We start from the raw sequence: 230,020 nt of genomic DNA, 5'->3' as shown, positions 1-230,020 counted from the left end.
GTGCTGCAGCGCCGAGGACGGGGTGCTGTCCGCCATCCACGCCCTCGACCGGCAACGCATCAAGGGGCTGGGCCCGGCCGCGGCGAACCTGCTGTACTTCCTGCACCCCACCCTCGTGCCCCCATTCAACACGGCCATCGTGAAGGGCTACAACGCCGTCGCCGGGGCCAACGTGAAGCTGGGCAAGTGGGACGAGTACCTCGCCATGCGCCGGGGCATCGTCGCCCTCAACGCCGCCCATCGCGGCCTGCTCTCCAACGATTACGGCGCCATCGCGGGCTTCCTGTTCGACGTCGGGTCCGGGCGATACCCGCTGCCGGAGCGCGACGGGGCCGCCGCGCTGGCGCGCTGGCGCGAGGATCTCGACCGAGTGCGGGCGGAGGCCGCGGCCACGGCCTCCAAGGCGGCGCTCGCCGCGCGTGAGGCGGACCACACCCACACCGAGGTCCAGGGCTGGCTGCGCGACCTCGGCCTCGCCCTCGGCTTCGACGTCTGGATCGCGTCGAACGACGGCAACCGCCCCTATGCCTCCGGCCGCCTGTCCGACGGCTGCCTCGACCGCCTGCCCGGGCGGCTAACGGCGAATGGGTCGGCCGAGACGGTCCGGCTCATCGACGTGATCTGGCTGGACAAGGCGGACGGCGACGTCGCGGCCGCCTTCGAGGTCGAGCACACGACGAGCATCTACTCGGGCATCGTGCGGATGCTCGACCTGGCGCTCGGGGTCGAGGGCGGGGCCGCGCGCAACTTCTTCCTGGTGGCGCCCGACAACCGCGAGGAGGACGTGCGCGCGCAGTTCGCCCGGCCCGCCTTCTCGCGGGTGGCCGAGCTCGACCTGCGCTACCTGCCCTACAGCGAGCTGCGCGGGCACCGGGAGACGATCGCCCGCTTCGGGAGCGGCCTGAAGGGCGTGCTCGCCATCGCCAAGCCCGTCGGCCGTCCGCGCTGATTCCGGTGACCGGCGCGACGGAGCCGGCCGAAGGGATAAGGTCGTCGTTCCAGCGGCCGGCCGACAGCGTACGGAGGTCGCGCAACCGCATCGGCCACCATCGCGCCGTCCTCGACGAGGGACCGACCAATTACCACGCCGACGCCCTGGACCCGATCCGCTGGTGCCGTCCGACCATCGCGCGATGGGCGAGCACCGTGTCACGGGTGGCCGCCGTCGTCATCGGGCGTCCAGCCGCGGGCGCGGGTTCCGAGGGCGCCGGACCGCACGCGCGGATCCCGACGGTCACCGAAGACGTTCGCGGCGCGGCCGATGCCCCGCCGCCGGCCGGGATGCCGGTGGCCCCACGACAACGAACTCCGCCGGTGCGGCCGGACCCCGCGGCGTAGCCTTCGAGCGGGCGTCGGATAAGTCGGCTGTCGCGTCGCGGTGGCCCCGCTCGCCGCGGGCCTCGGCCGCGGGCGTCATCCGGCCCTCGCCGCCGGGGCCCCGGCCGGGCTCTCACCGTCCCAGGGAGCCTCGCCAACGAGGGCGGCGAAGCGCTCGTCCGGGAGTTCCTCGAACGGCCTCCGCTCCGCTATGCGCTGGCGCAGCTTCCACCGGAGCAGCCGGGGCGTGATCCTCTGGAAGCGCCCCGTCGCCGCGACCAACTCAGGATCCAGGCCGCCGAGGATGCCTTCCGCCGTCTGTGCCCCGCCTCTGGCGAGAAGGGCGTGGACCTCCCGCATGAACAAGCGCCAGAACGGCCGCTTTCCCATCGCCGCGACCGCCTCGGCGAGTGGCGGCTCGGGCGTCGCCGCGACGTCCGGCTCGGGCTCGGGCTCGGCCAGCCCGAACCGATGGCCGACGAGGGTCAGCCCGTTGCCGTCCTGCACCAGGCGCAGGAGGTGATAGCGCAGCCACGCCTCGGTGAGCGGGAAACCCGCCCGCTCGCCCTCCTGCTTGAGCCGGGTCGGGAGCGCTCTCAGGAGCGGGTGGACCGCCATGGGGCCTCGTTGGCGCACCGCCGCTTCGACCGCGTCCCGCACCTGCCCCCAGAAGTCGTTCGCCTCTCGCGCCAGCTTGAGCCCGTGCGCGGTATCGACAAACCTGGGCCCGGCGCGACCCTGCGCGAGGGAGTCCGCCTCACCCGCGGCGGAAACGGGCGGCGCGGCCCCGCCGGCCTGAGTGCCGACGGCCCGCACCCGGTCCAGCTCGGCCTGCAACGCCGCGACCCGCTCCTCCAGGAGGTCGACCCGGTCCAGCGCCTCGTCGAGCAGATCCCTCGCCGCGGCCCTGCAATCCTCCGCTCCGACGAAGTCCGCCAGACCCGCCCGGGCCGCTTCGACCCGGGCCATCTCAAGCAGCTCCCGCCCGATCACCGTGAGCCGCCTCTCGAACGCCTCCGGCAGGTCCGCCCGCTCGATGGCCGGCCGGTAGTCCTCTCTGTCCTTCCACTTCCTGAGCTCGCGAGCGATGTCGCCGAACGACCCGCCGCCGAGCTCCCTCCGGACCGTGCGGACCGAGACCCGCTCCTTGGTGCCACCGGGCGGTGCCGGCCTGGCCCGTATCCGATCCGCGGCTGTCCAGACCCCGTTCTCCGTCACCATGCCCGCCATCCCAAGCCGTTACCGGTATCATCGCCGCGAGCGGTGAAGAAACGGTCGCGGTCCGCGTGGAGGCTCGGTGTGGGCGCGAGCGCGAGCCGGACCCGAGGGCGACCGGACAGATAGGCCGCGGGAGGCCTTCGGATTGAGGAACGCCCAGTCGGCGAACGCCCCCGTCGTGTAACGCGTACGCATAACGTTACTCATTATGCGTACGTCTCTGAGTCGCGTGCCAACCGCCGGCGGCAGCAGCCGCCATCCCGCCTTGAGCCGCCGGAAACCTCGCTACCACCGAAGACGTACTTCGTCGGCCTGCCCCGCCGCACTACGAAGGCATTCAGGACCATCGCGGTCGACCAGAGGGTGATCCTGTCGGCCCGTACGCAGAGGCCTCACCGAGGTGCGGCGGCCCGCGAGATCTCGGCACGGGACGGGAGGGGCGCCCATGCTCTTATCCAAGTGCGGTTGCTGCGGGCGGACGGTTCGCACCGAGGCGACGAGGTGCCCGAGCTGTCGCGCCGCCACCGGGGCGGGCATGCGCCCTGCCCCGAACGAGGCGGCATACCGGATCTGCATGCTCGCGACCGCGTGCGCCGTCCTCTTCTGGCTCCTCGTGATTCGCCGATAGGCGCGGACCGGCCTACATCCGCTCCTTGATGCCGGAGCCGACGAGCCACCAATTCACCGGATAGCTGGTCAAGAATCCCGCCACCATCGCGACCTGCATGGCGAACCAGAACTCGACCGAGTTCACCGGCGCGCGCTGGCCGGTCAAGTGCGGGAACAGGAAGAATTGGGCGAACGCCATGAAGCCGTACATGCCGACCTGCCAGGCGATCAGCGAGACGGTGTCCGCCTTCACGGCCGCCACCAGACCCCCGCCGGGAGAGAGCCCGCGCATCGGCACGATGGCGTAATACTGGAACGCGATCCCGAGCGCGTAGGCGAACACGAAATCCAGCACCCAAACCGCGTACATCTTCTCCTCGAACAGGGAATGCCAGCCGAACCAGACGGCGACGCCCGGAACCAGGAAAGCGAGCCACTCGGCGGCGACGTCGCCCAGCATGCAGCCGCTGCCGCAGTGGAGCGCGCCCTTGCCCACCATGACCGGGAACGGGGTCTGCGTCATGTTCGGCGGCTTCTCGCCGCGCTCCTTGGCGTTATGGTGCGCCTCCATCGTGGCTAGCCGTCCATAGCGGTAATACGCCCAGACGACGACGAGCGTCCCGAACAGCGCGCTCACCGGCCAGACGACGTTCATGACCGTCATGTGCTGCGGTTGCCGGATCACCTGCACCGACAGCAGCAGCGAGCACGCCGCGCCCAGCAGCAGGGCGCAGACGGACAGGATGTGGAACCACTCCGGGAACATGCGGCACCCCCACGGAAATGCCGGTGCAACATACCCCCTAGGGGTAAGGTTCCCCGACGCGGTGCAACCCTCCCATGCCGGCGGTGGGCGGATCAGCGCGGCGGGTCCCAGGAGTACGGGAAGCTCAGGGAGTGCTGCAGGCCGGCCGTGACCCGGAAGTCCTGCCGGCGGTCGCCGCCGAAGCCGACGCCGACCGCCCCGACCAGCACCGTCTGCGGCGTCGCCATGTAGCGAGCGCCGATCTCGGCCAGGTTGACCGCCCGGCCGCGCTCCCGGTCGGTCTCGCGGTAGACGTCGGCGACCAGCACGACGGAGTTCGAGACCGGCTGGCTGTAGGCGACGCCGACCCGGTAGCGGTCGCGCCGCTCGGCCTCCCGGCCGGTCGTCGGGTCGTAGTTGTGGAACCACGACGCGTTGAAGTGAACTTGGCGCGGGACGTAGGAATACGGCGACAATCCCTCCGGATCGGGGGTGCCGAGCGACTTGGTCGCCAGGAACTTGAGTTCGGTCTCCGTGCCGCCGGCCATATGGCCGTAGGGCGTGTTCACCCCGAGCGCGACCGCCATGGCGGGCAGGACTAGCCCCTCCTGGTTGAAGTTGTAGAACCCCTGCGCCAGGAATTCGCCCTGGTCGGTGTCGCTCGCGTTGCCGAGCCGGTACGGGGCCTCGACCGAGAGCTGGAAGTTCTTGAACGCGCCCCATTCCAGGCGCGGCACCGCCATCAGGCTGCTGGCGCCGCGCGGGTCGTTCCGGATGCGGTTGTACTGGAAGTAGGACTGCACTTCGAGGCCGTTCTCCTTGATCGGGTAGGCGTCCTCGATGGTGATGGGCAGCCCCTCCTCCAGGTTGGAGTGGTCCGCGGCGATCGCCGAGCCAGCGGAGAGGGCGAGGAGGGCCGCGAGGGCGGTGCGGACGAGCTTCGGCATGGCGCGGCTCCTCAGCGGACGGCGACACGGGCCGGGCCGAGGCTCGGCTCGACGGTCATGTCGATGGGCGCCACGTCCGGGATGCCGGCGGCCTTGGCGTTCCAGGCGGAGAGCATGTGCTCGACCATCATGGTCGGGGTCTCGCCGGGTTCGGTCGAGCCGGGCATCATCCGCATGCCGGGGGCGACCTGCATGAATGCGTCGTGGAGCGAGCCGGGGATCTCGCCGGGCTCGATCCCAAGCCGCCCGTTTTTCATCATCTGCTGCATGATGGCGGCGTGGGATGCCTTGGACAGGCCGCCCGGGTACATCATCGGCAGCATCTCCATGAGCATGTCCATCATGATCATGCCCATGGCGCCCTGGGGCGAGCGCACCCACGCCGGATAGGTCCTCGGATCGAATTCGGGATGGGGCTCCCGGAACCTGCGCGTGTAGGCCTCGTCGCCGGGCTGGTAGCCCATGGCCTCGATGACCCGGTACATTTCAGCCCGCTTCTCCTCGATGGACCAGCCGGGATAGGCGAGGATCGAGTAGGCGATCCCGTGGAGCATGTGCAGGTTGTCGAAGATGTTCGCGCTCTCGGGACTCATCCGGGCGTAGCGCGGCATGATCTCGCGCGAGAGCAGCATGCGGCCGGGCCGGTCCGCCATCACCTCGCGGTACATGAGGTCGATGGTCTGGGCCATCGCGGCCTCCTGGTCGCTGTTGCCCGAGATCATCTGCGTCTCGTACGCGGCCGGGTGCCACCAGTGGGCGACGTAAAACAGGCTCTGGTCGAGCGGGTAGAAGTTCCGGAAGTAGTTGAAGTATGGCTTCATCATGATGCCCGCCCGCCGCATGGTCAGCTCCAGCGGGGCGACGCTGCGGGGCACGCCCGGCGTCTGCATCGTGAGGTAGTATCTGACCGCGCGGTCGGTCCACGCCTTCTTCTCGGCCCACGGGATCTCGCGGAACGCCATCACGTCGTAGGTCTGCTCGTGATGCATGTGCGTCCAGTCGATGGTCCGGAACAGCGTGTGCATCGCCCGGTCGACGTAGTTGGAGTAGTACGGCATCTCCGGCTCGATGGCCGGCGGATCGCGCAGCCATTCCTGCGCCTCCTTGTCGAAGCGGGCATCGACCCCGGCGCGGTCCTCGAACCGCGTGAGCTGCAGCAGGTCGTGCTGCTTCGAGTGGAAGAAGTGCATCCCGGCGCCGATGCGGTAGGCCTTGTTGAGCCGGTAGTAGAAGGCGAGGTTGTAGGGCCCCCTGAGGAAGCTGACCTCGTCCCGCCGCTCGATGCCGTCCAGGGCTCGCGCGGCGGTCCCTGCCAAGGGGGCCGAGGCCGCCGACGCCAGGGCGCCGGTGAGGAATGTCCGCCGTCCGATCATGCCACCCTCCGACTCGATACCCCTTAGGGGTATTTTGGTCGGGCGGATATTGGAAGGGTCGGTCGGGCGAATGCACGCCTTGGACAGGCTTTCCGCCGCCGGTGTTGCGGAAGAGCTACTAACGCGCTTCTGAAGCCCCGTATCATCCCAGCCGACTGCAACTGCGGATACCGGAAGCAAGATTTACATCCATCTCCGAAGACCTCGGGCCGTCGCTCGGCGCATCAACCCGATGGAACGGCGCCGTCATCCTGCAAGGAGGGCTTGCATCGCCTCCGACGACTTCCGCGGAACGCTGGCCGCATACCGCTTGGCCAAGCTCGTCAACCGAACCCTTGGCTCTGTCGACCGACACCGGTCCCGCGACCCTGCGGGCAGGGATCATGATTCCAGCCAAGACATACCCGGCACCTTCGACCAGGGCGTCGCGGCGATGCTGGCCGCCCCGACGGGAGGCTCGCCAGCGCAACGTCGACTTGGCGTCGGCGCCTGAGCTGCGCCACCTCCTGGACGGTGCGGAATCGGAATTCCTTCGGTACGGTCCCGGAGAGCCACGGTCCTTCGGCACCGCCCTCCGGGTCGTTGCGCACCAGTCCCTCGACCCGAACGTCACGCCAGACGCGCGAGCACCTTGGATGGCGCGTCGCAGGCTGCGAGCATGCCGTTGTACCAGATGGCGAGGGGCGTCGCGGGGTCCAGGCAGGTCTCGAATTCCCGGGCAGCCCTGAGATCCGCGACCGTTTGCGGGGCGGAGTAGCCGAGGGCGCGCATGGTCCTCGGCTCGGTCAGGAACGTCCGGACCATCTCGTCGACCATGGCGTTGGGGCCTCCGAGATCGGCGCCGCCCATCGTCATGGCGTCGTCCCGAGCGAAATCGATGATGGCGACCGGGCGGTTCCGTGCATCCCGGAAGCCCTCGAAGGCCACTGTCAGATGCTCGTCGCCGAACCCGTACCCGGCGAAGAGCACGGCGTCGCAGCCGGCCACGAGGCGGTCGAGTTCGGAGTAGTAGGTGCGGAAGGGCCGTTTCAGGATCTGGGTCGTCTTGCCGTATCCCGCGACGATGACCGAGGTCGGGAAATCGATGCTTTCGACGTGGGAGCGCGTGCGGCGGCCACCGGCGTTCTGATGGAAACGGCCGCGGATATCCGGCTGCCAGCGGATCTCGTGCATGTCTCCGGTCGGGCCGGGCTGCATGTCGAAATGGACGGACCCGTGGAGGTGCAGCATGCATGCCCAGCCGGACCGCCGGAGGATGCGCTCCTGGTCGAAAATGCCGGTCGCCGGGTCGAAGCCGGTCTCGATCCCGGGAAAGGCGCGGTACATCACGTTGTCGTAGTTCAGGGTGACCACCGCGACGTCGAACTCGGCCTGCAGCGCGGCGACCAGCACTTGAAGCCTTGCGAACTCGGACGCCTTGTCCGCCTCGCTGGCGGCGCAGCGCTCGCGGAACGCCTCCACGACGGCATCAACCGACGCGCGGCCGAGATCGCGCAGGGTGTCCGGCCCGACCGGCGTGGCGTGCCGACCGAAAAGCGAGACGTCGGGCATCCCCTTGGCTGTCACGACCGCGCCCAACGCCGAGGTCGCGGCGCCAGCGGGGTAAGCCGCGGCGACGGCGAAGATGGCGTACAGCAAGTCCTCGTAGTGCGGCTCGCGGCGCAGGAACTCGGGCACCGTCCGCTGCCAGTGGGTCCTGACCAAACCCTCGACATGCTCGTAAAGGTTCGTCGCGGGCTCGGCGAGCAACGGGTAGCGAACCTGGATGGCGTCGTTGATCATGGCCCGAACCCCTGCGACCGGGGGCATCCCGAATTCGAGGGACGCACCGGCGCCGACGACAAGCAAAAGTTTTCTTCTCGGCACGGCGCTCCTCCCCCTTCAGACCACCTTGGCGATCAGGCGGCTCATCTCGTCGGCGAGGCGACCCCGCTCCTCCTCGGGCAGGTTCCCGGTTAGCGTGGCCTGTACCAGCGCCTGCAGGTGGTCGCGCAGCATGTCGGACTGCACCCGCCGAAGGGCCGCGATGACGGCGTCGGCCTGGTGGGCGACGTCGACGCAGTAGCGCCCGTTCTCGATCATCTGCTGCAGGCCGCGGACCTGCCCCTCGATGCGGCGCAGCCGGGCGATCTGGCGGGTATGGTCCACGGCCACGCCGCCGTGTCTGTCGTCCGGTTCGCTCATCTCGGGCCCGTGTTGCGACTGCCAAGATAGGCGCTCGGGCGCGCCGCCGGAACCCCGGGGCGCGCATTCAGGGCAGGGACAGCCCGTCCTCCGCCGTCGCCTCGACGAAGGCGAGCGCGTCCCTGCGGCGTTCGTCCTCGTTCAGGTACAAAGCCGGCACGTCGGGCGTGCGGCGCAGGCGCAGCGCCTCGTCGATGATCCGCCGCCAGCGTTCGTCGAGAGCGATCAGGCCGTAAAGACCGGCCTCGGACTTCGAGGGTATGCGCCGGAGCGCGAGCAGGTAGTGCAGCCGGCAGGCGCCCAGCACGGCCTCGTCGACCTCGGCCGTCCCAGCCGAGTCCCGCAGGGAACCGAACGCCTCGGCCGCCCACCCGTCGACCCCGGGCACGTTCAGCCAGCCCGGCGGCGGACCCCGCAGGGTCAGCCCGTGCTCGGCGAGGGCGAGCCTGTCCACCGGGCGGCGCCTGTGCCCGGACAGCGGCTCGAAGCGGCCGACCCGGACCGCCGGACCCTTGTCCTCCGGTCCTTGCCGGTCCGCCGCGGCGACGTAGATCCCGTCGAGGGCGGGGCCGCCCATCGCGCCGAGGCCCTCGTGCAGGTCCGCGAGCCGATCCAGCGCGTCGGCCCCCGGGGGCCAGGCGACGACGGCGACGAAGTCGAGGTCGCACCGTCCCGGCACGAAGTCGTCCAGCGCCGCGGAACCGACCACGTGGAAGCCCGAGACGAGGCCCGGCAGCGCCGCGTCGACCGCCGTCAGGTACCGCTCCGCCGCCGCCGCGGCGAGCGGGTGCATCACAGCCGTCGCGTCCACGAGTTCGGTCACGCGGCCCGTCTCACAACCGGGCGGCCCGCAGGCGCAGGGCGTTGCCGATCACGCTCACCGACGACAAGGCCATGGCGGCCGCCGCGATGACGGGCGAGAGCAGGATGCCGAGGAACGGGTAGAGGATGCCCGCCGCCACCGGCACGCCGGCCGCGTTGTAGACGAAGGCGAAGAACAGGTTCTGGCGGATGTTGCCCATCACCGCCCGCGACAGACGCCGCGCCCGCACGATGCCGAGGAGGTCGCCCTTGAGCAGCGTCAGGCCCGCGCTCTCGATGGCCACGTCCGTGCCGGTGCCCATCGCGATGCCCACGTCGGCCGCGGCGAGCGCGGGGGCGTCGTTTACGCCGTCCCCGGCCATCGCGACCACCTGCCCTGCCGCCTTGTGGCGCTCGACCACGGCGGCCTTCTGGTCGGGCAACACCTCCGCCTCGACCTCCTCGATGCCGAGCCGACGCGCCACCGCCTCGGCGGTCGTGCGGTTGTCGCCGGTCAGCATCACCACCCGGATGCCCTCCGCCCGGAGCGCCGCGAGCGCCTCGGCCGTCGTCGCCTTGACCGGGTCGGCGATGGCGAGGACGCCGGCGACCCGTCCGTCGACGCCGGCGAAGATCGCCGTGGCGCCGTCGCGCCGGAGCTCGTCGGCTTCGGCGTCATGGGTCGATACGTCGACCCCTTGCTCGCGAAGGAAGGCGGCGTTGCCCAGCGCCACGCGGCGGCCCTCCACGGTTCCGAGCGCGCCCTTGCCGGTGGGGCTGTCGAAATCCGTGACGGGAGCTGTGGAGAGCCCGCGCTTCCCGGCCGCCGCCACGATGGCCAGGGCGAGCGGGTGCTCGCTCGCGCGCTCGACGCTCGCCGCGAGCCGCAGGAGCGTGTCCTCGTCGAAGCCGGCCGCCGCCACGATCCGGGTCACGGCCGGCTTGCCCTCGGTCAGGGTGCCGGTCTTGTCGACCACCAGGGTCGTGACCCGCTCCATCCGCTCCAGCGCCTCCGCGTTCTTGACGAGCACCCCGGCCCCGGCGCCGCGGCCGACGCCGACCATGATCGACATCGGCGTGGCGAGGCCGAGCGCGCACGGGCAGGCGATGATCAGCACCGCCACCGCGGCCAACAGCGCGAAGGTGAAGCGGGGCTCCGGCCCGAAGGCCATCCAGGCGGCGAAGGCGAGAACCGCCACGCCGATGACCGCCGGCACGAACCAGCCCGCGACCCGGTCGGCGAGGCGCTGGATCGGGGCCCGGCTCCGCTGGGCCTCGGCCACCATCTGGACGATGCGGGCCAGCATGGTGTCGCGCCCGACCTTGGTCGCCTCGACGACGAGCGAGCCGGACTGGTTGAGGCTGCCGCCGATGACGGGGGCGCCGGCCTCCTTGGCGACCGGCATCGATTCCCCCGTCACGAGGCTCTCGTCCACGGAGCCGCGGCCCTCCACCACCGCACCGTCGACCGGGACCTTCTCGCCGGGGCGCACGCGCAGGCGGTCGCCGACCCCGATGGCATCGAGTTGCACCTCCTCGTCCTCGCCGTCCGGCCGGATGCGGCGGGCGGTCTTCGGCGCGAGGTCGAGGAGCGCCCGCAGCGCGCCGCCGGTGCTCTCGCGGGCGCGGAGCTCCAGGACCTGCCCGAGCAGCACAAGCACGGTGATCACCGCCGCCGCCTCGAAGTAGGCCGGCACCGCCCCGCCGTGCCCGCGCAGCGCCTCCGGGAACAGCCCGGGGGCGAGCGTCGCGACCACGCTGTAGAGGTAGGCCGTGCCCGTCCCGAGGGCGACCAGGGTGAACATGTTCAGGTTCCGGGACAGGACGGAGTGCCAGGCCCGAACGAAGAAGGGCCAGCCGGCCCAGAGCACGACCGGGGTGGCGAGCGCGAACTGGATCCAGTTTGAGGTCTGCTGGCCGAGGCGGTCGGTCAACCCGAGCAGGTGGCCGCCCATCTCAAGCACGAACACCGGAACGGTCAGCACCAGCCCGGCCCAGAACCGGCGCGTCATGTCGACGAGTTCCTCGCTCGGACCGTCGTCCGCACCGACCATCGCGGGTTCCAGGGCCATCCCGCAGATCGGGCAAGCCCCTGGCCCGACCTGGCGCACCTCCGGGTGCATCGGGCAGGTGTAGATCGAGCCCTCCGGCACCGGCTCGGACTTCGCCGCGGGGGAGGCGGGGTCGACGTAGCGGACGGGGTCGGCCTCGAATTTGGTCCGGCAGCCGTTCGAACAGAAGTAGTACGGATGCCCGTCGTGCTCGGCCTGGTACTTCGTCGCGTGCGGGTCCACCGTCATCCCGCAGACCGGGTCCTTCACGCGGAAGGCGCCATCGGACGAGGCAGGTGCGGCATGGCTGTGCGCACGGTGGTCGTGCCCGTGGCCGTGCGCGTGCGCGGAATGATCGTGGCCGCCGACACAGGCGTGGCCTCCCGCAGATTGAGGATGTCCCTGCGACGCGTCGCTCATCACCGCTCCTTCCGTATGGCCGAGGGCCTGGCCGCCAGACCGCGAACGGTCCGGCGGCGCGCGGCGCCTTACCGGTTGCCTTCCTTCTTCGCGTTCTTGTCGAGCCAGGCGACGAGCTCCTGAATGCTCTTCTCCTGCTCACCGATGGTCTTCTCGGCGAGGCGCTTGCTCTCGGCGTTGTCGGCGCCCTTCAGCGCCGCTCGGGCCATGTCGATGGCGCCCTGGTGGTGGGGGATCATCGTGCAGACCCACGCGACGTCGGGATCGCCCGCCATCATCCCCTGCATCATCGGGCCATTCATCGACATCATCGCCCGCTGCAGGCCCTTCTGGGTCTCGGTCATCTGACCGCCCATGCCCTGCATGGCCTGGGACATGTGCGCCTGCATGTCCTTCACCATCGCCTCCTTGCCCGCCGAGGCCGCCTTGCACGCTTCCGGCAGCCTTACGGCGGATTGCATCGAGCCGTGGTCGTGATCGTGGTCATGGTCGGCCGCAACGGCCGCTCCGGCGCCGGCGAACGCCATGGTCGCGGCAAGGACAAGGTTACGAACGAGCATAATTGCCTCCTCTCATCTTGTGGAAGGGGCAGCCGTCGCCGGCCGCCCCGATTGGCTCAGGCGGCCATCTTGCGGCAGCTCTCGGCGCATCGCCGGCACCGCTCGACGCAGTCCTGCATGTCGCCGACCTGCTCGCAGCTCCTGGCGCAGGCCTCGCACACCTCGGCGCAGGCGCGGCAGGTATGCTTGTGCTCGGGGGTACCGATCAGCATCAAGTGAGCCGAAGTCCGGCACGTCTCCGCACAGGCTAACATCAGCCGGAAATGCGCCGGCTCGACGTGCTTGCCGCCGGCCGGAAGGCAATGGTTCGAGGCCATGCCCATGCAGGTCTGATAGCAGCGAAGACACTCATCGATGCAGGACTGCATCTCGTTCGACATCGTATGCATTCCGAGTCTCCATTAAGACGGTTCACACTGTTCGATAAACCGAGATTTACGCTAAAAAGCGATTTTATTTCTCAGCACAGCGCAGTCATAAAGATAGTGAACTGACGTCTTGTTCAACGCGAAAGACGAAAATCTTTCGCGGCGACGTTCGAGTTTGGAAAGTCGGTCCCGCGGCCATCGTGGACCGGTCCCAGCGCGCCGGGATCGTCCGATCACGAACGACCCGATGGGACGCCGCCCTTTCGAGCTCACGGTTCGGCGCGTCCCGCCGGGGCGACCCGAAGCGGCGCCGCCGCTCCTGAGGCGACGATTGGGCAGATCGACAGGGGATCAGTCTCGACCGGCGACGAAGCGGGCGCAGGTCGTGGCCGCGGGCGCACCTCAGGCGTTGCGCGCCCAGGCGCGCATCACCTCACGCGACGGTTCGTGGCGGCTTGCGAAGCGCCTCGGGGCCTGCGCCCTCGTGCCCTGCGACGTCGTCCGGGACCATCACGACGGCCTTGAAGAGGGGGGCTGACAAGGATGTTGGGGCGGCGGGAATACCGAGGGTGCCACAAACGGCCGTCCCGCAGCGGCAGCGCTTGCAGGCGCCGGGGCAGCAACCCTCGTCGGCATCGGCGGCTTTGAGCGAGGCCGTCGCCCGAACCGGCAGCGTCCGGAGACGCGGTGCACCGCGAAGCCATCCCATGAACCCTGGGACGTGCAGCGAGGTTGCGAGGGCTGGTCCAGCAAGCGGTGCCTTCGCATCGACCATTGCCGCCGCGCGCCGATTGTGACCGCAGTGGACATGGCCATCGTGAGCCTCGACGGCGGACGGCGCGACGTAGGCGATGATCGCGAGGATCATCGCCGCTATCGAACGCACCACATGCCGCCTGAAAGCCATCCCGGTCGCTAACCCCGATCTTGCATGTCGCGACGAAGTCGCACCTTTGACGAGAATGCCTGCATCCGCATTTGGTTGCCGGCTCGTCCCATCACGCGGTCGCGCGTACCTGCTCGGCCGGGTAGCCGGCGGCGGTGACGGCCAGTGCGATGCGGTCTGCCGGCCCGACGGCGCCGGACACGGTCACGAGCTTGGCCCCGAGGTCCACCGCGACCTGGGCGTCCGGCTCGATGTCGATGATGGCCCGGGCCACGGACTTGACACAACCTCCGCAGTCCATCTTGTCGACCTTGAAACGATGCATGACGCTCTCCCTATGACGGCGTCACCTTCAGATAGGGCTTCCCATGGTGGGAAGGTCAAGGGTCGGGGAGCGCTCCGCATCGGGCTGGAGCGCGTTCGCTGCAGGCGACATGGCCGTCGTGACGCTGAAGCCGGTCGATCCTCGACATCGTCGACCGGTGCGGCGACGCTTGGCGTGGTTCCATCGCTTAACCCTGAAGCATCATGTCCATCGGCCTGCGCACGTGCGCTTGAACCCTTGATCGATGGGCATCGCGGTGAGGAGGGACCTGGTCCGAACGATCACTCCCGGCCAACCTCCTGGTATTGCGCCTTGAGAAAGCGATTGCTTTTGGTGAAAGATGCCACGACGCTCTGCTCAAGCTCGTAATACCACACCTCCTCCCGTGCATGCTCGATGCGGTCGACATTGAGCGTCAGGATGTACTGCTTGTTCTCGTCGAGTCTTGCCCGAGTGAGGATGAACTCCAGGCTTTTTCGTAAGGTGTCGTCGTCGACGTCGAAGATATTATCGTGAACCAACAGCCCGGGGTGACGGGATTTGGTGTAATCGTTCAGCAGCAGCGCGATGTCGTATATGAAGACTTTCTCCCTCTCCACGCTATGACTGCCGTCATCGTCGATCCGCAGGACGATATCGACGACGTGCTTCCTGGGGGTGGTTCGCACCTCGAAGGAAGCCTTGCGGTTGCCCTGGATGAACTGATGAATGGCGAGGATCGTCCGTTCGAACGACCGCAGCCGATCCGCGGCGGCAGAGATGCTGGCCTGCAATGCCAGCCTTTCGGCCTCGATCTCGGACTTCTTGGTCTGACGTTCGATCAGCAGTTGGTCGTAACGGCTGAAGAAGCTTTTGAGCTGTCCAAGTTCATCGCTCTTCGCCTGGAAGGAGGCATAGGTCTGGCGTAGGTTGCGCAGCTGCCCTTTCTGATCGAGAACCGCCACCAGCTTTGCGTACCGCCTATCGAGTTCGGCGAGCTGCTTGTTGAGGTTCCGGATCTCGACGTCCACCACCCTCGACTTCTCGTCCAGCAGGTGGCGCTGGAACTGCTCGATCTTGGACTTGAAAGTAATTACCTCCGCGAGTTCGCGGACGATGCTGGTGCCCAGGCCGGCACGAAGCTGGTCGTAGAAGTCGCGGATCTCGCCGCTGTCTATGCCGGGTTCCAGGGCAATCGGTGCCAGGTTTGCAGCGCGCTGGACGAGCACGTCCTTGCTGCGGCGCAGGTCCGACATCCGGTCTTCGATATCGAGGATCTCGCCCTTCACGATGTCGTAGGCCGGGGCGTTCTCCAGGGCATCGATGCCTTGCCGGATCGTCTCGACCTCCTCGTCGAGGGCGTTGAGGTCGGACCGGGCGTCATCCAGATCCTTCTGGCGGACGAGCCTCACGCTGTCCTTGATGCGAGCCTCCTCGGTGGCGATTGCGTCGAGTTCCCTCTGTATGCCCTTGATGGCACGGTAGATGCCGAGGTCGATGCCGAGGAGCATGAGGTGCGGCGCGTAGTTGTCCGGTATTCGGGCCTTGGTGTCGAAGCAGCCTACAATCGACTTGAACTCGGATCGCTCGTCCCGGATCAGCGGCCCCAGGATCTCCCGGAACCCGACCTGCTCATCCTGGTCGGGGAACAGCCTCCCCGTCAGGAAATCGGTCGCATCCTTGAGCTTGGCGTAGACCGTCTCGCGCCCGTCGACGATGATCCGCGGGTGCTCCGCCTCTTCGAGCGATCTCTTGATGGTGTAGCCGATCCCGTGCAGCCGGAAGTCGACGCAGATGAGGTTGCGCGGATCGAAGCTCTCCTTCGGGATTCTCGCCACGCGACTTTCCGTTTTGCGTTTGAGCAATGCGAAGTTCAAGAATTCGATGCAGAGCGACTTGCCGACGCCGTTGTTCTTGGAGCTGGTCACGTCGCTCTCACCCAGGATCACATTGACCCCTGCCGTGAAGACGATGGGATCGATGGTCGCGGGCTCGGTGTAGAGACGCTCAATCAACATCACGGACGATCAGGTATGGTTCTTCGAAATCGACCAGGCCAACGGCGTATAGGAAGGTGATGCCATAAAAGAACGAATTCCACGCGAACCAACTCTCGCGTTTGAAGCGCTCCACCACGTCGAAGATACTGACACGACCCTTGCCCGACTGCCTGATGTACCGCGCGATCTCGAAACCGACGATTGGCGGAGACTTGTCGAGTGCCTCGTCTTTGAGGAAGATGCTAGGCATCGAGCGCGCGCTTGTTCGGGAACACGTTGCAGGCAATCAGCTGATCGACAAGGTAATATCGAATGGCGCAATCGTCGAATGCGACGGCGCTGGTGCCCATCATCCGAAGGACCTTTTCGGTCAGCGCATCGAGGGCGGCTTTGGGATCGCCTCCATATTCCGTCAGGACACGGTCGCTCCAATTCATGAGGTAGACCTGGAGCTTGCGCACACGCACGTGCCCGAGGTCGGTATGCCTGTTCACTTCCGCCAGCGCACGTCCATATATCTCGTGCAAGTCGACGTACTGCTGTTCGAGGAAGGCGGCGTGATCCGCGAATCGGTCGCGGATCTTCCTGTCGGGATCGGGGTCCTCCCGGTTGTCGCCGACCGAGATCCCTTCCTCGGCGGCGCTGAGAACCTCGATCAGGCGGATCAGGGTACCAACCTCGTTGGACTGCCGGGGCTCGGGGATCTTCAACTCGTCGCGCAGGAACTCGCAGCAGCGCTCAAGCCTGTCCAAGCGAAGGTCGCCGACCTTCCTCAGGAGCTCGGGAATGTCCCAGACGTCGTCCACCAGGGACATGCTGAACACGCCGTCGCCGCCTAGGGACGACTCCCGGTACCTGCGCTTCTCTCCGATGATGAGAACGACCAGGCGGTCGTATCTGCCGTCGAGGCCGCTCGCCACGAAGCCCTTATGGGTGTGCTTGATCTTGTCCAACTCCGACGTCGACGTCACCTGGATGGCGATCCGTTCGTCCTCGTCGCCCAAATCGATAGCTCGCGCGTTCCTCTCTACTATGTTGATGTTCTTCAGCTTATAGTCAAACACCAAGTTCAGAAAATCTCGAAAGAACGCTTCCGCATGGACGTTGACGTCTTGTAGGTTGAGGCTATTGAGGTGCCCGACCGACATCCTCAGTTGCGTCAAATAGTGCAAAGCGACCCCGATGAGGCTTGCGCGATTCATGGTGGTGACGAGACTCTCTCGGATCCCCCGAGTCCTAGCGTTGCGGCGTCCCCTTCGCCACTCCGATCTTCATGCCGCCGGGGCGAGTCTGTGAACCGAGTTCCCGCCCACGCTAAGCCCGCCTTCGGGGGATGTCCGGGCACGAAGCGGGGCGTCGGCTCTTGCGCGGCGGCGCGACGACCGTTGACCACCGTGGACGGCGACGGCGATCATCCGCACGTCGGCCGCGCTCAGGCCGGTTCGCCGCCACGATAACGGGCGAAGGTGTCTCGCCCCTCGGGTCCGAACAGGATCACCGCGTAGGCGCCGGGATCCCTGCCCTCGACCTCCATGCCGGGCGAGCCGGCCGGCATGCCCGGAACGGCCAGCCCGGTTCCGTTCGGGCGCTCGGCCAACAAGCGCCTGATGGCGTCCGCCGGCACGTGTCCCTCGACCACGTAGCCGTCAACGAGAGCGGTGTGGCAGGAGGCGAGGTCCCTCGGCACGCCGAGACGCGCCTTCACCGGGTTCACGGGACCCTCGGTCACCGTCACCGTGAAGCCGGCCTGTCGCAGGTGGTCCACCCACTTCGCGCAGCAGCCGCAACTCGGGTCCTTCGTCACGGCGACGGTCGGCAGGCTCTCCCCCATCACGGGTCGTCCGAGGGACACTCCCGCCGCCAAGCCCGCGAGCACGGCACGCCGGGACGGCATCATGTCTGACTTCATCATTCGCTCCTGTCGATTCCTCATTCGGCCGCCAGAGGCATCCGTGCACCCTCCGCGGCGGCCTCCGGCAACCCGCGACCTTTCACCAACGCGTAGACGGCCGGAATCACGACGAGGGTCAGCACGGTCGAGGACACCATCCCGCCGATCATCGGCACGGCGATGCGCTGCATGACCTCGGAGCCCGAACCGGTGCTCCAGAGGATGGGCAGGAGACCCGCCATGATGGCGACCACCGTCATCATCTTGGGCCGCACCCGCTCGACGGCGCCGACCATGATGGCCTGCCGCAAGTCCTCGCGCGTGAGGGGGCGTCCCTCACGCCGGCACCCTGCCCGGACCTCGTCGAGGGCGTGGTCGAGGTAGACCAGCATGATCACGCCGGTCTCGGCCGCGACGCCGGCGAGCGCGATGAAGCCGACCGCCACCGCCACCGACATGTTGAAGCCCATCCACCACATCAGCCAGACGCCGCCGACGAGCGCGAACGGCAGCGAGAGCATGACGATGAGGGTCTCGGTCAGACGGCGGAAGTTCAGGTAGAGGAGCAGGAACACGACGAGCAGCGTCAGCGGCACAACGATCCTGAGGCGGGCTTCGGCGCGCTCCAGGTACTCGTACTGCCCGCTCCACTGCAGCGTCGTGCCCTGGGGCAACCTGACCTCCCTGTCGACCGCGGCCCGGGCGTCGGCCACGTAGCCGCCGAGGTCGCGCCCAGTGAGGTCGACGAAGATGTAGACCGCGAGCTGGCCGTTCTCGGTCCGGATCGAGGTCGGCCCCCGGGTAAGCTCGACCTTCGCGACCTCGCCGAGCGGCACCGTCCCGCCGGCCGGCAGCGGCACCTGCACCTCGTCGGCGATGGCCCGCGGGTCGGAGCGGAAGGCGCGCGGGTAGCGTACGTTGACGGTGTAGCGCTCGCGGCCCTCGACCGTGTTGGTGACGCTCTGCCCGCCGAGAGCCGAGGCGACCACGTCCTGGACGTCGCCCACCATGAGCCCGTAGCGGCCGAGCGCCTCCCGGTCGGGCGTGATGTCGAGGAAGTACCCGCCGATGACCCGCTCCGCGTAGGCACTCGACGTGCCCGGCACGTCGCGCACCACTGCCTCGACCTGACGGGCGACCTTCTCCATGGCGCCGAGGTCGGTGCCGAGCACCTTGATGCCGACCGGCGTCCGGATGCCGGTCGAGAGCATGTCGATGCGGGCCCGGATCGGCTGCGTCCAAGCATTCGAGACGCCCGGGAACTGCAGCGCCCGGTCCATCTCCGCCTTGAGGCTCGCGAGCGTCACGCCCGGGCGCCACTCGGCCTTAGGCTTGAGGCTGATGATGGTCTCGGCCATCTCCATCGGCGCCGGGTCGGTCGCGGTGCTGGCGCGCCCGGCCTTGCCGTAGACCGAGGCGACCTCGGGGAAGGACTTGATGATCCGATCCTGGGTCGCCAGCAACTCGCCCGCCTTCGTCACCGAGATGCCGGGCAGGGTCGTCGGCATGTACATCAGCGTCCCCTCGTCGAGTTCCGGCATGAACTCCGAGCCGAGCTGGCGCGCCGGCCAGACGGTGACCGCCAGGACGCCGAGGGCGAGCAGGATGGTGGGCAACCGCGCCCGCAGTACGCCTGCGATGACCGGGCGATAGAGCCAGATCAGGAGCCGGTTCACCGGGTTGCGATGCTCCGGGACGATCCGTCCGCGCACGAACAACACCATCAGCGCCGGCACCAGGGTCACCGACAGGAGCGCCGCCGCCGCCATGGCGAAGGTCTTGGTGAGCGCGAGCGGCCCGAACAGGCGCCCCTCCTCGCCCTCCAGGGTGAAGATGGGCAGGAAGCTCACGGTGATGATGAGGAGTGAGAAGAACAGCGAGGGGCCGACCTCGCCCGCCGCCTCGACCAAGATCTCGACCCGCGGCTTGTCCGGCCGCGCCCGCTCCAGGTGCTTGTGGGCGTTCTCGATCATCACGATGGCCGCGTCGATCATGGCGCCGACCGCGATGGCGATGCCGCCGAGCGACATGATGTTGGCGCCCAGCCCCAGCGCCTTCATCCCGGCGAACGCCATCAGGATGCCGACGGGCAGCATCAGGATGGCGACCAGCGCGCTTCGGACGTGCAGGAGGAACACGATGCACACGAGGGAGACGACGACGCTCTCCTCGACAAGCGTGTGCCGCAGCGTCTCGATGGCCGCGTCGATGAGTTGCGAGCGGTCGTAGACCGGCAGGATCTCGGTGCCGGCCGGCAGGCTTTTCGCCACCTCCGCGAGCTTCGCCTTCGCGTTCTCGATGACGGTCAGGGCGTTCGCGCCGAACCGCTGCAGGACGATGCCGCCGGCGACCTCGCCGTCACCATTCATCTCGGTGATGCCCCGCCGCTCGTCAGGCCCGAGTTCGACCCGGGCGACGTCCCGCACCCGCAGGGGAGCACCACCGGTGGTCTTCAGGACGATGTTCTCGATGTCGGCCACGCTCCGCAGGTAGCCGCGTCCGCGCACCATGAACTCGAACTCGGAGAGCTCGACCGTGCGGCCGCCGACGTCGGCGTTGCTCGCCCGGATCGCGTCCCGGAGCTTGTTGAGCGAGATCCCCTGCGCCCGTAGGCGGTTCGGGTCGACGACGACGTTGTACTGCTTGACGAAGCCGCCGACGCCCGCGACCTCGGCCACGCCCTCGGCCCGCGACGCCCCGAAACGGACCACCCAGTCCTGGAGGGAGCGCAATTCCGCGAGCGTGCGCTCCTTGGCCACGACCACGTACTGGTAGACCCAGCCGACGCCGGTGGCGTCCGGACCGAGGGTTGGGGTCACGCCCGCCGGCAAGCGGCTGGCCGCCGCGTTGAGGTATTCGAGCACGCGCGAGCGGCCCCAATATGGGTCCGTGCCGTCCTCGAAGATCACGTAGACGAAGCTGACCCCGAAGAACGAGAAGCCGCGCACCACCTTCGCCTTCGGGACCGTCAGCATGGCGGTCGTGAGAGGATAGGTGACCTGATCCTCGACCACCTGCGGGGCCTGGCCCGGGTATTCGGTGTAGACGATGGCCTGCACGTCCGAGAGGTCGGGGATGGCGTCGAGCGGCAGCGTTCGCAGCGCCATGACGCCAGCGGCCACGGCGAACACGGTGCCGACCAGCACTAGGACGAGGTTGCGGGCCGACCAGCCGATGAGGCGCGCGATCATGGCTTGCCCTCAAGGTTCGAGGCCTGCCGGTCGCTCGCCTTCGGGGCGGACATGGACTGAAGCGCCGCCTTCAGGTTGCTCTCGGCGTCGATCAGGAAGTTCGCCGCCGTGACGACCCGGTCGCCGGCGGCGACGCCGTCGCGGATCTCGACGTAGCCCGTGCCGCGAACCCCGACTTTGACCTCGCGCGGCTCGAAGCGCCCCCCGCCCCTGTCGAGCAGCACCACTTGCCGCGCACCTGTGTCGATGACCGCGTCGTCGGGCACCGCCACGACGGGCTTGCCCGCCCCCGTGGCGATCTCGACCTCGGCGTACATGTCGGGCAGGAGCGCGCCGTCCGGGTTCGGCAGCTCGATGCGCACCCGCGTGGCCCGGGTGTCCGGGTTCACCTGCGGATAGATCACCCCGACCTTGCCGGAGAAGGTCCGGCCCGGGGCCGAACGCAGGCGCACGGTCACGGCCTGTCCGGCGCGAACCCCGGCCAGGTCGCGCTCGGGCACGTCGGCCAGCACCCACATGACCGAGATGTCGCCGATCCGGAACAGGGTGTCGCCGGCCGCGGCTTTCATGCCCTCGACGGCCGAGCGCTGCAGCACCACGCCGTCCCGGGCCGACGACCAAGTGATGGCCATCGGCACCTTCCGGGTGCGCTCCATGTCGTCGATGACGGCCTCGGAGACGTTGAGGTTCTGCAGGCGTCGCCGAGCTCCGTCGAAGCCGGGGTTGGCGATGAGCTGCGCGGCGGCGGCGTTGATTTCGGGGGAGTAGATGTGGACCAGCGGCTGGCCCTTGCGGACGCGGTCGCCGGTGGTGACGTCCTCGACATGGTCGACGTACGCGTCCGACCGGGTCGCGATGACCGTCACGCGCCGCTCGTCGAGGGCGACGGTACCGGGCACGCGCACCGGCTGCGCCACCACCCGCCGCTCCACTGTTTCGGTTCGGACGCCGGTCCGCTGGACCTTGCCGGGGGAGACCGTCACGACGGCGCCGCCCTCGTCCTCGCCCGCGTAGACGGGGATGTAGTCCATCCCCATCGAATCCTTTTTCGGGGTCGCCGAGGTGTCCGGCAGCCCCATCGGGTTGCGGTAGTAGAGCAACTTGCGCGTGCCCCCGTCGGGCTTCCCGGCCGCCGCCGTTCCATGCGCCGCCATGCCGTGCCCGGTCACGTCGTGGCCGGCCATGTCGGGGGATGTCGTCTCGCTCCCTTGTGCCTGGTCGAAGCGCACGTCCTCGCTGGCCCGAACCGCCCGGAAGTCGTGCCCCTCCGCAGTCGTTCTCGGCGACGCGGAGTAGACCGGCTTCCCATCCGGATCCTGGTAGTAGACCACCGGACCCGTGACCTTCGCCGGCGCCGGTGCCTGCGGACCCGGCATGCCGGTCGGAAGCCAGTGGGCGAACTCGGTCCGTGCGCGCTCGACGAGGACCGGAACGGGGCTGCCATCACGCCCCACCCAGTACCCGGTGCCCCCCGCCGCCAACGCGGCGAGGATCCCGGCGAGCCATGCCGAGCGGCTCACTTGACGGCCTGGAAGACGAGCCTGTCCTCGACGGTGCCGGTTTCGCCCTGGACCTTCGCCCCCAGCGAGAGCCGCCAGCCCCCGGCCATCGTGAGCTTCGCCTTGAAGCGGTAGAGGGCAGGCTCCGTCGACGGGACCTGCTCGATCGTCGAGGTCATCTCGTCCATGCTGTCGGGCGCCATGTCGATGCGCTTGGCGAAGATCACCGCGTCCGGAACGGGCTTGCCGGTGCGCTTGTCCATGAGTGCACCGAGAGGATGGTCTCGCCGACCTTCGCCTCCGTCCGGATCAGCACGAAGGCGTAGTCCTTGATGCCGGCGAGCGCCGGCAGGGCCGGGACCGACAGGGCGGCACCGAGCAGCGCGGCACCGAGGGCGCGCGCGAAGGGGTACGTGGTCACGGATTTCGTCTCCTGAACGCGATGGATGGCCACGCGTGGACGCGCGGCGTCGTGCCGGCGTCATCGGGCTCAGGCTCGGGGGGGCTCAGGTAACGGGCGGCCGGACACGCTGGCGAAGGACGCCGCATCGGGCCACACCCGGCTCGTCCGCGTCGCCACCGGGGCCGGGACGGACGCCGCGGTCGGCAGGAGGGAGGCGACGCTGGCGAGGCAGAGCGCCAAAAGCGGACAGCCGGCCTTGGCGCAGTCGGGCTTCGCCGCCTTCCCGGGCGGGCAGCACGGCATGTCGGCCATGTCCGCGTCGCCCACGTCCATCCCCTCCATCTCGGCATGGGCAATGGCCGAGGTCGCCTCAGGCGCGGCTTGCGCCATGATGAACGCGCGCATCCCTGCGGCGGCCGCGGGCGCGGCCACCGGCGTCAGGGCGAGGCTGAGTACCGCCAGGAGCGGCAACAGTCGCCGAAGGGCGATCAAGAACGTCACGCAGGTACGATGCCAGCTTTTCGATCCGGGCGGAAGGCCAGTGTCACGGGAGACGGCGCGTCCCAAGTCTTGAGGGTCAAGGTTTCGTTCCGTCGGGCGGCCGATCCACCGACCGACCTCGCCGGGCGGGCGTCTCGGCGACCCGTTCCTCGTGGGCCCGCCGGACCGCGCCATGGCGCGTCCGGCCTGCCGTGCAATGGCCGTCCCCGAACGGCAGGCAGAGGCCGGATCGAGGCCGCCACCCATGGAAGCCGCATCGACACCGTCGGTCCCCTGGCAAGCCCCCGGACATGGAGTGGCCGTCTGCCGAGCGCGCAATCTGGAAGGCGGTCAACAGGGGAATGGTCGCGTGCATCGCAGGCGTGAGCCGGTCGTCGTTCTCGGGCTGTTGCGCTGGCCGCCCATCGCAAGGGCGCAGGTTCCGGGCTCCCGGCATCCGCGCGCGTGCTGTCCGGGCATCTGGGAAACCTACCGCACACTTGACCCTCCGCGCGGTAGGCGGTGCAGGGCGGCGCGCCGAACCTCACCCCGTACCACCCCAATCGGCCGGTCCGGCGGTTCGGACCCCGCGGGAGGTTCAGAAGTGCTGGGCGGGGGGGGCCGACCGGGCGGCGGCAGGGCGGCGGGGCACCGCGCTGATCGATCCGGTCGTCAGGCCGACGTCCGGAGCTTCGACCTGAGGCGTTTCGGTCCGTTGCGATTGATGCGTCTGGGGCAGGAAACGGGGTGGGACGTTGTCCATCCATCCCGCGAGCGCGTAACCCGGCAGTCCGGCGAGCATGGCGATTCCTGCAAAGGCGGGGATGATCTTGCTTTTCATGGCGGAAACCGTTGATCTGACGAGAAGCTTGCCGCTCCTTGTCTTTAAGTCCGGATGTCTTGGACGTACCGTTACAGCGCGCTGCGAACCTTTGTGGGGTTGGGCCGGGGTCGCCCGGCGCGGCGCCTCGCTCACCGGGGGGATAATCCTGCAAGCGATTGTGGGATGCGCGACGGCCGCATTGCCTCGCGCGGCCGGGCGGGTGGGAGGGTCAGGCCAGTCGTCGTGCCGGATCCCATCCGCGGCGTTACCGCGACGAGGCCCGTGACATGAAGCGTCGGCCGGCGACAGGCCCCCAAGCCGTCGCGTCGCCCCTCGAACCCTGGCAGGCGATCCGGAGGATGTTCCGAACCGGCTCGCTACCAGCGAAGGAGGCGCGGTCCCAGGAGCGCTCCGACGAGCGTGCACATCGCGATCGTCCCCCCGTACCATACGGCGACGAACGGTACGGTATCGTCCATGCAGTGCAGCGAATAGCCGAGCGCGCTCACGGCTCCCGCGGAGAGGCCGACCAGGGCACCCGCCCGCACGAGATCCGTCGGCGCTCCGAACCGTCGAACCGCCCACGTGACGACGGCGAACGGCACGACGGCGATCACGGGGATCGAGATGAGGCATTCGAGCCAGGTGTGACCGGATACCATGCCGTGCCAATGTTCGGTCGGCGCCATCAACAGGCTCACGCACGCCAGCGCCGCGACCACGAGGAACGGCAAGGCGGCGACCCCGAGATGGACGCGGCTCTCGCCGCCGGGCCTGGCCGCCCTGACGAGATACCGGAGCGCGAGACCCCCGACCGCGGCCGCAAACGAGAACTTGAACGCGAGGAACAGGAGCGGCCGGACCTCGGTCAGGCCGGGACGCAGGCCCAGAAACGCCAGCGCCAGGCACAGCGCGGCCGTCGCGCCGACCGCGACCGCCAGCGCGAGCCGGCGGGTCATCCAGGGGGCCCCGACCGGTTCGCGCTCGAAGCTGGCGCCCAGCAGGCCGATGAGTTCGTCGGTCTTCATCTCGCCTTGCCTCCCACGAGATTGGCCAGGGTCTTCAGGCCGCGGTGGACGCTCACCTTAATCGCGGTCTCGGACATCCCGGCACGTTCGGCCGCCTCGGCGGCGCTCAGGCCCTCGACCTTCGTCGAGAGGATCGCGTTCCTCATCTTGGGCGGTAGGTGCGCCAGGAGGCGCTCGACGTCGAGCGAACTCTCCGCCGCGACATGATCGTCGCGAGCCACCAGCACGCCGGCATCCTCGACAGGGACGTCGGCCGCGGCCGTACGCGTACGCCGAAAATGGTCGATGAGCTTGTAGCGGGCGATGGCGTGGATCCACGGCGTCACCGGTTGCGTGACGTCATAGGTGTGCCGCCGCACATGGATCACCATCAGCGTCTCCTGGACGAGATCCTCCGCCTCGGTGTCGGTACGGCCGGAGCGAGCCAGCTTGCCTTTGTAATACGCGCGCAGGTGCGACCCGAGCCGCCCCAGGAAGCGCCGGTAGTCGGCCGCGCTGCCCGCAAGGCTGGCGATAAGCAGCGCGCGCAGTTCCTCTTCCACCTGCAGCACCGGGACTAGGCGGGCCGGTTCGTAGCCGCTGAGCGGATGCCAGAGATACGTCGCATGTTCCGCCACCCCACCGTGTCCTCACGACCGCAGCACCATCCTGCAGGAGCGTGTCGTACGGCGATCCGCGCCCTGAGGCTCGTCGGCCGAAGGCGACGTATGATCGGCCGCGCCGCTCGGAGAACAATCCGCAAGCGGCCGCCGAAACGTTACAGCGCTCGCGGCATGCCCGGGAGCGTAGGCATGTGCCGCCCATAATTGCCAAGCCTATGCCCCGATCTTAGACCCAGCCGGACCCAACGCCACGCGCCGGGCGGGAAGCCTCCGGAGCCTCGCCGCCCGCGCTCTCCCTTCGCATGGAAAGGCCTGCCGAGAGCGCCGCCGAGAGGGCGGTCTCCGATCCGGGGACGACGGCGGATTCGTCCCGGAGCGGGCGTTCGGCGCCATCGCTTTTCCCCTCACTGGGGGCGGTCCGGGCAAGAAGCCGGCCCGTCCCGCCATCGACGTTTCCCTAGGAGCATGATCATGATCGAGGTGATACCGAACTGGCATCCGGTCGCGGTCCATTTCACGGTCGCCCTCCTCATCACGGCCAGCGTCCTCTTCGCCGCGGGGACCCTGTTCAGGAAAGCGGCATCGGGTGGCGCGCTCACGGCCGCCGCCCGATGGAACCTCGCAATCGGCGCGGCCGTCACGGTCGCGACCCTCGCCACGGGTTGGTCGGCGTACAACACCGTCGCCCACGACGCGGCCTCGCACGCGAACATGACCGTCCACCTTCGCTGGGCCATCGCCACCGCGCTCGTGTTCCTCGCCGCCGCCGGCGTCGCCTGGCTGGAGCGCCGGAAGGTCGCAGGCGCGGGCGTCGTGCTGCTGGCGCTCCTCGCCGGAGGTTCCGGGGCCCTCGTGGTCACGGGCTGGCTCGGCGGCGAGAACGTCTACCGTTACGGCCTGGGCGTCATGGCGCTCCCGAGATCGGGCGACCACGTCCACCCCGCAAGCGGCGGCCATCCCCACGAGCACGGCCACGACCACGAGACCGCGGACGCCCCAAACACGCCCGATGCCGCCGCGGGCAAGGTAGAGACGCGCCCGGCGCCGGACGCCCCCTCCGCACCGCACGAACACGCTCATTGACGGACGGGCCGCGGTGATACCCGTCCCGGGTACCCCCAAGCGCCCGTCGCATGAACGCGGCGGGGGTCCTGGCACCGGTGTGGCGGTCAATCCGCCGAGTGCGGCTTCGCCGTCGACACCGGCATGTGGCGAACTTCCAACACGCTGAGTTTGTGGGACATCGGTCGAGCACCACGGATTGCAGCTTCCACCCCGGCGTGAGAATGTCCGCGAAGATTAGGCAGGGGCCCTGATCAGTGAAAGTCGTGCGCGCATTGCTGCTTGCCGTACTCGCCTTGGCCTTGGCCATCGCGCCGGCAGCGCCGTGCACCATGGGCCGGCAGTCGACGGCTCACCGGCACATAGCCGCCGCCGCGGCGACGCATCTCGCGCACGCCGCCGGCACCTTGGGCAGCCAGAACAAGCCGGACGAGGCTGGGATACGGGGGACTTCCCTCGCCTTGCCGGCTGCGGCCGCCGACGAAGGATGCCCCGGCCATCGGCATCGCCCCAAACATCCTCCCTGCCCGGCTACCTGCTGCCCGCTCGCGTGCCAAGCCGCGCTTCCCACCCTGCCATGGGCGAGCATCACCCTGGAATTTCATCCGTCCGAGCGGGTCCTGATCGTCCAGGTGGACGGGGCCGTCGACGCGCATCCGCTACGGATCGAGCGGCCGCCGAGGCGCCAAGCGTGACGCGCGGGCGGATCTAGCGCCCGCCCTCGGCCGCTCCGACAGGACGGCCTCGCACACCCACAACGAGCCGACGCCTTCGCCGGGCGCGACGCCGTCGCCGCTCGACCCGCGGCCCGTGCCACGCCTGGGCCTGCCTTCGGCCGTCCGCCTCACCTCGGGAAATCCAAGATGTTCAAGTTGCCGAGACCGGCCGCGCTCGCGGCGGTCCTGCCGCTCGCCGGCTGCATGCCCGCCGCCGTTCCCGCCGGGCTCGTCCTGCCCTCGGAGCCGGACATCCCGGTCCGGCCGCCCCGCTACGCGAAGGTGACGCAGGGCGTGAAGGATTTCGGCGTCGTCGACCCAAAGGATTGGCGCGAGCTCAATCGCCAGGTCGCGCCGAAGGCCGGGTCCGGCGGTACGGGGGGCATGCCGGGCATGGACGGGATGCCCGGCATGGGCGGCAAGCGCGATTCGGGGGGCCGGTGATGGCCCGTCGCTGTAACCAAACGGGCGGCGGCGCCGGACTACCGGGCATGAGTGGCACGACGACCGCGCCGGGACACGCCGGTACGAGCGCGCGACCGCCGGACGAGGCCGTCCGGGGGCGGTTCGTGCGCGTGGCCGCGAGCATCACCGGCCTCGGCCTCGCCTTGGCAGGCTGCGCGAGCTTCTCGCCGGACGCGGGCCTCTCCGTGGCCGGCGGCTACGCGGCGCTTGAACTGCGCAAGGACATCGTGAAGGCGGACGACCAGGGCGTCGCGCCGAGCGCGGACGCCCGCGTGGACGCGTTGCTGCGCCGTCCCTTGACCGCCGACGGCGCGGTGCAGGTCGCGCTCCTGAGGAACCGGGGCTTGCAGGCCGCCTTCAACGACCTCGGCGTCTCCGAGGCGCAGTACGTGCAGGCCACGCTGCCGCCCTCGCCGCGCCTCTCGATCACGCAATGGGGATTGGGTTTCAACACGGAGATCGAGCGCTCCGTCGCCGCCAGCGTGCTGGAGTTGGCTACGCTCCCGGTGCGCGCCGAGATCGCGCGGCAGCGGTTCACGGCCGACCAGTACAACGCGGCGGAGCAGGTCCTGCGGCTCGGGGGCGAGGCGCGCCGGCAATTCTACCGTACCGTCGCGGCCAACCAGGCGACCGCCTTCCTCGAACAGGCGCTGGCCGGCGCGGAATCCGCCTCGACGCTGGCCAAGCAGCTGGGCGAGACGGGGGCTCTGAACAAGCTGGAACAGGCGCGCGAGCACGCCTTCTACAGCGAGTTGGGCGCGCAGCTCGCTAAGGCGCGGGTGCAGCAACGCGCCGAACGGGAGCGGCTGACCCGACTGCTCGGTCTCTGGGGGCGGGACATCGATTTCCGCCTGCCCAACGGCCTGCCGCCCCTGCCCGGGAGGCTCGTCGACGGGCACGCCATCGAGGCCGAGGCGATGATCAAGCGGGCCGACGTGCAGGCAGCCCGCTTCGAGCTGCAATCGCTCGTGGGGCAGTTCGGGCTGAACCAGGCCAGCGGCTTCGTCAGCGTCTTCGATGCGGGCTTCGCGAACCGGTTCTCGCGGTCGAGGACCGCGGGGGGCGAGGGCGGTGCCCCGAAGGTCGACAAGGCCAGCCTGAACGGGTTCTCGGCGGATCTCGTCATCCCGATCTACGACTTCGGGGCCACCGCTGTCCGGGGGGCGCAGGAAAGCTACCTCGCCAGCGCCAACCGCCTCGCCGAGCGCGCGGTCAACGCCCGCTCCGAGGTGCGCGAGGCTTACCAGCGCTATCGCGGCCAGTACGACATCACTCGGCATTACCAGACGAGCGTCCTGCCCCTGCGGCGGACGATCCAGGACCAGGCGCTGCTCCAGTACAGCGGCATGCTGCTGGACGTCACGACGCTGATCGTCGACGCCCGGGCCAGGATCCTGAGCAACATCCAGGCGATCGAGGCGCAGCGCGACTTCTGGATCGCGGCGACCGACCTCAAGGCGGCGACCGTCGGCGGCGGGTTCTCGGGGGGCAACTTCGGCGGCGAGGCCGCCGGGGGCACCCCGGGCACGAGCCTCGCCGTCGCGACGCCCGGCGGCTGAGGTCGGGGGCCCGCGCCGCCCATGACATTCGGAGGGAAACCATGACCGACATCTCGCGCAGAGGGATCCTGGGAGCGGGCGGCCTCGTGCTCGCCGGCACGTCGATGATCAGCGGGCGCGTCCAGGCCGCGGGCCTGCCCGAGGCCCCGATCATGGACAAGGCGACCATGCAGCCGCCGCTCTATCCGACGAGCGGGCCGGACTACCAGCCGGTGGTGACGCTCAACGGCTGGACGCTGCCGTGGCGCATGCGCGGCGACTGGAAGGAGTTCCACCTCATCGCCGAGCCGGTCGTGCGCGAGATGGCGCCCGGCATGGACGCGCGGCTCTGGGGCTACAACGGCCAGTCGCCGGGACCGACCATCGAGGCGGTCGAGGGCGACAAGGTCCGCATCTTCGTCACCAACCGCCTGCCGGAGGCGACCGCCGTGCACTGGCACGGGCAGACGCTGCCCAACGGCATGGACGGGGTCGCCGGCCTGACCCAACCCGGCATCCCGCCGGGCAAGACGTTCGTCTACGAGTTCATCCTCCGGCGCTCCGGCACCTTCATGTACCACCCGCACTCGGACGAGATGGTCCAGATGGCGATGGGCATGATGGGCTTCTTCGTCGTGCATCCGCGCGACCCCGCCGAGCGGCGGGTCGACCGCGACTTCGTCTGGCTGCTGAACGCCTACGACATCGAGGCCGGGTCCTATGTGCCCAAGGTCAACACGATGCTCAACATGAACATGTGGTGCTTCAACAGCCGGGTGTGGCCGGGCATCGATCCGATGGTCGCGCGCCAGGGCGACAAGGTCCGGATGCGCTTCGGCAACCTGACCATGACCAACCACCCGATCCACGTCCACGGCGTCGACTTCAAGGTCACCGGCACGGACGGCGGCTGGATCAACGAAAACTATCAGTTGCCGGAGGTGTCGGTCGACGTCGCGGTCGGGCAGATGCGGGCCATCGAGTTCAACGCCGACAACCCGGGCGACTGGGCGATCCACTGCCACAAGTCGCACCACACCATGAACGCCATGGGCCACAACGTGCGGACCTACATCGGCGTGAACCTGAAGAGCACGGCCAAGCAGATCCAGAAGATCGCCCCAGGTTACATGCCGATGGGTTCGACGGGCGGTGGCATGATGTCCGAGATGGAGATGCCGCTGCCCGAGAACACGCTGCCCATGATGACCGGCGCGGGCCCGTTCGGGTCGGTCGAGATGGGCGGGATGTTCACGGTCCTGAAGGTCCGTCCGGGACTGGCGGCCGGCGATTACCGCGACCCCGGTTGGTACAGGCATCCGGAAGGCACCCTCGCATACGAGTGGACCGGCGAGCCGATGCCGGAGCCGGCCCGCGCCCCGGACACCCCGAAGGCCCGGCGCGCCCGGCAGACCGACCTGCGGGTCGTCGATCCGCGGACGCGCCGCACGGCCTCGAACGCGGGCGGCCACGAGCACTAGGCGGACGCCCACAACGCGCCAGACGGCCTGCCGGAATCGCCACGAGCGAGGCAGGCGAACCCGTTCGGAACGGGAGCGATCCCGTCCGAAGTCCGCCGCGCCGGTCGCCGATCCCCTCAACGGCGCCGGCGTGGCGGTTCAATCGACCTGAGGAGAAGAAACCATGAGAAGCAAGTTCCCGCTCGCCGTCCTTTCGGCGGCCTTCCTGGCGATCGCGGCGCCTGCATGGGCGCAGTCCGTGAAGGGGACGGTGACGAAGGTAGACCCGGCCGCGGGCAAGGTCACGCTCGACCACGCGGCGATCCCGAAGCTCGACATGGATGCGATGACGATGGCGTACCCCGTCAAGGATCCCGCGATGCTCAAGGATCTGAAGGCCGGCGACAAGGTCGATTTCGACGTCGCGGAGGCCGGCGGCGCGTACACCGTCACGAAGATCCAGAAGACGAAGTAGCGCCCTGGAGGGAAGCCCCGTGCGGCTTCCGCCCGGTCCCGCGCGAGGGCTTCGGAGCCCTGAGATGGAGCAACCATGCGACGCCTGATCCTGTCCACCGCGCTCGCGGCCGCGCTCGTCGGCCCGATCCCGCAGCACGCCGGCGCGCAGCCCGCCAAGGGCGCGCCCGCAGCCCTGGAGCGGGCGCGCGAAACGATGTCGAACCGTTTCCGGGACACGAAGCTGACCGGCGACCCGGACCGGGACTTCGCGGAGCTGCTGATCGCCAGCTACGAGGAGACGTTGTTCCTGGCCAAGACGCAGCTCGACTACGGCGGAGACCGGCAGCTGCGCGAGCTCGCGCAGAAGATCCAGGACGAGCAGCAGGCCAAGATCGACGCCCTGAAGCAGTGGCAGGTCCGCAGCCGCGAGGCCGGCTACCGGCCGCAGCCGAACCAGACGCCGTCGGGCGAGGGACCGTTGGACCGTCGAGCGAAGGGCGACCCGGCCCAGGGTCAGCCGGAAACGCCCCCCGCGGAGAAGGCGGCCCCGCAGCCGGCTCCGCAGGCGACGCCGTCGAACGCCCCGCTCGTCGCCGGAACCGTCAAGAAGGTCGACGACGCCGCGGGCAAGGTGACCCTCGACCACGAGACCATCCCGAACATCGGGATGGACGCGATGACGATGGCCTACAAGGTCCAGGACCCGGCCATGCTCAAGGGCCTGAGGCCCGGCGAGCGGGTGCGGTTCTCGGCCGACCGCGTGAACGGTTCGATCGCCGTCACCCGCATCCAGAAAGCCAAGTAGTGGGATACGGCCGGAACGTCCCACGCCCGGCGGCACCTCGCGCCCTGGGCGTCCTCCTCGGCCTCGCCGCCGTTGCCGGCGCCGGGGCGGCCGCGGCGGAGGGCACCACGGGACCATCCGCGACGGCCACGGCCCCCGGGAACGCCAAGGCCCGCGGTCGCACCGCCTATGGCGAACTCCTCATGCGGGAGGCGACGGCACGCGGGGTCCCGCCCGCGCTCGCCGAGGCGGTCGCGTTCGTCGAGAGCGGCTACGACGCCGGGGCGGTCGGAACGGTCGGCGAACTCGGGTTGATGCAGGTCCGGCCGGCCACGGCGGCGATGCTCGGTCATCGCGGGCCGGCCGCGGAACTTCTCGACCCTGCCACGAACATCCGCTTCGGCGTCGCCTACCTCGCACGGGCCTGGAGCCTCGCGGGCGGCGATGTCTGCCGTGCCCTGGCCAAGTATCGTGCCGGCCACGGCGAGGAGCGCATGACGCCGCACTCCGTCGATTACTGCCGGCGCGCCCACGACCGGCTGGCCGCCATGGGGTCGCCGCTCGCGGCGGTCGCGGCGACGGCCGGTCCCGGCATCCCGCGGACATCCGCATCGAAAACCCGCGCGGCGCCGACGGCCGTCATGTTCCTCGCGAACCGGTTCTGGGCCGCGCACGTCGCGCGCGTCCGGGCCGTCGAGATCCGGACCGCCCGGATCATGGAGGGCGGCTGATGCGGCCCGAATGGGCGGCGCTCCCGCCGCTCCCCTGGGTGCGCCGGAAGGCGCCGGTCACCCGTGCGCGTCGACGCATGGCCGCCCTGGTGCGCCGGCGGCGAATGGAGGGAGGCTCGGCATGACGTTCAAGCCTTACCCGCACGCGCGCGGCGACGGCTCCCTCGGCGATGGCTTGGCGATGCTGCGCGCCAGGGTGGCCCGGCGCATCGCCCTGGGCCCCTACTCCAGGCGGGTCTCGATAGGTTTTGGGCGGAACCTGTCGGTCGCCATCGAACCGCCGGTCGCCAAAATCCCGGTGCGATTGCGCGACTTCCGGCCGGACGACCTCGCGGCCCTCTTCCCCTCCGGCGGCGACGAGGCGGCGAAACGCGAACGCGATGACGTCGAGTGGCGATTGCGTGCCGCCGCGCACGGCGTCCTGCCGAGCCGCTGCTACGTGCTCGAAGAGGTCAGGTCGGGCCGCCCGTGCCACGTCCAGTGGCTCACCGACCCGGGTTACGGCGACGCGGTCCGTCGGTCCGGGGCCCTGCCGGTTCTGGCAGCCGACGAGGCCATGCTGGAGAACGCCTTCACGCCGAAGGGCTTCCGCGGCCTGGGCGTCATGGCCGCCGCCGTGTACCTGATCGCCGAACGCGCCCGGTCACTGGGCAAGGGACACTTGGTGGCCTTCGTCGACGCCGACAACGCCGCCTCCCTCAAGGCGGTCGAACGGGCGGGCTTCAGACCCTGTTCGATCCGCACGAGACGCCAGTTCGCCTTCGGGACGTTCCGAACCGTCCGATTCGAACCGCGGGCGGGGGCCGTGGGTCGCGGCGCGCGCGCCACGCCGCGGGACGAGGGCTACGGCGCTCACCCAGGGGACGGCATCCAGTCGGAGGTGGACGCACGAGAGGCGGAGCCGCCGGATGCCGACTGAGCCCATCAATCACGCCGGGCCGCGAAGCGCGCCCTCCCCTCCCGGACATTCGGACCGATCCGCCCCGTGACGGCAATCGAAGCCATCCACGCACTCGCCCACAGGCTCACGGGCCTCGACTACCCACACGGCCACTGGTGGATCGTCGCCGATGCCCTCCTCGTCTTCGTCGTGGCGCCTGTGTGGACCGCGTGGCTCGTCGGCCGCGCCGCGCTGCGCCGCCGTCGGCGGACGGCGGATGCTGTCGCCGCGGCGGGAGCCACCGATGCCCTGCGGGACGCCCCGTCCCGTGGCCGTCGGCATCGCGGCTTCGCGCTCCGGCCGGGACGGCGCCTGGAGGCATACGTCCTGGGTGCCACGGCGGGCATCCAGGTCCGCTTGGTCTTCCTGTCTCTCGCCACGCTGCCGGCCGCATGGCTGACCCTTGAGATACCCAAGCACATCGTCAACCACACGCTCGACGACGCGCGGGGCGACGGGCATCCCGGCATGACGTTCCTGGGACTCCCCCTCGGCCGCACGGAACTCCTGTTCGCCCTGTGCGCCGGCTACCTCGCCGTCCTCACCGTGAACGGCCTCCTGAAGTACGCGGCGAACCGGGTCCGCGGACGCGTCAACGAGCGGGTCGTGCGACGCCTGCGCCTGGCCGTCCTGCGGCGCGCGCGGACGGAGCGCTCGGTCGAACGCCGCACGACGCTCTCCGCCGTGGCGGTCCAGGAAGTCGAGCCCATCGGCTACTTCGGCGGCAGCCTCGTCGCGGTCCCCATCGTGCAGGGGGGCGTGCTGGTCACGAGCGTCGCCTTCCTCCTGCTCCAGGACGTCGCCCTTGCCTTCGCCGCGCTGATCATGCTGCCGGTGCAGCTTACGGTCCTGCCGCGCCTCCAAAGGCGTCTGAACGCGAAGGTCCGGCAGCGCGTCCTCGCCACGCGGACGCTGGGCGCCCTCGTCACCACGCCCGAGGTCGCCGGGCGTCCGGGCCTCGCCCCTTCCGCGGCGGAGCGCGATGCATCCGCCTCGTCGTTGCGGCGCCACATGGCGCACGTCGAGGAGCTTGAGCGGCTCCGCGTCGCCATCAACGACATGAAGGGCGGCATCAAGAGCCTGTACAATTACACGTCCAACCTCACGCCGTTCTTCTTCTTCCTGATCGGCGGCTATCTCGTCGTGCAAGGCCGCCTCACGCTCGGCGCCCTGGTGGCGGCGCTCGCGGCCTACAAGGAGATCGCGCCCGCCCTCAGGGAGCTGTTCGATTTCGCCCAGGATTGGTCGGACGCGGCGGCGCGCTTCGCCGAGGTCACGCGGGCCGTCGACCTTCCGGCTGCCGTTCAGCCAGGCATCACGAGGTCGGTTTCGGCACGGGAGGCGGCCTAGCCGACGGGCGCCCAACCTGTGCCGTTCCCCGACCGCGGCCTCCCCCCGCTCCGCCTCCCGGGGCCCGCACCATACGAGGTCCTGGCGCGGCCGCCCCCGGTAGCGAAGGCGACCGCGGCCCTCGGGGCTCCACCGTCGGTGCTTCCGGCCACGGCGACGTCGCGTGCCCTAAGGCCGTCCGGCGCGGCTCGGCCGGCGGCGATGCGAGCACGCTCCGGATCACGCCGGCGTTCGAGCCGAGCGAAGCGGTCGCGGGGCCGGGTCGGTCGCGGCGTCCAGACTCATCCGGGTGCGCCGACGTGCCTCGACGGAACTAGGAGTGGGGCGATGAGGATCGGGGAGGTGGCACGCGCCTGCGGGATCTCGCCCAAGATGATCCGCTACTACGTGCGGACGGGCCTGATCCCGACACCGACCCGGTCGGTGTCGGGCCTTCGGGTTTACGCCGAGGACGAGGTGCGCAGGCTGCGGTTCGTGCACGCGCGGCATCCGTCGATAGTCGCGCCGCCGCTGGCTGCCATGGGGCGCGCGTGCGCCACGTTCACAATCCTACGATTCTGGGCAGGTTTCTGGCTGCTGCGCCGGCAGTGTTTTTGTCCTTAGCGCGCCAGACTGGGACGCTTTGCATCAGGCGACCCGCACGGCGTTCGGATGGGTTTGCGCAAGCCGACCTCGGTTTTGGCGCAGCGCCGCTCACCGGGTGGGCGTGATGGAGCTAAACAGTATGGCTGCTCAGCCCTTGCAGCAGCTCGCCGGTTCATTTCGTTCCTGAGCTTCCTGGATCGGCGGGCACGGGACATCGCCGTACGAGCAGAATACACAGCAATCGCCCTTCTTCGGGCGGAGCAGAGTGCCGCAGCCAGGGCATTCGTAGAAGAACTGGCAGGCGTCGGTCGGCATCGTTTCCGAAGCCCGGTGCCCACAATGCGGACAGGTCAGGATCGAGATCAGCTTCATCAGGCTGTCCGTAGCATCTTGATCAGGGCGGGCTCAAAGTAGCTCCCGGCCGCAGCGGCGGCGATGAACAGCGTGGCGAGGCTGAGAAGCACCAGGGGGGCGGATGACCGACGCGGAGCTGGGCATGATCCATCCGGCCCGCAAGCAGCCCGTCGCCGCCGCGCGTAGAAGAACCAGCCGGCGATGACCGCCAGGACGCTGACGAGCATCAGCGGCGTGCGAAGAGAGGCGAGCACGCCGAGGACCGTGAAGACCCCAGCACCGATCCCGAGGCCGCCCAAGACTATGGGCAGCACGCAGCACGACGAGGCCGCCAGGGCACCGAGCCCCGTGATGGCGCCGAGCGCAGCGATGCTGCCAACGCTGACCGCGGCCGGTTCGTGGACGGGTCGTTCGGCAGGCGGTGTCTGATCGAGGGTCATGTCTCGTATCCATCGTGATCCTCGGCTACCCTGCATCCTGTAGCCACTACAGGATCAAGGGCGATCTTCATGGGTACGGCTAAGGGGGCGCGAAGCGGGGCCCTGACCATCGGTCAATTGTCGCTGCGGACCGGCGTCAACATCGAGAACATCCGGTACTTCGAGAAGGTCGGCCTACTCCCTTCGCCCCCGCGCACCGAGGGTGGCCATCGGTCCTACGGCGTCGAGCACGAGCGCACCCTGGCCTTCATCCGTCGCGGACGCGAACTTGGCTTCACGCCGAACGAGGTTCGGGCGCTGCTCGAACTGCGTCGGCCTGGTAAGGCAACCTGCCGCGAGGGACAGGGGATCGCGAGGCACCACCTTGACCGGGTGCGTGCGAAGATCGCGGACCTGTCAAGGCTCGAACGTCTCCTGGCCGAAACCATCGAGCAGTGCCCCGGTGGGGCGGCTCCTGGATGCCCGGTGCTCGATATGATCGACCCCGCCGAGTGAGCTTCGGAGCACCCATCCGACGCCTGCATCCTCGGTAGACCCACAGGCCCCCACCGTCGGTCCGCTCCGGCCGCGAACCAGAGCGGTTACAGGAAGCGGTCCTGGCATTCGGTTGCTTCAAACCTCGAATGTTCGGAAGTCCCAATCACGGCTGAGCCCGGCCCTCCCGAAATATCATGTCGTCTTCCTGATCGAATGTCGACGACGATGCGCTCCGGGGCCGGGCTCCCTGCTTCGCTTCCGGCCTTGTGGGACGCCGGCTCCGGGTAGCGCGGTGGCCCTCATCCTCGCAGCAGGCATGGTCCGAGAGGACCTCGATGACACGGCACTCGCCGACCCGGCCTTGGCCGCACGCGTCGGTCATGCGGGCGAGCTCGCCCTTCAGGGCCATGAGCCGCTCGATGCGGCGCTCGACCTCGGCCATGTGACGCCGGGCGATCTTGTCGACCTCGGCGCAGGAGCGGTCGGGCTGGGCGGCCAGCGCCAGTAACTCACGGATGGCGTCCACCTCGAAGCCGAGCTCGCGCGCGTGGCGGATGAAGGCCAGGCGCTCGATGTCAGCCCGCCCATAGCGGCGGCGGCCGCCTTCCGTCCGCGGCGGCGGCGGCATCAAGTCGGCCGTCTCGTAGTAGCGGATGGTCGTGGCGAGCACGCCGGTACGCCGCGACAGCTCGCCTATCGACAGCTCCATTTTTCCGCTTGCTCCTCTAGTCGCTGGAGGAAGTAGGCAGTCGTCCACGACTTGGAAAGGAGGCGTCATGGCCAAGGAGTGCTGCGGCTCGACCGTTGGCTGTCAGGCATCGAGGGCGGAACGTGCGCATCCGGCGGCGCCGCCGCAGCTCGTCGCGGGGGGCGATTGCGGCACGGGGGATGCCTGCGGCTGCTCTGGGGGCGTGCCCGTCTTCGACGGGGTCGACCCGCGCTACAAGCGCGTGCTGTGGACGGTCATCGCCGTCAACGGCGCCATGTTCCTGACCGAGATGGCCGCCGGGCACCTTGCCGGCTCGCAGGCGCTCCAGGCCGACGCCCTCGACTTCCTGGGCGACACGGTCACCTACGGCCTGAGCCTCGCGGTCATCGGAGCGTCCCTCAGGGCTCGGGCCACGGCGGCGCTCGCCAAGGGGCTGTCCCTCAGCGTGATGGCAGTCTGGGTCTTTGGCTCGACTGCCTACCACGTCCTGGTGCTCGGGGTGCCCAAGGCCGAGGTCATGGGCGTCATCGGGCTGATGGCCCTGGCAGCCAACCTCGGCTCGGTACTGCTGCTGCGCCCCTACAAGGACGGCGACGCCAACGTGCGCTCGGTCTGGCTGTGCTCGCGCAACGACGCCATCGGCAACGTCGTGGTGATGGTGGCTGCGCTCGGTGTCTGGGGTTCCGCGTCGGCCTGGCCCGACCTCGCCGTCGCGGCGGTGATGGCCGGCATCTTCCTGACCTCGTCGGTGCAGATCCTGCGGCAGGCCTGGGCGGAGTATCGCGAAGGCGCCGTCACGACGCGAACCGCGGCGTCCGGATAAGGCGCGCACCGATCCGCGTACAGACCAAGACGGATACAGGGACGACCATGACATCACACGACGCACGCGCAGGACATGATCACGGATCGCATGACCACGACGGCGAGGCGGGTCACGACCATGCCGGGCATTCCCATGGGCCAGGGCACAGCCATGCCCCCGCAAGCTTCGGGACGGCATTCGCCATCGGCATCGCGCTCAACGTCGGCTTCGTGGCCGTCGAGGCGACCTACGGGGTCCTGGCGAACTCGGTGGCCCTGCTCGCCGATGCCGGCCACAACCTCTCGGACGTGCTCGGCCTCATCGTGGCCTGGATCGCGACGGTGCTGGCCAGGCGGGCCCCGAGCGCGCGGTTTACCTATGGGATGAAGGCCTCGTCGATCCTGGCGGCCCTTTTCAACGCCGTGTTCCTGCTGGTCGCCGTCGGCGCCATCGCGTGGGAGGCGATCCAGAGGTTCGGTGAGCCCGTCCCGGTCGCAGGCAAGACCGTGATGGTCGTGGCCGCAATCGGCATCCTGGTGAACGGCATCACCGCGTGGCTGTTCGCCTCCGGGGCCAAGGGCGACATCAACATCCGCGGGGCGTTCCTGCACATGGCGGCCGACGCCGCCGTCTCGGCCGGGGTGGTCATCGCCGGCCTCGTCATCCTCTACACCGGATGGACGTGGCTCGATCCGGTGGTGAGCCTCGCCATCGTGGCCGTCATCGTCTGGAGCACGTGGGGGCTCCTGCGAGACAGTCTTACGCTGTCCCTCGCCGCCGTCCCGCCGGGCATCGACCCGGTCGCCGTACGCCGCCACCTCGAAGGGCTGCCCGGCGTCGCGGCCCTGCACGACCTGCACATCTGGGCGATGAGCACCACGGACACCTGCCTCACGGCGCACCTCCTCATGCCCGGCGGCCGTCCCGACGACGCCTTCCTGATGGAGGCGGCCACCGGCATCAGGGAGCGGTTCGGCATCGGCCACACGACCCTCCAGTTGGAGACGAGCGAGGCCACCGCCTGCGCCCTGGCTCCGGACCACGTGGTCTGAGCGCGGCATGCAAGCCTGGTCCTATACCCTGATCCCCGCCGCGGCCGCCGTCGTCGGCGCGGCGGTGGCGGTCAACCTGCGGCCGGGCCCCGTCCTGGTCAGCGCCATCCAGCACTTCGCCGCGGGCGTCGTCTTCGCGGCGGCCGCGGGCGAGATCCTGCCCGACGTCAAGCATGCCGGATCGCCCTGGGCCATGCTGGTCGGGGGCGCGCTCGGCGTCGCCGCGATGCTCCTCGTCCGTATCCTGGAGAAGCGGGTGAAGGGGCCGGCCGGGCTGATGTCGGTCACCGGCATCGACATCCTGGTGGACGGCCTCGTCCTCGGCATCGCCTTCGCGGCCGGGGCGAAGGCCGGCATCCTGCTCACCGTCGCGCTGACCATCGAGGTGCTGTTCCTGGGACTAACCGTGGCGAACGAACTCGGCGAGGGCGGCGCGTCGAAGGGCAAGGTGGTCGGCCTGACGGCCGCCCTCGTGCTGCTGCTCCCGCTCGGAGCCCTGCTCGGCGGGCCCGTCGGCTCGCTGCCCGCCGCCGTCCAGGCCGGCTTCCTCTCCTTCGGCCTGATCGCCTTGCTGTACCTCGTGACCGAGGAACTCCTCATCGAGGCGCACGAGACCGAGGACCGCCCCTGGGTGACGGCGATGTTCTTCGCGGGCTTCCTGCTGCTGCTCCTGCTCGACGGGATGATCGGCTAGGCTGTATCCGGAATGCTTGCCGCGGGCGAAACCAGGTCCCTCCCGGACGAGGCCCACATCCTGCTCGTCGAGGACGACGACGGCATGCGCGTGCTCGTCGGCCGCATCCTGCGGGAGAGCGGCTTCCGGGTCACGGGCTGCCGCGGCGGCGCCGAGATGTGGTCGCTCCTGCCCGACACGCCGGTTGACCTCGTCCTCCTCGACGTCATGCTGCCGGGCGCGTCCGGGTTCGACCTGCTCAGGGCCCTGCGGGCGAAGGGCACCGTCCCGGTCATCATGCTGAGCGCCCGCAACGAGGAGGCGGACCGGGTGCTCGGCCTGGAACTGGGCGCCGACGACTACGTCGCCAAGCCGTTCGGGCGCCCAGAACTCCTCGCCCGGATCCGGGCGGTGCTCCGCCGGTCGGCGCTCGCGCCGGTGCCGAGCGCGGCGTCGCGGCCGGAATCCCTCGCCTTCGCCGGCTGGCGGCTCGACCTGCGCAGCCGCGCCCTGACCGATCCCGAAGGCGCCGCCGTCGACCTGTCGGGCGCCGAGCACGACCTGCTGCTGGTGTTCCTGGAACACCCGGGCCGGGTGCTCGGCCGCGAGCAGATCCTGGAGATGGGCCGCGGGCGCCTCTCCGCGCCGTCGGACCGCAGCGTCGACACCCTGGTCAGCCGGCTGCGGCGCAAGCTCGAACCGCCCGCGGGGACGGCCGCCGTCATCAAGACGGTGCGGGGCACCGGCTACATGCTGGCCGCCAAGGTCGAGCGGGCATGAGGGGCGTCCTCGGCCTCGCCCGCAGCCTGGAGGGGCGCACCGTCGTCGTCCTGCTCCTGGCCGTGCTCCTCGTCCATGGCGGCGCGCTGGCGATCTACCGCCTCTCGGCGGCGGCCGCCGCCGACGAGGCCTTCGCCACCGAGGTCGCCCGCCAACTCGTCATCGCGCGCGAGGCCGTGTCGCGGCGCCCGCCGGAGGAGCGGGCTGACGAGGCCGAGGCCCTCTCGTCGAACCATTTCGAGATCGGCTGGGACGCCCCAGCGCCGGCTCGCCCCCCGGGGGCGACCGATCCCGCGCTCCGGGACCTGCGCGACCGCCTCCTCGCCCTCGAACCGGTCCTCGGGGCGGGGCTCGCCCTGAACCTGGAGGCGCCGGACGAGCCGCTCCACCGGCAGGACCTGCGCGGGATCATCCCGCTTCCGGACGGGAGCGCGCTGACCTTCCGGTCCGCGCACGCCCCGAGCCTCGTCCCCGTCGCGCCCTGGGCCTCGCTCGCCACCGCCATGGCCATCCTCGTCGGGGTGGCCGCGGTCGTCCTGATGCATCGGATCGCCGGCCCCTTGCGGGAGCTGACCCGGGCCACCGGACGGATCGGCCACGGCGCCCCCGTCCGGGTTCCCGAGATTGGTCCCGACGAGACCCGAGGGATCGGCCGTGCCCTCAACGCGATGCAGGAGCGCATCCACCGGCTGGTCGGCGAGCGGACGCAGGCGCTCGCCGCCGTGTCCCACGACCTGCGAACGCCCATCACCCGGCTCCGCCTGCGCCTCGACCACGTCGAGGACCCGGCCGGGCGCCGCGCCATGGCCTCCGACCTCGACGACATGCAGGCGATGGTCGACGCGACGCTGGCCTACCTGGGGGGCGACGCCGACCCGGAGCCGCGGCAGGTCACCAACGTCGCGAGCATTTTGATGGGGGTCGCCGACGCCTCCGCGGATGCCGGCCGGGCGGTCGCATACGGAGGACCCGGCCGGGCCCTGGCGACGGTGCGCCCAGTCGCCTTCCGGCGGGCGCTGGAGAACCTCGTGGACAACGGCGTGCGCTACGGCGCGCGGGTGCGCATCGCCCTGGCGGCCGAAGAGACAGCGCTGGTCTTGCGCATCGACGACGACGGGCCCGGCATCCCGGCATGCGACGTCGCCTGCGCCTTCGAGCCCTTCACCCGCCTGGAGGGGTCGCGCAACCGAAACACCGGCGGGACCGGACTCGGCCTGACCATCGCGCGGCGGGCCGTGGAAGCGGAGGGAGGCACGCTCATCCTGACCACGAGGCCGGAGGGCGGATTGCGGGCCGAGATCCGCGTGCCCCGGGCTGGGCGCGGCGGCTGACACACTTCGTCACGAACGCGGCGTCCCGGAGACAAACGGCTTGGCTATCTCGGACTTCGAAGCGGCCGACGCGGTCGGCGCCGAACAGGAGACCGACAGATGAAGCGCACGCTCGCCGCCGTCCTCGCCGCCGGGATGCTGGCCGCGGCCACGGGGTCCGCCTTCGCCGTGGACAGCCACGGCAATGCCTCGAACCCCGAGCGCGCCGTCCCGAACACCGGTGGCGTGTCGGGCGGCCCGGCCCATCGCGACGACCCGCGCGTCAGCGAGGCCCGTGAGAAGCGGCCCGACGGCAAGCCGGCGCATTCGGACAACGACGGGCATGCCCACGGGCACAGCCACGACAAGCCCGGCAAGAAGTGAGCTCGCCGGGCAGGCCGCGGGGGCGGGAGGCGCGGACATGCGGATGCTGCCCCTGCTCGTCGTCTTCGCGCTCCTGGCCGCGGTGATCGGCTACGCGCTCGCCGAGCCTGCTCGGCACGTCGTTCACGATGCGCCGACCCCTCGCGCGTCGTGATGCGCCCGCACCGGCGCGAGCCGGTGCGGGCGACCTCTTCTCGACGCCAGGCGGCGACCTCAGTCGTCGAAGTCGTGATGGTGATGGTGCCGCTCGAACCGGCCCGGCCCGTAATCCTCGCGGCGCGGGTGATGGTGCCGGACCACGACGTCGTCATGGTTGCCGTGGCGGTAGACATCGACATGGTCGTGCGGCCGCCGCTCGCCGTAGCCGTAGCCGCGCTCGTAATACTGGGCCGAGGCCGCGGCCGGCGCGAGGAGGATGGCCGCCGCCATCAAGCCTGCTAGGTGCCGTCGCATCGCTGTCTCCTCCGGGGATTCCTATTGCGGCGGTTTGCGCGGCGGCCGTTGAACAGGTTCTGAGACCGTCGTTCAGGAAGCCGTCACCCCAGGTTCGCCGACGTCCTCGAAATGCGAGGGGCCGGGCCGGACGTCGCTGCCCCCGGCCCGGCCCCGTCGCGATGTCAGCCGCTCAGTGGCGGTGCTCTTCCACGACGGTCTTCTCGTGATGGTCGTCATGATGTTCGTGCACGACCGGCCGGTCGCGATGGTTCTCCTCGACGGTGGTGTGCGTATGGTCGACATCGCGGCGGTGGCCGTCGCCGTGAACCCCGACTCCGCCGGGGCCGACGTCCACGTGCTGGGCGAGCGCACCGACCGGCGCGAGGGCCAGGGCGGCCGCGGCGGCGGCGGCGAACATGATCTTCATCCAAGGATCTCCATGTTTCGCGGTCGGCCGGGAATGCGGCCCCCCGCGAAACCGTTCCCGGATTTTCCTCGCCCGGTATTCGTCTCGGCCGAGCGAGAAACGGCTTGGCCGCTTTCGCGTCGTGACCGCGGCTGACCTTGCATGGCGGCCACAAAATCTGTTCAGACCGGGTTCAAGAGGCCAGGACGATGCCTTGTCCGATCCGGGATAAATCGCGCATAAGGCCGGAGATGGGTTCAGGACGCGGGCATAGCCGCAGGTGGGCGGCACGGGGATGGTGGGCGTTCGCCGCACGCCTGCTCGCGCTCGCCCTCGCCCTGTCCCTCGTCGCGCCCGCCGCCGGCCTCGCCGCCGACGTCGCGTACCACGATGGCGGCGGCAGGCACGTCACGGAGATCGCGAGCATTGAGGCCGCGCCCGACACCGGCGCGACCGACCCCGGCATGGCCTGCCACCTCCATTGTGGCTGCCACCAGGCGGCACCCGCCGTGGCGGACTTCTCGGAGCCGGTCTTCGGGGTCGCCCGGCTGGCCTATGCGCATTTGAGCCAGACGGTTTCCTCCGTCTCGCCGGACCGCCTGCCGAGGCCCCCCCGCGCCTGAGGTGACGCCGCAGAGGCGCGTCCCGAACCCGGAGCCCGCGCTCCGGGCCACTCCTCACGCCACAGAAGCGGGACTGCCGCGTCCGTCCGAACGGCGCCCGATCCCGGCCGAGCAGGTCTCATGCGCATCCTCATCACCGCGGTCCTCGTGGCCGCCGGCATCGTCGTCGGCGCCGCCGTCCCCGCCATATCCGCGTTCGTCCGCGGCCTCCTGACATCGGCCGGGCTGCCGCCGGCCATCCTCACCTTCGCCGCCGGCCCGCCCCCTGGCGGGAAGGCGCCGAAGGACGAGGCCGACCATGCCGAAGGCGACGGCCACGACCACGGCAAGGCCGCCGCGCCGAAGGCCGAGGGAGCCCACGCTCACGGCGAGCACGAGCATTCCGAGGCGGAGGGCGAGGAAGGCCACGTCAAGATGACGGCCGAGCAGGTCGAGGGGCAGGACATCGGCGTCGCCAAGGCCGAGGGCGGGACGCTCTCGCGACACGTCCTGGTGCCCGGCACCATCACGCCCGATACCGACCGGATCGCCCGCGTCCCCGCCCGCGTCGTCGGCACGGTGTCCGAGATGCGCAAGCGCCTGGGCGACGACGTCAGGAAGGGCGAGGTGGTCGCCCTCCTCGACAGCCGGGAAGTCGCCGACGCCAAGAGCGAGTACCTCACCGCGATGGTCCAGTCCGACCTCCAGAAGATCAACTTCGAGCGCCAGCAGAAACTCTTGGCGTCGGCGGCGGCATCCCAGGCGGCGTTCGACAACGCCAAGGCCGTGTTCCAGGAGAACCAGCTGCGCGTCGACCTCGCCCGCCAGAAGCTCTCGGCGCTGGGCCTGAACGCCGCCGAGGTCGCCGCCGCGCAGAAACGCGACGAGGCGACGCCGAACGCCTCGACGCTGCGCCAGTACGAGCTGCGGGCGCCCATCGCCGGCCGCATCGTGGAGCGCAAGGTCGATGTCGGCACGGCGGTGGGCAAGGAGGGCGACCCTGCCGACGTCTACACCGTCGCCGACCTCTCGACCGTCTGGATCGAGCTCGCGGTCCCCACCTCCGACCTCGCCGAGGTCCGGGAGGGCGCGCGGGTCACCGTGAACCGCGGCGGCCGCAGCGAGCAGGGCAAGGTGGTGTTCGTCAGCCCGCTGCTGAACGCCGACACCCGGTCCGCCCGGGTCGTGGTCTCGCTGCCCAACAAGGACATGGCCTGGAGGCCCGGCACCTACGTCACCGCCGAGGTCGAGACCGCGACGGACCAAGTGCCGGTGCGGGTCGCCAAGTCGGCGCTCCAGACCGTCGAGGGCAAGCGCGTCGTCTTCGTGCGCACGGACGAGGGCTTCGAAAAGCGCGAGGTCGAGCTCGGGCGCTCCGACGACGACGGCTTCGAGGTCGTCTCGGGCCTCAAGCCCGGCGAGACCATCGCGGTGGCCAACACCTTCCTCCTCAAGGCCGAGCTCGGGAAGAGCGAAGCCGACCACGACCATTGAGGAAGCCCGACATGATCAGCCGCATCCTCGACTTCTCCGTGCACCAGCGCTGGCTGGTTCTGCTCCTGTCGCTGCTGGCCGCCGGCTTCGGCGGCTACTCGGTCACCAAGCTGCCGATAGACGCGGTGCCCGACATCACCAACAACCAGGTGCAGATCAACACGACGGCGCCGTCGCTCTCGCCCGTCGACATCGAGAAGCAGGTCACCTACCCGGTCGAGACCGCGCTCGCGGGCATCAAGGGGCTCGAATACACCCGCTCGCTCTCGCGCAACGGCTTCTCGCAGGTCACCGCGGTCTTCGCGGAGAAGCTCGACATCTACTTCGCCCGCCAGCAGGTCGCCGAGCGCCTCGCGCAGGTGAGGCGGGACCTGCCGCCCGGCACCGAGCCCAGCATGGGGCCGATCTCGACCGGGCTGGGCGAGATCTACATGTGGTCGATCCATTACGCGAAGCCCGGCGAGCGCACGGTCTCGAAGGCGGGCAAGCCCGGCTGGCAGCCCGATGGCAGCTACCTGACCCCCGAGGGCCAGCGCCTGAAGACCGAGCTGGAGCAGACCGCCTACCTGCGCACCGTCCAGGACTGGATCATCCGCCCCCTAGTCAAGACCGTGTCCGGCGTGGCCGGGGTCGACGGCATCGGCGGCTTCGAGAAGCAGTACCACGTCCAGCCCGACCCGACGCGGCTCGCGTCCCTCGACCTGTCCTTCTCGGACGTCGCCCGGGCGCTGGAGGCCAACAACGCCAACCAGGGCGCCCGCTACCTGGAGGACAACGGCGAGGGCTACGTCGTGCGCGCCGCCGGCCGCCTGGAGAGCATGGACGAGATCGGCGACGTGGTCGTCGCCACCCGGGGCGGCGTGCCGGTGCGGATCAAGGACATCGCCGAGGTCCGCATCGGGCGCGACCTGCGCACGGGCTCGGGCAGCGAGGACGGCCAGGAGGTCGTCGTCGGCACCGCCCTGATGCTGATCGGCGAGAACAGCCGCACGGTGGCTGCCGCGGTCGACGCGCGCATGGAACAGATCCGCAAGAGCCTGCCGCCCGGCGTCGAGGTCCAGACCGTCCTCGACCGGACCCGGCTCGTCGAGGCGACCGTGAAGACGGTGGTGAAGAACCTGTCCGAGGGCGCGGCTCTCGTCATCGTCATCCTGTTCCTGCTGCTCGGCAACATCCGGGCCGCCATCATCACGGCCCTGGTCATCCCGGTCGCCATGCTGATGACCATGACCGGCATGGTCGAGGCGAAGATCTCGGCCAACTTGATGAGCCTCGGCGCCCTCGATTTCGGGCTGATCGTCGACGGGGCGGTGATCATCACCGAGAACGCCCTGCGCCACCTCGCAGAGAAGCAGCAGGAGCTGGGCAGGGGGCTCGACACCGAGGAGCGCCTCCAGACGGTCCGCGCCTCAGCCGAGGAGATGATCAAGCCGTCGCTCTACGGGCAGGCGATCATCATCTTGGTCTACGTCCCGCTCCTGACCTTCACGGGGGTCGAGGGCAAGATGTTCGAGCCGATGGCGCTGACCGTGATCATCGCGCTCGTGGCGGCCTTCGTGCTGTCGCTGACCTTCGTGCCGGCGCTCATCGCCATCGTCATCACCGGCAAGGTCACGGAGAAGGACAACCTCATCATCCGGGCGCTCAAGGCCGCTTACCGCCCGGTGCTCGGCGCGGCGGTCCGGGCGCCGTTCGTCTTCGTCGGCGCGGCGCTCCTGCTGCTCGTCGGGGCGGGCATCCTGTTCACCCGCCTCGGGACCGAGTTCATCCCGCAGCTCGACGAGAAGAGCATCGCCCTCAACGCCACCCGAATCCCATCGACCTCCCTCACCCAGTCGCAGGCGATGCAGCTCAAGGTCGAGAAGGTGGTCTCGAAATTCCCGCAGGTGGCCTACGTCTTCTCGAAGACCGGCACCGCCGAGGTCGCCTCCGACCCGATGCCGCCGAACTCCTCAGACACCTTCGTCATCCTGAAACCCCAGGAGGAGTGGCCCGAGCCGAGCCTGTCCAAGGCCGAGTTGCAGGAGCAGATCGAGAAGGCGGTCGGGGCGCTCGCCGGCAACGTCTACGAGTTCTCCCAGCCGATCCAGCTGCGCTTCAACGAGCTGCTCGCCGGCACCCGGGGCGACCTCGCCGTGAAGGTGTTCGGCGACGAGTTCGAGCCGATGCTGAAGGCGGCCAACCAGGTCGCGGCGGTCCTGAAGGGCATCGACGGCGCCGAGGACGTCAAGGTCGAGCAGACGGCGGGCCTGCCGTTCCTGGAGATCAAGATCAACAAGGCCGAGGCGGCGCGCTACGGCCTGAGCACCGGGGCGATCCAGGAGGTCATCGGCGCGGCCATCGGGGGACGGAACGCCGGCGTCGTGTTCGAGGGCGACCGTCGCTTCCCCATCGTCGTGCGCCTGACCGACAAGGTCCGCGAGGACCGGGAGGCCCTGGAGAACATCCCGGTGCCGCTGCCGGCGGGCCCGAACGGCCGGGCGAGCTCGGTCCTGCTCAAGCAGGTGGCGAGCTTTTCGGTCACCGAGGGACCGAACCAGATCTCGCGCGAGAACGGCAAGCGGCGGGTCGTGGTCACGGCCAACGTGCGCGGGCGGGACATCGGCTCGCTCGTCGCGGAGGCGCAGGCGAAGGTTGGAAGCCAGGTGCAGCTGCCGCCAGGTTCCTACCTCACCTGGGGCGGGCAGTTCGAGAACCTCGCCTCGGCCAAGCGGCGGCTGATGGTGGTGGTACCGGTCTGCTTCTTCCTGATCTTCCTGTTGCTGTACTCGGCCCTGGGCTCGCCGCGGGACGCGCTGCTGGTGTTCAGCGCGGTGCCGCTTGCCCTCACCGGGGGCATCTTCGCGCTTTGGCTGCGCGGCATGCCGGTCTCGGTACCGGCGGCGGTCGGGTTCATCGCGCTCTCGGGCGTTGCGGTCCTCAACGGCCTCGTCATGCTGACCTTCATCAAGCAGCTCGTGGCGGAGGGCCGGCCGAAGCGCGAGGCCATCCTGGAGGGCGCCATGACCCGGTTGCGGCCGGTGGCGATGACGGCGCTGGTCGCCTCGCTCGGCTTCGTGCCCATGGCCATCGCCACCGAGACCGGCGCCGAGATCCAGCGGCCGCTCGCCACCGTGGTCATCGGTGGCCTGATCAGCGCCACCCTGCTGACCCTGATCGTGCTGCCGGCCCTGTACGCCCGGTTCGGCAAGGTTGTCGTCCCGAAGGTCGCGGAGCGGCCGCGGGAGCCGGGGCCACGACACCTCAAGGCGGCGGAGTAGACGAGATGCGACGCGTCCCAACCTGGTTGGCGGCTCCTTTCGCCTTCCTCGCGCTGACGGGTGCGGCTCCGGGCGCGGACGGAGGCGTCGGCGAGGCTCCGTTCGGCCTCGCGTGGGGGCCCGTCGCCGACGTGCCGCGCCCGCTCAAGGCCGACCGCGAGGCCAACCTGACCGCGCTGTACTACCCGCGTGGCTGGCGGCCGGCCGTCGGGTCGGCAACGGCCGAGGTCGTGCTGGTGGTCTGCCGCGAGGAGGGTCTGCAGGAGGTCGTCTGGGTGGGGCTCCCCCTGGCGGGCGAGGAACTCGCGCGCGTGCGCCGCGCCATCCACGACGAAGGGGTGCGCCGCTACGGCGAGCCGACACCGGGGCCATCGGCCGATTCCGAGCTCTGGCCCGGCGGTCGGGCTCTCCTGGCCAGCCGCGAGGCTCCGGACGGGCGGCACGAGCTCGTCATGGCGGCGTTCGGTCCCGGCTACGCGGCCTGCTCGGCCGCCCACCTCGCCGCGACCGGACACCCCGCCGGCGCGCACGTGGCCGAGCTCATCGGCTCCTCCGGCCCCTGAGGCGGCCGGTCCGGGACGGCAACGAAAGACTGGGAGCGACATGGGACACGGACACGCGCACGGCGGCGGCCACGGGCATTCGCACGGCGGCGGCATACCCGCGGGCTCGGCGGCGGGCAGGAACAAGGGGCGCCTAGCCTGGGCGCTCGCCCTGACGCTGACCTACATGGCCGCGGAGGTCGTCGGCGGCCTGCTCACCGGCAGCCTCGCGCTGCTGGCCGATGCCGCCCACATGGTCACGGATGCCGGCGGCCTCGCGCTGTCGCTGCTCGCCATCCACTACGCGGCCAAGGCGCCGTCGCCGGGCAAGAGCTTCGGCTACATGCGCTTCGAGATCCTGGCGGCCCTCGCCAACGCCGTCGTGCTGCTCGGGGTGACGGCCTACATCCTGTACGAGGCCTACCGGCGCTTCTTCGAGCCGACCGAGATCCTCGGCTGGCCGATGATGCTGGTCGCGTTCGTCGGCCTCGGGGTGAACCTCGCCAGCATGAGGCTCCTCGCGGGCGGATCGTCGGAAAGCCTCAACGTCAAGGGCGCCTACTTCGAGGTCTTCTCCGACATGCTGGGTTCGGTCGGCGTCATCGCCGCGGCCCTCGTGGTGATGGCGACGGGCTGGCGATGGGTCGATCCGCTGGTCGGCGCCGGCATCGGCCTGTTCATCGTGCCGCGCACCTGGCGCCTGTTGAGCGAGGCGCTTCACATCCTGCTGGAGGGAACGCCTCTGGGTGTCGATCTTGCCGCGCTACGAACGGAGATCGAGGCGATGCCTGGCGTGCGGCGCGCCTACGACCTTCATGCCTGGACGCTGACCTCCGGCTTCGACGCGATGAGCGGCCACGTGGTCATGGACGACGTCGCCGCCGGACCCGACCTCATCCGCGCGGTCCGGCGTCTGGTGAAGGAGCGACACGGCATCGAGCACGTCACCGTCCAGGTCGAGGACGAGGCGCTTTCGGCCGAGGCCGCGCGCCTGCCCGTGTGACGGCGAGCATCCGGCATGAGTAAGAAATCGGCGCGGCTGCAGACCGAGTGGGCGCCAAATCCTCGGCGCAAGCGACGGGTCAGGCCATACGTCCGCAAAGCCGCGGATCGAATGATGATAGCGATCTGTATCGGATTGCCTCTGGCCGTATTGTTTCTCCAATACTTCAAGCACCTCATGAAGTGATGCCTGAGTAATGATGCTTGACTATGCAAGGTGTTTTCAATGAATGATCTACAAACGCACCATTTTGCCGTGACGACAACGGCGATGCTTGCGGTTGTGAGAACATCGACCATCGCCATGATGACCCTTCTCATGCAAAAACTTTCAGCACCTGAACGGGAAGAGGTTTTCGCAGAGATCGCGGCGACAATCGGTGAGTTGCCCCCGGATTATTCCCAGGCAGGCCCCGTGGGGACCAAGTTCTACGAAGAGGTGGTGGCCGAGGCGCCGGCGCTCGCGAAGGCATTCGTCCAAGATTTGCGTAGATCTCTTGGTTGAAATCCGATGAGACCATTTATCAGTTATCGAGTGTTGGTGACGGAGAGCAGAGGTCCCGCGGACCTGACGCGCCTGTCGCCTTTTCTGTGCTCGGTGCCCGGCCCGTCACTGAGGCTTAGGCGTCTCCGTATCGAGTGCCAACTGGGCATGGCGGATCTTCCTGGCGACACCGCGCCTGCGCGGGTTGCTCGCCCTGAATTTCGCCGTCGCGGCGGCCGGCGCCATGGTCATCGTCAATACCGTGGTAATCGTCCAGGCCCTGCTCGGACGCCCCCAGCACGACGTCGCCCTTGCCCTTGGACCCTTCGGCGCGGGCTCGATGGCCGCCGCCCTGGTCCTACCGCGGGTCCTGGACCGCCTGTCCGACAGGGGTGTGATGCTGCCGTCCGCGGCCTTCCTCGGAGTCGTCCTCGTCGGGGTCGCTGCCCTGACCTGGTGCGGGGCCATCGGCTGGCCCGTACTGCTCGGGACCTGGCTCGTCCTTGGGATCGGCTACTCCGCCGCCCAGTTCGCGCTCTCGCACGCGTCGTGGCTCCTCACTTACCCGCTGGCGGGCTGCCTCGGCGCTGCCGTCGGGATGCCCGCGACCCTGGCGGCACTCGGCGCCCTGACCGTCGCGGGCGTCGCGGCGGCGGCCATGCTTTGGCCTGCATCCGACCCGGACGTCGTCGCACATGCCCACGCGGACCTCGACCCGTCCCACCCCCACGTGCGGGGGATCGGTCAGGGCCGGCACGAGCATGCTTTCGTCATCGACGACCTGCATCGGCAATGGCCGTCCAGGGCGAATTAGGAACCACACGGCGAGCGTTGGAACGGCGACGCTCAGGGGGGGGCGTCGGGTGCCGGACATCCCTCATCCGATGGTCTGTCGGGGGCCGTGAGGATTGCGTCGCGGCAGGTCCGCATCGAGGGGAACACGGCATGAGGACGTTGCTCGGATCCTGGCAGCTGTGGGCGCTGCTTTCTGCCGCCTTCGCGGCGTTGACCGCGATCTTCGCCAAGGTCGGCATCGAGAACGTCAATTCCGACTTCGCCACCTTCATCCGCACGGTCGTCATACTCTGCGCCCTCGGCGCCATCCTGGTCGGCACGGGCCAGTGGGTACCGGTCGGGTCGGTCTCGGCCAGGACCTACGTGTTCCTGGTGCTCTCGGGCCTCGCCACCGGCGGCTCATGGATCTGCTACTTCCGCGCCCTCAAGCTCGGCGAGGCCAGCCGCGTGGCCCCGGTCGACAAGCTCAGCGTCGTGCTGGTGGCCGTCTTCGGGGTCGTCTTCCTCGGCGAACGTCTATCTCCACCGAATTGGCTCGGCGTCGCCCTCATCGCCGCCGGGGCCGTGCTCGTCGCCTATCGAGGATGAAGCCGGCGGGAAGGGATGCGTCGCGGCGCAGTCCAGGGCGAGGGCTCGAAACCGGACGGACCGACCGATGCGCGTGCTGTTGATCGAGGACGACCGGATGATCGGCGAAGGGCTGTCGAACGGCCTCTCGGCCGAGGGCTATTCCGTCGATTGGGTCCGCGACGGCGGCGAGGCCGAGACGGCCCTGCTCAACGGCGGCCACGCGCTCGCGCTGCTCGACCTCGGCCTGCCGGGCGGGGACGGACTTCGGGTGCTTCGATCCGCCCGGGCGGCCGGGATCGACACGTCGGTGCTCATCATCACGGCGCGGGACGGCCTCGAAAGCCGCGTCGCAGGCCTCGACCTCGGGGCGGACGATTACCTGGTCAAGCCGTTCGAGATGCGCGAGCTGCTCGCCAGGATGCGGGCCATCCTGCGCCGTCGGGCCGGGCGGGCGAGCGCGCGGCTCGTGGCCGCCGAGACCGAACTCGACACGGAAAGCCACGTCCTGTCCCACGCCGGGACCGTCGCGGTCCTGTCGGCGCGCGAATACGCCCTCATGCACGCCCTGATGGAGCGACCGGGGCGCATCCTCTCTCGTGCGCAGATCGAGGAACGCATCTACGGGTGGGGCGAGGAGGTCGAGAGCAACGCGGTGGACGCCCTGATCCTCACGGTCCGTCGAAAGGTCGGCAAGGGCGTGATCCTGAATGTCCGCGGCGCGGGCTGGATGGTACCCAAGCCATGAGGGCCGCCTCCCTGCGCCGCACGACGCTCGTCTGGATGACCGCCCTGCTCGCCGGAATCGGCTTGGCCGCGATGGTCGCGGCCTATGCCCTCGCGCGGATCGAGGCGGCCGATTTCCTCGACGGGCAGTTGCGGCAAGTCGCCCTCAACGCCGGTCCCGGGCTAACGGACGCGGACGCGCCGCCCGCCGCCGACCAGGACCCGGAGGACCAACTCGCCGTCACCATCTGGAAGGACGGGCAGGTCCTGCGCGACGACCGCGGCGTCGACGTCCGCCACCCCGGCCGCACGGGATATGCGAACGTCGTCATGGGCGGCGAGCTCTGGCGCACATACACGACCGCCAACGGCACAACGACGGTCCGGGTCGCCCAGCGCGACGTCGTGAGGGCGGAGTTCGCACGCAATGCGGCGCTCGGTGCCGTGGCCCCCCTGCTGCTCCTCGTCCCGCTGTCGTGGATCGTCGTCGGCTGGGCGATGAACCGGGCGCTCGGGCGGCTCGACGGCTTGGTGCATGACCTCGCCGGGCGCGGCGCCGCCGCCCAAGGCCCCTTGCCGACGCGCGGCGTGCCGACGGAGGTGGCGCCCCTCGTCGAGGCCATGAACGGGCTCATCCTTCGCCTGCAGGCCGCTCTGGCCGCCCAGAAGCGGTTCGTCGCCGACGCGGCGCACGAACTGCGTACGCCGCTCGCCGCGATGCAGATCCAACTCGACTCCCTCGGCGGGCCTGCCGGTGGCGGGAGCGACGCGCGGCGTACGGCGCTGGCGGACGGCCTCCGGAGGGCGAACCGGCTGGTGGATCAACTGCTCCGTCTCGCCCGGCTCGACGACGGTGCCGAGGCGCGTCCTGCATCCGTCGACCTCGGCCAGCTCCTGCTCGACTGCGTCGCCGACCACGTCGTGCTCGCCGAGCGCAAGGACATCGACCTGGGCGTGCATATCGAGACACCCGCGACGCTTCACGCGTCGGAGGACGAGGTCCGCGTCCTGTTCGCCAACCTCGTCGACAACGCCCTGCGCTACACGCCGTCCGGAGGCCAGGTCGACGTCCGTCTGCTGAACCGGGACGGTGCGTGCGTCGTCACGGTTCGGGACACCGGCTGCGGGCTGCCGCCGGGAAGCGAGGGCCGCCTGTTCGACCGCTTCTTCCGGGCCGCGCCACCGGAAGTCGAAGGCACAGGGCTCGGGCTCGCCATCGCCCGCCGCATCGCGGAGCGCAACGACCTCGGCCTGACGGTCGAAAACCGACGTGACGGGCAGGGGACCCTCGCAACCGTCAGACTGCCGGCCTGAGGCCGAGCCTGCGGCTCCTTTGGACGAAGCTCATTCTGCCCTCATTCTGGCTCGCTATCACCGTGCCCGACCATGACGGACGGGAGACGGGGATGAGCGAGATCCAGCGCCAGGTCTTGAACAAGGTACCGGAGGTCTCCGCGGCCTTCTGGGTCATCAAGATCCTGTCCACGACCGTCGGCGAGACCGGCGCGGACTACCTCGCGGTGAACGTCGGCCTGGGTGCCGCCGTCACCGCCACCGTCACGGCCGGCCTCCTCGCGGCCGTCCTCGCCCTGCAGGTGCGCGAGCGGCGCTACGTGCCCTGGACCTATTGGTCGACCGTCGTCCTCGTCAGCGTGGTCGGCACGCAGGTCACCGACATCCTGACCGACAAGCTCGGCGTGAGCCTCTTCGTCAGCACCGGCGTGTTCGCGACCGCCCTCGCCGCCGTGTTCGCCCTCTGGTACGCGACCGAGCGGACGCTCTCGATCCACGCCATCGTGACCCGACGCCGCGAGGCGTTCTACTGGCTCGCCATCCTCCTGACCTTCGCGCTCGGCACGGCCGCGGGCGACCTGGCCACGGAGGCGCTGGGGCTCGGCTTCAATCTCGGCGTCGTCATCTTCGGCACGATCCTGGCCGCCCTCGCCCTCGCCTGGCGCCTCGGCGCGAACCCGGTGACGACCTTCTGGCTCGCCTACATCGTCACGCGCCCCCTCGGCGCATCGCTGGGCGATCTGCTGTCGCAGGCACGGGAATACGGCGGCCTCGGCTTCGGCACGGCCTCCACCAGCCTCGCCTTCTTCGCCGTCATCGTCGCCCTGGTGACGTCCCTGAGCCTCGTCTCCGGACGCCCTGGCGAGCCGGCCGGACAGCGGCGGGCCTGACCGTCCGCCGCCTCCCGCATCCCCATCCTCCAGTCCTTCCAACGCCGCACGACACGGAGCGAACGACCATGCGAAACATCCTCCTCGCCGCCATCGCCGCGACGGTCATCGGTGCCACGGCCGCCCCCCTGGGCCTGCTGGCGATGCAGGACGCCGCTGTCGGAGCGACGCCCAAGGCGATGGCGGCCTCGAAGCTTGGCGACCTCTCCAAGTTCCGGTCCATCGTCGTCGACGTGAAGGCGATGACCGACCGGGGCGACCTCGCCGCCGCCAAGACGCACATTAAGGACCTGGAATTGTCCTGGGACGCGTCCGAGGCCGGCCTGAAGCCGCGAGCCGCCGCCGACTGGCACGTCGTGGACAAGGCCATCGACCGCGCCCTCGACGCGCTGCGGGCGTCGAACCCCGATCCGGCCGCCTGCCGTCGCGCGGTCGACGACCTGCTCGCCATCATCGACCAGACCCACACCGCCTGAGCCGGCACTCGCTTTCCCACGGCAGCCCGATGCAACCGACCGAGCGACCCGGACACGTCGAACCCGCCAAGGTGCCTGAAGCCACCGCCGGGTTCTGGGCCATCAAGATCGTGGCCACGACCCTGGGCGAGGTCGGCGGCAACGCCGTCACGTTGACGCTCGGCCTCGGCTATCTCGCCGGCACGGCGATCTTCGGGGCCGCCCTGGCGGTGCTGCTCGCCGCACAGGTCCGGGCGGACCGCTTCCAGCCGCTCCTGTACTGGGCCGTGGTCACCGCGACGACGCTCGCAGGCACGACCCTCGCCGACTTCTGCGACCGGTCCCTCGGCATCGGCTACGCGGGCGGGTCCCTGGTGCTGCTCGGATCGGTCGTCGCGACCCTGATCCTGTGGAAGCGCACGCTCGGCACGGTCGCCGTGGAGACGGTGCGGTCCCCGCGGGCCGAAGGTTTCTATTGGGCCACGGTCATGTTCTCCCAGACGCTCGGCACCGCGTTGGGCGACTGGATGGCCGACAGCAGCGGGCTCGGGTACAACGGGAGCGCGCTCCTCATCCTCGTCGCGCTGGCCGTGGTCACGGCCCTCCATCTGCGTACGCGCGTTTCCAGGCCGATGCTGTTCTGGACGGCGTTCGTCCTGACGCGGCCGCTCGGCGCCACCCTCGCCAACTCGCTCGACAAGCCGGTCGCTTCCGGCGGCCTGGGCATCGACGACATCACGATCTCCGGCGTCCTCGCGATCGTCATGGTCGGGCTCGTCCTCCTCATCCCGCAGCGTGCCGGTCGCCGGGCGGCCTGCGCCGACGCGCCGTCAGGTTTCCCCTCGAAGAAGGAGCAGGTCCGATGGACGACCGTTACGAACGCGCCCTGAGCAAGGTACCCGAGGTCACGCTGGGCTTCTGGATCGTCAAGATCCTGGCCACCACGCTCGGGGAGACCGGCGGCGACACCGTCACCATGACCCTCGATTGGGGCTATCTCGCCGGCACCGCCCTGTTCGCCGTGCTGCTGGTCGGGCTCGTGGTCGCCCAGATCATGTCGAAGCGGTTCCACCCGGTCCTGTACTGGTCCACGATCGTCGCCTCGACCACCTTCGGTACGACGATGGCGGACTTCGCCGACCGCTCGCTCGGCATCGGATACACCGGCGGATCGACCCTGCTCCTCGCCTGCCTCGCGGCCGTGCTCGGGCTCTGGTATGCGACCGAGGGCACCGTGTCGGTGGACACGGTTTCGACCCCGCGGGTCGAGGCGTTCTATTGGGGGGCGATCACCTTCTCGCAGACGTTGGGCACCGCGCTCGGCGACTGGCTCGCGGACACCGGCGGCCTCGGCTACGAGGGTGGCGCCCTCGTCTTCGCGGCGGCGCTCGCGGTCGTCATCGCCCTGTACTACCGGACCTCCGTTTCACGGGTCACGCTCTTCTGGGCGGCGTTCATCCTGACCCGCCCGCTCGGGGCCACGGTGGGCGATTTCCTCGACAAGCCGGTCGCCGACGGCGGGCTGAACCTGAGCCGGCCGCTCGCCTCCGCCGTGATCGGGGCCTTCATCGTCGCGCTCATCGTCCTCCTCCCGCAAAGGGCCGGTCGGCATCCGACAGAGGGAGCGCAGGCGTCGCGGTGACCCGGACGTTCCCGTGCGAGCGCCGAACGGCCACCGTGCCTTGCCCGCAGCTTCCGGATCGCCACGTCCAAGCGTATGAGGAGGGGGAACCTCTAGGGCCATAGCATGCCCGCTGCGTTACGCGACGACTTCATCGGGCTGGATGAGTACGAACGCCTTTGCGAAGCGGCGGAGGAAGGGGAGCGGCTGGAGTACATCGACGGGCAGGTAATCCGCATGCTGGTCGGCGGCTCCATCGCCCACGATGCCTTGACCCGGCCCCTCGATGACCTGACGGTACGACCGCGGCGGGAAATGGCTCGAATACCAGACGCTGCCGGACCTCATGCATTTCGTCCTTGTCGCGCAGGACCAGCGCCGGGTTGATTTCTTTCACCGTCAGGGAGACGGATGGCACTACGAAGTCCAACAAGGACCAACGCCGTCCTCCGGCTAGCGGCCATCGGGGTCGAGTTGAGGCTCGACGATCTCTACTCGTCCATCCCGATGCTCGCCCTGGAGGACGGCGACCTTGCTACCCAAGCCACGTTCGCCCCCGCTCAGGTATCGGGCATCGCGGGGATGAAGGGTCTTCCACGCTCGCCGGACATCTACGCCAAGGTTACGGAGATGGACGCCGGCGAGTGTGAGGCGGCCGTAGCTGCCATCGTCGGCTTGGTCGGTACGCCCGCGATGGTGGACTGAGAGTCCGTACTGCCGGAGCGGTTGCAGGACCGGCTGGATGCTGTTCTGAGCGCCAGCACTTACAATGAGGCAGTCCTTTCAGGAGCCGGGCGGCTTAATCATAACCGAAGGGGGGCGGCCCCATGAGGGCTTGGGCCTCCTCCGACGCCCGGTCGACGTTGCGAGGGTGTTTGCCCGCTCTGGCACCCGCCGCGACGACCAACGCCGGATGGAACCCCGTCTTCCTTACCCACTCCGAACCTAAGCGGTCCGTACCCCGACGGCTTCGGCGGCCATGGCGCTCAGCAGGTAACCATCCCCGAAGCGTTGGATCTCGGTCACCAAAGGGCACTGACGAAAGCTCGATGTTGACAGCGGAGAGCATCTCTGAATCAATGCTCTACCGGCCTGAAAACCGGCCGATATGCCGGCGAGGTCAGGCTTCTCAGTAAATCGGTCCACATAACTCGCTTCCCGGGATATGTTTTACTGAGAAATTACAGGCTGAGCCCTAGACGTCCAGATTGGCGACGCTGAGGGCGTTTTCCTGAATGAACTCGCGCCGCGGCTCCACCACATCGCCCATCAGCTTCACGAACAGGTCGTCGGCGTCTGTCACGTCCTTCACCTTGACCTGCAGCAAGGAGCGCACGTCGCGATCCAGGGTGGTCTCCCAGAGCTGCTGGGCGGTCATCTCACCGAGGCCCTTGTAGCGCTGGAGCTGCAGGCCCTTCCGGCCAAAGGCCATCACCGCCTCGAACAGGGCGACGGGCCCGTGCAGCACGGTCTCGTCGGACTTACGCATCAGGGTGGCGGGTTCGCCATAGATTTCCCGGAAGGCGTCGGCCCGCTCGGACAGACGCCGGGCTTCCTGCGAGGTGATCAGGCCGAGATCCAGGGTCGCCACCTGCCGGACGCCGCGCAGCGTCCGGCTGAGGCGATAGCCGCCCTCGAAGGATTCGCCCTGCCAGCCGCGCTCGATCTCGTCCGCGATGGCGTCGAGCCGGCGGGCGGTCAGGTCGGCCAGCACCTCGGCCTCGCCGGTCCGCGAGGCCGCCTCGGGGTCGAAGGCGCCGGCCAGCACCGCCTGCTCGACCACGGCGCGGTCGTAGCGCGTGTGCAGCCCCTGCAGGATGTTGCGGAAGGTCCGCGCCTCCTCGACGAGGCTCTTGAGCTGAGGCCCGGCGAACTCCGCACCGGTGGAGAGGCGCAGGATCGCCCCGTCGGTCCCCTGGTCGATCAGGTAATCCTCAAGGGCGCGCTCATCCTTCAGGTAGATCGCCTTCCGGCCGCGCTCCGCTTTGTAAAGCGGTGGTTGCGCGATGTAGAGATGGCCGCGGTCGATCAATTCCGGCATCTGCCGGAAGAAGAAGGTCAGAAGCAGCGTCCGGATGTGCGAGCCGTCCACGTCCGCATCGGTCATGATGATGATGCGGTGGTAGCGCAGCTTCTCCGGGTTGAAGCCCTCGCGGTCGGTCGAGGAGCGCCCGATCCCGGCGCCGAGCGCCGTGATCAGCGTGCCGATCTCGGCCGAGGACAGCATCCGGTCGGCGCGGACGCGCTCGACGTTCAGGATCTTGCCGCGCAGCGGCAGCACCGCCTGGAAGGTCCGGTCGCGGCCCTGCTTGGCCGAGCCGCCGGCGGAATCACCCTCAACCAGAAGGATCTCGCACTTCGTCGGGTCGCGCTCCTGGCAATCGGCGAGCTTGCCGGGCAGCGAGGCGATGTCGAGAGCGCCCTTGCGGGTCACGGTCTCGCGGGCCTTGCGGGCGGCCTCGCGCGCCGAGGCCGCCAGGACCACCTTGGCCATGACCGACCGCGCCTGGCTCGGATTCTCCTCGAGCCAGGTCGACAGGCCTTCGTTGAGGACGTTCTCGACCGCGGGCCGGACCTCGGACGAGACGAGCTTGTCCTTGGTCTGCGACGAGAATTTCGGGTCCGGCACCTGCACGGAGATGACGGCGGTGAGGCCCTCGCGGCAATCCTCGCCGGTGAGCGACACCTTCTCCTTCTTGGCGATGCCGCTGGATTCGGCATAGCCGGTGACCTGCCGGGTCAGGGCCGCCCGGAAGCCGGCCATATGGGTGCCGCCGTCCCGCTGCGGGATGTTGTTGGTGAAGGGCAGCACGGTCTCGTTGAACGAGTCGTTCCACCAGAACGCGACCTCGACGCGGATCCCGTCGCGCTCGGAACTGACGACCACCGGGCTGGTCATGCCGTCGATCGGCTTGCGGGAGCGGTCGAGATACCGGACGAAGGCCTCGATGCCGCCTTCGTAGTACAGCTCCTCGCGCTTCTTCTCGGCATGGCGGGCATCGGTCAGGACGATGCGTACGCCGGAATTGAGGAAGGCGAGTTCACGCAGGCGCTTCTCCAGCGTCCCGTAATCGAACTCGATCATCGTGAAGGTTTCGGTGGAGGGCAGGAAGCTGACTTCCGTCCCGCGCCGACCGTTGCCGGGCCCGACGACCTCCAGGGGCGCCACGGCGTCGCCGTGGCGGAACTCCATCGCGTGCTCCTTGTCGTTGCGCCAGATGCGCAGGCGAAGCCACGACGACAGGGCATTCACCACCGACACGCCGACGCCGTGCAGGCCGCCGGAAACCTTGTAGGAGTTCTGGTCGAACTTACCGCCGGCGTGCAGCTGGGTCATGATGACCTCGGCCGCCGAGACACCCTCCTCCTTGTGGATGTCCACCGGGATGCCGCGCCCGTTATCGGAGACGGTGCAGGATCCGTCGGCGTTGAGGGTGACGGTGACGAGATCGGCATGGCCCGCCAGCGCCTCGTCGATGGCGTTGTCCACGACCTCGTAGACCATGTGGTGGAGGCCGGAGCCGTCATCGGTATCGCCGATATACATGCCGGGCCGCTTGCGGACGGCGTCGAGGCCCTTCAGCACGCGGATGGATTCCGCGCCGTAATCGGCAGGCTCGGTCTGGGGGGTGTCGGCCATGAACTTCCTCGGGCAGGCGGGCCTAATCGCGTCGGTGGCAGATGCGCCGTCGGGTGCCCGCGCCTGAACTCTCGCTTGATCCGCCTGATATAGGGGTTCCGCGTTGAGATTGCACGATTTTACGGGCCCGCGGCGGGCCCGTCCCGAAGCTTTTGTGACGCTCGCCGCTTAACGCCGCGTTAGCCCTCAATGCCGCCCGCGCTCGCCGTGTCGAGGCGGCCGATCGCCTCCGGCGAAAGGGTCAGCCGGACGGCGCCGAGGAGCTCGTCGAGTTGCGCCACCGAGGTCGCGCTGGCGATGGGCGCCGTGATGCCGGGGCGGGCGATGATCCAGGCAAGCGCCACCTGGGCCGGGCTGGCACCGTGCGTCTGCGCGACCGAATCGAGCACGTTCAGCAGCGCGAGACCGCGCGGGTTGAGGTACTTGGCGACGCGGTTCTCACGGGCCCGTCCCGTCGCGTCCTGGGCGCTGCGGTACTTGCCGGTGAGGAAGCCCGCGGCCAGCGAGAAGTAGCCGATGACGCCGATCTGTTCGGCCCGGCAGAGCGGCTCCAGCTCGGCCTCGTAACCGCGCTGGGCGAGGCTGTAATCCGGCTGGAGGCATTCGTAGCGTGGCAGCCCCGCGGAGGCGGCTATCGTCAGTGCCTCCTTGAGCCGCGCCGCGCTGTAGTTCGAGGCGCCGATCGCGCGGACCTTGCCCGCCGCGATCAGGCGCTCATGAGCCCGCAGGGTCTCGTCCAGGGCCACGTCGTTATCGTCGACATGGGACTGGTAGAGGTCGATCCGGTCGATCCGCAGCCGCCGCAGCGAGGCCTCGCAGGCCCGCTCGATATGGGCCGCCGAGAGACCCTTGCCGGCCTCGCCCATGTCCATCCCGACCTTGGTCGCCAGCACGATCCTGTCCCGGACGCCCGGACGGCTGGCCAGCCATCGTCCGATCACCGTCTCGGATTCCCCGCCGACATGGCCGGGGGCCCAGCGCGAATAGACGTCGGCGGTGTCGATGAAATCGAAGCCGCTCTCCACGAACCGGTCGAGGATCGCGAAGGCGCTCGCCTCGTCGGCGGTCCAGCCGAAGACGTTGCCGCCCAGGCAGAACGGCGCGACCGTCAGGTCGGAGCGGCCGATGCGGCGCTTGTCCATGATGTCGGTCAGTCCTGCAGGAAGGGATTTGAGACACGCTCCTCGCCGAGCGTGCTCGTCGGACCATGGCCCGGGATGAAAGCGATGTCGTCGCCCAGCGGCAGGACCTTGTCCTTGATGGCCCGGATCAGCTGCTCGTGGTTGCCGCCCGGCAGGTCGGTGCGGCCGACCGAGCCCTTGAACACCACGTCGCCGACCAGGGCGAACCGCGCGTCCCGGCTCACGAACACGACGCTGCCGGGCGAGTGCCCGGGGCAGTGAAGGATATCGAAGCCGAGACCGCCGACCGTCACGGCATCGCCCTCGTCGAGCCAGCGGTCGGGCGTGACGGGCCGGGCCGCGCCGAGGCCGTAATTGGCGGCGGTCTCGGGCAGGGAATCCAGCAGGAACTTGTCCGCCTGGTGCGGCCCCTCGATCGGAACGCCGAGGCGCTCGCGCAGCTCGTCGGCGCCGGCGGCGTGGTCGACATGACCGTGGGTCAGCAGGATCTTCTCGACGGTGACGCCCTGCTCGCGGATGGCCGCCTCGATCCGATCGAGATCGCCGCCGGGATCCACCACGGCGCCGACCTTGGTCGTGTCGTCCCAGATCAGGGTGCAGTTCTGCTGGAAGGGTGTGACCGGGATGATCCCGGCGCGTGGCGTACCTGGCATGTCGTCCCGCGTGTAGGCAGCGCCGCTCCGGACGCCCTCGGCCGCAGTCTAGCGCAGAACACTGGTGGGCGGCACCCTGTGCGGCACGCTCAGGCCGCGTTGCCCCTGGGGCGGCGCAGGCCGTCGTGAAGCGCCAGCATTTCGGCCATGCCGAGCGCCCGCGAGCTCCAGCGCGTCTCCGCGGTGTTGACCTGCGTGAACCGGTCGTGGGACCGGCCGCCATAGGCTCCGAACAGGGTCCTGCCCGCCTCGACGGCACCGTCGTCCCGCGCCGTCTCGTCCGGCCGGTCGATCCGGTAGGACGGCGTCGGCGACCGGCCGGTCACGCCGATCCGCACCGAGGCGTCGCCGTAATGCTTCTGGCACAGCCTCATGGTGACCAGCACCTCGCGCAGGTAGTCTTCAGCGTCGGCGAGATCCGGCAGGATGTCGGCGATCGTCGCGTCCGAGGGATAATGCTTCGTCCGGGCCATGCTACACCTTGCTCAGGCGTGTCCTACCGTCTTCGCCGGCCGAGGGCGAGCCGGGCGCCGGTTTTCCTCACGCCGGCCGCCGCTTCAACAGCGCGTCGAGGCCCCCGACCCGGAACCAGTGGTACCCGTAGCCTTCCAGGAACAGGCAGTGCCGGCCGTCCTCGCCGACCTCGCTGCGGCTGCCGGTCAGCACATCGACGAGGATGTCGTGCTCGGAATCCTCCACGCCGGATGCCATGGCGACCTCGACAGGCTCCGGCGCCAGATTGTGGACACACAGGATGGCGTTGCCGCGCCAGTCGTAGCGGAGCGCCAGCACCGAGGGACGCCCGGTCTCCATCGGGACCACGTCGCCCCAGCCGATCTCCGGCGCCTCCTTGCGCTGCCGGATCATGCTCTGCATCCAGTTGAGCAGCGAGTCGGCCTCGTGGCGCTGGTCGGCGACGTTCACGTGCGCGTAGCCGTAGGGCCCGTGGTCGATCAGCGGAATCACCGTGCGGTCGGCCGTGGAGAAGCCGCCCTGATACTCGCTGGTCCACTGCATCGGCGTGCGGGCGCAGTCCCGCTCCTTGAGCGCGAGCTCGTCGCCCATGCCGATCTCGTCGCCGTAACGCAGCACCGGCGTCCCCGGCAGGGTGAACATCAGCGAATAGGCCAGCCGGATACGGCGGGGATCGCCGGCCAGCATCGGTGCGAAGCGGCGGCGGATGCCGCGGTCGTAGAGCTGCATCCCCTTCTCGGGCCCGAAGGCGTCGAACACGCTCTGACGCTGCTTGCCCGTCAGGCGTCCCAGGTCCAGCTCGTCGTGGTTCCGCAGGAAGATGCCCCATTGGCAGGAGAGCGGGCGCGGCTTCGTCCGCTCGATCGCCTTGACCAGCGGGCGCGCATCATGGGCCGCAAGGGCGTAGAAGGTCGCCTGATTGACCTGGAAGTTGAACATCATGTGCATGCGGTCGGCGTCGTCGCCGAAATAATCCATGTCCTGGTTCGGCAGGATGTTGGCCTCGGCCAGGATGATGGCGTCGCCCTGGCGCCATTGCAGGAACTCGCGCAGGTCGCGCAGCATCTCGAACTGCTCGCGGGGCTTGCCGCCGACATCGGCCCCCTTCTCGGCGATGACGAACGGCACGGCATCCATGCGGAAGCCGGAGACGCCCAGCTGGATCCAGAAACCCATGATCTTGAGGATCTCGGCCAGCACCTCGGGATTGGCTGTGTTGAGATCCGGCTGGAAGTTGAAGAAGCGGTGGAAATACCACGCCTTGGCCTTCGCATCGTAGGTCCAGGTGGTCTCCTGCACGCCCGGGAAGACCATGCCCTCGTCGGCGCTCGCGGGGCGCTCTTTCGACCAGACGTACCAGTCGCGATAGGGCGAGTCCGGGTCGGAGCGGGCCGACTGGAACCATGGGTGCTGGTCCGAGGTGTGGTTGACCACGAGGTCGATCAGCACCCGCAGCCCCCGCTGCTTGGCGGCGTGGGTGAAGGCGACGAAGTCACCGAGCGAGCCGTAATCGGGGTCGACGCCGTAATAGTCGGCGATGTCGTAGCCGCCATCCTTCTTGGGCGACGGCTGGAAGGGCATCAGCCAGACCGCGGTGGCGCCCAGGCCCTGGATGTAGTCGAGCCGGCGCTCGAGCCCAGCGAAGTCGCCGATCCCGTCGCCGTTGGCATCCATGAAGGTGCCGACCGACAGGCAATAGATGATGGCGTTCTTGTACCACAGGTCGTTGATCATGGCCCCCCCGGCGTCGTCGCGCCTCACGAACGTGGGACCCCATCAAAGCGTTGCCGTGCGGCGTCTCCTTAAATCAGCCGCGTTGTGCACGCCCTGTTCAGGCGCGCTCCCGAAAGGTCCGCGCCCGCCCCGTCGCGTCCCCCGAACTCGGCCCGTATGAACGCCATCCTGATCAAGCTGTTCGCGACCGCCCTGACCCTGAGCCAGGTCACGACCCGGCCGGAGGCGGTCCGGACGCAGTTCGATCCAGCCACCGATGGGCCCGAGGTTGTGCGCCTGCTGCGCGACGGCTGCGCCCACATGCGCAAGGCCTTCGACATCGAGGACATCAACCTCGACGAGCTGATCACCACCGCGATGGAGGATCCGTCCACCGTCGCCGGGCCGGCCGCCCCGAAGATCCTGCACGGGCTCGACCTGAACGAGCTGAACACGAGCTACAAGCAGTTCTGCAAAGGCGAGAACCCGGCGAACTCGCCCTTCGACGCCAAGGCGGTGATCGAGTTCTACGACAACGCCACCAAGGACCTGCCCAGCGCCGAGGCCCTGCGCGACAAGGCGCTGCCCGGCATGACCCGGATCCTCGACGGCGCCGGCAAGCCCTTCGCCGAGGCCTCCGAGCCGAACGGGCGCCGCATCGTCGTGCCGATCACGGCGGTTCCGACGCTGGTGCAGAAGGCCTTCATCGCCGCCGAGGACAAGCGCTTCGAGACCCATCACGGCATCGACGAGCGCGGCGTGATCCGCGCCTTCATCGCCAATCTCGCTTCGCCGGGACGTCCGGCGGGTGGTTCGACCATCACCCAGCAGGTGGTCAAGAACCTCTCGGTCGGCGACGACGTCACCTACGAGCGCAAGATCCGCGAGATGATCGTCGCGTCGCGGCTGGAGCGGATCCTCTCGAAGCCGCAGATTCTCGGGCTCTATCTCAACGGCATCTATCTCGGCCGCGGCGCCTACGGCATCGAGATGGCGGCGCAGAGCTATTTCGGGAAGCCGGTGGGGCAGCTCACCCTGCCGGAGGCCGCGCTCCTCGCCGGCATGCCCAAGGGGCCGAATTTCTACAGCCCCGACAAGTATCCGGACCGGGCGCGGGAGCGGCGCGCCTACGTGCTCGCCCGCCTCAAGGAAGAGGGCGCGATTACCGAGGCCGAGATGAGCGCGGCGATCAAGTCCGATCTCGGGCTGAAGCCGATCGAGACCGCGCGGCGCGATTCCGGCTTCTACGTGGTGGATTTCCTCAATCGGGAGGCCCGCACCTTCGCGGGAGTGGATTCTTTGACCTCCGGGTCGCTGACCGTCCGCTCGACGATCAATGCGGGCCTGCAGCGCTCCGTCGAGGAGGCTCTCCAGGACGGGCTCGCCAATTACGAGCGCTCCACGGGCCGTCAGGTCTTCGCGGGGCCCGAACTCAACCTCGCCGACAGCGTCCGCCGGATCCAGGCCGCGACTCCTGCACCGGAGGGGGCGACACAGGCGGCGCCCGCGGTGACGGGAGCGCGAACGGATGCGCCCAAGGCGGATGCCAAGATGGACGCCAAAGCGGACGCCAAGGCGCGTCGTGGCGAGAAGGTCGCGGCGGTCCCGCAGAAGAAGCCGGCCTGGCTTCTGGCGCTCGAGAGCGCCCGCCCGGTGCTCTACGACGTGCATTGGCCGATGGCGGTGGTGCTGGAGACCGGGCGCGGCGGCATGAAGGTCGGCCTCGCCGATGGCCGGACCGCCGTCCTCGACCCCGGCATCGCCCGGGGCAAGCTGCAGGTCTACGACGTGATCCGCGTGAAGGTCGGTTCGGGCAAGGGCGGCCTGCGCGCGCAGATCCGCGTCCGGCCCACGGTCCAGGGCGCGGCCCTGGTGATGGAGAACCAGACCGGCCGGATCCTCGCGATGGCCGGCGGCTTCTCCTACCCGCTGAGCCAGCTCAACCGCGTCACCCAGACGGTGCGCCAGCCCGGCTCGACCCTGAAGCCGCTGACCTATCTCGCCGCGCTCAATGCCGGCTTGCAGCCCAACACCCTGGTGATGGATTCCGCCGTCACCCTGCCGCCGATCGGCGGGACCGGCGATTCCTGGTCGCCGAAGAACTACGAGGGGGGCGGTTCGGGCCCCACCACCCTGCGGCGCGGCCTCGAATTCTCCAAGAACCTCGTCACCGCCCGTCTGCTCCAGGGTGGAATCGAACCCAAGGCGCCGGCGAGCCTGAAACGGGTCTGCGACATCGCCCTGGAGGCACAGATCTACGCCGAGTGCGAGCCCTACTATCCCTTCGTCCTCGGCGCGCAGCCGGTGCGGATGCTGGACCTCGCGGGCTTCTACGCGGCAGTGGCCAACGAGGGCGCGCGTCCGGCCCCCTACGCGCTCGAATCCGTCGAGCGGGACGGCAAGCCGCTCTACACGCACCCCGCCAAGGAGCCGGCGCGGATCGCCTCTGCGGACCGGGTCGCCTTCTACCAGCTCAAGACCATGCTGCAGGGGGTGACACAGCACGGCACCGCGGCGGCGCTGTCGAAGGTCTCGGCCTACGTCGCCGGCAAGACCGGAACCTCCGAGAACGAGAACGACGCGTGGTTCGCGGGCCTGACCAACGAGATCAGCGTGGTGGTCTGGGTCGGCTACGACAACGCCGACGGCACCCGCAAGACCCTCGGCCGCGGCCAGACCGGCGGCCATGTCTCGGTGCCGATCGCCTCGGCGATCCTGCAGGCGGCCTGGGCGAACGGAATCGCCAAGACGCCGCTGCGGGGCCCCTCCCCCGAGGCGCGCCCCTTCATCGCCGACCTGGCGGTCGATCCGCGCAGCGGCGTGCGGGTCGCGGGCGGCGGCTTTCTCGAGCATTTCCGCACAAGCGGCGACGGACGGATGGCGGACACGCAGTACCGCCTCGTTCCGCGGGAGACGCTCTACGCCATGCGGCCCGATGCCCAGGACGGCGATCTCGCCGGCGCCGACGATGGCGCGAACGTGGCGGGCGACTATTACGGCAACATGACGGGCGAGCGGCCGCGGGCCGACTTCCTGGACCCGTTCGGCGAGCGTCCGGCGCCGCGCAGCCGCCGTGCGCAGGGCGATGTGGATCTCTACGGGCAGGATCCGTACAAGCCCTGGCCCGGCCAGACAAACCGCTCGCCGTTCGGCGGGGATGACGACGCGCGCCGGCCGCGCCGCCGCGATCCGGATTACCTGTTCGGCGAAGATCCCGGTTACTGACTGCCCTCCCCGAGAGATGAGAATCCCGTTGCGTCAGCAGCTTCCTGCCGCCCTGGCGGCCGCCCTCACGGTCGCTCTCCCGGCCATCCCGGTCCGCGCTCAGACGCCCGCCGCCAACACGGCGCCGGCACCGGAGCGGGTCAAGGATGTGCCCTCGGTCACGGCCGTCGACCCCGCCGCGATCAAGCCGGGCCAGATCCTGTTCACCGATCACCGCGAGAATCCGTCGGCGCCGGAGAACGGCCTGATCCCGTATCTCGACTGGTTGAAGGTGCGGCCGGCCGAGGCGGCGGCGCTCGCCCCCTATCCCGGCTACAAGGAGCCGGATTACACGGTCACGGTGAACGGCGTGACCAAGCCCCGGCACGAGACGCTGAAGGTCTATGTGGCCGAGGGGCGCTTCGTCGTCCCGCGGCCGGCCGAGGCGATCGACCTGCAGGCCTTCGCCAATCTCGCCTTCGTCCAGAAGATGGATCCGGCGATCAAGCACCGCGCCATCTCGGCCGCCGACGTGACCCCCAACAAGGATCCGGCCGCCGCCTTCGCCAAGCGACCCGACCGGCCCTGGTGCGAGGGGGCGGGCGCCTGCATCGAGTCGCGCTACGATCTCGAGGGCAAGCTGCCGCTCGGGGTGAAGCTCGCCAACAAGCTGGAGGAAGGGTCGGCCAAGAAGATCGCCGAGTTCGTCTCGTTCCAGAGCGAGTTGCGGGTCCTCGGGCCGGACCAGGGCGCCGCGCTCAAGGCACTGACCAAGATCGACACGTCCGTCACCGGCGGGCTGGAGCAGACGATCTTCTGGGTCAACCAGATCCTGCGCTTCGGCAAGTTCCTCGCCGTGTTCCAGCCGATGCCGAACGACCCGACCAAGACGGTGGTCACCACCTACATGGCCTTGGCGATCAAGGGGGACGTCCTCGACCGCAAGGCCGAGTACGCCCGTGTGCCGGTCCTCAAGAACCTGCTGCCGGCGCAGGTGCTGATGGGCAATTCGAGCTTCAACACCGGCAACTCGATCAGCGCCGGCCTGCCGGTCTACGCCCGCAACCGGATCGCCGCCTTCGCGGACGCGCTCACCAAGCGCTGACGCGTCGCGACCGCGGGTGTCACATCCCGCGGTTGCCGATCGTCGGCAGCGTGGGCTGGGTGTAGGCGCGGTTCACGTCCCGGCGGCTCTGGGTGCCGTTCGTGTTGCCGGAGGCGCGGTAATTGTCGAGGTTGAAGGTCTCGGCCAGCCCGCTGCGCGAGTCCGGCCCGTCGCTGGTGCTGCAGGCGCACAGGCCACCGATGGTGAGTGCGGAGAGGGCGAGAAGGGTCAAGCGCATCGCAAATCCTGAAGCCTGCCGGAGTCGAGCCTCCCTCCGGCATCTCCCGGACGAGGCCTCGACGAAACGTCTCGCGGCATGGTCAGCCCGAGAGCGCGCCCGTCAAGGTCGCGCGCAACGTGTAAATCCGTTCTGTGGCCTCCGATGCGCAGCGGCCACGGAAAATCCACCACACCCCCGGTTTGGGGCGGATACCGACGGGCAATCGTGTTGAGCGCGGCCCGCGCCCCCTGGCGAATCCAGACCGTTTCGGGCGACAACCCTCGGCAATGAGCAACGTCTTGCCCTTCCGCCCGCGTCCCACCGTCACGCGCCTCGCCCGCTGCGAAGTCGTGACCGTGGCCGGTGATCTTCTCGCCCTCCTGGAGCAGCTCGAGGATGTGAGCGCCCGCGCCGCCGCGATGGGTCGCCCCGCGCTCGAGGTCGAGCGGACGGTCCAGCACCTGCTCGATGCCGTGAGTGCGGTCGAGCGCGCCCTCGACTGCATCGGCGAGGGCGAACAATCCGCTCCGGGCTGATCGGCGCTTCACCCCCACCGCATCCCGATCGCGTCATCGCCCTCAGACGGGGGCGTCGAATACTGCACCGTCGCGAAGTCGACGGGTGTTGCTAAGCAGATCGTAAATCATCCGGAACCCTCCAGTACGCCTTGCGGTTGAGGGTCGGATGCTCACGTCGGGCGTCGGTTCCGGAGGATGTCATGAGGCTTCGCACGAGCAGTTTGCTGGCCGTCATGACGTCCGGCGGCCTTCTCGCCGGGACGACGATGCACGCCCACGCGGCCGAACTGGGCTTCCTCGAGATGCTGTTCGGGGCTCGGCCGGCGGTTCAACAAGCTCAGCCCGCGCAGACCCAGGCTCCGGCCTTCGAGGGCCGTTCGTATGGCCGCCAAGCGAGCCCGCGGCTCGGCGCCGCGCGCCGGCGCTTTCAGACCCGCTACGCGGCGCTGCCGCTGAAGATCCGCGTCAAGGAGCGGGAGATCAGCGAGCGCCAGACCCCCATCGACATGAAGGGCGGCGCCACGGCGGCTCTGTTGAAGGACGAGACGCTGCGCCCCGGCGACATCGTGGTCCTGAATGCCGGCGCCCGGGTGTTCACCGGGAATCCCGACAAGCGTCACGCCATCCGGGATTTCGAACCGGTCCAGAACTCGCGCTTGGTCAGCAAGGGCACCCGCAAGGTCCTGGCCGGCCTGTTCACGCCGGTGGGCACCCTGCCCGCACAGGCCGCACGGCAGATGATGGCGCGGGCGAAACAGCCGGCCCCCGAGATCGCGACGCCGATCCCCGCGCAGAAGACCGCGATGCGGGTGATCAACCCGTGGCATGAGGCGCAGTGATTGGCCCGGCCGTCGCTCAGAAGAAGCGCTCTTTGATGACGATCGTGTCGCCCGGACGGACCGCGTAGGTCATCGGCACGATTCCTGAGACCAGCGTGCCGTTGGTGTCGCGGGTCAGAACGGCATAATCCCGCGCCGCCCGGGGGCCGAAGCCGGCGGCGATGGCCACCGCCGTCTCGACGGTCATGCCGTTGACGAACGGATACTGGCCCGAGGTGGTCACCTCTCCGAGAATGTAGAAGGGCCGGTAGGCGTCCACCTCCACGGTGACGTGCGGCTCGCGGACGAACCCGGCCGCCAGCTTGGCTTCGACCGCCTTGGCCGCCTGGGCGGTCGTCTGACCGCCGACCTGCACGGTGCCGATCAGCGGCATGGCGATGCGACCGGCACCATCCACCGCGTAAATGTTCGACAGGTTGTCCTGGCCGAAGACGATCACCCGGAGCTTGTCGCCCGCCGCCAGCGTGTAGCGGGCAGCGATCGACCCGGTGCCGGTCGCGTCGAGTTCGTCGGTGCGGAAGCTCGGCCGCAGGCAGCCGCCGAGTGCCAGAGTCGAGCCGAGTGCGAGGAGCAGAGCGCGCCGGTTCATCACCATCGCCGTCAAGGATGCAGTTGCCGGATCATCTAGGCCGTTAAGGTTAATGAAACTTGATCACCGCCGGACGGGCCGGCCGGCGCCGCCGGTCCGCGCGCGCCTTAACTCTTGAGCAACCTTAACATCCACTAATGGCGGCGGGCGGGCAGTAATGCCGGCCCGGTTTTCCGCCGCGTCCAGAGCGTCCGCATGTCCTCTATACGTCAACGCTCGACCAACGCCCTGCCCAGCCCGCAGCCGCGCGCCGAGGAGGGCCTCGGTCTCGCGCAGCTGCCGCGGATCCTGCGGCGCTCGATCGGATGGATCGTCGGACCGACCCTGGTGGTCGCCCTGGGGGCGAGCGTCTTCGTCAACGTGGTCAGCCCCCGCTACACCGGCGAGGCGAAGGTTCTCCTGGAGAGCCGCGACCCGGCCTTCGCCCGCACCGCGCAGGAACGCGCCGACCAGCTCGCGCCCATCGACGAGCAGGCTGTGGCGAGCCAGGTGCAGGTGGTCATGTCCCGGGATCTCGCCCGCGAGGCGATCCGCCGGCTCAAGCTCGTGGGCAATGCCGAATTCGATCCCGGCGCCGGCAGCATCGGCCCGGTGCAGCGCGTGCTGATGATGCTCGGCATCGGCGCCAATCCTCTGGACCGCCCGGCCGAGGACCGCGTGCTCGATGCCTATTTCGATCACCTGCTGGTCTTTCCCGCCGGAAAGTCGCGCATCCTGACGATCGAGTTCCGCGCGAAGGATCCGAAGCTCGCGGCCGAAGCCGCCAACACCATCGCGAAGCTCTACATCGGATCGCTGGAGGCCGATAAGGTCGATACCGCCCGCTATGCCTCCACGTGGCTCGGCGGCAACATCGATGGGCTCCGCAAGCGCGTCGCCGAAGCCGAGGCGAAGGTCGAGGCGTTCCGCGTCAAGAACGGCCTCGTGGGCAGCGCCGGCGCCACCGGCCGGCCCCTCAACGCGCAGCAGCTCGGCGAATTGTCGAGCCAGCTCTCGGCGGCGCGGAGCCTGAAAGCCGATCTCGACGGCAAGGTGAAGGCCATCAAGGACCTGATCAAGGACGGGCGCGCCTTCGAGATCCCGGATGTCGCCAACAACGAGGTGATCCGGCGGATCGTCGAGAACCGGATCTCGGTGCGCGCCCAGCTCGCCCTCGAATCGCGCACGCTGCTGCCGGCCCATCCGCGGATCAAGGAACTCAACGCCCAGCTCGAGGATCTCGACGCGCAGATCAAGGCTTCCGCCGAGCGCATCGTGCGGACGATGGACAACGACGCCAAGATCGCCGGCGCACGGGTCGAGAGCCTCCGGAGCGCCGTGGACGGCCAGCAGGACGTCGTCGCCCAAGGAAACGCCAGCGAGATCCAGCTCCGCGCGCTGGAGCGCGAGGCCAAGGCGCAGCGTGAGCAGCTCGAATCCTATCTCGGCCGCTACCGCGAGGCGGCGGCGCGCGACGGCGAGGCGGCGACGCCGGCCGATGCCCGGATCGTATCCCGCGCGGTGACGCCCGAGGTGCCGTCCTTCCCGAAGAAGTTGCCGATCGTCGCGTTCGCGACGCTGCTGACCCTCATGCTCTCGGCCGGCGGCGTCATCGCCAGCGCGCTGCTCGCCGAATCCGGCCGCGCTGCCGGACAGCGCGACGGCGATCCGACGGACGATCGCCGCCGCCGCGAGCCGGTGATGGACCGGCCGACCTTCGCGTTTCCGGAGCCGATGCCGTCCGAGCGCTGGTCCCAGCCGTCGGAGGCCGCAGCCGCCTCCGCGACGACGGCACCCGTGGCGAAAGCGTCAGCCGGCACCGGCGAGACCTTCGACCTTGCGCCCCTCGTCGCGCGCATCGCCGCAGCGCCCCGCGACCCGGGGGCCCAGTCCGGCCGCCGGATCCTGATCGTCGAGACCGAGGACCGGCGCGGTCCGGCGACGCTCTCAGAGGCCCTGACCCGTGCCCTCGGCCGCGAGGGGAGCCTCGTCGCCGTGGATCTGAACGCGCCGAGCAGCGGGCCCCGGGGCTTGGGCTTCTCCGACCTCATCGCCGGCGAGGCTGCCTTCCTCGATGTGATTCAGGCCGGTCGCGCCGGCGGCCATCATCGGATCGCGGCCGGGCTCCACGATTCGACGGTCCTGTTCGACGCGCCGGACGCTCTGGTGTTGACCTTCGAAGCCATGGCGGAGGCCTACGAGTGCGTGCTCTTCCGGCTCGCCGCCGCGCCGGGCGCCGTCGACCTGCTCGAACTCGTCGCGGGCTTCATGGACTGCGTGGTGATCGCGTCGAATGCCGATGCGGAGGATCCGGCGCTGGCCGATCTCTACGCCCTGGCCGAGGATGCGGGTGCGGGGCAGATCCTGGTCGCTCAGGACCGTCCGGCGAATGCGGATTTTCAGGATCCGGCGGCCGAGCTGCGCCTCAGCGCCGCTTGAGACGGGTGCCGCCGGGCGCGGGTCCGGCCCAGGACGGCGACGGTCAGGGCCGGCGGCGCAAAGCCCGGAGCCGCTTGAGGACGGCGTAGAGACGCGGGTCTCGCTTGATGCGCCGCTTCGTGCGCGTCAGGCTTCCGCGCACGGCCCCGTAGGTCCGGCCGCGCAAGCTCACCGGTATGACCGTCTCGACGAGGCTGATCGTCTCGTCGCAGATGCTGGCCTTGTAGCGCGCCTCGCCGACGCCGAGGTCGAAGCCCTGCCGGCCCCGGTCCGTCTGATCGCGCACCAGATGTTGCAGCAACAGGTCTCCGGGGCTGTACCGGGCGATCTCCGGGTCGGCGTCGAATGCCGTCATCATGCCGCTGAAGCGCCGGTCGCTCACGGCGCCGCCGAACGTTGCCAGGACCCGGCCGCTCTCGAAGAGGCAGAGGGCATGCACCTCCATCGCCGGCTCCGCGCCGGTCGACGCCGCCGCGAGGAAGGCGCGGATCGCGGGATCGGCATAGGGGTCGGAGATGCCCATGACGGCGAAGCGCGCCGATTTCTGCGCGTAGAAGGCGGCCAGCAGACGCTGCGCCTCCTCGGGCGTCCCGGCGCGGCGGTAGGCGATGGCGCCGTGCGCCTCGATGAGGCGCTTCTCCTTCGAGCGCAGCTTCTTGCGGGCGTCGGCGCTGAAGACCCGGCGCACGGTCGCCTCCGGGTCCGGCCCGAGCATGAGACCGTAGGCATCGCTGGCCTCGGGCTCGCCAGTCGCGGCGAGCGGATTCGCCGCCCCGTCCCACATCCTGGGTTGATGCTTGAGGGTGTAGGCGTCGATGCCGTTGGCCCGGCCCGCCTGGATCAGGGCCGTGACGATGCTGCTGGGCGGGAGGGCTGCCGCATCGCGGGTGGCGAAGAGCGGCATATGATAGTTGGCGTGCGTGTCACCGACGGTGCGCGCGATGCGGAGGCCGTGTTCCCGCTGCAGCGTCAACGGCATGAGAAGGCGTGGACGCCCATCTGCATTCCGGACGATCACGATGCGGGCATGCTCGACCTGCCCGGTCGCATGCAGATAGGCGCTCACCCAGTCGAACCGCTGATAGGGCGTCCCGAGGGCGGCCGGGTCGGTTTCGAGCCGGCGCCAGAGTGCCTCGGCGGCATTCAGATCCGGGATGATCTCCGCGATGAGCCCGTGGGCCAGGCGCGATTCGACCATGTCCGTTCCCGCCATCTGGACGCCGGTCGCCATGACCCGATCTCCCAGGGACCACCGACGATCCCGTGCCACCCGAATACTGGGTTCCAGGGCCTGAATGGCCCGTCACCTCAACGCGGGATCCTGGGCCCGCGGCGCGGCACGGCGCGGCAAAAGGGATGCGTGCCTAACAGCTCCTTTCTTCCGGTTGCCCCTCGGTGCGACGGCTTTCGGATTTGTTTACCGCGTCGCGCCAAGGCTCCGTGGTACGGGCGCTGCGGCCCGATCGGTTCAGAATCATGCTGTCGTCGCGCGCCAAGCATCGGGTCTTCGCGTCCGGCTTTCGCGCGATACAGGCGCTCGGGGCGGATCGGTGGCTCGGCCCCGCCGCCCGCGGCCTCGGTGTGATCCTCACATTCCACCACGTCAGCCCCGCGCCGAGTCCCGCCTTCGCGCCGAATCGCCTGCTGGGCATCACGCCGGAATTCCTCGACCTGACCCTGCGGGAACTCGATGCCCGGGGCTTCGAGGTCATCGGCCTGGATCACCTGCCGGAGCGCCTGGCCGAACCCGATTACGGGCCGCCCTTCGCGGTCCTGACATTCGATGACGGCTACCGGGACAATGTCGTGCATGCGCGTCCCGTGCTGGCCCGCCACGGCGCGCCGTGGACGTTGTTCGTCACCAGCGGCTTCGCCGATCAGGGCGGCCGGCTCTGGTGGATCGAGCTGGAGCGCGCGATCGCGCGCCTCGATCGCGTGCGGATCGACATCGGGTCCCGCAGCGTGGACTTGCCGGCCCGCAGCCCGCAGGAGAAGGCTCTGGCCTTCGAAGTCGTTTACCGGGACCTGCGCCGCGGCCGCGAGGCCGACCTTCTCGACCGGATCGCCGAGCTCTGCCGACAGGCCGGCTTCCCGCCCGGACGGATCGCCTCCGAACTGTGCCTGTCCTGGGCGGAGCTGCGCGATCTCGCGGCCGACCCGGCCGTCACCATCGGCGCGCATACGGTGAGCCACCCGATGCTGGCCAAGCACGACGCCGCCTTCGCCGCCCGCGAGATCGCCGAGGGACGCGCGCGGATCGAGGCGGAACTCGGACGGCAGGTGCGGCACCTGTCCTATCCGGTGGGAGACCCGACCTCCGCCGGACCGCGGGAATTCGCTCTGGCGCGGGAGATGGGCTTTGCGACGGCAGTGACCACGCGGCCCGGTCACCTGTTCGCCGAGCATGCCGCGCACCTTCAGGCCCTGCCCCGGGTCTCGGTGAACGGCTGCCACCAGACGGGTGCGGCGCTCGCCGGACTCCTCTCCGGTGTTCCGTTCCTGGCGTGGAATCGCGGGCGGCGCGTCAACGTCGCCTGAAGCGGCGTCGCGGTTCGAACCGGCCCCTGACGACGCCGGACGAGTTCATCGAGGCGGGTGCGGGGACCGGATCGCGGACGCAGTCAGCGGAATAGAGCGTCGAACAGGTTCTGCGGCTGATGCGGCGGCGGCGGAGCCGGTGCCGGACCCTCGTTCGACGGGAAGAACTTGCGCGAGGGCTTCTGGCGCGGCTGGACGGGCACGCCGCGCGGCGCCTCCACGTCCACCTGCCCGGCCGCATTGAGCTGCTGCGCGGTCTTCGTGGGGTCCTTGCCCGGGCGCTTCGCCTTCTCGGGCTTGGCCGCGACGGCCGGGACGTCTTCCTGCTCCTTGGCTTCGGCGATCACATCGCTGCCGCCTTTGCAGTCGACCAGCCACACGTCGTAGATCGGATGCTCGATCGCGTGCAGTCCGGGGCTCGACGCGAACATCCAGCCGGTGAAGATGCGGCGGTACTTGTTGTCGAGGGTCACCTCGTCGACCTCGAGGAAGGCCGTGGTCTTGGCGCTCTCGGTGGGCGGACGCGTGTAGCAGACCCGCGGGGTGAGCTGCAGCGCGCCGAACTGCACGGTCTCGTCGACCGCCACCTCGAAGTTGACGATCCGGCCGGTGATCTTGTCGAGGCCGGAGAAGACCGCGGTCGGGTTCTTGATCTTGTCGGCGGCGGCGGGGCTGGCGCAGATGGCGAGCGCCAGGCTCGGGGCGAGCGCGCGGCGTGCGAAGGCGGTGATGCGGCTCAAGGCTCGGACCCCTAGACGAGGGTGGCCGGCCGCGCCAACGATTGCGCGGCGGACGATCGGGATTGGCCCGTCATGAACACCGGAACGGTGGCGGCAAAAGGGCGCCGGGTCCGCGGGAGACCGGGGATCTACTCGCCCGGCGACCAGGAGACGTAGTCGCCGGTGGCCGCCGGCCGCTGGCCCCAGGAGAGCTGCGAACCCGCCGGCCGGTACGCGTTGGCCGTGCCGGTCTGGTTCTCGATATGCGGCTTCTGCCAAGCCTTCGGCTCGTAGTTCTCCTCGCTCGGGGCGAGATCGACATTGTGGCAGAGCCAGCCACGCCAGCCGGGGGGGACCTTCGAGGCGTCGGCATAGCCGTTGTAGACGACCCAGCGGCGCTCCGAACCGACCGAGCGGTCGATCAGCGCGCCTTCCGCCTTGTAGTACTTGTTCCCGAACTCGTCCTCGCCGACGAAAATGCCGGTGCGGGCGGTCTGGAGCGCCAGGGAGACGGTCTGGCCGTTCCACCATGTGAAGACGCGCAGCAAAGTGTCCTTCAGCGCCATCGCCGGTCCCGAGATCGTGCCGCGCCGCGGGGGCGCTTCTCGGCGTCGTTATGGTGACCGCGCGCCCGCGAGTCCAGCCGCGAGACGGAAGTGTCGCTGTGCGGCAACGCTCAAGGCGGGCTTTCCGCTCCCCGTTTCGGCCGGGCGCCCACCGCTCTCTCGACGGTTGTGAATCTAAAATTTTCCCGATCCGATTCCGGAAAGCGGGAAGGACACTTATCCGGGCCCGGGACGATATCCACAGGCTTTTGCGAGCCGGCACAACATCTAGCGGGGAACAAGGCCGCCGAACACCACTTGTTGACGTGAGAAGGAAGGCGGCGGTATTCTCCCGGCATCGGTCGCGACCTTGGAGTGGCGCGTTGAGCAGGGGCGACCGTTCCTAGATTTCGTTCGCGACACCGGGTGACGACCCTTCGCCGGGCGTGTTCGGCCGCGAATCCCAATATCGGGCATAGACCCCGCGTCGCGCGGGGCCGGGGCCGTCGTGTCCCGTCGGAAGAGGTGTGTTTCATGCGGTTCGAGCGTCGCTACACAACGGCCGGACAATCGCCCTACGCCGGGATCCCCTTCCGCAAGGCCCTGAGCGAGATCCGCAATCCGGACGGGTCGATTGTGTTCCGCCTCGACGGCATCGACGTGCCAGAGAGCTGGAGCCAGGTGGCGAGCGACGTCCTCGCGCAGAAGTATTTCCGCAAGGCGGGGGTGCCGGCTCGCCTCCGCAAGGTCGAGGAGAACGCGGTTCCCTCGTTCCTGTGGCGCTCGGTGCCCGACGAGGCGGCGCTGGCGGATCTGCCGGAGGACGAGCGCTTCGTTTCGGAATCCTCCGCCACGCAGGTCTTCGACCGGCTCGCCGGCTGCTGGACCTACTGGGGCTGGAAGGGCGGCTATTTCTCGTCGGAGGCGGACGCGTCCGCCTTCATGGACGAGTTGCGCTTCATGCTCGCCCGCCAGATGGTGGCGCCGAACTCGCCGCAATGGTTCAACACCGGCCTGCATTGGGCCTACGGCATCGATGGCCCGAGCCAGGGACACTATTACTGCGACCCGCAGACCGGCGCGCTGACCAAGTCGGCCACGGCCTACGAGCACCCGCAGCCGCATGCCTGCTTCATCCAGTCGGTCCAGGACGACCTCGTCAACGAGGGCGGCATCATGGATCTGTGGGTGCGTGAGGCGCGCCTGTTCAAGTACGGTTCGGGCACCGGCTCGAACTTCTCGCAGCTGCGCGCCGAGAACGAGAAGCTCGGTGGCGGCGGCAAGTCGTCGGGCCTGATGAGCTTCCTCAAGATTGGCGACCGGGCGGCGGGCGCGATCAAGTCGGGCGGCACCACCCGGCGCGCCGCCAAGATGGTGATCGTCGATATCGACCACCCGGATATCGAGGCCTTCATCGACTGGAAGGTGAAGGAGGAGCAGAAGGTCGCCGCCCTGGTGACCGGCTCGAAGGTCGTCTCCAAGCACCTGACCCTGGTGATGAAGGCCTGCACCCAGTGCGAGGCTGAAGGCGACGCTTGCTTCGATGCCGAGCGCAACCCGGCCCTCAAGCGCGAGATCAAGGCTGCCCGGCGGGCGTCCGTGCCGGACGCCTACATCAAGCGCGTGGTGCAGTTCGCCCGTCAGGGCTTCACCAAGATCGACTTCCCCGTCTACGACACCGACTGGGATTCCGAGGCCTACCTGACGGTGGCCGGCCAGAACTCCAATAACTCGGTCTCCCTGACCGACGGCTTCCTGCGCGCCGTCGTGGCGGACGCGGACTGGAACCTCACGGCCCGCACCACCGGCAAGGTCACCAAGACCCTGAAGGCGCGTGAGCTGTGGGAGCGGATCGGCGAGGCCGCCTGGGCGTCGGCGGATCCGGGCCTGCACTTCAACACCACGATGAACGACTGGCACACCTGCCCGGCGGGTGGGCGGATCCGGGCCTCGAACCCGTGCTCCGAGTACATGTTCCTCGACGACACCGCCTGCAATCTCGCCTCGGCGAACCTGCTGACGATGTACGACCGGGAGACCAAGCGCTTCGACGTGGAGGCGTTCGAGCACCTCAACCGCCTCTGGACGGTGGTGCTCGAAATCTCCGTGATGATGGCGCAGTTCCCATCCAAGGAGATCGCGGAACTCTCCTTCCGGTACCGGACGCTGGGTCTCGGCTACGCCAATATCGGCGGCCTGCTGATGACCATGGGCCTGCCCTACGATTCCGATGCGGGCCGGGCACTGGCCGGGGCGCTTACCGCGATCATGACCGGTGTCGCCTACGCCACCTCCGCCGAGATGGCTGCCGAACTCGGCACCTTCCAGGCCTATGACGAGAACGCCGACGCGATGCTGCGGGTGATCCGCAACCACCGTAGGGCCGCGCATGGCGAGACCGCAGGCTACGAGTTCCTGAATGTCGCGCCGGTCGCCCTCGACCATGCCAACATCCCGCAGGCCGACCTGGGCGACCATGCCCGCGCCGCCTGGGACCGGGCGCTGAAGCTCGGCGAGGAGCACGGCTACCGGAACGCGCAGGCCACCGTGATCGCGCCCACCGGCACGATCGGCCTCGTGATGGATTGCGACACCACGGGGATCGAGCCCGACTTCGCCCTGGTGAAGTTCAAGAAGCTCGCCGGTGGCGGCTACTTCAAGATCATCAACCAGGCCGCGCCGGACGCCCTGCGGGCGCTGGGCTACCGCGAATCCGAGATCGCCGAGATCGAGGCCTACGCGGTCGGCCACGGCTCCATGGGCCAGGCGCCGGGGATCAACCCGACGACGCTCCGCGCCAAGGGCTTTTCGGACGAGAAGATCGCCGCGGTGGAGAAGGGGCTGAAGTCGGCCTTCGACATCAAGTTCGTGTTCAATCGCTGGACGCTCGGCGACGACTTCCTGATCCAGACCCTGAAGGTCCCGGCCGAGAAGCTCGCGGACCCGACCTTCGAGCTGCTGCCGTTCCTCGGCTTCTCCAAAAAGGAGATCGAGGCCGCCAACACCCATATCTGCGGGGCGATGACGCTGGAGGGCGCGCCCTTCCTCAAGCTCGAGCACTACGCGGTCTTCGACTGCGCCAACCCGTGCGGGCGGATCGGCAAGCGCTACCTCTCGGTCGAGAGCCACATCCGCATGATGGCGGCGGCCCAGCCCTTCATCTCGGGGGCGATCTCCAAGACCATCAACATGCCGAACGACGCCACGGTGGAGGATTGCAAGGCGGCCTACCTGCTGTCCTGGCGTCTCGCCCTCAAGGCGAACGCCCTCTACCGCGACGGCTCGAAGCTGTCGCAGCCGCTCAACTCGGCCCTCATCTCGGATGAGGACGACGAGGCGGATGAAGGTATCGAGGCGCTGATCCAGGCCCCGGCCGCCGCCAAGGCTGCCGCGGTGGCGGAGAAGATCGTCGAGCGGGTGATCGAGCGGGTGGAGCGCATCCGCTCCCGCGAGAAGCTGCCGGCCCGGCGCAAGGGGTACACCCAGAAGGCAGTCGTGGGCGGCCACAAGGTCTACCTGCGCACCGGCGAGTACGACGACGGGCGGCTGGGCGAGATCTTCATCGACATGCACAAGGAGGGCGCGACCTTCCGGAGCTTGATGAACAACTTCGCCATCGCGATCTCGCTCGGCCTCCAGTACGGCGTGCCGCTGGAGGAATACGTGGAGGCTTTCACCTTCACGCGGTTCGAGCCGGCGGGCTTCGTGCAGGGCAACGACGCGATCAAGAACGCGACCTCGCTCCTCGACTACGTCTTCCGCGAGCTGGCGGTCTCGTATCTCGGCCGCGCCGACCTCGCCCATGTCAGCCCCGCCGAGATCGGCGGCACGGTGATCGGCGGCGGCGAGAGCGGCGACACGACCCGCGAGGGCCCGAAGCCCGCCCCAGCCTCCTCGGTCGTCTCCCGCGGCCTCCTGCGCGGCTCGGCCGACCGGCTCACCCTGATCCAGGGCGGCCCGGCGGGCGGGACGGTCGGTGTGGGCGCGGCGAGCGCCGGTCAGTCGGCCCCGGCCGGCGGAACGGTCCACGCGATCCGCGGCAGCACCGCGCTGAAGGCGGAGCCGGTGGCGCCCGGTCAGGCCGAGACCATCGCGGACGCCCTGCCCTTCGCAAAGGTGGAGCGGAGCGTCGCGGACCGCCGCGCCGAGGCTAAGATGAAAGGCTATGTCGGCGAGGCCTGCCCGGAATGCGCGAACTTCACGCTGGTCCGCAACGGCACCTGCCTGAAGTGCGACACCTGCGGGTCCACGACGGGCTGCTCGTAATCCCGACGTCCTGGGGTGGAGATTTGGGTGACGGCAGCGTTTGCCTTTGTTTAACGACGACGGCAGCACTCAAAATCCGAATCGCTCGATCTCCTTCCAGGCCGCCTTTCGGCGGCCTGGAACATTAAGCAGAACAAAACATGAATATATGGCCTCTTGCGACAATCATGGGCCGACCGAATAGAGCGCTTTACGTGTGCGAGACGGCTCTGGATCCCTGAGTTGTCGCGCTGGACCGAGAAGGCCGAACGTCGATCCGCTCGCCGAATCGTCAGGACCGAGCGGGCTTCGAAATTAACCGCTCGGGGCCATGATGGGACGTCTCAGTGTCGGACGTCATCATGCGGTTGCGCACGCTCCTCGCCCTCACTTTCGCGGCCGGGGCGCTGCTCCTCACCTTCGCCGCCACGATCGTCGTCTCCCAATTCATCGCGGCGCGGGTGCAGATCCGCGCGGAGGCCCACACGGCTGACCTGGCGGAGCATCTGCGCCAGATCATCGACGCCAACATCAGCGAGCGGCTCGGCGACATGGCCGTGCTGTCCTCGGTCGCCCGGACGAACGCCACCACGCCGGAAGCGCGGCGTGCTTGGGTCGACGCCTTGCGCGAGAGCTTTCCCGCCTATGCCTGGATCGGCTTCGCGGACCGGACCGGTATCGTCCTCGCCAGCACCGACGGCATGCTGGAGGGCGAGAGCGTTGCGGCGCGTCCGTGGTTCAAGCGCGGCATCGAGGCCTTGGCCGTCATCGACATCCACGAAGCGAAGCTGCTGGCCAAACGCTTGCCGTCGCTGCCCTACGGCGAGCCGCGGCGGTTCGTCGACGTGGCGATGCCCTTCCGCGACCCTTCCGGCGCCGTCGTCGGCGTCGTCGGCGGCCATCTCAGTGTCAGTTGGATGCGTGAGATGAGCCGAGCGGCCATCGCCACCGCCCTGAAGCGTGAGCCGAGCGTCGAGGTGCTGATCCTCGCTGGGGACGGAACCGTGATCCTCGGTCCCGGCGATCAGGCCGGTCGACGGATCGATGTCGATCTGCCCGCGCTTCCGGCGCTGACGGCCGGTGCCGAGCTCGCGAGCGCCCGCGGGACATGGCCCGATGGGGGCGATTACTTCACCGGCGCGAGCCGCGCCCGACCCGTGGCTGACAGGCCGACGCTGCCCTGGACAGTCCTGGTCCGCCAGCCGGTCGAGGTCGCGAAGGCGATCTCCGATCCCATCGTCAATCAACTGGTACTCGGCGGCGCGGCTTTCACGCTTCTGTTCGCGCTGCTCGGCTGGTGGGCGGCCGAGCGCTTGGCCGAGCCGCTTCGCGCCTTGGCGGGCGCCGCTGGCGGCATCGGCCATTCCTCGACGAACGCGCAGCTACCCAAGCCGCACGGCTACCGGGAGATCGCAGAACTGACGGATGCCCTGACAAAATTGCTGGCCCGGCTCGGCGAGCGTGATCGAGCCCTGGCGCAGGCCAACACCGATCTGGAAGGCCGGGTCGCAGAGCGGACTGTGGAACTGGCCGAAGCGTGCCATCGCGCCGAGAGGGCGCAAGCGCGCGCCGAAGCCGGCGAACGTGCCAAGGGCGACTTCCTGGCGACGATGAGCCATGAGGTCCGCACGCCCCTGAACGCTATCGTGGGCTTCGGTGACCTACTCCGTGATGAAATCAACCTCACCCCGCACCAGATGCGCTGCATCGATCAGATGCGCGTCGGTTGCGAAGTCCTGACGACGGTCGTCAACGACATCCTCGACTACGCACGCATCGAAGCCCATGGCGTCGTACTCGAAGCTGCCCCGTTCTCGCCGCGAGGGCTGATGGAGGAGACCGTCGCCCTCGTCGCCGGCACCGCCGAGCGCCAGGGTCTCGACCTTCGGTTGGACGTCGGCGCAGGCGACGAGCATTTCCTCATCGGCGACAAGACCCGCTTGAGACAGGTGCTGCTCAATCTCGTCAATAACGCGGTCAAGTTCACGCCGCAGGGCTCTGTGACCGTCTCTTTGGAACAAGCGGCAACGCCGGATGGCATCGCTCTGCGCGTCGCCGTCTGCGATACGGGCATCGGCATTCCCGCCGAGGCGCAGGCGCGGCTCTTCACCCGCTTCGTGCAGGCCGACAGCAGCACCACGCGACGGTTCGGAGGTACAGGATTAGGGCTGGCCATATCGAAAGGGCTGATCGAAGCGATGGGCGGCGCCATCGGCCTTGAGAGCCGCGACGGCGTCGGCTCGACCTTCTGGTTCAGACTCGTGCTTCCGCGTGTGCCGACTGGCGAGCGGTCGCCCGAACGACCGGTTGCCGCGGCTCTGCCCAGACCGGTCGAAGACGACACGTCGCGGCAGGCGCATCTGCTCCTCGTCGAGGACGGCGCGATCAACCGCGAGATCGCCCAGATGGTTCTGGAGGCCATGGGCTATCGCGTGTCCATCGCCTGCGACGGCTCGGAAGCCGTGAAACGGGTGCAGGAGCAGGCCTACGATCTCGTGCTGATGGATGTGGAGATGCCGGTCATGGACGGCATCACGGCGATGCGGCTCATACGGGGGCTCGAGGGTGTGGTGCGCGCCGTGCCAATCATCGCGATGACGGCGCATGTCCTGCCGGAGCAGGTTCGCGCGCTCCTTACGGCGGGCGCAAACGATCACGTCGGAAAGCCCTTCGACCGAACCCATCTCCGCGCGGTTATCGAGCGCTGTCTCGTCGAGTCCGCCGAGCGGTCCCGAGCCGCTTGAACGACCCCCGACAGGGTGCGCAGAGGCGGCGCGCCGGGAGCCGTTGCGCGACCAGGAGCGTTCTGCGTGGGAAAACGTTGAAGCAATAATCTGGATAGGCGCGACGCATCAGTATCATGGCAGAAGACAGTTCCGGCTCCGCCACACCGCGCGGCGTTCACGGGCGCATATCCACCGGCGTTCCCGGCCTCGACGAGGTCCTGTGCGGTGGCCTCACGCAGGATCGACTATACTTGCTCGAGGGCACACCGGGCACCGGCAAGACTACACTCTCACTGCAGTTCCTGCTCGACGGCGCCGCGCGTGGTGAGCGCGGCCTCTACGTCACACTATCCGAGAACAAAGATGAGCTGTGTGCTGCAGCCGCCTCGCACGGCTGGTCGCTCGACGGCATCGAGATCTACGAACTCGTCAACGAGTTCGGCCTCGATCCCGACAGCGAGCAGTCGATCCTGCACCCGTCGGAGATCGAGCTGGGCGAGACCGTCAGGGACGTCATTGCTCGCGTCGACGATTTGAAGCCGGCGCGGGTCGTCTTCGACAGCCTGTCCGAGCTGCGCCTGCTGGCCCAGAATCCGCTGCGCTATCGTCGTCAGATCCTGGCCCTCAAACAATATTTCGCCCGACGCAGCTGCACCGTTCTCATGCTCGACGACCGCACGTCGGAGCCGGGTGACCAGCAACTTCACAGCATCGCCCACGGGGTGATCTCGCTGGAGCAGGCACCGCGCGAGTTCGGCTCCGAGCGCCGTCGGCTGCGCATCGTCAAGATGCGCGGCATCAAGTTCCGCGGCGGCTATCATGACTTCGCCCTCGACACCGGCGGTCTGACGGTCTTTCCTCGCCTCGTCGCCGCCGAGCACCACGCGACGTTCGATCCGACCGCCGCCTCGACCGGGTCCAACGAGCTCGATCTGCTGCTCGGCGGCGGCTTGGTGCCCGGCACCAATACCCTGCTGATCGGCCCGTCGGGAGTCGGGAAGACCACGACGGCGCTCGGGTGCATGCTGGCCGCCTTGGAGCGGGGTGAGTCGGCGACCTACTTCCTGTTCGACGAGGGGCTCGCCACCCTGCTCGCCCGTTCCGCGATGCTCAACATGAACCTGTCCCCGCACATAGAGGCGGGCCGGCTGACGATCACCCAAATTGACCCGGCGGAACTCGCTCCGGGTGAGTTCGCCACCCATGTTCGGCATGCGGTGGAGAAGCGCCGCTCCAGGTTCGTCGTCATCGACAGTCTGAACGCCTACCTGCACGCGATGCCGGGCGAGGAATTCCTCATCCTGCAGATGCACGAGCTTCTGAACTACCTGAATCAACAGGGCGTCACGACGCTGCTGGTTCTCGGACAGCACGGCATCATCGGTGATGTCCAGACCGACGTCGACCTCAGCTATCTCAGTGACGGCATCCTGCTGTTCCGGTTCTTCGAGGCGAAGGGAGAGGTCCGCACCGCCGTTTCTGTGGTGAAGAGCCGGGTGAATGCGCATGAGCGCACGATCCGTGAGTTGAAGCTCACGAGTCAGGGGCTGCGGGTCGGCTCGGCCCTGGACGACTTCCAAGGTGTGCTCACGGGGCTGCCCTCTTACCGAGGGAGAGTCGCGCTGTTGCCGGACGACGCTCCCCTCGGAAGCCAAGCTTGATGCCTCAGCCGCCGGATCACGAAGGGCGCGTCCTCGTCCTGGCGCCGCGCGGGCGTGACGCGGCGGTGATCGCGCAGGTGCTCGACCGCGTCGGCACGCCGACCGAGGTCTGTGCCGACGTGTCGGATTGCGTGACGGGCCTGAAGGCGGGGGCCGGAGCCGCTTTGGTCACCGAGGAGGTGCTCGCCGGGGCGGATACGGGAGCCTTATTCGCCTGGCTCGACGCGCAGCCCGCTTGGTCCGACTTCCCGTTCATCGTCCTGGCGACGCGGCAGACAGGCCGCCGGTCGGAATCCGCCGCCGGCATCCTCGCGCGGATCGGAAACGTCGTCCTGCTGGAACGCCCGATTAATGCCGAGACCCTGATCAGTGCCGCCGAATCGGCGCTGCGGGCGCGCCGGCGCCAGTATCAGGTGCGCAGCCTCCTGGCCGGTCGTGAACGGACGCAGGAGCACTTGCGCCTCCTCAACGAGGGTCTCGAACGGCGGGTTGCCGAGCGGACCCGCGAGGTCGAGGCCGCCCGGGAGACCCTGGCCTTCGCCCTCGAAGCGGCCGGCATGGGCTCGTGGGACCTCGATCTCGCGAACGGAACCTCCCGTCATTCCCCGCGCTTCGATGCCATCTTCGGGTATTCTGACCCGTGTCCATCGTGGACCCGAGGCACGTTTCTCGCCCATGTCGTCGAGGAGGACCGTCCCGCGGTCGAGCAGGCGTTCTCGGCCATCCCGGAGACCGGCCGGATCGACCTGGAATGCCGCATCACGCGCCAGGACGGCGCCGGGCGCTGGGTCGCGGCGAAAGGGCAGGTCACATACGACGCGTCCGGCGTACCGACCCGCATTGCCGGGATCTTGGTGGATCGAACCGACCAGCGCATCACCGAGGACGCGCTGCGCCAGGCACAGAAGATGGAAGCCATCGGTCAGCTGACCGGCGGCGTGGCCCACGACTTCAACAACCTCCTCACCGTCATCGTCGGCGGCCTCGACATGATGCTTCGCCGGCCCGAGCAGACCGACCGCGTGAAGCGGCTGGCCGAGGCGGCGATGAGCGCAGCCCGGCGCGGCGAGCAGCTCACGCAGCAGCTCCTGGCCTTCTCCCGCCGGCAGATGCTGCGGCCACAGACGCTCAACCCGAACCGCCTGCTGCTCGACTTCAGACCGCTGGCCGAACGGGCGGCCACGGGTGCCGTCGAGCTGGTGTTCAACCTCGACCCGGCGCTCGATCCGATCCGCATCGATCCGGCACAATTCGAGGCGGCGGTGCTGAACCTGATCGTGAACGCCCGCGACGCCATTGAGGGCCGCGACGGCCACGCCCGCATCGCGGTCGTGAGCCGCAACGTCCACCTTGGCACCGCGGCCGTCGCCGACCAGGGGGTGCCCCCAGGGCCCTACGTGGTCGTATCGGTCAGCGACACCGGCAGCGGCATTCCACCCGACGCGCTCCAGCGTGTATTCGAGCCGTTCTTCACCACCAAGGAGGTCGGCAAGGGAACGGGGCTCGGCCTGTCCCAGGTCTACGGCTTCACGCGCAGCGCCAAGGGCTTTGCTCAGATCGAGTCCGAGATCGGCTCGGGCACAACGGTCAACCTGTACTTTCCGCGTTCGACCGACCCGGCCGGCGATGAGACGGGCGCCGCTTCGGCGAGCTCGATCCCGCTGCGCCGCGCCGGCGAGGGCGAGACGGTTCTGTTGGTCGAGGACGACGAGCAGGTGCTCGGGATGGCTGTCGAGAGCCTGGAGGAGCTGCGCTACCGGGTCATCATCGCTCGAAACGCCGTCGAGGCTCTTGAGCACCTTCGCGGCGTGGAGCGGATCGACATTCTGTTTTCCGACGTCGTGATGCCGGGCGGGATGAACGGATCACAGCTGGCGGTCGAGGCACAGAAGCTTCGGCCAAGTGTCAAGGTCCTGCTCACATCAGGCTACGTCGCAAACCTCGACGAGGGTCAGGTCATCGGTCGAGGCGAGATGCCGGTCCTGAACAAGCCCTACCGCCGCGACGAGCTCGCCCGCTCGCTGCGCCTGGTCCTGGGGGGAGAGGGACGTTGACGCGACACCGAGGACGATCTGGTTTGTTAGAGGCTTTGCACAATGAAGAGCGCGAGGGAGATACACTCTGCGCCGGGAGTATAGGCATCAGACTCTGAGCCTGTCATGTTCGGGGTTCGGCGCGCGCATTCGACCGATCTCGCCGCGTTCGAAGCTCTGCTGTATTCTAACAACCGACTTGCTCGGGCCGACACCATCGCGCGTGTTCGCTGCTCCGGCGGGATCTACGGCGTGGATTACAGGATCGTTCATCCCGGCGGGCAGATCCGCCGGTTGCGCTCGCGCGGGCGCGTGCAGGTAGACGAGGAGGGCCAGCCGGTCCGGCACCGCGGCGTGGTTTTCGACATCGACGCGTACAAGCGCGCCGAAGAGGAGCAGAAGACGGTCGAGGCGCAAGTGCGGACGCGCGAGGCGCGCCTGTACGCCATCCCCGACACGATGACTGAAGGCATGATCGTCGTCGACGAACGCGGCATCATCCCTTCGTTCAACCCTGCTGCCGAGCGCATCTTCGGCTACCGGTCGGCCGAGATCGTGGGTCGGAAGATCAGTCTGGTGCTGCCGGAGCCGGATCGCGACCGATCCTATGCGGCCTGTCGTCATGGTGACGGGGCAGGAAGATCCGTCGCGCGCGGTCGAGGCGATGAAGCTCGGGGCCTGCGACTTCAGCGAGAAACCGTTCGACGAGAGAGCCCTTATACGACTTTTGCGCGCCACCCTGGAACGCGGCTGCGTGACCGAGACGGGGTCGAACACGCGGCGAGTGCACATCCGCCGGATCGCCGAGTGCGAGCGACACGTTCTGGACCACTTGGTCGGCGGGGACACCAACCAGGAAATCGGTCGCGTGCTCGACTTCAGCCCGCGCCTGGTCGGGATTGATCGGGCGAAGCGCATCACCAAAACGCAGGCGGCCCACCGACAGAAGCTGGTGCGTTGGTGGATGCTGAGCGGTCTCCGGTGGGTTTGATCCTCCGCAATTCGACGGAACCGCGGAAGTGGCAGCGTCATTTCCCGCTCTATGGTGCCAGTCGAGTTGGTAGGCGAACGGACCCTGTCTTCCAGGATAGCGTCATGCCGATCTTCATCGTGGACGACGATGCCGCCATTTTAAGTTCAGCACGGTTCATGCTGGAGGGCGAAGGTTACACGGTCGCCACGTTCGAGTCGGGCAGCAAGCTGATCGCCGCATTTCCGCAGGCGAAACCGTGCTGCATCGTGATCGACTACGTGCTGCCGGACATGACGGGGCTGGATGCCTATGAACGCGTGCGGTCTTCGGGCGGGACCGCTCCGGTGATCATCATCACAGGCCATCCGAGCGCCGCGATCCGCGAGAAGGTGCGGCAGGCTGGCTTGCCGCTGGTCGAAAAGGCCTTCGTCGAGGACCTGCTCAGCGCCATCGAGGCGATAGGTCCGCTGCATTGACCATACGTTCTTGGACGGAGGCTGGACGGCGAGCAGAACGTCATTCTGGGGCAAGGGAAAACCAGATCTATTGGTGCCTGTTCGGATCAGGGACCGCAATGCGCGAGTGAATCCTTCCGGCACCTGATGGCCGAGCGCGGCATGGACTGCTTCATGCGCCGGTCGGGCGATGCGTGGGACCGCGCGACCAAGGAAGGCCGTTTCTCGTCGCTGACGATCGCGCGCACGGCCCCGAGGACCGACTGCACGCGGCACGAGGCGCCCGCGGATGTGTTCGATGACATCGAGCGCTTCTATAGCCCGACAAGGCGGCTCTCGACCTTGGGCTGTCTCGAACCTGTCGAATTCCAGTACCATGCTCGATTTGCTTAAGATGTTATCTGTCGAACCGGCTACAGGCTAATTTACGGACGGCGCACAGGCTCGCCAAGTCATCGCGATTTGGTCAACGGACACACTCCATAGGCAGCCAAATCGGTCGGATTGCTTCTGATCCCGGCGCGATTCTGCGGCGTCCTCACCGTATTCCAGCTGAAAAACTCGGCCGCGCCGATCCCCAATCCGCTTGCCGGCTCCAGGGCCACTGAGGTTTCGCCGACGTCGTCCTTACAGGCGGAACGCGATGCGGGCGCTACTTGAAGTAATTATGCTTCCGCTCCGTGAACACCGACGCAGATATTTTGCATCGCTTTCCCATGTTGCCGCGTTCTATTAACAAGCGAACCGGTATTCCGGTACGATTTCTGACATGAAGGAGGCGCGAATGCTGCGCGGTGGAATGCTGTGGTTGCTGGGGATCCCGCTGCCAATTATCCTGCTGTTGTGGTTCTTCGGCGTGTTCCACTGAGCGCCGGTGGGCCAGCATCATGCCCTACACAGTCGAGATCACAACGCTCGCGGCGCAGGTCGACGGCGAGGAACGGCCAGCAAGGCTGTACCAGTTGCCCGACCCCTTCAGCACGCTGGCCGAAGCCAAGGAAGCCGCTGTCACCCACATAGCGGGGCTCGGGCTCGATCCTTCCTGTGTCCTCTACAACGTGTTCGACCGCGAGGGCTTCACGGTGGCATCCAATGCTGAACAGATGGCAGGGTCCGGGTGACGTCAAAGCCGCTGGCCAGCACCGCTATGCTGGTGAGGAGCTGGGCCTATCAGAAGTAAGCGTTTGGAGACGCGTCTTCCTGAGCAAAACCCGCTGGACGGCGCGTAAACGCCTTTTCGCTCATGGCCGACGACGCGTGCGCCGACGACGGGGTGCTGGAGACGGTGCAGCGGGCCTGGACGCGCCAGGATGACGTCACGCCAAGCTCGAACTTGGAGGCGCGGCTCTGCACCATCAGCCACAATCCGTTTCATGCGGCGTGCCGCGAGCGCAGGCGCGTGATCGGAAATGTGGACGGCTCCGTTACGACTCAGCGCGCCGCGCCCGCGGCCCACGAGCACCGCTCCGATCTGCCGACCGTCCGGTCGCCCATCGGTCAGCTGCCTGAGATGTGGCGCGGGGGTCTGCTGCTCGTGAGCGCGCGAGACTTAACCTATGAGGCGGCCGCCGAAGTGATGGGCTGTCAAACCGGTCCTGTGAAAAGCCGGGCGCGCCGCGCCCGGGCCTGGCGCGTTGCGAATCCTGCCGGCGAGGAGCACCTCAACTTGCGCGGGCATCCATGCTGACCTGTCCGGAGGCACCGAACCGGCCTGACACGGCCATGCCAGTGTGAGCGTATTCGTTTCTGTCAGATCTGCTCCGAAACTAGTTTTACACAGGACGAGGCTCGCGATTCGGCTTAATCCCGAGTTCCAAACGATTGAGCAACCCGCTGGGCTGAGCTCAATTGCCGTGCCACTTCGGTGGTGGTCACTCGTAGTCGCTGACGATTCGGATGGCTGACACGCTTAGCCATGCGGATCTACCCTGAGGTTGTTTCCGCATGACGCCGACTACGTCGCAGTTGGAGCCGAAGCTCCTCCTGAAGAGCCTCCGCGCCTTTCGGAAAGGTGACTTCTCGATCCGGCTGCCGCTGGATCTCACGGGCATCGATGGCGAGATCGCGGACGCGTTCAACGACATTCTCGAACTCAATCAGGGTCTCGCCCGGGAACTCGACCGGGTTGCTCGTGCCGTGGGCAAGGACGGGCGCATCGGCGAGCGTGGCAAGCTTCCGGCCGCGACCGGCGGATGGAACGACTGTGTCGACTCGGTCAACACGATGATCGGAGATCTCGTTCAACCGACCACCGAAGTGGCCCGCGTCATCGGGGCGGTCGCGAAAGGCGACCTCGGTCAGACCATGCAGATCGAGATCGAGGGCCGCCCGTTGAGGGGCGAGTTCCTCCGCATCGGCAAAGTGGTCAACACGATGGTCGACCAGCTGAACTCCTTTGCCTCGGAGGTGACCCGCGTGGCCCGGGAGGTTGGCTCGGAGGGCAAGCTCGGCGGACAGGCCAAGGTCAAGGGCGTCGGCGGAACCTGGAAGGACCTCACCGACAACGTGAACCTGATGGCGGCCAATCTGACAGGCCAAGTCCGCAATATCGCGGAGGTCACCACTGCCGTGGCCAATGGCGATCTGTCCAAGAAGATCACTGTCGATGTGAAAGGTGAGATCCTCGACCTGAAATCGACCATCAACACAATGGTCGATCAGCTCAATTCCTTCGCCTCGGAGGTCACGCGCGTTGCCAAGGAGGTGGGTTCGGAAGGCAAGCTTGGAGGCCAGGCTCAGGTCAAGGGCGTCGGTGGTGTCTGGAAGGACTTGACCGACAACGTCAACATGATGGCCGAGAATCTGACGGGCCAAGTACGTAACATCGCCGAAGTCACGACCGCGGTCGCGCGTGGCGACCTCTCCAAGAAGATCACCGTCGACGTCAAAGGCGAGATCCTGGCGCTGAAGCTGACCATCAACACGATGGTGGACCAGCTCAACTCCTTCGCCTCCGAGGTGACACGTGTCGCCCGCGAGGTCGGCACGGAGGGCAAGCTCGGCGGTCAGGCCCAGGTGGAAGGCGTCGGTGGGACCTGGAAGGACCTCACCGACAACGTGAACATGATGGCGGCCAACCTCACCGGCCAGGTGCGCAACATCGCCGACGTCACGACTGCGGTGGCCAATGGCGACCTGTCCAAGAAGATCACCGTGGACGTGCGCGGTGAGATCCTAGAGCTGAAGAACACCATCAACACGATGGTGGATCAGCTTAATTCCTTCGCCTCAGAGGTGACCCGCGTCGCGCGCGAGGTCGGCTCGGAGGGGAAGCTCGGCGGGCAGGCCCAAGTTCCTGGGGTCGCCGGTACCTGGGCCGATCTCACCGACAACGTGAACCTGATGGCCGCCAACCTCACCGGCCAGGTGCGCAACATCGCCGACGTGACCACCGCGGTGGCCAACGGCGATCTGTCCAAGAAGATCACCGTGGACGTGCGCGGCGAAATTCTGGAGCTGAAGAACACCATCAACACGATGGTGGATCAGCTCAATTCCTTCGCCTCGGAGGTAACCCGCGTCGCCAAGGAGGTCGGCTCGGAGGGGAAACTCGGCGGGCAGGCCCGCGTCGAAGGCGTGGCAGGAACCTGGGCCGATCTCACCGACAACGTGAACCTCATGGCCGCCAACCTGACCGGTCAGGTGCGCAACATCGCCGACGTGACCACCGCGGTGGCCAATGGCGACCTGTCCAAGAAGATCACCGTCGACGTGAAGGGCGAGATCCTGGAGCTGAAATCGACCATCAACACGATGGTGGATCAACTCAACTCCTTCGCCTCGGAGGTGACCCGCGTCGCCCGCGAAGTCGGCACGGAAGGCAAGCTCGGCGGGCAGGCGCAGGTCAAGGGCGTCGGCGGCGTATGGAAAGGCTTGACCGACAACGTGAACATGATGGCGGCCAATCTGACGGGCCAGGTGCGCAACATCGCCGAGGTCACAACCGCGGTGGCCAACGGCGATCTCTCCAAGAAGATCACCGTGGCCGTCGAAGGCGAGATCCTGGAATTGAAGTCGACCATCAACACGATGGTGGATCAGCTCAACTCCTTCGCCTCGGAGGTGGTCCGCGTCGCCCGCGAGGTTGGCATCGAGGGCAAGCTCGGCGGACAGGCACAGGTCCGCGGCGTCGGCGGAACCTGGAAGGATCTCACCGACAACGTCAACATGATGGCCGCGAACCTCACCGGTCAGGTGCGCAACATCGCCGACGTCACGACTGCGGTGGCCAACGGCGATCTGTCCAAGAAGATCACCGTCGACGTGAAGGGTGAGATCCTGGAGCTGAAATCGACCATCAACACGATGGTGGATCAGCTCAACTCCTTCGCCTCGGAGGTGACCCGCGTTGCCCGTGAGGTCGGCTCGGAGGGCAAGCTCGGCGGACAGGCACAGGTCCGCGGCGTCGGCGGAACCTGGAAGGACCTCACCGACAACGTGAACATGATGGCGGCCAACCTGACCGGTCAGGTCCGCGGCATCGCGGATGTCGTCACGGCGGTGGCCCAGGGCGACCTCACGCGGAAACTCTCGGTCGATGCCAAGGGCGAGATCGCCGCCCTGGCCGACACCGTCAACGAGATGATCGAGACGCTCGCCACCTTTGCCGACCAAGTCACCAACGTGGCCCGCGAGGTGGGCGTCGAAGGGAAGCTCGGCGGTCAGGCCCGGGTGCCGGGTGCCGCCGGGCTGTGGCGCGATCTCACCGACAACGTGAACCAGCTCGCGGCAAACCTGACGACCCAGGTGCGCGCCATCGCCGAAGTGGCGACGGCGGTGACGAAGGGCGACCTCGCACGCTCGATCTCGGTCGAGGCTTCCGGCGAAGTCGCCTCGTTGAAGGACAACATCAACGAGATGATCCGCAATCTGCGGGACACGACCCTCAAGAACGCCGAGCAGGACTGGCTGAAGACGAACCTCGCCAAGTTCACGCGCATGCTGCAGGGCGAGCGCGACCTCGCCACCGTCTCAAATCTGATCCTGTCCGAGATCGCGTCGCTCGTGAATGCCCAGCGCGGCGTGTTCTTCATGGTGGAGGACGATGGCGGAGAGCCGGTTCTGGATCTGATGGCGAGCTATGCCTTCACGGAGCGCAAGAACCTGTCGAACCGGTATCGCCTCCGTCAGGGTCTCGTGGGCCAATGCGCCTTCGAGAAAAAGCGCATCACCCTCACCAACGTGCCCGGCGACTACATCACCATCGGCTCGGCTCTCGGCGAGGCACCACCCCTCAACATCATCGTCCTGCCAGTCCTGTTCGAGCAGGAAGTTCGGGCAGTCATCGAGCTGGCGTCGTTCAACCGTTTCAGTGAGACCCATCAGTCCTTCCTTGACCAACTGACCGAATCCATCGGGATCGTGCTCAACACGATTGCCGCCAACATGCGGACCGAAGGTCTCCTCAAGCAGTCGCAGCTCCTGACCGGCGAATTACAGAGCCGGCAAGAGGAGCTGAAGAAGACGAACGACCGCCTTGAACTTCAGGCGGCCTCCCTGCAGCAATCCGAGGATCTGCTGAAGAGCCAGCGCGAGCGCCTGCAGCAGACCAACGAGGAGCTGGAGGAGAAGGCGCGGCTGCTCGAAATCCAGAAGCGCGAGGTCGAAGGCAAGAACCGCGAGGTCTCCGTTGCCAAGACGGCGCTGGAGGAGAAGGCCGAGCAGCTGAGCCTGACCTCGCGCTACAAGTCGCAGTTCCTGGCCAACATGAGCCACGAGCTGCGCACGCCGCTCAACAGCCTGTTGATCCTCTCGAAGCTTCTCTCCGAGAACCGCGACGGGAACCTTACGGACAAGCAGCGGGAGTTTGCCAAGACGATCAACGCAGCCGGGACCGACCTCCTGTCGCTCATCAACGACATCCTCGATCTCTCCAAGATCGAGTCCGGGACGGTGTCGCTCGAAGTCGGCGATGTCGCGCTGCAAGATCTCGTCGAGAACCTCGAAAGGACCTTCCGCCAGCTGGCCGAGGACCGCCACCTTGCCTTCGTGATCGATGTCGAGCCCGGCCTGCCGCGGTCGGTACGCACGGATTCCAAGCGCCTGCAGCAGGTTCTCCGCAACCTTCTCTCCAACGCCTTCAAATTCACCGAGACGGGCAGCGTTTCGCTCAAGATCGGCTCGGCCGAGGGGTCGCCGCTGCGCGCCGGGAGCCAGTGGATGGCCCTTTCCGTAACCGATACCGGTATCGGCATCGCTGAGGATAAGCAGCGGATCATCTTCGAGGCGTTTCAGCAGGCCGACGGGACCACGAGCCGCAAGTATGGCGGCACCGGCCTCGGCCTCGCCATCAGCCGCGAGATCGCCCGCCTGCTGGGCGGCGAGATCGTGGTCGAGAGCCGCATCGGTTCGGGCAGCACCTTCACCCTGTTCCTGCCCTTCGAACCGCCCGTTCAGGCAGTCACGGGCCGCGCATGGGAGACGGCCGCGGGGACCGGAAATGCCGCGCTGACCGGCCGCCAGCCGAACGCCGCGATGGCCCTTTCGGCCGCCGCGGACGACCGCCATGCCATCCACCCGGGGGATCATATCGTGCTCATCGTCGAGGACGACGCGATGTTCGCCTCGGTGCTGCTGGAACTTGCGCGCGAACGCGGCTTCAAAGGCTTGATCGCGCAAGACGGTGCCGGCGCGCTGAGCCTCGCCCACCGCTTCAAGCCGCACGCCATCACCCTCGATATCGGCCTGCCCGACATGGACGGCTGGGCCCTGCTCGACCTCCTGAAGAACAACTCCCGCACCCGCCACATCCCGATCCACGTCATCTCCGTCAACGACGAGAAGAAGCGCGGCCTGCGCGCCGGCGCGTTCGGCTTTCTGGAGAAGCCCGTGGAGCGCGAGGGCCTGCTGCGGGCCCTGGAGCTCTCGAAGGATTTCATCACGCGGCCCGTCCGCAACCTTCTGCTCGTCGAGGACGACGAGAACCAGCGCGCCAGCATCACGGCGCTCCTGAGCGAGGAGGACGTCAAGATTTTCGGGGTCGGCACGGCGTCGGCCGCACTGGAAGCCCTGACCGGCGGCCGGTTCGACTGTGCGATCATCGATCTCGGCTTGCCCGATATCGGTGGTTCCGAGCTGATCGAGCAGATCCGCGCCTCGCAGGACGGGGAGGAACTGCCGATCATCGTCTATACCGGTCGGGCGCTCACGCCCGCCGAAGAGCAGCAGCTGAGGCAGACCGCCTCGACGATCATCATCAAGGACACGCGCTCGTCCGAGCGACTCCTCGACGAGACCGCCCTGTTCCTGCATCGGGCCATCGCCAGCGCCCCGGCCGACGAGCAGGGTCTCGGCGATCGCAGTGACGGGGTGTCTCTCCAGGGCTGCCGGGTCATCCTGATCGACGACGACCTGCGTAACATCTTCTCGCTCACGAGCGCCCTGGAGCAGCACGGGCTTGAGGTTCTGTTCGCGGAGAACGGGCATGACGGCATCGCGCTGCTCGAATCCCATCCGAACATCGACGCGATGTTGATCGACATCATGATGCCAGGAATGGACGGCTACGAGACGATGCGCGCGATCCGGGTCCAGGGCGCCTTCCGAAGCCTGCCGCTGATCGCCGTGACCGCGAAGGCCATGAAGGGCGACCGCGAGAAGTGCCTCGAGGCGGGCGCGTCGGATTATGTCTCGAAGCCGATCGACATGGACGAGCTGCTGGCCGTGCTGCGGGTGCAGTTGGCACGACGGGGCGAGATCGCCGACGGTGTGACGCCGCTGCGCGCGGGAGCGAGAGACTTCGAGCGGCAACCCCGATGAGCCGCCGACTGGATCCCCATCCGGCTGGTCCGGACGATACCGCGGGACAGCTCGGCTTACCCACCGAGCTGGCCCCGGTCCGAGCCAAGATCCTGATCGTCGATGACGACCAGCGTAATCTGCTTGCCGCCTCTGAGATTCTAGCCGATCCCGAGACCGACTTGATTCTGGCGAACTCGCCGGAAAAAGCCCTACGCCGGGCCCTCCGGGAGGACTTCGCCCTCATTCTGCTCGACGTACAGATGCCGCGCATGGACGGCTACGAGGTGGCCGCCCTCATCCGCAGCCGCTCGCGCACATCCCGTGTCCCGATCCTGTTCCTCACGGCCCACAACAAGGACGATATCCACATCTTCCGCGGTTACTCCGCCGGCGCGGTCGATTATGTGTTCAAGCCGATCCAGCCTTTGGTGCTGAAGTCGAAGGTCGATGTCTTCGTCGATCTTTACCGCAAGACCGAAGAGATCAAGCGCAACGCGACTGCCGAGAAGCGTCTGCTCCTGGAGAACCTTCGCGTACGCGGTGAGAAACTGGAAGCCGAGCAGGCGCTGCGCAGGCGGGAAGAGCATCAGGCCGCTGTCCTGCGCGGCCTTCCCATCGCCCTCTACACCTCACCGATCGGCGTCGCCGACCGACGCCTCTACTTCACCAACGACAGCATCGCGCGCATCACCGGCTTCTCGCGCGAGACCTTCGCCACCTCCGGCCTCTGGAGCTCCCGCCTCGAAGCAGACGACCGTGAGCGGGTGTCGGCGGCGCTTTGCGCGGTCCTCGAGACCGGCGAGGTGGCTCTGGAATATCGCTGGCGCAACGCGGATGGCATGGAGCGGCACATCCTCGACCAGATCGCGGTGAACCGTGATGAGAGCGGCACGGCGGTCGAACTCTTCGGGATGTGGTTCGACGTGACGGAGCGCAAGGAACTTGAGCTCAATTTGCAGCACGCTTCGAAGCTCGAGGCAGTGGGCCGCCTAACCGGCGGGATCGCGCACGATTTCAACAACATGTTGAGCATCGTCATCGGCAATCTCGACTTGGTCAAGGGCGCGTTGCTGGGCAACGAGAAGGCGCACCGCCGCATCGAGAGCGCCATCGAGGGGGCCCATCGCTGCGCCGAACTCACCAGCCGGCTGCTGGCCTTCTCACGACGCTCCCCTCTCCAGCCGAAGGCGCTGACCTTCGCGAACTTCATTCCTGGCCTGATCAAGCTTCTGGAGCGCACGCTCGGCGAGCGGATCACGATCTCCGCGGATCTGGAGGCGGGACTGCCGGAAGTCTGTGTCGATCACGCTCAGTTCGAGGCCGCTCTCATCAACCTCGCGGTGAATGCCCGGGACGCGATGCCGAATGGAGGGACATTGGACATCCGCATCAGGCGCCGGGACCCCACTGGGCCGGAGGGGGTCGAGGACGTGCGTTTCATAGAGATCACGGTCGCCGACTCGGGCACGGGGATGTCACCTGATGTTCTGGCGCGCGTCTTCGAACCCTTCTTCACGACGAAGGAGGTCGGCAAAGGCACGGGCCTCGGTCTGAGCATGGTCTACGGCTTCGTGCAGCAGAGCGGCGGGACCATCGTTGTCGACAGCACGCCGCATCAAGGCACCCGTTTCCTCGTCACGATGCCCGTGCTCGCTGAAGGAAGTCCCAGATCGGAAGAATGCGCTGCGGGTGCGACGAACGAGCCGCCGAATCCGATGAATGGTGCGGGTAGGGCCGTGCTTGTCGTCGAGGACGACGCCGATGTTCGCTCGACCGTTGTCTCGACCCTCGAGGCCCTCGCGTTCGAGGTGCTCAGTGCGCATGATGCCAGCGAGGCTCTGCGCGTTCTGCGGAGGGAGGCGAATATCTGCCTCGTTTTCAGCGACGTGAACATGCCCGGCACGATGAACGGCATCGAGCTCGGACACATCATCCGGCAGCAATGGCCACACATGCAGATCCTGCTGGCCTCCGGTTACCTTCGGGAAGGTCAGGATGCCAATGACTTCCCCTTGCTGCAGAAACCATTCCGTGCGGACGACTTGATTGACAACCTGCGGGAGCTGCTTGGCAACGCGCGGGGGTGAAGCTTTCTCGATCGCGCCCGAGAGAATCGACAGCGGAACGCGTGCCGATCGCAGACAGGCGCGGCGATTTTGCCCGGCAGAGATCCCCGGGATCTGTGGAGATCCGCCGTCCCCGCGTATCGGCACAGGGCTGCCGGCGTTCGGGTTCCCGGTAAGACGGCCAGCGGTGCCCCAAGACGGTGCGTGCGAACGTCACCCGGGCGACGCCGGTTGTCGAGGGATGGACGCGCGGCCTGTCGATCAGCCGTCCGTCGCACGCACCGGGATGGACGGGTTCAGTCGGCCGAGCCGGCCGACTTCCGCGGCAACGTCCTGCAAGCTGGCGTCACCCTTGCGCAAGATCCGGTCGGCGGCAGACAGATCATGACGCTCTTCCTCCGAGACGTCGCGGGCACTCAGGACGACCACCGGAACTTCGTCGCCGCCTGGCATTGCCCGCAGGGCGCGCAGGAATGCGAAGCCGTCCATCACCGGCATGGTCAGGTCGAGGAGCACGAGCCCCGGGCGCGCCGCGCGCACGCTGGCCAGGGCCTCGGCCCCGTCGCCGGCCTCCCGAACCGCGAACCCCTGGCGCCCCAGCACGGTGCGGAGCCGGCGCCGCATCTCGGCGTCGTCATCCACCACCAGCACGTCGCCCGCGCCGGCGCCGATCCGGTCGAGCACCCCCTTCAGGCGGCTCCAGTCCACCGGCTTCGGAAGCGAACCGGCCGCCCCGAGCGCGGCCCCGAGTGCGGCATCGGCCACGAAGCTGACCATGATCACCGGGATGTCCCGGGTGGCCTCGTCGCGCTTCAGCGCGGCGAGCACGGCCCAGCCGTCCATCTCCGGCATCATCACGTCGAGCAGCACCGCGACGGGCTGCAACTGGCGTGCGAGTTCGAGACCCGACCGTCCGTCGACCGCAGCCTGGGCCGAAAAGCCCTGGCGGGCCAGGAAGCGGATCATCAGCTCGCGCTGGCTGGACTCGTCGTCGACGACCAGAACCAGACCGCGCGTGCCGTCCGCCGTGCCACCGTGAAGGGCCGGAGGATGCCCATCCGCGATCTCGGGCCCGGGCATGGTCGCCGGCAGTGTGAGGGTGAAGGTCGTGCCCCGACCTTCGGCGCTGTCCGCGGAGACGTCGCCGCCCATCAGATTGGCGAAGGCCTTGGTCAGGGCCAAGCCCAGTCCCGTGCCGCCGTATTTGCGCGTCGTCGATTCGTCGGCCTGCACGAACCTCTGGAACAGCCCGGCGAGCTGCTCGGGCGTCATGCCGATGCCGGTATCCGACACGGCGAAGGTCAGCCGGTCACCGTGGGGTCCGGGCTCGCGCCGGACCCGCAACGTCACGGTCCCACCCTCGGTGAACTTGGCGGCGTTGCCGAGCAGATTGAACAGGCACTGGCGCAGTTTCACCGCGTCGGTCTGTGCATGGCCGAGGTCCGGAGCAAGGTCGAGGACGAGGCGGTTGCCCTTCTTGGCCACGAGACCCTCGACGGTCGCGGCGGCGTCTCGCACGAAGGCCTCGACGGCGACGTCCTCGGCCAGGACGTCCATCTTCTCGGCCTCGACCTTCGAGAGGTCGAGGACGTCGTTGATCAGCCCGAGAAGGTGCTGGGCGTTCGAGCGGATCTTTCCGAGATCGGCCTGGAACGTGTCCTGCCCGAGATCCTCCGCCTCCTCCTGAAGCATCTCGGCGTAGCCGATGACCGCCGAGAGCGGCGTGCGCAGCTCGTGGCTCATGTTGGCGAGGAACGCGCTCTTGGCGCGGTTGGCGGCTTCGGCCGCATCCCGGGCATCCCGCAAGGCGGCCTCGTGGGCGTGACGGGCGCTGACATCCGCGTGGACGCCGACCCATTCGCGGATCGCCCCGTCCGCATCCCGCACGGGCACGGCGCGCACCGCGTAGTGCCGCCAGCTGCCATCCGATGCGCGGACGCGGTGTTCCACGGCGTAGGCGCCGCCCGTCCGGGACGCCTCCTGCCAGATCCGGTTCGTCTCGGGGAAATCCTCCGGGTGGATCGCTTTCGCCCAGCCGCGACCGCGATACTCAGCGAAGGTATGGCCCGTGATCTGCTCCCAGCCCGGCTGCTCCTCGATGAAGTCGCCTGCAGCGTTCGTCGTCCACATCACGCCATCGACGGCCCGGACCGCGGAGCGGAAGCGCGCTTCGCTGACGTGTAGGCGCCGCTGGGTGCGCCGCTGGTCGAACGAACCCGCCATCATCGCCAGGAACAGGACGACGAAGGTGATACCGGCCACCGCCAGGGCGAGATCCTGCTGGCCAGTGGACAGGACGGCCGCGTGGGCCGGGTGAGCACCCGCCTCCTCGGCTGTGAAGGTCGCGGCGGCCATGCCGGTGTAGTGCATGCCGGCGACCGCCAGCCCCATGACGCCGGCGGCCATGAGCCTCTGCCAGGGGCGGTTGCGCCGGAAGGTGAGCCACAGGGCGGCGGTCGATGCGGTGACGGCGATGGCGACCGACGCCGCGACGATGCGCGGGTCGTAGGCCAGGTTCCCCGGGACCCGCATCGCGGCCATGCCGGTATAGTGCATGGCCGCCACGCCCAGGCCCATCGCCGAGCCCGCGACGAGCAGCGGAGCGGTGGCGATGCCTTCCCGCGCCACCCAGGCAAAGGCCGCGGCCGTGCTGCCCACAGCGATCAACAGCGACAGGACGGTCGTGCCGAGGTCGTACCGCGCCGGCATGCCCATCTCGAAGGCAAGCATCCCGACGAAATGCATGGCCCAGATGCCACCGCCCATGGCGAACGCGGCGGCTGCGGCCCAGGCCCAGCGCGGACCGGAATCGGGCTGGCGGATGCGCGCTCCGAGGTCGAGCGCCGCATAGGATGCGAACACCGCGATCACGATGGAGAGCGCCACAAGGGCCGGGCTGTAGCCGGTATGGATCATACGAGGATCGATCAGGGAGAGGTCGGGCGTCGGGCGCTCGGGAGGACGGACGAATCTGCGGGCGGCGACGGAGCGTGTCCACTCACCGATGCGTTTGGCTTCGGTATCCGCCCGCGCGGGACGCCGATAGCGTGGCATTGTCGCGCGACGACCGCGGTAAAGAGGTCAGCTCAGGCCTCCCGCGAGCCCGAATCCCATTCCGGGGATGAGAGATCGGGGTCGGCTCACGCATGTAGCTGGGCCCGCCCACGCTGGCGGACCGTGACGGGCACCCCTCATGCACCGACGCGGACGAAAGATTCACGCAGCGCGTGGCGCGTGCGACTCCGGGCGACGGTCGTGCCCATATCGTCCCAGGGCAGGATCGCCGATCAGCGCGCGTCCGGATCCCGTCAGCACCGTGGGCATGGCCGAGCGGAGTCGGGGACAGCCACGGGTCGATTTCGGCCAAGCCGTCTGGTCCCGTCGGCGTCGGACCTGGTGCAACCGTCGCAGTCGGCGCGCGCCATGCAGGATGCGGATGGGACCCATTCCCCGGATCTGCCGGAACCGCGACGCCAGGGTCAAAATGCGGACGCAGACGTTGCATCCGAGCGCCAGAAGCATCACACACGCACCAGATTTCCGGACCGTTCGGTGCGCCGCCCATGAGCGAGGCGCACCGAAGAGTCGGCAGTTCGGCGCCGTCCGTGATCGTCCAGACAACAGGAACTTGTGATGAAGACGCGCGCGGCTGTCGCGTGGGAGGCCAAGAAGCCTCTCACGATCGAGACCATCGACATCGAGGGGCCCAAGGCCGGCGAGGTTCTCGTCGAGCTGATGGCCACCGGGATCTGCCACACCGATGCCTACACGCTGTCGGGCCTGGATTCCGAGGGCAAGTTCCCGGCGATCCTCGGCCATGAGGGCGCGGGCATCGTCCGCGAGGTCGGCGCCGGCGTCACCACGCTGAAGCCCGGCGACCATGTCATCCCGCTCTACACGCCGGAATGCCGCAACTGTAAGTCCTGCCTGTCCCAGCGCACCAACCTGTGCACCGCGATCCGGGCGACCCAGGGCCAGGGCGTGATGCCGGACGGCACGAGCCGCTTCTCCTGCGTCTCCACCGGCGGCAGCCCGGGCGGTTCGAGCACCGTGTTCCACTACATGGGCTGCTCGACCTTCTCGAACTTCACGGTCCTGCCCGCCATCGCGCTGGCCAAGATCCGCGAAGACGCCCCCTTCGACAAGATCTGCTACATCGGCTGCGGCGTGACCACCGGGATCGGAGCAGTGATCTACACCGCCAAGGTCTGGCCGGGCGCCAACGTGGTGGTGTTCGGTCTCGGCGGCATCGGCCTCAACGTGCTCCAGGCCGCCCGGATGGTCGGTGCCGACAAGATCATCGGCGTCGACATCAACCCGGAGAAGCAGGCCATGGCCCGCAAATTCGGCATGACCGACTTCATCAATCCGAACGAGGTCGGAACCGACAAGGTGGTTCAGGCCATCGTCGATCTCACCGGCGGCGGCGCCGATTTCTCCTTCGACTGCACCGGCAACGTCCACGTGATGCGCCAGGCCCTCGAGTGCTGCCATCGCGGCTGGGGCGAGTCGATCGTCATCGGCGTGGCGGAAGCCGGCCGCGAGATCTCGACCCGTCCGTTCCAGCTCGTCACCGGCCGCGTCTGGAAGGGTTCGGCGTTCGGCGGCGCGCGCGGACGCACGGACGTGCCGAAGATCGTCGACTGGTACATGGAGGGTAAGATCAACATCGACGATCTGATCACCCACACCATGCCGCTGGAGGAGATCAACCACGGCTTCGACCTCATGCACGAGGGCAAGTCGATCCGCTCCGTGGTCGTCTACTAAGGAAGACAGATCCGGGGCTCCCCCGCCTACGAGGTCGGTGAGCCCCACGCACGCCCCCGCATTCCCGGAGCCCCGGTGCCCGCGATCCGGCCCCCGAGCGGGGCTCTCGGCGCCCGAGCAGGAGATCACAGCTGATGGAAACCGTCTCGAAGGCCCGCGCCCACGGCGGCACGCAGGGCGTCTACAAGCACGACGCGCAGACCACCGGATGCCCGATGACCTTCGCGGTGTTCGTGCCGCCCCAGGCCGAGAAGGGACCAGTCCCGGTGCTGTGGTACCTGTCCGGGCTGACCTGCACGCACGCCAACGTCATGGACAAGGGTGAGTATCGCAAGGCGGCAGCCGATCATGGTGTGATCGTCGTGGCTCCGGATACCAGCCCGCGCGGTCCCGGGATCCCGGACGAAGAGGGCAACTGGCAGTTCGGCTCCGGTGCCGGTTTCTATCTGGACGCCACCGAGGCGCCCTATGCGAAGAACTACAAGATGTGGAGCTACGTGACTGAGGAGTTGCCGGCCCTGATCGCGCAGGAATTCCCCGCCGATCTGTCGCGCCAGGGCATCTTCGGCCATTCCATGGGCGGCCACGGGGCGCTCACCATCGCGCTGACCTACCCGGAACGCTTCAAGTCCTGCTCCGCATTCGCGCCGATCGCACAGCCGTCCACGGCCGGCTGGTCGAAGCCTGCCTTCGAGAAGTACCTCGGGTCCGACCCGGCCGCCTGGCGCGCCCACGACGCCACCGCGCTGATCGAGGACGGCAAGCGCTTCCCCGAGATCCTGGTGGATCAGGGCACCGCCGACAGCTTCCTTCAGGACGGTCTGCGCCCCTGGCTGCTTGAGGAGGCCTGCAAGAAGGCCGGCATCGCGCTGACGCTCAACATGCGCGAGGGCTACGACCACTCCTACTACTTCATCTCGACCTTCATGGCCGACCACATCGCCTGGGCTGCCGCGCGCCTGAAGTAAGTTTGTTAGCACCATCGGCGCAGTCGGGAAGCGATGCTTCCCGACCTCGGGTGGAAGATGCCGTCCTGGGCGCCCGCGGAGGCTCGATTCCCCCGCTTTCGGGAAGCCCAGGCGGTTTTCCGCATGCCCGACATGGATCGGTTGGAGCTCGTCCGCTTGTGCAGCGCGCCCTCTGCAAGGCGGACGTTTGACTTCCGGCCAGACCAACGCACGCCGGATCGCCGAAGCCCGCAAGACCGGGCATCCGGGTTTGAGCTCCATTCGGCTGAACGGCGAGGGGCAGAAACGTCCCCCGAAGCCGGCACGGTTCCGGGGCGAGATCGATCCGCTTCACGTACCGGACCGGAACCAGGCCGACCGACTGGCGCGACGTCTGTCAGGACAGGATCCCGGCGGCGCGCCCGGACATCTCGGGACCTCGTCGTTGCGAACCCAACGGTCGCCCTGCTCAATCGGGTGTCCGGCCACCAAACCGGCAACGGCGGCGACACCGCCCTTCAGAAAGCGCCGCCGGGCGGGGATATCCGTGTCGTCGTCGGTCATGGCCGTGCGATCCGAAGTCGAAGGCGCTTGCGGCCGGGGCACAGTCATGCCGCTCCCCGGTCGGACGCAGCGTGCGGCGTGGAGAACCGGTCGGCGGGACGCGGCAGGCCGAGATTCTCCCGCAGGGTCGTCCCCTCGTATGCCTCCCGGAATAGGCCTCTTCGGCGCAGTTCGGGGATCACCAGGGAAACGAAATCGTCGAGGCCTCCGGGCAGGGTCGGCGGCATGATGTTGAAGCCATCCGCGCCATAAGCCTCGAAGCGCTCCTGCAGGGCGTCCGCGATCTGCGTCGGCGTACCGACGATCGTCCAATGTCCACGGGCGCTGGCGGCCCGCAGGTACAATGCGCGGATCGTCAGCCCTTCGCGGCGGGCGAGACGGAGGAAGAGATCCTGACGGCTCTTGCCGCCGTCGGTCTCCGGAAGATCCGGCACGAGGGCATCGTCCGGGTAGGCGGAGAGATCGGCGCCGATGAGCTGCTGCAAGAGCGCGCGGCCGACCACCGGATGAATCAGCTCCTGCAGGGACGCGAATTTGTCCTGCGCCTCGGCCTCCGTCCGGCCCACGACGGGGAAGGCGCCCGGCATGATCTTGAGGTGGTCGGGGTTGCGGCCGTGGCGTGCCATCCGATGCTTCACGTCGCCGTAGAAATCCACCGCGTCCTCCAAGGTCTGCTGGGCGGTGAAGATCACTTCGGCGGTGCGGGCGGCGAGGGCTTTGCCCGCCTCCGAAGAGCCGGCCTGAACCACCACGGGATGCCCCTGCGGCGGTCGGGGGACGTTGAGCGGCCCCCTCACCGAGAAATGCGCGCCCACGTGCGCGAGCAGGCCGAGCTTGTCCGGATCGAAGAAGCGGCCGGTCTCGCGGTCGCGCACGAAGGCGTCGTCCGCGTAGGAATCCCAGAGGCCGCGGACGACGTCCACGAATTCCTCCGCTCGGGCGTAGCGGTTGGCGTGGGCGAGATGGCTCTCCCGGCTGAAGTTCCAGGCCTCGCGCGGATCGGCGGAGGTGACGAGGTTCCAGCCCGCCCGGCCGCCGCTCAGGTGATCGAGCGAGGCAAACTTCCGCGCGACATGGAACGGCTCGTTGTAGGTCGTGGAGGCGGTCGCCACGAGCCCGATGCGCTCGGTGACCGCCGACAGGTGGGACAGCAGCGTCAGGGGCTCGAACTGGCCGACATAGCGGATCGCCGTGCGGCTCAGGGCGTCGAGATCGTCCCCGCGAATGCTGACGCCGTCCGCGAGGAAGAGCAGATCGAACTTCGCGGCCTCCGCGGTCCGGGCGATCTGCCGGTAATGGGCGGCGTTGATCCCGGCATCGGCCTGGGACGACGGATGCCGCCACGCGGCGACGTGGTGGCCGCCGGGATACAGGAACGCGCCCAGGCGCATGCGGTCGCGGCGTGCCATGCCCGTCGCCCCCTCACGCCGAGCCGACCCGGTATTGCCGGGGCGGCGCCTCCCCGGAGATCGCGAAGGCGCCGACGGAGCGGTCCCGGTAGATCCGCGGGTTGTGGGAGGCGATGGTGCGGGCGTTGCGCCAGTAGCGATCGAGCCCGTTCCCGACCTTCACCGCCGAGGCGCCCAGCGCGTCGAACAGGCTCGTCGTCGCGCTCAAGATCAGGTCGGTCACCACGCTGACCGCTTGGTTGACCTCGACATCGGCGAGCGTCGCCTGACGCTCCACGTCCGGCGATCCGGCCCGGTGCGCGTCGTGGACCCTCTGGAGGGCCTCCGCCACCTTCAGGACGATCGCACCCGCCGCATAGGCGCTGGCACGCACGCGCCCCACCACCGCCTGGATCTGCGGGTCGTCAGCCGTCCGCCCGGCATTGCCGTGGCTGTAGACGCGGGTCCGCTCGGCCACGAGCCGTGCCACGTCGTCAGCCGCCGCCCGGCCGATCCCGGCGAGCGTCGCGAGATGAACCAGCTGGAAGAACGCCATCGCATAGGGAAAGCGGGCCGGATCGGGTTTGATCAGGTCGGGGGCGAGCACCACGCCTTCGAAGGTCGCGGTGCCGCTGGCTGTGAGCGACTGCCCGAACCCGTCCCAATCGTCGACGATGGTCACCCCCGGCGCGCGCACCGGCACCGCCGCCGTCACCGGGCCGCCCGCCTCGTCATCCGCCGAGAGGTGGATGTAGTCCGCGAACAGCGAGCCGGTCGTGTAGAACTTCCGGCCGTCGACCACGCGGGCACCGTCACGCTGGCGCACCACCGTGTCGAATGCGCCGACCTTGGCGGGGCTCGTCTCCGAGACGCCGCTGCCGATCGTCTCGCCCGCGCCGATCCGGCCGATCCAGGCCGCGCGCCATTCGGGCGAGGACGAGCAGAGCGCATCCTCGGTGAAGCCGAAATGCGCCCGCAGCGCATTGGTGACGTTGGAATCGGCGCTCGACAGCTCGATCAGCAGAGCGAACAGTTCCGACAGGCTGGCGCCATGGCCGCCCTCGGACGGCGCGAGGCGCAGCGTGGTGAAGTTGGCCTCCCGCAGCCAACCGATCTCGGCATGGGGCAGTCGGCGGGACCGATCCCGCTCGACCGCCGTGGCGCGGATCTCGGCAAAGACCGGCCGAAACCGGTCCGCGAGTTCCTCGTAGCGCCCGCTCGGCCCCGCACCCCAGCCCGCTTCCGTCTGAGACATGAACACGACTTCCCGATTCCGGCCGACGGCCCGACAGCGATGCCCCTGGAATCGGTGAGTTGTTCCCGGATCTCAAGCCGAATGATCTGGCATTATCTGTTTTTGGAAACTCAGTCTTGCAAGAAAGACGCTTCGGAGATTTTCATTTTCTTCAACGTCCCAGAGAGAAAAGGCTGCCTCTTCGGGTCCATGATTCGTGGATGATCCGACAAATATCGACTGTCGGCGCCGGATTCCGAACTGTCGGGCGTCGACAGTGAAAGAATACTTTTCCGAGCGCCCGTCGAGGAACGGTCTGCCATGCTGCAACGGCAAATCGAAAACGCGTTTCATTGATCCGGCGCCCCCAGGCGTCTTTCAATACGGGGCCGGCCTCTTCTTTCCCTGCCGCGTTGTGAGCCTTCGATGACCGACGAGACCCTCTGGCGGATCGCGCCCTCCCGCCGCTCGCTCCTGCGCACCGGACTCGGCGGCGCGGCCGCCGTCGCGCTCGGTGCCCCTGCCGTGCACGCGGCGCCGCGCGAGGTGAAGATCAGCATGCAGCGCTCGTCGGTGCTGTTCACCGTGCTCAAGGTGAAGGGCACGCTGGCCGAGCGGCTCGCTCCGCTGGGCTTCACGCCGACCTGGCACCTGTTCACCAGCGTGATCGAGCCGATGAATGCCGGCGCGGTCGATATCCATGCCGACGTGGCCGATGCGGTGCCGATCTTCACCCAATCGGCCAAGGCGCCCCTCACCTTCTACGCCCGGGAGCGGGGGGCGCCTTCGGCCGAGGCGATCATCGTGCCGGATGAGTCGCCGATCCGCACCATCGCCGATCTGAAGGGCAAGACGGTCGGCGTCTCGCGCGGCTCGGGCAGCCATTACGTGCTCGCCGCCGCGCTGAAGCGCGACGGCCTCACGCTCGGCGATATCACGCCCGCCTATCTTCAGGCGCCGGAAGGGGCCGTGGCCTTCGAGCAGGGCCGCCTCGATGCATGGTCGATCTGGGATCCGTTCCTGGCCTTCGCGGCGGCGAAGCGCCCGGTGCGGGTCATCGCCGACGGCAGCGGGCTCACGAGCTATCACCGGTACTACCTCGTCAACGATACCTTCGCCGCCGCGCAGCCGGAGGTGGTGGCGACCGTCTACCGCGCGCTCGCCGAGGCCGGAGCGTGGATGAAGGCGAACCCGGTGGAGGCCGTGGCGCTGCTGGCTCCGATCTGGGGCGACCTGCCGCCCGCCGTCGTGGCCGCCGCCAACAGCCGCCGCACCTATGCCGTCGAGCCGGTGGAGCGGGCGCAGCTCGGCGAGCAGCAGGCCATCGCCGACGTGTTCTACGAGGCGAAACTCATCCCCCGCCGGATCGACGCCACCGCCGTGCCGATCTTCGCGATTCCTCCCGGCCGGGGCTGACGCCATGACGGGTTCACCCCGGTTCGGCATCTGGGCCGCCGTCCACGGCTCCCGCGCCGCCCACCATGATCCCGACGAGCCGGACGATGCCAGCTGGGAGCGCAACCGGGCCTTGGTGCTGGAGGCGGAGGCGCTGGGCTTCGACGCGGTGCTGGTCGCGCAGCACACGATGAACCCCTACGATCCGCAGCGCGATCAGCTGGAGGCCTGGACAGGAGCGGCGGCGCTGGCGGCCCTGACCCGGCGCATCGAGATCATCGCGGCGATCAAGCCCGGGCTTTACCACCCCGTGGTGCTCGCCAAGATGGCGCTGCAGATCGAGCATATCAGCGGCGGCCGCTTCGCCCTGAACCTCGTGAATGCCTGGAACAAGGCCGAGTTCGAGCGAGCCGGGCTGCCCTTCCCGGCCCATGACGAGCGCTACGCCTACGGCCGCGAGTGGATCGGCCTCGTGGACCGGCTGATGCGCGGCGAGCGCGTGACCCTCCAGGGCCAGCACTTCCAAGTGGAGGAGTACCAGCTCCGCCCGGCCGGGACCTTCCGGGCGCGGCCGAGGATCTATCTCGGCGGCGAATCCGAGCCCGCCCGGGCGCTCGCCGCCGACCATGCCGATGTCTGGTTCATCAACGGCCAGCCGCTCGCTGAGGTCGCGGCGCTGATCGAAGACGTCGCCCGCCGCCCTGCCCCCAATGGCCCCCTGCGCTACGGCCTCTCGGCCTTCGTGATCGCCCGCGAGACCGATGCGGAGGCGCAGGCCGAGCAGGACCGTCTCCTCGACCTCGCCCAGCGCGACGCGGCCCTGCGCGCCGACACCCGGGCCCGCACCGATGCCGCGAGCGTCATGTTCGCCAAGACCGATGCGGCCGCCTCCCGGCATGTCGGCACCAATGGCGGCACCGCCGCCGGGCTGGTGGGCAGCTACGAGACTGTGGCCCGCCGTCTCCGCGACTTCCACGCTGCCGGCATCGACCTGTTCATGCTGCAGTTCCAGCCCTTCGAGGCCGAAATGCGCCGCTTCGCCGAACAGATCCTGCCGCGCGTCCGCTGATCCGGAGAGAGTCGATGAGCGGCCGTCAATTGCACCTCAACGTCAATGTGCTGCATGCGGGCGTCTACCCCTCCGCGTGGCGGCTGCCGCAGAGCCAGCCGGATGCCTTCCTCGACCTCGACCACTTCGTGCGCGTCGCCCGCGTCGCGGAGCGGGGCAAGCTCGACGCGGTCTTCCTGGCGGACACGCCCGCCATCAACGACCGGATCGACCACCGGCCCTTCAACGCCCTGGAGCCGACCGTCTTGCTCGCCGCGCTGGCCACCGCGACGCGCCATGTCGGCCTCGTGGCCACCGCCTCGACGACCTACAACGAGCCGTTCAACCTTGCCCGCCGCTTCGCAAGCCTGGACCTCGTCAGCCGGGGCCGGGCGGGCTGGAACGTGGTGACGACGGCCGATGCCGCCGCCGGCCGCAATTTCGGCTTCGCCGGCGCTTCGGAGCACGGGGCACGCTACGCCCGGGCGCGGGAATTCACCGATCTCGTCCACGCGCTGTGGGACAGCTGGGAGGACGATGCGTTCGTCGGCGACAAGGCGAGCGGCCGGTTCATCGACACGGCGAAGGTCCATGCCGTCGAGCACCGCGGCGCGCATTACGCCGTTGCCGGGCCGCTGACGGTGCCGCGGAGCGCGCAGGGGCGCCCGGTGACCTTTCAGGCCGGCGGATCGGAAGACGGGCGTGAACTCGCCGCCGCCACCGCGGACGCGGTGTTCTCCCTGGCGCAGACCATCGAGGACGGCACCGCCTACGCCCGGGACCTGCGGGCGCGGGCCGCGCGATACGGACGCCGACCGGACGCGCTCGTTATCCTGCCGGGCCTCGCCACGGTGATCGGCGCGACGGAGGCCGAGGCACGCCGCCGCCAGGACGAACTCTGGGACCTCGTGCCGGTGGAATACAGTCTCGCCCGCCTCGCCGGGACGTTGCGCCTCGACCCGTCGCGGCTCGAACTCGACAAGCCCCTGCCGGAACCGCTTCCCCTGCCGCCCGACGCCAACCACACGATGTTCCTCGGCACGCTCGCCCTCGCCCGCCGGGACCGGCTGACGGTCCGCCAACTCCTGCGGGCGCTGGGCGGCGGCGTCGGCCACCGCATCGTCGTGGGCACGCCGGAGGCGATCGCCGACGACATCGAGGCCTGGTTCCGCGCGGGCGCGGCAGACGGCTTCAACCTGATGCCTGACGTGCTGCCGGATGGTCTGGAGACTTTCGTAGACGCGGTCGTGCCGATCCTCCAACGGCGCGGGCTGTTCCGCCGCGACTATACCGGCGCGACCCTGCGCGACCATCTCGGCCTGCCACGGCCGGCGAGCCGCTTCGCCGCCACGGACGCCGCGGCTTCGGCATGATCAAGTGCAGCAGCATCAGGCTGAGAGAATTCCGCTCTCGATCTTCCCGACGACACGAGAAGCAAGACCTACCAACATGCGAAAGTTCGACAGTCGTTACTCTTGATGCCACGGAGCACCGAGCGATAAGAATATAAGCATTATCGTTCAAGAATTTCCTTCGAGAAGCGTGCGCCGTGCCCCAATACTCCCGTCGTCTTTTCCTGTCCGGCGCGCTGGCCCTGAGCATGGCGCCGGCGCGCGCCGCGACGGCTCCCCTGCGTGTCGTGGCCTCGTCCGTACCGCATGCGGAGATCCTCGAATTCGTCGCCGACAAGCTCGCCCCCGACCTGCCGCTCAAGACCATCGAGATCTCGGGCGATCTCCGCCCGAACGCCCTGCTGCGTGACGGCGACGCCGACGCCAATTTCTTCCAGCACGTGCCCTTCCTCCGTTCGGAGGAAGCCGCGATGGGGGTGCGCTTCGCCGTCGTCGCGGCGGTGCATATCGAGCCGCTGGGATTGTACAGCCGCCGGGCCAAGTCGCTCGCGGACGTGCCGGCCGGCGGGACCGTCGCCCTGTCGAACAGCGTGTCCAACACCAGCCGAGGCTTGTCGCTGCTTCAGGCCAACGGCCTGATCCGTCTGCGGGCGAAGGACGCGGGCGTGAACGCGACCTTGGACGACGTCCTTGAGAATCCGAAAAACTTCCGTTTCGTCGAGATCGCGCCGCCGCAATTGCCGCGCTCCCTCGATGACGTGGCGATCGCGGTCATCAACGGCAATTACGCGCTGGAAGCGGGGCTGGAGCCCGCACGGGACGCGCTGGCCCTCGAACGCGCCGAGGGCAATCCGTATGCGAACGTCCTCGTCACGACCGAGGGTTTGGCGAAGGATCCGCGCATCCAGCGTCTTGCAACGCTGCTGACCTCGGCCGAAGTCGCGGCGTTCATCCGCAGCCGCTACCGCGGCTCCGTGATCCCCGTCCGGAATTCATGACCGACCACGGTTGCGGGACGACGGAGGTTCGGTGCGGGGGCAGTCCGGCCTCTGCCTCGGCGCCGGCGTCCGCGCCCAGAATGCGCCCAGGGAATTCCGGATCGGCTACCAAAAGTTCGGCCTCATCGTCGCCGCCCGGCAGCAGGGCCTGATTGGAAAGCCGCTCCTATCGCGACTTCGCATCGCAGGTCGCGGCGTCCGTCGGAGACCCATCGGGGGACCGGCGCGGTCGCCCCGTGGACCGCGACGTCTTCGGTAAGCAGAGCCGTCCTGCATGCCGGTGACCACGACCTCACCGTCTCCGCGCCCACCGATCGACTCCGATGGGCGGAGGGCTCTCGGAGTGACCGCATTCGATGCGGTGCGCGTCGTTCGCCAGGTAGTGCTCGGGTCGCAGGCGGCTCCTCGCATTGCCCAACCCATTGGGTTTTGATCTAAGCGCTGCAGGGTGGCCGCTCCGTGAGGAGCAGCGGATTTGCGAGCCCCGCGATCGTGCTGACGGGCGCCACGCAGGCCCGGCCTGCGGCGTGGCCGGGGCGACAGGTGTGCTGCCCGGCTCGCAGCTCTCCAGCGGGACCGGCCTGGGGTGGTATACCGTCCGTCAGCCGATTTCGGGCATGGATGGCGGCCTCCCATCGACCACACCAAACGGAAGGGCTGACGCCACGATGCGAACGATCGTTTATGCCGATGGCGGTTGCGACCCTAACCCCGGGCCAGGTGGTTGGGGGGTCGTCGTTGCGGCCCCGGACGGCACGGTCGAGCTGTGCGGCGGAGAACCCGGTACGACGACCAACAACCGCATGGAGCTGACGGCCGCGATCAAGGGTCTCGAGCATTTCCCGGCCGGAGCCGCGATCGAGATGCGGTGCGACAGCCAGTACGTCGTCAAATCCGTGACCGAGTGGATGCGCGGGTGGAAGGCGAAAGGCTGGCGCACGACGACGGGTGACGTGAAGAACGTCGACCTCATGAAGCGCCTCGACGAACTGAACGCGGCGCGCGACGTGAAATGGACCTGGGTCCGGGGGCATGCCGGCGACCGTCTGAATGAGCGCGCCGACGCTCTCGTCCACCGAGGCCGCCGCGAAGCGAAGCTCGGCAAACTCGAATCGCGGACCCATGCTGCGCCCATACCTGCCGCGACCCCCGCATCGGCTTCGCCGAGCCAGGGTGCGGACCTGCGCGTCGATCTTGCGCTGGGTCTCCAGATCACGCGCGCCGCAAAGGCGGCGGGCGTCACGCCCGACGCTCTGGTCGACGATGCGATCCGCTTCTACCTTGAGATTGGGCCTCGCGAGGTCGCACGCCTGCGATCGAGCCGGGCCTAGTGGCCGAGGCCAATCCAATTCGCCTCGTGGATGTGTTCGCGGATGAGCGCGATCGCGCGGTCCGTGGTCTCGCCGACATGACGCCGGCTGCGACGGGCCTGCGCGACATTCATCCCGCGACGCTACCGAAGCTTTACCTCGACTCGCAGGGGCACGGGGATGGTCGGCTACGGCGTGCAGGCGGCCGTCGAGACGGAGCGTCTGCTGTTCGCCGCCCACGCGCTCAAGCATGGTGATCCGGTGGTCCTCGGCAATCGGCCCGCGCGCAAGGTCGGCGGTCTCCGCGCGCCTATCGAGGCGGCCGGCGGACGGTTGCTCTACCGACCGGCCGACTCTTTCGGCTTCAATCCGATCGGACTCGTCTTCGCCCCGCTCACGGCCAGACCACGCGCCGAGGCAGCCCGCAGAATCAGCGCCTCCTGGGACACCACCACACGCCCGTCCTCGGGCGCTTCTCCACGGCCGAGTGCCGCAACTTTCCCGCGGCAGCAGGCTCCGACTCTGACGATCCGGTCAGATCCGATGAAGCGCTAGTCCGGCGCCGAACGCGGATGAAGCTCCCTGTATCGCGCGATGGCTGCCCGCGTGTTGAACAGCAGGCGATCCAGACCGAGTTCCTGATCCAGGCCAGCGCGCCGCACCATGTCGAGGACGCTCGGATTGAGGTCCACGAGCCAGACCGTCACGTCAGTCCGCCGTACGCCCTCCTGCAGCATCTTCAACGCCGAATACTCGATGTCTGGCACACGGCTGAGGTCGAGGGCGACGACGCGCGGCGCACGGTCGGCGACCAGCGCCCGGATCCGATCGGCCACGTTCTGCGCGTTGGCGAAATAGAGGCGGCCTTCGGGACGCAGGATCAGAAGGCCCTCGAACGTCTCGTCGTCGGGGTGCTCGGGAGACAGGGGGCGCAGGACATCGGCCCCCCGCTTGCGGGCAATGATCGAGACCCGCGGATGGGCGGTCTGGAGGGCAAGGCCGAGGAGCGAGAGCACGATCGCCACGACAATGCCCTGGAGTGTTCCAAAGACGAGCACACCGAGTGCCGCCACAATCGCCCAGCGGAATTCCATGTGCCGTACGTGGTAGATGGCCCGGAACTCCTCCGGCTGAATGAGGCTGGCTGAGTAGACGATGACGATCGCCGCGAGGGTCGCCTGCGGCAGGAGACTGAGGATCGGAGCCAGGAACAGCATCGTGGCGAGAGCCGCCCCGGCCGTCACGAGCGAGGCCACTTGTGTCCTGCCGCCAGCGGCTCGGACGACACCGGTCTGAGACGTTCCGCCGCCGGCCGGCATGCCCCCGAGCAGGGCTCCCCCCAGGTTCGCCAAGCCCGTGGCGACCAGTTCGCGATTGGCATCCAGCGGCGGATCGCCGGGCCTCACGAACGCCCGTGCCGCGGCGATGCTCTCCGTGAAGCTCATCAGGGCGATGCCCATCGCGCCCGGCAGGAGTGCTTGAGCGAGCGCTGGGTCGGGCAAGCTGAAAGAGGGCAGGCCCTGCGGGATTGTCCCGACGGTCGACACGCCCGCGGCGCCGAGATCCAGCAGCCATGAGGCAATGAGGGCAGCCGCCACCGTGACCAGAGGGGCTGGCGCGTGCGGCTTGAGCCATTCCATCCCGACCAGCACGGTCAACGTGGTCCCTGCGACGGCCAGGGTCGGCAGGGAGGTTGCGGGCAGGTGCTGAACGAGGCTCACCACGTCCGCAAGGAAGGACTGTTTCGCAACGTGCAGCCCGAGGAGCTTGGGAGCTTGGTCCAGCAGGATGACGACTCCGATGCCGGCCTTGAAGCCCGTGAGCACCGGCAGGGAGATGAAGCTGGCGACGAAACCCAGCTTCAGCAGTCTGGCGGCGAGGAGCAGAATTCCGACCAGGGCCGTCAGCGTCGCCGTCGCGGTGGCGAGCTTCGCCGGATCGCCGTCAGGGACCACGCTGCCGAGTTCTGCCGCGGTCAAGATGGCCAGTGTCGTCGTCGAGCTGACGCTGAGCACGCGGGACGAGCCCAGGAGACCGTAGATGAGCGCGGGAACGAAAGCCGTATAGAGACCGACCGCCACCGGCAGTCCAGCCACGGTGGCGAAAGCCATCGCCTTGGGCAGGACGACGGCCGCAGCCGTAAGGCCTGCCACCACGTCGAGCCGAATCTCCCTTGGCGCGTCTTTCCGGACTGGATGTGGCGTCGAACCGAAGTCCTTCATGTGCGCTCCTCCGCGCTCGGCGTGGGCACGAGGATCGATTCTACCAGTGCTTCGACGATTCCCGCACAAGACACCGCGCAGCTTCGGCCGGATTCTTGTCTTAAGAACATTCCTCAATTAAGTAACGGATCGCGTTCGATCCGCGAAGTCGGGCGTGGTGAAGACCGAGATTGTCGCGCTGGCAGCCGAGAGCAGCATCCGCCACGGCCCGCGTCGATGGTTCACCTCGGTCTCGACCAGGCCGATCCCCGTCTCGGCGAGGCGCTCGGTGTCGCGGTTGCCCACGTCTTGCGACCCTCGGCCGGACTGGCAGACGCGGCCGCCGCCGGATCGCGACCCGCGGTGCAGACCCTGCGCCGTCGGACGATGCCGTCAAGCCCCTCCCCCGCATCTGTTGGGTTATCCGTCACCAATGGGACGTCCGTTGTCCCGCTCTCTGCTCTAACTGGGGCGATCTTCGTGCTCTCAGAGATAGCTCAAAGCCGGCCATCTCCCGGATCGTTTCAGCCGTACCATCGAACGGCAGGCCACCCAGAGGGGAATGCTGACAGCGGCGGCGATGAGCCAGAGCGCCGCCGGTGAGCCAGCCTCGACCCGTCCTGAAGCCCCAACCAGACCGACCGTCGCGGCTCCATCATACAGGAGACGCAGGAGCGCAAGGTGGAGCAGGTAGAAGAACAGCGGCGCGCCGCCGAAGACGCACAGCCAGCCGACGAGCCGCGCCGGAACCACCTCGAACAGCGTCAGCAGGCAGAGGCCCAGCCCGAGCGTCAGCAGCAGGAAATCGGCGGACGGCGGGTACTTGGTCAGATTGACGAAGGACAGCGCGGTGGCGAGGGGCGTGCGGCCGGGCTGCCACGGCACCGGTTCGCCGTAACCGTTGAGCGCGCGCAGGACGAGGAAGGCGACGAGGGCGGCCGCCCCGAGCCCGGCGAGCCAGGCGCGACGGCGCGTTTCGTTGACCGCTCCCGTGAAAAGCGGCCCGAGCGCGTAGCCTGCCGCGATCACGCCGATCCAGGGCAGGAGCGGGTACGAAGTCCGGGCCACGCCGCCCCAGGGCAACGCGATCATCCCGCGCTGGTGCAGGATGGACCAGAGCACGTAGCCCGGCTCGCCCACTTGAAGCACAAGCCCGTCGAGCAGGTTATGACCGAGCATGAGCGCCAGGGCTCCGGTCACGAGGAGAACCCGCGGCAGCCAGAGCAACGCGGCCAGTGCCACCATGCACAGGCCGATCACCCAGATCACCTGCAGATAAAGGATCGGCGGCCAGAAGCTGCCGGCCCAGGCGACATTGACGAGCGTCACTTCCAGCAGGATCAGGAGCAGCCCGCGCTTGAGCAGGAAGGCGGCGGTCGCTCGCGGACCGTGCTTCTGCCCATAGAGGCTGGCCGAAAGGCCGGTGAGCAGGATGAAGAGCGGCGCGCAGAGGTGCGAGGACGCCCGCGTCAGGAACAGGTCCGGCGGCGTCGCGGCGAGATCCATGGGGTCTCGGACCTGCGCATGAAGGTAGAAGAACTCCCGCACGTGGTCGACGAGCATCAGGAGCATCACCAGCCCGCGCAAGGCGTCGATCGAGAGGATGCGCGGCGGGCGCTTCACGTCCGTGGTCGTCACGACTGGTCCTCAAGACGGCAAAGCAGATTTGGGCGCGCGGCCGGGGTCCAGACGGTGCCCCCGCGGAGCATGCAGAAGCCGCGACGGCTCAATCCGCCGGCAAATCCCACCGGGGTGTACGGCCGCTCGCGCACGAGAGCCGCCAGTCGCCGCTTCGACGCGTGCCTGGACCAATGCGCGCGGAGCGACGCGGCTCGACGTTCTGCATCGCCGGGCCGCGTCTCAAAATCCGGGCGGGCAGCCGACGTCGCGACAGCGCTCATACGGACCATATCGCGAAGCGGCGGAAGGCCAGCCCGGCCAGAGCCAATGCCACGCCCCACAGGGTGAGCGCACTGAGCGCGGCCTGCCATCGCGCTGCGTCTGCCGCGATCACAGTCGGAAAGCGCGGCACGGCATCGTAGGCGTCGAAATCGAGGCGCGCCGGGCAGCCTGCGCAGACGGCCGCCGGCCGCAGCTCCTGCGCCAGGATGCGCGGTTCGAAGAAGGCGCGCAGGCTCCGGCGGTACTCGGAGGCTGCAGCGAGAAAGGCGGCGTGGCGGGCGGCGTCGGTGCCCGCCGCCGTGTCGAGCGCGAGGGCGAGCGTCGTCGCCGGAGACAGAAGAGCCAGGCGTGCGCTCCAGGCCGCGGCGCCCTCGGCGCGGGCCTGCATCCCTGCGCGGTAGGGGGCGAGCGTCGTCTCGTAGAACGCATCCCGGGCCAGCCGCTTGATTTGCGGCGTCTCGCGCAAGTCGGGTCGGTCCGTGGTGCCGGGCAACCGCGCCGTCAGCCATGCGGCCGTGACTTTCGCCGCCTCGTCGCCCCGGTAGAAGGCATCCTGAACTTGGCGGCTGGCGTCGATGGCGGCGATCCGCGAGGGGGGCGGCGCCAGTTTGTCCACCGCGAGACCGAGGAGGGCCGGCAGGACAACGGTCACGCAGGCCCAGGTCAGCACGAGGATCGTCAGCGACGCCACAGCCCCGCGCCATAGGCTGGCGGCGAGGGCACAGGCGGCGACCCAGAGCACGACATAGGCGCAGAGCGCGGCGGCCAACAGGGCGAGGGTCGTGGCCCAGCCCGGAGGGAGGTCCCGCCATCCCGCCAGCGCCAGGGCCAACGCCGTCCCCCCGATCACGGCGGCGACGAGGATGAGCGCTGCCGCGCCGAACTTCGCGCCCGCGACGATCCGGGGGTGTACGGGCTGGGCCGCGATGAGGCGGAGGATCCCGGCATCCTGCTCGGCGGCGAGGCGCGTTCCCGCGATGGCGATCACCGCCAGGGGAACGAGGTAGATGAGGACGAAGGCGAGGTCGAAGGGCCCGAGCCTCAGCGCGGCGGAGGATCCCAGTTCGTAGGCCGTGTCCTCGAAGACGGTGCTGAAGCCGAAGCTCGTCTTCATGACGGCGGGCTGGATCTCGCTCTGCCCCGCAGAGAGCACGGCCAGGGGCGTCGGCGGCTTCACGGCGTAGGCGGCGAGGAAGTAGTGCATGTAGCCGAAGGCGTGGGTCGGATCCTGCCAGTAATTGACCGTCATCGCACGCGGCACGGCGTAGCGGGCGGCGGCCTCCTTAGCGTCTCGAAGGGAGCGCGCGGCATCGTCCGAGGCTTGCGCGATCGCGGCCCGTTCGCCCGCCACACGCTGGGCACCGGTATGGCCCCCGAGGCAGAGGGCCACCTGGAGCGCGGCGAGGATCGCCCAGGTCAGCCGCTCGCGAAGAATCAGGCGCAGTTCGGTCCTCAGCAGTGGGAGAAAGCGCGATTGGCTCACGGGGCCAGCCTGCGGATCAGGGGGATGCTCCCGGCGGCGAGCAGCGCCAGCCACAGACCGAGCAGGAGGGCCGGGACCCGGATCTCGGCGAGGGACCGCGACAGCGGCAGGGGCGCAAAGGCAAAGGGCGGAATTTCGCGCCACAATTCCGGCCCCGCCAGCATGGCGCGCCCGTCGCGCTGTGGGTTGTCGCGGATCTCGGCATTCATGCGCTCCGAGATCGCCCGCCGGTAAGCCTCGGCAGACCAGACGAAATGGGCGTGCTGAACGAAATCGGTCCCCGCAAGGCCTTCCGACACACGCTGGAGGGCGACGCGCGGCGAGAGCAGGCCCGCCCAGCCGAACGCGGCATCCCGCGCAGCCAGGGCCGCGAAGAAGGCCCCGAGTTCCCGGTCGTAGACCGCGAAGGCATGGTGGTCGTTCTCCACCATGATGAGGCCACGCAGATCCACAGGGAGTTCCTGCTGATCGCTCACGCCGTAGCGGGCGAGCGTCGCCTGCGCTCGCGCATCGCTGGCTTCGGCGGATTTATGGGGACGCAGGTCCCCGTCGATCCGCAGCCGGGTCTCGCGATAGGACGGGGCGGGCGAGACCATCTCCATGCCTGCAGTCGCGAGCCGTGGCGCGACGAGGCACAGCGCGATCCAGATCGCGAGGGAGATCGTCAAGGCTCCTCGCGCCGTGCGGGCCAGCAGCGAGGCGATCATCGCGATGAGCAGGAAGACGGCACCGTAGAGGGCCTGCACCGCGACCCAGACGAGGAGGCGCGGCCAAGCCTGCCAACCCGCGGTGCCGAGGCTCGCAATGGCCACGCCGCCGAGCGTGAGGAGGGGCAGGCAGACCAGGACCGCAAGGACGAGGTTCAGGGCGGCGAAGCGGGCGGCAAAGAGTGGGCCGGGCGGCGCGCCGTTGCCGAGGGCGAGGCGCAGGGTACCGCGCTCGCGATCCGCCGCGAAGGCGGCAAAGCCGAGGAGAAGCGCCACCAGGGGAACAACGAGGCCGACGACATCGGAGACATCGGAGAGGCCGGCCCGGTCGAAGGGGCCGGCATCCTGCACGGCGCGGTAGACCGCATCGTTGAACAGGTGCGCCTCGATCCGCACCATCCGGCCCGTATAGGGCTCGGTGCCGGGATCGAGGATTGAGAGGGGCGACGAGGGGCGAAACACCCACAGGCCGTAATGATCGGCGGAATGCGGGTTCTTGGCATCCTGCCCGAGCCAGCGGGCCCGCTCTGCGGCCGTGACCCGCGCGACCTCGGCACCGTAATCGCGGGCGGATTGCCAGGCGCCGAGGCCCGTGACCATCAGGAGCAGGACGAGCAGGCCGCCGATCCAGCGGACGCGCGCGTCCCGCCACAGCAGCGCCAACTCCGCGCGGACGCGCCTCACGTGACCGCCCCCGACAGGCGCGCGATGTAGAGGCGTTCCAGATCGGTGTGCGCGTAGCGCCTCGGATCGATCTCCTCGGCGACGCGCCCGCCCGCCAGCACGCCGACCCGGTCGGCCATCTCGCGCACGCGGTAGAGGTCGTGGGTCGCCATCAGCACCGCCGTGCCGCGCTCCGCCGCCGCCCGCACCGTCCCGGAGAAGGCCGCCGCCGCCGATGGGTCGAGGCCGGATGTCGGCTCGTCGAGCAGCAGCAGCCGGGTCTTTCGCGCGAGCGCGATGGCGATGCCGACCTTCTGGCGCATCCCCTTCGAATAGCCGGAGGCGGGCCGCGACCAGGCCTCGGGCGCCAGGCCGGCCGCCGCGAGATGCGTCTCGGCCTCCGCCCGATCGATCGCGAGACCGGCGAGGGTCGCGAAGTAACGGAGATTCTCCAATCCCGATTGCCCCGGATAAAGGGCCACCTGCTCCGGGATGTAGGCGGTGCGCGCCCGGGCAGCGATGGGATCCGTCCCTGCATCGATCCCGCAGACCCGGACCTCCCCCGCATCGGCCTTCAGGAAGCCGAGGATGAGGTTGATCGTGGTGGTCTTTCCGGCACCGTTGGGACCGAGCAGGGCATAGACCTCACCCGCGCGCAGGGTGAGGTCGAGACCGCTGAGGGCGGTCCTGCCTCCGAACTGCTTGACGACGCGGCCGAGCGCCAACACCGGCTCAACCGCCATCAGAACCGCACCGTCACGGAGCCCGTGATGCGACGGGGCGAGCCCGGATAGACGCGGAATACGTTCAGTGAACTCTCATAGTAATCGGTGTCGAATATATTCTCGATGTTGAGCGCCACGCGGGCGTTGCCGAATTTGTAATAGGCCAGCGCATCGACCGCGATGAAGCCCGGCAGGGTGAAGCCGGACCCCGCCGCGTCGCCCGCCCGCTCGCCCACGCCGCGCACGCCGCCGCCGATCCCGAAGCCGCGCCACGCGCCTGCTGGCTCGTAGACCGCGAGCAGGCTGCCGGAGTGGCGGGGCACGTTGACCAGGGGGGCGCCGACCGGAAGCACGTTGTCCTTGGTAACGCGGGCATCGGCATAGACGTAGCCGGCCAGGAGCTTCAGTTCCGGCGTGATCTGTCCTTGAGCCGTCAGCTCAAAGCCCTGGCTGCGCACGGCGCCGGCCGCGAGGGAGAAGCCGGTATTCGCCGGGTCGGGCGTGAGCACGTTCTCCCGCTCCACGCGGAAGGCGGCGGCGGTGAGGAGCAAATTGCCGCCGAATAATTCGGACTTGGCGCCGACCTCGTAGCCGAGGCCGGTCTCGGGCGGCAGCGCCGTGCCGCGCGTGACGGCGGCGGCGTCGGTGCCGATATTCGGCCGGAAGCTCGTGCCGACATTGGTGTAGAAGGCGAGTTCCGGGATCGGCCGGTAGACCAGGCCCGCCCGGGGCGAGGCCGCGACCCGCGACTGGTCCACTTGGCTGCGCACCACGCGCTCGCGGAAGCTCTGCTCGAAGATGTCGAGCCGAAGGCCGATCAGCGCCCGCCATTCCGGGCTCAGGACGATCTCGTCCTGCGCATAGAGGCCGGTATTGGTGATGCGCTCGATATTGTTGCGTGGGATGGTGATCGGCGGCAGCGCCTGTCCGTAGACCGGCGAATAGATGTCGAGGGCGAAGGGGCTCGTGCGGAAGTTCGAGCGCAGATAGACCGTCCGGCTGTCGGTGCTCTCCCGGTCCATGCCGAGGAGGAGCGTGTGGCCGATGCCGCCCGTATCGAACCGCCCGATCAGGTCGGCCTGACCGACCGCCACGTCCCAGCGATAGTCGCGCACGTTGCGGTCGCGAAAGACGGTGCGGTTGTTGGCGGCGATTCCGCGGATCTCCGCCGATTCCCCTTCCAGATCGCCGGTGTTGAAGTAAGCGGCGAGCCGCATCTGCCAGTTCTCATCGAAGCGATGATCGACGCGGACCTGCAGCGAATTGTTGTTCTGGTAGGTGCTCTGACCGGGCTCGCCGAGGAACCGCGAGAGCGGCAGGAAGCCGAGCTGGCGATTGAGCGCGATCACGCCCCGGTCGAAGACGATGCGGTTCTTCACGAACTCGGTCTCGACCGTAACGCGTGTGTCCGGCGTGACCTGCCAACTCACCACTGGAGCCACGAGCAGCCGGTCGCTGTCCACGAAGTCGCGGAAGCTGCCGGCCCCCTGTGCGGCGAGATTGAAGCGATAGAGGACCGTCCCGTCCGCGTTCAGGGCACCGCCGGCATCGATGGTACCGCGGGTCAGACCGAACGAATCGACCTGATTGCCGAACTCGACGAACCGTTCGGCGGTGGGTTGCTTGGTGATGAGGTTGACGAGCCCGCCGGGATCGCTGCGTCCGAACAGGGCCGCCCCCGGTCCCTTGAGCACCTCGATGCGTTCGATGTTCTGCGCGTCGGGCGGAGGCGGGGTCCCGCGATTGAGGGGGAAACCGTTCTTGTAGATCTCCGAGGTCGTCACACCACGGATGGCGTAACTGAAGATCGAAAGCCCCCCGAAATTGTTCTGCTGGGCGACGCCGGGCAGATAGTTGAACGCCCGGTCTACGCGGGTGGCGGCGAGGTCGGTGATCGTCTCCCGCGGCGCCACGGAGACGGCCACCGGCACGTCGATCTGCGGAGTGGCTGTGCGCGTGGCGCTGACGGCCGTGCCCGCTCCGTATCCCGGCGTCGGGCCGATCAGGCCGATGGTGCCGCGCCCGGAGGCCGTCGTGCGGCCGGCACCCTCCCCGACCTGCTCGACCGAGAGTTCCTCCAACGTCACGCTCTCCTGCGCCCGCACGTCCTCGATCGGAAGCCCGGCCGAGAGGACAGCGGCGAGCGCCAGCCGCCGACCGCGATGCGGAGTCCGCGGACGACGCGCTGATGGCGCTGAAAACCGCGCAGGCTCGCCGAGAGACGGACGTTCGGAGGTCGCCACCACACACTCGCTGTTGCCGGGTGGAGGCCACGGGGATACGGGCAGCGTCGCCCACGAGACGGCGACACCGCGCGCTCCGCCGGGGCACCCCGCCCGAGGGACGTCATCGTGCCGAAGGCAGGTCTCCTGGCTCACGGGTCAAAGCGCCCGCCGGACCTTCCCAGTGCAAGCACCAGTGGTCATCGGTGGCAGGCGCTCGCCGCTCACAGTTGCGGGGGCAGCTTCGGATTCGCTCCGAAAAGCGCACCGAATTCCCGTCTTAGCTCCGGGCCGGGACCCGAAGAACCTTGGCTGGACGATATTCGCCACCGGCGCGCATCCGGTCAACGGGCCTGACAAACTTTGTAACAGTGTTACGTTACGTGTGGCGCTATGGACACAGTCCGATCCCCGATGGAATGCACCGCTCTCACGTTGCGGTGATGGACCGGATTGGGCTCGGACGACGCGGGTCCGAATGAGATCGGCGGGCCGATGGCGGCTGGATATGCGCTATGCTGAACCGAACGGACGAGCGGTCATCGACGACTTGTTTCATGCGCCGCTGGGCGCCGAGCGTCTCAGCTGAATGGAAATCCGATGGAACGCTCTTGGCATCGTGTTGCTGATTGCCGAACGCGCGGCCCGAGCTCATGACCCGGCATACGGTCCTTCGGTGACCCGCTCCATCTCAGGGCCGGCCTTGCCGTCCAGCCTTGGATCGCGGCATGCCTCATCGCCGTAGTCGCGGTGGCCCCGTGCCAAAACTTCTCCTTCGGCGCGAACCCGATACCCTGACCGGCTGGCTTTGCACCGGGCAGATGCTCTCGATCGGTTCGGTTCTAAGCCAGCCGGTCAAGTCAGTCGTGCATTTGCGGTCGCTCGATCGCCCCTACATCTTCCGCTCGCGATGGATACGCTTCTTCTTCGGAAGTGCCTTGTGACGGCCGATGGTGACCCTGGCTTCCGACACCGTCGGTCCGGCCAGCGCCTTGCCCAGTGCGGGACCAGCGGCCGTCGCGTCCGCGAACGTCGCGAAGGTCAACAGGGGTAAGGCGGCCAGCGCCGCGCGAAGAGCCCGGATCGTGTGCATAAGCGTTCACTCCTCTGTCTGTGGGCGCCGGGCCGTTTCCGGGGCCGGCCGGATGCGACGAGCGGTCTTCGGTGTGAAGGTGCTCCCCCGGAATCGAGCCGGTCCGACTGCGAAGTGCCGCGCCGATCATGCGCGTGAACCGGTGTGAAGAGGCTTGGGCAGAGACCCATTTAGTCTGACAAGATATCGTCGATCTGCGACGCGCAAGACTGATAAATGGAATACATGCTGCATCTATACCGAATAAACATAAATCATAAATCAATATATGCACCTTGATCTTTATCAAGTTCAGCAAGCTCTGTCATGCGCGACGGGGCGTTCCGGCTGCGTCAGACGCCTTCGAGCAGTCGGTCGAGGTCGAAAGACGGACGCCGGCCCAGATCCGGCCCATGATCGGTCAGGAACGTCGCGGCGCTCCGGCGTCCCTCGTCCCGAAGCATCGTCAGGAATGCCCATTCCGCATTGAGCTTCGAGGACGAGCCCAGCTCGGCGACAACGTCGCTGGCGATGCGGTGCATGCGCATGGCCGCCCATCGGGCGCACTCGGAATTGTCCGTGGGCGCGACCTGCCGCAGCAAGGCCATCATCCGCAGTTCCTTGAGCAGGACCGCGTTGAAGGAGATCTCGTTGAGCCGGTTGAGGATCTCCCGGGCCGAGGTCGGCGCTTGTCTGCGCTCGACCGGATTGACCTGCACGATGATCGTATCGCGCGACTCGCATTCGCGGACCAGGGGGGTGATCGTCGGGTTTCCGGAATAGCCTCCATCCCAGTAAGAGGCACCGTCGATCCGCACCGCCTGGAACAGGGTCGGCAGGCATGCCGAGGCGAGGAGCACGTCGGCAGTGACCTCGGCGTTGCGGAACACCCGGCCCCGGCCCGTATGAACATCCGTCGCGGTGACGAAGAGCTTGATCCGGCTCCGTGCGATACGCTCGAAATCCAGCCGCGAGTCCAGGATCTGTCTGAGCGGGTTGAAGTCGTGCGGATTGAGGTCATACGGGGAGAAGACCCGCGCCATCAGGTCCGCGGCCAGATACAGAGGCGCGGAATCGAGCGTCCAGCGGCCCAGTATCACGTCGAGCGGGCTGCGCTGCAGCGGGCTGAACCGGGCCGCGCGCGAGACGGCGTCCCAGAAGGTCTGGAGTGCCGCGCGCGCACCGGTGGCCCCGTCCCGCTCGTAGCCCTCGATGAGGACGGCCGCGTTCATGGCACCGGCCGACGTCCCGGAAATGCCGTCGATGCTCAGCCAGGGCTCCTCGAGCAGGCGATCGAGGACCCCCCATGTGAAGGCGCCGTGCGCGCCGCCGCCCTGCAGGGCCAGATCGATCAGGATCGGATCCCGCCCCCGCCTGCCCGCCGTGATCGCCTCATCCGACATGGGACCGATACCCTCATCCCGTGAGCACCTCTTCCGTCGTCCTGCCGCCATCCCGGACCGCGATCGGCTGCGGAGCAAGAGCGGCTTTCGCCGGCTACTCGGCGACCACCTCTCCGGAATCGGCCCGGTACGGGTCGGACTGCACGCGATTGGCGGCACCGCGCACCTTGGTGCCGGGCAAGATCTCGAATCGCGGGTCGAACGTCACCATCGTGGCGGCCAGCCGGCTCAGGATGCCGGCGTCGCCCTCGACCTGCGCGGTCCCGTCGGCGATCTGCGCCTCCAGGGTCTTGGCGCCGATCATCGTCTGCTCGAGATCCGACCGGTTGATGGTCAGGGTGAGATCGGGCTTCTCGGCCTGGAACCCCGCGATGTTGGTCAGCGTCGCGTTTTCCAATTCGACGATGAACCGCTCGCCGTTGTCCGGCGTGATCAGGTTGATGGTGAAGCGCATCCCCTCCGCCTTGCGGCTGTCCATGCGGATGCCGAGAAAGTTCAGGAAGAGCTCGGTCGGCATCGCCCGCACCACGTCGGGGCTGCTCGAACTGGCCGTCGCGCCTTCCGGAATGCCGGAGCGCAGCTCGTAGGCGCCAGCCAGGAAGCAGTTGCGCAGGCCGGGATTCTCCTGCTGGTAGCCGATCTGCTCGAAGATGTCGGCGAGGAGGTCCTTGGCGGCCTGGTTCTGCGGCTCGGCCTGGACGAGCTTGTTCACGATCTCCTGGGCCAGCAGATACTGGCCCGCGTCGTGCAGCCGCTTTCCCCGGGCGAGGATCGTCTCCGCACCGCCCATCATGTCGACGTAGAGGGGGGCGCTCTCCGACGGGGCGAGCGGAATCAGCGTCGCCGGGTTGCAATCCCAGAATCCGAGATAGCGCTGGATCACGCCCCGGCTGTTGTGCTCCGGCGACCCGTGATAGCCGCGACAATGCCACGTCTGCTGAAGGCTCTGCGGCAGCGCGTAGACCTTGTGGATCTCGTTGATCGTCACGCCCTGGTTGGCGAGGTGGAGCACCTGATTGTTCATGTGGGCGTAGAGGTCGCGCTGCGCCCGCAGAACCGCCTGGATCCGCGCATTGCCCCAGCGGGGCCAGTGGTGGGAGGCGAACATTACCTCGGCCTCCCGGCCGAACCGGTACAGCGCCGCGTTGATGTATTTCGACCAGTTGAGCGGATCGCGCACCGGGGCGCCGCGCAGGGTGTAGATGTTGTGCAGGGACGCGATGACGTTCTCCGCCATCCAGAGCGCCTTCCGGTCCGGGATGTAGGTGTTCATCTCCCGCGGCGCTTCCGTGTTCGGCGTATTCTGGAAGACCATCGGGATGCCGTCGACCTCGAAGGTCTCGATCAGCTTCTCCACGTAGCGCGTCGGGGCGATCAGGCCTGTGGTGCCGGCCGAGACGCGCTGTCCCAGGCCCTGCCCGACATAGCCGTGCGGCGCCGCCGGCAGGAGCAGCCCGTACTGGTAGAACAGCCGCCGGTTCATGGCGTTGCCGGCGTAGACGTTCTCCGCCACCGTATGGACGAGGAAATCGGCCGGCGCGATCACCGGCACGGCGCCGGACCGCACGTCTTCTTCCTTGAGGATCCCGCGCACGCCGCCCCAATGATCGCCATGCGTATGCGAGTAGATCACGGCCGAGATCGGCCGCCCCTCGCCCGCATGCGCCTGGAACAGCGCCCAGGCGGCGCGTGCGGTCTCCTGGCTGACGAGGGGGTCGAACACGATCCAACCCGTCCGCCCCCGCACGATGGTGAGGTCCGAGAGATCGAACCCCCGGACCTGATAGATGCCGGGGACGACCTCGTAGAGCCCGTAATTGTTGTTGAGACGCGAGATGCGCAGCAGAGACGGATGGATACTGTCAAATTCGTCCTGCCGCTCCAAGAACTGGAATTGCTGCATGTCCCAGGCCACGTGACCATCGTCGGCCCGGATGATCCGGTCGGCCATGGGGGCGATCAGCCCGCGTCGCTGCTCCTCGAAATCCGTGTCGTCCGCGAACGGCAGGCGCGTCCGGGCCTGCCGGAGCACGGCGCGGGTGAACGACGACGGCGGTTTGCCTTTCGGGTGGAAGTGCTCCGGACCGGCGGATGCCGCCGGGGATTCCCCGTCGCCCGCGGCACGCGCTTCCGCCAGGAGGCATCCGGCTGCGGAGAAGGCGGCTCCGACAGCGGGAAGAGTCTTGATGAAGGCGCGGCGCGTCGACATCGGTCTGCTCCATCCCGGACGCGGTGGCTTGCCGTGGGACGACCGGGTCGCCGGGCGGCGGCGGCCGGATCCGGTCATCGGCGCACCGGTCAGCGCCAGGCGCAGACCCGGCGTCCGCGTCGCCACCAGCAGACCCTGCGGCGCCGCCGCCGCGGGACGACGACGACGGCCTGTGCTTTCTCGACAGGGCCGCCGCTCGGATCGTCGAGGGGCTCGATTCTCAGGGGCGCGGCGTAGACGGCACCCGGCACCATGAGCAGGCCCGCAGCCGCCAGGGCGGCGGACGACAGGTTGCCCAGCACGGCACGACGATGCATCGGTTCCATTGCCATCCTCCGGCTCGTGGTCTGATGTCCCTGGCTCCGCCACCCGATCCCATCGCGGCCGACGGAGATCGGCGTTCGCCTATGCGGCTCAACGGGTCGCCGACCCGCTTCCGGGCGATGCGAGCGCCGGCGCGACCGGCGGCGGGCCGAAGAGGCCGATCCACGCCCATGACAGTCCCGCGGCGATCAGGTCGCAGGACACGAAGAGGCCGATCGCCCACAGGCCCGAATAGGGCCATTGCGCGATGATGGCGGCGCCTAGGAGCATCGAGAGCAGGGCAAACAGGATCACCGTGGCGCGCGACAGCTGCGTCGTGTGGACGATGGCCCAGAGCGCGCGCGCCACGCCGGAGGCGATCAGGGTGAGCCCGAGGACGAGCGTGAGGGCGAGCGACGCTTCGAGGGGGCGGAAGACGGCCCAAAGACCGCCGACGAGGTAGAGCAGGCCCGCGAAGAACCGAACGACGCGGGATCGCCACGCTTCGACTTCCGACGGCTTGGCGAGCGCCTCGGCGATCTCGGCGATCCCGGCCGCGATCAGGAGGACGCCGTACCAGAGCGTGCTGACGATCGTGAGGCTGACCACCATGAAGAGGCCCACGATGCCGAGGATCAGCAGCAGGCTGCCGACCGCGAGAAGCCATCCGCGGGCACGCCCCGCTCCGGTCTGCAGCGTTCCAAAGGTGACCGTTCCGCCCATACGACACCTCCCGTCGGACCCGTGGATGAGGAGGCTGTCCCCATTCCGTCCGATCACTTCCGATTGAATCGCCCGTTCGGTCGGAACGGCGTTGATTCAAATCAAAGGCGCGGGTCCCCGTTCTCGACGGCCCGGGCGTCGATCGACGGCTCGGCATGGCCTGCGCAGCACGGGAGAGACTGGCGGATCGACCGAGGCGCCGCGCCGAAGAGACCGGTGCCGGCGACCAGACCCGCGATGCGGAATTGATCTAGCTCAAATCGAGGCCCCTCCCTTCGCGGCAGGATGCGGTCCGGCCCTGGATAATCCGATCCGCTCGGTCGGGCGGGCCACGGAAATGTCGCCTCGCCTGACCGCAGGAGGTTCCATGGATATCCGCAAGTGCGCGGCCGAGGCCATTGGCACGTTCTGGCTCACCTTCGCGGGCTGCGGGAGCGCCGTCATCGCGGCCGCGTTTCCGCAGGTCGGAATCGGCCTCCTCGGCGTCGCGCTCGCCTTCGGCCTGACTGTCGTCACCATGGCCTATGCCATTGGGCACATTTCGGGCTGCCACCTCAATCCGGCGGTGACCTGCGGACTCGCGGCCGGAGGCCGGTTTCCGGCCCACGACATCCCGGCCTACGTCATCGCCCAGGTCGTCGGCGGCCTCGTCGCCGCGGCTGTGCTCTACACCATCGCCAGCGGCGCGCCGGCCTTCTCCGTCGAGAAGGGCTTCGCCGCCAACGGCTATGGCGCGCATTCGCCGGGGCAATACGCGCTGACCGCCTGCCTCCTGACCGAGGTCGTGCTCACGATGATGTTCGTCTTCGTCATCATGGGCGCGACGCACGGCAAGGCCCCGGTCGGCTTTGCTCCGCTGGCCATCGGGCTGTGCCTGACCCTCGTCCACCTCGTCGGCATCCCGGTCACGAATCTCTCGGTGAACCCGGCGCGCAGCACGGGACCGGCGGTCTTCGTCGGCGGATGGGCCCTGACCCAGCTCTGGCTTTTTTGGGTCGCCCCGATCTTCGGTGGGGTTCTCGGCGGGATTCTGTATCGCTGGCTGAGTGAGGAGCCCTCCGTCCAGGTGACCGGCATCTCTCCCCCGGCCCCGGCAGAGTGAGAGCACGAACCGCTCGCCGAGGGATCATTCAAGAACTTTGCTGAAAATCTATATTCACTGTCTCTCTTCGCGACGGCGATCTTTGCGCGCGGCGCGTCATCGCGATGCGCCGAACGTGACTTGGCCGGACGACCCGGGATGTTCCTCCCTGCGCCGGCCTTCGCCAGTCGAATCGAAGGCCGGCGCGATCCTTGATCGGACACCGGGAACCGCGCCTCAGCGGCTCGCGATCTGTCACGCGACGGGACAGGCCCCCCGGTCCGAACACTTCGTGTCTTTCCGTCCGCCAGACGGATCGGTGCCGCGCGCGTTCGTCTCCGGGATCGAGGATCGATCTCGAATCCGCGCCGCGGTGCATCTCATCTTGTCCGCTCTGGCCATGGCTACGATGCGGTCCTCGACGGCGCGCACGCCCGGCACCGACCATGCGGCACGCTCGGCCGCATCGCGCTCCGCCCGGGCCGTCACGGCACCCTCCAGAATGACCCGGTCGCCCGAGACGGTGACCTTGATCGCGTCGGCTTCGAACAGCGCGCTTCGCCGAAACGCCTCCAGGATCTTGTCCTTGACCGCCCCAGGTGGAACGCGCGGTTCGATCGCGATCCGGTTGGTGACGCCAAGCACCCCTGAGAGCTGCCGCACGACGGCCTCGGCGGATCTCGACTGGTAGCGCCAGGGCACGGCGCCCGTCAGGGTGATCCAGCCGCCGCTCACCGTGACCTGGATGGCGTCCTTCGGGAGATGCACAGACCAGTCGATGATCGCCAGCGCCCGGGCGGCGATCTGGTCGTCGGCCACCTTCTTCGCGTCGGCGTAACGGACCGCGATCTCCTGCGCGATGGCGCGCACACCCCGGACGCGGCGCACGGCGCGCTCCGCCTCCACCTTCTCGGCGTAGCTGCCGACATGGCCAGTGAGCGTCACCACCCCTTCGGAGACGGCGACGCCGATATCCCCGGCGTCCAGGCTGGGGTCGAAGTCGAGTTCGTCGAGCACCGCCCGGCGCAAATCCTTGTCGGTCATGGCGTTCCTCCTGAGGCGGCGCGGGCCGCGCGGCTCCCGGTCAGGGGGCGCCGGCCGCCTGATCCATCAGAAGGCCCTCGCCTCGCGCTCGCTCGAGCACGAGCCGTGCGGCCACCCGGGCTCGGCCGGCGCGCAGCCTGCTGTCCGGATGGCCCTCGCGGAGCGCCTGGCGGGCACGGGCCCGGAACCAGTTGGCATTCGCGATCGCCGTGGCCCGGCGTTCGGGCTGATCGATTCCGCGGGCCTTTTTCAACGTTGCCATCGTGTTCAGCATTCCGGTTCGCGCGACACCGAGAGCCTGTCCATCGTGGCGCTGGCAGCGCTCTTCGTCTGTCGAAGCGGTGAAGCAGTCGACCGCGGCACACATTGATCAGGATCAACGCTGCCGCATCCGCCTCCGGCATCAAACTCTCAAGCCAGGAGGAGGATCGCGATGTCGCCATCGGATATTCGACTCGCTGTCGAAGCCCACAGAGAGGCCCTCGACGCATTGACCGGATTCTTGTCCGAGTTTCCTATGATTCCGCGATATCTTGTCGAGAATCATATCGCCTTCGAAGTTGCCCACCGCATCCGATCGGGCGTCAGATCGCGCGATCGTCTGGTGCGTTACGGGATCGAGGCGGTTCTGACGGACAAGTACTGAGCGGCGGACCGGAGCCGCATCAGGGGTGGACCGTGTCGGCGAACCCAGACTTGCTCAGGCGCGCGGCGGTTCGGGCTCGCCGCGCAGGGCCGCCACCGTTCCGGCGAACCGGTCAAGGAGGACGGCGCGGCGCAGCTTCAGCGTGGGGGTCAGGAGGCCGTCCTCGACAGTCCAGGGCGTCCGCAGCAGACGCACCGCCCGGACCCTGGCAGCGCGGGGTCCGTCATGCAGCGCCGCGGCGACCCGATCGAGCGCGGCCCGTCGGGCGCGCGCGTCATCGAGGGCGTCCTCCGCCGCGGGATCGAGACCCAGATCCTGCGCAAGCTGCGTCCACATCGCCGCATCGACCACCGCCAGGACCGACAGCCGCGCTTCGCCCTCGCCCAGGACCATGGCCTGACGGAACAGGGGATCGCGCAAGATCGCGGCCTCCACGGCCTCGGGCGAGATCTTCTCGCCGGTCGACAGGACCATCATCTGCTTCAGCCGGCCGGTGATGCACAGATCGCCGTCCTGCAGCGTGCCGAGATCGCCCGTATACAGCCATCCGTCACGCAGGACCTCGCCCGTGAGGTTCGGACGGCGCCAGTACCCGAGCATCACGCCTGGCGAGCGCACGAAGATTTCCCCCGATGCCGCGAGGCGGATCTCCATTCCGGGGAGTGCGGGGCCGACCCGGCCCGGGCGCGTGGCGCCGAGCCGGAATCCCGTGACCGCCGAGGCCGCCTCGGTCAGGCCGTATCCCTCGACCAGGGGCAGACCGAGGCTGAGGCAGAACCGGGCGGTATCCTCCGGAAGCACGGCGCCTCCAGAGACCGCGAGCCGCAAACGACCGCCGAACGCGCGGCGGATGGGGCGCCCCACGATGCTGCGCAGCAGGAGGCCGATGGCGGCCTGGGCAAGGCCGAGCCGCCGTCCGTCCCGCCGGGCCGCGAAGAGCGCCCAGCCTCGGGCCAGGGCTGCGCGCAGCAGCCAGCGCGTCGGCGGCGTCCGCTCCGCCCGTTCCGTCACGCTGTGGCGCAGACGTTCCAGCACGCTTGGGACCACCAGCAGGATGGTCGGGCGTGCGAACAGGAGGTCCTCCTGGAGATGCGCCACCGATCGTGCGAACACGACGGGCGCTCCGAGGATCAGCGGCAGATAGCACCCGACCACACGCTCGAAGATGTGGGCGAGGGGCAGATAGGACAGGAACACGTCCCGATCCGAACCGGGATTGCGGTCGAGAACAGCCTGCGCGACCGCCAGCAGATTGCGGTGCGAGAGCATCACGCCCTTCGGGCGACCGGTGGTCCCCGACGTGTAGACGATCGTCGCGAGGGCATCGGGGTCGCGCCCGGCAGGATTGAGCACGGATCCACGCGCCCCTGCGAGCCAGAACCGCAGGCTCTGCAGGCGCGGATCGGAAGGTCGGGTTCCTCGCGGCTCCTCGAGCGCGATCACGCGCTGAACTCCTGTGCGCAGCTGGGCGCGATCGCCGAGGCTGTCCCATTGCGCCGCCGTGCGGACGACGACGATGCGGGCGCCGGAATCCACCAGGATGTCGACGGCGTTGGCGGGAGCGTCATCGGGAAACAGCGGCACCACCACGAGGCCGAGCGAGAGCGCCGCATGATCGAAGGCCACCCACTCGATCCCGTTCGGCAGCCAGAGCGCGACCCGTGCGCCCGGTTCGAGCGCCTCGCTGGCCAGGGCGGCCGCCCGTTCGGCGACCCGCTCGGCCATCTCGGCCCATGTGATCGCAGAAAAACGTCCCTCGGCAGGATCGTGCGCCACGTAGGCCACCGCCGTCGGCCGGCGGGTTGCCTGGGCTCGCAGAAGGCTGGGGATCGTGCCCGTCGAGGCGTCCGCGGGCGGCTTTGCGCAGATCCGTGTCTCGGAGCGGCCCGACATGATCATTCCGGAGCCGGCTCGACGGGCGGCGGCACCGCTTCCCGGGAGAGGTCCGGCTCGTTGCAGCCGGCGAGAATCGCCGCGCGCGTCCGATTGCGCAGGCGGATCGCCGCGTGGAAATCCTCGCCGTCCGGGGCGATCGGCGCTCCGATATGGACGTGGATCCCGCTCCGCCGGGGGAACCACTGATCGGCCCGCAGCGCCGACCGCGTGCCCGTGATCGCGACCGGCACGATCGGGGCACCCGCGCGGCAGGCATCTAGAAACGCACCGGGATGGAAGCCGAGGAGGCCCGGGGTCCGGGTAAAGGTGCCCTCCGGGAACGCGACCACCTGCTCGCCATCGCGAATGCGCCCGACGATCGCCGCCGCGTCGGCGATACCCGCCACGGTACCCCGGTGGACGAAGGCGGTTCCCAGCCGCCGCAGGAACGGCCCGGCGATGCGCTGACGGGCCAGCTCCTGCTTGGCGAGGAAGACCGGCGCCCCGGGCAGCACGGCCGCCAGCACGGCGCCGTCAAGATAGCTCGCATGGTTGGCGACGATGACGGCGCCGCGGCTGACGGGCTCGCCCGATACGGTCAACGGCGTCCGCGTGACCCAGAAGAAGAGCCGCAGGCCCGTCCGGAGGGCGCCGAAGCGCCAAGCGCGCTTCGGCAGGACGAGCACCAGCGGCCATAGGATGGCACCGATGACGACGAGGACTCCCCACCAGGACGCCGCGTAGGCTGCCTCCGACCAGAGCCGCCCGATACGGCGCAGCCGCGCCGCGGCCCCCGCGACGGCGAGCCGGACCAGCTGCGTCCGCAGGGCGGCTTCCGGCCGGCCGAGTTCGCCTGCCGCGTAGAGCGACCGCGTCGCCGCGCGACGGATCTTCCCGCTCGACGTCTTCGGCAATGTGCGGGGCGGACACAGGACGATCACGTCGGGCGGCTGCTCGATCACGCCCATCGCTTCCCGGGCCAGGGTGCGGCGCAGCTCCTCAAGGGCCGCGGCGTCGGTGAGGCGCGTCTCGGCGGCGAGGATCAGCCGCTCCGTCCCGGTTCTCGGGTCGGGGCTCGCGAAGGCCGCGACACAGCCCTTTCGGACGCCGTCGACCGCACCCGCCACCTCTTCCAGCTCGTGCGGATGGATCTTCCGACCGGCCCGGATGATGATGTCCTTGGTACGCCCCGTCACGAAGACGTCGCCGCTCGCCAAATAGGCGAGGTCGCCGCTCTCGAGCCAAGCTCCGTCGAACAGGGCGCGCGTGATCTCCGGACGCCGGAAGTAGCCGGTCGTCGCGGAGGGACCGTTGAACTTCAGCCGCCCCTCCCGGCGCTCCGGCACCTCGCGCCCGGCCTCGTCCACGATCCGGATCTGATGGCCGCGCAACGGATGCCCGCAGGCGGCGAAGGCGACGGCCCCCGGAGCGCCAGGCTCGGCCGGCAGGGCCTCGCCGCTCCGCGACAGCGTTGCGCGGTCGATCCAGTCGATGCGCGGGCCCCGGCCGAGGGGCGGAAAGGTGAGGCCGACCGCGCATTCGGCGAGCCCGTAGACGGGTGTGACGGCCGACGGCCGGAGGCCGAAGGCCGCGAAGCGCTCAGTGAACCGGGCCAGCGTGTCCGGGCTGACCGGTTCGGCCCCGTTGGTCAGGACGCGCAGCGAGCTGAGATCGAGCCCCGCGAGATCCTCGTCCCGCAGGGTCTTGAGACACAGCTCGTAGGCGAAGTTCGGGGCGGCCGAGATCGTGCCGCGCTGGCGATGGATTGTCCTGAGCCAGCGCCCCGGATCGGCCAGGAAGGCCAGGGGTGAAAGGATTGCCGCCGGCGCACCGTAATAGAGGCTGCCCAGCCAGCAGCCGATCAATCCCATATCGTGGTAGAGAGGGAGCCAGCTCACGACAACGTCCGCCGACGAGGCCGCCACCGCTTCGCCCATGGCGCGGACATTGGCGAGCAGGTTGGCGTGGGTCAGCATCACGCCCTTCGGATCGCCTGTGCTGCCGGAGGTGTATTGGATCAGCGCAAGGTCCGCCCCCGTGGCCGGGACGGCCGCCGCCAGAGCGTCTTCCGTCACGAGATCCGCGGTGGTCGTCAGGACCCGCAAACTCTCGACGCCGTCGCGCAGCAGCCAGGCGAAGGGTTTGATCGCCGCATCGGTGATCAGGATCTGCGGCGCAGCGTTCGCCAGGATACCGACTTGACGCTGCAGGTGATCCTGGATCTGGGCGCGCCGGAACGGCGGGTAGAGCGGGACCGGGACCCCACCCGCCAGGATCGTGCCGAGGAAGGCCGGGAAGAAGTCGGGCCCGGTGGGCAGCATGAGGGCGACCCGGTCGCCGAAGGCGAGATCGAGCTTCAGGAGGCCGGCCGCGACCTGACGCGAACGCCGGTCGAGCGCCGCGTAGGTCAGAACGGTCTCGGTCCCGTCCTCCTGTTGCAATCGAAGATGGGGGCGGTCCGGGTGATTGCGGACGTGGAAATCGAGCACGTCCGCCCACGTGGTGGCCCGGTGCGGCTCGGCCGCCGTCGGCAGCGCGGCTGGTGGCGAGGACGCCGCCGAGGGCTCGCGCGCGGCGCCCGCAGCCTGGATCGCGGCCAGCAACGCGGCCGGCGTCGCTGCCTCGCCGATCAGCCTCTCCGGCAGCGACACCCGGAAGCTGCGCGACAGCCTCAGGATCAGCTCCGCGCGCCCCAGGCTGTCGAGGCCGAACTCCCGTTCGAGGTCGCTGTCGAGGTCGACCGCGATCGTCGCGCCCCGCTCCGGGTGCAGTTCGAGCAGGAGCGACCGGACCATGTCCAGGACAGCGGCTCCGGTGGGCTGCGCGACCGGATCGAACCGCTCGCTCGGCAGGCGCGCGACGTTCTCCACGAAGGACTCCGGGATGCCGGCGAAATGACCGGGCTCCAACCCGCATCCGCAACTCAGATAAGCCGTGTCCCGCCGCGGCGGCTTGATCTTCATCAACACGGGAACGCCGCATCGGATGTGCCTATGCAGCGATCGACCGGGGAAAATGCTGTGTTCGAGTATGAACCGACGAGCTTGGCCTGCCGAGGCGGCGCGTCCTGGGATCGCGCACGCAGCGAGACCCTCGCCGGATGAGATTCCGTTGACACGCGTCAAACGCGCGGTCGGGGTGCGGGTCTATGATCCGCGCCGTCATCCGGTGACCGGAAGAAGGCGTCATGTTCCGCTCTGTCCTCGTCATCGCCGTCCTGGTCGGATCGACCGCGGCGCTCGCGCGGCCCGGAAGCGGCGCCCTGCCCTTCGCGCATGTCGAGGCGCGTCGGACATCGACTTGCGCGTGCGGCCCCGTGCGAAGATCGCCCCGCTTCAGGGACCGGGCGTCGGTCTACCGCGATCGCGCCGCCTTCCAAGGCGGCGTGCGAAGCCGGACCATGGCCGGCGGCCGATTCGACACGGGCGCCCATGTTCCGATGATGGGCGCGGCAGACGGGTTCCAGCGCTGGAGGCGCTACGACGATTGCATCTGGGGCTACGCCGGTCTCCTTCCGCCGGCGCATTGCACCGACTTTTACGCCTTCTGAACCCGGCCGCGATCCGATCCGCACTGCATTGGCCGGGATGCACGGTCGTGCATTCGTCGACCGGCCGTCACGGTTTCAGCGTCTTGAGGTAAGCCGTGAGGTCGGCGGCATCATCCGGTTCGAGCCGGAAGTCCGGCATCGCCGGATGGCGCCTCTCGACGCCCTCGATCAGGACGTCGGCGAGGTCGTCGACGGGAAAGCGCTCGGCCAACATCCTGAAGGTCGGGGCCGCCCGCATCGGGCTCGCGCCCCGGAGGCCGATGGCGTGGCAGCCTGCGCAATGCGCATGCGCAAACTTCCGCCCCTGCGGCGCCGAGGATTCCTCCGCCTCGATCGCTCCGGTGCAGAGCAGATCCAGGCCGAGGGCGACGCCGACGGAGAGCAGCCCCCGACGCATCAGTGACACATCAGGCTGCAGATGGGTGCGCGGTCGAGGACATCGCGCGTGACGCCGCCGAAGATCCATTCCCGCAAGCAGGAATGACCGTAGGCACCCATGACGACCAGGTCGGCGTCCTGCTCCAGGGCGAACCGCATGATCGCGTCGGCATCCGGGCCGGCGGCGTGGAGGTGGTGGGCGGTGGCGCTCACGCCGTGCCGGGCGAGGTGAACCGCCAGATCCTCGGCGTTGCCGACGCGCACGTCCTCGCCGCGGGTCGCCACGAGCACCTGATCCGCCGCGCGGAAGAAGGGCAGCGCCGCCGACATCGCCCTGCGCGCTTCAGGACCGTCCTTCCAGGCGAGGACGATGCGGGCGGCCTTCAGATGGACGATCCGCGGCGGCACGATGAGGACGGGCCGGCCGGCTTGCATCAGGACGGGCCCCGGCGACACGCCGAGCGGACCCGGGTCCGGATCATCCGGCCCCTGCCGGCTCACGACGACGAGGTCGGCGGTGCTCGCCTGTTCGACGAGATGCGTCAGCGGATCCGCGAAGCCCGCGTGCCAGAGCGTGCGCAGCTCGCTGCCGGCGCTGTGTTCGAACACGTCGCGCGCCCGTTGCAGGATCCCGCGGACCCGGGTCGCATTCTGCTCGACGTCGTCGGCCGCCTCGCAGAGGTCCCGCACCAGGATGGGAACAGGCACCGTCTGGGCGGCTGCACCCGTGAGGATCGCTTCGAAGCGCCGCGCCAATCCGGCGGCGAGGCTGACCCGGTCCGGAGCGTCCTCGCTGAGGTCGAGGGCGACGAGGATGTTCGCGTAGCCCATGGCGCCCCTTCCCGTGCCGAAAGCGAGACACGACGGGTGGCCCAGAAGGCGCGTAGCCGCCTTGATCCAGCGCAAGATGCTGGGTCGTCCGGGTCTTGAGATGGATCAAGGCTTTGCGGAAACCGCGACCGCATTGTGGGTGGGTATTCCGTTCCCGGTCGCAGGATATCCGCATGTCGTACGCTAGCCTCATGGTCGCGGTCGATGACGGGCTGCACGCCGCGCAACGCATACGACTCGCGGCGGATCTCGCGCATCGCCTGGGCACGCGCCTCGTCGGCGTGGCCGCATGCGTGCCGGATTATCCGCGGGGCTATGGCGAGACCGCCGTGCCCATGGGCTCGGCCATCGAGGACATCCGCCAAGCCGCCCTTACGAGACTCGCAGGCTTCGAACAGATCTTCCGGGAGGCCGCCTGCCGCAGCGACCGCGTCGAGTGGCGCTCGGATCTCGACCATCCCGTCCGCTTTCTGGAGCAGCAGGCGCGGGCCGCAGACCTCGTCGTCGTCGGTCGCTACGCGCAGAACGAGGGGGTGTCCCTCGGGGCTGCGGTCGACCTCGGGGACGTTCTGATGGAGCTGGGCCGTCCGGTTCTGGTCGTACCGCCCGGCGTCGAGCGAATGGAGGCGAAGCGCATCGTCGTCGGGTGGAAGAGCTCTCCGCAGACCCGCAGGGCCGTATGGGACGCGATGCCGTTGCTCAGGCGTGCGGAGACGGTCGAGGTGGTGCGGGTCAACGATGGCGAGGACGCGTCAGAGATCGAGGATGTCGCCCGGTACTTGGCCCTCCACGACGTGAAGGCGGTGCCGCGCCGAGTCGTGGCATCGGGCTGGACGGCGGCCGAGGAACTGCAGAGGGCAGCGGTCGAGGCCGATGCGGACCTGATCGTGACCGGGGCCTACGGCTACAGCCGTCTGCGAGAATGGTTCTTCGGCGGCGTGACCCGTGACCTCCTGGCCGACGCGTCGGTCTGCAGCCTGATGAGCCACTGACGGGAGGTGCGCCGATGGCGAACCCGGGCAACCCTGGCGATCCTGACACCGGCTTCCCGCCGCCATCTCCCGCGCGGACACCGGAGCCGCAGCAAGCCCCGCTGCCGGAGCCCCTGGGCATCCCCGACTCGGAGCCGGACGACGTGCCGCCGGCCAACGAGCCGCTTGGCATCCCGGGCGGGATGCCGCCCGAGATCGTGCCCTGACCGCGGACTCGTGCCTGACCGGCCCCGGAAGCCGGCGATCCCGGCCGCCCACCGATCGGGGCGCGGCTCCGGCTGCGTCGGACACGGCCGTGTCCTGAAGCTCTTCCCGTGCGGAGCGATCCAGGCGCAGCGGTGCCGCCCGCCGCTGCGCTCGCCCAGGACGAGGCGGCGACGGCCAGGCCGGGCCCTGTCGTCCGATCAGGCGGCGATGCGCGCAGCCTGATCGCTGGTCGCCTCCTCCGAATCCGGCTCGGCGCGACCCTGGCTGGCGCGGAAATGGTCGAGGAGGCTGTCACCGAGGCCGTCGAGCACCCGATCGGTCGCGGCCTGCGTGGCCGGGTCCAGTTCCTCGGTGCGGTACCAAGCCAAGATCTGCTCCGGCAAAGCGTCGAGGATCGCCCCCACGGGATTGAGCGGCTCGGCCACAGCCGGCACGTTGGCAACGGCTGTGACCATGACGGTTTCGTCAGGACCGGCCTCGGCCACGAAGGCGGTCCGGCGCTGGCTTTCCAAGGCAGCACGCCACGCGGCGTCGGCGGCTTCGGATTCCCGGCGGGCCGTTTCCCGGGCGATGGCCTGTGCGGCAATGGTGCGGGCCGCCTCGCGGGCCTCGTCCCGGGCGGCCTCGGCCTCGTAGCGGGTCAGCAGGGTGATGACCGGATGCATGTGCGGATCCGAGAGATCGCCGCAGGCCTCGATGGCGCATTCGATGATCCGCCGCGACAGACCGGTTCCCCGGGCGGGGAGCGCCCGGCCGGCGAGGTCCTGCCAGGCGGAGAGCGCCGCCTGCATCGCCGGCAGGAGCGGGTCGGGAAGGCCAGCTCTGGCATGCAGGTCCGCGAACTGGCGCGGGTCGCGCATAGCCCGGACGATCGCGGCATGATCCTGACCCGAGAGGTCGGCCAGGGCGGCCAGGGCGAAGTCGATCCGGCCGGAGAGCACGGCTCGGAGAACGAGCCCTGCCGTCAGCTGCCGGGTCGTGCGCAGATGGGTCACGAGGCGCGACACCGCAGCCGCACCCCGTCCGTCGCAGGCTTCGAGGGCCACGCGCTCGCCGGCCTCGCGGCTCATCCGGCCGCAACGCTCGGCGCTGAGCCAGCCACGGTCTGTGACGAACCCGGAGAGGGCCTGTGCCACCGCGATCCCGAGGGCATGGCGCACCTCGGGGGGCAGGTCGGCCCGGGCAAGCAGCGCCTCGCGCAGGGACGCCTCGTCTCCCCGCCGCTCGATCATGCGCAGCAACCGGCCGGCGGTGATCTTCGCCGTCGGATTGGCCGCCAGAACGACCAGCGTGTCCGTCTCGCCGATCTCGGCCAGGGCGCCCGAGACCGCATGCGACAGGTGGTGCCGGGCGGCGATCACCGCGCGGGTCGCCTCATCGCCGAGGGCCGCGGCATCCACGAGATCGGCATCGGTGAGGACCGGGGATCGGGCCAGGACCAGCCGCGCCACCTCCGGCACGTCGCAGGAGAGGGCGACCACGAGGGGACGCGGGGCCCGTGCCGAGGCCGCGCAGGTCTCGGCGAGCGCCCGGCGTACCAGCGGCGATGGATCGTCCAAGAGCGCGAGCAGCGCCGTCTTGGCCTCCCAGGCCTCGTCGGCGTTGAGATCCCCGTACAGGTAGGCCCGCGCCAGAGACGCGGTCGCCTCGGCCCGGCCTCCGGCCGAAGCATTCTGCGTCCAGGCCAGGAAGTCGCGGATGATCATCGACCGCTCCGGGGGGCGAACAGGCTGGTCCTGTCGCCGGGCATGGGCACTGCGACCGCAAGGTCCGCGGGTCGGCGGGGCGGCAGCGGCGGATTGAGAAGAGGCGCGCCCGCGGGCGTCGCCGCCGGTTCGGGAAGTGCGCCCGTGACGGCAGGCTCCGCGTCGGCGACGCGGGACGGCGGCTCCGAATCGGAGCGCGGGAAGTAGGTCGGCGCCGGGTGCTGCGTCGGCGCGGCGGTGTTGCGGGACTGCCAGAGCCGCGCCGCGGCATCCGACGCCGCACCGCGCTGGTCCGTCTGGAACAGGCTGCGCAGATCCGAACTCCCGCCGAACGCGGTCGCTGCACTGGCATAGGCCGACACGGCCTGCGGCGCGGCGGGATTCTCCTGGCGCAGGCCGGTGAGGTCGGTGGCGGCCGCGCCCTGTGCGGCCGCCGAGAGGCTGGCATACAGTTCGGCAGCGCTGCGCGGCCGTCCGGCGCGGTCGTAGAACAGAGCCCGGTTCGCGGCGGCCGCCTCCGGCAGGTCGAGGGCGGCGGCGCGCTCCGGGAAGGCGCGGGCCGTCGAGATCAGGGCCGCGGCACCCTTCGCGCCCAGCACATGCGCCGCATAGAGGTCGCCCGCGGTCGGCTCGCGGCCGAGGGCGCTCGTCAGGGCGTCCGCATTCTGCTGGGTCAGGGCGCCGGCCAGCGTGGCGGAGATCTTGGGATCGCGGCGCAGGTCGAGGATCGCCTGCCGCTGGCTCGCGTCGGGGACCGTATAGGTCCCGTCCGACTGTCGGGTGATGGCTTCGGCCTGGGCCTGCAGACCGAGCCGCGGCCCGGCATTCTTCATCACGCCGAGCCAAGTCTGCTCGATGAACTGGAACAGCCCGGTGGCGGAGGAAGTCCCCGCCTTGGCGGCGGGATCGAGGGCCGATTCACGCCGCGCCGTGGCGAGGAGATAGTCGAAGCCGACGCCGCTCGCCGTCGCTCCGTCACGGATCCCCTGGACGACCGGACCCGAGGCGGGCGCGGCCGGCAGGGACCGCGCCTGAGGCGGCGGGCTCTCCGGTGGGCTCGACGGCGTGGTGAACAGGAACATCCGGGCGCGCACGGGAGTGGGGACCGTCCGAACCTGCGCCCGCTATGGTAAACAAGTCCTCAATCGGCGGTGCGCGGCCCGATCCTGTTTCAGGACCCGGTGAACTCCCCGGCGCCCTTCGGCCGGCGCATCTGGAACCGGGTGTCGGCCGTGACATGGAAGTAGTCGAAGTATCCGCCACGCATGATCGGATGCATCGCCGCGGTATCGACCATGCCGTCGACCACGTAGCGTGGGTCGATATAGATCGACACGACTTGGCCGATCACCAGGAAATTCTCAGCCTCGCCGCCCTCGAGGGGGACCAGCGGCACGGTCTGCAACCAGCGGCATTCCAACGCCGCCGGCGAGGCGGCCACCCGCGGTGGGCGAACCTTGTGCGAGGGCGCGGTCTCCAGCTTGGCGAAGGCGAACTCGCTCGTTCCGCGCGGCAGCGGCGCCGAGGAGTCGTTCATCCCGTCGCGCAGATCCCAGGTCGCGAGACTGCAGACGAATTCCTGCCCCTCCTCGGCGAAGGTCATCGCGTCCTTGCGGCCCGTGGAGGAGAACGCGACCATGTTGTCGGCCACGGCGTTGAAGAACGAGTAGGGCGCGAGGTTCACCGCGCCCGCACGGTTCATGGCGCTGATCCAGCCGATCGGGCGGGGCGCGACGATCGCCTTCAGCGGATTGTGCGGGAGGGCGCGCGCCTCCCGAGGCAGCGCGAGATCGTAATGCACGGCCGGTCCCTTCAGAGGTAGGTGACGATGTCGTCGAGCGCCGGCCGCGGCCGGTCGGAGGGCACCTCGCGCGCCCGGCCGATATGGACGAAGCCCGCCAGTTTCTCGGCCGGCGCCAAGCCCAGTGCGTCGAGGACGCGACGGTCGTAGGCGAACCATTCCGTCAGCCAGGAGGTCGCGAAACCGGCGGCATTCGCCGCGATCACGAGGTTCATGGTGGCGGCACCGGCGGAAAGCACCTGCTCCCATTCCGGGATCTTCACATGCGGCCCAGCTCGCGAGACCACCGCGACGACCACCGGCGCGTGGGTCAGGCGCGCCCGCTCCTGCGCGAGCCGCTCCGGCGAGGCGTCCGGATTGTCCGCCGCGAAGGTCGACGCAATGATCTCGCCCGCCCGCGACCGCGCCTCCCCGCCGATCACGATGAAGCGCCAGGGCGCGAGCTTGCCGTGGTCGGGCACGCGGGAGGCCGCGGTCAGGATCGCTTCCAGCTGCGCGCGATCCGGGCCCGGCTCGTCCAGCAGCGGCGGCGGCACCGAACGTCGGGTCTTCAGGAGATCGAGGGTGGCGGTCATGCGCTCCGTCCCGGTATCGCGTCCCGTGGGGGATGTGGCATGCGCGGGCCTCCGGTGGAAGTGCGGCCTTGCCACCGCCATGGTCCGGAGGCACAGGCAGCCCCGGACGATCCGGCGTCCGAGCTGGGGCGAAGGGTTGAGAGAGGCCGACCGATGCGCATGAGGCTTGCCGCGACGGCGCTGGCGATTCTCGCTGCCGGCCTGCTGCCCGCATCCGCCCAGCAGGACCCGTTCCAGAACCGGCTCGGCGGCGCCCTCCCCTCGCCGTCGATCACCACGCCGAACCTGCCGCCATCCCTGCCGGCCGCCGAGCCGGAGGCGCAGCTGTCCCTGTCGGCGCTTCTGTCCGGGCCGGGCACACCCCTGCGCCAGGGGCTGGCATGGCGCATCTACGAGGACCGGGGCGACGGCACCCGCCCCGCGATCGTCGCCCGTTCCAACGAGGCGGAGCCGCATTTCAACCTCGCCCCGGGCACCTATGTGGCGACCGTGACCTACGGTTTCGCCAGCGCCTCGAAGCGGCTCGTGATGGGTGGCCAGCCGACCACCGATACGCTGCGGGTGGCAGCCGGCGCCCTGAAGCTTGCGGGCGCCGTGGGTGACCAGAAGATCCCGCCCGGCCAAGTGATGTTCTCGGTCTTCGTGCCGGTGGGGACCAATTCCGAGGGCCGCCTCGTCCGCTCCGGGATCAAGACCGGCGAATTGCTGCGCCTGCCCGAGGGCACGTATCACGTGGTCTCGACCTATGGGGAGTCGAATGCGATTCAGCGCGCAGACCTCCGGGTCGAGAACGGCAAGGTGACGGAGGCGACCCTCAACCACCGCGCCGCCACCGTCACGCTGAAACTCGTGGCCGCTCCCGGGGCCGAGGCCTTCGCGGGCACCGCCTTCTCGGTTCTCACCCCCGGCGGCGACACGATCCGCGAGGCCATCGGGGCGTTCCCGCAGGTGACCCTCGCCGAGGGCGATTACGTCCTGATCGCGCGCCATGACGGGCAGGTCTACACGCGGGAATTCAAGGTCGAGAGCGGCCTCGACCGCGACATCGAGGTCGTGGCCAAGTCGGGCTGAGAGCGCCGGATCGGCTTTCAGGTGAAGCGCCGGGCCAGGGCTACGCAGGCGGCCACGGCCAGAGCGGCGCCGATCATGGCGGGCTCGATCCGCTCGCCGAGGACCAGCGCGGCGACGCCGAGGCCCAGGAACGGCTGCAGCAACTGGAGCTGGCCGACCGCCGCGATGCCGCCGCGCGCCAGGGCCCGATACCAGAACACGAAGCCGATCAGCATGCTGAACAGCGCCACGTAGGCGAGGCCCGCCCAGGCTGGCAGCGGGATCGTGCCGGGCTCGGCCGGACAGAGCGCCAGGGCCAGCGGCACGCTGACCGGCAAGGACAGGACCGTGGCCCAGGCGATCACCTGCCATCCGCCGAGCCGGCGCGCCAGGACGCCGCCTTCGGCGTAGCCGAGCCCGCAGAGCACGATCGCCGCGAGCATGAAGGCATCCCCGGGACCGGGCGGTCCATCGAGGCCGCGCGCGGCGAAGGCGACCGTGACGAGCGCACCGGTGAGCGAAAACAACCAGAAGACGGGCGATGGCCGTTCGCCCGAGCGCAGCGCACCGAACAGCGCGGTGACCAGGGGCAGCAGGCCGAGGAACACCGTTCCATGCGCGGCACCGACGGTCTGCAAGGCCAGGGCGGTAAGCAGCGGAAACCCGACCACGACCCCCGCGGCCACGATGGCGAGCGCCGGAACGTCAGCCCGGCGCGGGCGCGCTTGGCGCAGGGCCAGAAGGGCCGCCGCACCGGCGAGGCCGGCGAGCGCCGCCCGTGCCGCACTGAGGAACAGGGCGTCCATGCCGGTCAGGGCGAGCCGGGTCGCGACCAGCGAGGCGCTGAAGATGGTGATCCCGACAAGACCATCCATCCAGGCGCTTGGTGCCGACCTCCGCGCCCGATCGAGCGAGGCGTCTGCCATGCATGTCTCCCGCAAACTCACGTTGGCCTTCGCTTGCCGCGACGGGCACCGGTGGGCCAGGAACGATCCCGCCGCCGCGGGGCATTCTGTCCCGGTCACGCGTCAGTACAGTTGCGCAAGGGGTTCGACGGGCGACTCATGACCAGGTGCCCGCGGACCGCGCGGGCACCTCGCGAGGGCTCCATGTTCCGCGCATTAACATTTCCGTGCGGGGGCGGAACGATGCGGCGTCATCGTCCATTTCCAGCCACCCATACCGGGACACTGGAGTTATTCATGCGCCGCCTCGTCCTTACAGCCCTCGCCGCCGCCACCCTCGCCGGTCCCGCCTTCGCCGCCAACGAGGCGCCCGCGACGGTGGCGCCGAAATTCGAGGCTGTCCCGCAGGACGCCGTGCTCAGCTACAATCTGATCGGTCTCAACGTCACCGACGCGCAGAACAACACGGTGGGCGAGATCAAGGATCTGGCCATCAATCACGACAAGCTTGTCGGCTACATCGTCTCGGTGGGCGGCTTCCTCGGCATGGGCGAGCACTACGTGGCGGTTTCGCCGAGCTCGATCGCCATCGGCTACGACGCCGACGCGAAGAAGTGGAAGGCCGTCATCGGAGCCTCCAAGGATCAGCTCAAGGCTGCGCCGGAATTCAAGTACGACGGCAAGTTCAAGCGCTGAGAACCAGATCTCAGACGAGGCCGGGCAGAGCGCCCGGCCGACCATTCGGGTCTCGCGGTGGAACGATCGCGGGACCCGTCGTGGCGGCCGAGGCATAACGCAGCGCCGGGCCGCCATGACACGATCGACGACAGTGCTGTCTGTCCCGACCGCACGAGGCGGAATGACAGGCTATCGCAACGGTGCGACGGTGTCGCCCTGGGAGGGGCGATCAGGCGCTCGGTGAAGCGGTCCACCGGGGCTTTCCAGAGCCTGACGCGCCAAGCAGGCGACCAAAGCGTCGCGTTTGGCCTGACGAAGCACGATCCGGGCGGCGGCCCGTGCGTTGGCGGCGCGCAACTCGGCGCGCGGGCCTCCATCGCGAAGGGCCCGCCATGCCAGGGCACGGAACCATCGGACGTTGGCCAGGGCCGCGGCGCGCCGGCTGAGCGGCCCACCGACATCGAGCGGCTTCTCCAGTGTCACGGACGCCATGGGCTCAATCCTGAAGTGCGACTCGCCGCTCGTCCGAACAGAGACAAGAGATGGCGAGTTCCGAGGAGCTGGGCAATAGTCCAAACGGTCATAACTTTCGGCCGACGCGCGAAGACTGCGCATCCGTGATATTTTCCGGACCCGCACCGTCTCGGCTTCGACGGCCCGGGTAAGACACGGCCTTCTTTGACCCGGGCCGGTCGGGAACACCCCAGCGCGTTGAGGACTTCACGGAGCTGGGAGCCGGAGCGACGGCAATCCGGTCCGGTGGATGCCGCAAGAGGGCAGCGTGCCGACGATCTTCGATGCCCATACCTTCGCCCTTACCGCGCATGCCGGTCAGCTCGACAAGTGTGGCGAGCCCTGCATGCGGCACCTGGAGCGCGTTGCGAACGCGGCCCTGGCCCGAGCCGGTCACGCCCGACTCAGCGACGGACTCGACATTGACCCGATGCGAGTGATGCAGGCGGCGCTCCTGCACGATGTGCTGGAGGACACGTCACGCACGACGACAGATCTTCAGGCGGCCGGTTTCGAGGCGGATATTATCAGAACGGTCACGCTTCTCACGAAGCCCGCCAGCCGGATCGCCTATTCGGAACGGATTGCGGCCCTGATCGCATCGGGTGATCTCGCGGCACTGCTGATCAAGATGTCCGATACGGAGGACAATCTTCGTCCCTCCCGGATACCGCCCGATGCCGCCTTCCTGCGCGAGCGCTACGCCGACGCCTTCGCACGTCTGAAGTCGGCTGCGGCGGTGGTGGGATACACAGGGCGCTGAGGCCGGGGGCAAACGGGTCGCGTTGTGATCCGCTTCCGCCATCTCCGTGCCGCTGAACGGCAACGCCGCGATCCGCCGCCCAGAGTGGACGGAAAGCTGAAGAGTGAGGTCCCGGCTGCCGGGCTTGGCCTTCGCCGGTCAGGGTGCCCTTCCCGCCACCTGGGCTGCCGGCGGCACCGTCTGGCGTCTGAGGGAGATCGACTCGGAACTGATGATCGTCCCCCGGATTGCATCGTCTGCGGATGCTACCCCCCGCTTTGGCCGCGGAGGACGTCGCCGTAGCAAAGCGGCGGGAGCAAAGTTCCGAGCGACGCAGGCTTCGGGCCAGCGGTCCTCAGCACTGAAGCCGAGCGCTGTCGGTCCCATTCCATCCAATTGCAAGAAGGAAGTTCCATGCCGTCGATCAGTCGTCTCTCGCTGGTAGGATTCATGCTGATCGGCCTCGCGGCCTGCGACGACAAGCAGGCGCAGAACAATACACCGACGAAGCCCGACACCACGAAGATGGAACCGCAGACCGATCAATCCGCACCGAACCCGCCGAAGCGCTAGAACCGTTCCCGATCGCCTCGCGATCAGGAGCGGCTCAAAGCCTTCGTCCTAAGGCGCCTCTTGCGCCGAACCGGCGTTCATTGCGGCGGCGCGGACGCGCGCCGGCAGCCCGCGATCGTAACGGGGCCGATCGATGGACGGTCCGAGACATCTGCGGTCATGCCCGGTCCGATGTGGCCGCGGAGCCCTCCGGGCCGGAGGCCGTGGTTAAGGTAGGATCGCCGGAAGGCTCAGCCACGAAAGGGGCGACTGCGCCGAAGCTCAGGGCGGCTTGGACGAGGATGTCATCGAGCGTATCGGCAGCCAAAAGCGCGCCGTCGAATACGGACCACAGGATCTGGCGCATCGGTCTCCTCCCGCCGCATCCCGGGACGACGCCGCTCACCGGCGTCGACCCGGGATGCGGCGCTCATTCGGTTCGCATCTGCATGCTCAGACGAAGTGCATCGGCAGGGCACGATCGAGGACTTCGACGTAGGTTCCGGCCAGGACCGCGATGGTGGCGAGGGCGGCGGCGGCGGCAACGGTGAGACGCGCAGTGAGGGTCATTGGAAGTCTCCATCGGATCCGCGACTGTCTTCGCGGTGTGATCCCGATGTAAGCTCAAGCTTTGCGGGCCGAAGTGCTCCCGCACACCTGAAAACGGATCGCGTGACCGTCGCGCGGCTCAGGGGAGCGGCAGTCCCGTCGGGAGCGTCGCGGGGCCGGAACGATCGCCGACGGCATCGACGGCACGGTTCAGAGGGCCGGCGTGGCGTTCCCGTCCGTCGAGATCGTCTCCCTCTTACACAAGCCTCCCCCTGCGACGGCGTCTGGGTGACCTTCACGGGATGTCCGCCACCGCGACAGCGCCAGCCCCGACGAGGGCGCAAGGACGGATCGCCGGCCAGACCCACCATGCGCCCGATGGGCATGCCGAACGGCAGGTGGCTCTGATAAGCAGTCCGGGCGGAGACACGCGGCCGCGTCACCGACCCTCGCGCAGGTCGGACCGGCCCGAAGCGAGCGGGATCCAAAACGCCATGGCAGGGATCGTCGAGATGCAGAACAGCCCCCGGGTCGACCGCATCCCCGTCGCGGTCAAGCAGGCCTGTCCGACGATCTGGATCAACCCGGCGGTGGCCGACAGTGCGTCCGTCCTCCCGGATCTGGCGCTGGGCAAAGCCGACGTCGACGGTGCGGTGGCACGCTGGCAGCGCTTCGCACCGTTGCTGACGCGCCTCTTCCCGGAGGAGGTGTCAGGCCGGATCGATTCACCGCTGATCCCGCTGGCGGCCGGCTTGTCCGACACCATCCTGTGTGGAGCGGGGGGCCGTGTACTGGTCAAGGCGGACCATGCATTGCCGGTGACGGGCTGCATCAAGGCACGCGGCGGCGTCTACGAGGTCCTGGCCTACGCCGAGGCGCTGGCCGCGCAGGCCGGACTTCTCGCCGAGGGCCGATCCTATGCGGCCTTCGCGGACCCGGAATTTCGCGACCTGTTTGGCCGTCACATCATCGCGGTCGGCAGCACCGGCAATCTCGGCTTCAGTGTCGGACTGATGGGACGGGCGCTCGGATTCGCGGTGGAAGTCCATATGTCGCACGATGCCAAGGCCTGGAAGAAGGAACGCCTGCGGGAACTCGGCGCCCGCGTGGTCGAGCATCGCGGCGATTACGGTGCGGCGGTCGCGGCGGCGCGCAACGCCTATTCCGGACGCGGCAACGCGCATTTCGTCGACGACGAGGATTCGGTCGAGCTGTTCCTGGGCTATGCGGCCGCGGCCCTCGACCTGGAGCGCCAGCTCGCTGCAGCCGGGATCCCGGTTGGACCGGCCCATCCCCTGTTCGTCCATCTGCCCTGTGGCGTCGGAGGCGCGCCGGGTGGTGTCGCCTTCGGCCTCAAGCTGCTGTTCGGTGATTCCGTGCATCCGGTCTTCGTCGAGCCCGTGGCGTCGCCCTGCATGCTGGTTCAGCTCGCGGCGGGCCTCGAACGGCCGGTGAGCGTCTACGATGTCGGTCTCGACAATCGCACCGCCGCCGACGGGCTGGCGGTCGCCTCCGCGTCCATGCTGGTCGCTCGCACCCTCGAGAAGCTTGTCCGGGCCGTGGTCACGGTCCCCGACGATGCGTTGTATCGTTGGCTCAAGATCCTCTGGACGGAGGCGGGTATCCGCCTGGAGCCTTCCGCGGCGGCCGGCTTCGCGGCGGCGGGACGTTTTGCACAGACCATCCCGGCGGAGACGCGCGCCGCCGCAACCCACGTCATCTGGACGACCGGTGGTGCGCATCTCCCGGCCGAGGAGTTCGAGGCGGCGCTCGCCCGCGGCTGAGGGGCCTTTCTCGGGGCGGATGCCGACGTCGCGCGCCCCTTCGAATAGGGCTCGACGATCAGTGCCGGGTGGATACGCTCTGCGTCCCCGACCAGGGTGCCGCGAGGTAGACGGCGTCCACCACTCTGACGCGGTCCGCCGCCTCGCCGCGCTCCCGAGACGCGACGATCATTCCATCAGATCGGTCAGGGCCCCGATCTCGTCGGCATTCTTCCAGACCGTCTCGCAACCGATCACCTTCTCGGTGGCGTCGATCGTCAGCTGGAATTCAGCGGGAACCCGCTCCGTGCCGACCAGCCGAAGGCGCACGCCCCAGCGGGACATGTCATGGACCACACAGGGTATCGTCGGGTGACCCGCGACCGCGATGCGTCCGTGCAAGTTGACTGATACGCGCCGGGCGCTTCGCTCTTCGATCATGACAGCTCGACCCCAAACAGGGTCAAGCTAGTGGCGAGGGCTCAAAAAGGTCTTCACGGATTCATTCGAATTGCCGGAATGGGCCTGCCATGACGGCTGCGGCCCGCCGCCGACCTCACGCACGCAGAGGTCTAAGGATAGGCGTGCCGGCGTGCGCGTTCGAAGGCATCCGCGCAGGCCTTGTCGAAGAGCCTGCACGGCGCCGGCGCATCGCCGGGTTCCGCCAACATCGGCTGACCGCGGATGTCTCCGGCTGAATGCACTTGAGAATATCGCGACCGCGGATCGAAATAGGGATCCGACGTGTAGCTGCTCATGAACGCGCCCCCTGCCGCCATCTCGCTCTCCGCACGCGCGGACCCGACCAAGCGCAGCAGCGTCAAGGCCAGGATGAGGAGCCCCAGGTATCGTCCGACCACCGGCTTAACTCCTCGTCGAGCCTGACATCATCAGCACAGACGCCGATCGATCGGCGTCTTCATCCCGCCCCGGAGCGGCGGTGACGGGGGCCGCTCAGGTGTCCGAGAGATTCGCTCGCCGCCATGGCACGGGGTGAGCGCACAGGCCGCAACCCGGCCGAAACGAGGTTCTGCGGTTCGATCACGCGAGACATCGGAGCCACCCCGGCACCCCGGGTCGCGTGGCACGGGCAGCCCCGCGATACGCGGCAATGGCACCGGATCGGTCGGAGCGGCGCCAGAATGATCGTGCAGGATGTGCAAGAGACGCAATTAAATAAGTCTTCTGGCAGTAAAAATTCAATTTTTTTCCAAAATACCTTTTAATTTTCGACCGGCGCGCCGCCATCGGCGTCCGGTGCCGCAGCACATCGCCGGTATGGAGCCCGGCGATCCTTAAGAGAGCTCGGGCGTTTTTAATTTCTTGAAATCCGCTTTAGATTGTCGTGTCGAATTCATTCGAAGAGTGTTTCGGCGATAGCTATATCTCTTCCGCGCCGGGCATTCGCCCTGTGTTCTCTCTGAAAACGAGGCATGATCTGCTCGATGTTCCCGCGGCCCGGCCGCCCGGGACGCGAGCCGGATCGTGATGGAAGATCCGACAGGTCACATGGAACTCGTCCGGTTCGCCCTGAAGTTTCGCAAGAGCTTCTATGTTCTTGCCGTCCTGATGTTCCTCGCCGGCGTCGGCTCCATTGCCGTGGCCCCCAAGGACGTCCTGCCCGCCGTCGACATACCGGTTGTGGTCGTGGTGTGGACCTACAACGGCCTCGATGCCACCGACATGGTCCAGCGGATCACGAATTACAGCGAGTTTTCGCTGTCGAGTAACGTGAACAACATCAGGCGGATCGAATCGACCTCGATCCAGGGCACCGTGACCGAGCGGATCTACTTCGATTCGGCGGTCAGCATCGATCTGGCAATGACCCAGGTCGACTCGGCCATGAACGCGATCCGCTCGCGCATGCCGCCGGGCGTGCAGCCCCCGGTCATCATGCGCTTCTCCGCCTCCTCGGTGCCGGTCATCCAGATGGCGCTGTCGTCATCCAAGCTGCCGCTCACCAAGGTCTTCGACTACGCGCAGTACCGGACCCGCCGGCGGCTCGCCGAGGTGCCGGGCTCCACGCTGCCGTCGCCCTATGGCGGCGCGCCGCGTCAGGTCATGGTCGATCTCGATCCCGCCAAGCTGCGCGCGATCGGCATGACGCCGCTCGATGTCCTGAACGCGGTCCTCAAGCAGAACCTTGTGGTGCCCTCCGGGCTCGCGAAGATCGGGACGCAGCAATACACCGTGCGCCTGAATTCGAGTCCGCAGCTGGTCGATCAGCTCAACCGTATTCCCATCAAGGTCGAGAACAACCAGCCGGTTCTGCTGCGCGATGTCGCCCATGTCCGGGACGGTTCGCCGCCGCAGATCAACATCGTCCGCGCGGATGGGCACCATTCGGTCCTGCTGCAGGTCCTCAAGAACGGCGCGGCCTCGACCCTGGACGTCGTGAATGCCGTCAAGGGCGCCCTGCCCGACATCCACGCGGCCGCGCCGAAGGGCATGACGATCACGCCGCTGTTCGATCAGTCGGTCTTCGTCTCGGACGCCATCTCCGACGTGGTGCGCGAAGCGGTGATCGCGGCCGGCCTCACAGGCCTCGCGATCCTGCTGTTCCTGGGGTCGTGGCGCTCGACCATCGTGGTGCTCGTCTCGATCCCCCTCTGCATCCTCACCTCTCTGTCGATCCTGGTCGCCCTGGGCCAGACCATCAACGTGATGACCCTGGGCGGCCTCGCCCTGGCGGTGGGCATCCTGGTGGACGATGCCACCGTGGCGATCGAGAACACCTACCGGATGTTCGAGGAGGGCTTCTCGTTCAGGCGCTCCGTGGTCGAGGGCGTCGCCGGCATCGCCAAGCCGGCCCTGATCTCGACGCTGGCCATCTGCTCGGCCTTCTCGGCGGTCTTCTTCCTCACCGATGCGCCCCGCTACCTCTTCGTCCCGCAGGCCGAAGCGGTGGTCTTCGCGATGCTGACCTCGTACCTGCTGTCTCGGACGCTGGTGGCAATCCTGATCGACGTCCTCGTCGCACCGGAATACGCGCAGCATCACGGCGGGTCGGAGCCGGGAACCGAAGAGCTCGCGGCGCCCCGGCGCCGCTCGGTCATCAGGCGCGTGCTCGGCTTCGCGGTGCGACCGCTCGTCTGGGCGTTGCGGTATCCGGTGCGCGGCGCCCTCGCCTTCCGGGCGGCCTTCGAGCGGGGCTTCGCGCGGTTCCACGCCGGCTATGTCGGACTGCTCTCCGCCGTGATCAGCCACCCGGCCCGCTCCCTGGTCGGCGTGATGGCCGTCTTCGCGGTGACCGCGGCGATCTTTCCCTTCGTCGGGCAGGATTATTTCCCGCAGATCGAATCCAGCCAGATGACGCTGCACATCCGCACGCGGCCCGGCGAGCGGATCGAGCAGGCGGAAAAGACCTTCGCGCAGGTCGAGGACGTCGTCAGGCAGGTCGTCCCGAAGGACGAACTCGGACTCATCCTCGACAATATCGGCCTACCGGCATCGAACTACAATTTCGCGTTCATGGACGCCTCCTTCGTCGCCTACAACGACGGGCAGATGCTGATCAACTTGAAGGGCGAGCACAAGCCGATTTCCTTCTATGAAAAGCGCCTGCGCAAGGTTCTGCACGAGGCCTTCCCGGACGACATCTTCTACTTCCAGCCCTCCGACATCATCACGCAGATCCTGAACTTCGGAACCGTCGCCCAGATCGACGTTCAAGTGTCCGGACGTCACGACGACAAGGACTTGGCCGTGGCGCGGGATCTCGTCCGCCGCATCGCGGCGGTCCGAGGCGCGGTCGATGTCCACCTGCACCAGATCGTCGACGCGCCGCAGATGTACGTGAATGTCGACCGGAGGCTCGCTTCCGAAATGGGCGTCAGCGAACAATCCATCGCTCAGAATCTGAACGTCTCGCTCTCCGGCTCATTCCAGGTCAGCCCGAACTTCTGGGCCGATCCGAAGTCCGGGATGCCCTATCAGCTGTGGGTCCAGACGCCGGAATGGCGCAACGCCGATATTCATCAGCTGATGAATACGCCGGTCTCCGTCCATGCGAACGGGCAGGACAAGCCGGGCATTCCGATCCTGCTGTCGAACATCGCCACGATGCAGCGGCAACCGGAGCAGACGGTCATCAACCACGTCAACCAGCAGCCGACCCTCGACATCCTCGCCAACGTCCAGAACGCCGATCTCGGCAGCGTGCGCAACGCCGTCGACCGGATCGTCGCTGACGAACAGGCTCAGCTCCCGGCGCCGGACAGGATCCTGGTCCGCGGCCAGATCGAGAGCATGGAGAGCGCGTTCTCGCGGATCGAGCTCGGGCTCGGCATCGCCCTTGTGGCGGTCTACCTGCTGCTCGTCCTGAACTACCAGACCTGGGTCGATCCCTTTGTGGTCATCGCGGCGCTGCCGCTCGCCTTCTGCGGCATCGTGATGAGCCTGTTCATCACCAGCACGGCGTTCTCGATCCCGGCCCTGTTCGGGGCGATCATGTCGGTCGGCGTCGCGAGCGCGAACTCGATCCTGCTCGTCACCTTCGCCAAGGAGCATCGGGAAGCCACCGGCTGCTCGGCCCGCGAGGCCGCCCTCATGGCCGGGCATACCCGCCTGCGGCCTGTGCTGATGACAGCGTCCGCCATGTTCCTGGGCCTGATCCCCATGGCGATCGGCGCCGGCGAAGGCGCCGAGCAGAACGCCGCCCTCGCCCGCGCGGTGATGGGCGGGATCGGGATGGGAACCGTGTCGACGCTGCTGTTCGTCCCCCTCCTCTACACCCTGCTCCGGCGTCAGCCGATCAAGCCCCTCGAGGATTATTGATGACCGCTTTCACCGACCCTCCCGAAGCCGGCGCCGAGCCTGCCGCGCGGGCGCACCAGCACGCGCTCGAGGTCGATCCGCTGCGGCGGGACGAGGCCGGGGAGACCCTGGCCCAGGCCGCGCCACCGCCGCCGCGCAAGCGGCCCTTCCTGGTGGCGTTCCTCGCCCTCGGCAGCGCCCTCGGGCTCGGCGCGTGGCACCATTGGGACGTCTATCAGGCGTCGCTGGAGACCCAGGCCGAGGCCGTGGACTTCGTGCCTACGGTCCGCACCGGCCCAGCGACCGTGGATGACGGGCCCATGCGGCTGACACTGCCGGGGCAGACCGAGGCGTTCGACCATGCCGATATCTTCGCCCGTGCCACCGGCTACATCGCCGAACGCAAGGTCGATATCGGCTCGCGGGTGAAGAAGGGCGATCTGCTCGTCCGCATCGCCGCACCGGACCTGGATCAGCAGGCCCGGCAGGCGGAAGCCCAGCTCGGTCAGTTCAAGGCCCAACTGGCGGTGGCGCAGGCGGACGTGGAGCAGGCCAAAGCCAACGTGACGCTCGCCAACGTCACCGACGCGCGCACCGCGACCCTGGCCGGTCAGGGCTGGGCGTCCAAGCAGAATGCCGACCAGACCCGCGCCGGCATGCTGACGGCCACGGCCTCCCTTGCCGCCGCGCAGGCGAAGGTGAAGGTCGCGGAGGCCAACATCACCGCGCAGCAGGCCACCGTCGAACGGCTCCGCACCCTGACGACCTTCGAGAACGTGGTCGCGCCCTTCGACGGCATCATCGTCGCCCGCAAGGTCGACGTCGGCGACCTCGTCCAGGGCGATGCCGGCAGCGGGACGCCGCTCTTTTCGATCGACAGCATCGATGTCCTGCGCGTGACCGTGCAGGTGCCGCAATCGGCGGCGGTGGGCATCCATGATGGCGTGAAGGCGCGCGTTCAGGTTGCGCAGATGCCGGATCGCACCTTCGCGGGCACGGTGTCGCGCAGCTCGGTCGCCCTCCAATCTTCGGTCCGGACGCTCGACACCGAGGTGGACGTCGCCAATCCGGAGGGAACGTTGCGACCGGGCCTCTACGTCGCCGTGACCTTCGAGGTCCCGCGCATGCACCCGCGCGTGGTCATCCCGTCCGAGGCGCTCATCTTCGACGCAGGCGGAACGCAGGTCGCCGTGGTCGGCACGGACGACATTGTGCATCTCCGGCCGATCACGATCGCGCGGGATCTCGGCACCCGCCTCGAGCTGCGCAGCGGCCTCAGCAGCGGTGAAATGGTCGTCCTCAATCCGCCTGCCGACCTGCGGGAAGGCGGCCGGGTCGTTCCGAAAGGCCCCACCGCTTCCCGCATCCCCACAGCCAAGCTCTCCGAGCAGGCGAGCGCGGAGTGAGGCGCATGGTTCAGATCCCGCGCTCACCTGTAAGCTTTGCCGAACCGATGATGCAGAGCGATAGCCCCGAGCCGTCCCCATTTGACTCCGGAACCGAAGAGGATATTTCCGGCACCTCCTCCGAGCTGCAGGAGACCAAGCAGAGCCGACGAATACAAAATAAGAAGGAAAAACGGATGGCCAGCGTATTGGTGGTAGAGGACGACCGGCGGGTCGCGGCCGAGATCGGATCGGCACTCGCGGAATACGGATTTCAGGTTGACGAGGCCCCAAGCGGCAGTATCGGATTACGCAAGGCCCTCGACGGTAAATTTGACGTGATCGTTCTGGACCGGATGCTTCCGGAGATTGACGGCCTGTCGCTGCTGACCAAGCTGCGCGCCGCCAAGGTGTCGACGCCGGTCCTGATCCTCAGCGCCCTCTCGGCCGTCAACGAGCGCGTCGACGGCCTGCGCGCCGGCGGCGACGACTACCTCGCCAAGCCGTTCGAGTTCATCGAACTCACCGCCCGCGTCGACGCGCTGGCCCGCCGCAAGATGGCCGCCGAGGCGGTCAACGAACTCGTCGTCGGCGACCTCCGCCTCGATCTGATCGACCGCGTCCTCTACTGCGCCGAGCGCGAGATCGAACTCCTGCCCAAGGAGTTCGCGATCATCGAGTTCCTGATGCAGAACGCCGGCACCCTCGTCAGCCGGAAAATGATCTTCGAATCCGTCTGGGGCTACAGCTTCAATCACCAGTCGAGCGTCATCGACGTCCATATCGGCAAGATCCGGAAGAAACTCGATCCCGACGGGCTCAACCCCCGCATCCATACCGTGCGCAACACAGGCTTCATCCTCCGTGCGCCTGCTTGAAGTCCGGCGCACGAGCGGCTTCCGGGTCGCCTGCCTGTTCTTCGCGACCTTCGGAACCGCGTCGCTCGCGCTGTCGGCCTTCCTGTACGTCGACACGCGCAGCTACGGCCGCAAGGCCGCGTTCGAATGGGTGGGATGGGAGTCGAAGCATCTTCTGGGGCTGTCCCCGCGCGCGCTGCGCGAACGGATCGACGCCTCCGAAGATTTCGCCGAAGGCGGCCGCCCGCTGGTGCTGTTCGGGCCCGATCAGACGCGCCGGGCCGGCGCACCGATCCCCTTCCCGGTCACGGCGCCGGTTGGCCGGCCGTTCATCCTGTCACAGCCGACGGATCACGGCACCCGCGCGCTGTTCAGCCAACTCACGGAGCTGCCGAGCGGCGAGTATGTCCTCGTCAGCCGGTCTGCCAAGGATCTGGAGACCCTGGAAAAGGCGCTGGTCGAGACCTTCGTCTGGGGCATGATCGCCACCATCGTCATCGGTCTGATCGGCGCCGTGGTCTTCGGGGCCGGCTCCCTGCGGCAGAACGATGCGATCACCAAGGCGGTGGAGCGCATCATGCGGGGCGATCTGAGCGAGCGTCTGCCGACGCGCGGCGTCTCGGCCGACCTCGCGCACCTCACGCGTGTGGTCAACGACATGCTGGATCAGCTTCAGCGGCTGATGCTGGAGATCAAGGGTGTCAACGAGAACATCGCCCACGACCTGCGGACTCCGCTGACCCGGGTGGTCGGCACGCTGGAACGGTCGCTGCGCAAGGCCGACAGCGTCGAGGCCTTCCGGGCCTGCAACGAGGACGTGCTTGCCGAGGTCAAGTCGATCGTCGTGCGCTTCTCGGCGCTGCTGCGGATTTCGGAGATGGAGGACCGGCTGCGCCGATCGGGCTTCACCGAGGTCGATCTCGGGCGTTTGCTCGAGGACGCCGTCGAGTATTACGAGCCGCTGGCCGTGGAGCGCGGCATCCGGATGCGCTGGGAGCGGCCGGACGGGCCCTGCCTCGTGGAGGGTGATCGCAGCCTGATCTTCGAGGCGGCGAGCAACTTGATCGACAACGCCTTGAAGTTCACCCCGGCCGGCGGAGAGGTCGCGGTCACGCTGCTCCAGCATCCGGCGGGCATCCGCGTCGTCGATACCGGCTGCGGCATCCCGGCGGACGAACTCAGCGCGGTGCGGGCGCGGTACCGTCGCGGTGCCTTGAAGACCGACAAGAGCGGCTTCGGGATCGGCCTGAGCTTGGTCGATTCCATCGCGCGGCTCCACAGTGCCACCTTCGACATCGCCAGCGACGGCGCCGGCTGCTGCGTCACCTTCCGATGGGCCCGCACGGTCGCGAACACGCCGTCCATCGACCTTGTCCCCGCCCCCGCCCTGTAGCGCCGCCGCGCCCGGCCTCTCCCGTCATGAGGAGCGCCGGGCGCGCGGAGCCTCCGATGCGGCGTCTCAGTAGGACGACCGCCCGTGTCGACGCTCGCGGGTGTTGTAGCGGCTCCACTGAGGATTGGCCGGGACCGTCCCGATCGAGGCGGGCCGCTGAACGGCCGCGCTGTAGCCAGTCGCGCCTTCCCACATGCCGCCGGCTTTGTCGTTGCCCTCGGAGGCGGACCACGCGTCGAGACCGCTGCCGTTTGTCCGGATGATGAGGCTCGGATCGATCGACGGACCTCCATCCTGCGCGAACGCCGGAGCCGCGATCAGCATGGCGCCCATGGAACAGGCCAGGACAATGCTCTTCATGATAATCTCCCGTCTTTGGTCTGTCGCGAACCGGCGACGTGAGTAATACATGCAGCACAGACGGTTTAAATGCTATATTTTATTGCAGAATAATTCTTTCGCTCTTTGTTTCGGCTTCAATCTTGAAAGGATTTTTGAATTTTTGACCTTGGCGAAGGCGGAGTGCAGCGCGAACGGCGTTCGAGCCCGCCGCGCCGGGATCGCGGACGCGACCCTATGCACGGATTTCGCTGGCATGTGGGTCGGTGGACGAGTCGACGGCTGTTCGGGCCGCCCCCCCCCCGACGGTCGCGCAACAGGTCTGGACGGAATGAAGGGCCGTGCGGGGTAGCGCTCGACGGCCTGCAAAACCCGGTCTTTGACCCGGGAGATGGTGCAGGAGATCGCTCATCTGGATGCCGGCCGGCGTCGAACATGAAAAAGCCGACCGGTTACCCGGTCGGCAGAGTCTTTGGGTCTGAAGCTTTGGATCAGGTCGGCCCTGCCCTGGTACCCGGGCCCGCCGATCTGAAACCGTAGCATCTGCTCGACCGGAGGCGAAGCGAGCCGCCGAAGAGCTGTATTAGTTGTAGCTCATTCCGCGTCAGTATCAATTAAAAGAAGTTTTATTTGCCGAACAAAACCGAAAATTCCCAATCGTCTTCCGGTCAAACAAAAGCCCAGCCGAATGGCTGGGCTCAAAATTTCTTGTTGTGAGTGGTTGCGCGCGTCGCTGGCGCTCAGAAGTCCCGCTGCACACGGAAGCGGAACTGGGCCGCATCCTGAGAACTCACGTAGCGCAGCGCGTTCTTCGAGATGTCGGGCGTCACACCATTGTTGAGGGCGGTGCGGATGTACTCACCCTCGACCCCGATATCCAGGTCCTTCACCGGAGTCCAGATCAGGCTCGCGCCGGTGATGATCTGGTTGTTTCCTCTCAAGACAGGGCTTGTGGCGAAGGCCAGGGCATTGGAGGCGCTGGCGCCGGCCGGCGCGAAGCCGAAGCCCAGGAGGCCGAGGGCATTGCGGCCCTTCGAATTGTAATCGATCTGAGCGTAGCTTCCGAAGAACGCCGACCGCCAGGCCGGTGACCAGTAGTGAAGCATCGACGCGACGGCCGAAAATGACGTCGACAGCTCGAGACGGCCCGTGGTGGGGTTGAGGACCGCATCGGCGTAGTATTGGGCGAACGAGCCGCCACCCACGGGCGCTGCGCCGAGGGCATCGTACGGAGCCGTGTAGTTCGAGATGCCCGTATAGGCGATGGCACCCTGCCCGTAGGCGCCCTGAAGGTACAGCGTATCGCCCGTCGCGATGAACGGCAGATTGACCTTCAGGCCGCCCTGAACCGCCCATCCATAGGCGTTCGACGCGCGTCCCGTGGGCGATATGCCGAGACCGGTGGTGGCCGTGGTGATGCCCCCCACCGTGCTTCCGGCATCGCCCGCATTGATCTCGTGGACGGCGGCCGACACCTGGGCGGATCCCCAGGCCTGATCGATGCGTGCCACGCCGATGAAGTCGGGCATCCGGCTTTTCTGGGTCACATCGACGAAAGCCACGTTGCCGGGACCAACCACGATCGGCGCGAGGAAGGTCGCGGGCGTGAACGGGTTGAAGGCGTTGCTGTAGCCCGCGAACCCGCCGCCCGCCGTGAAGGCGCCGACAGCGGCCCCAGTGCCGAAGATCGGGAAGCGGCGATAGACCGGGTCTTCCATAGAGGCCGTCAGGGTGACGCCGTTCCCGAGCGTCGCCGAATAGGCGAGCAGGTTCGTGCTGAACGTGTCGGATCCGGCCGTTCCGCCGATCAGCTCGAAGTCGTGGGCATAGAAGTCGAAGAACGAGGAGGCGCGGCCCGCGGTCAGGCCGGCGAACTGAATGAACGCCTTGTCGGCGTTGATGTAGGTTTGCGTGCGCCCGAACGCGTCGGCGCCGAGTCCGGCGATCGCCAAGCTCTCGCGCTGCCGGGATCCGGAGGTCAGGAACGGGCCGCTGCGGTTGGCGACGTCGACCCGCAGGAAGGCTCTCAGGGTTCCATAATCGGTCTGGGTCCGCGCATCGAGATTGATCCGCATCAGGCCCAGATATCCGGTCAGGTCGCCACCACCGCCGGTGCGGACTTTGCTGGTCTGATACAGGAAGTCATACCGCGCCCTGCCGGATATGCGGAGGCAGGTATCAGTGCCGGGAATATAGAAAAAGCCCGCTCCGTACGCGTTGCAAACGCGCACGAATTCGACTGGCGCTGACTTCAGGGTCGGCAAATCTGCGGCTTGTGCGCCTGCAATCGGAAGCATCAGAGCTGAAGAGCCCAGTAACAGCGCCTTGATTTTGGTCATGGTGTCCCCGCATCCGACGCCGTGGCCATGGAGGTGCCAGCGTCAACCCAATGATCCGCGTTCACGCGCGTGCGGGATGACCGGCACGATGCAACGTCGCGGTGTTTTGGAGATTTGGCCGGCCTATCGATCGGCAGCTTGACCGTATCTATCCAGTAATGATTTTACAAATAAATTAGACTTGTATTTTTCAACTACAATTCGGTTCCTTAAATTTGTTTTTGTATCTGAATCTTGAAACGACGACGAAGCGCGGGGTTTTGCGGTTGCGAGGTTTCCGCGGCCAGGCAAGGTCCTACTCAGGGGGAAGCCGCGGACGGGATCGCCGATCGTCCGGGTGAGCGGCGGCGCCACGGCGCCTGTCCGTCGTCGCGATGTCACGCGCAACCATCGAAACGGATCGCCGTCCGCGCCCCGCGTTCCCGCCGGCGGCCCCATCGGTCCGGGGAGACCGAAAGCCTCTGCGGTCATGCTCTCGAGGGAGGCGCTGACGCTCCTAAGCGTGCATTGGACCGAATGCCGTGCCGATGTCGCTCGATGGCCGGCCCGCCCTACAAGCCGGACGGAGCAGGCCGGCAGGATGCGACATGGATCCGCCGGCCATTGCCCGCGGGCATCAGCGGACCCCGAATGGAAACGATGGCGCAGCCGATGCGATCGGTCGCCGAACCGCGATGGCTGGACCGTTTCGCCACGGGCGATTCCGTCGATCGCTCAGGACGGCGCCGTTAAGCATATCCGCGAGGAATCTGGGATTTGAAAGCTCGGCCATATCGCCGGGTGTGTTCTATGATTTACAAAGTCCTAACGCAGGTCGGATAAATTGCGCCGATTGAGCGGAGGATCGAATGTCGGAACCGCTGACCCTCGCGCCCCATCCGCCTCGTGGCGCCGCGGCACCGTCCGAATCGGGCGTGCGCCTCGACCGGCATCCCCGCTCCGATACCGGCACGATCGTCATCCATTGGATCGTCGCCGGCGCGATGGTTGCGAGCCTGCTCACGGGCCTGCGCATCTCGGCCGACGCTCCTGTGGCGCGCACCGCGAAATTCCTGGCCCCGTTTCTGCCGCAGGGCGAAGTCTGGACCGTGCACTTCGTGGCTGGTCTCACCCTGTTCTTCGGGATCACAGCCTATCTCGTCTACCTTGTGCGCGGACGTCTCACGGATCGCAATGGCCTGTCCCGGCTCCGCGCGCTCCGCGTCAGCGGCCGGAGCAAGGCGGCGCGGAAGGCGCGGTGGGGTGGCGTCAACGTCGCCCTGCACTGGCTGATCTATGCCGTCACCCTCGTCCTGACCGGCACCGGCATCGCGCTCTATCTCGGCTATGGCGGCTGGGTCGTCTGGCTGCACGCCACCTGCGCCCTGGGCGCGCTGGCCTACATCGCCATCCACACCCTCGCGCATTTCATGTATGGCGGGCTGTGGCAGCTCCTGCGGCTCTTCCGCCCCGCGCCCCTGGCGGACGGGGCGACCCGCCGCCGTCGGCCCTTGCTGGCGGCCGCAATCGTCGGCCTGCCCGTGGTGGGTTTGCTGGCCTGGGCAGATCTGACGGGTCGCTCCACCCTCGTGGTCGACAAGGTTTCGGTCGGGCCCGACCTGTCGAAGCTCCTCGACGATCCCGTCTGGCGCACCGCCCGACCGGTTTCGGTCCGGACGATGCAAGGCGCCAATTTCGGCGGCACCGGCGAGACCACCGTGGAGATCCGCGCGGTGCGCGACGGGGCGAACGTCTACTTCGCTTTTCGGTGGTGGGACCCCTCGCGCTCGCTGAAGCGCGTCCCGATGATCAAGAAGGCCGACGGCTGGCATCTCCTCGACGCGGACGCCGCCAAGGCGGACGTGACCGGATACTACGAAGACAAGCTCGCCGTGATCTTCTCGCGCTCCGATGCCTTCGGCAGCGGCGGCTCGACCCATCTCGGTGCCCGCCCCCTGCCGGACGCCCCCGCGCCTCTGAACGGCCGCGGCTACCACTACACCACCGACGGCAGCTACATCGACATGTGGCAGTGGAAGGCGGCCCGGGGCGGCATGCTGGGCGTCGTCGAGGACATGCATATCGGGCCGCCCACCGAGCCGACCGCCGCGGAGCGGGCTGTGAAGGGCCGCTACCAGGCGGGCTACTGGGGCGATCCCGGCACAAGCACGTACCGCTACAATTTCCGCTTCGAGGGCCCCGGTGGCTACGAAGGCGCCGTCGAGCCGCTGCGGCTGCCCAAGGACTGGCGTGCCACCGTGGCCAGGCTCGGGACGATCGATCTAGGCCTCGATGCCAGTACCGCGCCGGGCTCGGCGTGGTGGATGGTCGAGAAGACCGAGACGGTTGCCTACTCGGCGGCCGGCGACGCAGAGATACCGGTCGGGACCGTCATGCCGGGTGTACTCATGACCGACGGCTATTCGGGCGATCGGGCCGGAATCTCGGCGGCGGCCGACTGGGCTGACGACCATTGGACCCTGGTGGCCTCGCGCAAGATCGCGACCGGCAGCAAGTACGATGTCGATTTCCTGCCCGGCAGCAAGTTCTTCCTCTACGTCTCGGCCTTCGATCACACGCAGACCCGCCACACGCGGCACATGCGGCCGGTCGAAGTCCTGCTGCGCTGACGCGGGATCGCAGCATGACCGATCGCGTCTCCCTCGTCGTCAATGGCCGGCCCATCAGTGCCGGCGCCGGACAGACCCTCCTCGACGCGGGTCTGGCATCCGGCCAAGCGATCCCGCACGATTGCGCCACCGGCCAGTGCGACACCTGCCGGGTCCGGATCCATTCCGGCTCGGTGGACGATGCCGGGACCCGCATCGGCGACACCGTCCTGGCATGCCGGGCGCGCCTGACCGCGGACATCGCCATCGAATTCGACGAGGTTCCCGACGTCGTGCGGCGGGCCGGCATCGTGGACAGCGTGGTCGAGCTCACTGCCGAGATCGTCGAGGTCACGGTCGCGTTGCGCAAGCGGCTGATCTATCTCCCGGGACAGTACCTTCGCGTCTCCTTCGCCGGCCTGCCCGCCCGCGACTACAGCCCGACCCTGCGCGTGGACGGATCCGGCGAACTGAACGAATTGATCTTCCAGATCCGCCGGCAGCCCGACGGCGTGGTGTCGCCGCAGCTCGGCGGACGGATCGGACGGGGAACCGCCGTGAAGGTCGAGGGTCCGTTCGGAACCGCGTTTCACAGGTTGGGGCGCGGCCGTCTCGTCGTCGTTTCGTCCGGCGTCGGCTTTGCGCCCGCTTGGGCCGTCGCCCGGGCGAGCCGCCTGCGTGAGCCGGAGCGCGACCTGCTCGTCGTGGCCGGCACGCGCGAGCCGCAGAATCTCTACATGCGTCCGGCCCTGGAATGGCTGCGCGACCGGGGGGCGGCGACGATCTTGACGTGCAGCGGTCGCAACCCCCCCTCCGACGCCCGAGCCGGGCGGCCGACCCTCCATCTGCCGAGGCTCACACGGGACGACACGGTTCTGGCCGCCGGCGCCCCCGAGATGGTCGCGGCGGTGCAGTTCCTGGCGGCCGCGACCGGTGCGACCTGCTACGCTGATCCGTTCTACGCCGCGACACACAAGCCGGACCGGAGCCCGCCGTCCGACACGAACTTCTTCCAGCGTTTTCTCCAGCGCGTGGCAGGTAATCGGACCGCTAAAACGGATCCGGTCGCCTAGCGGATCGTCAACCACATCTTCAAAGCAACCTAGTTGGTGACTCGAGGTTAAGCATTCGAGACGCATTCTGCGGCAATGGGCCCCATATTCGCGAACGTTCGAAGCGCTACCGCGCTCGCCATTCTCCTCCTGACCGCGTCGACCGGCGTCCGGGCGGAGGATCTCCCGATCGTGGGTACGGGCGACGGGATCGAGATGCTCCAGGCCGTCGCCGATTCCTACAATGCGGAGCATGGCCAAGCCCGCGTCTCGGTTCCCCCGAGCATTGGCTCCGGGGGGGCCGTGGCGAGCGTGGGCGGTGAGCGCCAGAAGCTCGGGCGGGTCGCGCGTCCGCTCACCGAGACGGAGAAGGCGCAGGGCCTCGTGGAGGTGCCGCTCATCCGAATTCCGTCGGCCATCTTCGTTCATCGCGGTGTCGGCGTGGCGACGTTGACGAGCGCGCAGGTGGCCGCGGTCTTCTCGGGCGGGATCGACAACTGGAGTGCCCTCGGCGGGCCCGATCTGAAGATCCGGGTGGTCCGCCGCGAGGAGACCGACAGCACGCTGTCGGTGCTCCGGGCGACCATGCCGGGCTGGCGTGATCTCGTCCTGACCAGCCGCTCGAAGACCGCGACCACCACGCAGGACGCGATCGCGACCGTTCGGGATACGCCCGGCGCCATCGGATTCGGCCCTTTCTCTCCGAATCTGGCAAGCGATTTCACGGTTCTGTCGATCGACGGCAGGGCGCCGCGTGACCCGGGCTATCCCAGCGCGGTGACCTTGGCGCTCATCTACAAGACCGCCACGAAAGACGCGGAGGCGTCGGCGTTCCTCGCCTTCGCCACGTCGGATCGCGCCGGGCAGCTGATGGCGGAGCGGGGCGGCGCCCCGCTCAAGCCGTGACGGGCACCGTCTTCTCGCGATCCCTGCGCGCGCGCCTCGTCGGTGCGACGCTCTCGACGGCCGCGATCGCACTCGCGGCTCTCGTTTTCCTCGTGGTTCTCCGCTCCGAGCAGACGTTGCGCGAACAGGCGCAGGAAGTCACGACCTGGTCCGAAACCCAGCTCTCCGATCGCCTCCTGAGCGATGCCAAGCTCGCCGCGGCCCGGCTCGCGATGCAGCGCGAGGATGTCGAGCGCCGCTTCGCCACCATGGCAAAGCGCTGGGATGTGGTGAAGGCTGTGTTCTCCGGCAACACGGTGGCGGCGTCGGAGCTCATGCGGCCCGCCCTCGCCCTGGCGGATGTCGACGGGGCGATCGCCTTCGACGTCAACCTGCGCGCCCTCACCGCCGACCGCGTCGATGCGGATCTCCTCGCCGCCAATGCGGCCTTCGGGACGACGGCCGTCGCCACCGCGTTGCGCGCCGTGATCGCCGGGAACGACCGGGAGCACGCAAATGGGTTTGTGCTGACCCTGCGCTGGGACGAGGGCCTCGCGAAGGCGCTCGCCGCCGAAGAGTCCGGTGCGGTCGCCGATGTCTTCGGCCAGCCGCTGTTCGACGAGTTCGGCGACGTGATCGGCGGACTGGTCGGTTATCGCGTCCTGCGACCGCACGAGCCGACCCTGACCGCCTTCGCATCGCTGAGCGGACGCGACGTGCTGATCCTGTCGGGGCAAAGCCTCCTCTCCTCGGCCGGTGCCGACGTCGCCGACGCGCGGCTCGGCGACATCTCGGGCGCGGATCTGCACGCCGTCGTCGGGGCCGAGAAGGTCGCGCGCTGCCTTCCTCAGCCTCCGGATCTCCGTCTCTGCGTCGCGGCGCCGCTGCGTGAGTTGCAGCAGCTCACCGGAAAGGTCGTCGGCATCGGCGAGGAGAGTTCCCGCTCGCTCCTCAGGACGCTCAGCGTCGTCGCGGGCCTGACCCTATGCCTTGTCGCCCTGGTCCTGCTCATCCTGTCCAGCCGGATCACCCGTCCGCTGGTGCGCATCACGCAGACGGTGTCCGAGGTGGCGCGCGGGAACTGGCACGTCAGCGTGCCCGATATCGACCGCGCGGACGAGGTCGGCGACATCGCCCGCGCCGTCGTCGTGCTCGAACATTCCCTGTCGGAGCGGGATCAGCTGCGCGACGACGTCTTCCGGCAGAACACGATCCTGACGGAGCGCGAGCGGCAGCTGCAGGAGCAGAACGAGCGATTCGATGCGGCCCTGAACAACATGTCCCAGGGCCTGTGCATGTTCGGCGCCCATGGTCGCCTCAAAGTGTTCAACGCGCAGTTCTGCCGGATCTACAATATCGCTCCGGATGCGCTCGAAGCCGAACCGACGCATGCGGATGTCCGCCAGCTGGCCGGTCTTGCGGATTGGTCGGGTCCGGAGAGCCGCCCGCACCGGCGGTCTCTGACCAGGACGCTCGCGGACGAGCGATGCGTCGAGATCACCGTCGAGCCCATGGCGGACGGCGGCTGGGTGGAAACGCATGAGGACGTCACCGCGAGCGTGACGGCCCAAGCCCGGATCGCCCATCTCGCGACCCACGACGCCCTGACGGGTCTCTCCAACCGCGCCCTGCTTGCGGATCGCTTGGCCGCGGCCTTGGCAGGCCATGCGCATGACGGCCGGGCGGTGACCGTGATCTGCCTCGACCTCGACGACTTCAAGGGGATCAACGACACCCTGGGCCACCCGGCAGGCGACGAGTTGCTCCGGCAGGTCGGTCGACGGCTGACCATGCTCTGCCCGCCCGGCGGCACCGTCGCGCGGCTCGGCGGTGACGAATTCGCCGTGGTCCTCTCGGAGGCGGATTTACCGGCCGGCGTTCTCGCGCTGGCGGACGAGGTCCTCACCCAGCTCAGGCGGCCGTTCATCCTCGCCGGACAGTTCGTGTCCGTCGATGCGAGTCTCGGACTCGCGGTCTCCGCGGCGGACGATGCCGACGGCGACGATCTCCTGCGTCGCGCCGACGTCGCCCTCTATGCCGCCAAGGCTGACGGTGGCCGGCGCGTCCGCGTCTTCGAGCCGGAAATGGAGGAACGCCAGAATCAGCGACGCTGGCTCGAACGGGAGTTGCGGCTGGCGATCGGGACCGACCAGATCGCGCTGCATTATCAGCCGCTGTTCGATCTGGCGACGAACGCGGTGACCAGTTTCGAGGCTCTGGCCCGCTGGCATCACCCGGAGCGGGGCATGATCTCGCCCGGGGAGTTCATTCCGGTCGCCGAGGCGACCGGGCTGATCGACGCCCTCGGCGCTTACGTCCTGCAAAAGGCCTGCGCGGACGCGATGGGGTGGCCGGGCAAGCAGCGTGTCGCCGTCAACATCTCGCCGATCCAGTTCCGCGAAGGCAATATCGACCGGTTCGTCGAGGAGGTTCTGCGCACGACCCGACTGCCGAGCCAGCGGCTCGAACTCGAGATCACCGAATCCGTGATCCTGAGCCAGGATCAGGCGAGCTTCGATATGCTGACCCGCCTGCGTCGCCTGGGCGTGCGGTTCTCGATGGACGATTTCGGGACCGGCTACTCGTCCCTGAGCTCGCTGAACACCTTCCGCTTCGACAAGATCAAGCTGGATCAGTCATTCGTGCGGAATCTCTTGGAGAAGGACGAGGCGGCTGCCATCGTCCACGTCGTTGCCGAACTCGGTCGCAGCCTGAAGATCACCACGACGGCCGAGGGCGTCGAGACGCCGGAACAGCTTGCCCGGCTGCGGGCGAGCGGATTCTCGGAGGTTCAGGGCTATCTGCTGAGCCGGCCGATCCCGGCGGCCGACGTACCCGACTTCATCAACACGCAGAACGCGTTGAACGCCGCGGCCTGAAGGCGCCCTGTGTCTGACGGCCCTCAGCGCTCGGGCGGTTCGCGCGCGCAACGGGGCGATATGGCCCGCTCCGGCTCAGTCCGTCACCCGTTCCACCCGCGACAGCAGACAGCCGGGCCGGGCGGTGTGGATGTTGACGAAGAGTGTCCGCGGGTCGTCGAGGGCGCGTCGAAGCGGCTCCGCGACATCGCCGCCTGGGCAGACCTGTCCGAGATCGTACAGACAGAGGTGACCGGCGTCGTAGGCCCGAACGGAGACGAGCGGATTCGCACGAACGATGGGCGCGACCGCGTCGACCGTTTCCGTATACGGGCACTCCCTCTCATGCAGGAAGATCGGGCTCGGGGTCCAGTAGATGCCGAGCGGCTGCAGGAGATCGTAGGATCCCAGCAGCATGCTCTCACCGGCTTTTGCAAGTTTGAGACAATGTCGGCAGGGAAATTGACCGCTCGCCGTCGCCATGATCCGCCGGATCGGGTTGCCCCGGTCATCGAAGCCCGTGCGACGGAAGCGGTCCGCCGTCGCCGTCTCGATCGGAACACATCGAAACCTGGTCATCTCTCTTCCTCCGCCACCTGCCGTACGGCGCGTCGCAGAGGTGCCGCATCCCGCTTCTTGCTGTGCAATCAGGTCCGCCGAGCAGGTCCCGTGTGGACGATCGGTGAAGGCCCGTGTGCCAGACGGCGACGCGGGCATCCGCGCGCGCTTCAGGCGGGATCCGGATCGCCCGCGTCGAGCGCGTGGCGATAGACTTCGACCGCGCCCTTGCCCTTGAGCGTCACCGCGCCGATCGGCCGGACGCTCCGCCGGTCGGGCAGGCGCAGAAACGCCGCGTGCGACAGATGCAGCGCGGTTCCCTCGCCGAGGCCCGACAGGCGCGCCGCGACGTTGACCGTGTCGCCCCAGAGATCGAACGTGAACTTCGTCCGGCCCACGATCCCACCGACCACCGGCCCGATATGGAGTCCACCGCGGATCCGCCAGCCGGGCTCTCCGGCCGCCGCGACCGCCACCATGTCGGCGGCACATCGGATCGCGGCCGTGACCGGATCGGCATGTTCCCGCAGCAGGTTCGCCGTTGCCATGAAGGCATCGCCGATGGTCTTGATGTTCTCGAGACCCCGCGCCTGCGCGACGACCTCGAACGCTTCGGCCAGGCGCTGGATCTCCGCGACGACGACGTCCGGTGTCTGACCATGGCACCAGGTCGTGAAACCGACGAGGTCGACGAACAGGACGGCGACGTCGCCGAACAGGCGCGGCTTGACCTGTCCGGTCTCCATCAGTTCCGACACGGCCGAGACCGGCAGGATGGCATGAAGCAGTTCGTCGGCCCGCTTGCGCTCACGCTCGATCGTTCGCAGGTGTGCAATCTCGCGATCATGGGCGCGCTTCCGCTCCAGGCACGAGCGGATGCGAGCTTCCAGGATCACCGGCTCGAAGGGCTTCGGGAGGTAGTCGAAGGCGCCGAGTTCGATGCATCGGACGATGCTGCCGATCTCCATCAGCGCGGAGATCATCACCACCGGCGTGTGGCGCCATGCCTCGTGGGCCTTCATCCGTTCGAGCACGGCATAGCCGTCGAGAGCCGGCATCATCACGTCGAGGAGGACGAGGTCGAACGGCTCCTCGCTCAGCCGGTCGAGGGCGGCTCGTCCGTTGGCCGCACGGACGCTCGTGTGGCCCAGGATTTCCAGTTCCTGTTCCAGCAGGTCGAGGTTGAAGGGCTCATCGTCGACGATGAGGATGCGGGCTGGCTCCACAGGTTCCTCTCCCTCCGGCGCGAGACTGCGGCCGGATCGGCCGGGCTCAATCGAGCCAGTGCCGCAACTTGACGAACAACAGGTCTTCGTCGACGGGCTTGGTCATGAAGTCGTCGCAGCCGGCCGCTCGCGCCCGATCCTCGTCGCCCGTCATCGCGTTGGCGGTGATCGCCACCACCGGGATGGCGGCGGTGGACGCGTTGGCCTTGATGCGGCGTGTCGCCTCCCAGCCGTCGACGAGCGGCAGCGACAGATCCATGAGGATGAGGTCGGGCCGGTGGGCGATCGCCATCTCGACCCCGGCGGCGCCGTCGACCGCGATGACAAGCTCGTACGTGTCCTCGAGCAATTGAGTCAGCAGATCACGATTGAGTTCGACATCCTCGACGATAAGTATTCGCTTCATGCGTTGATCCCCGAGGGAGCGGACCGGCGCGCAGGGCGTAGCCGACGGCTCATCGGCCACCGTCGGCCGCCTCGAGCTCCAGGACCGGCAGCACGCGCCGCACCTCGCGGACCAGGGCGGCGCGGTCGAGACCGCTCTTGTCGATCAGCCCGAGCACCCGCTCCCGCAGCATGTCGCGCTCCGCCGTATCCAGGGATGCGGCCGTCAGGACCACGACGGGGATCGTCCGGCCGACCGGATCGGCCTGGAGGGCGTCCAGGAAGGCGAGGCCGTCCATCCGCGGCATCAGCAGGTCGAGCAGGATGACGCTCGGGCGGGCCTGAGCGATACGCTCCAGGCCGGCCGCCCCGTCCGCCACCCAATCGACGGTGCATTGCTCCGCGTTGAGCAGCTGGCGCACGAGGTCGGGAACATTGGGATCGTCGTCGATCACGAGGATGCGCTCGTTGTCGGGGGCGATCCGCGCGAGGGCGCCGATCAGGGCCTCCCGCTCGAACGGCTTCACGATGTAGTCGGTCGCTCCGAGGCGGAAGCCCAGCTCCTTCTGGTCGACGATCGAGATCAGCACGACCGGGATGTCCCGCGTCAGCGGATCGGTCTTCAGCGCGTGCAGCACCTGCCAGCCGTCGGTGCCGGGCATCATGATGTCGAGGGTGATGGCGCGCGGTTGCAGCTCCCGCGCCTTGAGCAACCCGTCCTGGCCGCTCGACGCGCCGATGACCGTGTAGCCGGCATCGGCGAGGTTCTCCTGCAGCAGGTAGACGACGTTGGGATCGTCGTCGATCGCGAGCACGAGCTTGGCGCCCGACCGGGACACCGGCGTTACCGGGAGCGCCGGCCTCGGACTCGGCGGTCCCTCGGCGGCGCCGGCGATCCGCATCGGGATGCTGAGGGTGAAGGTCGACCCCGCCCCTTCCCGGCTCTCGACGCCGATCTTTCCGCCGAGCAGCCGGGCGAGCCGGTGGCTGATCGCCAGACCGAGGCCTGTGCCGCTGTGGGAGCGCGTGGCGCTGTTGTCGACCTGATGGAACTCCTCGAAGATCGCATTCAGCGCGTCGGCGGGAATGCCGATGCCGGTGTCGATCACGGCGAATTCGACACTCTCGCCAACCGGACGGACGCGCAGCGTCACCGATCCGGCCTCGGTGAACTTGATGGCGTTGCTGAGCAGGTTGATAAGGATCTGCCGCAGCTTCTCCTCGTCGGTCCGGAGGGTCGCGGGCGTATCCCGGATGTCCCGAACGAGCTGCACGCCCTCGTTCTTGACGAGGGGCTCGACCGTCCTGAGGCAGAGGTCGAGGACCGGCTCCAGCGTGAAGTCGGACGGTTTCACCTCCATCCGTCCCGCTTCGACCTTGGCGAGATCGAGGATGCTGTTGATCAGCGAGAGAAGGTGTTCTGAACTCGCCAGGATCTTCTCGAGATTCTCGAACTGCTTCACCGGCAGGGCGTCCTTCGCCCGGCGCATCACCAGCCGGGTGAAGCCGATGATCGCATTGAGCGGCGTGCGCAATTCATGGCTCATATTGGCCAGGAAGCTGCTCTTGGCGCGGCTGGCTTCCTCGGCCGCCTCCTTGGCCTGCCGCAGACGTTCCTCGGCCTGCTTGCGCTCGATCACCCGACCCAGCTGCGCGCCGATATTGCTCATCACCCGCAGCAGCGACGCGTCCGGCGGCGATGCATCGCGGGCGAAGAATTCCAGCACCGCCACCACCTCGCGCCCGACCGTCACGGGAAAGCCGAAGCCCGCCCGGATCCCGTCTTGCGCGGCCGCCGGGGCGCGGGGATCTCCGGCCAGCGTCGGATCGCCGAGGGTCCATTCGGGAGCCCCGGAGAGCAAGACGCGACCGGCGAGGCCCGTTCCCGGACCGAGCGGCGTCCCGGCCGTCGCCGCGCGCAACCGGGCGAACCATTCTGGCGTGTCGCAATGCCAGATCCCCGTCGGCAGGAGGGCCCGGCTTCCGTCATCGGCGCGGGTGTAGGCGTGGCCGAGGGGCCAGCCGGCATGGTGGGCGACGCGTTCCAGACAGAAGCGCAGGGCCTCCGCCACCGTCGGCGCCTCGTTGGCGGCTGCGGCCGCCGCCTGGAGCAGCTCGACGAAGGCGGTCTGCTTCTGAAGCGCCAGCTCGGCTTCCTTGCGCTCCGTGATGTCGCTCCACGACTCGACCACCTCGACGGGCCGACCGTTCGGATCGCGCAGGAGGCGCTGCTCGTCCCGGACCCAGCGATAGGTGCCGTTCGCGTGCAGGAACCGGTATTCGATGACGTTGTGACCCTGATCGAGCAGATGCGGGAATTCGCCGAGGACGCGCTCCCGGTCTTCGGGGTGCAGCCGCTCCAGCCAGAATTCCGGTCCGGCCAGATAATCGCCGGGCTCGTAGCCGAGGAGATCGCGTACATTCTCGCTGATGAAGGTCGGCGCGTTGCGGCCGCCCACCTCGAAACTGCAGATCATCGACGGTGACGCGGTCAGCAGGTAGGTCAGCCGGCCCTGCGTCGCCCGGAGCGCCTGCTCGGCACGCTTGATCTCGGTCACGTCGGTGTAGACGGCAACGACGCCGCCGTCGTTGATCTTGCGCTCGCTGACCTGAACCCAGCGGCCATCGACGCGCTGCTGGAGGAGCGGCCCGCGCGGTGCGCGATAACGGGCGATCCGCTCCCCCAGCCACGCCTCGACCGTCGTGCCGTCTGCGCGCACGATGCAGGTCTCGGCGACGGCTCGGGCGATGGCCACGAACGTCACGCCCGGGACGATGATCGCCGACAGGCCGGGATGGAAATTCTGGAAGTGCCGGTTGCAGAAGACGAGGCGGTCGTCCGAATCGAACAGCGCGAACCCCTCGGAGCTGCTCTCGATAGCCTCGATGAGCTTGTGCCTGGCGACGCCGTCCTCGGGCGATCCGGCTGTCCGGATCGCGGCCCCCAGCGCATCCGCAGACGTCTCGAACGGGGACCCGGCCGGCGTGTGAGACATGGCTCGGACCACCCTGACAACGACGCTTCGAGGGCGCCGCGGCTTGCCGCGTGAGGCCGGACACACGCGTTGTCCGAAGCCTGGCTATTCATTATTCGACACCGTTACATGGTCCAATTGTCGGATCAAGCGGCGTCAGAACTGCTGTCGCGTTGCGGTGAACGATGTGCCCACAGGTGTGGCAACTCGAAACAGACCGTCGATTTCAGCCGGTCCGTCACGGCCGCCGATCATCCGTGCCCGCCCCGGACGCATCGGTGCCATGTCTGGGCGAGGCGTCGCGTCGCGTCAGGTACAGTGTATCTTCCGTGAAAACGGAGGAAATAATGGCCTACAAGATCACTTTTCGTAAGGGAAAGCGCGAGAGCTTTACCAAGCTCTGGCCGTGCGACCTTGAGGCGGCGACGGCCTACGCGCTGGCGCAACTGCCCATCCAGCATCGGGAGAAGGGTGCGACGTCGGTGAGCGTGATCTGCGAGCGGACCGGCGACGTCGTGTTCAGTTCGACCGAGCAGCCCGAGACCGAACCGGCATAGGGCCGGTCGCGAGGCGGACGATGCAGAGGTCGGCGTCAGCTTCGATGCGGATGTCCGGCCGCGGGCGCGGACGAGCCGCACCGGGAAGGGCCGAATCATGACTTCAGACGCATCCCGGCCGCAGGGGCCGACGGTTACGTCTTCCGCATGCGCCGACCTGGAAGTCGGCCCGTACAGCTCGCCGCCCTGCTTCCTGCACGAACTCGATCCGAGCTTCCTCGGTCTTGCCACGGCGCTGGCGGCACAGCCGCAGACCACGGCCGCCGACGACGGGACGCCTGACCTCGCAGTCGCTCGCGATCCTGATGACATCCCTACGCCGGATGCTCTGCAGCCGTCTTGGATCCTCACGGCCGACGGGGACGTGATCGCGCCACCGGGCACATGCCCGGATGGAGCTCCCCCATGCAGATCCTTCGCCATATCCTCGCCGAATGTCGGGCCGACCGCGTCTTCGCGCTGATGATCGTCACGCTCGGCGCTTGGTCGGCCATCTCGGTCCTGCTGCTGGCTCTGAACATCCCCGAACCCTTCACCGCTCGATGAGCGCCGCGGTTACGGCGCTCGGTCCGGACGACCAGCCCTCCGGAGCGCCGTCCTGTCCCGCACCCGGGCGGTCGCCGCAGATTGGCTTGGCCGCGCCCTGCGCCTGCCCCATCGTACCCGTCGCCGGGCGCTGCCACGCTTGTGGGTTGATCTATGGCGGCATTCGCGGCGAGGCCGCGGGCGTGATCCGGCTGGATCGGGCGCTGTGGCGTGCGCTCTGCCCCGGCGCCGCGCGGCTGACGATGCCGGCAGCCTGCGGCGCGTTGCGTGCGAGCTTCGTCGGACGCGCACGATCCTAACGCGACCCTTATAAGTTCCGCCCCGGTCCTCGCTCGAACCCTAACGCGGTTCGAGGCGACACTGATGGTCGGCCAAGGCCGGGTGCGGAACCTCCGCGGCCGGTCCGCCGAACCGGACCTGACCCCCATGCTCGACATCGTCTTCCTCGCCGGAGCGCTCGCCTTCTTCGCCGCCGCCGCCGGCTACGCGGCCGCCTGCGATCGGCTCTGAGAGAGTCCGCCATGACCCTCGACCTCGCCCTCGGCGCCTGCGTGACCGCCGGCCTCCTCGTCTACCTCACCTACGCCCTCGTCCGCCCCGAGCGGTTCTGAGCGGCCCTGACGGATCTCCCCCATGAACCTCAACGGCTGGATCCAGATCGCGCTCTACTGCGCGGTCGTTCTGGCGCTCGTGAAGCCCCTCGGATCGTACATGACCCGGGTCTTCACCGGAGAGCGCACCCTCCTCTCACCCGTGCTCGGCCCCGTCGAGCGCGGGCTCTACCGCGTGTCCGGCATCGATGCCCGCCAGGAGCAGCACTGGCTGGCCTATACGGGCGCGGTCATCCTGTTCCACGTGCTGGGCTTTGCGGTGCTGTACGCGATCCTGCGGCTGCAGGCGGTGCTGCCGCTCAATCCGGCCGATCAGACCGCGGTGGCGCCGGATCTCGCGTTCAACACGTCGACCAGCTTCATCACCAACACCAACTGGCAGTCCTACGGCGGCGAGACCACGCTCTCGTACCTCTCCCAGATGCTGGGGCTGACGCACCAGAACTTCCTGTCGGCGGCGACCGGCATCGCGGTGGCGGTGGCGCTGATCCGCGGGTTCGCCCGCGCCTCGTCGGGCACGATCGGCTCGTTCTGGGTCGATGTGACCCGCGCCACCCTCTACGTGCTTCTGCCGATCTGCGTGCCCTACACGCTGTTCCTCGTCTGGCAGGGCATGCCGCAGACGCTCGGCGCCTACGTCGACGCCACGACCCTGGAGGGCGCGCACCAGACCCTCGCGCTCGGACCGGTGGCGAGCCAGGTGGCGATCAAGATGCTCGGGACCAATGGCGGCGGCTTCTTCAACGCCAACGCCGCGCACCCGTTCGAGAACCCCACCGCCCTGTCGAACTTCGTCCAGATGGTCTCGATCTTCGTGATCGGCGCCGCGCTGACCAACGTCTTCGGCCGCATGGTCGGCGACGAGCGCCAGGGCTGGGCGATCCTCGGCGCCATGGGGATCCTGTTCCTCGCGGGCGTCCTCGTCACCTATTGGGCCGAGGCCCACGGCAGCGCCGTCCTGAACAGCTTCGGGCTGACCGGCGGCAACATGGAGGGCAAGGAGACCCGCTTCGGCATCGCCGCCTCGGCGCTGTTCGCGGTGATCACCACGGCGGCCTCCTGCGGCGCCGTCAACGCCATGCACGACTCGTTCACGGCGCTTGGCGGCCTGATCCCGCTGCTCAACATGCAGCTCGGCGAGATCATCATCGGCGGCGTCGGCGCCGGCCTCTACGGCATGCTGATCTTCGTGATCGTGGCGATCTTCGTGGCGGGCCTGATGGTCGGCCGCACCCCCGAATACCTCGGCAAGAAGATCGAGGCGAAGGAGGTGAAGATGGCCATGCTCGGCATCCTCTGCCTGCCGCTGATGATGCTGGGCTTCACCGCCCTGGCGACGGTGGTGCCGGCGGGCCTCGCCGGCCCGGCCAATGCCGGTCCGCACGGCTTCTCGGAGATCCTCTACGCCTACACGTCGGCGGCGGCCAACAACGGCTCGGCCTTCGGCGGGCTGACGGCCAACACGCTGTTCTACAACAGCACCCTGGCCATCGGCATGCTGGTCGGCCGGTTCTTCGTGAAGATCCCGGTCCTGGCCATCGCGGGCTCGCTCGCCGCCAAGAAGACGGTCCCGGCCTCGGCGGGCACGTTCCCGACCCATGGCGGCCTGTTCGTCGGGCTGCTGGTCGGCGTGATCCTGATCATCGGCGGCCTGACCTTCTTCCCCTCGCTGGCCCTCGGCCCCGTGGTCGAGCACCTCGCGGGCGCGGCCGGCCAGACCTTCGCGACGGGGGGCTGAGATGCCCCGCGCCCTCCCCGCCCGGCGCGTCGCGCGCCACCACCTCGTGCTGCACCGGCAGCCCCACCGGCGCGATCGCGCCGGTGCCCCGCCCCTGCGGACGTCGGACCTCGTCCTGGCGCTCCTCGGCGTCGTCCTGCTCGGCGGCTTCGCCCTCCTGGCCGCCTACGCACTGACGGCCGGCAGGCTGGCCCTCTGATCCCAAAAGCGCCCGGCGCGCCGCGCCGGGCTCCCCACCCCTTCCGGACATCTTCCATGTCGCGTCAGACATCATCCCTGTTCAGTGCCGCCCTGATCGGGCCGGCCCTCATCGGCTCCGTCAGGAAGCTCGATCCCCGCGCCATGATCCGCAACCCGGTCATGTTCGTGGTCGAGGTCGTGGCGGCGCTCACCACGGTCCTGTTCGCCCGCGACCTCGTCACCGGCGGCAACGACCTGGCCTTCTCCGGCCAGATCATCCTCTGGCTGTGGTTCACCCTGATCTTCGCCAACTTCGCCGAGGCCCTCGCGGAGGGGCGCGGCAAGGCCCAGGCCGACAGCCTGCGGCGCACCCGCACCGAGATGACGGCCAAGCGCCTCAAGGGGGCGGGCCGGGCCTACGAGACGGTGCCGGGCACCGCTCTCAAGGTCGGCGACGTCGTCCTGGTCGAGGCAGGCGACCTGATCCCCTCCGACGGCGAGGTGATCGAGGGCGTCGCCTCCGTGAACGAGGCCGCCATCACGGGCGAATCCGCCCCGGTGATCCGCGAATCCGGCGGCGACCGCTCGGCGGTGACCGGCGGCACGCAGGTTCTCTCGGACGAGATCAAGGTCCGCATCACCGCGGCGGCCGGCTCGACCTTCGTCGACCGGATGATCGCCCTGGTGGAGGGCGCCTCGCGGCAGAAGACGCCGAACGAGATCGCCCTGAACATCTTGCTCGCCGGGCTCACCATCGTGTTCGTCTTCGCGGTGGCCTCGATCCCGAGCTTCGCGAGCTACGCGGGCGGTTCGATCCCCGTGATCGTCCTCGTCGCCCTGTTCGTCACGCTGATCCCCACGACGATCGGCGCGCTGCTCTCGGCGATCGGCATCGCCGGCATGGACCGGCTGGTGCGCTTCAACGTCCTCGCCATGTCGGGCCGCGCCGTCGAGGCGGCGGGCGACGTCGACACCCTGCTCCTCGACAAGACCGGCACGATCACGCTCGGCAACCGGCAGGCCACCGAGTTCCGCCCGGTCTCCGGCGTGAGCGCGCAGGAGCTCGCCGACGCGGCGCAGCTCGCCTCCCTGGCGGACGAGACGCCGGAGGGCCGCTCGATCGTCGTGCTGGCCAAGGAGAAGTACGGTATCCGCGCCCGCGACATGGCGGGTCTCAACGCCACCTTCGTGCCGTTCACCGCGCAGTCGCGCATGTCGGGCGTCGATCTGGAGAGCGCCTCGATCCGCAAGGGCGCGGTCGACGCCGTGATCGCGTCCCTGTCCGGCCAGCCCGTGGCGAGCCGGGGCTCGAACGCCGCCCTCGCCTTCCAGCCGGCTCCGGAGACGGGTGCCGTCAAGGAGATCCGCGCCATCGCGGAGGAGATCGCCAAGGCCGGCGGCACGCCCCTCGCGGTCGCGCAGGACGGGCGGCTGCTCGGCGTCGTCTACCTGAAGGACATTGTGAAGGGCGGCATTCGCGAGCGCTTCGCGGAGCTGCGCCAGATGGGCATCCGCACGGTGATGATCACCGGCGACAACCCGATGACTGCGGCCGCCATCGCGGCGGAGGCCGGCGTCGACGATTTCCTCGCCCAAGCCACCCCGGAGGACAAACTCGCGCTGATCCGCAAGGAGCAGGCGGACGGCAAGCTCGTCGCCATGTGCGGCGACGGCACCAACGACGCCCCCGCCCTCGCCCAGGCCGATGTCGGCGTCGCGATGAACACCGGGACCGTGGCGGCCCGCGAGGCCGGCAACATGGTCGATCTCGACAGCGACCCGACCAAGCTCATCGAGATCGTCGGCATCGGCAAGCAATTGCTGATGACCCGCGGCGCGCTGACGACCTTCTCGATCGCCAACGACGTCGCCAAGTACTTCGCCATCATCCCGGCGATGTTCCTGGGCCTCTATCCGCAGCTCCAGGCGCTCAACATCATGGGCCTCGCCTCGCCGCAGAGCGCGATCCTGTCGGCGATCATCTTCAACGCGCTGATCATCGTGGCGCTGATCCCGCTGGCCCTGCGCGGCGTCACCTACCGGGCCGTCGGCGCGGCCGCTCTGCTGCGCCGGAACCTCCTGATCTACGGGCTCGGCGGCGTCCTCGTGCCCTTCGTCGGCATCAAGGCCATCGACCTCGCCGTCAGCGCCCTCCACCTCGTCTGAACCGGTCCTTCGGAGACCCGCCATGCTGAAACAGCTTCGCCCCGCCCTGGTCCTGCTCACCGCCCTGACCGCGATCACCGGCCTCGCCTACCCCCTCGCGATGACCGGCCTCGCCGGCGCCATCTTCCCCGCCAAGGCCGCCGGCAGCCTGATCGAGCGCGACGGCACCGTCATCGGATCCAGCCTGATCGGCCAGACCTTCACCGGCGCCAGCTACTTCCACGGCCGGCCCTCCGCAACGACGGCGCCGGACCCCGCCGACGCCTCCAAGACGGTGCCGGCGCCCTACAACGCGGCCAATTCCTCGGGCTCGAATCTCGGCCCGACCAGCGCGGCGCTGGCGGAGCGGGTGAAGACCGATGTCGACGCGCTGAAGGCCGAGAATCCGAGCGTCCCGGTGCCCGTCGATCTCGTGACGACAAGCGGCTCCGGCCTCGATCCGGACATCTCGCCCGAGGCCGCCTACTTCCAGGTTCCCCGCGTCGCAAAGGCGCGCAACATCCCGGAGGACAAGCTGCGCGACCTCGTGACCGCCCGAATCGAGGGGCGCACCCTGGGCATCCTGGGTGAGCCGCGCGTCAACGTCCTGGCGCTGAACCTCGCCGTCGACGATCTCGCCCGTCGGTGATGGACACGTCCGATCCCCGCCCGCATCCTGAAGAGCCGCGTCAGCGGCCCCGACGGGGATGGCCGGGGATCGCGCATCCGGCCGGAGCACCGCGAGGCCACCGGCTGAGGGCGAGGACCGGATGGCCCGAGACAGACTGCTCCTGAGACGAGGTTCATGCCCGAGACCACCCGCGACCCGACCCGCCCCTCGCCCGACGCCCTGCTCGAAGCGGCGCGCCGGGAGGAGCGGACGCGCGGGCGGCTCAAGGTGTTTCTCGGGGCCGCCCCGGGGGTCGGCAAGACCTACGAGATGCTGACCATCGGCCGGGCCCGGCTGAAGGCTGGGATCGACGTCGTGATCGGCGTGGTCGAGACGCACGGCCGGGCCGAGACCGAGGCCCTGCTCGACGGCTTCGAGACGATCCCCCGCCGGTCGGTGCCGTATCACGGCACCGTCCTTCAGGAGATGGACCTCGACGCCCTCCTCGCCCGCCGGCCGGCGCTGGCGCTGGTCGACGAGCTGGCCCACACCAATGCCCCGGGCTCGCGCCACCCGAAACGGTACCAGGATGTCGAGGAGCTTCTCGATGCCGGCATCGACGTTCTGACGACGCTCAACATCCAGCACGTCGAGAGCCTCAACGACGTGGTCGCCTCGATCACCCGTATCCGGGTGCGCGAGACGGTGCCGGACGGCGTCCTCGACCGCGCCGACGACATCGAGGTGGTGGACCTCAACCCCGACGACCTCATCCAGCGCCTGAAGGACGGCAACGTCTACGTCCCGACCCACGCCGAGCGGGCCCTGAAGCACTACTTCTCCCGCGGCAACCTGACGGCGCTCCGCGAGCTGGCGCTGCGGCGCACCGCCGACCGGGTGGACGACGAGCTGCTCGGCCACATGCGGGCCAACGCCATCGCCGGCCCCTGGGCGGCGGGCGAGCGCGTGCTGGTCTGCGTGAACGAGGACCCCCGCTCCGCAGGCCTCGTGCGCTACGCCAAGCGCCTCGCCGACCGCCTGCATGCGCCCTGGACGGCGCTCTCGATCGAGGGGGCCCGCGCGGCGACCTTGAGCGAGGCCGAGCGCGACCGGATCGCCGAAGCGTTGCGGATCGCCGACCGGCTCGGCGGCGATGCCGTCACTCTCCCGGGCGGCCGCCGGATCGCCGACGACGTGCTCGACTACGCCCGGTCCGCCAACGTCAATCACATCGTGGTCGGCAAGGCGAACCGGTCATGGCTGTTCGAGCTGCTCAACGGCTCCGTGGTGCACGATCTCGTGCGGGGCAGCGGCGCCATCAGCGTGCACGTGGTCCCCGGCGAGGCCGTTCCGGATACGACGCAGCCGCGCCGCCCCGTCGCGGTCGCCCCGTCGCGGTCGGGCTTCGAGGCGCGGCCCTACGCGGTCGCGCTGTCGGCCGTCGCCGCGGGGCTCGGCGCCGCCATCCTCGCTCAGCCCTATGCCGGCGTCGAGAACGCCGACCTCTTCCTTCTGACCGCCATCGTCGCGGTGGCGGTGCGCTGGGGGCTCGGGCCGGCGCTCGCCGCGGTGGTGGCGGCCTCGCTCGCCTACAACTTCTTCTTCCTGCCGCCGGTCTACACGCTCACCATCGCCGACCCGACCAATGTCGCGGCCTTCCTGCTCTTCACCCTGGTGGCGGTGCTGGTCTCGAACCTCGCCTCCCGCGCCCGCCGCGTGGCGGTGGTCAGCCAGGGCCGCGCCCGGGCCACCGAGCGGCTGTTCGGGTTCTCGCGGAAGCTCGCCGCCTGCGGCACCCTGGACGACGTGCTCTGGGCCACCTGCGCCCAGGTCGCCGCGATGCTGAAGGTCCGCGTCGTCCTGCTGCTGCCCGACGGTCAGGCCGTCACGGTCCGGGCCGGCTACCCGCCCGAGGACATGCTGGACGAGGCCGATCTGGCGGCGGCGCAATGGGCCTTCGACAACGACCGGCCGGCGGGCCGCGGGGCCGACACGCTGCCGGGGGCCAAGCGGCTGTTTCTGCCGATGCGGACCGGGCGCGGCACGATCGGGGTGATCGGCCTCGATTCCGACGGCACCGGACCGATCCTGTCGCCAGAGGGCCGCCGCCTCCTCGACGCCCTGGCCGACATGGGCGCCCTCGCCATCGAGCGGGTCCGGCTCGTGGAGGATCTGGACCGGGCCGAGCGCGCCGCCGAGACCGACCGCCTGCGCCAAGCGCTGCTCACCTCGATCAGCCACGACCTGCGCACGCCCCTCGCGTCGGTGCTCGGCGCGGCCAGCACGCTGCGCGACCTCGAATCCGCGCTTCCGGCAGACGCGAAGGCGGAGCTGCTGGCGACGATCATCGAGGAATCAGAGCGGCTCAATCGCTTCATCGCAAACCTCCTCGACATGACCCGGCTGGAGGCGGGCGCGGTGGCACCGAACCTTTCGGCGCAGGACGTGGCCGAGACCGTCGACACGGCCCTGCGCCGCACCCAGAAGATCCTCGCCGCGCATCGCGTCGCCGTGGAGGTGGAGCCCGACCTGCCGGCCCTGGCGCTCGACCCCGTCCTGTTCGAACAGGTTCTGGTCAATCTCCTGGACAACGCCGCCAAATACGCGCCCGAGGGCTCGACCGTCACCCTGCAGGTCCGCCGCGCCGACGACCGGGTCCGGATCGCCGTGCTGGACGAAGGAGACGGCCTGCCCGAGGCGGATGTCGAGCGGGTGTTCGACAAGTTCTACCGCGTCCGGAAGGGCGATCGGGTCAGGGCCGGCACCGGGCTGGGGCTCGCCATTTCCCGGGGCTTCGTCGAGGCGATGGGCGGCACGGTCACGGCCGGAAATCGCCGGGACCGGAGCGGGGCCTGCTTCACCATCAGCCTTCCCGTGCCCGCCCGAACTGCGCCCAAGGACATCGCCGCATGAGCCCCACGGTCCTGGTGGTCGACGACGAGCCGCCGATCCGCAAGCTCCTGCGCATGGGCCTCGCCACGCAGGGCTACGCCGTCCTGGAGGCGCCCGACGCCCGGACCGCCCTGGCGCTGCTCGGGCGCGAGGGGGTGGACCTCGTGATCCTCGACCTCGGCCTGCCCGACATGCGCGGCCACGATCTGTTGCGGGCGGTCCGGGCGAGTCATCCCGATCTGCCCGTCGTCGTGCTGTCGAGCCGCGACGACGAGGGCGGCAAGGTCGAGGCACTGGATCTCGGCGCCAACGATTATGTGACCAAGCCCTTCGGCATGGCGGAGCTGCTGGCCCGCCTGCGGGCCGCCATGCGCCACCAGCTCGCCGCGCGGGGCGAGCGGCCGATCTTCCGCGTCGACAACCTCTCGGTCGATCTCGTCCGCCGGATCGTGAAGGTCGACGAGGCCGAGGTGAAGCTGACCCCGCGGGAATACGACTTCCTGCGCGTCCTGGTGCTGCATGCCGGCAAGGTGCTGACCCACGCGCAGCTCATGCGCTCGGTCCCGTCCTCGTCCGATCCGCAATATCTGCGCGTCTACGTGCGCCAGCTCCGCCAGAAGCTGGAGGCCGATCCCGAACGGCCGCGCCTCCTGCTGACCGAGACCGGCGTCGGCTACCGCCTGCGCGCGCCCGACGACGAGCCGGTCCCGCATCCCCGCGCCGCCGACGGCGCCGCGACCCACTGATCTCGAGGATAGCCCGATGCGTCCCTGCGCCCGCGATTTTGCGCGATGACCGTGGACCAGATCCTCATGCCGGCCGACGCCCTCGTCGGCCTGCGCATGGCCAGCAAAGGCGCGTTGCTCGAGGAGCTGGCCCGCCGTGCGGCCGGCGCCCTCGGCCTGAGCGCGGGGGCGATCCATCCGGCGCTCGTCCGGCGCGAGACCCTCGGCTCGACGGGGATCGGAGACGGCATCGCCCTGCCGCATGCGCGCCTCGACGCGGTGACGCGCCCGTACGGGATCCTCGCCCGGCTCCGTGAGCCGATCGATTTCGAGGCGGTCGACGACCGGCCGGTGGACCTCGTCTTCCTGTTGCTGCTCCCCACGGCCGCCGAGGGCGAGCCGCTGAACGCTCTGGCCTGCGTGGCACGGCGCCTGCGCGATCCCGAGGCCGCCGCGGCCATGCGTGCGGCGCGGGATGCGGCGGCTCTCTATGAGGCGGCGATGCGCCGGTAGCCGTGCGGCCCGGTCGTCAATGCGCCCCGCCCGTCTCGACGAACTTGAACAGGAACACCGCCGCGATCACCCAGACGATCGGCTTCACCTCCCGGGCCCGGCCGGCGAGCAGCTTCAACGCCGCGTAGGTGATGAACCCGCAGGAGACGCCGGTGGCGATCGAGTAGGTGAAGGGCATCAGGAGGGCCGTCACGCAGGCCGGCACCACCTCCGTGAGATCGTCCCAGTCGAGCTCCACCAACTCCCGCAGCATCAGGCAGGCGACGTAGAACAGCGCCGGTGCCGTGGCGTAGGCCGGGACGGCACCGGCCAGAGGGGCGAAGAACAGGCAGGCGAGGAACAGAACCGCCACGGTGGCGGCCGTCAGCCCCGTGCGGCCGCCCTCCTCCACGCCGGAGGCGCTCTCCAGATAGGCCGTGGTGCTCGACGTGCCGAGAAGCGCGCCCGCGAAGACCGAGACGGAATCGGCCATCAAGGCCCGGTCGAGGCGGCGCATCCGCCCGTCTGTCAGGAGCCCGGCGCGGTTCGCCACGCCCATCAGCGTTCCGGTGGCGTCGAACAGCTCGACCAGGAACAGGACCAGGATCACGTTGAGCAGGCCCGCCGAGAGCGCCCCCGGGATGTCGAGGGCAAAGAGCGTCGGGGTGATGGAAGGCGGGAGGGCGACGACACCCTGGAAGGTGTTGCCGGCGAACACGAAGCTCAAAGCCGTCACCGTCAGGATGCTGGCGAGCAGCGCCGCCCGAACCTTCCGCGCGGACAGGACGGCCACCATCAGGAAGCCGACCACCGCCAGGATCGTCTCGGGCTTGTGCAGATCGCCGAGGGTGACGAGGGTTGCGGGGTTCGCCGCCACGAGGCCGGCATTCTTGAGCGCGATGATCGCCAGGAACAGGCCGATCCCCACCGTGATGGCGATGCGCATGGAGCGCGGGATCCCGTCGACGATGAGCGCGCGCAGCCCGGTCAGGGTGACGATCAGGAAACACAGCCCCGAGATGAACACCGCCCCGAGGGCGGCCTGCCAGCTGAAGCCGAGTTGCTGGACCACCACGTAGGTGAAGTAGGCGTTGAGCCCCATCCCGGGCGCGAGGGCGATCGGGTAATTGGCGTAGAGCGCCATGATCAGCGAGCCGAGCGCCGCCACGAGGCAGGTCGCCACGAACACGGCGCCCCGCGGCATGCCGGCATCCGCCAGGATGCTCGGATTGATGAAGACGATGTAGGCCATCGTCAGGAAGGTGGTCAGCCCCGCCAGCACCTCCGTGCGCACGCTGGTGCCGTGCTCGGCGAGGCGGAAGGTGCGCTCCAGAAAGCCGGGTTTGGCCGCCGGCGTGGCATCCCGCGGGTGATCCATCACGAGAGCCCGGTCCCGCCGGCCGCCACGGCCCGGTAGATCCTGTCGGGGGCGAAGGGGGTCGCGGTCAGCCTCGCGCCGGTCGCGTCGCGGATCGCGTTGCCGAGCGCCGCCGCCACCGGGTTGAAGGGCGACTCGCTCATCGACTTGGCGCCGAGGGGGCCGACGCTGTCGTACGTGTCGGCGAACAGGACCTCGGTGTCCGGCACGTCGGCGCAGGCGGGGATGTGGTAGTCGCGGAATGTCTGCGTGATGAGGCTCCCGTCCGTACCGACGCGGACCTCCTCGTAGAGCGCTGCGCCGATCGCCTGCGCGACGCCGCCCTCGACCTGTCCGCGGCACTGCATCGGGTTGATGACCCGCCCAGCATCGGCGGCGTGAACGCTCCTCAGGATGCGCACCATCCCGCTCACGGGATCGACCGCGACCCGGAAGGCGTGGACGTTGAACGCCACCGAGCGCGGGCTGCCGTCGGCCCGGCCGGCCGCGTCGAGCGGTCCGATCGCCGCGAGCGTCACCGGCCCGGCCGGCGTATCGACGACATCCCCCGCCACGCGGCAGGAATCCGGGGACGCACCCGCGATTTCCGCCGCCCGCGTGCAAATCCGGACCGCGAGCGCCTCCGCGGCGCGGAGCGTCGCCAGACCCGCCACAACGGTCCCCGTGCTGCCATAGGCGCCGGTATCGTGGCCGACGCCATCGGTGTCCGCGCCCGCGATGCGAACGCGCTCCGGCGCGACGCCGAGTGCCGAGGCCGCGATCTGCCGATGCACCGTGCTGGTGCCGTTGCCGAACTCCGCCGTCCCGACCCGCACGGTAAAGTGCCCGTCGGCGTCCAGGCCGACCCGCGCATTGGCATGGTGGCCGCGCGGGGGAATCGTGTCGATCATCGCCATCGCCATGCCGGTTCCGCAGCGCCAGCCGGCCTCCGGCTCCGGTCCCGGATCGGCTTGCAGCGCCTCCTCGACCAGGGTCAGGCACTGGTCGAGGCCGTAGCTGCCGAACACCACGTCGTGGGGCTCCAGGCTGCTCGACACCAGGGCGTCGCCCGGCTTGACGGCGTTGTGCCGCCGCAGCGCGAAGGGGTCGAGGCCGAGCCCGCGGGCGACCTCGTCCAGGGCGGATTCCAGGGCGAAGATGGTCTGGCTCAGCCCATAGCCCCGGAAGGCCCCCGCCGGCAGCGTATGGGTGTAGACGGCGCGGCCATCGACCCGCTTGTTCGGGCAGACATAGGCGGCCAGCACCTCGTTGCAGGCGTGATGGATCACGCCGCCGGCGTGGTTGCCGTAGGCGCCGGTGTCGGACAGGACGTCCAGGCTGAGCGCCGTCAGCGTGCCGTCGCGCCGGGCGCCGACCTTCACATCCACCCGCATCGGATGACGCGTCGTGGTTCCGACGAACTGTTCCCGGCGGGTCAGCTCCCAGCGGACCGGCCGGCCGGTGTGCAGGACCGCCAGGGCGACGAGATCCTCGGTGAGCATCTCCTGTTTGCCGCCGAAGCCGCCCCCGACCCGGGCGCAGACCACGCGCACCGCGTCCTTCTCCAGGCCGAACAGGTCGGCCAGCGCGTCCCGGGTCAGGAACGGCACCTGGGTGCTCGTGCGCAGCGTCAGGCGGCCGTCCTCGGCGCGCCATCCGATGCAGCCATGGGTCTCCATGGCGGCGTGCTGGACGCGCTGCGACCGGAACGTCCCGGCATAGACGAAGTCGGCTTCGGCCAAGCCGGCCTCCACGTCGCCAACCGCGCCGTGGACCTCGCCGGCGAGGTTGGGGTGGCGTCCGAGGGGCGGCGCATCCTCGCCCGGGCCGTCGCGGGGATCGTGGACCCGGGGTGCGTCGGGCTCCAGGGCGCGGCCCGGATCGAGGAGCGCCGGGCGGACCTCGTAGGTGACCTGAAGGGCCCGGCAGCCGGCCTCGGCGGCCGCTTCAGACTCCGCCACCACGGCGGCGACGCGCTGGCCCACGAAGCGCAGGATCGGGTCGAGCACCCGCGTGTCGGACGCATCGTCCCGCGGATCCTCGTGGCGGCCGGTGGAGAACCGGCGCGGCGGTGCGTCCGCATGGGTCAGCACGGCCACGACCCCCGGGACGGCGCGCGCTGCCGCGGCGTCGATCGCCACGATCCGGGCATGGGCATGGGGCGAGCGCAGGACCTTGAGATGGAGCGTGTCGCCGAGCGGGGCGTCCAGGGTGAAACGGGCGCGACCGGACACCACAAGCGGCGCAGCCGGCGCCGGGCAGTTCCGCCCGACCGGATCTCCACAGCTGCCGCGCTCCACGGACCTTGCGCTGCCCGCGATGGCCTCGCGGACGGCGCGGTAGCCGGTACAGCGGCAGAGATTGCCCTTGAGGGCGATGCCGAGATCCTGCTTCTGCCCCTGGTCGAGCCTCGCCGCCGTCATGATCATGCCCGGCGTGCAGAACCCGCACTGGAAGCCCTGGGCGTCCAGGAAGGCCTGCTGCGTCGGATGGAACTCGGTGGGCTCGGGATCGTCGGGATGGCAGGGACCCGCCAGGCCTTCGATCGTCGTCACGCTCCGGCCCTCGGCGCGGAATGCCGGGACGAGGCAGCTGTGGACCGGCTCGCCGTCGAGATGGATCGTGCAGGCGCCGCAATCGCCAGCGTCGCAGCCCTTCTTGACGCCGAACCAGCCCGCCTCGCGCAGATAGGTCCGCAGGCACTGTCCGGCCCGCGGCGAACCCTCGTGCATCGCGCCGTTGATCATAACCTTCATGACGCGGCTCCCGGCGACGGCGCCGCGTCGAGCGACGCGCGGATCTCCTCGGCGAAGTGCCGGGTCATGTGGCGGCGCCAGTCGGGCCGGCCGTGGACATCGTCGTGATAGAGGGCATCCGGAATCGCAGCGTCGAGGGCACGCGTCAGCGCATCCGGACCCGGCAGCCCGTCGAAGGTCAGGCGGAGCGGACGCGTCACCGAGGCCGTGACGGTCAGCGCGAAGGCGCCGTCCGCGGCGCGCGTCCCGATGAGCAGCGCGCCGGAACGGCCGTTCGGGCTGAGGCTGACGCGGCGGAACGCCGTGCGGCGCGCAAGGGCAGCGGCCGGCATCGAGAGGCTGCGGAGGACGTCCCCCGGTCTCAGGGCATTGCGCTGCGGACCGAGGACGAAGTCGATCACCGGGACGTGGCGCTCGGTCCCGTCCGCGGACCAGATCGTGCAGGTCGCGTCCAGGGCGGTCGCGAGGGCGATCATCGGGCCGGCCGGGAGGGCGAGGCAGACATTGCCGCCGACCGTGGCCACGTTCCAGATCTTGAAGGAGCCGAGCAGCGCCCGACAGCACTGGCCGACCAGGGGCGCCGCGTTCCAGCCCGGCGGCAATTCCAGCCGGTCGAGCTGCGCGATGGTGCAGGTCGCAGCCAGCGTGAGGCCGCCTGCGTCGATCGTGTGCGGCGGCCAGCCGAGGGTCGCGAGGTCGATGAGGCGCCGCATCCCGACCTGCGGCTCGGAGAACAGCCACGTGCCGCCGCCCAGGCAGGCATCGCCGTCCTGCCAGGCGGGCAACTTGATCCGGCTGCGCGGACGCAGGACGGTCTCGATGGTGTTGAGGTCCATACCCCCTCGCCGGTCCGGCGCCGGTTCGGTCCGGCCCTTCACTATGCCGGCCGATATGAGGCACCGGTCAAGCCGCGGCGGTGCCGGGGAACCTTGGCGCCCCCGCCCGCCTCGGCCTAGGATGAATCAGAATCGCGTGAGATGGCCGGCTGCGGCCCGCTCGGAGATCCCCATGGCCCTGACGGCATCGCGCTACGGCAAGGAGCGGGTTCGTGTGCTGCGTCTCGCCCGCGACGGCGAGCACCATACGCCGCGGGAGCTGACGCTGTCGGTCATGCTGACCGGCCGCTTCGAGGCCGCCTGGACCACGGGGGATAACCGCGCCGCCATCGCCACCGACAGCATCAGGAACATCGTCAACGTCACGGCGGCGCAGAACCTGACTCTCGACGCGGAAGCCTTCGTCGCCGCGGTCGCGCAGGTCCTGCTCGAGACCTATCCGCAGATCGAGGCCGTCGCCATCGAGGCAGAGGAGATCCGCTGGCTGCGTCACGCGATTGCGGGCGCGCCGCACGGGCATACCTTCACGCGGGACGGGAACGGCACCGGCTTCGTGGCGCTCACCGCCAGCCGAGCCGGTTCGACGCTGCGCTCCGGCCTGCGGGGCTACACCTTCATGAAGACGACCCAATCGGGCTGGTCGGATTTCGTTGCGGACCGATACCGGACGCTGCCGGATACGACGGATCGCATCGCCGCCACCAGCATGGATGCGACCTGGACCTGGGCGTCGCCCCCTCCCGATTGCAGCGAGGCCAATGCCCGCATCCTCCAGACGCTGCTCACTGTCTTCGGCACGACCTACAGCCAAGGCATTCAGGACAGCATGTACCGGATGGGTGAGGCCGCGCTCGACGCGGTTCCGGAACTCGCCGAGATCGGCTTCGTGATGCCCAACAAGCATTACCTGCCGATCGACCTCACTTCTTTCGGCCTCGACAATGCTGGAACCGTCTTTCTGCCGACGGACGAGCCTGCCGGTCGCATCGAGGCGACGATCGGCCGGACCGCCTGACGTCCCTCGATGCGCGACGGGCCTGGAAACGGCGCCCGTCCGTCGGCGCTCCCCGGCGACAGCGGGACCGCCGCCTGCAGGGCGGATACCGGTTGCTCCGCGCCGGGGCAGAGCACGGCGCGTCAGTCCGCCGGAAAAGCTCACGCTGCGCACAACGCAGGATTGTCCAAGATCAAGCCCTGAAACGTAAGGGCACAATCTTTGGGCGATGACTCGGGGTTTATTGAACAGTCCGTTCTCGCCGGTCATCGCGTGCGATTCTGATGTTGAGAGGCGGGCCCTTAACGGCACTGAAACGGTCCGCGCCTATGAAAGATGCCGATTGGCTGGGGCGTCGGTGAGAACCCAAGGTCGTTTGGGACGCTAAACGACGCCTGGACTAGTTAAAAGCCAGCATCGACCGTGCTGTTGCGCGCTTCTGCCGCACTGCGGTCGTGATATGTGGAGGATCAATGTTCGAGGGACTCAGGACTCGGAACGACCAAGCCGCAAAACTTGCAGCTTTGAGCCGATCCCTTGCGACGATTGAGTTCGCGCTCGACGGCACAATTCTGGACGCCAACGAGAACTTTCTCGCGGCCATGGGCTACACGCTCGCGGAAATCCAGGGCCGTCACCACAGCCTGTTCGTCGAACCGGCCGTGCGAGAGAGTGAGGACTATCGCCGTTTCTGGGAGAGCCTGCGGCACGGTACGTTCGAGAGCGCCGAGTACAAGCGCCTCGCCAAGGGTGGCCGCGAGGTCTGGATCCAGGCAACCTACAATCCGGTGCTCGACGCGGGCGGCAAGCCGGTGAAGATCGTCAAATTCGCCACCGACATCACGGCGCAGAAGCTGCGAACCCTCGATCTCGAAGGGCAGATCACCGCGCTGCATCGCTCGCAGGCCGTCATCGCCTTCTCCCTCGACGGCACCATCGTCACCGCCAATCCCAATTTTCTGACCGCGGTGGGTTACGAACTGGACGAGATCGTCGGACGCCATCACAGCCTGTTCGTGAGCGAGGCCGAGCGCACCAGCGAGGCTTACCGCCTGTTCTGGGCTGCGTTGGCGCGCGGCGAATTTCAATCCGGGGCCTTCAAACGCACCGGAAAGGGCGGTCGCGAAATCTGGATCCAGGCGACGTACAACCCCATCACCGACGTGGACGGGAAGCCGATCCGCGTCGTCAAATTCGCCACCGACATCACTGCGCAAGTCCATGAACGTCAGCAGCGCGCGGCCGCGCAGCGCGCGATCGGTGATGAGCTCGACGCCATAGGCGGCGCCGTGGCGGACGTCACGCGCCAAGCCGACGAGGCGGTCACGCGCGTCGGCCGCGTGTCGAGCGACATCCAGTCGGTCGCCATCGGCGCGGAAAAGCTGTCCGCGTCGGTGGACGACATGAATCGGCAGGTAAACCACGCGGCGGATGTCGCGGGACAAGCCGTGGAACAGGCGCAGCGCACCGGTCAGATCGTGACGGGGCTCAGCGAAAACGCCACCCAGATCGGCGATGTCCTCGGCCTCATCTCCGGGATCGCTGCCCAGACCAACCTGTTGGCGTTGAACGCGACCATCGAGGCGGCGCGGGCCGGCGCGGCCGGACGCGGCTTCGCGGTGGTGGCCACGGAGGTGAAGACCCTCGCCGCCCAGACCGGCCGGGCGACGGACCAGATCCGACTCCAGATCGCCTCTACCCAGTCAGCAACCCGTGAGGCCGTCGACGCCATCGACGCGATCCAGGGAACGATCCATACGTTGAACACGGTATCGTCCACCCTCGCGGCTGCGGTGGAAGAACAATCCGTGGTCATGCGGGCGATGTCCGGCAGCATGCAGACCGCAGCGCAGGATGTGTCCGCGATCTCGGCGGGCATGAACACGATCGCGCAGGCCAGCGCCCGCGCAGACCGGGCGACGCGTCAGGTCCGGGAAGCTTCGCGCGCCTTCGGCTGAAGGTGGAAGGTCCGAACGTCGCGCGGGTCAAACACTTCCGCCGCTATCCGCACGCGCGTCGGCACTCGCGTACGACGGACCGCCCATCCGGAGCCGGACGAAATTGGTGGCTCATTCGATATCGTGCGCCGCAATGAGCTGTATTTGAAGCAATTTGGTCAAACGACTTTGCAGAACGAGACCTTCGGGCTCGCGCGCGGGTCCGACCAGCCGGACTTCGAGCGTCGACGGCAATGTCGCGGATGACGAGACAGCTCAACTGCACCGGCTGTCCGCACGGCAACCGGCGGTGCGGGCTGATCGGGTCTGAGCCCCTGTGCGTCTCGCGTCTGAAGAGCGTGCCATAGGGCAATGCCGGCGGCCGCCCAGAGGGTGGGCCATACGCTACGCGCCGGGCCTCGGCTGCACACTTGTCCCGGGCCGGCTTACCCGGCGGCAGGCCCTCGCCTACCCGTCACCGCAGTTCATGAGCGGGAGACGGATGCGTGGTGGAGCGAACCTTGCGCAAGGCAGGTCGGCTGAAGCGGTTATGGCCGGGGCGGGCATCGCCCCTTCCGCCGGCGCCGCGTTTGCCGACCCCGGGTAACCTCCCTGAACCGCCCCCGCACCGCGGATTTACGGCATCGGAATTGATCGCGATGGCGCGCCAAGCTCGGGCTGCGGACAATGAGGCGGATCCGGCGAAATCGGCGAGCGTTTCTTGACGTCACACACGGTTCGCCGGGAGATGATCCATGGGATTGGTCGCCTTCATCGTCTTCGTGTGCCCGTGGATGGGCTTGGCCGGCCTGTTGTGGATGCGCGCCCAGCAGACCAAGCCGCTCTGACCTCGGTGCAGACGCAGCCTCGCCCGGCGTTGGCGGGGTAGACTGAGCGACGCATCTGCGGCGCTCGGCAGGCGGCGCGGCCGATCCGGCGTGCAAGCGATGTGCGGATGGGATCGGCGGCGTGCCGCAGCGCGACGCGCGGCGTGTGCCGCCCACAGGCAGATCAGATTTGCGACGCGCGACACTCAATCTGCGGAGATCGTCCGCCCGCAAATGAGACGGTCATCTGAATAGTAATAGATGCGAATATAATTATATTTTCTTGTTCTGTCTATATTTTACGAGGCAAGTATGTTTTACTATAATCTTCATCAAGTATAACAACTGTATATATACGGGCGTTGATTTTGGAGAGATTATTGCATAGAAGATAGTCCAATGATCTTATCGGAAATCATTGGATGCATGTGCGTCTGTCATTTCTTGGGCTGCGGCGTGAATTAAGCGTTCGATTGATCGTTATTGCATTTGCCGTGACGATGTTCAGTGTTCCGATTGGTATTGGATTGGTCTCGGCAGTCCGGATCGGCATCGTCGAAGCAGCGAGTCGCACCCTGGCCGGTGAGATCAAGGCCACGACCCAGCTCGGCACCATCAAGCAACTGAGTCAGGAGCTTCGGACGCTTGCGGTTCTGGCGCACGCTGCGCCGACTGAGGAGGCCCGTCGTGAAAGCTTCGTCAAGATCGACGCGGCGCATCGATCGCTCTCGGCCGCCTGGAGCGCGTATCTTCCGACCGTTACGGCGCCTGATGACCAAAAGCTGGCGCAAACTCTGCGCGTAGCTTGGCAGCACGTCCTCGCTGTCGGGGCCGAGGCGGCCGCCCTCGACCGGGCCGGGGAACGCGAACTCGCCGACCAGGTCCTCTCGACGGTGCTGGAGGCCAATGCGGCAGCGCTTCTGCAGGCGGTCGACGCGTTGCTCATGAACCGTCAAGGCAGGATCGCCGAAGAAGCCAAGACCGTCGATACAACCGGCCGGATGGCGTGGTGGGCGCTCGCCATGGCCGTGTCGGCCTCCGCACCGATCAGCCTCGGGCTGGCGTGGATCGTCCTGCGCCATGTCGTTCGACCGGTGTCGGCTATAACCGCCACCCTGCAGCGATGGGCGGAGAACGGGTCGACGGTTCCGATCTCCGCCCTGATGCAGGACGTCGAACTCGGCGCGATGGCGGGGGCTCTCAGGGCCTGTGAGAACAGGATTCGGCACGCCGAACGCCGCGAAGAGGAGGCGGCCCGGGTGCAGGCGCACCGTGAACAGCAACGCCGTGAGGCGTTTCGCAACATGACGGAGCGGTTCGAAGCGGAGATCGGCGGGGTTGTCGAGACCGTGTCATCCGACTCGGCGGAGCTGCGCGCCACGGCCGAGAGACTCTGCGAGATGGTCACGTTGACGACGAGTCACGCGGCGACGATGGCCGCCGCAGCCCAACAGGCTCAGTCCGACGTCCGGCGGATTGCCGCCGCTACCGGGGCGTTCAACTCTGCGGCCCACGAGGTCAATCGCCAAGCCGAGATCACGGCGTCTCTGGCAGGTGGCGCGGCGGTGGAGGCGGAAGAGACCCTCTCGCGTGTTCAAGCCCTCAGCGGCGCCGCGGACCGGATCGGCGATGTGGTCCGCATGATCACCAAGATTGCCGCCCAGACCCATCTCCTCGCCCTCAATGCCGCGATCGAAGCCGCGCGGGCCGGTGAGGCAGGGCGCGGATTCGCGGTTGTGGCCGCCGAAGTGAAGACCCTGGCGGGACAGACCAAAGAGGCCACCGAAGTCATCGGCCGGCACGTGGCCGAACTGCAGGGATCGACTGTCGAGGCGACGTCGGCGATCGCAGGCATCACCGCCCGGATCGCCGATATGAGCCGGGCGGCGGCTTCGATCGCCGTCGCCGTCGAGCAGCAGGGCGCTGCAGCGCGGGAGGCCGTCCAGATCGTCATCCCCTGTACCGCCGACGCCGTGGAACCCGGCTTCGACATCACAGGAACAACCGATCCGGCCGCGGAGGCCGACACGGTCGCGGCCGGCATGTTGGCCGCGGCCCGCAGCTTGTCGCGGGACGCCGAACGTCTCGGCGGCGAGATCGCTGGCTTTCTCGACAATGTCCGCGCGGCCTGACGCGGGGCACGGAACGACAGGAACGGAGCGAGCGTGATGGGCCGGACAGATCGGGCGCAGATGCGCTCGCGCCTGCGACGAGCCGCCTGGGCCGGGGCTCTCGCCGTCATCGTCTGCGCGAAACCGGCGTCTGCCACCACGATCGCCGTTCTGATGACTCCGCCGGCGGCCCTCACCCGCCTTCTGCACGACAGCCTGAAGGAGCACGCGGTGGCGCGCGGGATAACGGTGCATTTCGACTATGCGCCGGAAGGCGCGGGCGCGCAGCAGATCGCGCAGGCCCGGCACGTCATCGCCGAGAAGGTCGATGCGCTCGTGGTGAGCCCTGTCGATCCGTCGGCTTGGGCCGCGATCATCCGGCTGGCGCAAGAGGCGGATGTTCCGCTGGTCGCCGTCAACGGCGCACCCCGTTCGGCTTGGTTCGCCGGACGAGTCGCCTTCATCCAGCCGGATGACCTCGTCGCCGGGCGGTTGCAGATGCGCAAGCTTGGGCAGATGCTGGACGGGAGGGGCCGCGTGGGGATCCTCGCGGGCTGCACGTCGCACCCCGGGTCGGCGCCTCGCGCCGAGGGCGTGAAGGAGGTCCTGGCCGAATCCCCGGGCCTCCGGCTGGTCGCGGAGGCGGCGGTGGACTGCGACCGTTCGGCGGCCCGAGCCGCCGTGGCCGATTGGCTCGCGCGGAAGCCGGCCATCGATGCGATCGCAGCCGTCACCGACGAGATGGCGATCGGTGCTGCCGAAGCCGCGGAGGCGGCCGGAATTCCGGCGGGCCGGATCCTGATCGGGGGCGTGGATGCGACCGCCGCCGGGATGCAGGCCATGCAGGACAAACGGCTTGCCGTAACGATCCACCAGGATGCGAGCTTACAAGGCCGTCGTGCGATCGATGATGCCCTGGCTTTGATCCGGCATGAGCCGGTGCCGCAATTCGACTGGGTGCCGTCCGAACTCGTCACGGACCGGATGTCGACAACCCACTTCTCCCGCTAGAACCGGCGCGGACCTCTCCCGTCCGGTGTCGCGTGGCGTACCGGCAGGCCGCGCCTGCGGAGCATGGACGCGGCCCGCACGGTCATCCGCTCGGGTCGCGCGGATGATCCGGCTCCGTCTGGCGACGTGCGGATGACCGATCCCCGACGACGAAGCATCGCCGCAGGCCCGTCAATGCGCCATCAGGCAGCAGACCTCGGTCGCGTGAAGGATGTGGCGTGTCGCGCCGCCGAAGATCCATTCCCGCAGGCGTGAGTGGCCGTACGCGCCCATGACGATCAGGTCAGCCTGCTGGTCGTGAGCAAAACGAAGGATCTCGTCGCCATCGCTCACCGTCGGAGACAACAGATGCGTGGCGACGGACGCGCCGTGGAGCGCGAGATGAGCGGCCACCTCGTCCGCGCCTTCCAGGCGGGCGCCTTCGCCCGCCGTGGCGACGAAGACCCGATCCGCCGAGCGCAGGAACGGCAGGGCCCCGGCTACCGCCCGTCGCGCCTCCGGCGAATCCTTCCAGGCCACGACGATGCGCCGGCCCGGCTCCCCTCTGACGCGCGGGGGAACGACGAGGACCGGCCGTCCGGCCTCCATCAGAACCGGCGCGATCGCCACGCCGAACGGCCCGGGGTCGATCTCGCTCTCGCCGGCCCGGCCGACGACGATCAGGTCGGCGGCACGGCCCTTGTCCACGAGATGAGCGGACGGCCGGTCGAGGCCGCCACACCAAGCGGTCCGCGGTGCCGCGCCTGCGCAGCGCGCGAAGATCGCCTGCGCCTGCTCAAGGTCCACGAGGACTTCGGCCTTGAGGCGCTCGTGCTGGGCCTGCGCGTCGCGGATGTCATGGGCAAACAGGGGGGCCGGCACCTCGGCGGCGGCCGCGCCGGTCAGCGTCGCATCGAAGCGGCGCGCCAAGGCCGCCGCCAGCCGCACGCGGTCGGGCGTCGATTCCGCGAAGTCCACGGAAACGAGGATGTTGGCATAGGACATGGCGGTCTCCGCGCGACCGACACACGGCCCCGACCAGAGCCGTATGGTCGGTGGGAGGGGCCGCAGCCTTGATCCAGCGCAATCGCCACCGCACCGGCTTGTCGGATTCGCGCGCTCCGGCCTTGAGCTGAATCAACGCGGCAGCGCTCAAGCTGCGGCACATCCGGCCCGTTCGTCCCCTGGGAGACCGTGATGTCCGCTCTCGAACTGCCGAGCGCAGTCGATCTCGCGCGAGCCCAATTCGCGCTCACCGTCGTCTGGCACTTCCTGTTCCCGGCCTTCACCATCGGACTCGCGAGCTATCTCGCGGTCCTCGAAGGCTTCTGGCTCAGGACCGGCGAGGCCGTCTATCTGGATACCTATCGGTACTGGCTCCGCGTCTTCGCGGTCGCCTTCGCGATGGGCGTCGTCTCCGGACTGGTCATGAGCTACCAGTTCGGCACCAACTGGTCGGTCTTCGCCGACCGGACGGCGCCGGTGCTCGGCCCCCTGCTCGGCTACGAGGTTCTGACGGCCTTCTTCCTGGAGGCGGGCTTCCTCGGCGTCATGCTGTTCGGCCTGGAGCGGGTCGGCAAGGGGCTGCACTTCCTGGCGACCTGCCTCGTCGCCTTCGGCACGTTGACCTCCGCATTCTGGATCCTGTCGGCCAATTCCTGGATGCAGACCCCCACCGGCCACGCCATCGGGCCGGACGGGCGCTTCGAACCGGCCGACTGGCTGGCGATCATCTTCAACCCGTCCTTCCCCTACCGCTTCGCCCACACGGTCACGGGCGCCTATCTCACCACCGCGATGATCGTCGGGGCGGTGGGGGCGTGGCATCTGCTGCGCAACCGGAGCAATCGCCAGGCGCGGCTGATGTTCTCCATGGCCATGTGGATGGCCGCCGTGGTGGCTCCGGCCCAGCTGGTGATCGGCGACCTGCACGGCGGCAATTCCTACGCGCACCAGCCCGCCAAGGTCGCCGCCATGGAGGGACATTTCGAGACCGAGCGCCGCGCCCCCGCGATCCTGTTCGGCTGGCCCGACGCGAATGCGGGCGTGGTGCAGAATCGGATCGGCATCCCCGGTCTCGCCAGCCTCTATCTGACCCACGACCTCGACGGCGAGGTTCGCGGTCTCAGGGACATCCCGCGCGATCAGTGGCCGACCAACCTACCCCTGGTGTTCTGGTCGTTCCGGATCATGGTTGCGCTCGGCCTTCTGATGATCGCCCTGGGTCTAGCCGCGCTCTGGCTGCGCCGTCAGGGGCGGCTGTACGACACGCCGTGGCTTCACCGCTTCGCCGTCGCCATGGGGCCGTCCGGATTGATCGCCGTCACGGCCGGCTGGACGGTCACGGAGGCGGGCCGTCAACCCTTCACCGTCTACGGCGCGCTGCGCACCGTCGACAGCGTCTCCCCGGTGGCGGCCCCGGCGGTCGCGGCCTCCCTGGCGGCCTTCGCGGCGGTCTACCTCGCCGTCTTCGGCGCCGGCATCTGGTACCTCCTGCACCTGTTCAACCAGACGCCGCACGTCCATGAGCCCGGGCCGCCCCCGGGGCAGCCGATCCGCACCGCCGGCATCACGCCCGCGCCCGCCCTGGTCTCCGGCACGCCCGGCGCCGGCCGTCCCCTCGCCCAGCCCGCGGAGTAGGCCCGATGTCCCTCGATCTCACCCTCATCTGGGCGTTCCTCATCGCCACGGCCGTGTTCCTCTACGTGGTGATGGACGGCTTCGACCTCGGGGTCGGCATCCTGTTCCCCGCAGTCCGCGGCAAGGCGGATCGGGATCTTATGGTCAACACCGTCGCCCCGGTCTGGGACGGCAACGAGACCTGGCTGATCCTCGGCGGCGGCGGTCTGTTTGCAGTGTTCCCCCTCGCCTACGCCACTATCCTGCCGGCGCTCTACATGCCGCTGATCCTGATGCTCCTGGCCTTGGTCTTCCGCGGTGTCGCCTTCGAGATGCGGTTCCGGGCGGCCACTCTCCGAAGCCAGCGCGCCTGGGATCGGTCCTTCTCGTGGGGCAGTTACGTGGCAACCTTCTGCCAGGGCATCTGCCTCGGTGCCCTGGTCCAGGGCATCCGGGTCGAGGGCCGCGCCTATGCGGGCGGCTGGTGGGACTGGCTGACCCCATTCTCCGTGCTGACGGGCATCGCCCTAGTGGGCGGGTACGGCCTGCTCGGTGCCTGCTGGCTCATCTGGAAGACCGAGGGTGAACTCCAGCTCCGGGCCTATCGGCTGGCACGCCAACTCGGCTTCGTCACGCTGGCGGCCATTGCGATCGTCTCGGCCGCCATGCCGATCCTGAGCGACGCGTTCCGGGCCCGGTGGCTGTCCTGGCCGAATATCGCGCTGGCTGCCCCGGTTCCCGCCCTGGTCGCCGTCCTCGCCTGGCGCTTCTTCGTCGCTCTCGAGCGACGCGCCGAGGTGACGCCGTTCCTGTGCGCCCTGGGTCTGTTCCTGATGTCGTATATCGGGCTCGGGATCAGCCTGTGGCCGATGATCGTACCGCCGGCCATCTCGATCTGGGATGCGGCGACGCATCCCAGCAGCCAAGCTTTCCTGCTGGCCGGTGCCGTCGTGCTCGTGCCGATGATCCTGGTCTATACAGCCTACGTGTACTGGCTGTTCCGCGGCAAGGTCGCGGCGGGAGCGCCGGGCTATCACTGAGGCTGGCGCAGGTCGCATCGCGACGGCACTGGGAGGATAGGCCGGCGCGTCTCGGACCGGCCCGCGCTCATTGGCCAAGCGAAGCCGATCGGGGCCTCGGCGGCTCCGTCGGCTCGGGCGCATCACGGCCCGGCATGGGCCCCCTTGATGAATCGCGCGACGTCGTCGGCGACCGGGAACCGGAGACTGAAGGGAAAGCTGAGGGCATGAACGATCTGGCCATGGCCCAGGCCGGGATAGATCTTCATGGTCTCATCACCGGCGAAGGCCCGCATGGCTCCGTCGAGCGCCAGGGTCCCGGCCGGGTTGACGTCGAGATCGGCCGCGCCCGCGGCCAGCAGCATCGCAGGATGCCTGTCCGAAGCATGATTGATCGGCTGCAGAGTGGGATCGCTGCCGACGAAGACCTCACGATCCAACGGCTCCATCAGCGCCGCGCTCGCATAGGGGCCCGCCAATCCGACGATGCCGGCGAGCTTCGCTGGGCTTGAGCCGGCCTGCTCCAGCCATGTTGGATCGAGACCCAGCATGGCGGCGGCCCACGCGCCGGAGGAATGGCCTACGACCACGACACGCCTTGAGTCGCCGCCATATTCGGCCGCGTGGGCGATGGTCCAGGCGACCGCGGCGGCATTGTCCGCCAGGATGTCTGACAGTCCGACAGCCGGAACGTGGCGGTAGTCCGGGATCACGGCAACGAAGCCCCGCCGCGCGAAGGCGGCGCCGACATACGCGACCTCATCCTTGGACCCGCTCCGCCATCCCCCGCCATAGAGGAAGACAACGACCGGACGCGCCCCCCGCGCGGCCGACCGATAGATGTCGGCGCGGTGCTCGATCCCGTCCGCGTAGGCCACCCCCTTGGTCACATGCACCTCGAAGGGCGCAAGCACATTCAGAACTGCGAGGGTCAGACCGACGATCTTATCGCCCAGATAGCTCAGCATGGGATCGATTTCCGCGAACGTCGGAGGGGGGCGTGTGTCGGTCTGCGGGCCGGTCCCGGGCCCGGCAGGATAGGTTCTATGTCAGCTCGATCACGCCGAGGCGGTCGGTGACCTGGACCGGCACGCGCCTGTCCGCCGGAAGGTTCGCGACGGTGACCGATCCGTCGTCATCGAAGCGATGCAGCCTGACTTGCCGCGGCTGGCGCGACAGACGGATCTCGGCGGGACGCGCGGGCGCATCCGGAAGCGGGATCCGGTTGCGCCGATCCCAGCCGTCGAGGCCGAGCCAGATCGGAATGAGCGTCGCCCCGTCCTGTCGTGCGAACCGTGCGAAGACGAGATCGGGCACTGCAGCGGACAATGTGACGTCGCGATCGGCCGCAACGGCGGCGACCGTGCCGGCATTCGCTCCGAACAGTCGGACGAGGCTGCGAACCGCCCGGAAGGCGGGGGTCGGCCGGCCGTCGTGAGCGAGGAGGCCGAAATGGCTTTCGGGGTCGGCGTCGCCGCGATCGAAGCTGGCGATCAGCTCGTAGAGGTAGGTGCGGCGTACCCCCTGCAGATAGCTCCAGAGCAGCATCCGCGGAAGGTACCGGGCCCGGAGACCGGCCGAGATCGGCAGATGGGCGCTGCCGGTGGCAAGCGCCGTGTGGTAGCCATTCTCGGTCGCCAACACCGGAGCATCGCCGAAGACCGGACGGGATGCCGCCATGAAGCGGGCGAGGCTGCCGGCGCCATCGGTTTCCGGGGGCTCCGCGCCGGGATAGGCGTGGATGTTCGCGAAATCGATCACGGCCGCAAGATTCTGCGCCGCTGCGACGTTGCCCTGGATGTAGCTCGGCCCGGCGACCCGGACGGTTCCGGCCCGGGCATCCGCCCGCACGGCGCGGAACAGGGCGGCTTGGTGCGCGGCCGACTGCCCCGCCAAACCGGGCCGCGTCGCCACCGGGGGCTCGTTGCCGCCCTCCGCCACGACGAGTCCCGCGCCAGCCCAGCCTGCGATTTCGGCGAAGCGCTCCGGCGCTACCCGCGGCCCCGGCGTGAGCCCGTCATAGAAGATCAGGCTGAAGCGGTAGCCCCGGCCGGCCAGATCCGCGATCCGTTCGAATTGTCCAGCCGGCTCGTCGCCGGTGAGCACGATATCGTCGCGCAGATGGCGGACGCCGAGATCGTCGAGGGCTTCAATGCAGGCCGCAAAGCGCTCGACATACGGGCTGCCACGATGGCCGAGATGCACGTTCACGCCGATGGAATCGATCAGCGCCTCGCACCGATGCAGCGGCTCCGCCGCCGTGGCACGCCCTGCCGCCAAGGTACCTGTCGCGAAGGTGCCCGTCGCGAGGGATCCCGCTGCCAGGGCGAGCGCCGAACGGCGCGTGAGCCGTGTCATGTCCGGCCCGCCAGGGTGAGGACACGGCCGGGCTTTGCGGAAACCGCCGTGCCGGAGCGCGTCGCCTTCGACCGTTGCACCGCCTGCAGAAGGTCGTGGAGCGCCTCGGCGAGCCTGGCCTGGGCCTCGCGGGATCCGAAATTGTGGTCCACGCCCGGAACGACCGTCACGGGCGCGCCGAGGCGGCGGTCCGCCTTCCCGGGCGAGCGTCCCAGGTGGCGGCGGAGCGCCGCAAGACCGGGATCGCCGGCACTGTAGAGCAGGCGGATCTCGGCACCCCGGCGGCGAAGGGCCGCGATCCGCCGGGCGGGTGATCCGCCGGGCGGGCCGGGGCGTATGGCCCGGCGCATCCGGCGGAACGCGGCATCGATCCCGCGCCGGGCCAGCACCGCGGCGATCGCGCCGATCCGGATCTCGCCGCGGATCAGCCGGCGCCACGTCGCGCCCCGCTTGAGCAGGGCCGCGTAGGTGGAGGCGCTCCCGAAGGTTTGCCGGATGACCTGGTCGAGGTCCTGATCCGGATCCCAGTCGAAGCAGTAGAGGTTGAGCAGGAGGGCCCCGTCCACCCGGCTGTCCCGGCAGAGGGCGTGCAAGGCCGCGTAGGCGCCGCTGCAGCCGCCGACGAGCAGGATCGAACCGCCCGTGCCGGCGATCTCGTCGACGGCCGAGATCACATCGGCGAATCCGTCCGCCGCGAAGAGCGGCTTGCGGCCGTCCGCTCGATCAGCGCTGTCGCCGATGCCCCGCTGATCGAACCGAAACGAGCCGATTCCGTCGGCGGCGAGACGCCGGGCGAGATCGGTGGTCTGGCGTCCCCATCCGGAATGCACGCTCATGCCGGTGGAGACGAACACGATCGTGGGTGCATTCGCGTCGGCCCGGTCCGGGCGGCACCGGATGCCGAACAGGCCCCGGGCGAACCGCACCGGCTCCTCCTCCCAGCCCGACCCGGTCAGATGCGGCGAAGCCAGGGCGCCGACGGCCGTTCCGCTGCGCGTCAGGCCGCTGTCTCCCGCGCCCGCGGTCGCGAAGGCGATGACGCGCGCGAAATCCGCCGCCGGGACATCGGAGAAGATCGGGTCGCCGACGAGTGCGGCGAGACCCGGGAACGGCCCTGTCGCGACCGTGGAGCCGAGGGTTTCGAGGCGGGCGGCCAGGGTCCTGGTCTCGGGTGCCAGGAGCAGCGCGCGCCGCGCCGGCGCCCGTTCGAGACGTTCGAGGTTGAGGGTGGCGAGCTCATTGAGGACAACCGATTCCATCCGGAAGCCACCGACGGTGAGGCTGTCGGCCTCCTGCGATGGGACCGACCCGTCCGGCAGGCGCCCGATGGTCTGCGCCCGCAGCCGCATCTCGCGCAGATAGGCGCGCCCGGTCGTGACCGGTGCCAGCAGCACGAGGCCTTCCACGGCCTCGACCTGGGCCGCCAGGGCCGCGAAGGTGGCGCCTAGGCGCAGACCGATGAGGACGATCTCCGACACGCCCGCCGTTGCGCGCAGGAACTGGACGGCTCGCCGGATCGCCGCGACGCAGGCCAGGATCCCTCCGGCTTCGGGATCGGCCGAGTCGCCCTCCCCCGGGTAGTCGAAGCGCAAGGTCGGGCAGCCCGCCGCGGCGAGGCCTTCGGCCAGCGAACGCCAGGGTCTGTGCGCGGCCATCTGCTCGAAACCGCAGGTCCCGCAGAGGACGACGCCGCGCCGTCCGGCGGCCGGATGAAGCCACCCGAACAGACCATCGAACGTCACCGGCACCGCGGCGTCGGACTCGACCTCAGGCGTCATGACCGAATTCCACGATCTCGCTGCTGTTGATCGCCCGCACGCTCCCGCGCGGCAGCCGGGCGGCGTCCGCGAAGGCGACGATCCGGCTCGATCCCGGCGCGAGATGGAATCCGCTCTCGACCGGCCACACTCCGGAGGCTTGTACTTGGACGCTGCAGGCGAAGCGCGCGGTGCTGATCCGCAGACCCGGACCCTCCCCGGTCGCGACCGGTTCGGCCCGCAGGCCGACAGCCTCACGGAGGACTGGTCGCAGGCCAGGGAAGTGGAAGCTCTCGGCGATCACGCGGCCGTCGGCATCGCTCAGCCGGGCATGCGCGAGATCGTGGATCCGTGGCCCAAACCGGTAGCTGTCCGTGGTGTCGAAGAATCGGCCGAGAACGGCGGCGGAAGAAAGCGTGAGGGCCGCCCGCGGGCCGGCCGTAAGGACCCGCTCGGCCCGCGCTGCGACCCGCCCCCCGACATCGCACAGGGTCAGCCTCAGCGTCAGGTCCTGGGCCGCTGCCGTCTCGTTGAGGACGTGAACGTGAAGGCCGTCGAGGCCCTCGTCGGTGAGAAGGACCTGGACCGGACGGAAGGCGCGCTTCAGCGCATACCAGGCCGATTTCGGCCTCTGCGTCCAGTCGATGACGCCCCAGCCGGCGCCGGGTCCGAGGTCGCGCAGCATCAGGACGAGGCCGCCGGCCGTCGGCGAGCGCGGACGGCGCCACTCCGCGAAGGTCGCCTCCATCACCTCGGCCACCGCAGCACGGCCGAGTTCGAGGTAGCGGTCCGGATCTTCGACGCGCAGCGCCGCCGGATCGACGCCGTAGAGCAGGGCGACATAATGGTCGCGCACCGTCTCGAAGTCCCAGTCGGCCCCCCGGTCCCGGGGGATGCCGGCCGGCCAGAGCGGATCGGCCGGTCCGGTCGGTCCCGGCGTGCCGGGTTCGGGCGGATTGGCGAAGGCGAGGCATTCGCTGGCGAAGCCAGGTTCTGCCCGGCGGGCATCCTCCAAGGGCCGTCGATAGGCGCCGACGCCAAAATAGTGGGTGCAGCCCCCGCGCGGCGAGAAGGGCAAGTCGCCGCCGGAGGGCGAGTTCGGCACGACGATGAGATCGGGTCGCAGATCCGCCGCGCGCGCCGGCAAAGTCGTCGCGCAGAAGGTGTCGGCCCAGACGGCCCGGGGCGCGCCGAGCATCGCCGCCTGCTGCCAGACTTCGCTGCCCCCGCACAGCACGCAGAGCGACGGCGCGGTCTGCGTCCGCTCGAGAAACCCCGTCAGCTCGCAGTCGAGTTGGGACGCGAAAGCCGGGTCCGCGTGCGGATAGTCGAAATTGGCGAGCATCAGGTCCTGCCAGACCAGAATGCCGAATTCGTCGCACAGATTGTAGAAGTCGGAATCCGGATAGAGCGTCGTACCCGGGACGCGCAGCATGTTCATGCCGGCCGCACGGGCGCGCATAAGCAGCGTTCGGGTCCCGTCGGAGCCCAGCCCGACGAGATCCGGCGGCGTCCAGACGGCGCCCCGGCAGAAGACCGGCACGCCGTTCACCGCCAGCGACAGGCCGTCCTCGAACGGACGGGTGAGCGTCAGGCTTCGGAAGCCGACGCGGCCGAGGTCGAAGCGTGCGCCGTCGACGCGCACCTCGACCGGGTAGAGGTTCGGCACGCCGTGGGTGTGCGGCCACCAGGGCGCGATGCCGGGAAGCGCCAGCGCGCCTGTGAACAGGCCCGGCTCGACCTCGGTCAGAGAAGCCTCACCTCCGCCGCACGCGAGGATGACCGAGTCGGTCCGCCCGTCGATTCGCAGGCGGACGGCCAGGTGGCCGATGTCGCCTTCGAGGGTCGAACGCACATCCGCGGCCGCCATGCGGGGTCGGACCGGCCCGACAGTCAGCGGTCGGAAGGGGCCGACGTGGTCGATCTCCGGGCACCAGCCCGGCATGAAGCCGAGGACGCTGGTTCGCAGATGGCGCAGCGATCCGGGCGTGATCATCCGGGGCCGCCAGCGCCCGCGCTTGGCCGGTCGGTCGAGTTCCTCCCGGAGCGCACGGAAGCAGAGCACCAGCTCGGAGACGCCGCCGAGTTCGACATCGACGGTGGGCGCCTCGAACATGGAGCGGGTGCAGAGGATCGGCGCGCCGTCGAGCCAGACCTCGGCCAGGGTGGCGAGCCCTTCGAATCGAAGCCGAGCCGGGCCCGCCCCGGCGATGCGCGACCGGTACCAGACATCGCGATCGTGGATCGGCTCCGGCGCGGCCTCGCTCCAGCGCCCGGCGGCCCGCAGGGCGGCGGCGGCGGTGCCCGGAACGGTGGCGGGGATCCAGCCGGTCACGGCGTCGAGGTCAGCGGGGCCCGCACAGGCGCCCGGCGGCGTGACGGCGAGCATCCAGGGCCCGAACTGGACCTCCGGCGCACGCTCGTCGACGCAGCGGATGCGGGCCATCGCGGCTCTCAGCGGTCCAGCGCGCGGTCGAGGTCGGCGAAGACGCGGTCGTAGGTCGCCGCGAGACGGTCGAGACGCAGTGCCAGTCCTTCGGCCGAGCGACGGTGGAAGGCGCGGGCAAGCTGGAACTGGAAGGCCTTCGCCTCGCGGCTCACATCCGCGGCGGCCGCGGCCGCTGGCGCGAACCCACCGGCATCCCGCGCCTCGAGCCACGAGAGATGACTGGCGAGCATCTCGAAATTGGCGCCGAGCTGGCGCGTCGTATTGAAGGCGTAGGCGTGGAACACGCTGAGCGGCCGGCACACCAGATCCCCGGCCGTCGCCGCCAATGCGTCGCGGAACGCCAGGACAGGATTGCGGCGGGGCGCCCGGGCGCGATGCCGGACGAGCAGCGCGCGGGCGGCCCCCGGCAGGTCCGCGGAACTCAGGGGCGAGGCGACCGACTTCACGAACTCGGCGTAGGGCGGCAGCAGCGCCGGCGCAAAGATCCCGGCATAATCCGCCCCCGACAGCCGGAAGCGCCCGGCATTGTGAAGATAATCGAGTTCCTGGGTCACCGGGTCGAGGGCCAGGATACCGATCGTGGTCTTGGCGTGGTCCCGGCCGTAGGTCGTCCCCTGGGTATCGGGCAGATAGATCGCGTCGACTTCGACCAGCACCGGGCGGCCGGCCTCCGCCTGACGCACGGCATGGGCCTCAAGGCCCCCGTAGACCGCGAGTTCCAGCACCTCCAGCCCGTAGAGCCGCTCGATGTCGCCGGGCGGCGGCTTGAAGAAGGTGAACTGGTCGCCCTCGAAATCCTGCCGCAGGGTGAAGCCCAGCATCGCCTCGGGCACGAGGCCGCGTCCGTGCAGGAGCTCGATCCAGAGGTCGACGTAGCAGTTCGTCTCCGGCCAATCGCGGCCGGACCCGTGGAGCGGGTGCTGGACGTAGGGTCCCGCGGCTCCGAGACCCTCCGGCCGGCGCAGAGCGGCGGTCACCGCCTCAACCCCACAGCTCGGCGCGGACGGCCTCAGGCCAGGCGGCGAGATCGAGCCCGTGGTGGCGCAACAGCGCCAGGGTGATCCGCTCCAGGCCGAAGCCGACGCAGGCCGTATGGGCGACCGTGCCATCCGCCTGATGCAGGTCCCAGGTGCTGCCGAAATGGTCCTGGTGATAGTTGAAGCTGAGACAGGCGGTCGGCTTGTCGACGCTGTTGACCGGGACGTTCAGTTCGAACTTGAGGCCCTGCGCCCGCTGGTTGTTGGCGAGCATCCGGCCGGCGCGCCCGAAAAACGGGTCGTTGGCCGCGTCGATGGCGAGCGGAAGACCGAGGTCGCGCATCATCGCCGTGCCGCGTTCGAGCCACGACTCGCGGAAGGCCAGAACCTGCTCGGGACTGCCCATGCGCACGTATTCGCGCATGCGGAAGAGCTGCATCCGGGTCGACTCCAGCGAGGGCTCGCGCCGGAAGCAATAGGATTGCAGGTCGAAGAGGCGGCCCGCGGCGGGCAGCGCCCCCCGGGCGGCAGCCACCGGATAGACCGGGTAGCAGGCCGCGGGCGTCAGGACGACGTCGGTGGCCTCCTGCTGGCCGGTCCAGTCGGTCCCGGCCTCCAGACAGGCAAGGATCTCGGCATGGCCGCGGGCGTCGCCGCAGAAGCTGTGGACGGTGCCGGCGAGGTTCGGGAACCCCTTGAGGTACCCGCTGCGCTCGAAGGCCGACCGGCTCATCGCGGGCGGGAAGCGCAGCACCTCGGCCCCCTCGGCGGCGCCGAGACGCGTGATCATCCGGTCGAGGGCGTCGACGACGCTCTCGAAGCCGCCGCTGCGGCCGTAGAGGCCGTCGACGCCGGTCCGGACCAGCAGCCCGTGGTCGAACAGGCGGTCGAGGAACGTCGGACCGCCGGCCGGCTCGTCCTCGGGGAGGACGTCGCCGGCGGGAGAGGAGATCGATTCCATCACGCACTCATGAGCTGGCCGCTGCCCTTCTGCACGAGCAGGAGCTTGGCGGTGTTGGCGAGGATGCGATCGTTGCCAATCATCAGCGGTGCGGAGAGGACGTCGCGCAGCGGCCGTCCCAGGCTGAAGGGCGTGTCGTTCCTGTATCCGGCGAGACCGACGATCGCGAGCGCACCCCGCACGATCTCGACCGCCATGTCGGAGACGGTGACCTTGAGGTTGTTCAGCATCACGCAGAAGCCGACGGAGCCGATCGTGTCGGCGTCCCCGTGCGCATCCTCGAAGCGGCGCAGGGCCGACACGATGGTGCCCCGCATGGCCTGGTGGGCGTTGGAGACCTCGGCCAGCCTCAGGGCCGTGGGCGGGACCTGTCCGGGCCGACGTCGGGCCTCGGCCTGCACGAAGGCGCGGGCGCGGTCCACCGCGTAGGTCGCGATCCCGTACCACACGCTGCTCCACAGCAGGTGCGACGAGGCCAGCATCGACTGGGCGGCGATCTCCGCGAAGGGCTTCGGCAGGATCTGCTCGACCGGGACGTTCCGGGCCTCCAGGCGGAAGCCGTCGCTGCACGTCCCGCGCATCCCGAGGGTGTCCCAATCCCCCGTGCGCACCAGGGAGATCTGATCGGCCATCAGCGCGACGAGGACCTGATCGGACGTCGCCGCGTCCGGATGGCGCCGGGCCGTGGCGAGGATCAGGTCGGCCCGGGCGCCGTAGGAGATCACCGACGCGTCCTTGCCGAGGGCGAAGACCTCACCGGTGGTCTCCACGGCGCAGAGGCTGTTGCGCAGGTCGCCGCCGATGCCGGCTTCGGTGGTCGAGGAGGCGACCAGCAATTGTTCGCGGGTGATCCGCTCCATCAGGCGGCCATGCCACGGGCTGTCGAGCCCATGGGTCACGAGGCTCGACACCTTGATGTGGTGCATCGCGAACACCATCGCGGCCGCGCTGCAGGCCTGGCCGAGCGTGCTGCACAGCTCGGCGATCTGGACGAGCCCAGCCCCCTCGCCGCCGAACTGCCCCGGGATCTGAAGACCGAGGAGGCGCTCGGCCTTCAGCGCCGCCACCGCCTCTTCGGGGAAGCGGCCTTCGCGATCGACGGCGTCGGCGTGACGCGCCGCCACCGCCGCCACCCGCTCGGCGCGCGCGGCAAACGTGCTCATGCGGCTTCCTGCTGGATCAGCGTGGAGACGGCCTCGCGAATCGCGCGGATGGACGAGAACGACTTGCGGTTCAGGAGTTCATCGGGAAACTCGATGTTGAAGCGCTCCTCCAGCGCCAACATCAGCTGCACCGAGCCGAACGAATCCAGCCCGCGATCGAACAGGCTGTCATCCTCGGAGAGCTGGTCGGCCTTGCCGGCGAAGGCTTCGTTCGATCCTAGGATCTCACGGATATCCTGAGCGATGTTCAAGGCGGAACTCCCTATTCCAGTCATAACGACGCTATTGAACGGATCGGCCCGCCGTCAAATTATCTATTGATTAATAGTAAATAGCCGTGCGCGTGTTGCGATACGGGGATGCGCGCGGCGTATCCAGGCAGCTCACGCGGCCCGAGCGCTATATTGACCGCCGCTACCTTTACGATCACTTTCCAGCTCTTTATTTCGCGACCGACTCTCCCGCCAATTCGCGGAATCAGCAACTTACACGCGTAAATGCGCGGCATGACGTCAATTCGGGATGAGGAGCCATTTAGGACGATTCGGGACTTGTCGTGACGTGGCGGGGCCATCGTGGCCATAAGGTTGCGGCTTCGCCTGTCCCGGGCGTAGCCCCAGGCATCAGCCGGCGCGCGATGATCGACAATCTTCAAATTCTGCGTGCCGTCGCGTCATACCTCGTCTTCCTCACGCATTACGGCCTGTATATCGGACCGGTTTTGCCGCGACCGGATCTCCTGGCCTTCGGCGCCTTCGGCGTGGACGTCTTCTTCGTCCTGTCCGGGTTCATCATGTTCGTGAGCACCAGCGGCCGCCGTGAGAGCCCCGGTGGGTTCCTGCTCCGCCGGGCGTCGCGCGTCGTCCCGGTCTACTGGCTCGTCACGATCGGCCTGGCGCTCATCGCGCTGACCGGCCTGAAGCCTATCGGGATCATGGAGGTCCGGCCGGACTACCTCATCCAGTCGTTGCTGTTCCTGCCGTTTTCCCGCGGAGGCTTCATCGAGCCTCTGAATTCCGTCGGCTGGACGCTCAACTACGAAATGTTTTTTTACGTGATCTTCGCGGGCCTGCTGCTGGTGCCGAAGCCCGCCGTCCGGGCGCTGGGCGCGGCCGCAATCTTCCTCGCGTTGATCCTGCTCGGACTTCTGCCCGCCTCGGGCCTGTACTGGGCCTACTACACGAAGCCGATCATCATCGAGTTCGCCGCCGGCATCGGCCTGGGCTACGCCTATCTGCGCCTCGGCATCCCGCCCGCGGGCTTCCCGGTCAGGCGCTTGGCCTGTGCCGCCCTGTCCGCGGCGGCGCTGCTCGTCCTCGGCGGCCAGATCGCCACCACGCTGCTCGACGCCAGCCCCGAATTGTCTGGATTCGCCCGGCCGCTGGTCTGGGGCTCCGCGGCGGTCCTCGTCGTCGGCGCGATGCTGCTTCTGGAGCAGGGCGGCGTCGCGCTGAAATCGCGCTGGCTGCTCTCGCAAGGCAATGCCAGCTACTCGTTCTACCTGGTCCACAACCTGCTGCTTCACAGCGCCGCCAAGCTCGCAGCGCTCCTCGTCGCCCCCGGATACGCGCGTGCCGCTCTCATCTTCGCCATCGCGTTTCCGGCCTCTGTGGCCGCGGGTGAGGTGCTGTTCCGATATGTCGAGACCCCTCTGATCGCCGGCCTGCGACACCGGCTCCATCGACGGACGCGTCCTGCCTCTCAGCCGACGCCGATCGCCTCGTAGCCTGCGCCACGCAGGATCTCCGCGGCGCAGGCCGCGACCGGCTTGCGCTGCCAGTGCATAGACCGAAGCCACGCGCTGACCGTGCAGAGAATGCCGATAATTAACGTTACTAATTCATAAAAATTAAGTTTACACTCGGTATTACACATCTGAACAGGGCCTATTTCCAACTGTTGTCGAGGCGGTGACCCCTTTTTTAGGGCCGATGTCTCCATTACTCTTTCCAGCGCGCCTTTGCTCGCTGTCACAGGCGGGGGCGGCAGGACAGTATTGATTGGTCCCGCGTCTGGCGTGCCGACGAGGAAGCTGTGATGCGTGTCGCGATTGTTCACGACTGGTTGTATATCGTCGGTGGCGCCGAGCGTGTCCTCGAGCAGCTGCTGCGGATCTATCCCGACGCGGATGTCTTCGCGCTCTTCGATTTCCTGTCCGAAGAGGATCGGGAGCGGCTGGGCTACACGCAGGCGCGGACAAGTTTCATCCAGCGCATGCCCTTCGCGCGGACGCGGCACCGCAACTACCTGCCCCTGATGCCGCTCGCGATCGAACAGTTCGACCTCTCGGCCTACGATCTCGTCATCTCCAGCAGCTACGCGGTGGCCAAGGGCGTCCTGACCGGACCCGACCAGCTGCACGTCTCCTACATTCACTCGCCCATGCGCTACGCCTGGGACATGCAGCATACCTACCTGAGGGAGAGCGGCTGCGACGCCGGGATGAAGAGCCTGCTCGCCCGGCTCATCCTGCACCGGATGCGGGTCTGGGACTTCCGCACCGCGGCCGGACCCAACGCGATCGTGGCCAATTCCGCCTTCGTCGCCCGGCGCATCCACAAGGTATACGGCCGCACCGCCGAGGTCATCCACCCGCCCATCAATCTGCCGAGCCAGCGCTACGACGGGCCGCGCGGCAACCACTTCCTCGTGGCCAGCCGGCTCGTCCCCTACAAGAACGTCGAGGCCGTGATCCGCGCCTTCGCCCTGCTTCCCGATCTCGAACTCGTGGTGGCGGGCACCGGGCCGGATGCGGCACGGCTGCGGGAGATCGCCGGGCCCAACGTGTCGTTCTCCGGCTTCGTCTCCGACGGTGAATTGCGGCGCCTCATGGCCACGGCCCGGGCCTTCATTTTCGCGGCCGAGGAGGATTTTGGGATCATCGTGGTCGAGGCCACGTCGGAGGGCACGCCGGTCCTCGCGCTGGGCCGCGGCGGCGCCCGCGAGACGGTTCAGGTCCGCGGCCCGCAGCGCACCGGGATGTTCTTCGACACGCCGGAGCCGCAGGCCATCGCCGATTGCGTGGGCCGGTTCCTGCAGCAGGAAAGCCTGTTCACCCGAGAGGCCTGCTGGGCGCAGGCCGAGATGTTCTCGGCCGAGCTGTTCCGAAGCCGCTTCGCGAGCTTCGTCGGTCAGCAGATGGCTCTCCATCAAGCCGCCTGCGAGACGCGCCCGCGGATCCTGCCGCGGCTCGAAGCCGTCGGCTGAGGACGCGCCGCATGTCCTTCCTGACTGTCGATCTGGCCGACCGGGCGCCTGTCCGCGCCCTCCCCCAGGAGCCGGTGCGCGGCGGCCCGCTGGCCGCCGCCCTCTCCCGGATCTGGCATCGCCGCTACCTGTTCGCAGCGGTGTTCGTCGGGATCCTCGGCCTCGCCGTAACCGCCCTGCTGATGATTCAGCCGCAATACGTGGCGAGCGGCTCGGTGATCGTCGCCGAAGCGGAGCCCGGGGCGAACAACGCCTCCATGGCCTGGATCCAGAAGATCGGCGATCCGGCCGATATCGAGAGCCAGATCCTGGTGATACGCTCGCCCCGGCTGCTGCGTCTCGCGATCGACGACGGCCTGATCGCGGCCGTCATGGCCGAGTGCCGCTCTGCGGCGACCCGCGGGCATCCCGACGAGATCAGCGCCAAGAAGGAAGCGGCCTGTACGAAGCTCACGACGGATCGCAACGCCCTCGTGGAGTATCTTCAGAAACGCTACACGGTCCTGAGTTCGGGCCGCTCGCGCATTATCACCATCGGTTACAAGTCGCCGCTGCCCGAGACGGCGCAGACGATGGCCAACGGCCTGATCAACGCCTTCCTGGAGGATCAGCGCGAGACGCAGGCCTCGAGCCGGAAGGCGGCCGCCGACTGGCTGCATGCCGAGATCAGCCAGCTCGATGCATCGATCCGCGCGGACGAGACCCGGATCCAGACCTTCCGCCGTCGCAAGGGCCTGCTGAAGGGCTCGACGGCCCCGATCAGCGCCGAGCGACTGACCAGCATCAGCCAGCAGCTTGCCGCTGCGGAGACGGCCAAGGCGGATGCCGCCGCGCGTCTCAGCGAGATCGAGAACAAGGGCGCTCGCGGCGCCGACAGTGCCCCGGCGGTGCTGGCCAGTCAGACCGTCGTATCCCTGAAGCAGCAACTCAGCGGCGTCAGCGCGCAGCTCGCCAACCAGAGCACGCTGCTCGGGGCGAACCACCCGGTCATCCGGGCGCTCGAGACCGAGCAGGCGAGCCTGCGCACGCGGATCGAGCAGGAGGTCGGCAACGTCGCGAAGGGCTTGCGCAAGTCCTACGAGGCGTCGAACGCCCTCGCCAAGTCGCTGCGCGCCCAGCTCGAAACCGCCAAGACCGACGCCGCCGCCGCCATGGACGACGAGGCCTCGATCGAGGGCATGGTCCGCAACGCGGAGATCAAGCGCACCCGCTACGCCGATCTGGTGAAGCGGGCGGGCGAGCTGGAGACCGAGCGGCGCATCCTCACCGGCAGCACGCGCCTGGTCAGCCTCGCCGAGCTGCCGCAGGAGCCGTTCTCGCCGAAGGCCGTGCCGTTCCTGGCGGGCGGCTTCGTGCTCGCGGGCGTCCTCGCCGCCGCTGCCGCGCTGCTGCGCGACTATACCGACCGACGGGTGCGCAGCTCCGCGCAGCTCATGGCCGGCACCGGCGCCCCGGTCTTCGCGCAGCTGCCCAGCCTGGAGCCAGCCGGGCTGGTCGGACGCTTCTCCGAGCGTCAGCGGGCGCTCGAACTCCCGGAGGCCCTGGCGCGGGCGCGGGTCGATCCGGTGATGCAGAACGTCCTGCGCAACCTGCACGCCCATCTCGTCCTGGCAGGCTCCGGCAAGTCCCGCGTCATCCTGGTGACCTCGGCGAAGCCGCGCGAGGGCAAGTCGTTCACGGCCTTCGCGCTGGCCGGGATCGGCGCCGCCGGCGGGCGACGGGTCCTCGTCGTCGAGTGCGACCTGCGGCGCCCGAATTTCGAGGCGTCGCTCGGGCTCGGCCGCGGGCCGGGCCTCGGCGGCGTGCTCCGCGGCGAGATCGACCCGGCCGAGGCCGTGGTCCCGGCCGGGCGCTTCGACGTCATCCCGGCGGGGACGCCGACGGCCGACTCAACCGAGCTTCTGATGAGCGACCGGATGGCGGGCTTTCTCGACTGGAGCCGCCGCTACGACCTCGTCCTTCTCGATACGCCGCCCACCAGCCTCCTGATGGACGCGCCGACGCTCGCCCGCCACGTCGACGGCGTGCTCTGCTGCGCCCGCTACGGCCGCTCGCAGCTCTCCGACACCGTCGAAACCGTGGCGAACCTGCGCCGCGCCGGCGGACACGTGCTCGGAATCGCGATGACGATGGTCCGGCCGGGCACCCAACCGACCTACGATGTGATGCCGCTGCCCGATCCACGCACGGCCGCGGGCGCCCGATGACAGACGTCCTTCCCGCCGCGACGCTTCCGGAGCGTGGCTCCGTCGACCGGGTTTTGGCCGCCCGGTCCGGGATCGCCGCGCGTCCCAGCGTTCTGTTCGTCAGCCACACCGGCACGATGTCGGGAGCGGAACTGGTGCTCCGCGACGCCGTCCAGCCATGGGCGGGTTCGACCGCCTTCCTGTTCGAGGACGGCGCCCTCACCGACGCCCTGCGCGGGCAGGGTCTGGAGATCCGTCTTGCACGGCGTCGGACCTCCCTGGCGGCTCTCCGGCGGGATGCCTCGCCCCTGAGCGCCCTGCCGGTGCTAGGCCGGCTCGGCGCCCTGGTCCTGGAGATCGCGCGGGCGGCGCGCGCCTGCGACGTCGTCTACGCGAATTCGCAGAAAGCTTTCCTGCTGTCCGCCTTCGCCGCGCGTTGCGTCGGACGGCCCCTGGTCTGGCACCTGCACGACATCCTCGACAGCGCGCATTTCGGGCGGGCCCAGCGCATCGCCCAGGTGAGCCTCGCCAATCTCTGCGCGACCCGGGTGATCGTGCCGTCCGAAGCCGCAGCGCGGGCCTTCGTTCAGGGCGGGGGACGCCGATCCCTGATCCGTATCGTGCCGAACGGCCTCGACCTCGACCGCGACCCCCGGCCCGCCGCGGCGCTGCGCGCGGCACTCGGCCTGCCGGCGGGTCCGCTCGTGGGCGTGTTCAGCCGCATCGCGCCCTGGAAGGGACAGGACGTGCTGATCGAGGCGCTCGCGCGCCTGCCCGGACTCCACTGCATCGTGGTGGGGGCGCCGCTCTTCGGCGAGAATGCCTACGCGGCGCATCTGATGGACCTTGTGGCCAAGTACCGGCTGTCGGACCGGATCACGTTCCTCGGCCAGCGCGACGACGTCCCCCGACTGATGCAGGCGGTCGACGTGGTCGTGCACCCCTCGGTCGATCCGGAACCGTTCGGCCGCACCCTCGTCGAGGCGATGCGCGTCGGCGTGCCGGTGGTCGCCACGGATGCGGGTGCCTCTGCGGAGATTCTCGACGGCGGCGCGGCCGGAACGCTGGTGCCGCCACGGCGACCGGACCGTTTGGCGGCCGCCCTGTCGGAGCTGCTCGACAATCCGGAAGCCTTCGCGACGCGAACCGGTCTCGCCCGGGAACGGGCACTGTCCCGCTACGGAGCGGACCGGATGCAGCGCGCGCTCGCCGACATCATCCTCCAGGTCGCCGGCCGCGCCTGACAGGCCGGCAATCCCTGCCCTCTCGCCCGGAGCCGTCAGAACCGCAATGCCGCGCGTCCTCGTCAACATGCCGAGCCAGCATGCCGGTCGGCCGTCGGGCGTCGCGCTCGTCGCCTTCCGGGTGATCGCCGGCCTGATCGCGCGCGGCACCTTCACGGTGGTGCTCCGCTCTCCCTGGCGCCGCGACCAGCTGCCGGCGGCGATCCGCGACCGCGTCGAGGTCGTGACGGTGCCGCGGCCGCGGATCATGCTGCTCGACGTCCTGCGCCAGAGCCTCGCCGTCCCGCGGCTGTGCCGGGCCCTGGACATCGACGTGGTGCTGAACGCCGACCCCTACGGTGCGGCCTTCGGCGGTCGCGCGCGGGTGAGCGTCGTGCACGATCTCTATTTCCGCACGCTGCCCGAGCGCATCCGCTCCCGCGAGGCCCTGACCACCGATCCGATCTTCCGGCTGGTGCTGGGCAACAGCGCACGGGTGATCACCGTGTCCGAGGCGACCCGGCGCGATCTGGAGCACCATTATCCCCGGCTTCGCGGACGGGCGCAGACCGTGCCCTCCGCGGCGATGCTGGATCCCACGCGCGACGGGCCCCGGGCCGGACTCCCGGCCGGGCCCTTCGTGCTGGCGGTCGGCAACGCCCTGTACAACAAGAACTTCGCGACCCTTGCCCGCGCCGTGGTCGGGCTCGGCCGGCCGGGGATCGGGATCGTGCACGTGGGCGAGGATCCCGACGAGGCGATCGCCGCCGCGCTCGGCGGTGCCCCGGTGCCGCTGACGCGTCTGTCGCGGATCGACGACGACCAGCTGGCAGGCCTCTACCGCGCGGCCTTGTGCCTGTGTGTCCCGTCCTTCGCCGAGGGGTTCTGCCTGCCCGTGCTGGAGGCGCAGGCCCTCGACTGCCCGGTTCTCTGCTCGGACCGCTCCGCGACGCCCGAGATCGCCGGAGCCGGTGCCCTGACCTTCGATCCCGCCGACGCTGCGGCGCTGACCACGGGCCTGCGCCGCCTGCTCGACGAACCAGGGCTCCGGGCCACGCTGATCGCGCGCGGCCGCGACAATGTCCGTCGCTACGACTGGGCCGAAACCGCCCGCCGCTATGAGGGCCTGCTGCTCGACGCGCTCCGGGACGGCGCTCCGGCGCGCCCCGCTCGGGAGGTGCCGCATGCGCATCCTGCACCTTAGCTCGCTCTATCCGCCCGAGCAGGTCGGGGGCGCCGAACTGATGGTCGAGACACTCGCCCGCACCCAGGCGGGCCTCGGCCATGACGTTGCCGTCGTCTGCGCGGCACGGGCGCAGGGCGAGCCGGTCCTTCAGGACGGCGTCACCGTCTATCGGACCGGCCACGGAACGCCCTTCCACATCCTCGACTGGCCTGAACGCGGGCGGCTCGACCGCCTCCGCTACAAGCTCGCCGCGCAGTGGAACCGACCCACGCTCGACCGGATGGCGGCGGCGGTCCGGAATTTCGAACCCGATCTCGTGAATACGCACTCGATCTCCGAGCTGCCGCCGGCGCTCTGGCCGATGCTCCGGCAGCTCGGACTGCCGATCGTGCACACGCTCCACGACTTCACCAGTCTCTGCACTAACGGGGCGATGGTGCGGGACGGCCGGCCTTGTGACGGTCAGCATCTCAAATGCCGCCTCTACGGTGGGATCCACCGGCGCTGTCAGCGCGCCGTGACGGCTCTGGCCGCCGTGGGCTCAGACATCCTCGAGCGCCATCTCGATGCCGGTTTCTTCAACGACGTGCCGCCGGCGCTGCGACGGGTGATCTGGAATCCGATCCCGCCCGGCCTGGCGCCGGCACGGCGTCCGCGGGTTCCGGGGGCGCCGGTTCGGTTCGGCTATCTGGGTCGGATCGAGGCCGCCAAAGGCTTCGACACGCTCCTCGAAGCCTGCCGGAGCCTGCCGAGGGCAGGCTGGAGCCTCTCCGTTGCCGGCCGCGCCGTGGACGGGCTCGACCGCTACCGCGCCCGGGCCGAGGGCCTGCCCGCGACCATCCTGGGCTACGCGGAGCGCGACGCCTTCCTGGATGGCATCGACTGCCTCGTCGTCCCCCCGATCTGGCCCGAACCCTTCGGCCGGACGGTGGCGGAAGCCTACGGGCGCGGCGTCCCGGTGATCGGAACCGCCAGCGGCGGCATCGGCGAGCAGGTCGGACCGGGGCCGTGGCTGGTGCCACCGGGCGATGCCCCGGCACTCGCCGCCGCGATGGCCCGGATCGTCGCGGAGCCCGCCCGCCTCGCAGAGGGGCTCGCCCGCGCCGCCCGCATCCGCGCCGGCACCGACCCGGTCGTCGTCGCGGCCGCCTATCTCGCCCTCTACGCCGCGACCCGCGACGCGGCCCGCCCCGAACTGCCTCTCGAGCTTTCCGCGCACGCGGAGCGCCCGCACCTCAACGAGTGCCGTCCATGATCACCCCGACCCTGTCCTCGACCTATGTCCGGATCCTCACCGAGGAGCCGCGCTCCCAGGGCCAGGACCGGCCGAGCGATCAGGGCGCCGCACGCGCGGTGACCGGCCCCTTGCGGATCCTGCACCTCAGTGCCCTCTATCCGCCCTACATCGTGGGCGGCGCCGAGCGCTCGGTGGAGCACCTCGCCGAGGAACTGGTCGCCGCCGGCCACACGGTGGCAGCGGCCTGCATTGCCCGGGACCCGGAGCCCAAGAGCGTGCGCGGCGGCGTCACCGTCTACCGCATGGCGCACCACAACGATTTCTGGCTGGAGGACTGGCCCAAGGCGACCCGGTTCGGCCGCGCCTGGGCCAAGCTCAAGCAGCAATGGAATTTCGCCGTCGCGGCCGAGTTCGGCCGCGTCCTCGACGATTTCCGGCCCGACATCGTCAACACGCACTCGCTGCTCGACGTCTCGACCCTGGTCTGGCGCGAGGCGGCCAAGCGCGGGATCCCGATCGTCCACACGGTCTGCGAGTACGACCTGATCTGCGGCAACGCCGCCATGTTCCGGGACGGCAAGCCGTGCGACCGCTGGCATCTGGGATGCAAGGTCGTGAACGCCGCCAAGCAGATCACCAACCGGTCTGTGGACGCGGTCGTCTCCGTCGGCACCGAGATCCTCAAGACCCATGTCGATCACGGCCTGTTCGCGCATCTCGCGCCCGAGCGGCGCCGGGTGATCTTCTATTCCTGCACGGTCCCGGAGGGGGATCCCGCGGCGCGGCGGCAGATCGACCGGACCGACCGGCCGATGACCTTTGGCTATCTCGGTCGGATCAACACCGAGAAGGGGGTCGGCACGATGATCGACGCCTTCCGCCGGATCGGCCCCGGCGACTGGCGCTGCCTCGTCGCCGGCCAGGCGATGGACGACTCCATCGCGCGTTTCACCGCGCAGGCCGAGGGCCTCCCCATCGAGTTCGTCGGATGGGCCAAGCCCGCCGACTTCCTCAGCGCCATCGACGTGCTCATCGTGCCCTCGTTCTGGGCCGAGCCTTCGCCGCGGACGATCTACGAGGCCTATACGATGGGCGTTCCGGTGATCGGCGCGGCCTCGGGCGGGATCCCCGAGCTGGTCGGTGAGGACAACGCCGAATGGCTGTTCACGCCGGGCGACGATGCCGATCTCGCGGCGCGGCTACGAAGCGTGATCGCCCGGGGGCGCAAAGACCTCCCGGACGAGCGCGCCTTCCAGCACGTGATCCGCGAGTCGACGTCCGAGCGCGTCGCCGAGAAGTATCTCGACCTCTATGCCGAACTCGTCGCCGAGCGCCGGGCAACCCGCCCGTGAGCGCCGCCGCGCCGGTGCTTTCGGAAGCCGCCGCTGCAGAAGAGGAGCCTGGGCTCGCCTCCGGCGCGGAGGTGACGCGCCGCTCGTTCGACGCCGCGCGCTGGGTGGCGGTCGCGTCCGTCGGCAACGTCGTCCTGAGCTTCGGGGTGTTCCTCGTGCTCGCCCGGCTGATCGGACCCGCTGAGTTCGGGATGGTGGCGATCGCCGCCGTCTTCATCGACATCCTGCAGATCGTCGCCCGCTGCGGCCTGCCCGACGCGGTCGTCCAGCGGGCAGACCTCGACGAGGACTTCGCCGCCACCGCCTTCTGGGTCATGCTCGCCACCGGCGCCCTCTGTGCCGTGGGGCTGGTCGCATTGTCCGGGCCGATCGCCTGGATCTTCGACCTTCCGGCGCTGCAACCGGTCCTGTGCGCGCTGTCCGCCTGTTTCGTCATCACGGCCGCGGGCGCGATCCACGAGGCGCGGCTCCAGCGAAGCTTCGGCTTCCGCAAGCTCGCCCTGCGGGCGCTGGGCGCCAACATCTTCGGTGGCGCCGTCGCCCTCGTGCTGGCCCTCGACGGCTACGGTGTCTGGAGCCTCGTGGTTCAGCGCCTCGTCGCCGCGACGGCGACCACGCTCCTCACCTGGGTCGCGGCCCGCTGGATTCCGCCGCTGCGGCTGCACTTTGCCTCCGTGCGCGAGCAGATCGCGTTCGGCTCGCGGCTGTTCTGCACCTACCTGCTGCTCGTCGCCTCGATCCGGAGCCAGGAGGTGATCGCCGCCTATTTCCTGTCCGCGGCCGATGTTGGCTACCTGCGCCTCGCGTGGCGCTGCATCGACCTCGTGAGCCAAGTGGCGGTCATCCCGCTGACCACGGTCGGATTGACCACCTACGCGCGCCTGCAGGATCGGCCGGGCGAGCTGGCGACGGCCTTCTATGGCTTCACCGAGGCCTCGTCCTTCCTGGCGGTGCCCGCCTTCTTCGGCATGGCGGCCGTGGCCCCGACCCTCATCCCCTTCCTGTTCGGCGATCAGTGGCACGACGCGGCGCCGGTGCTCCGGATGCTGGCGTTCCTGGCCCCCGAATTCGTCGCCACCTCGATGCTGTGGATGATCTTCACGGCGCTGGGGCGGAACGGCATGGCCCTGCGGCTCGCGGGCGCGCAGTTCGGCCTCGGCGCCGTGGCGGCCGTCGTGACCGCGCCCTTCGGCCTCGCCGCCCTCGTCGCCGGGCACGTGGTCCGGGCCTACCTGTTCTCGCCCGCGATCGTCGCCAGTGCCGGGCGCATCGTCCCGGTGACGAATGGGCGCCTCGTCCGGATCCTGACGCCGATCACGCTCTGTGCCGGCGCGATGGCCGGGCTCGTGCTGCTCGTCCAGAGCCCGCTCGACGCCGCCCTCGGGGATCGGGTCGGCCTCTTCGCGGCAATCGGCACCGGGATCGTGGCCTATCTGGGTCTCGCCTGGTTCCTCATGCGGGACACGCTCCGCACGGCGCTCGGCTTCTTCCTGCGTCGCGCCGCCTGATCTGCACCCTCCGCCAACCTTTCTGGGCGACATTGTCCGCCGAAGGTCGCGGCCGGCGGAGACGGTTCATCGGCGGCGGGTGCGCGTTCAGACGGTGCGGGACCATGACGGGACAGGCGGTGCCCATCGGAACAGGTGCGCCGGCCGCGTCCCTGCTGGCGGATCGCGTCGCGGTGTTCCTGCTCGGCGCGGCCCTGAACTTCAACGTGTTGACCTCGACTTTCGGGCTGCCGTTTCAGCGCCTGTCCGACCTTCTCCCGTTTTTGCTCATCCCCTGGCTCGGGCTGCGCCGCGCCGTCATCGCGGAAGCTTTACGTCAGGCCGCGCCGCTCGCCGGCATCCTGGCGCTCGTCGCGGCCTCGCTGGTGCTGAAGGCGCACAAGCAGGCCGGCGACGTCTACCTGACCCTCGTCCTCCTGCTCTACGTGGTCCAGGCGTTCATCCTGCTGGTCATGTTCCGCGACCGGCGCGTCGAGGACGCGTTCTGCGTCGGCCTGCTCGCCGGCCTGCTCGCCTCCCTCGCCGTGCTGCTACTCGCCGCTTCGGGCCTGCAGCTCGAAAAGTTCGGGCTCGCGGTCCCCACGGACGGGCTCGACGAGGAATTGAAGCTGTTCGTGCAGGACAAGCAGGGTGGCCTCTGGGCCTCGGGAAACGAGACCGGCCATGTCTTCGCCCTGGGCGGGACGGCGGCCCTGGTGCTCAGCCTGCGCTATCGCCTGAAGGCGATCTATCTCGCCTATTTCGCGGCCCTGCTGGCGAGCTTCCCCTTCACCAACAACCGCGCCGGCCTGTTCATGCCGCTGCTGTTCCTCGGCCTGCTGATGCGGCGGAACCTCAAGGCGCCCGCCGTGCTGGCCGTGTTCGGTGTGCTCGGTCTTCTGCTCGTGGCCTGGGCGGTGACGGGGGAGATCCCTCTGCCGGGAACCCTGTCCCAGGCGATCGAGCGGCGCTTTGCCGAGGATCGCAACGTCACGGGCAATTTTGACGAGCGGTTCCTGTCGGGCGTGACCGCGCTCCAGCTCGTCGTTGAATACCCGTTCGGCGTCGGCGAGGTCGCCAGGCGGGAGGAACTTCAGGCGCTGACCGGCCTCGTGACGCCGCATAACGGCTTCGTCTCGCTGGCGCTTCAGAGCGGCATCGCGGTGGCGCTGCTGCTCCTCTCCGGTCTGGGCCGGATCCTGCTGGCGCCCGCCGCCTTCGGGCCATTCCTGACCTACAGCGCCCTGTTCCTCATCCCGTCGCTGATGTTCGAGGAGCTGTCGGTCAACCAGTATTTCCTCTTCTTCATGGGCTTCATCCTGGCATCCCTCGCCCTGCCGCCCGACCGCGCGGCATCCGCGACCGGCCAGCGACCCTGAGGGCCGGCCGCGCCGCCGCGATCTGCAACGGCGCGGCCGCTGCCATCACCGCATGACGAAGGGGTTCTCCGGCGCGTCGCGGCTGGTCGAGATCCAGACGCTCTTGGTCTCCAGGAACTCGCGGATCGACTCGATGCCGCTCTCGCGGCCGATGCCGGAGCGCTTCATGCCGCCGAACGGCATCATGTAGCTCACCGCCCGGTAGGTGTTCACCCAGACGGTGCCGGCCCGCAGCCCCTTCGACATCCGCATCGCGCGGCCGATATCCTGCGTCCAAACGCCGGCGGCGAGCCCGTAGATCACGTCGTTGCCGAGCCGGAGCGCCTCGGCCTCGTCCTCGAAGCCGATGATCGACAGGACCGGGCCGAACACCTCCTCCTGGGCGATACGCATGTCGTTGGTGACGCCGGTGAAAATCGTCGGCTCCACGAACTGGCCGCCGAGCACGCCGGGACCGGAGGCGGGATTGCCGCCGAAGACGCAGCGGGCCCCCTCGCTCTTGGCCAGCGCAATGTAGTCGAGCACCTTCGTGTATTGCGGCGGCGTGGTGATCGGCCCGATATTGGTGTCCGCCTGCATCGGGTCGCCGAGCTTGGCGGTGCGGGCGAGTTCGATCAGTCGGTCGGTGAATTCCTGGCGGATGCTGTTCTGAACCAGCAGGCGCGAGCCGGCGATGCAGGTCTGCCCGGTGGCCGCGAAGATGCCCGAGATCGCGCCCGCGGCGGCGGCCTTCAGGTCGGCATCGGCGAAGACGATGTTGGGCGACTTGCCGCCGAGTTCCAGGGAGACGCGCTTGATCTGGCGCGCGGCCGCTTCGTAGACCTTCGCGCCGGTCGCGTCAGAGCCCGTGAAGGTGATCTTGGCAACGTCCGGATGCTCGACGATCGCGCTGCCGGCCTCGCCGCCGAAGCCGGTGATGACGTTGAACATCCCGTCGGGCAGCCCCGCCTCCTTGGTGAGCCGGGCGAATTCCAGCGTGCTGGCTGAGGCGAACTCGGAGGGCTTCACCACGACCGCGCAGCCGGCCGCGAGCGCGGGCGCACATTTCCAGGCCACGAACAAGAGCGGCGAGTTCCACGCCGTCAGCGCCCCGACCACGCCCACCGGCTCGTGCCGGGTGAACGCGAAGGTCTCGGGCTTGTCGATCGGCACCTGGGCGCCCTCGACCTTGTCGGCAAGCCCCGCATAGTACCACCACCATTCCGGCTGGTAGCGGGTCTGGCCGTACATCTCGGCGAACAGCTTGCCGTTGTCGCGGACCTCGACCTCGGCGAGAGCTTTCGCTTCGCGCTCCACGAGGTCGCCGATCCGGCGCAGCACCTTGCCGCGCGCGGTGGCCGTCATGGTGGCCCAGGGGCCCTCCCACATGGCGCGCTTGGCGGCGGCCACCGCCCGGTCGACATCGGCCCGCCCGGCACGTGGGATCCGGGCCCAGGGCTCACCGCGATAGGGATCGATGGACTCGAACCACGAGCCCTCGACCGGATCGACGAATTGCCCGTCGATGTAGAGCTGGTAGGTCTTCACGGCGCGCTCCTCCGACTGCGGATGCGCGCCATATGGATCCGGGGCCCGCCTCCGGCGAGCCCGGCCGTCTCAGGCGTTGGCGCTGAGGCGCTTGATGTCGGCGTCGACCATCTCGGTGATCAGGGCCTCCAGGCTGGTCTCGGCCTCCCAGCCGAAGGTCGCCTTCGCCTTGGCGGGGTTGCCGAGCAACACCTCCACCTCCGCGGGCCGGAACAGGGCCGGGTCGATGACGAGGTGGTCGTCCATGGTCAGGCCGACATGCTTGAACGCGATCGCGCACATGTCCCGCACAGTCGTGGTCCGGCCGGTGGCGATCACGTAATCGTCCGGGCGGTCCTGCTGCAGCATCAGCCACATCGCCTGCACGTAGTCGCGGGCGTGGCCCCAGTCGCGCTTGGCGTCGATGTTGCCGAGCCGCAGCTCCTTCTGCGTGCCGAGCTTGATCCGCGCCACCGCGTCCGTGACCTTGCGGGTCACGAACTCGACCCCGCGCAGCGGGCTCTCGTGGTTGAACAGGATCCCGTTCGACGCGTGCAGCCCGAAGCTCTCCCGGTAGTTGATGGTCATCCAGTGGGCGTAGAGCTTGGCCACACCGTAGGGCGAGCGCGGGTAGAACGGCGTCGACTCGCTCTGCTTGGCCTCCTGGATCAGGCCGAACATCTCCGAGGTCGAGGCCTGGTAGTAGCGCGCCTGGGGGGCGACCGAGCGCAGGCATTCCAGCATGTGCGCGGCGCCGAGGCCGGTCACCTGCCCGGTGAGAAGCGGCTGCTGCCACGACGAGGTCACGAAGGACTGGGCGGCGAGGTTGTAGATCTCGTCGGGCTTGGAAGCCTGGACGATGCGCATCAGCGCCGAGAGGTCGAGCAGGTTGCCGTCGACCAGCTCGACATCGTCGAGGATGCCGAGCCACTTCAACCGGTGGTCGAACACGCCGGCATGACTGGAACGCCGCACGATGCCGGTGACGGCGTAGCCCTTCTGCAGCAGCAGCTGCGCCAGATAGGCGCCGTCCTGGCCCGTCACACCCGTGATCAGCGCTCGCTTGGCCGTCATGAACCCGTCCCGTCCCGAAGATGCCCGGCTGCTACGACCGCAACGGGCCGCGCGTCAAGGCGAGGTGTCGACATCAGTATTGTGCCAGGCGAGCGGGGCCGGACTGGCCCATCACCAGACTAGCGTCGCAGAGGCACGGCCAACCGCAATGGATGTGCGGCATATGTGCGGCGTGACTAAGGTCGCGCGAGCCAGTCCGTCACACCGCTGAGCGAGCGGAATTCCTCGACGGCGTGGACGCGTGCCGCCGGGAGGGCGGCCCGGGCCATCGTGGCGAGGGCATGCCCCGGCCCGAGTTCGAGCACGCGGTCCGCGCCGTACTCGCGGCACGCCTCAAGGCAGGCGGCCCAGTCGATCGTGCGCGAGATCTGAAGCGCCAGCTTCTCGCGACCGTCCGCGTCGCGAAACACCGTGCTCCCGTCCAGCCCGCTGACAAGGCGCGGCGCGCGGGCCGGCGGACGGCGCGGCGACACCGCGGCGAGCGCGTCCCGGAAGGCCACCGTTGCGGCATCCAACAGGGGCGTATGCGACGGCGTGTGGACGGGCAGGACCACGGCCCGCTGCGCGCCCGAGCCGGTCGCATCCCGGCACAGCGCCGCCAGCGCCTCGCGCGGACCGCCGACGACGCCGCTGTCGGCCGCGTTGCGGATGGCGATGTGGCAACCGTGGCGTGCCGCAAGATCCGCGAGCGCGTCGAGGCTCAGACCGCGGATCCCCGCCAGCCCGAACCCCGCGCCGGAGGCGGCATCCATGGCCTCCGCGCGTCGCGCAGCGAGAGCGAGCACGTCCGCGTGGTCGAGGCGTCCGGCGACGCCCCAGGCCGCGAGATCGCCGATGCTGTAGCCGGCCACGATCGAGCGGTCCGATGCCGCCCCGGCCAGCGCCCGCCACGCCGTCAGGGCGGCGACGCAGCACAGGATCTGACCGGTCCGGTTCGCCTGCAGGTTGTCGCCGCCCGCGCGGGCCAGGTCGCGCGGATCGGTGCCGCCGAGAAGCGGTCTGGCGGAAGCGAACACGTCCTGCGCGGCCGGATGATCGGCCGTGAGGTCGAACATGGCCGGGTGCTGGCCGCCCTGGCCGGAGAGGAGGATCGCGAGGGTCATGCCGGGCTCTGGCCGCGCAGGCCCGCGACCGCCTGCAGGGCCAGACGGTCCAGGCTCTTGGCGAGCACCGAACCGTCCTCCGGCGCGTCGCGCAGTTCGCGCCAGTGCAGACCGGCGCCGTCCGGCAGGAGGATCTCCCCATCGATGCCCATCGGTGCCGTCCCAGCCACGGCGGCGATGCCGTCGAGAAGACCGACCGGCACCGGAACTCGGCACGGCCAGAGCAGGTCGAGGTCGGAGGCGGCGCTCAGGTAGGTGAGGCCCGTGACAGCCTGCCAGAGGAGGCTGCCGAAGGGGCGCGGCACCAGGCCGTGCCGTCGGCCGAGCGCCGTGAGGGCGTCGACGGCCGGACCCCAGGACGCCGGGGCGTCGGCGGCGGCCTCGGCGAGGCTCACCGCCGGTACGGGCGACAGCGCGGATGCCGGCAGGGCGAGCCCGATCCGCCGCTTGCCGTCCGCGGGCGGCAGCGGCAGGCCGAGCGGCACCGCGTCGCCGGTCTCACCGGGAACACGGCGGCGGACGATCAAGGGCCGGCCCGCCGCGGCCCAGCCCTCCAGATGGGGGACGGCGCAGAGATCGGGCCGGTCCGCGCGCCACGCGTCCCAGGCCGCCGGATCGACGCGGACGAGGTCGTGGCGTCGGAAGGGCTCAGCCAAGGCGCGCCTGATCGGCGACGGCCGCCGCGACGGTGTGGGCGACCGGGCGGCCGCCCCGCTCGGCGCCCAGCCGGTCGCGGACGTCCTCCGCCTCCATCGTGTCGATCACCGCGCGGATCTGGCCGCCAAGGGGCCGGTCCTGGTCCAGAACGACGTGGACAGCACCGGCCGCCACCATGTTGTCGAGGCCGGGGGCGAAGACGGGGGTCGACTTGGCCATCTCCTCAAGGGTGTCGAGGGGCAGCTTGGTCACCCGGGCGACGGACGGCAGATCCATGACGCTGGGATTGGCCCCGGGCAGCGCCGCCAGGACCCGCGTCGCGAGGGCCGTGGCGATGAAGGCGCCGGCGGCCGAGTGGCCGTAGATCAGCCCGATCGTCGGATGGCCCGACCGGTCCGCCAGGAGCAGCGCCTTGGCGAGATGGGCGAGGCATTCGTTGAGACCCAAAAGCTCGTCACGGCGGCTCATGCGCTGGCTGTCGGAATCCACCGCCACCAGGATCGGCGCGCGGTCGCCGGTGCGCACGGCATTGAGCACGGCGCGCGACAGGACGAGCGCCCCGTCGACGCCGAGGGGCGTGTCGCCGTCGATGCCCACCACGTGCATCGGGCCGTCCCCGAACGGACCGGTGCCGGTCACGAGGCCCTCGCGCACCGCGACCGCGTGGCCCTGCGGGAAGAGGGAGGCGAGGATCTCAGCGAGCGTCATGGTCGGCCTCCGGGCTTCGTGCCACGGTCTCCGCGAAGGCGTCCGTATCCATTGCCGGCACGGATTTGGGATCGTTCACACCCAGGCGGGCCCAGACATCCGTGGCGTCGCGGCAATCGCCGAACCGGTCGATCCGGGCTTCCAGGCGGGCCTGCTCGGCTTCGAGGGTGTCCAGGTCGAAGGCCGGCGCGCGGCCGACGAGATCGCGGGCGGCCTTGCGGAAGGCCGAGACGATGTCGGCGCAGAAGGCGTCGGCACCCCCGATCAGGCGGCGGTGCTTGCCGCCCATGGTGCGCCAGACCAGCGCCCGGTCGCGGGAATCGAATTCCTCCGCGCCCTTGTTGGTCTCGATGACCTCGGGGCCGGACACCGAGATGCGGCCGCCCTCCGAGACCGCGAGCCGCGAGCAGGTGCCGGCGATCAGGCCGCCGCCGCCGTAGCAGCCGGCCCGGCCGCCGATCAGCCCGATCACCGGGATGCCTGCGACGCGCACATCGACGATGGCCCGCATGGCCTCGGCGATGGCCGTCTCGCCGGCATTGGCCTCCTGCAGGCGGACGCCGCCGGTGTCGAACAGGATCAGCACCGCCTTCGGCTTCAGCGCCAGGGCCGCCCGGAGCAGGCCGACCAGCTTGCCCCCATGCACCTCGCCGAAGGCCCCGCCCATGAAGCGGCCCTCCTGGGCGGCGATCAGGACCGGTTCGCCGTCGAGGCGCGCGCGGCCGACCACGATGCCGTCGTCGAAGGCGCGCGGCAGGTCGAACAGCGGCAGGTGCGGGCTCATGCGCCGCTCCGTCGGCGGCAGGAACTCGTGGAAGCTTCCCGGATCGGTGAGCGCCAGCACCCGCTGGCGGGCGGTGGCCTCGTACCAGCTCAGGGCGTCCGGATCGATGCT

The 230,020-nt window shown here is 68.8% G+C and carries 194 protein-coding genes, 3 pseudogenes and 1 riboswitch (2 of these 198 running past the window's edge); of the genes and pseudogenes, 102 read left to right on the top strand and 95 right to left on the bottom strand.

The annotated features are described in order from the left end of the window. Positions 1–949, top strand: partial view of a hypothetical protein gene (locus tag P9K36_RS02160; protein ID WP_053620342.1) — the 3' portion only. 374 nt of this gene lie to the left of the window's left edge; the window shows 949 of its 1,323 coding nt (coding positions 375–1,323); its start codon lies beyond the left edge, outside the window; its stop codon occupies positions 947–949. Positions 950–1,413: 464 nt separating this feature from the next. Here P9K36_RS02160 and P9K36_RS02155 read toward each other — a convergent pair whose 3' ends face one another. The 23 genes and pseudogenes from P9K36_RS02155 to P9K36_RS02045 all read right to left on the bottom strand — a co-directional run bounded on the left by P9K36_RS02155 (position 1,414) and on the right by P9K36_RS02045 (position 25,649). Continuing rightward, positions 1,414–2,538 (bottom strand): DNA-binding protein, encoded by a 1,125-nt coding sequence (locus P9K36_RS02155; RefSeq protein ID WP_278306510.1) that lies wholly within the window; start codon positions 2,536–2,538, stop codon positions 1,414–1,416. A 637-nt stretch (positions 2,539–3,175) separates the two neighbouring features. After that, positions 3,176–3,910 carry a DUF4396 domain-containing protein gene (locus tag P9K36_RS02150; RefSeq protein ID WP_278306509.1) on the bottom strand — a complete coding sequence of 245 codons (735 nt, stop codon included), beginning with the start codon at positions 3,908–3,910 and terminating at the stop codon, positions 3,176–3,178. A gap of 92 nt (positions 3,911–4,002) precedes the next feature. Then, positions 4,003–4,836 carry a hypothetical protein gene (locus P9K36_RS02145; protein ID WP_007565555.1) on the bottom strand — a complete coding sequence of 278 codons (834 nt, stop codon included), beginning with the start codon at positions 4,834–4,836 and terminating at the stop codon, positions 4,003–4,005. A gap of 11 nt (positions 4,837–4,847) precedes the next feature. Next, positions 4,848–6,209 (bottom strand): hypothetical protein, encoded by a 1,362-nt coding sequence (locus P9K36_RS02140; protein WP_278306508.1) that lies wholly within the window; start codon positions 6,207–6,209, stop codon positions 4,848–4,850. Positions 6,210–6,818: 609 nt separating this feature from the next. Beyond that, the gene (locus tag P9K36_RS02135; RefSeq protein WP_278306507.1) at positions 6,819–7,991 is read right to left on the bottom strand and encodes an SIR2 family protein; all 1,173 of its coding nucleotides are present in this window, start codon (positions 7,989–7,991) and stop codon (positions 6,819–6,821) included. A 99-nt stretch (positions 7,992–8,090) separates the two neighbouring features. Continuing rightward, entirely contained in the window at positions 8,091–8,393 is a 303-nt protein-coding gene (locus P9K36_RS02130; protein ID WP_007565550.1) for a metal-sensitive transcriptional regulator, read from the bottom strand. Between the two features lie 67 nt (positions 8,394–8,460). Further along, positions 8,461–9,216, bottom strand: coding sequence for a DNA polymerase subunit beta (locus P9K36_RS02125; RefSeq protein ID WP_278306506.1), 756 nt, complete (start codon positions 9,214–9,216; stop codon positions 8,461–8,463). 10 nt (positions 9,217–9,226) lie between these two features. Further along, complete coding sequence (locus tag P9K36_RS02120; RefSeq protein WP_007565546.1) at positions 9,227–11,665, bottom strand: heavy metal translocating P-type ATPase; 2,439 nt, start codon at positions 11,663–11,665, stop codon at positions 9,227–9,229. A 68-nt stretch (positions 11,666–11,733) separates the two neighbouring features. Beyond that, positions 11,734–12,225: a DUF305 domain-containing protein gene (locus tag P9K36_RS02115; RefSeq protein WP_007565544.1), complete on the bottom strand. Its 492-nt coding sequence runs from the start codon at positions 12,223–12,225 to the stop codon at positions 11,734–11,736. Between the two features lie 56 nt (positions 12,226–12,281). Further along, the gene (locus P9K36_RS02110; protein WP_007565541.1) at positions 12,282–12,614 is read right to left on the bottom strand and encodes a four-helix bundle copper-binding protein; all 333 of its coding nucleotides are present in this window, start codon (positions 12,612–12,614) and stop codon (positions 12,282–12,284) included. A 412-nt stretch (positions 12,615–13,026) separates the two neighbouring features. Then, positions 13,027–13,461 (bottom strand): hypothetical protein, encoded by a 435-nt coding sequence (locus tag P9K36_RS02105; protein WP_230364971.1) that lies wholly within the window; start codon positions 13,459–13,461, stop codon positions 13,027–13,029. Positions 13,462–13,591: 130 nt separating this feature from the next. Next, positions 13,592–13,804, bottom strand: coding sequence for a heavy-metal-associated domain-containing protein (locus P9K36_RS02100; RefSeq protein WP_007565540.1), 213 nt, complete (start codon positions 13,802–13,804; stop codon positions 13,592–13,594). A 281-nt stretch (positions 13,805–14,085) separates the two neighbouring features. Next, positions 14,086–15,801 carry a DUF2326 domain-containing protein gene (locus P9K36_RS02095; protein WP_007565538.1) on the bottom strand — a complete coding sequence of 572 codons (1,716 nt, stop codon included), beginning with the start codon at positions 15,799–15,801 and terminating at the stop codon, positions 14,086–14,088. Next, a complete protein-coding gene (locus P9K36_RS02090) occupies positions 15,791–16,033 on the bottom strand; it encodes a hypothetical protein (RefSeq protein WP_007565536.1) in 243 nt (80 codons plus the stop codon). Before P9K36_RS02090 ends, P9K36_RS02095 begins: the two co-directional genes overlap by 11 nt. Then, positions 16,026–16,985 (bottom strand): SMEK domain-containing protein, encoded by a 960-nt coding sequence (locus P9K36_RS02085; protein WP_007565534.1) that lies wholly within the window; start codon positions 16,983–16,985, stop codon positions 16,026–16,028. The genes P9K36_RS02090 and P9K36_RS02085 overlap by 8 nt, the downstream gene beginning before the upstream one ends. Positions 16,986–17,215: 230 nt before the next feature. Further along, the gene (locus P9K36_RS02080; protein ID WP_007565532.1) at positions 17,216–17,692 is read right to left on the bottom strand and encodes a DUF411 domain-containing protein; all 477 of its coding nucleotides are present in this window, start codon (positions 17,690–17,692) and stop codon (positions 17,216–17,218) included. Positions 17,693–17,712: 20 nt separating this feature from the next. Further along, positions 17,713–20,865 (bottom strand): CusA/CzcA family heavy metal efflux RND transporter, encoded by a 3,153-nt coding sequence (locus tag P9K36_RS02075; protein WP_007565530.1) that lies wholly within the window; start codon positions 20,863–20,865, stop codon positions 17,713–17,715. After that, positions 20,862–22,385 carry an efflux RND transporter periplasmic adaptor subunit gene (locus P9K36_RS02070; RefSeq protein WP_278306505.1) on the bottom strand — a complete coding sequence of 508 codons (1,524 nt, stop codon included), beginning with the start codon at positions 22,383–22,385 and terminating at the stop codon, positions 20,862–20,864. The genes P9K36_RS02075 and P9K36_RS02070 overlap by 4 nt, the downstream gene beginning before the upstream one ends. Further along, positions 22,382–22,785: pseudogene (locus P9K36_RS02065) on the bottom strand (FixH family protein). The gene P9K36_RS02070 and the pseudogene P9K36_RS02065 overlap by 4 nt, the downstream one beginning before the upstream one ends. Before the next feature lie 69 nt (positions 22,786–22,854). Further along, positions 22,855–23,268 (bottom strand): hypothetical protein, encoded by a 414-nt coding sequence (locus tag P9K36_RS02060; RefSeq protein ID WP_007565524.1) that lies wholly within the window; start codon positions 23,266–23,268, stop codon positions 22,855–22,857. Positions 23,269–23,845: 577 nt separating this feature from the next. Then, complete coding sequence (locus P9K36_RS02055) at positions 23,846–24,223, bottom strand: hypothetical protein (protein WP_139239492.1); 378 nt, start codon at positions 24,221–24,223, stop codon at positions 23,846–23,848. A 224-nt stretch (positions 24,224–24,447) separates the two neighbouring features. Beyond that, positions 24,448–25,098 carry a DUF1109 domain-containing protein gene (locus P9K36_RS02050; RefSeq protein ID WP_007564152.1) on the bottom strand — a complete coding sequence of 217 codons (651 nt, stop codon included), beginning with the start codon at positions 25,096–25,098 and terminating at the stop codon, positions 24,448–24,450. Beyond that, positions 25,095–25,649, bottom strand: coding sequence for a sigma-70 family RNA polymerase sigma factor (locus tag P9K36_RS02045; RefSeq protein ID WP_039903061.1), 555 nt, complete (start codon positions 25,647–25,649; stop codon positions 25,095–25,097). Before P9K36_RS02045 ends, P9K36_RS02050 begins: the two co-directional genes overlap by 4 nt. A 522-nt stretch (positions 25,650–26,171) precedes the next feature. Here P9K36_RS02045 and P9K36_RS02040 point away from each other — a divergent pair. The 11 genes from P9K36_RS02040 (at position 26,172) to P9K36_RS01990 (ending at position 35,805) form a co-directional block, all read left to right on the top strand. Then, on the top strand, positions 26,172–26,783 hold the full coding sequence (locus P9K36_RS02040; protein ID WP_007564148.1) for a DUF2231 domain-containing protein: 612 nt from the start codon (positions 26,172–26,174) through the stop codon (positions 26,781–26,783). Positions 26,784–27,028: 245 nt separating this feature from the next. After that, positions 27,029–27,457, top strand: coding sequence for a hypothetical protein (locus tag P9K36_RS02035; protein ID WP_230364970.1), 429 nt, complete (start codon positions 27,029–27,031; stop codon positions 27,455–27,457). 168 nt (positions 27,458–27,625) lie between these two features. Further along, positions 27,626–27,922: a hypothetical protein gene (locus P9K36_RS02030; protein ID WP_007564146.1), complete on the top strand. Its 297-nt coding sequence runs from the start codon at positions 27,626–27,628 to the stop codon at positions 27,920–27,922. Positions 27,923–27,969: 47 nt separating this feature from the next. Beyond that, positions 27,970–29,502 carry a TolC family protein gene (locus P9K36_RS02025; protein ID WP_007564144.1) on the top strand — a complete coding sequence of 511 codons (1,533 nt, stop codon included), beginning with the start codon at positions 27,970–27,972 and terminating at the stop codon, positions 29,500–29,502. Between the two features lie 41 nt (positions 29,503–29,543). Then, positions 29,544–30,962 carry a copper oxidase gene (locus P9K36_RS02020; protein WP_043380886.1) on the top strand — a complete coding sequence of 473 codons (1,419 nt, stop codon included), beginning with the start codon at positions 29,544–29,546 and terminating at the stop codon, positions 30,960–30,962. Between the two features lie 163 nt (positions 30,963–31,125). After that, a complete protein-coding gene (locus tag P9K36_RS02015; protein ID WP_007563975.1) occupies positions 31,126–31,416 on the top strand; it encodes a copper-binding protein in 291 nt (96 codons plus the stop codon). Between the two features lie 75 nt (positions 31,417–31,491). Beyond that, the gene (locus tag P9K36_RS02010; protein ID WP_007563973.1) at positions 31,492–32,202 is read left to right on the top strand and encodes a copper-binding protein; all 711 of its coding nucleotides are present in this window, start codon (positions 31,492–31,494) and stop codon (positions 32,200–32,202) included. Then, positions 32,202–32,912 carry a transglycosylase SLT domain-containing protein gene (locus P9K36_RS02005; protein ID WP_007563971.1) on the top strand — a complete coding sequence of 237 codons (711 nt, stop codon included), beginning with the start codon at positions 32,202–32,204 and terminating at the stop codon, positions 32,910–32,912. The genes P9K36_RS02010 and P9K36_RS02005 overlap by 1 nt, the downstream gene beginning before the upstream one ends. A 121-nt stretch (positions 32,913–33,033) precedes the next feature. Continuing rightward, positions 33,034–33,831 (top strand): GNAT family protein, encoded by a 798-nt coding sequence (locus P9K36_RS02000; RefSeq protein ID WP_007563967.1) that lies wholly within the window; start codon positions 33,034–33,036, stop codon positions 33,829–33,831. A gap of 66 nt (positions 33,832–33,897) precedes the next feature. Then, on the top strand, positions 33,898–35,202 hold the full coding sequence (locus P9K36_RS01995) for a multidrug ABC transporter ATPase (protein WP_278306504.1): 1,305 nt from the start codon (positions 33,898–33,900) through the stop codon (positions 35,200–35,202). 372 nt (positions 35,203–35,574) lie between these two features. Beyond that, positions 35,575–35,805, top strand: a complete 231-nt coding sequence (locus P9K36_RS01990; RefSeq protein WP_230364969.1) for a MerR family transcriptional regulator — start codon at positions 35,575–35,577, stop codon at positions 35,803–35,805. A gap of 129 nt (positions 35,806–35,934) precedes the next feature. Here P9K36_RS01990 and P9K36_RS01985 read toward each other — a convergent pair whose 3' ends face one another. Further along, complete coding sequence (locus P9K36_RS01985; RefSeq protein ID WP_007563961.1) at positions 35,935–36,159, bottom strand: GDCCVxC domain-containing (seleno)protein; 225 nt, start codon at positions 36,157–36,159, stop codon at positions 35,935–35,937. Beyond that, on the bottom strand, positions 36,159–36,581 hold the full coding sequence (locus tag P9K36_RS01980; RefSeq protein ID WP_007563959.1) for a hypothetical protein: 423 nt from the start codon (positions 36,579–36,581) through the stop codon (positions 36,159–36,161). Before P9K36_RS01980 ends, P9K36_RS01985 begins: the two co-directional genes overlap by 1 nt. Before the next feature lie 69 nt (positions 36,582–36,650). Here P9K36_RS01980 and P9K36_RS01975 point away from each other — a divergent pair, with 69 nt between their 5' ends. Beyond that, positions 36,651–37,076 (top strand): helix-turn-helix domain-containing protein, encoded by a 426-nt coding sequence (locus tag P9K36_RS01975; RefSeq protein ID WP_007563956.1) that lies wholly within the window; start codon positions 36,651–36,653, stop codon positions 37,074–37,076. Positions 37,077–37,221: 145 nt separating this feature from the next. Here the strand turns inward: P9K36_RS01975 and P9K36_RS01970 are convergent, their stop codons facing one another. After that, the gene (locus tag P9K36_RS01970; RefSeq protein WP_007563954.1) at positions 37,222–37,767 is read right to left on the bottom strand and encodes a helix-turn-helix domain-containing protein; all 546 of its coding nucleotides are present in this window, start codon (positions 37,765–37,767) and stop codon (positions 37,222–37,224) included. A gap of 67 nt (positions 37,768–37,834) precedes the next feature. Here P9K36_RS01970 and P9K36_RS01965 point away from each other — a divergent pair, with 67 nt between their 5' ends. The 6 genes from P9K36_RS01965 (at position 37,835) to P9K36_RS01940 (ending at position 42,771) form a co-directional block, all read left to right on the top strand. Beyond that, positions 37,835–38,590, top strand: coding sequence for a cation transporter (locus P9K36_RS01965; protein ID WP_043380901.1), 756 nt, complete (start codon positions 37,835–37,837; stop codon positions 38,588–38,590). A 47-nt stretch (positions 38,591–38,637) separates the two neighbouring features. Continuing rightward, the gene (locus P9K36_RS01960) at positions 38,638–39,624 is read left to right on the top strand and encodes a cation diffusion facilitator family transporter (protein WP_278306502.1); all 987 of its coding nucleotides are present in this window, start codon (positions 38,638–38,640) and stop codon (positions 39,622–39,624) included. A gap of 7 nt (positions 39,625–39,631) precedes the next feature. After that, the gene (locus P9K36_RS01955) at positions 39,632–40,318 is read left to right on the top strand and encodes a hypothetical protein (RefSeq protein WP_007563950.1); all 687 of its coding nucleotides are present in this window, start codon (positions 39,632–39,634) and stop codon (positions 40,316–40,318) included. Between the two features lie 12 nt (positions 40,319–40,330). Continuing rightward, positions 40,331–41,077: a response regulator transcription factor gene (locus P9K36_RS01950; protein ID WP_007563949.1), complete on the top strand. Its 747-nt coding sequence runs from the start codon at positions 40,331–40,333 to the stop codon at positions 41,075–41,077. Continuing rightward, on the top strand, positions 41,074–42,408 hold the full coding sequence (locus tag P9K36_RS01945; RefSeq protein ID WP_007563947.1) for an ATP-binding protein: 1,335 nt from the start codon (positions 41,074–41,076) through the stop codon (positions 42,406–42,408). Before P9K36_RS01950 ends, P9K36_RS01945 begins: the two co-directional genes overlap by 4 nt. Positions 42,409–42,507: 99 nt before the next feature. Next, a complete protein-coding gene (locus tag P9K36_RS01940; protein ID WP_007563945.1) occupies positions 42,508–42,771 on the top strand; it encodes a hypothetical protein in 264 nt (87 codons plus the stop codon). A 213-nt stretch (positions 42,772–42,984) separates the two neighbouring features. Here the strand turns inward: P9K36_RS01940 and P9K36_RS01935 are convergent, their stop codons facing one another. Further along, positions 42,985–43,224 (bottom strand): hypothetical protein, encoded by a 240-nt coding sequence (locus P9K36_RS01935; RefSeq protein WP_007563942.1) that lies wholly within the window; start codon positions 43,222–43,224, stop codon positions 42,985–42,987. A 172-nt stretch (positions 43,225–43,396) separates the two neighbouring features. Continuing rightward, complete coding sequence (locus tag P9K36_RS01930) at positions 43,397–43,633, bottom strand: hypothetical protein (protein ID WP_007563940.1); 237 nt, start codon at positions 43,631–43,633, stop codon at positions 43,397–43,399. Between the two features lie 230 nt (positions 43,634–43,863). Here P9K36_RS01930 and P9K36_RS01925 point away from each other — a divergent pair, with 230 nt between their 5' ends. The 14 genes from P9K36_RS01925 to P9K36_RS01860 all read left to right on the top strand — a co-directional run bounded on the left by P9K36_RS01925 (position 43,864) and on the right by P9K36_RS01860 (position 57,364). Continuing rightward, entirely contained in the window at positions 43,864–44,235 is a 372-nt protein-coding gene (locus P9K36_RS01925; RefSeq protein WP_039902985.1) for a hypothetical protein, read from the top strand. A gap of 120 nt (positions 44,236–44,355) precedes the next feature. Further along, positions 44,356–45,708, top strand: coding sequence for an efflux RND transporter periplasmic adaptor subunit (locus P9K36_RS01920; protein WP_007563937.1), 1,353 nt, complete (start codon positions 44,356–44,358; stop codon positions 45,706–45,708). Between the two features lie 11 nt (positions 45,709–45,719). Beyond that, the gene (locus P9K36_RS01915; protein ID WP_278306501.1) at positions 45,720–48,968 is read left to right on the top strand and encodes a CusA/CzcA family heavy metal efflux RND transporter; all 3,249 of its coding nucleotides are present in this window, start codon (positions 45,720–45,722) and stop codon (positions 48,966–48,968) included. 5 nt (positions 48,969–48,973) lie between these two features. Further along, positions 48,974–49,531, top strand: coding sequence for a hypothetical protein (locus P9K36_RS01910; RefSeq protein ID WP_007563933.1), 558 nt, complete (start codon positions 48,974–48,976; stop codon positions 49,529–49,531). Positions 49,532–49,571: 40 nt separating this feature from the next. Further along, on the top strand, positions 49,572–50,513 hold the full coding sequence (locus P9K36_RS01905; protein WP_007563931.1) for a cation diffusion facilitator family transporter: 942 nt from the start codon (positions 49,572–49,574) through the stop codon (positions 50,511–50,513). 225 nt (positions 50,514–50,738) lie between these two features. After that, positions 50,739–51,017 (top strand): hypothetical protein, encoded by a 279-nt coding sequence (locus tag P9K36_RS01900; RefSeq protein WP_007563929.1) that lies wholly within the window; start codon positions 50,739–50,741, stop codon positions 51,015–51,017. 184 nt (positions 51,018–51,201) lie between these two features. Further along, positions 51,202–51,810, top strand: a complete 609-nt coding sequence (locus P9K36_RS01895; RefSeq protein ID WP_007563927.1) for a permease of the major facilitator superfamily — start codon at positions 51,202–51,204, stop codon at positions 51,808–51,810. A 131-nt stretch (positions 51,811–51,941) separates the two neighbouring features. After that, positions 51,942–52,379 (top strand): EamA family transporter, encoded by a 438-nt coding sequence (locus P9K36_RS01890; RefSeq protein ID WP_007563925.1) that lies wholly within the window; start codon positions 51,942–51,944, stop codon positions 52,377–52,379. 67 nt (positions 52,380–52,446) lie between these two features. After that, positions 52,447–53,106 (top strand): response regulator transcription factor, encoded by a 660-nt coding sequence (locus P9K36_RS01885; protein ID WP_050733500.1) that lies wholly within the window; start codon positions 52,447–52,449, stop codon positions 53,104–53,106. Then, positions 53,103–54,398, top strand: a complete 1,296-nt coding sequence (locus P9K36_RS01880) for an ATP-binding protein (RefSeq protein WP_007563921.1) — start codon at positions 53,103–53,105, stop codon at positions 54,396–54,398. Before P9K36_RS01885 ends, P9K36_RS01880 begins: the two co-directional genes overlap by 4 nt. 92 nt (positions 54,399–54,490) lie before the next feature. Further along, positions 54,491–55,267, top strand: a complete 777-nt coding sequence (locus P9K36_RS01875; RefSeq protein ID WP_007563919.1) for a membrane protein — start codon at positions 54,491–54,493, stop codon at positions 55,265–55,267. Between the two features lie 68 nt (positions 55,268–55,335). Beyond that, a complete protein-coding gene (locus P9K36_RS01870; protein ID WP_007563917.1) occupies positions 55,336–55,743 on the top strand; it encodes a hypothetical protein in 408 nt (135 codons plus the stop codon). A 29-nt stretch (positions 55,744–55,772) separates the two neighbouring features. After that, on the top strand, positions 55,773–56,612 hold the full coding sequence (locus P9K36_RS01865) for a hypothetical protein (RefSeq protein WP_007563915.1): 840 nt from the start codon (positions 55,773–55,775) through the stop codon (positions 56,610–56,612). Then, positions 56,585–57,364, top strand: coding sequence for a hypothetical protein (locus tag P9K36_RS01860; RefSeq protein ID WP_007563913.1), 780 nt, complete (start codon positions 56,585–56,587; stop codon positions 57,362–57,364). Before P9K36_RS01865 ends, P9K36_RS01860 begins: the two co-directional genes overlap by 28 nt. 117 nt (positions 57,365–57,481) lie before the next feature. Here the strand turns inward: P9K36_RS01860 and P9K36_RS01855 are convergent, their stop codons facing one another. Next, positions 57,482–57,691, bottom strand: coding sequence for a hypothetical protein (locus P9K36_RS01855; protein ID WP_007563911.1), 210 nt, complete (start codon positions 57,689–57,691; stop codon positions 57,482–57,484). Positions 57,692–57,754: 63 nt separating this feature from the next. Here P9K36_RS01855 and P9K36_RS01850 point away from each other — a divergent pair, with 63 nt between their 5' ends. Continuing rightward, positions 57,755–58,048 (top strand): hypothetical protein, encoded by a 294-nt coding sequence (locus P9K36_RS01850; RefSeq protein WP_007563909.1) that lies wholly within the window; start codon positions 57,755–57,757, stop codon positions 58,046–58,048. 490 nt (positions 58,049–58,538) lie between these two features. On the opposite strand, the gene gyrB is transcribed toward P9K36_RS01850, so the two are convergent. The 5 genes from gyrB to P9K36_RS01825 form a co-directional block, all read right to left on the bottom strand. Continuing rightward, positions 58,539–60,983 carry a DNA topoisomerase (ATP-hydrolyzing) subunit B gene (gyrB, locus tag P9K36_RS01845; RefSeq protein WP_043380905.1) on the bottom strand — a complete coding sequence of 815 codons (2,445 nt, stop codon included), beginning with the start codon at positions 60,981–60,983 and terminating at the stop codon, positions 58,539–58,541. Between the two features lie 179 nt (positions 60,984–61,162). Further along, a complete protein-coding gene (locus P9K36_RS01840) occupies positions 61,163–62,125 on the bottom strand; it encodes an aldo/keto reductase (RefSeq protein ID WP_111473131.1) in 963 nt (320 codons plus the stop codon). An 8-nt stretch (positions 62,126–62,133) separates the two neighbouring features. Then, complete coding sequence (locus tag P9K36_RS01835) at positions 62,134–62,778, bottom strand: MBL fold metallo-hydrolase (protein ID WP_043380910.1); 645 nt, start codon at positions 62,776–62,778, stop codon at positions 62,134–62,136. An 89-nt stretch (positions 62,779–62,867) separates the two neighbouring features. Then, positions 62,868–63,251, bottom strand: a complete 384-nt coding sequence (locus P9K36_RS01830; protein WP_111473132.1) for a hypothetical protein — start codon at positions 63,249–63,251, stop codon at positions 62,868–62,870. A gap of 67 nt (positions 63,252–63,318) precedes the next feature. Then, complete coding sequence (locus tag P9K36_RS01825; RefSeq protein ID WP_043345339.1) at positions 63,319–64,986, bottom strand: alpha-amylase family protein; 1,668 nt, start codon at positions 64,984–64,986, stop codon at positions 63,319–63,321. Positions 64,987–65,142: 156 nt separating this feature from the next. Between P9K36_RS01825 and P9K36_RS01820 the strand changes: the two genes are divergently transcribed. Next, entirely contained in the window at positions 65,143–68,190 is a 3,048-nt protein-coding gene (locus tag P9K36_RS01820) for a transglycosylase domain-containing protein (RefSeq protein WP_043755245.1), read from the top strand. Positions 68,191–68,218: 28 nt separating this feature from the next. Further along, on the top strand, positions 68,219–69,274 hold the full coding sequence (locus tag P9K36_RS01815) for a hypothetical protein (protein ID WP_043380918.1): 1,056 nt from the start codon (positions 68,219–68,221) through the stop codon (positions 69,272–69,274). Positions 69,275–69,293: 19 nt separating this feature from the next. Here the strand turns inward: P9K36_RS01815 and P9K36_RS01810 are convergent, their stop codons facing one another. Continuing rightward, positions 69,294–69,512: a hypothetical protein gene (locus P9K36_RS01810; RefSeq protein ID WP_043380921.1), complete on the bottom strand. Its 219-nt coding sequence runs from the start codon at positions 69,510–69,512 to the stop codon at positions 69,294–69,296. A 269-nt stretch (positions 69,513–69,781) separates the two neighbouring features. Between P9K36_RS01810 and P9K36_RS01805 the strand changes: the two genes are divergently transcribed. Together P9K36_RS01805 and P9K36_RS01800 are read left to right on the top strand one after the other, a co-directional pair. Further along, positions 69,782–70,030 carry a hypothetical protein gene (locus P9K36_RS01805; RefSeq protein ID WP_043345326.1) on the top strand — a complete coding sequence of 83 codons (249 nt, stop codon included), beginning with the start codon at positions 69,782–69,784 and terminating at the stop codon, positions 70,028–70,030. A 182-nt stretch (positions 70,031–70,212) separates the two neighbouring features. Further along, entirely contained in the window at positions 70,213–70,851 is a 639-nt protein-coding gene (locus tag P9K36_RS01800; RefSeq protein WP_043755239.1) for a hypothetical protein, read from the top strand. Between the two features lie 16 nt (positions 70,852–70,867). Here P9K36_RS01800 and P9K36_RS01795 read toward each other — a convergent pair whose 3' ends face one another. Beyond that, positions 70,868–71,446, bottom strand: coding sequence for a polysaccharide biosynthesis/export family protein (locus tag P9K36_RS01795; protein ID WP_043345320.1), 579 nt, complete (start codon positions 71,444–71,446; stop codon positions 70,868–70,870). A gap of 189 nt (positions 71,447–71,635) precedes the next feature. Between P9K36_RS01795 and P9K36_RS01790 the strand changes: the two genes are divergently transcribed. Then, a complete protein-coding gene (locus P9K36_RS01790) occupies positions 71,636–73,858 on the top strand; it encodes a GNVR domain-containing protein (RefSeq protein ID WP_043755237.1) in 2,223 nt (740 codons plus the stop codon). Between the two features lie 43 nt (positions 73,859–73,901). Here the strand turns inward: P9K36_RS01790 and P9K36_RS01785 are convergent, their stop codons facing one another. Beyond that, positions 73,902–75,089, bottom strand: a complete 1,188-nt coding sequence (locus P9K36_RS01785; protein WP_052083517.1) for a GNAT family N-acetyltransferase — start codon at positions 75,087–75,089, stop codon at positions 73,902–73,904. A gap of 245 nt (positions 75,090–75,334) precedes the next feature. Here P9K36_RS01785 and P9K36_RS01780 point away from each other — a divergent pair, with 245 nt between their 5' ends. Next, positions 75,335–76,396, top strand: coding sequence for a polysaccharide deacetylase family protein (locus P9K36_RS01780; protein ID WP_043755233.1), 1,062 nt, complete (start codon positions 75,335–75,337; stop codon positions 76,394–76,396). Between the two features lie 83 nt (positions 76,397–76,479). Here the strand turns inward: P9K36_RS01780 and P9K36_RS01775 are convergent, their stop codons facing one another. Further along, the gene (locus tag P9K36_RS01775; protein ID WP_043380931.1) at positions 76,480–77,136 is read right to left on the bottom strand and encodes a DUF2155 domain-containing protein; all 657 of its coding nucleotides are present in this window, start codon (positions 77,134–77,136) and stop codon (positions 76,480–76,482) included. Between the two features lie 128 nt (positions 77,137–77,264). Beyond that, positions 77,265–77,681 (bottom strand): NADH:ubiquinone oxidoreductase subunit NDUFA12, encoded by a 417-nt coding sequence (locus P9K36_RS01770; RefSeq protein ID WP_078947231.1) that lies wholly within the window; start codon positions 77,679–77,681, stop codon positions 77,265–77,267. 513 nt (positions 77,682–78,194) lie between these two features. On the opposite strand from P9K36_RS01770, the gene P9K36_RS01765 reads away from it, so the two are divergent. The 4 genes from P9K36_RS01765 (at position 78,195) to P9K36_RS01750 (ending at position 88,346) form a co-directional block, all read left to right on the top strand. Beyond that, positions 78,195–81,926 carry a vitamin B12-dependent ribonucleotide reductase gene (locus P9K36_RS01765; RefSeq protein WP_043755229.1) on the top strand — a complete coding sequence of 1,244 codons (3,732 nt, stop codon included), beginning with the start codon at positions 78,195–78,197 and terminating at the stop codon, positions 81,924–81,926. 326 nt (positions 81,927–82,252) lie between these two features. After that, on the top strand, positions 82,253–84,649 hold the full coding sequence (locus tag P9K36_RS01760) for a hybrid sensor histidine kinase/response regulator (protein ID WP_236961644.1): 2,397 nt from the start codon (positions 82,253–82,255) through the stop codon (positions 84,647–84,649). Positions 84,650–84,765: 116 nt separating this feature from the next. Next, positions 84,766–86,292 carry an ATPase domain-containing protein gene (locus P9K36_RS01755; protein ID WP_043755223.1) on the top strand — a complete coding sequence of 509 codons (1,527 nt, stop codon included), beginning with the start codon at positions 84,766–84,768 and terminating at the stop codon, positions 86,290–86,292. Next, positions 86,292–88,346 carry a PAS domain-containing sensor histidine kinase gene (locus P9K36_RS01750; protein ID WP_043755219.1) on the top strand — a complete coding sequence of 685 codons (2,055 nt, stop codon included), beginning with the start codon at positions 86,292–86,294 and terminating at the stop codon, positions 88,344–88,346. The genes P9K36_RS01755 and P9K36_RS01750 overlap by 1 nt, the downstream gene beginning before the upstream one ends. A gap of 87 nt (positions 88,347–88,433) precedes the next feature. Here P9K36_RS01750 and P9K36_RS01745 read toward each other — a convergent pair whose 3' ends face one another. Beyond that, on the bottom strand, positions 88,434–88,949 hold the full coding sequence (locus tag P9K36_RS01745; RefSeq protein ID WP_236961646.1) for a hypothetical protein: 516 nt from the start codon (positions 88,947–88,949) through the stop codon (positions 88,434–88,436). Between P9K36_RS01745 and P9K36_RS01740 the strand changes: the two genes are divergently transcribed. From P9K36_RS01740 to P9K36_RS01710, 7 genes are all read left to right on the top strand, one after another. Next, positions 88,933–89,316, top strand: a complete 384-nt coding sequence (locus tag P9K36_RS01740) for a response regulator (RefSeq protein ID WP_052083516.1) — start codon at positions 88,933–88,935, stop codon at positions 89,314–89,316. The genes P9K36_RS01745 and P9K36_RS01740 overlap by 17 nt on opposite strands. 104 nt (positions 89,317–89,420) lie before the next feature. After that, positions 89,421–89,774, top strand: a complete 354-nt coding sequence (locus tag P9K36_RS01735; RefSeq protein ID WP_043755216.1) for a response regulator — start codon at positions 89,421–89,423, stop codon at positions 89,772–89,774. 141 nt (positions 89,775–89,915) lie between these two features. After that, positions 89,916–90,146 (top strand): hypothetical protein, encoded by a 231-nt coding sequence (locus tag P9K36_RS01730; protein WP_124262911.1) that lies wholly within the window; start codon positions 89,916–89,918, stop codon positions 90,144–90,146. Positions 90,147–90,640: 494 nt separating this feature from the next. Next, complete coding sequence (locus tag P9K36_RS01725; protein ID WP_043382083.1) at positions 90,641–90,874, top strand: hypothetical protein; 234 nt, start codon at positions 90,641–90,643, stop codon at positions 90,872–90,874. 122 nt (positions 90,875–90,996) lie between these two features. Further along, positions 90,997–91,440 (top strand): hypothetical protein, encoded by a 444-nt coding sequence (locus tag P9K36_RS01720; RefSeq protein ID WP_083683717.1) that lies wholly within the window; start codon positions 90,997–90,999, stop codon positions 91,438–91,440. 257 nt (positions 91,441–91,697) lie between these two features. Beyond that, the gene (locus P9K36_RS01715) at positions 91,698–97,511 is read left to right on the top strand and encodes a HAMP domain-containing protein (protein ID WP_111473139.1); all 5,814 of its coding nucleotides are present in this window, start codon (positions 91,698–91,700) and stop codon (positions 97,509–97,511) included. Beyond that, positions 97,508–99,580, top strand: coding sequence for a response regulator (locus tag P9K36_RS01710; RefSeq protein WP_278306500.1), 2,073 nt, complete (start codon positions 97,508–97,510; stop codon positions 99,578–99,580). The genes P9K36_RS01715 and P9K36_RS01710 overlap by 4 nt, the downstream gene beginning before the upstream one ends. Before the next feature lie 240 nt (positions 99,581–99,820). On the opposite strand, the gene P9K36_RS01705 is transcribed toward P9K36_RS01710, so the two are convergent. Then, on the bottom strand, positions 99,821–102,475 hold the full coding sequence (locus P9K36_RS01705; protein ID WP_278306499.1) for an MHYT domain-containing protein: 2,655 nt from the start codon (positions 102,473–102,475) through the stop codon (positions 99,821–99,823). Between the two features lie 717 nt (positions 102,476–103,192). Between P9K36_RS01705 and P9K36_RS01700 the strand changes: the two genes are divergently transcribed. Together P9K36_RS01700 and fghA are read left to right on the top strand one after the other, a co-directional pair. Beyond that, the gene (locus P9K36_RS01700; RefSeq protein WP_043382090.1) at positions 103,193–104,329 is read left to right on the top strand and encodes an S-(hydroxymethyl)glutathione dehydrogenase/class III alcohol dehydrogenase; all 1,137 of its coding nucleotides are present in this window, start codon (positions 103,193–103,195) and stop codon (positions 104,327–104,329) included. Between the two features lie 134 nt (positions 104,330–104,463). After that, complete coding sequence (fghA, locus tag P9K36_RS01695; RefSeq protein ID WP_043755210.1) at positions 104,464–105,297, top strand: S-formylglutathione hydrolase; 834 nt, start codon at positions 104,464–104,466, stop codon at positions 105,295–105,297. Between the two features lie 330 nt (positions 105,298–105,627). Here the strand turns inward: fghA and P9K36_RS01690 are convergent, their stop codons facing one another. The 3 genes from P9K36_RS01690 to P9K36_RS01680 are packed head-to-tail and all read right to left on the bottom strand — an operon-like array spanning position 105,628 to position 108,483. Further along, complete coding sequence (locus tag P9K36_RS01690) at positions 105,628–105,840, bottom strand: hypothetical protein (protein WP_124262912.1); 213 nt, start codon at positions 105,838–105,840, stop codon at positions 105,628–105,630. Between the two features lie 44 nt (positions 105,841–105,884). Continuing rightward, on the bottom strand, positions 105,885–107,249 hold the full coding sequence (locus P9K36_RS01685) for an LLM class flavin-dependent oxidoreductase (RefSeq protein ID WP_111473142.1): 1,365 nt from the start codon (positions 107,247–107,249) through the stop codon (positions 105,885–105,887). A 13-nt stretch (positions 107,250–107,262) separates the two neighbouring features. Continuing rightward, a complete protein-coding gene (locus P9K36_RS01680; RefSeq protein WP_111474286.1) occupies positions 107,263–108,483 on the bottom strand; it encodes a monooxygenase in 1,221 nt (406 codons plus the stop codon). Between the two features lie 405 nt (positions 108,484–108,888). On the opposite strand from P9K36_RS01680, the gene P9K36_RS01675 reads away from it, so the two are divergent. The 6 genes and pseudogenes from P9K36_RS01675 to P9K36_RS01650 all read left to right on the top strand — a co-directional run. Next, positions 108,889–109,878, top strand: a complete 990-nt coding sequence (locus P9K36_RS01675) for an ABC transporter substrate-binding protein (protein ID WP_111473143.1) — start codon at positions 108,889–108,891, stop codon at positions 109,876–109,878. Positions 109,879–109,882: 4 nt separating this feature from the next. Next, positions 109,883–110,926 (top strand): LLM class flavin-dependent oxidoreductase, encoded by a 1,044-nt coding sequence (locus P9K36_RS01670; protein WP_075381588.1) that lies wholly within the window; start codon positions 109,883–109,885, stop codon positions 110,924–110,926. Positions 110,927–110,940: 14 nt separating this feature from the next. Beyond that, positions 110,941–112,278 carry an LLM class flavin-dependent oxidoreductase gene (locus P9K36_RS01665; protein WP_053608938.1) on the top strand — a complete coding sequence of 446 codons (1,338 nt, stop codon included), beginning with the start codon at positions 110,941–110,943 and terminating at the stop codon, positions 112,276–112,278. A gap of 176 nt (positions 112,279–112,454) precedes the next feature. Continuing rightward, positions 112,455–113,255, top strand: a complete 801-nt coding sequence (locus P9K36_RS01660; RefSeq protein WP_236952827.1) for a MetQ/NlpA family ABC transporter substrate-binding protein — start codon at positions 112,455–112,457, stop codon at positions 113,253–113,255. A 668-nt stretch (positions 113,256–113,923) separates the two neighbouring features. After that, on the top strand, positions 113,924–114,586 hold the full coding sequence (gene rnhA, locus P9K36_RS01655) for a ribonuclease HI (protein WP_043755200.1): 663 nt from the start codon (positions 113,924–113,926) through the stop codon (positions 114,584–114,586). Positions 114,587–114,805: 219 nt separating this feature from the next. Then, positions 114,806–115,098 (top strand): annotated as a pseudogene (locus P9K36_RS01650) (IS630 family transposase); the annotation flags it as partial. An 18-nt stretch (positions 115,099–115,116) separates the two neighbouring features. Here P9K36_RS01650 and P9K36_RS01645 read toward each other — a convergent pair. From P9K36_RS01645 to P9K36_RS01590, 12 genes are all read right to left on the bottom strand, one after another. Further along, a complete protein-coding gene (locus tag P9K36_RS01645) occupies positions 115,117–116,787 on the bottom strand; it encodes a SulP family inorganic anion transporter (protein WP_043755197.1) in 1,671 nt (556 codons plus the stop codon). A 117-nt stretch (positions 116,788–116,904) separates the two neighbouring features. Next, on the bottom strand, positions 116,905–117,072 hold the full coding sequence (locus P9K36_RS01640) for a hypothetical protein (protein WP_164706326.1): 168 nt from the start codon (positions 117,070–117,072) through the stop codon (positions 116,905–116,907). A 180-nt stretch (positions 117,073–117,252) separates the two neighbouring features. Then, positions 117,253–118,338: a heparan-alpha-glucosaminide N-acetyltransferase domain-containing protein gene (locus tag P9K36_RS01635; RefSeq protein WP_100794063.1), complete on the bottom strand. Its 1,086-nt coding sequence runs from the start codon at positions 118,336–118,338 to the stop codon at positions 117,253–117,255. Between the two features lie 325 nt (positions 118,339–118,663). After that, on the bottom strand, positions 118,664–120,151 hold the full coding sequence (locus P9K36_RS01630; protein ID WP_043755190.1) for a DUF3526 domain-containing protein: 1,488 nt from the start codon (positions 120,149–120,151) through the stop codon (positions 118,664–118,666). Continuing rightward, positions 120,148–121,542, bottom strand: a complete 1,395-nt coding sequence (locus tag P9K36_RS01625; protein ID WP_043755187.1) for a DUF3526 domain-containing protein — start codon at positions 121,540–121,542, stop codon at positions 120,148–120,150. The genes P9K36_RS01630 and P9K36_RS01625 overlap by 4 nt, the downstream gene beginning before the upstream one ends. After that, complete coding sequence (locus P9K36_RS01620) at positions 121,539–122,264, bottom strand: ABC transporter ATP-binding protein (protein WP_043755185.1); 726 nt, start codon at positions 122,262–122,264, stop codon at positions 121,539–121,541. Before P9K36_RS01620 ends, P9K36_RS01625 begins: the two co-directional genes overlap by 4 nt. After that, complete coding sequence (locus tag P9K36_RS01615) at positions 122,264–124,351, bottom strand: TonB-dependent siderophore receptor (RefSeq protein ID WP_236961649.1); 2,088 nt, start codon at positions 124,349–124,351, stop codon at positions 122,264–122,266. The genes P9K36_RS01620 and P9K36_RS01615 overlap by 1 nt, the downstream gene beginning before the upstream one ends. Before the next feature lie 236 nt (positions 124,352–124,587). Then, positions 124,588–124,794, bottom strand: a riboswitch (cobalamin riboswitch). 566 nt (positions 124,795–125,360) lie between these two features. Next, positions 125,361–125,561, bottom strand: a complete 201-nt coding sequence (locus P9K36_RS01610) for a hypothetical protein (RefSeq protein ID WP_043755183.1) — start codon at positions 125,559–125,561, stop codon at positions 125,361–125,363. 332 nt (positions 125,562–125,893) lie between these two features. Beyond that, the gene (locus P9K36_RS01605) at positions 125,894–126,943 is read right to left on the bottom strand and encodes a patatin-like phospholipase family protein (RefSeq protein WP_043755180.1); all 1,050 of its coding nucleotides are present in this window, start codon (positions 126,941–126,943) and stop codon (positions 125,894–125,896) included. Between the two features lie 94 nt (positions 126,944–127,037). After that, positions 127,038–129,152, bottom strand: a complete 2,115-nt coding sequence (locus P9K36_RS01600; protein ID WP_043755176.1) for an alkyl sulfatase dimerization domain-containing protein — start codon at positions 129,150–129,152, stop codon at positions 127,038–127,040. An 89-nt stretch (positions 129,153–129,241) separates the two neighbouring features. Further along, on the bottom strand, positions 129,242–129,478 hold the full coding sequence (locus P9K36_RS01595) for a hypothetical protein (protein WP_278306498.1): 237 nt from the start codon (positions 129,476–129,478) through the stop codon (positions 129,242–129,244). Positions 129,479–129,566: 88 nt separating this feature from the next. Next, complete coding sequence (locus tag P9K36_RS01590; protein WP_043350331.1) at positions 129,567–130,178, bottom strand: DUF308 domain-containing protein; 612 nt, start codon at positions 130,176–130,178, stop codon at positions 129,567–129,569. A 367-nt stretch (positions 130,179–130,545) separates the two neighbouring features. Between P9K36_RS01590 and aqpZ the strand changes: the two genes are divergently transcribed. After that, positions 130,546–131,280, top strand: coding sequence for an aquaporin Z (gene aqpZ, locus P9K36_RS01585; protein ID WP_043755171.1), 735 nt, complete (start codon positions 130,546–130,548; stop codon positions 131,278–131,280). 375 nt (positions 131,281–131,655) lie between these two features. On the opposite strand, the pseudogene P9K36_RS01580 reads toward aqpZ, so the two are convergent. The 4 genes and pseudogenes from P9K36_RS01580 to P9K36_RS01565 all read right to left on the bottom strand — a co-directional run. Further along, a pseudogene (locus P9K36_RS01580) lies at positions 131,656–132,303 on the bottom strand (BON domain-containing protein); the annotation flags it as partial. 40 nt (positions 132,304–132,343) lie between these two features. Then, the gene (locus P9K36_RS01575) at positions 132,344–132,577 is read right to left on the bottom strand and encodes a hypothetical protein (RefSeq protein WP_278306497.1); all 234 of its coding nucleotides are present in this window, start codon (positions 132,575–132,577) and stop codon (positions 132,344–132,346) included. Positions 132,578–133,003: 426 nt separating this feature from the next. Beyond that, positions 133,004–134,842, bottom strand: coding sequence for an AMP-binding protein (locus P9K36_RS01570; protein ID WP_111474287.1), 1,839 nt, complete (start codon positions 134,840–134,842; stop codon positions 133,004–133,006). Positions 134,843–134,844: 2 nt separating this feature from the next. Further along, positions 134,845–137,733 carry an AMP-binding protein gene (locus P9K36_RS01565; protein WP_278306494.1) on the bottom strand — a complete coding sequence of 963 codons (2,889 nt, stop codon included), beginning with the start codon at positions 137,731–137,733 and terminating at the stop codon, positions 134,845–134,847. A gap of 278 nt (positions 137,734–138,011) precedes the next feature. On the opposite strand from P9K36_RS01565, the gene P9K36_RS01560 reads away from it, so the two are divergent. Then, positions 138,012–138,374: a hypothetical protein gene (locus P9K36_RS01560; protein WP_075381576.1), complete on the top strand. Its 363-nt coding sequence runs from the start codon at positions 138,012–138,014 to the stop codon at positions 138,372–138,374. 67 nt (positions 138,375–138,441) lie between these two features. On the opposite strand, the gene P9K36_RS01555 is transcribed toward P9K36_RS01560, so the two are convergent. Together P9K36_RS01555 and P9K36_RS01550 are read right to left on the bottom strand one after the other, a co-directional pair. Next, complete coding sequence (locus tag P9K36_RS01555; protein ID WP_278306492.1) at positions 138,442–138,771, bottom strand: cytochrome c; 330 nt, start codon at positions 138,769–138,771, stop codon at positions 138,442–138,444. Beyond that, the gene (locus tag P9K36_RS01550) at positions 138,771–139,583 is read right to left on the bottom strand and encodes a universal stress protein (protein WP_278306491.1); all 813 of its coding nucleotides are present in this window, start codon (positions 139,581–139,583) and stop codon (positions 138,771–138,773) included. Before P9K36_RS01550 ends, P9K36_RS01555 begins: the two co-directional genes overlap by 1 nt. 173 nt (positions 139,584–139,756) lie before the next feature. On the opposite strand from P9K36_RS01550, the gene P9K36_RS01545 reads away from it, so the two are divergent. Both P9K36_RS01545 and P9K36_RS01540 read left to right on the top strand, forming a co-directional pair. Beyond that, a complete protein-coding gene (locus P9K36_RS01545; RefSeq protein WP_043755163.1) occupies positions 139,757–140,575 on the top strand; it encodes a universal stress protein in 819 nt (272 codons plus the stop codon). Positions 140,576–140,589: 14 nt separating this feature from the next. Further along, the gene (locus tag P9K36_RS01540; RefSeq protein ID WP_274926001.1) at positions 140,590–140,781 is read left to right on the top strand and encodes a hypothetical protein; all 192 of its coding nucleotides are present in this window, start codon (positions 140,590–140,592) and stop codon (positions 140,779–140,781) included. 198 nt (positions 140,782–140,979) lie between these two features. Here the strand turns inward: P9K36_RS01540 and P9K36_RS01535 are convergent, their stop codons facing one another. From P9K36_RS01535 to P9K36_RS01520, 4 genes are all read right to left on the bottom strand, one after another. Then, positions 140,980–142,488: a DUF2336 domain-containing protein gene (locus P9K36_RS01535; protein WP_278306490.1), complete on the bottom strand. Its 1,509-nt coding sequence runs from the start codon at positions 142,486–142,488 to the stop codon at positions 140,980–140,982. Further along, a complete protein-coding gene (locus tag P9K36_RS01530) occupies positions 142,485–143,570 on the bottom strand; it encodes a lytic transglycosylase domain-containing protein (protein WP_278307335.1) in 1,086 nt (361 codons plus the stop codon). The genes P9K36_RS01535 and P9K36_RS01530 overlap by 4 nt, the downstream gene beginning before the upstream one ends. Before the next feature lie 89 nt (positions 143,571–143,659). Beyond that, on the bottom strand, positions 143,660–144,289 hold the full coding sequence (locus tag P9K36_RS01525; RefSeq protein WP_043349196.1) for a flavin reductase family protein: 630 nt from the start codon (positions 144,287–144,289) through the stop codon (positions 143,660–143,662). Between the two features lie 11 nt (positions 144,290–144,300). Next, on the bottom strand, positions 144,301–144,864 hold the full coding sequence (locus P9K36_RS01520; RefSeq protein ID WP_179697928.1) for a nitroreductase: 564 nt from the start codon (positions 144,862–144,864) through the stop codon (positions 144,301–144,303). A gap of 153 nt (positions 144,865–145,017) precedes the next feature. Between P9K36_RS01520 and P9K36_RS01515 the strand changes: the two genes are divergently transcribed. Further along, on the top strand, positions 145,018–145,935 hold the full coding sequence (locus tag P9K36_RS01515; protein WP_043755151.1) for a hypothetical protein: 918 nt from the start codon (positions 145,018–145,020) through the stop codon (positions 145,933–145,935). Positions 145,936–145,952: 17 nt separating this feature from the next. On the opposite strand, the gene P9K36_RS01510 is transcribed toward P9K36_RS01515, so the two are convergent. Next, positions 145,953–146,789 (bottom strand): DMT family transporter, encoded by an 837-nt coding sequence (locus tag P9K36_RS01510; protein WP_278306489.1) that lies wholly within the window; start codon positions 146,787–146,789, stop codon positions 145,953–145,955. 327 nt (positions 146,790–147,116) lie between these two features. On the opposite strand from P9K36_RS01510, the gene P9K36_RS01505 reads away from it, so the two are divergent. The 3 genes from P9K36_RS01505 to P9K36_RS01495 all read left to right on the top strand — a co-directional run bounded on the left by P9K36_RS01505 (position 147,117) and on the right by P9K36_RS01495 (position 149,325). After that, the gene (locus tag P9K36_RS01505) at positions 147,117–147,515 is read left to right on the top strand and encodes a PRC-barrel domain-containing protein (protein ID WP_043382150.1); all 399 of its coding nucleotides are present in this window, start codon (positions 147,117–147,119) and stop codon (positions 147,513–147,515) included. 763 nt (positions 147,516–148,278) lie between these two features. Continuing rightward, a complete protein-coding gene (locus tag P9K36_RS01500; protein WP_043382283.1) occupies positions 148,279–148,773 on the top strand; it encodes an HD domain-containing protein in 495 nt (164 codons plus the stop codon). A gap of 429 nt (positions 148,774–149,202) precedes the next feature. Then, entirely contained in the window at positions 149,203–149,325 is a 123-nt protein-coding gene (locus P9K36_RS01495; RefSeq protein ID WP_278306488.1) for a hypothetical protein, read from the top strand. Positions 149,326–149,482: 157 nt separating this feature from the next. Here P9K36_RS01495 and P9K36_RS01490 read toward each other — a convergent pair whose 3' ends face one another. Further along, the gene (locus tag P9K36_RS01490) at positions 149,483–149,671 is read right to left on the bottom strand and encodes a hypothetical protein (RefSeq protein WP_043755149.1); all 189 of its coding nucleotides are present in this window, start codon (positions 149,669–149,671) and stop codon (positions 149,483–149,485) included. Between the two features lie 676 nt (positions 149,672–150,347). Here P9K36_RS01490 and P9K36_RS01485 point away from each other — a divergent pair. Further along, complete coding sequence (locus P9K36_RS01485) at positions 150,348–151,637, top strand: D-serine ammonia-lyase (protein ID WP_111473146.1); 1,290 nt, start codon at positions 150,348–150,350, stop codon at positions 151,635–151,637. Positions 151,638–151,805: 168 nt separating this feature from the next. On the opposite strand, the gene P9K36_RS01480 is transcribed toward P9K36_RS01485, so the two are convergent. Continuing rightward, the gene (locus tag P9K36_RS01480) at positions 151,806–152,057 is read right to left on the bottom strand and encodes a PilZ domain-containing protein (protein ID WP_043347619.1); all 252 of its coding nucleotides are present in this window, start codon (positions 152,055–152,057) and stop codon (positions 151,806–151,808) included. A gap of 131 nt (positions 152,058–152,188) precedes the next feature. Next, the gene (locus P9K36_RS01475) at positions 152,189–152,476 is read right to left on the bottom strand and encodes a hypothetical protein (protein WP_043347621.1); all 288 of its coding nucleotides are present in this window, start codon (positions 152,474–152,476) and stop codon (positions 152,189–152,191) included. A 649-nt stretch (positions 152,477–153,125) separates the two neighbouring features. On the opposite strand from P9K36_RS01475, the gene P9K36_RS01470 reads away from it, so the two are divergent. From P9K36_RS01470 to P9K36_RS01455, 4 genes are all read left to right on the top strand, one after another. Then, on the top strand, positions 153,126–156,395 hold the full coding sequence (locus P9K36_RS01470; protein WP_043755141.1) for an efflux RND transporter permease subunit: 3,270 nt from the start codon (positions 153,126–153,128) through the stop codon (positions 156,393–156,395). Continuing rightward, positions 156,395–157,780, top strand: a complete 1,386-nt coding sequence (locus tag P9K36_RS01465; RefSeq protein WP_100793879.1) for an efflux RND transporter periplasmic adaptor subunit — start codon at positions 156,395–156,397, stop codon at positions 157,778–157,780. The genes P9K36_RS01470 and P9K36_RS01465 overlap by 1 nt, the downstream gene beginning before the upstream one ends. 176 nt (positions 157,781–157,956) lie before the next feature. After that, a complete protein-coding gene (locus P9K36_RS01460) occupies positions 157,957–158,637 on the top strand; it encodes a response regulator transcription factor (RefSeq protein ID WP_043347627.1) in 681 nt (226 codons plus the stop codon). After that, complete coding sequence (locus P9K36_RS01455) at positions 158,624–160,009, top strand: ATP-binding protein (protein WP_043382161.1); 1,386 nt, start codon at positions 158,624–158,626, stop codon at positions 160,007–160,009. Before P9K36_RS01460 ends, P9K36_RS01455 begins: the two co-directional genes overlap by 14 nt. A gap of 66 nt (positions 160,010–160,075) precedes the next feature. On the opposite strand, the gene P9K36_RS01450 is transcribed toward P9K36_RS01455, so the two are convergent. Both P9K36_RS01450 and P9K36_RS01445 read right to left on the bottom strand, forming a co-directional pair. Then, on the bottom strand, positions 160,076–160,369 hold the full coding sequence (locus P9K36_RS01450) for a hypothetical protein (protein WP_043755137.1): 294 nt from the start codon (positions 160,367–160,369) through the stop codon (positions 160,076–160,078). 719 nt (positions 160,370–161,088) lie between these two features. Beyond that, positions 161,089–162,687, bottom strand: coding sequence for a porin (locus P9K36_RS01445; protein WP_043347634.1), 1,599 nt, complete (start codon positions 162,685–162,687; stop codon positions 161,089–161,091). 848 nt (positions 162,688–163,535) lie between these two features. On the opposite strand from P9K36_RS01445, the gene P9K36_RS01440 reads away from it, so the two are divergent. The 4 genes from P9K36_RS01440 (at position 163,536) to P9K36_RS01425 (ending at position 170,091) form a co-directional block, all read left to right on the top strand. Then, positions 163,536–165,296, top strand: a complete 1,761-nt coding sequence (locus P9K36_RS01440) for an ethylbenzene dehydrogenase-related protein (protein WP_111473147.1) — start codon at positions 163,536–163,538, stop codon at positions 165,294–165,296. Positions 165,297–165,310: 14 nt separating this feature from the next. Continuing rightward, positions 165,311–166,348 (top strand): 2Fe-2S iron-sulfur cluster-binding protein, encoded by a 1,038-nt coding sequence (locus tag P9K36_RS01435; protein WP_111473148.1) that lies wholly within the window; start codon positions 165,311–165,313, stop codon positions 166,346–166,348. Positions 166,349–166,519: 171 nt separating this feature from the next. Beyond that, entirely contained in the window at positions 166,520–167,233 is a 714-nt protein-coding gene (locus tag P9K36_RS01430; protein ID WP_236961653.1) for a substrate-binding domain-containing protein, read from the top strand. After that, positions 167,230–170,091 (top strand): EAL domain-containing protein, encoded by a 2,862-nt coding sequence (locus tag P9K36_RS01425; RefSeq protein WP_043755129.1) that lies wholly within the window; start codon positions 167,230–167,232, stop codon positions 170,089–170,091. Before P9K36_RS01430 ends, P9K36_RS01425 begins: the two co-directional genes overlap by 4 nt. 75 nt (positions 170,092–170,166) lie before the next feature. On the opposite strand, the gene P9K36_RS01420 is transcribed toward P9K36_RS01425, so the two are convergent. From P9K36_RS01420 to P9K36_RS01405, 4 genes are all read right to left on the bottom strand, one after another. After that, a complete protein-coding gene (locus P9K36_RS01420) occupies positions 170,167–170,553 on the bottom strand; it encodes a DUF1203 domain-containing protein (protein ID WP_236961654.1) in 387 nt (128 codons plus the stop codon). Between the two features lie 245 nt (positions 170,554–170,798). Beyond that, entirely contained in the window at positions 170,799–171,854 is a 1,056-nt protein-coding gene (locus P9K36_RS01415) for an adenylate/guanylate cyclase domain-containing protein (protein WP_043755123.1), read from the bottom strand. A gap of 46 nt (positions 171,855–171,900) precedes the next feature. Beyond that, positions 171,901–172,260, bottom strand: coding sequence for a response regulator (locus P9K36_RS01410; RefSeq protein WP_043382175.1), 360 nt, complete (start codon positions 172,258–172,260; stop codon positions 171,901–171,903). A 49-nt stretch (positions 172,261–172,309) separates the two neighbouring features. Further along, positions 172,310–175,234: a response regulator gene (locus P9K36_RS01405; protein WP_043755121.1), complete on the bottom strand. Its 2,925-nt coding sequence runs from the start codon at positions 175,232–175,234 to the stop codon at positions 172,310–172,312. Between the two features lie 326 nt (positions 175,235–175,560). Here P9K36_RS01405 and P9K36_RS01400 point away from each other — a divergent pair, with 326 nt between their 5' ends. The 11 genes from P9K36_RS01400 (at position 175,561) to P9K36_RS01350 (ending at position 185,730) form a co-directional block, all read left to right on the top strand. Further along, positions 175,561–175,770 carry a hypothetical protein gene (locus P9K36_RS01400; protein WP_043755118.1) on the top strand — a complete coding sequence of 70 codons (210 nt, stop codon included), beginning with the start codon at positions 175,561–175,563 and terminating at the stop codon, positions 175,768–175,770. A gap of 405 nt (positions 175,771–176,175) precedes the next feature. Further along, complete coding sequence (locus P9K36_RS01395) at positions 176,176–176,316, top strand: hypothetical protein (protein WP_164706328.1); 141 nt, start codon at positions 176,176–176,178, stop codon at positions 176,314–176,316. 363 nt (positions 176,317–176,679) lie between these two features. Then, positions 176,680–176,826, top strand: coding sequence for a hypothetical protein (locus tag P9K36_RS01390; RefSeq protein ID WP_158498429.1), 147 nt, complete (start codon positions 176,680–176,682; stop codon positions 176,824–176,826). Between the two features lie 11 nt (positions 176,827–176,837). Then, complete coding sequence (locus P9K36_RS01385) at positions 176,838–176,927, top strand: K(+)-transporting ATPase subunit F (protein ID WP_020091582.1); 90 nt, start codon at positions 176,838–176,840, stop codon at positions 176,925–176,927. A 22-nt stretch (positions 176,928–176,949) separates the two neighbouring features. Then, positions 176,950–178,665: a potassium-transporting ATPase subunit KdpA gene (gene kdpA / locus P9K36_RS01380; protein ID WP_043354149.1), complete on the top strand. Its 1,716-nt coding sequence runs from the start codon at positions 176,950–176,952 to the stop codon at positions 178,663–178,665. A 1-nt stretch (position 178,666) separates the two neighbouring features. Continuing rightward, positions 178,667–178,864: a hypothetical protein gene (locus P9K36_RS01375; protein WP_043354148.1), complete on the top strand. Its 198-nt coding sequence runs from the start codon at positions 178,667–178,669 to the stop codon at positions 178,862–178,864. Between the two features lie 56 nt (positions 178,865–178,920). Next, the gene (kdpB, locus tag P9K36_RS01370; protein ID WP_043755116.1) at positions 178,921–181,011 is read left to right on the top strand and encodes a potassium-transporting ATPase subunit KdpB; all 2,091 of its coding nucleotides are present in this window, start codon (positions 178,921–178,923) and stop codon (positions 181,009–181,011) included. A gap of 22 nt (positions 181,012–181,033) precedes the next feature. After that, complete coding sequence (locus tag P9K36_RS01365) at positions 181,034–181,639, top strand: K(+)-transporting ATPase subunit C (RefSeq protein ID WP_043755115.1); 606 nt, start codon at positions 181,034–181,036, stop codon at positions 181,637–181,639. Between the two features lie 156 nt (positions 181,640–181,795). Beyond that, positions 181,796–184,513, top strand: a complete 2,718-nt coding sequence (locus P9K36_RS01360) for a sensor histidine kinase KdpD (protein WP_043755114.1) — start codon at positions 181,796–181,798, stop codon at positions 184,511–184,513. Further along, on the top strand, positions 184,510–185,238 hold the full coding sequence (locus P9K36_RS01355; protein WP_043356449.1) for a response regulator transcription factor: 729 nt from the start codon (positions 184,510–184,512) through the stop codon (positions 185,236–185,238). Before P9K36_RS01360 ends, P9K36_RS01355 begins: the two co-directional genes overlap by 4 nt. 45 nt (positions 185,239–185,283) lie before the next feature. Beyond that, a complete protein-coding gene (locus P9K36_RS01350) occupies positions 185,284–185,730 on the top strand; it encodes a PTS sugar transporter subunit IIA (RefSeq protein ID WP_043755112.1) in 447 nt (148 codons plus the stop codon). 16 nt (positions 185,731–185,746) lie between these two features. Here the strand turns inward: P9K36_RS01350 and P9K36_RS01345 are convergent, their stop codons facing one another. From P9K36_RS01345 to P9K36_RS01335, 3 genes are read right to left on the bottom strand one after another with little or no spacing between them, the layout of a single operon-like run. Further along, positions 185,747–187,087 carry an NCS2 family permease gene (locus P9K36_RS01345; RefSeq protein ID WP_278307334.1) on the bottom strand — a complete coding sequence of 447 codons (1,341 nt, stop codon included), beginning with the start codon at positions 187,085–187,087 and terminating at the stop codon, positions 185,747–185,749. Further along, positions 187,087–189,822 carry a molybdopterin cofactor-binding domain-containing protein gene (locus P9K36_RS01340; RefSeq protein WP_043755109.1) on the bottom strand — a complete coding sequence of 912 codons (2,736 nt, stop codon included), beginning with the start codon at positions 189,820–189,822 and terminating at the stop codon, positions 187,087–187,089. Before P9K36_RS01340 ends, P9K36_RS01345 begins: the two co-directional genes overlap by 1 nt. Then, entirely contained in the window at positions 189,819–190,658 is an 840-nt protein-coding gene (locus P9K36_RS01335) for an FAD binding domain-containing protein (RefSeq protein WP_278306486.1), read from the bottom strand. Before P9K36_RS01335 ends, P9K36_RS01340 begins: the two co-directional genes overlap by 4 nt. 172 nt (positions 190,659–190,830) lie before the next feature. On the opposite strand from P9K36_RS01335, the gene pucL reads away from it, so the two are divergent. The 4 genes from pucL to P9K36_RS01315 all read left to right on the top strand — a co-directional run bounded on the left by pucL (position 190,831) and on the right by P9K36_RS01315 (position 197,538). Continuing rightward, entirely contained in the window at positions 190,831–191,673 is an 843-nt protein-coding gene (gene pucL / locus P9K36_RS01330) for a factor-independent urate hydroxylase (protein WP_043755107.1), read from the top strand. A 452-nt stretch (positions 191,674–192,125) separates the two neighbouring features. Further along, entirely contained in the window at positions 192,126–193,610 is a 1,485-nt protein-coding gene (locus P9K36_RS01325) for a PAS domain S-box protein (protein ID WP_043356429.1), read from the top strand. 1,228 nt (positions 193,611–194,838) lie between these two features. Then, positions 194,839–196,548, top strand: coding sequence for a methyl-accepting chemotaxis protein (locus P9K36_RS01320; RefSeq protein WP_100793878.1), 1,710 nt, complete (start codon positions 194,839–194,841; stop codon positions 196,546–196,548). A 36-nt stretch (positions 196,549–196,584) separates the two neighbouring features. Then, the gene (locus tag P9K36_RS01315; protein ID WP_043755104.1) at positions 196,585–197,538 is read left to right on the top strand and encodes a substrate-binding domain-containing protein; all 954 of its coding nucleotides are present in this window, start codon (positions 196,585–196,587) and stop codon (positions 197,536–197,538) included. A 171-nt stretch (positions 197,539–197,709) separates the two neighbouring features. Here P9K36_RS01315 and P9K36_RS01310 read toward each other — a convergent pair whose 3' ends face one another. Beyond that, a complete protein-coding gene (locus P9K36_RS01310; protein WP_043755102.1) occupies positions 197,710–198,522 on the bottom strand; it encodes a universal stress protein in 813 nt (270 codons plus the stop codon). Positions 198,523–198,714: 192 nt separating this feature from the next. Here P9K36_RS01310 and P9K36_RS01305 point away from each other — a divergent pair, with 192 nt between their 5' ends. After that, the gene (locus tag P9K36_RS01305) at positions 198,715–200,157 is read left to right on the top strand and encodes a cytochrome ubiquinol oxidase subunit I (protein WP_043755101.1); all 1,443 of its coding nucleotides are present in this window, start codon (positions 198,715–198,717) and stop codon (positions 200,155–200,157) included. 5 nt (positions 200,158–200,162) lie between these two features. Beyond that, positions 200,163–201,176, top strand: coding sequence for a cytochrome d ubiquinol oxidase subunit II (gene cydB, locus P9K36_RS01300; RefSeq protein ID WP_043755099.1), 1,014 nt, complete (start codon positions 200,163–200,165; stop codon positions 201,174–201,176). A 122-nt stretch (positions 201,177–201,298) separates the two neighbouring features. Here the strand turns inward: cydB and P9K36_RS01295 are convergent, their stop codons facing one another. The 8 genes from P9K36_RS01295 to P9K36_RS01260 all read right to left on the bottom strand — a co-directional run bounded on the left by P9K36_RS01295 (position 201,299) and on the right by P9K36_RS01260 (position 211,071). After that, on the bottom strand, positions 201,299–202,123 hold the full coding sequence (locus P9K36_RS01295) for an alpha/beta hydrolase (protein ID WP_043382215.1): 825 nt from the start codon (positions 202,121–202,123) through the stop codon (positions 201,299–201,301). Positions 202,124–202,199: 76 nt separating this feature from the next. Continuing rightward, positions 202,200–203,513, bottom strand: a complete 1,314-nt coding sequence (locus P9K36_RS01290) for a hypothetical protein (protein ID WP_278306483.1) — start codon at positions 203,511–203,513, stop codon at positions 202,200–202,202. Continuing rightward, positions 203,510–205,291: an alpha/beta fold hydrolase gene (locus tag P9K36_RS01285; RefSeq protein ID WP_043755096.1), complete on the bottom strand. Its 1,782-nt coding sequence runs from the start codon at positions 205,289–205,291 to the stop codon at positions 203,510–203,512. The genes P9K36_RS01290 and P9K36_RS01285 overlap by 4 nt, the downstream gene beginning before the upstream one ends. Then, the gene (locus P9K36_RS01280; RefSeq protein WP_043354845.1) at positions 205,281–207,716 is read right to left on the bottom strand and encodes a beta-mannosidase; all 2,436 of its coding nucleotides are present in this window, start codon (positions 207,714–207,716) and stop codon (positions 205,281–205,283) included. The genes P9K36_RS01285 and P9K36_RS01280 overlap by 11 nt, the downstream gene beginning before the upstream one ends. A gap of 8 nt (positions 207,717–207,724) precedes the next feature. Next, positions 207,725–208,696 carry a DUF1839 family protein gene (locus P9K36_RS01275; protein WP_043755094.1) on the bottom strand — a complete coding sequence of 324 codons (972 nt, stop codon included), beginning with the start codon at positions 208,694–208,696 and terminating at the stop codon, positions 207,725–207,727. 4 nt (positions 208,697–208,700) lie between these two features. Next, positions 208,701–209,657, bottom strand: coding sequence for an amino acid--[acyl-carrier-protein] ligase (locus tag P9K36_RS01270; RefSeq protein ID WP_278306482.1), 957 nt, complete (start codon positions 209,655–209,657; stop codon positions 208,701–208,703). Beyond that, positions 209,657–210,820 (bottom strand): acyl-CoA dehydrogenase family protein, encoded by a 1,164-nt coding sequence (locus P9K36_RS01265; RefSeq protein WP_043755091.1) that lies wholly within the window; start codon positions 210,818–210,820, stop codon positions 209,657–209,659. The genes P9K36_RS01270 and P9K36_RS01265 overlap by 1 nt, the downstream gene beginning before the upstream one ends. Then, complete coding sequence (locus tag P9K36_RS01260; RefSeq protein WP_043353394.1) at positions 210,817–211,071, bottom strand: acyl carrier protein; 255 nt, start codon at positions 211,069–211,071, stop codon at positions 210,817–210,819. The genes P9K36_RS01265 and P9K36_RS01260 overlap by 4 nt, the downstream gene beginning before the upstream one ends. 386 nt (positions 211,072–211,457) lie before the next feature. On the opposite strand from P9K36_RS01260, the gene P9K36_RS01255 reads away from it, so the two are divergent. Beyond that, on the top strand, positions 211,458–212,546 hold the full coding sequence (locus tag P9K36_RS01255; protein ID WP_043755088.1) for an acyltransferase: 1,089 nt from the start codon (positions 211,458–211,460) through the stop codon (positions 212,544–212,546). Here P9K36_RS01255 and P9K36_RS01250 read toward each other — a convergent pair. Next, positions 212,522–212,878, bottom strand: a complete 357-nt coding sequence (locus P9K36_RS01250; RefSeq protein WP_148311211.1) for a hypothetical protein — start codon at positions 212,876–212,878, stop codon at positions 212,522–212,524. The genes P9K36_RS01255 and P9K36_RS01250 overlap by 25 nt on opposite strands. Here P9K36_RS01250 and P9K36_RS01245 point away from each other — a divergent pair. From P9K36_RS01245 to P9K36_RS01210, 8 genes are all read left to right on the top strand, one after another. Then, on the top strand, positions 212,858–214,027 hold the full coding sequence (locus P9K36_RS01245) for a glycosyltransferase (RefSeq protein ID WP_043755085.1): 1,170 nt from the start codon (positions 212,858–212,860) through the stop codon (positions 214,025–214,027). The genes P9K36_RS01250 and P9K36_RS01245 overlap by 21 nt on opposite strands. An 11-nt stretch (positions 214,028–214,038) precedes the next feature. After that, a complete protein-coding gene (locus P9K36_RS01240) occupies positions 214,039–216,234 on the top strand; it encodes a polysaccharide biosynthesis tyrosine autokinase (RefSeq protein WP_043755083.1) in 2,196 nt (731 codons plus the stop codon). Continuing rightward, complete coding sequence (locus P9K36_RS01235) at positions 216,231–217,457, top strand: glycosyltransferase family 4 protein (RefSeq protein ID WP_100793877.1); 1,227 nt, start codon at positions 216,231–216,233, stop codon at positions 217,455–217,457. Before P9K36_RS01240 ends, P9K36_RS01235 begins: the two co-directional genes overlap by 4 nt. Before the next feature lie 46 nt (positions 217,458–217,503). After that, positions 217,504–218,640: a glycosyltransferase family 1 protein gene (locus tag P9K36_RS01230; protein WP_043755079.1), complete on the top strand. Its 1,137-nt coding sequence runs from the start codon at positions 217,504–217,506 to the stop codon at positions 218,638–218,640. Further along, positions 218,621–219,877 carry a glycosyltransferase family 4 protein gene (locus P9K36_RS01225; protein WP_278306481.1) on the top strand — a complete coding sequence of 419 codons (1,257 nt, stop codon included), beginning with the start codon at positions 218,621–218,623 and terminating at the stop codon, positions 219,875–219,877. Before P9K36_RS01230 ends, P9K36_RS01225 begins: the two co-directional genes overlap by 20 nt. Positions 219,878–219,987: 110 nt before the next feature. Continuing rightward, positions 219,988–221,211, top strand: a complete 1,224-nt coding sequence (locus tag P9K36_RS01220) for a glycosyltransferase family 4 protein (RefSeq protein ID WP_043760601.1) — start codon at positions 219,988–219,990, stop codon at positions 221,209–221,211. After that, entirely contained in the window at positions 221,208–222,719 is a 1,512-nt protein-coding gene (locus P9K36_RS01215; RefSeq protein ID WP_043382244.1) for a lipopolysaccharide biosynthesis protein, read from the top strand. The genes P9K36_RS01220 and P9K36_RS01215 overlap by 4 nt, the downstream gene beginning before the upstream one ends. A 119-nt stretch (positions 222,720–222,838) precedes the next feature. Next, a complete protein-coding gene (locus tag P9K36_RS01210; RefSeq protein WP_236961656.1) occupies positions 222,839–224,077 on the top strand; it encodes a hypothetical protein in 1,239 nt (412 codons plus the stop codon). Between the two features lie 45 nt (positions 224,078–224,122). Here P9K36_RS01210 and P9K36_RS01205 read toward each other — a convergent pair whose 3' ends face one another. The 6 genes from P9K36_RS01205 to P9K36_RS01180 all read right to left on the bottom strand — a co-directional run. Further along, positions 224,123–225,604 (bottom strand): aldehyde dehydrogenase, encoded by a 1,482-nt coding sequence (locus tag P9K36_RS01205; protein WP_043382250.1) that lies wholly within the window; start codon positions 225,602–225,604, stop codon positions 224,123–224,125. Positions 225,605–225,673: 69 nt separating this feature from the next. After that, entirely contained in the window at positions 225,674–226,657 is a 984-nt protein-coding gene (locus tag P9K36_RS01200) for a GDP-mannose 4,6-dehydratase (RefSeq protein ID WP_043755072.1), read from the bottom strand. Positions 226,658–226,833: 176 nt separating this feature from the next. Next, positions 226,834–227,760: an acyltransferase domain-containing protein gene (locus tag P9K36_RS01195; RefSeq protein WP_043755069.1), complete on the bottom strand. Its 927-nt coding sequence runs from the start codon at positions 227,758–227,760 to the stop codon at positions 226,834–226,836. Then, positions 227,757–228,416 carry a malonate decarboxylase holo-[acyl-carrier-protein] synthase gene (gene mdcG / locus P9K36_RS01190; RefSeq protein ID WP_043755067.1) on the bottom strand — a complete coding sequence of 220 codons (660 nt, stop codon included), beginning with the start codon at positions 228,414–228,416 and terminating at the stop codon, positions 227,757–227,759. The genes P9K36_RS01195 and mdcG overlap by 4 nt, the downstream gene beginning before the upstream one ends. Next, positions 228,409–229,125 carry a biotin-independent malonate decarboxylase subunit gamma gene (mdcE, locus tag P9K36_RS01185; protein ID WP_043350649.1) on the bottom strand — a complete coding sequence of 239 codons (717 nt, stop codon included), beginning with the start codon at positions 229,123–229,125 and terminating at the stop codon, positions 228,409–228,411. Before mdcE ends, mdcG begins: the two co-directional genes overlap by 8 nt. Further along, positions 229,112–230,020, bottom strand: partial view of a biotin-independent malonate decarboxylase subunit beta gene (locus tag P9K36_RS01180; protein WP_043755064.1) — the 3' portion only. The gene runs 21 nt beyond the window's last position; the window shows 909 of its 930 coding nt (coding positions 22–930); the start codon falls outside the window, past its right edge — the gene reads right to left on this strand; it ends in the stop codon at positions 229,112–229,114. Before P9K36_RS01180 ends, mdcE begins: the two co-directional genes overlap by 14 nt.

It is taken from the genome of Methylobacterium sp. 391_Methyba4 (assembly GCF_029691625.1).
Lineage (GTDB): Bacteria > Pseudomonadota > Alphaproteobacteria > Rhizobiales > Beijerinckiaceae > Methylobacterium > Methylobacterium fujisawaense.
This window is presented reverse-complemented; position numbering and strand designations above follow the sequence as displayed.

Excerpts from the sequence above, each read along its gene's own strand:
- P9K36_RS02155 (WP_278306510.1), bottom strand. The coding sequence starts at position 2,538 with ATGGTGACGGAGAACGGGGTCTGGACAGCCGCGGATCGGATACGGGCC.
- P9K36_RS02150 (WP_278306509.1), bottom strand. The coding sequence starts at position 3,910 with ATGTTCCCGGAGTGGTTCCACATCCTGTCCGTCTGCGCCCTGCTGCTG.
- P9K36_RS02145 (WP_007565555.1), bottom strand. The coding sequence starts at position 4,836 with ATGCCGAAGCTCGTCCGCACCGCCCTCGCGGCCCTCCTCGCCCTCTCC.
- P9K36_RS02140 (WP_278306508.1), bottom strand. The coding sequence starts at position 6,209 with ATGATCGGACGGCGGACATTCCTCACCGGCGCCCTGGCGTCGGCGGCC.
- P9K36_RS02135 (WP_278306507.1), bottom strand. The coding sequence starts at position 7,991 with ATGATCAACGACGCCATCCAGGTTCGCTACCCGTTGCTCGCCGAGCCC.
- P9K36_RS02130 (WP_007565550.1), bottom strand. The coding sequence starts at position 8,393 with ATGAGCGAACCGGACGACAGACACGGCGGCGTGGCCGTGGACCATACC.
- P9K36_RS02120 (WP_007565546.1), bottom strand. The coding sequence starts at position 11,665 with ATGAGCGACGCGTCGCAGGGACATCCTCAATCTGCGGGAGGCCACGCC.
- P9K36_RS02115 (WP_007565544.1), bottom strand. The coding sequence starts at position 12,225 with ATGCTCGTTCGTAACCTTGTCCTTGCCGCGACCATGGCGTTCGCCGGC.
- P9K36_RS02110 (WP_007565541.1), bottom strand. The coding sequence starts at position 12,614 with ATGCATACGATGTCGAACGAGATGCAGTCCTGCATCGATGAGTGTCTT.
- P9K36_RS02105 (WP_230364971.1), bottom strand. The coding sequence starts at position 13,461 with ATGATCCTCGCGATCATCGCCTACGTCGCGCCGTCCGCCGTCGAGGCT.
- P9K36_RS02100 (WP_007565540.1), bottom strand. The coding sequence starts at position 13,804 with ATGCATCGTTTCAAGGTCGACAAGATGGACTGCGGAGGTTGTGTCAAG.
- P9K36_RS02095 (WP_007565538.1), bottom strand. The coding sequence starts at position 15,801 with ATGTTGATTGAGCGTCTCTACACCGAGCCCGCGACCATCGATCCCATC.
- P9K36_RS02090 (WP_007565536.1), bottom strand. The coding sequence starts at position 16,033 with ATGCCTAGCATCTTCCTCAAAGACGAGGCACTCGACAAGTCTCCGCCA.
- P9K36_RS02085 (WP_007565534.1), bottom strand. The coding sequence starts at position 16,985 with ATGAATCGCGCAAGCCTCATCGGGGTCGCTTTGCACTATTTGACGCAA.
- P9K36_RS02080 (WP_007565532.1), bottom strand. The coding sequence starts at position 17,692 with ATGAAGTCAGACATGATGCCGTCCCGGCGTGCCGTGCTCGCGGGCTTG.
- P9K36_RS02075 (WP_007565530.1), bottom strand. The coding sequence starts at position 20,865 with ATGATCGCGCGCCTCATCGGCTGGTCGGCCCGCAACCTCGTCCTAGTG.
- P9K36_RS02050 (WP_007564152.1), bottom strand. The coding sequence starts at position 25,098 with ATGAAGACCGACGAACTCATCGGCCTGCTGGGCGCCAGCTTCGAGCGC.
- P9K36_RS02040 (WP_007564148.1), top strand. The coding sequence starts at position 26,172 with ATGATCGAGGTGATACCGAACTGGCATCCGGTCGCGGTCCATTTCACG.
- P9K36_RS02030 (WP_007564146.1), top strand. The coding sequence starts at position 27,626 with ATGTTCAAGTTGCCGAGACCGGCCGCGCTCGCGGCGGTCCTGCCGCTC.
- P9K36_RS02025 (WP_007564144.1), top strand. The coding sequence starts at position 27,970 with ATGAGTGGCACGACGACCGCGCCGGGACACGCCGGTACGAGCGCGCGA.
- P9K36_RS02020 (WP_043380886.1), top strand. The coding sequence starts at position 29,544 with ATGACCGACATCTCGCGCAGAGGGATCCTGGGAGCGGGCGGCCTCGTG.
- P9K36_RS02015 (WP_007563975.1), top strand. The coding sequence starts at position 31,126 with ATGAGAAGCAAGTTCCCGCTCGCCGTCCTTTCGGCGGCCTTCCTGGCG.
- P9K36_RS02010 (WP_007563973.1), top strand. The coding sequence starts at position 31,492 with ATGCGACGCCTGATCCTGTCCACCGCGCTCGCGGCCGCGCTCGTCGGC.
- P9K36_RS02000 (WP_007563967.1), top strand. The coding sequence starts at position 33,034 with ATGACGTTCAAGCCTTACCCGCACGCGCGCGGCGACGGCTCCCTCGGC.
- P9K36_RS01990 (WP_230364969.1), top strand. The coding sequence starts at position 35,575 with ATGATCCGCTACTACGTGCGGACGGGCCTGATCCCGACACCGACCCGG.
- P9K36_RS01985 (WP_007563961.1), bottom strand. The coding sequence starts at position 36,159 with ATGAAGCTGATCTCGATCCTGACCTGTCCGCATTGTGGGCACCGGGCT.
- P9K36_RS01980 (WP_007563959.1), bottom strand. The coding sequence starts at position 36,581 with ATGACCCTCGATCAGACACCGCCTGCCGAACGACCCGTCCACGAACCG.
- P9K36_RS01975 (WP_007563956.1), top strand. The coding sequence starts at position 36,651 with ATGGGTACGGCTAAGGGGGCGCGAAGCGGGGCCCTGACCATCGGTCAA.
- P9K36_RS01970 (WP_007563954.1), bottom strand. The coding sequence starts at position 37,767 with ATGGAGCTGTCGATAGGCGAGCTGTCGCGGCGTACCGGCGTGCTCGCC.
- P9K36_RS01965 (WP_043380901.1), top strand. The coding sequence starts at position 37,835 with ATGGCCAAGGAGTGCTGCGGCTCGACCGTTGGCTGTCAGGCATCGAGG.
- P9K36_RS01960 (WP_278306502.1), top strand. The coding sequence starts at position 38,638 with ATGACATCACACGACGCACGCGCAGGACATGATCACGGATCGCATGAC.
- P9K36_RS01955 (WP_007563950.1), top strand. The coding sequence starts at position 39,632 with ATGCAAGCCTGGTCCTATACCCTGATCCCCGCCGCGGCCGCCGTCGTC.
- P9K36_RS01950 (WP_007563949.1), top strand. The coding sequence starts at position 40,331 with ATGCTTGCCGCGGGCGAAACCAGGTCCCTCCCGGACGAGGCCCACATC.
- P9K36_RS01945 (WP_007563947.1), top strand. The coding sequence starts at position 41,074 with ATGAGGGGCGTCCTCGGCCTCGCCCGCAGCCTGGAGGGGCGCACCGTC.
- P9K36_RS01940 (WP_007563945.1), top strand. The coding sequence starts at position 42,508 with ATGAAGCGCACGCTCGCCGCCGTCCTCGCCGCCGGGATGCTGGCCGCG.
- P9K36_RS01935 (WP_007563942.1), bottom strand. The coding sequence starts at position 43,224 with ATGCGACGGCACCTAGCAGGCTTGATGGCGGCGGCCATCCTCCTCGCG.
- P9K36_RS01930 (WP_007563940.1), bottom strand. The coding sequence starts at position 43,633 with ATGAAGATCATGTTCGCCGCCGCCGCCGCGGCCGCCCTGGCCCTCGCG.
- P9K36_RS01925 (WP_039902985.1), top strand. The coding sequence starts at position 43,864 with ATGGGTTCAGGACGCGGGCATAGCCGCAGGTGGGCGGCACGGGGATGG.
- P9K36_RS01920 (WP_007563937.1), top strand. The coding sequence starts at position 44,356 with ATGCGCATCCTCATCACCGCGGTCCTCGTGGCCGCCGGCATCGTCGTC.
- P9K36_RS01915 (WP_278306501.1), top strand. The coding sequence starts at position 45,720 with ATGATCAGCCGCATCCTCGACTTCTCCGTGCACCAGCGCTGGCTGGTT.
- P9K36_RS01910 (WP_007563933.1), top strand. The coding sequence starts at position 48,974 with ATGCGACGCGTCCCAACCTGGTTGGCGGCTCCTTTCGCCTTCCTCGCG.
- P9K36_RS01905 (WP_007563931.1), top strand. The coding sequence starts at position 49,572 with ATGGGACACGGACACGCGCACGGCGGCGGCCACGGGCATTCGCACGGC.
- P9K36_RS01900 (WP_007563929.1), top strand. The coding sequence starts at position 50,739 with ATGAATGATCTACAAACGCACCATTTTGCCGTGACGACAACGGCGATG.
- P9K36_RS01890 (WP_007563925.1), top strand. The coding sequence starts at position 51,942 with ATGAGGACGTTGCTCGGATCCTGGCAGCTGTGGGCGCTGCTTTCTGCC.
- P9K36_RS01885 (WP_050733500.1), top strand. The coding sequence starts at position 52,447 with ATGCGCGTGCTGTTGATCGAGGACGACCGGATGATCGGCGAAGGGCTG.
- P9K36_RS01880 (WP_007563921.1), top strand. The coding sequence starts at position 53,103 with ATGAGGGCCGCCTCCCTGCGCCGCACGACGCTCGTCTGGATGACCGCC.
- P9K36_RS01875 (WP_007563919.1), top strand. The coding sequence starts at position 54,491 with ATGAGCGAGATCCAGCGCCAGGTCTTGAACAAGGTACCGGAGGTCTCC.
- P9K36_RS01870 (WP_007563917.1), top strand. The coding sequence starts at position 55,336 with ATGCGAAACATCCTCCTCGCCGCCATCGCCGCGACGGTCATCGGTGCC.
- P9K36_RS01865 (WP_007563915.1), top strand. The coding sequence starts at position 55,773 with ATGCAACCGACCGAGCGACCCGGACACGTCGAACCCGCCAAGGTGCCT.
- P9K36_RS01860 (WP_007563913.1), top strand. The coding sequence starts at position 56,585 with ATGGACGACCGTTACGAACGCGCCCTGAGCAAGGTACCCGAGGTCACG.
- P9K36_RS01855 (WP_007563911.1), bottom strand. The coding sequence starts at position 57,691 with ATGAGGTCCGGCAGCGTCTGGTATTCGAGCCATTTCCCGCCGCGGTCG.
- P9K36_RS01850 (WP_007563909.1), top strand. The coding sequence starts at position 57,755 with ATGGCACTACGAAGTCCAACAAGGACCAACGCCGTCCTCCGGCTAGCG.
- gyrB (WP_043380905.1), bottom strand. The coding sequence starts at position 60,983 with ATGGCCGACACCCCCCAGACCGAGCCTGCCGATTACGGCGCGGAATCC.
- P9K36_RS01840 (WP_111473131.1), bottom strand. The coding sequence starts at position 62,125 with ATGGACAAGCGCCGCATCGGCCGCTCCGACCTGACGGTCGCGCCGTTC.
- P9K36_RS01835 (WP_043380910.1), bottom strand. The coding sequence starts at position 62,778 with ATGCCAGGTACGCCACGCGCCGGGATCATCCCGGTCACACCCTTCCAG.
- P9K36_RS01830 (WP_111473132.1), bottom strand. The coding sequence starts at position 63,251 with ATGGCCCGGACGAAGCATTATCCCTCGGACGCGACGATCGCCGACATC.
- P9K36_RS01825 (WP_043345339.1), bottom strand. The coding sequence starts at position 64,986 with ATGATCAACGACCTGTGGTACAAGAACGCCATCATCTATTGCCTGTCG.
- P9K36_RS01820 (WP_043755245.1), top strand. The coding sequence starts at position 65,143 with ATGAACGCCATCCTGATCAAGCTGTTCGCGACCGCCCTGACCCTGAGC.
- P9K36_RS01810 (WP_043380921.1), bottom strand. The coding sequence starts at position 69,512 with ATGCGCTTGACCCTTCTCGCCCTCTCCGCACTCACCATCGGTGGCCTG.
- P9K36_RS01805 (WP_043345326.1), top strand. The coding sequence starts at position 69,782 with ATGAGCAACGTCTTGCCCTTCCGCCCGCGTCCCACCGTCACGCGCCTC.
- P9K36_RS01800 (WP_043755239.1), top strand. The coding sequence starts at position 70,213 with ATGAGGCTTCGCACGAGCAGTTTGCTGGCCGTCATGACGTCCGGCGGC.
- P9K36_RS01795 (WP_043345320.1), bottom strand. The coding sequence starts at position 71,446 with ATGGTGATGAACCGGCGCGCTCTGCTCCTCGCACTCGGCTCGACTCTG.
- P9K36_RS01790 (WP_043755237.1), top strand. The coding sequence starts at position 71,636 with ATGTCCTCTATACGTCAACGCTCGACCAACGCCCTGCCCAGCCCGCAG.
- P9K36_RS01785 (WP_052083517.1), bottom strand. The coding sequence starts at position 75,089 with ATGGCGACCGGCGTCCAGATGGCGGGAACGGACATGGTCGAATCGCGC.
- P9K36_RS01780 (WP_043755233.1), top strand. The coding sequence starts at position 75,335 with ATGCTGTCGTCGCGCGCCAAGCATCGGGTCTTCGCGTCCGGCTTTCGC.
- P9K36_RS01770 (WP_078947231.1), bottom strand. The coding sequence starts at position 77,681 with ATGGCGCTGAAGGACACTTTGCTGCGCGTCTTCACATGGTGGAACGGC.
- P9K36_RS01765 (WP_043755229.1), top strand. The coding sequence starts at position 78,195 with ATGCGGTTCGAGCGTCGCTACACAACGGCCGGACAATCGCCCTACGCC.
- P9K36_RS01755 (WP_043755223.1), top strand. The coding sequence starts at position 84,766 with ATGGCAGAAGACAGTTCCGGCTCCGCCACACCGCGCGGCGTTCACGGG.
- P9K36_RS01750 (WP_043755219.1), top strand. The coding sequence starts at position 86,292 with ATGCCTCAGCCGCCGGATCACGAAGGGCGCGTCCTCGTCCTGGCGCCG.
- P9K36_RS01740 (WP_052083516.1), top strand. The coding sequence starts at position 88,933 with ATGCGGCCTGTCGTCATGGTGACGGGGCAGGAAGATCCGTCGCGCGCG.
- P9K36_RS01745 (WP_236961646.1), bottom strand. The coding sequence starts at position 88,949 with ATGACGACAGGCCGCATAGGATCGGTCGCGATCCGGCTCCGGCAGCAC.
- P9K36_RS01735 (WP_043755216.1), top strand. The coding sequence starts at position 89,421 with ATGCCGATCTTCATCGTGGACGACGATGCCGCCATTTTAAGTTCAGCA.
- P9K36_RS01730 (WP_124262911.1), top strand. The coding sequence starts at position 89,916 with ATGGACTGCTTCATGCGCCGGTCGGGCGATGCGTGGGACCGCGCGACC.
- P9K36_RS01725 (WP_043382083.1), top strand. The coding sequence starts at position 90,641 with ATGCCCTACACAGTCGAGATCACAACGCTCGCGGCGCAGGTCGACGGC.
- P9K36_RS01720 (WP_083683717.1), top strand. The coding sequence starts at position 90,997 with ATGGCCGACGACGCGTGCGCCGACGACGGGGTGCTGGAGACGGTGCAG.
- P9K36_RS01715 (WP_111473139.1), top strand. The coding sequence starts at position 91,698 with ATGACGCCGACTACGTCGCAGTTGGAGCCGAAGCTCCTCCTGAAGAGC.
- P9K36_RS01710 (WP_278306500.1), top strand. The coding sequence starts at position 97,508 with ATGAGCCGCCGACTGGATCCCCATCCGGCTGGTCCGGACGATACCGCG.
- P9K36_RS01705 (WP_278306499.1), bottom strand. The coding sequence starts at position 102,475 with ATGATCCATACCGGCTACAGCCCGGCCCTTGTGGCGCTCTCCATCGTG.
- P9K36_RS01700 (WP_043382090.1), top strand. The coding sequence starts at position 103,193 with ATGAAGACGCGCGCGGCTGTCGCGTGGGAGGCCAAGAAGCCTCTCACG.
- fghA (WP_043755210.1), top strand. The coding sequence starts at position 104,464 with ATGGAAACCGTCTCGAAGGCCCGCGCCCACGGCGGCACGCAGGGCGTC.
- P9K36_RS01690 (WP_124262912.1), bottom strand. The coding sequence starts at position 105,840 with ATGACCGACGACGACACGGATATCCCCGCCCGGCGGCGCTTTCTGAAG.
- P9K36_RS01685 (WP_111473142.1), bottom strand. The coding sequence starts at position 107,249 with ATGGCACGCCGCGACCGCATGCGCCTGGGCGCGTTCCTGTATCCCGGC.
- P9K36_RS01680 (WP_111474286.1), bottom strand. The coding sequence starts at position 108,483 with ATGTCTCAGACGGAAGCGGGCTGGGGTGCGGGGCCGAGCGGGCGCTAC.
- P9K36_RS01675 (WP_111473143.1), top strand. The coding sequence starts at position 108,889 with ATGACCGACGAGACCCTCTGGCGGATCGCGCCCTCCCGCCGCTCGCTC.
- P9K36_RS01670 (WP_075381588.1), top strand. The coding sequence starts at position 109,883 with ATGACGGGTTCACCCCGGTTCGGCATCTGGGCCGCCGTCCACGGCTCC.
- P9K36_RS01665 (WP_053608938.1), top strand. The coding sequence starts at position 110,941 with ATGAGCGGCCGTCAATTGCACCTCAACGTCAATGTGCTGCATGCGGGC.
- rnhA (WP_043755200.1), top strand. The coding sequence starts at position 113,924 with ATGCGAACGATCGTTTATGCCGATGGCGGTTGCGACCCTAACCCCGGG.
- P9K36_RS01645 (WP_043755197.1), bottom strand. The coding sequence starts at position 116,787 with ATGAAGGACTTCGGTTCGACGCCACATCCAGTCCGGAAAGACGCGCCA.
- P9K36_RS01635 (WP_100794063.1), bottom strand. The coding sequence starts at position 118,338 with ATGCTCCTGATGCTCGTCGACCACGTGCGGGAGTTCTTCTACCTTCAT.
- P9K36_RS01620 (WP_043755185.1), bottom strand. The coding sequence starts at position 122,264 with ATGGCGGTTGAGCCGGTGTTGGCGCTCGGCCGCGTCGTCAAGCAGTTC.
- P9K36_RS01610 (WP_043755183.1), bottom strand. The coding sequence starts at position 125,561 with ATGCACACGATCCGGGCTCTTCGCGCGGCGCTGGCCGCCTTACCCCTG.
- P9K36_RS01605 (WP_043755180.1), bottom strand. The coding sequence starts at position 126,943 with ATGTCGGATGAGGCGATCACGGCGGGCAGGCGGGGGCGGGATCCGATC.
- P9K36_RS01600 (WP_043755176.1), bottom strand. The coding sequence starts at position 129,152 with ATGTCGACGCGCCGCGCCTTCATCAAGACTCTTCCCGCTGTCGGAGCC.
- P9K36_RS01595 (WP_278306498.1), bottom strand. The coding sequence starts at position 129,478 with ATGGAACCGATGCATCGTCGTGCCGTGCTGGGCAACCTGTCGTCCGCC.
- P9K36_RS01590 (WP_043350331.1), bottom strand. The coding sequence starts at position 130,178 with ATGGGCGGAACGGTCACCTTTGGAACGCTGCAGACCGGAGCGGGGCGT.
- aqpZ (WP_043755171.1), top strand. The coding sequence starts at position 130,546 with ATGGATATCCGCAAGTGCGCGGCCGAGGCCATTGGCACGTTCTGGCTC.
- P9K36_RS01575 (WP_278306497.1), bottom strand. The coding sequence starts at position 132,577 with ATGCTGAACACGATGGCAACGTTGAAAAAGGCCCGCGGAATCGATCAG.
- P9K36_RS01570 (WP_111474287.1), bottom strand. The coding sequence starts at position 134,842 with ATGTCGGGCCGCTCCGAGACACGGATCTGCGCAAAGCCGCCCGCGGAC.
- P9K36_RS01560 (WP_075381576.1), top strand. The coding sequence starts at position 138,012 with ATGTTCCGCTCTGTCCTCGTCATCGCCGTCCTGGTCGGATCGACCGCG.
- P9K36_RS01555 (WP_278306492.1), bottom strand. The coding sequence starts at position 138,771 with ATGCGTCGGGGGCTGCTCTCCGTCGGCGTCGCCCTCGGCCTGGATCTG.
- P9K36_RS01550 (WP_278306491.1), bottom strand. The coding sequence starts at position 139,583 with ATGGGCTACGCGAACATCCTCGTCGCCCTCGACCTCAGCGAGGACGCT.
- P9K36_RS01545 (WP_043755163.1), top strand. The coding sequence starts at position 139,757 with ATGTCGTACGCTAGCCTCATGGTCGCGGTCGATGACGGGCTGCACGCC.
- P9K36_RS01540 (WP_274926001.1), top strand. The coding sequence starts at position 140,590 with ATGGCGAACCCGGGCAACCCTGGCGATCCTGACACCGGCTTCCCGCCG.
- P9K36_RS01535 (WP_278306490.1), bottom strand. The coding sequence starts at position 142,488 with ATGATCATCCGCGACTTCCTGGCCTGGACGCAGAATGCTTCGGCCGGA.
- P9K36_RS01530 (WP_278307335.1), bottom strand. The coding sequence starts at position 143,570 with ATGTTCCTGTTCACCACGCCGTCGAGCCCACCGGAGAGCCCGCCGCCT.
- P9K36_RS01520 (WP_179697928.1), bottom strand. The coding sequence starts at position 144,864 with ATGACCGCCACCCTCGATCTCCTGAAGACCCGACGTTCGGTGCCGCCG.
- P9K36_RS01515 (WP_043755151.1), top strand. The coding sequence starts at position 145,018 with ATGCGCATGAGGCTTGCCGCGACGGCGCTGGCGATTCTCGCTGCCGGC.
- P9K36_RS01510 (WP_278306489.1), bottom strand. The coding sequence starts at position 146,789 with ATGGATGGTCTTGTCGGGATCACCATCTTCAGCGCCTCGCTGGTCGCG.
- P9K36_RS01505 (WP_043382150.1), top strand. The coding sequence starts at position 147,117 with ATGCGCCGCCTCGTCCTTACAGCCCTCGCCGCCGCCACCCTCGCCGGT.
- P9K36_RS01495 (WP_278306488.1), top strand. The coding sequence starts at position 149,203 with ATGCTGATCGGCCTCGCGGCCTGCGACGACAAGCAGGCGCAGAACAAT.
- P9K36_RS01490 (WP_043755149.1), bottom strand. The coding sequence starts at position 149,671 with ATGCGCCAGATCCTGTGGTCCGTATTCGACGGCGCGCTTTTGGCTGCC.
- P9K36_RS01485 (WP_111473146.1), top strand. The coding sequence starts at position 150,348 with ATGGCAGGGATCGTCGAGATGCAGAACAGCCCCCGGGTCGACCGCATC.
- P9K36_RS01480 (WP_043347619.1), bottom strand. The coding sequence starts at position 152,057 with ATGATCGAAGAGCGAAGCGCCCGGCGCGTATCAGTCAACTTGCACGGA.
- P9K36_RS01470 (WP_043755141.1), top strand. The coding sequence starts at position 153,126 with ATGGAACTCGTCCGGTTCGCCCTGAAGTTTCGCAAGAGCTTCTATGTT.
- P9K36_RS01465 (WP_100793879.1), top strand. The coding sequence starts at position 156,395 with ATGACCGCTTTCACCGACCCTCCCGAAGCCGGCGCCGAGCCTGCCGCG.
- P9K36_RS01460 (WP_043347627.1), top strand. The coding sequence starts at position 157,957 with ATGGCCAGCGTATTGGTGGTAGAGGACGACCGGCGGGTCGCGGCCGAG.
- P9K36_RS01450 (WP_043755137.1), bottom strand. The coding sequence starts at position 160,369 with ATGAAGAGCATTGTCCTGGCCTGTTCCATGGGCGCCATGCTGATCGCG.
- P9K36_RS01445 (WP_043347634.1), bottom strand. The coding sequence starts at position 162,687 with ATGACCAAAATCAAGGCGCTGTTACTGGGCTCTTCAGCTCTGATGCTT.
- P9K36_RS01440 (WP_111473147.1), top strand. The coding sequence starts at position 163,536 with ATGTCGGAACCGCTGACCCTCGCGCCCCATCCGCCTCGTGGCGCCGCG.
- P9K36_RS01435 (WP_111473148.1), top strand. The coding sequence starts at position 165,311 with ATGACCGATCGCGTCTCCCTCGTCGTCAATGGCCGGCCCATCAGTGCC.
- P9K36_RS01420 (WP_236961654.1), bottom strand. The coding sequence starts at position 170,553 with ATGGCGACGGCGAGCGGTCAATTTCCCTGCCGACATTGTCTCAAACTT.
- P9K36_RS01410 (WP_043382175.1), bottom strand. The coding sequence starts at position 172,260 with ATGAAGCGAATACTTATCGTCGAGGATGTCGAACTCAATCGTGATCTG.
- P9K36_RS01405 (WP_043755121.1), bottom strand. The coding sequence starts at position 175,234 with ATGTCTCACACGCCGGCCGGGTCCCCGTTCGAGACGTCTGCGGATGCG.
- P9K36_RS01400 (WP_043755118.1), top strand. The coding sequence starts at position 175,561 with ATGGCCTACAAGATCACTTTTCGTAAGGGAAAGCGCGAGAGCTTTACC.
- P9K36_RS01395 (WP_164706328.1), top strand. The coding sequence starts at position 176,176 with ATGCAGATCCTTCGCCATATCCTCGCCGAATGTCGGGCCGACCGCGTC.
- P9K36_RS01390 (WP_158498429.1), top strand. The coding sequence starts at position 176,680 with ATGGTCGGCCAAGGCCGGGTGCGGAACCTCCGCGGCCGGTCCGCCGAA.
- P9K36_RS01385 (WP_020091582.1), top strand. The coding sequence starts at position 176,838 with ATGACCCTCGACCTCGCCCTCGGCGCCTGCGTGACCGCCGGCCTCCTC.
- kdpA (WP_043354149.1), top strand. The coding sequence starts at position 176,950 with ATGAACCTCAACGGCTGGATCCAGATCGCGCTCTACTGCGCGGTCGTT.
- P9K36_RS01375 (WP_043354148.1), top strand. The coding sequence starts at position 178,667 with ATGCCCCGCGCCCTCCCCGCCCGGCGCGTCGCGCGCCACCACCTCGTG.
- kdpB (WP_043755116.1), top strand. The coding sequence starts at position 178,921 with ATGTCGCGTCAGACATCATCCCTGTTCAGTGCCGCCCTGATCGGGCCG.
- P9K36_RS01365 (WP_043755115.1), top strand. The coding sequence starts at position 181,034 with ATGCTGAAACAGCTTCGCCCCGCCCTGGTCCTGCTCACCGCCCTGACC.
- P9K36_RS01360 (WP_043755114.1), top strand. The coding sequence starts at position 181,796 with ATGCCCGAGACCACCCGCGACCCGACCCGCCCCTCGCCCGACGCCCTG.
- P9K36_RS01355 (WP_043356449.1), top strand. The coding sequence starts at position 184,510 with ATGAGCCCCACGGTCCTGGTGGTCGACGACGAGCCGCCGATCCGCAAG.
- P9K36_RS01350 (WP_043755112.1), top strand. The coding sequence starts at position 185,284 with ATGACCGTGGACCAGATCCTCATGCCGGCCGACGCCCTCGTCGGCCTG.
- P9K36_RS01345 (WP_278307334.1), bottom strand. The coding sequence starts at position 187,087 with ATGGATCACCCGCGGGATGCCACGCCGGCGGCCAAACCCGGCTTTCTG.
- P9K36_RS01340 (WP_043755109.1), bottom strand. The coding sequence starts at position 189,822 with ATGAAGGTTATGATCAACGGCGCGATGCACGAGGGTTCGCCGCGGGCC.
- P9K36_RS01335 (WP_278306486.1), bottom strand. The coding sequence starts at position 190,658 with ATGGACCTCAACACCATCGAGACCGTCCTGCGTCCGCGCAGCCGGATC.
- pucL (WP_043755107.1), top strand. The coding sequence starts at position 190,831 with ATGGCCCTGACGGCATCGCGCTACGGCAAGGAGCGGGTTCGTGTGCTG.
- P9K36_RS01325 (WP_043356429.1), top strand. The coding sequence starts at position 192,126 with ATGTTCGAGGGACTCAGGACTCGGAACGACCAAGCCGCAAAACTTGCA.
- P9K36_RS01320 (WP_100793878.1), top strand. The coding sequence starts at position 194,839 with ATGCATGTGCGTCTGTCATTTCTTGGGCTGCGGCGTGAATTAAGCGTT.
- P9K36_RS01315 (WP_043755104.1), top strand. The coding sequence starts at position 196,585 with ATGGGCCGGACAGATCGGGCGCAGATGCGCTCGCGCCTGCGACGAGCC.
- P9K36_RS01310 (WP_043755102.1), bottom strand. The coding sequence starts at position 198,522 with ATGTCCTATGCCAACATCCTCGTTTCCGTGGACTTCGCGGAATCGACG.
- P9K36_RS01305 (WP_043755101.1), top strand. The coding sequence starts at position 198,715 with ATGTCCGCTCTCGAACTGCCGAGCGCAGTCGATCTCGCGCGAGCCCAA.
- cydB (WP_043755099.1), top strand. The coding sequence starts at position 200,163 with ATGTCCCTCGATCTCACCCTCATCTGGGCGTTCCTCATCGCCACGGCC.
- P9K36_RS01295 (WP_043382215.1), bottom strand. The coding sequence starts at position 202,123 with ATGCTGAGCTATCTGGGCGATAAGATCGTCGGTCTGACCCTCGCAGTT.
- P9K36_RS01290 (WP_278306483.1), bottom strand. The coding sequence starts at position 203,513 with ATGACACGGCTCACGCGCCGTTCGGCGCTCGCCCTGGCAGCGGGATCC.
- P9K36_RS01285 (WP_043755096.1), bottom strand. The coding sequence starts at position 205,291 with ATGACGCCTGAGGTCGAGTCCGACGCCGCGGTGCCGGTGACGTTCGAT.
- P9K36_RS01280 (WP_043354845.1), bottom strand. The coding sequence starts at position 207,716 with ATGGCCCGCATCCGCTGCGTCGACGAGCGTGCGCCGGAGGTCCAGTTC.
- P9K36_RS01270 (WP_278306482.1), bottom strand. The coding sequence starts at position 209,657 with ATGGAATCGATCTCCTCTCCCGCCGGCGACGTCCTCCCCGAGGACGAG.
- P9K36_RS01265 (WP_043755091.1), bottom strand. The coding sequence starts at position 210,820 with ATGAGCACGTTTGCCGCGCGCGCCGAGCGGGTGGCGGCGGTGGCGGCG.
- P9K36_RS01255 (WP_043755088.1), top strand. The coding sequence starts at position 211,458 with ATGATCGACAATCTTCAAATTCTGCGTGCCGTCGCGTCATACCTCGTC.
- P9K36_RS01245 (WP_043755085.1), top strand. The coding sequence starts at position 212,858 with ATGCGTGTCGCGATTGTTCACGACTGGTTGTATATCGTCGGTGGCGCC.
- P9K36_RS01240 (WP_043755083.1), top strand. The coding sequence starts at position 214,039 with ATGTCCTTCCTGACTGTCGATCTGGCCGACCGGGCGCCTGTCCGCGCC.
- P9K36_RS01235 (WP_100793877.1), top strand. The coding sequence starts at position 216,231 with ATGACAGACGTCCTTCCCGCCGCGACGCTTCCGGAGCGTGGCTCCGTC.
- P9K36_RS01230 (WP_043755079.1), top strand. The coding sequence starts at position 217,504 with ATGCCGCGCGTCCTCGTCAACATGCCGAGCCAGCATGCCGGTCGGCCG.
- P9K36_RS01225 (WP_278306481.1), top strand. The coding sequence starts at position 218,621 with ATGCGCATCCTGCACCTTAGCTCGCTCTATCCGCCCGAGCAGGTCGGG.
- P9K36_RS01200 (WP_043755072.1), bottom strand. The coding sequence starts at position 226,657 with ATGACGGCCAAGCGAGCGCTGATCACGGGTGTGACGGGCCAGGACGGC.
- P9K36_RS01195 (WP_043755069.1), bottom strand. The coding sequence starts at position 227,760 with ATGACCCTCGCGATCCTCCTCTCCGGCCAGGGCGGCCAGCACCCGGCC.
- mdcE (WP_043350649.1), bottom strand. The coding sequence starts at position 229,125 with ATGACGCTCGCTGAGATCCTCGCCTCCCTCTTCCCGCAGGGCCACGCG.